The following is a 230,686-nucleotide window of genomic DNA, read 5'->3' as shown; positions in this document are numbered from 1 at the left end:
AGAATACGATAGAGATATACAAATAGGCATATTACTCCACCGGCATATAGACACATATACTGATTCTCATAAAACCGTTAGAAAGAGTACAAAACGTCTACATAAAAAGTATAGCCACTATTCAGGTATTATTGTTGATATTCTTTATGATCATTTTTTAGCAAAAAACTGGGATAATTATAGTGATACGCCTTTAAAAGACTACGTGAATAATTTTTACAATTCCTTAGAGCATCATTATGATATTTTACCTAAACGTATTCAAAAAATGATGCCCTATATGATTACAGATAATTGGCTTTTAAGTTATGCATCTATTGAAGGCATAGCAAAAGTTTTAGCTGGTATGAATAGGAGAACAAAGAATAGATCTAGCATGAATGAAGCTACAGAGGAATTGCAAGAGTTTTATACAGAATTTGAAGAAGAATTCACTAGTTTTTTTAATGAACTTATTACATTTTCAAATGAAAAAATTATTGAACTAAATGCAAAATTATCATATTAATTGTGCTATAAAATCAAATTTTTGAATTTCGATATAACTCATTTTAAAGCGATAACGTGCTGATAGTCAATACAAGTTATCGAGAGGATAAGGCAAGCATCGGTTTTTATACATTATATTTCTGTAACCGAATGATATTTGATACTTTAGACCCTTAAAGCCTCAATCTGCACAATTATAATGAAACTGAAAAAAACAATAAAAATTATTCTAGGAGTTGTTATTTTTTTAACACTTCCAAGCCTTCTTTTTTTCGGTTTTCTATATTTTAAACATCATCAAGACTTGCCAAATGGCACCGAGGGTAAAGCTGCTGACGATTTAGCTACTAAAATGCTGGTGGCATTAAATTATGAAGCATATACTAGTACCGATTATATTGAATGGACTTTTAAAAACCGACGACACTATGAGTGGGATAAAACTAAAAGTACATGTGACGTATTTTGGAAAGATTACAAAATAAGATTAGATTTAAAAGATCATACAGAAAGTAAAGCTTTTGTACATGGGTTTACTATAGAAGGAGAGATGGGGCAAGATTTAGTTGATGAAGCTAAAGAGTATTTTAAAAATGATGTATTTTGGCTTATTGCACCTTTTCAAGCTTTTGATAAAGGGGTATCTCGAAAACTTGTTGTTCTACCTGACGATGAAAAAGCCCTCCTAATAACCTATAGCAATGAAGCGTCATACTTATGGCGATTTGACGATTCAGGAAAGCCAAAAAGCTTTAACATGTGGGACTCTAACACCCCAATAGATGGTTTATCTGCCTCATGGAATGATTGGCAAATTGTAGAAACAGGTATGAAACTTCCTAAATTTCATAAAATATTGTTTTTTGGTATGGAAATCTCAGATATTAAAACCGATTAGTTTATAAGATCTTTTCTTAAAAAACAATACTCGGTATTAAAACTCAATCTTTAACGCTTTTATAACATTACCCCATCTTCGTTTTTAACTTCAAAAAACGTAACTTCGCAACTTTGCGTTGCTATGACTGAATTTGAAGAAAAGATAGAAGTTAAGGGTGCACGCGTGCACAACTTAAAAAATATTGATGTATCCATTCCAAGAGAAAAACTAGTTGTTATTACTGGGTTATCTGGGAGTGGAAAATCATCATTAGCTTTTGATACCATTTATGCTGAAGGACAACGCAGATATATAGAAACATTTTCAGCTTACGCAAGGCAGTTTTTAGGTGGTCTTGAACGCCCTGATGTTGATAAAATTGATGGTTTATCTCCCGTAATTGCCATAGAGCAAAAAACTACCAGTAAGTCTCCACGCTCTACCGTTGGAACCATCACAGAGATTTATGATTTTATGCGTTTATTATTTGCTAGAGCAAGTGATGCTTATAGCTATAATACTGGCGATAAGATGATAAGCTACAGTGATGAACAAATAAAAGCACTAATTCTTAAAGATTTTGAAAATAAGAGAATTAATATTCTTGCTCCTGTAGTTCGTTCTAGAAAAGGACATTATAGAGAATTATTTGAGCAGATAGCCAAACAAGGTTTTGTTAAGGTAAGAACTGATGGTGAAATTAAAGACCTTGTTAAAGGCATGAAGCTAGATCGTTACAAAACGCATGATATTGAAATAGTAATAGATCGTATAGTAGTAAATAAAGATGTTGATAACAACAAAAGACTTTCTGAAAGTATAAATACTGCAATGTATCACGGTAATGACGTACTAATTGTTATAGACCAAGATACAAACAAAGCACGCTATTTTAGTAGAAATTTAATGTGTCCATCTTCAGGAATATCATACCCAAATCCAGAACCTAATAATTTTTCATTCAATTCTCCAAAAGGTGCCTGTCCAAATTGTAATGGTATAGGAGAACTATATCAAGTTAATGAAAAAAAAATCATTCCAGATGATACGCTATCTATAAAAAATGGAGCCTTAGCACCTCATGGTCCAGAAAAGAAAAGTTGGATATTTAAACAGTTTGAAACCATAGCCCAACGCTATAACTTTAAACTCAGTGATGCATTTAAGGATATTCCAGATGAAGCTAAACAAGTAATTCTTTATGGCGGTAATGAAAAATTCTCTGTTGAAAGCAAAACATTGGGAGTTACCCGCGATTACAAAATAGATTTTGAAGGGGTTGCTAATTTTATTGAGAATCAATACAAAACAGCAGATTCAACATCTTTAAAACGATGGGCAAAAGCCTATATGGATAAAATTAAATGTCCAGTTTGTGAAGGTTCTAGATTAAAAAAGGAATCCCTTTATTTTAAAATAAATAATAAAAACATAGCAGAACTTGCAAATACTGATATTATTGAACTAACTAAATGGTTTAATAGTTTGCATGAAACCTTATCAACTACACAATTAAAAATTGGGGAAGAAATCTTAAAAGAAATTAAGAATCGTTTACAATTTTTATTGGATGTAGGGTTAGATTATTTATCATTAAACAGAAGTTCTAAATCCCTTTCAGGTGGAGAAGCCCAACGAATTAGATTAGCTACACAAATAGGGTCGCAATTAGTTGGCGTGCTTTACATTTTAGATGAGCCCAGTATTGGCTTACACCAAAGGGATAACCAAAAGCTCATAGACTCTTTGGTATCGTTAAGAGATATTGGTAACTCCGTAATTGTTGTAGAACATGATAAAGACATGATAGAACGAGCAGATTATGTTGTAGATATAGGCCCAAAAGCAGGAAAACATGGTGGAGAAATTATTAGTATTGGTAATCCTGAAGAATTAAAATCTCATAACACACTTACCGCAGATTATTTAAATGGTAAAAAGGAAATTGAGGTTCCTAAACAAAGACGTAAAGGCAATGGGAAATTTCTAGAGCTAAAAGGGTGCACTGGTAATAATTTAAAAAATGTATCTGTAAAATTTCCTTTAGGAAAAATGATTGGAGTTACTGGTGTCTCAGGAAGCGGTAAGTCTACATTAATCAACGAAACCCTCTACCCCATTTTAAATGCACATTATTTTAATGGTGTAAAAAAGCCAATGCCTTACAAAAGTATTAAAGGATTAGAACATATTGATAAGGTTATAGATATTAACCAATCCCCTATAGGAAGAACACCAAGAAGCAACCCCGCTACTTACACTAAAACGTTTGACGAAATTAGAAGTCTTTTCGCTAAGGTACCTGAAGCTATGATAAGAGGTTACAAAGCTGGTAGATTTAGTTTTAATGTAGCAGGTGGACGTTGCGAAACATGTAAAGGCGGTGGTTTACGAGTTATAGAGATGAATTTTCTTCCTGATGTATATGTAGAATGCGAAACATGCCATGGCAAACGTTTTAATAGAGAAACACTAGAAATTCGATATAAAGGAAAAAATATTAGTGATGTTTTAAACATGACTATCAATGAAGCCGTAGACTTTTTTGAGCACATACCTAAAATATATCGAAAATTAAAAACAATACAAGATGTCGGCTTAGGCTATATTACGCTTGGACAGCAAAGCACAACCCTATCTGGTGGAGAAGCGCAGCGTATTAAGCTCGCCACTGAATTGAGTAAAAGAGATACAGGCAATACCTTATATATTTTAGATGAACCCACCACAGGTTTACATTTTGAAGACATAAGGGTATTGATGCTTGTACTAAATAAACTTGTTGATAAAGGGAATACTGTGCTTATTATTGAGCATAACTTAGATGTTATAAAAACAGTAGACCATATTATTGATATTGGGTACGAAGGTGGTAAAGGTGGCGGACAAGTAGTAGCCGAAGGTAGCCCTGAGAAAATTGTTAAAGACCAAAAAAGTTACACAGCCAAATTTTTAAAAAAAGAATTAAATTAAAAAATAAATACCCGAAAGGGGCATACAAATACTATAACAATGAGAAAAGAACAAAGGCATAAAAGCTGGAATGAAATAAAAACTAATGATTCTTGGGCCATATTTAAAATTATGGGAGAATTTGTTTCAGGGTTTGAGAAAATGAGTAAAATAGGGCCTTGTGTCTCTATTTTTGGATCAGCCAGAACAAAGCCTGAAGATGAATATTACCAACTTGCTGTTAGAGTTGCTGAAAAAATTGTAGAATCTGGATATGGTGTTATCACTGGTGGCGGACCAGGAATTATGGAAGCTGGTAACAAGGGGGCACACCTTGGTGGAGGAACATCGGTTGGTTTAAATATAGATTTACCTTTTGAGCAGCATGATAATCCATACATAGATTCTGACAAGGTTTTAGATTTTGATTATTTCTTTGTTCGTAAAGTTATGTTTGTTAAATATTCGCAAGGATTTGTAGTTATGCCTGGTGGCTTTGGAACTTTAGATGAGTTATTTGAAGCCATAACATTAATTCAAACGCATAAAAGTGAAAAATTTCCAATTATACTTGTTGGGAAAACCTTTTGGCAAGGACTAATAGATTGGATTAAATCTACTTTGTTAGAAAAAAATGGTAATATTAGTCCAAAAGACATGGATTTAATTCATCTAGTTGATACTGAAGATGAGGTAATTGAAATCTTGGATACATTCTATGAAGAATCAAGATTAACACCTAATTTCTAAATCATTACTAAGCCTTAAACTAAGTATGCATCATATAATTTGCTATATTGGTGCGCCTTATTACAAATCTTATAAACTAAAAATTACAATTTGAAGTTCAGGTTTTTAGCTTACTTATTACTGCTAACATATTGTACAATAGGTTACAGTCAAAATATAATCGACATTAAAGCAAAATTTGATGTTGAGAACAAACTAATTACCATCTCACAAACTATTAGTTACAAAAACACTTCAAAAGACACCTTAAAAACAATTTATTTAAACGACTGGAGTAATAGCTATGCTTCTAAAAAAACAGATCTGGCTATACGATTAGCCGATGAATATATTAATAGGTTTCATCTTGCTAACGATGAACAACGTGGCTATACAAAAATGACTTCAATACTGCATGGAAAAGATAGTTTAACTTATACAAGGTTAAAAAATCAGATTGATGTTATTAAAATTAACATGTTACAACCCGTACTTCCAGATCAATCGTATAGCATAAAACTCAATTACATTGTTAAAATACCAAGTAGTGAATTTACTAGTTATGGCTACACAAAAGAAAATGATTTTAATTTAAGGTATTGGTATATTACGCCCGCTATCTACAATTCTGATTGGCAATACTATAGCAACAAAAATATAAATGATTTATTTAAACCAAAATCAGATATAAAACTAGAGCTTACTTATCCTAAAAACTATAGGTTAACATCAGAATTAAACATTATTGAATCTTTACAGAACACTGATCATACAACTAAGATATTGCATGGAAAAGATAGAATTAACAGTAAGCTATATCTTAGTAAAAACTCAAAATTTAAATCAATTAAGAATGATAATATTGAGATAGTTTCAGATTTATATGATAACAACTTGCAAGTTGTAGATAAAGTTTTAATTAATGATAGAATCATTAATTATATAACAGATAATCTTGGAGCTTACCCACATGAAAAACTACTACTTACAGAGATTGATAATACAAATGACCCAGTTTATGGGCTAACCTCTTTACCAAAATTTCTTCAACCTTTTCCAGATACGTTTGAATATGAAATGCGGCTATTAAAAGTAGCATTACATAACTATCTTGAAAACACATTATTGGTTAACCCCAGAAAAGACCATTGGCTTTTAGATGGTATTCAAATATACTTTCTAATAAAATACATTGAAGACAACTATCCTAATGTGAAGTTTTTGGGAAAATTAGCTGAGATATGGGGTATTAGATCTTTTCATGCTGCTGATTTGCATTACAATGATAAATACAAGCTTGGATTTATGAGCATGGCAAGGACCAATAGGGATCAACCATTGTTAATGCAAAAAGACTCTTTATTAAAGTTTAATAGCAGTATTGCAAATAAATATAAAGCTGGAATTGGGTTGAAATACCTTGATGACTTTATTAATCATAATGTATTTGAAGATGCCATAAAGCCATTCCTAAAAAAAAATAAGCTTGAGCAGACATCATCTCAAGCGTTTGAAACCTTTTTAAAATCTAGAACTGAAAAAGATATCGATTGGTTTTTTGAAGATTATTTAAAAACCCGAAAAAAGATTGATTTCAAAATCAAAAAGGTTAGCAAAACAGAGGACTCCATCACTCTAACCATTAAGAATAAGCGTGATAATAGTATGCCTGTATCACTATATACGCTTAATAATGATAGTATCATCTCTAAATATTGGGTAGAAAATATAGAAGAACAAAAAACCATTACAATACCCAGAAATGAAGCAAATAAGCTAGTGCTTAACTACAATAACGCTGCACCAGAAATTAACTTAAGAGACAATTGGAAATCACTTAAAGGGTTCTTTTTCAATAACAAACCCCTACAATTCAGGTTATTTCAAGATGTTGAAGACCCAAATTACAATCAAGTATTCTTTATGCCAATAGTGGAGTTCAATAACATTTATGATGGACTCAATTTGGGAGCCAAAGTATATAATGCCACTTTACTTAGAAGAAACCTAAAATATAAAATACAGCCACAATATTCCCTTGGCTCAAAATCAATAACAGGAGGTGCCTCTGCATTTATGACACATTATCTTGAAAATAGAGATTTGTTTGCAATAACCTATGGTGCCAGTTACTCCTACAGGTCTTATGCCGAAGATTTATTTGTAAGTCGTATAACACCTTCTATTGCCTTTTCTTTCAGAGAAGATGACGATTTTAGATCTAACAAAAGACAATTACTCCGCTTAAGATTCTTAGACTTTAATAGAGATAAAGATCCTCTAAACCCTAATAGTAGTGATGAGCCAAATTACTCGGTATTTAATGCTCGTTATATACATTCTAATGATAATTTGATAAATTTTAGTAAGTGGTATGCAGACTTTCAGGTAGCAAGAACCTTTAGTAAACTGTCTTTTAACTATGAATTCAGAAAACTTTTTGAGAGTAACAGACAGCTAAATTTACGTTTTTTCTCTGGTATCTTTTTAGATAATAACAATGCAGCAGATTCTAACTTTTTTAGTTTTGCCTTAGATAGGCCTACAGATTATCTTTTTGAATACAACTATTTAGGGCGCTCTGAATCCTCAGGTATTTTTAGCCAACAATTCATTGAAGCGGAAGGTGGTTTTAAGTCTAAACTAGAAGTCCCATTCGCCAACCAGTGGATGGCCACTACTAACATAAGTACAACACTGTGGAAATACATTTTAGCTTACGGCGATTTTGGACTAGTTAAGAACAAGTTTAATCCTGCAAAATTCGTTTATGATTCTGGGGTTCGCATTAATTTAGTAACTGATTATTTTGAAATTTACTTTCCAGTGTATTCCAACTTAGGTTGGGAAATTGCACAACCCAATTACGATCAGAAAATTCGTTTTAGGTTTACTGTTGACCCTGAATCGCTTTTGGGCCTTTTTAGAAGACGCTGGTATTAACATATTCTTTTATATTCAATGTTTTTTTTGAAAATAATAAAAAATATTTTCGTTTTTATATTGAAAATTACATTTTTAGCATCTTTTTAACATCTGATTTAATTGCAAAATCTACTTGAATTTCGTAATTTCGCAAGCGCTTATCAATCAACCAAAACATGCAATCACTCACTGACTTGAAAGACAACATATCCTTTGATGATTTTAAAGCTGAAGTCTTAAAAGACTATAAAGTTGCAGTAACAAGTAGGGAATGTAGTTTACTTGGAAGGCGTGAAGTACTTACAGGTAAAGCAAAGTTTGGCATCTTTGGAGATGGTAAGGAAGTGCCACAATTAGCAATGGCTAAAGCATTCAAAAAAGGAGATTGGCGCTCTGGATATTATAGAGATCAAACCTTTATGATGGCTATTGGAGAATTAACCGTAGAGCAATTCTTTGCTGGCTTATACGCTAATACAAACTTGGAGCTTGAGCCAATGTCTGCAGGAAGACAAATGGGGGGGCATTTTGTAACCCATAGTCTTGATGAAAATGGTAATTGGAAAGATTTAACAAAACAATACAATTCCAGTGCTGATATATCCCCTACTGCCGGACAAATGCCACGACTTTTAGGTTTAGCTCAAGCTTCTAAAATTTTTAAAGAATTTGAAAATGTTAATGCAGCTAAGTTTTCAGTTAACGGTAATGAAGTCGCGTGGGGAACTATAGGAAATGCTAGTACAAGCGAAGGCCTTTTCTTTGAGACTATAAATGCTGCAGGAGTACTACAAGTTCCTATGATTACAAGTATTTGGGATGACGAATATGGTATTTCTGTACACGCAAAACACCAAACTACAAAAGAAAATATTTCTGAAATCCTTAAAGGGTTTCAAAGAGATAAAGACAATAAGGGTTTTGAAATTCTTCGTGTTAAAGGATGGGATTATGCTAATTTAATTGAAACCTATATAGAAGCTGGCACAATTGCCAGAAATGAGCATGTCCCAGTAATCATTCACGTAACTGAACTTACACAACCGCAAGGGCATTCAACATCTGGTTCGCATGAACGTTATAAATCTGGTGAGAGATTAAAATGGGAGTCAGAATATGATTGTAACAAAAAGATGCGTGAATGGATTATTGAAAGCAACTTCGCTACCAATGAAACCCTCACGAATATTGAACGCACTATAAAGCGTGAAGTAAAACAGCAAAAAACTAAAGCGTGGAACACCTTTCTAGATCCAATTAAAAAAGAAAGAAACGAGCTTGTAACTTTAATACATGAGCTATCAAAATCAAGCTCTAACAGTGTTTTTATTTCAAAACTTAAAGAAACATTAGAAGTTATAAGCGAACCTACGCGAAAAGACATCTTATCTCATGGGCGTAAGGCTTTACGGTATGTAATTGGAGAATCAACCCTAGAAAGCACAAAATTAAAAAATTGGATTAATGAACGTTTTAAAGCTATTCAACATGAATTTAGTTCGCATTTATATTGTGAGACTGATAAGTCTGCACTACACGTAACTGAAGTTAAACCAGCATATAATGATACTTCTGAATTAGTAGATGGAAGAATCATTATTCGTGATAATTTTGATGCTATTTTTAGTAAGCATCCTGAAACTCTAGTATTTGGTGAGGATACAGGTAACATTGGTGACGTAAACCAAGGTTTAGAAGGTTTACAGGCTAAATATGGAGAACTAAGAGTTGCTGATACAGGAATTAGAGAAGCTACTATTATAGGTCAAGGTATAGGAATGGCACTAAGAGGCTTACGACCAATTGCAGAAATTCAATATTTAGATTATGTCTTATATGCGCTTAATGTAATTAGTGATGATTTAGCTACAACACACTATCGCACAAAGGGCAGACAAAAAGCGCCTTTAATTATTAGAACTCGTGGGCACCGACTTGAAGGCATTTGGCATTCTGGTTCTCAAATGGGTGGTCTGTTAAACCTTATTCGGGGTGTTCTTGTTTTAGTACCTAGAAATATGACTAAAGCAGCTGGGTTCTATAATACCCTTTTAGAGAGCGACGACCCTGCCTTAGTAGTGGAATGTTTAAATGGCTATAGATTAAAAGAGCGTCTGCCTGCTAATATGGGCAACTTTAAAACACCAATTGGAGTGGTTGAAACCGTTAAAGATGGTTCAGACATTACTCTTGTATCCTATGGATCAACATTAAGACTAGTTGAAGAAGCAGCAAAACAACTTACAACAGTAGGTATTGACGCAGAAGTCATCGATATTCAATCATTAGTTCCGTTTGACATACACCATGACATTGTAAAAAGTATTGCCAAAACTAATCGTATTGTAGTAATTGATGAAGATGTGCCTGGTGGAGCATCTGCATACATAATGGATAAAATCCTTAACGAACAGAATGCATTTGAATTTTTAGATAGTGCGCCTAAAACCATGTCCGCGAATGCACATAGACCAGCTTATGGCAATGATGGAGATTATTTCTCAAAACCTTCTACGGAGGATATCTTTGAGTTCGTTTATGACGTTATGCACGAATTGAGTCCTATCGATTTTCCAAAATTGACATAAATAAAAGATTTTATCAGTTACAATTTCCTTTTTTACACTTGAAAATTTTATATGAAAGCCGTAAATCTTCCAGAAATAAAAAAAGAATTAAACATGCTTTCTAGTGCTGAATTGCAACAGTTGTGCTTGCGGCTAGCGCGCTTTAAAAAAGAAAATAAAGAGCTACTTACCTATCTTCTATTCGAATCTCATAATGAAACTGGTTATATACAAACAGTAAAAGGTTTTATTGATAGTGAATTTGAATTGATCAATACTAACAATTTCTACTATATAAAAAAGAGTATTCGTAAGATTTTACGAAATATTAAAAAATTTATTAGATACTCTCAACAAAAAGAAACAGAAGTGGAACTGCTACTTTATTTCTGTGGAAAATTAAAAGATTTTAAGCCAAGCATAAAACGAAGCACTCAATTACAAAACATGTACCATCGCCAGATACTACTAGCTAAAAAAACAGTTGCTAAACTACATGAAGATTTACAATATGATTATAATGTAATGCTGGAAGATTTAGAATAGAATCAATAATTAAATTGCAAAAAGTAAATACAACTACCTACTTTACCTATAATACTAAACATTTTGACAGTGTATCCTCGTAGATAGCTTCATATTTCGGCACTATAGCATGTAAATCAAATTTTTCCGCTTGATGTCTAGCGTTTACTTTAAAAGCTTTAAGTCTTTGCTCATCACTTAAAATATGTAATGCGTTTTTTACCATATTATCAATATCTCCAACATCACTTAAAAATCCAGAATAACCATTAACATTCACTTCTGGTATACCTCCTGTGTTACTTGAAATAACTGCAACTCTAGATGCCATTGCTTCTAAGGCTGCTAAACCAAAACTTTCAGTTTGAGAAGGTAATAGGAATAAATCACTAAAGCATAATATTTTGTCTATTTCATTACTTCTTCCAAAGAAAATTACCTTATCTAAAATGCCCAAGTCATCACACTGTTGTTCAACATTTTCCTTTTCTGGGCCTTCACCTATAAACATCAACTTTGCAGGTATTTCTTTTTGAATACCATAGAATACCTTGATCACATCTTGAACACGCTTTACAGGTCTTAAGTTACTGATATGAGTAATAATTTTTTCATCATCTGTTGCCATCATACCACGTTGACAATCTGTAAAACTGTTATTATACTTATCTAAATCTATGAAATTAGGCACTACATGAATGTCATTTTTAATATCAAACAGCCTCATTGTGTCATCTTTCAAACTCTGGGACACTGCTGTAACTGCATCAGACTTATTGATACTAAAGGTTACTGCAGGTTTATAAAAAGGATGACTACCTACAAGCGTGATATCTGTACCATGAAGCGTTGTTACTATAGGAACGTTAATGCCTTCTTCTTGCAACATTTTTTTTGCCATATACGCAGCATAAGCATGTGGTATTGCGTAATGTACATGTAAAATTTCTATATTGTGCAATTTTACCATATCAACCAACTTACTAGACAATGCCAGTTCATAAGGCTGATAATGAAATAATGGGTATTCTGGCACATTAACCTCATGATAATGCACATTGTTGCTTACAAGCTCCAATCGTACAGGTTGATTATAAGTTATAAAATGTATTTCATGTCCTCGTTTAGATAATTCTAAACCTAATTCTGTAGCAACAACACCACTACCTCCAAATGTAGGGTAACATACAATACCTATTGTCATATATCTTATCTATTAATCCAAAATTGCTTCATAAATAAAGCGCTGAATTTCTGTTCTTATATTTTCTTTTAACAAACGATTACTTCCTGCATGAGGGTATGTTCTATTAGCTAAAAACACATATACTATTTCCTCTTCAGGGTCAGCCCAAGCATAAGTTCCTGTAAAACCAGAATGCCCAAAACTTGTCATCGAAATACAACCACACGTAGGTCCTTCTTCATCTAATTGTGGTTTATCAAATCCCACTCCTCTTCTATTATCATCACTACAGTAATAGCACGTATTAAATTTATCAATAGTTACAGGACTCAAATAGCGTTTTCCTCCATAAAATCCCTTTTGCAAATACATTTGCATAAGCTTTGCCACATCATTTGCATTACTAAATACACCAGCATGCCCACCAACTCCATTTTGCATTGCCGCACCCATATCGTGCACATAACCTTGTATTTTTTGATGACGATAATAATCATCAACCTCAGTAGGTACAATATGCTGATTACTTATTTTCCTATAGGGATTATACATAGTATAGTTTGCGCCAAGTGATTGATAAAAATGGGTTTGTACCAACTCATCAAGACCTTTGTCGTAATGCCCCTCAATAAATTTCTTTAAAATATAATAAGGAAAATCACTATACCTATAACGCAGACGATCTAAAAGCTCCGATTCTTTGATTATTTTCTGAATAGAATCCTGATAATCAGATCGTAAATATAAATTTTTAGCAACTTCAATATTGAATTTTTTACTCTTTTCTTTGCGATAATATTTTCCACTAGGTTGTTTAGTCACAGAGTCTAAAGTGTGATAATAAAATGGCTCCCAAGGACGCAGTCTTGCATAGTGAGATAGCATTTGCTTAATGGTAATATCTGCTTTATTCGAATCTTTGTATTCAGGTAGTAATTCTGATAATGTGCTGTTAAGTGATAGTATGCCTTTTTCCTCCAATTCCATAACCAAAGGTAATGTCGCTAAAATTTTAGTTAAAGATGCCACATCATAAATATCATCAAAAGAAACGTTTTGCTTGCCGTTATAAATATGCTTACCAAAATTCTTGTTGTAAATTACTTTACCTTTTCTTGCTATTAATAGTTGTATACCGGGTGTCATCATAGAGTCTACTGCAACTTTAGCAATAGAATCTACTTTCATTAATTTTTCTGAACTCATCCCAACGCGCTCTGGAACAGTATAACCTAATCGCTTTATAGAATTGTTTTCAATGCCTTCTCCCGATTTAAAAAACTGACCAATTGAAACTGGTAATTTCCCTTGAGAAGGAATAGCGCCAAATATAAGTTGAGCTGACTTTTGTTGTGCAATTTTATTGTTTTGATAATTCACTACAACACTTTCTATATTTTCAAAAGTTTTTATATCGTCTAAAGCATAAGGTTTAACAAATACACTTAGTACTACATCATGCGCTCTTGCTATTTCATAAAGCCACACTAATTCTTCATTAGTAAACTTATGGGCTTTCCATGGATTTTCATCAGAACGATGGAATCCTATGATGACTGTATTATATGATTTCAACTTAGTAATCAACTCATCAAGTTTATCAGCCTTTATATGATGTACTTTGGTATATTTCTTTAATTCACTAAAAAAAGGCATACCATTATCATCGCCTAAACCAACATAAGCTATTGTTTTAGTTTCTAAACGTTTTAATGGTAATAAATCAGATTCATTTTTAATCAATGTAATGGCATTTTCATACAGGGTTTCTGAAAGAGTATCATCCTCTAAACGATTTAAATCTTTACCTAAACCATACAAACCAATAGGCTCATAATTATAAAGACCTACCTTGTATTTAGCCATTAATATTTTTTTCACTGAATGTGCTAGTCGCTCTTCTGTTATTTCTTTATTATTATAAGCTGCAATTATTTTTGATACACCAATTCCCACATCTTCAGACATTAACATAACATCATTTCCTGCCTTGAATGCAGCTAAATCAATATCTCCTGTATCATCAAAATCTGCAGCACCTTTCATGGTTAAGGCATCTGTAAAAATAAGCCCTTTAAAACCAAGAGAGTCTTTTAAAATATCAGTAACTATATGTTTTGAAAGCGATGACGGATAGCCTTCTCTAGACTCTAAACTAGGTACATTTAAATGAGCTACCATTACACTAGATAAGCCTTTTTTAATTAGTTTCTTATAAGGATAAAGTTCTACTGAATCAATTCGTTTTGCATTAAAATTAATCGTAGGTAAAGTGAGGTGCGAATCTGTTTCGGTATCTCCATGACCTGGGAAATGTTTAGCGTTTGCCAATACTCCTGTGCTTTGCATACCTTCCATAAAGGCTAATGCCTTTTCGGTAACGTTATCTCTATCCTCTCCAAAAGAGCGGTTCCCTATTATTGGATTTTTAGGGTTGGTATTAATATCTACAACTGGAGCGAAATTAAAATGAACCCCTAAACGTTTACAGTGCTCGCCAACTTGCCTACCAGTTTGCTTAACTAAGTTATTATCTTTAGTAGCACCTAAAGCCATATTATATGGAAAAGCATAAGTTGAATCCAAACGCATACTTAAACCCCATTCCGCATCCATACCTATAAGCATTGGTATTTTAGATACTGCTTGTAATTCGTTATTTAATCTAGCCTGTCTGTAGGGACCACCATTAGAATATATAATGCCTCCAATGTGATGTTTATGTATAAGGCTTACAATTTTATTTTTTGTAGCAGTATTCTGATTAGACATTACCTGAACCATATACAACTGCCCTACCTTCTCTTTTAAAGACATTGAATTATAGATACTATCTACCCATTTTGTTTGATCTTCAACATCTGTTGTCTGCAATGGATAAATAGATTCTTGTGCATGTAGTATACATGAGAAGAAACATAGGATATAAAAGATATGGCGCATAGGGGATTAATTAAATACAATTATTAAATAACTAATTAATAATCATGCCAAAATACTACTTTTAAAAAAAAGAGGAAAATACTTTAAGGTTGTTTTAAGTATAAACAGAGTCTTTCGGAATTAAAATTATAAAAGCCTCGCAAATTGCGAGGCTTTTATATGTTTTATGGTTTGTTATTTTGATTTTACCAGAACTTGGTATATAAAAATGCTAAGATTAACATCACAACAAAAGAGCCAATATTAAACAATGGAGTCGTTTTGAAAAGGTCTTTCGAAAAATAAATACCTTTTTCGTCATCCCTTCCCTTATTATTTAAATAACTAACTATTATAATGACTACAATAGTCATTAACGTGGTAATTCCCATTTGATGCATCCACGGTGCAAGCCAATAAAAAGCATCCACTTTTTGAGGCAAAATCTTTAAAACAAAAGCAATTGGAATAGATAATATAGCACCAAATATAGCACCAATATTTGTGGTTTTTTTCCAAAATAAACCTAATAAAAATACTGCTAAAATACCCGGGCTTACCATACCTGTATACTCTTGAATATCTTGAAACACCTGATCTGAACCTTCTAGCAAAGGTGCAATTAAAACAGCTATAACTAAAGCAATTGCAGCAGAAATCCTACCTACATTTACAGTCTTTTTATCACTTGCTCCTTTATCAAAATATTGTTTATAAATATCCATAGTGAATATAGTAGATGTCGAATTCAACATTGAAGCTAACGATGAAACCACAGCGGCTGCAAGTGCAGCGAATGCGACACCTTTAAGTCCTGTAGGTAAAAATTGAAGTAGCCAAGGGTAGGCTTTATCTGCTTTATCTGCTGATGGCAAATTCATTTGTCCAATTTCCCCCATTCTTGCCATAATCTCTGGATCATTAACCATTACATAAGCTGCAATACCTGGAACTACAACAATTAAAGGAATAATTAACTTTAGTGCAGCAGCCAACAGAATCCCTCTTTGAGATTCCTTTAATGATTTTGCTGCTAGTGTTCTTTGAATAATATACTGATTGAAGCCCCAATAATAAATATTAGCAACCCACAATCCACCAATTAATACCCAAACCCCAGGTAAATCCAAATAGTTTTTATTCTTAGTGCCATCACTATTAAACTCATCTAGTACCATATGGAATTTTTCTGGAGCTGCTTCTATTACCTTATTAAAGCCTGCTAACACCCCTTCTCCATCTGCTACTGTATTAAGAGCTAAATATGTAGTTACAACACCCCCTAAGACTAAGAAAACTACCTGAATAACATCTGTCCAAGCTACAGCTGACAATCCTCCATATAGTGAATATGCTGCTGCAAATAATGCTAAACCAATCATTGCATATAATATATCTACTCCTAATATGGTTTGAATAGCCAAACCTCCTAAATATAATACAGTGGTTAAGTTTATAAAGACATATAATGCTAACCAAAAACAAGCAAGAATTGTTTTTAAGGTTGTTGAGAAGCGTTTTTCAACAAACTCTGGAATAGTATACAACCCTTTCTCTATAAAAATTGGCAAAAAGTATTTACCAACTATAATTAAAGTTAAAGCAGCCATCCACTCGTAAGACGCTATAGCTAAACCTAATGCAAAACCAGAACCCGACATTCCAATAAATTGTTCTGCTGATATATTTGCAGCAATTAATGAAGCCCCTATGGCCCACCAAGGCAAGGATTTACTCGCCAGAAAATAATCTTCTGCGTTTTTTTGGTGTCCTTTCTTATCCCTAGATACCCATAAACCTACTCCTAAAATTAAAATGGCGTAAGCAATAAAAACCACATAATCCCAAGTATCAAATCCTGAAGTCATAAATTATTTAATTTGGTTAGTTAAAGATTCAAATATATAGATTTAAAGTCTAAACAACATAAAAAATAAAACAAACACCAACTAGTAGGGTCTAGTAGGTTTTATGAATTTTATTTGTATTTTTACACCAACTATTATGATTGAGATAAACACTAAAATAAGTACTCCTAAATACCAGCAGATTGTTTTTTCAATAGAAAAAGCGATCACGCAAGGAGAATTAAAAAAAGGAGATCAAATACCTTCTATAAATGCGATAAAAGAAAAGCATAATTTATCTCGAGATACTGTTTTTATGGCTTTTAATGATTTGAAAAGTCGAGGTGTAATTCAATCAGTAGTTGGGAAAGGTTACTACGTTACTAGTGAAAATATTAAGATAAAGCAAAAGGTGTTTTTACTCTTTGATGAGCTAAATTCCTTTAAAGAAGACTTATATAGTGCTTTCATCAATAATCTAAATAGTCATATTGAAGTAGACATCTATTTTCATCACTTTAACCTCAATGTTTTTAAAAATGTAATTAAAAACAACATAGGGAATTATAATCATTACGTTATAATGCCTGCAAATCTAGATAGAACCTCAGAAACACTTCAAAAGCTACCAGAAGACAAAGTTTATGTTTTAGATCAAATGCCTAAAGATTTACAGCATTATTCTGGTATTTATCAAAATTTTGCAAAGGATATATATACTAATTTAGAAAAGGCTGTAGCTTTAATAAAAAAGTATCGCAAATTGCTTTTAATATTTTCTCCAGATAAGCAACCTGTGGATATGAAAGAAGGTTTTATTAAATTTTGTAAAAAATACAATATCCCATATTCTATTTTAGATGCTATGCAAGATAAAACTCCTGAAAAGGGTGAGTTATATATTGTACCTGAGGATAAGCAATTACTTCAAATCATCAAAAAGATGAAGTCAAAACAATATAAACTAGCAGAAGATATAGGAATCATTTCATATAACGATACGCTACTAAAAGAAATTGTAGAAGGAGGTATTACTACAATTTCAACAGATTTCACTGCTATGGGAAAGCGATTAGCAGAAATGATACAAAACAATGAAAATCAACATATTGAAAACCCAAACCGTCTTATTTTAAGACATTCACTTTAAAATTCAATTCAGTGTACAAAATCAACCATAACAAAAAATTAAACATTTTAGAAGTTTCAAATTCAGACACTTCTGTATATGGCAAAATTCAACTAGATCAAGGTGCAAGTCTTCAAGAACTTATACTTGATAGTCATAAAATTATTCAAGACCTAAACCCTTTACCATACAGTAACACCTATGCTTCGTCTATCTTATTTCCTTTTGCCAACAGAATAAAAGATGGAAAATATGAGTTTAACGGAAAAACGTATCAGTTTAAAAAGAATCAAGCCGAAGAACAAAACGCATTACATGGATTAGTATTTGATAAAACTTTTGATGTTATTCATAAAGAAACCACAAAAGATAAGGCCTCAGTAACTTTAGAATATGTTGAAAAAAATAATTCTATTGGATTTCCATATACCTATACAATAAGACTAGAGTATGTGTTTAAGCAAACAGGTGTAGATGTAAAAGTATCTATTGAAAATACTGATACAAAAGTTTTTCCTTTTACTCTAGGGTGGCATCCTTATTTTACAAGTGCCAACTTATTTGATAGTTACATGAACTTTGAAAGCAGTGAAAAAATAACTTTAGGACCTCGTAATATTACTACTGGGACAACGCTCAATAAAAACAACAATCCTCTTCAAATAAAAGATAGTTTTTTTGATGATTGTTGGATATTAAACTCTGACAGTATGATGTTTAAGACCCCTAAATACAACTTAAAGTTTAATAGTACAGGAGGCAATAATTTTTTACAACTATATACACCTCCAAGAAAAAACACCATTGCTATAGAGCCAACCACTGGTGTCTCTGATAGCTTCAATAATAAAATTGGCTTAGAAACTTTACAGCCAAATGAAACATACAATATCACTTGGTCTTTAAAAATTAATAACAACTAAATCAATGAGTACTTTACTAATTAAAGATGTAAAAAATACATTTACAAAAACCTTTAAAACCGATCCCTTATTAATTTTCTCCCCAGGAAGAATAAATATCATCGGCGAACATACTGATTATAATGATGGGTTTGTTTTCCCAGCTGCAGTTGATAAAGGAATTGCTGCGGCAATTCAAAAAAGCGATTCTGGTTACTCTACTGCAATTGCTTTAGATTTAAATAGTACTGTTGATTTTGAACTCGATAAGCTAAAACCCTCCAAAGAAGGTAGTTGGGAAAATTATGTGTTTGGTGTGGTTGCTGAGATACAAAATAGAAATATAGTTATAGGCGATTTCAATATTGTTTTTAAAGGCGATATTCCTAGTGGTGCTGGCATGTCTTCTTCTGCTGCTCTAGAAAACAGTGTGGTTTATGGGTTAAATGAGGTATTTGATTTAGGCTTATCTAAACATGATATGATATTGATTTCACAAAAAGCAGAACACAATTATGTTGGTGTAAAATGTGGTATCATGGATCAGTATGCTAGTATGTTTGGTGTTAAAAACAATGCACTGCATTTAGACTGTAGAACCGTTGAATCTAAACCATATGAAATAAATTTTAAAGACCACCAGCTTATACTTATTAACACAAACGTTAAGCATAGCTTATCTGATAGTGCGTATAACGATAGACGTTCAGCTTGTGAAAATATTTCAGAGCTATTAGGTATAAAAGCCCTTAGAGATGCAACCGAATCGGACCTAGAAAAAATAATTGATAAAGTAACACCATCAAATTATCAAAAGGCATTATATGTTATCCAAGAAAACGAGCGCACTTTAAAAGCTGCTAAAGCTATTGAAAATGGCGACCTAGAAAAATTGGGAAGATTAATTTACCAATCTCATGCAGGCTTATCAGACCAGTTTAAAGTAAGCTGCGATGAGTTAGACTTTTTAGTAGCTCAAGCAAAAAAGAACAAACTTGTTTTGGGAGCAAGAATGATGGGTGGAGGTTTTGGTGGATGTACTATAAACCTAATAGCAAAAAACGAAGCTAAAAACTTTGCTGATATAGCTTCTAAAGCATACAAGAAAAAATTCAACAAAGAATGTTCAGTATATTTTATTGAATTATCTGATGGAACACATATTGTAAATTAAACAAAATCCACAATACGCTATTCTAAAAAAATGAAAAACTCGTATTTACAAGATTACTCACATAAACGTTTTAATATTCTAACAGGAGAATGGGTTTTAGTATCACCACATCGTGCCAAACGCCCATGGCAAGGACAAAATGAAACTGTTAATAATGACAAACGACCAGAATATGATGAAAATTGTTATTTATGTGCAGGGAACACCAGAATTAATGGAGAAGTAAATCCAAAATACGAAGATGTATTTATTTTTACTAATGATTTTGCAGCATTACAAAGTGACTCCCCAGATTTTGAGGTTAATGACGGGCTTTTAATTGCTGAAAGTGAAACAGGCATTTGTAAAGTAATTTGCTTTAGCTCAAATCATTCCAAAAGCTTAGCTGATATGCCCCCAAAAGACATTCAAAAAGTAGTTTATGCTTGGCAAGAAGAGTATAAAGCATTAGGAGCAAACCCAAAAATAAATTATGTTCAAATCTTTGAAAATAAAGGTGCCGTGATGGGATGTAGTAATCCGCACCCACATGGGCAAATTTGGAGTCAGTCTACCCTACCAAACGAGGTACATAAAAAGAACACCCAACAGTTCAACTATTTTTCTAAAAACAAAAATAGTTTGCTAGGCGATTATTTATTGCAAGAACTAGATAAGAAAGAACGTATTATTTATGAAAACGACAGCTTTGTAGTACTAGTACCGTTTTGGGCTGTTTGGCCTTTTGAAGCGATGATTGCTCCCAAAAGACATATGACAAGTATTGCTGAAATGAATGACGATGAAACACTTCAGTATGCAGACGCAATAGTCGTTTTAACAAAAGCTTACGATAAGATTTTTAATACCTCATTCCCTTATTCAGCAGGGATACATCAATCTCCAACTGATGGTAACGACAATTCCCATTGGCATTGGCATATGAGTTTTTATCCTCCACTCTTAAGAAGTGCAACAGTTAAAAAGTTTATGGTAGGTTATGAAATGTTTGGCACACCGCAACGAGATATTACACCAGAAAGCGCAGTAAAAATGATAAAAGCATTACTATAAACTACCACTAAATACAATTGTAACAAAACCCGATAAATATAAAATTTATCGGGTTTTACATTTTAATATGTTAAGAGTTCATTAAAATAGCTGTTAAAGTATCTTAATGCATGCAGCGGTACGCTATAAATAACTTTAATTTGGACGAAACTAGTTGTCTAAATTCGTGAAATATCTCATTCTCTACCTATTCCCTTTAAGCATTCTTTCTCAAAATTTAAAAGGAAAAGTTTATGACCATCAAGCTACTGTAAAAGGTATTAAAGTTTATAACATCAGTAAACAAACAAAAACATATACAGATGACATAGGAGAATTCTCTATGCAAGCTTCAGTAAATGATACTCTATTATTTGAATCTTTATTCCATCATCCAAAACAAGTTACAATACAACAAACAGATTTTGAAAGTATAACAGTCTTTGAATTAAAAAAATTAGTGAATGAACTTGGAGAAGTATTATTAAGTAGTGAAAAAAATAAGGTGTTTAACCCTGAAAAATATACAAATGCTACTGGCTTGCAACTTGCTAACGACATAAAAAACAATCCACATTTGTATAAACCAGAGTCTGCTTATTCTGGTGGAGCTAATATATTGGGCTTAGTAGGCATGGCAATAAAACTTTTTAAAAAGAAAAATAAATATAAACCAAAACCCATTGAATATTTAAGTTATAAACACTTAGATTCCTTATTCAAAAACGATGATTTTTTCGATTTAAGATTATTGAATCAAGATTTAAAAATTCCAGAGGAATATGCACATCTATTTTTAGATTACTGCGAGACTAAAAATTTAAACAAAGAACTCATCTCTGAGCATCATAAAGTGATTTTATTAGATTCTCTTGTTGAATTTAGTAGGGCATTTTTAAAAATAACTGAAACTTTTAAAACATCTAAAGATTCGTTGCTCATAAAAAAATAATATTTTATGAATTCTTAGTTTCAAAAGTTATATTTTTATTGAATGAAGCAATACAGCTACGCATCATACATAAAACTACATTATATTACCAAATTTGTCATTCTAGTTTTTCTTCCTATTAGTCTGTTTTCACAAACTATTACTGGTAAAGTTTACGATAATGAGACTACTGTAAAAGGAATAAAGGTCTACAATATCAATCAAAAGACATTGACTTTTACTAATAATGAAGGAGATTTTATGATTTCTGCTGTTGTTAATGACACATTATTGTTTGAATCTTTATTTCATCATTCTAAAATGGTAAAATTGAAAGAAAATGATTTTGAAGATATCGTGGTTTTTGAATTACAAAAGTCTGTCAATGCGCTAGGAGAAGTTATTATAAGCGACGATAATGAGGATTTTAATCCTCTTGAATATACGCAAAATGCTGAACGTGCTTTGGAAAGAGATATGAAAAAGAATATGCAACTCTATATACCACAATCATCATATTCTAGTGGAATGAATTTTGTTGCAATTGCAAAAATGATAGGAAAGCTCTTTAAAAAGAAAAATAAAGCTAAACCTGTAGAGTATATTACTCATAAAGACCTGGATTCTTTATTTAAAAAAGATGATTTATTCAATTTAAAATTGATCAAAGAAGATTTAAATATCCCAGAAAAATATGCACTCTTATTTTTAGATTATTGTGAAAGTAGGAACCTTAATAAAGATTTAATTCAAAAAGAAAACAAAGTGATTTTATTAGATTCTATGGTTAATTTCAGCAAACACTTTTTAAAAATAACAGAAACCTTTGAATCTTCTAAAGATTCATTGCAGCTAAAAAACTAATATTATACTAATTCTTCATTTCAAAAGTTATATTTTTAGCCATCAATTATTTTTTAGATAGAATGAAACGCCTCACATACATTATACTTTCCATTAGTTTTTTAATATTATGGAGTTCTTGCAGGAAGGATTTTGAGTTTTCAGCAAGCACTGGAAGTTTAGAATTTTCTAGAGACACAGTTTACTTAGATACTATTTTTAAAAATATTGGCTCAAGTACTTATAACCTTAAAGTCTATAATAGAAGTGATGATGATATTGTTATACCAACCTTAGCGCTAGGGCGTGGAGAGAATTCTCAATATAGACTAAGTGTGGATGGTATTCCTGGAAAAGTTTTCGAAAATATAGAGTTACTGGCCAAAGACAGTATGTTTATTTTTGTTGAAACTACTTTTAATACAGATATTACTCCAATTACATCAAATGAAATGCTTTATACTGATGTAATTGCGTTTGATTCTGGAGCTAATCTACAAGAAGTGGAATTAGTTACTTTGGTTAAAGATGCTGTATTTATTTTTCCAGACAGAGATAACACAACCAAGATTGTAGAAACACTCATATTAAATATAGATGATGAGCAAATTGAAACGAATTTACCAGGAAGAGAGCTACTTCCCGAAGAACTTACATTAACTAATGAGAAGCCCTATGTTATATATGGTTTTGCAGCTGTTCCTGAAGGAGAAACACTAACTATTGAAGCTGGATCTAGGTTACATTTTCATGAAAACTCTGGTATTATAGTACAGCCTGGAGCTTCTATAAATGTAAATGGTAATTTTAGTACAGATCAAGAATTACTGGAAAATGAAGTAATCATGGAAGGTGATAGATTAGAACCTAGTTTCTCTAACAGACCTGGACAATGGGGAACTATTTGGTTATTAGAAGGCAGTATAAATAACACATTCAATTATGTTACCATCAAAAATGCTTTAGTTGGTATTTTATGTGACGGTAATGCGGATGCAACTGACGATAAGTTAACCATAACAAATTCTCAAATTTATAATTCAGGTAGTTTTGGTTTATTAGGAAGAAATACATCTATAACAGGCGAAAATTTAGTATTAAACAACGCAGGACAATCTGCTTTAGCAACAACCTTTGGAGGGAAATACAATTTCACACATTGTACTATTGCAAATTACTGGCAAGCTGGCCCTAGACCTTTGCCTGCTCTATTAATTAATAATTTTATTGTTGATGAAAATGAAACAGCAATTGTTACTGATTTAGTTGAGGCCAACTTTAACAACTGTATTATTTATGGAAATGACAATCCAGAATTTCTTTTAGATGAAGTTGAAGATGATGCAGTAGATTTTAACTTTAAGTTTACCAATTGTCTAGCTCGATTTGAAGATAGAAATAATAATTTTTCTGGAGCTAATTATGATTTTGATAATGCATCATTATATGAAAATATGATTTTTAATCAAGATCCTGATTTTAAGGATCCTAATAATAGCATGTTAATTATTGGAGATGACTCAGCTGGTAACGGACAAGGTAACTCAACTTTTGCAAGCCAAGTGCCTAATGATATTTTAAATGTTAGTAGAACAGCAAGTCCAGATATTGGTGCTTATCAACACGTTACTTTCCCTGAAGACAACTAAGCTAGTTTATAAGATTAGCGCCGCAAAGTAAATTTTTAAAAGATCTTGAATTTAAAAGATTTGGTAAAATAAATCTGACATCAAAACACCAACTACTCTCCTTCTAGCTGTGCTTTATATAAATTTAAATTAGCTTTAGTTTCATCATCTAATTCTGGTTCCTTAATATCATCGTATTGCTTTAAAGCATCTAATAATATTTGTGCCACAATTAATCTGGCACTAGGTTTATCGTCTGCTGGTATGGTGTACCAAGGTGCATGCGGTTTAGAGGTTTTATTTATAGCCTCCTCGTAACATTTTTGGTAGTCGTCCCAAAGTTTACGCTCTTTTAAATCGCCAGCGGAGAACTTCCAATTTTTCTCTTTTTTATTTAAACGCCGTAACAACCTAAATTTTTGTTCATCTTTTGATAGGTTTAAAAAGAACTTAAAAATTAAAGTACCATTTTCAGCTACATGTTTTTCAAAATTATTTATTTGTTCAAAGCGCTTTTCCCAAAACACATCATCAATAGCATTTACTGAATCAATCCCAGGAATATTTTCGCCCATGATATAGCCAGGATGCACTCGGGTTACTAATACATTTTCATAGTGCGTTCTATTAAAAACACCAAACTTTCCTCTTGCAGGCAGTGCAATATAGTGTCTCCACAAGTAATCATGCTTTAATTCTAATTCTGTAGGCACTTTAAAACTATGTACTTCCACTCCTCTAACATTAAAATCTTTAAATACCTCACGTATTAAACTATCCTTGCCTGCTGTATCCATACCTTGTATACATATTAAAATCGCATATTTACCATGTGCGTATATCGTATCTTGAAGTGCACCTAATTCCCTTCTGGTATGTTTTAATTTCTTCTTAGCATCAGCTATAACAACCTTAGTTTGTGTATCTTTTAATGTAATTGGAGATGTTACCTTGTAAGTATTCATATTTTAAGCGTTAGAAATATTAAAAATAAGAAATCGTAGATTACTTAGAAGCAAATAATTTCACATCTTGCTCACTAACCTCTGCTCCACCAAGAATAATTAAGCGTTCAATCACATTTCGTAATTCACGAATATTCCCAGTCCAGTCATAATCTTGCAATAGCTTTACCGCCTTATCAGAAAAGCCTTTTTGAGCAGTACCTTGTTCATCTGAAATCTTTTTTGAGAAATGATTAACTAATAGAGGAATATCATCTCGTCTATCATTTAAAGCAGGTACTTTAATTAAAATTACTGCCAGTCTATGATATAAATCTTCTCTAAACTTACCATCTTCAATTTCTTTTTTTAAATTCTTATTTGTGGCCGCTACTACTCTTACATCTACTTTTATATCTTTATCACTACCCACCCGTTGAATTCTACTTTCTTGTAAAGCTCGAAGTACTTTAGCTTGTGCAGACAAACTCATATCTCCAATTTCATCTAGAAAAATAGTACCGCCATTAGCTGCTTCAAATTTACCTGCTCTATCTTTATTTGCACTGGTAAAAGCACCTTTTACATGTCCAAATAACTCACTTTCTATTAATTCACTTGGTATAGCAGCACAATTTACCTCAATCATTGGTCCTTTAACCCGTTCGCTCTTTTCATGTAACCAATGGGCTACTAGCTCTTTCCCTGTTCCATTTGGTCCTGTAATTAAAACTCTGGCATCGGTTGGAGCTACCTTATCAATCATTTCTTTAATTTGAGTAATGGAGTCGCTCTCCCCTATCATCTCATATTTTTTACTAACCTTTTTCTTTAGTATCTTGTTTTCTACTACAAGTTCCTTTCTGTCTAAAGCATTTCTAACAGTATTTAATAGTCTATTTAAATCTGGTGGTTTAGAAATATAATCAAAAGCCCCTAATCGCATAGTGTTAACAGCTGTATCTAAATCCCCATGACCCGATATCATAACAATAGGTGTCTCTGGTTTTATCTTTCTGGTAGCTTCTAATACTTCAACACCGTCCATTTTTGGCATTTTTATATCGCAAAGCACCAAATCAAAATCATCCTTCTTTATTTTATCCATTGCAGCTAAACCATCTTCGGCTTCTTCAACTTCATAAGTATTACTTTCTTCCGAAAGAATTTTAACCAGTACACGTCTTATGGCAGCTTCATCTTCAATGATTAATATTTTTGGCATATTCCTTAAATTTTAAATTTTATTCCTGTTCTTAAATAGAAGGCATTTATTTCGTCTAATTTAAAAACTTCATCTCTATTTTCATTACGTAAAACATTATTTAATCTAAATGTATAACCAGTATACAAATATCCTACCAAATGCTTGGAAAAGAAATATTCATAACCTAGCCCTCCCACTGCTACTGATAATGATATATGATCGGCTATATCTCCATTCACTGGATATTTCTCTTGTATGTGTGCTAAATAACCATCTAATGCCACAAATGCTTGCAAATTATTTTTAGTATTTATGGCGTATTTTATATTTGATTTTGGAACTCCCGCATTAAAACTCCAACGATAGTTTATTTTTCTGTAATAACTAATAAAAGGTAATGGAAATGGTATCCCAGTAGTTGCATTATATGTTAATCCCAAAATGAGACGGTAAGGACGGTTAATATCCTCAGCTTTAGTTCTATCATTTATAAAGAATAGTCCTCCATTTAAGAAAAAATCATCCATACTTAAACTTGTTGTGAGTGTGGAAGCGATTCTAGGATTAAAATTTAAGCCTACACGCCATGCTTTTTTCCATTTAAATGTATATCCTAAATTTAGATCTATAATATGAATTCTATCCAATGCAGATGTATCAAAAGGATAATCTTCTTCTAAGTTTAGAATAACTCTATTATATTCTGCTCCAACAACTAAATAACAGTCTTTTTTGGTTTCTATGGGATAGTTAAAGAGTACTCGTAGTCTGTTGTAATCATCCTCAGAATTGCTTTGAGGTATAAAAGAGTATTCTAGTCTAGCAATATCTGTTAATTGACAATACCCTTGTTGCATACCTAGTAAAAGCAGAAATAAACCTAGTAAACATCTACACCTATGTAACATTATATGTCTTAGTTTATTTATCTTCTAAAGGTTTTGAAACAATATGAATATCTCGTTGCGGAAATGGAATTTTAATGTTGTGTTCTCTAAATAAACGGTCTATTTCAAACCTTATATCACTTTTAGGAATTACTCCAATAAAACTATCATTAAGCGTAAATATTAATTTGAACTCTAAAGCACTATCTCCAAAATTTTCAAATAACACTATTGGTGCTGGGTGCTTTAAAACCATTTCATTCGAATTTGCAGCATCAAGCAACAATTTTTTTACCAAATTAACATCACTACCATAAGCTACACCTACAGAAACATTTTCTCTGGTAACTTTACCATTTTGGGTCCAATTATATAAACTATTGGTTAAATATTGATGATTTGGTATAATTAGCACCTTATTATCTATAGTTACAGCTCTAGTTGTACGTAATTTTATTTCTTCAACACGCCCTACTTTCCCCTCTAATTCTATAATATCGCCTACTTGAACAGAACGATCGACCAAAATAAAAATCCCAGAAATAATATCTTGAAAAAGCGTCTGTAGCGCTAAACCTACACCTATTAATAAAGCAGCTGAAGCCGCAAAGATAGCTGTGATATTAAAACCACTCGCGTCAAAAACTACAAGCATTACTATAAGGTATATAATCCATCGCGTAAAGGAAAACACCGTATTGAACTTAACCTTATCTTCTTGAGGCAGTCTTCTGGTAACTATTTTTTTTACCCACCTTAATAAAAAGGTAGTTAGTATCATTACCAAAATAACCAAAAGCAAATATTTAACCCTAAGTACTATTTGATGTGCATCAGCTCCTGTACCATAAGTAAAATCTATAATTTTAAAATTTAGAAACTCCTGGATTGCTTGCCCTACAGAGGTGTCTTGCAATACCTCTTCTATAGCTCCTACTTCACTTCGTATGTTATCCTTAGATGTTTCTTGCATTAGTATTTTATCCACTTTAAGAGTTCCTTGTAAGTAGGTTTTTTTCCATACATTAATATACCAACCCTGTAGATTTTTGCTGCAAACCAAACTGTAAACACAAAAGTGCCAATCAACAATCCTAAAGATAATAGTTGTTGCCAAATAGGTACACCAAAAGGGATACGCATTAACATAACTACCGGAGAGGTAAAAGGTATAAATGAAAATACTGTAGATACCGTACCATGTGGGTCTTCGATTACTGTAAAGATTCCAATATATACTGCCAAAATTAGAGGCATTAATATAGGCAACATAAATTGTTGCGTATCTGTTTCATTATCAACTGCAGCTCCTATAGCAGCATAAAGCGAACTGTATAATAAATACCCACTAATAAAAAACAGTATAAAAGCTACTATTAAATTAGCTAAAGGCAAATTTAAAAAACCTTGTAAAGCTTCCTGAATTCGATTATTTACATCTGGAGTTTCCATAGCTTGCTGAATTACGGCTTGCTGTGGTGTTTCCATTTGTGCCATATCTATACCAAAAATAGCGGAAACCACGAATAATAAAATACTCCCCAAAATCAGCCAAATAGCAAATTGTGTAAGGCCTGCTAGAGAAGTTCCTATAATTTTACCTAACATTAATTGTACTGGCTTCACTGAAGACACGATAACTTCAATAATTCGGCTGGTCTTTTCTTCAATCACACTACGCATAATCATATTGCCATAAATAATAATAAACATAAATAGTAAATAACCAGCGGCACCTCCAAAAATAAGCTTGATAACGCTATCTACTTTAGATGATGTTTCACCAACAAAATTCTCTTGAAATATATCTACGTTTACTTTTGAAGCTTCTATTTCATCAACATCAATACCAACATTTTTATAATTAATTAATGTTAAATGCTTTTCTAATTTATTTTCTAATTTTGAAATCACTGTTAACGATGGAGACTCTTCCGAATAAAATTTTATATTTTTTGAAATCGCTTCAACACCCTTATCATTCTTTATATATAATAACCCATAACCTGAAGTCTCGGTAACCAAAGTTTTTGCGTCTTCAAGAGACATATCATCAAGCGGAACATAAGTAGTATTTTCAGTACTTTTAAACAGATTTTTAACCATTCCAGATTCGTCCAAAATTGAAATTGTTCGCACCTTGTCATTATTTAATTGAGATAAATATGCCACAACACTAATAAGCGCTATCATGATGATAGGACTTAAAATTGTCATTATTATAAAGGACTTATTCTTAACCTTAGATAAATATTCACGCTTTATTATAAGTGGTAAATGATTCATAATTACTGCAGGTTATTATTGGTTACTGTTTGAATAAAAATATCGTTAACACTAGGTATAAGTTCTACAAAATGAGACACTTCTCCTTGTGACATTAAAAAACTCAACAAATCGTTAGAGGATTGATTTTCAGATATTTTAATGTTTAACTTTAACTCATTGTTTAAGGTTTTGAAATTTGCCAATGACGTTTCAAATTTATCTGATAATAGCTTTTCTAAGGCAATATTATTACTAGAATTAATACCGACTTCAAATGTATTGGATTTATATGCACGCTTTACATCGAGAATTTTCCCGTCCAAAATTTTATTGGATTTATGAATTAGCGCAATATCATCACAAAGTTCTTCAACTGATTCCATGCGATGTGTTGAAAAGATAACTGTAGCACCGTTATCACGTAACCTTAAAATTTCATCTTTAATTAAATTAGCGTTAATTGGATCAAAACCAGAAAAGGGCTCATCAAAAATTAATAATTTAGGTTCATGCAAAACAGTAACTACAAACTGTATTTTTTGAGCCATTCCTTTTGATAGCTCTTGTATTTTCTTGTTCCACCAGTCTCCAATTTCTAACCTATCAAACCAATATTGAAGTCGCTCTTTAGCTACTGATTTACTTAACCCCTTTAATTGCGCTAAATACATAGCTTGCTCCCCCACTTTCATAGACTTGTACAAACCGCGTTCTTCAGGTAAATAACCAATATCCTTTATATGCGACTCATTTAAATGCTCTCCATCAAGAATCACAGAACCTGAATCTGGTAAAGTAATTTGATTTATAATTCGAATTAAAGTGGTTTTCCCTGCTCCATTAGGTCCTAAAAGTCCGTAAATACTACCTTTGGGTACAGTTATAGAAACATTGTTTAATGCAGTAAAATCTCCAAATTTTTTACTTGCATCAGTAACTTCTAATAGCTTATCCATGCACAATTTTTAATTAAAAGAAATGTAAAGATATTAAATGTATATGAGTTCGTTAAACTCTAAACAAGTAAATTAATATGGGAAGAATTGACAAGTGACTACTTTCTATTTTTGGTCTAATATTTCAAAAACGTATAGTGCTTAATACTATAAAAACACTGATTCTCATTGGGTTTATCTATAAAAACAAAACCCATCCTTAATTAAAACTAAGGATGGGAAAAAAATTGCTATGAAAAAGAAAAATTATCACTAATATTAATTAGCGATAATCAAAGATAGTTTTTTTTTCTTAACTAATAGCAAAACTATCAAGATAAGTTGCGCCTTACATAAAAAATTCCATTTTACTACGGATTTTTTTTAATCTGTTAAACTATCTTCAATCTTATCATTAATATTCTAGAAAATCTAAAGTTGAAACTAGTAAATTTATATCCTAAAAAGTAAATATTTACAGGTATTGATTGTATTTAAAGACCTGTGTAATAATTTTTATTAAGAGAACATATCCTTTACTTTTTCAAAGAATGACTTATCAGAACTCTCTGGTTTTGGGGAAAAATGATCATCTTCTAACATCTCTTCAAAAAACTGACGTTGTTCTTTATTTAATGTTTTAGGCGTCCAAACATTTACATGAACTAACAAATCTCCTTTTCCGTAACCATTCAAACTTGGAATACCTTTTCCGCGTAAACGTAAAATTTTTCCTGATTGCACACCTGCTTCTACTTTTATACGAACCTTACCTGTAACGGTATCAATTTCTTTGGAAGTTCCTAATACTGCTTCTGGAAAACTAACATACAAATCATAGTGTAGATTGTCTCCTTCTCTCTGTAATCGAGAATGCTCTACTTCTTCAATTGCAACTAATAAATCTCCAGAAATACCATTGCCAGGAGCTTCATTACCTTTGCCTGATACTTTAAGTTGCATCCCATCAACAACACCAGCAGGTATTTTTATAGAAACCGTTTCTTCGGCCACTTTTAAACCTTGTGCATCTGCATCGGCAGGTTTTTTATCAATAATTTGTCCTGCTCCACCACATACATTACAGGGTGCAGAGGTTTGCATTCTACCTAAAATAGTATTTGTAATTCTGGTAACTTGTCCTGTACCTTGACATGTAGAACATGTTTTATAAGAAGTGCCTGGTGCTTGAATTTTACGCTTAACTTTAATTTTTTTCTCTACACCATTAGCAATCTCTTCTAAAGTTAACTTAACACGTATGCGAAGGTTACTACCTTTTACACGACGTTGTCCGCCTCCACCAAATCCAGAGAATCCACCACCGCCAAAAGCACCGCCAAAAATATCTCCAAACTGGCTAAAGATATCATCCATATTCATACCGCCTCCGCCAAAGCCGCCACCACCTTCAAAAGCTTGATGACCAAACTGATCATAACGTGCCTTTTTATCAGCATCACTTAATATCTCATACGCTTCAGCTGCTTCCTTAAATTTAGCTTCTGCATCTTTATTATCAGGATTTTTGTCAGGATGAAACTCAATAGCTTTCTTTCTATAAGCCTTTTTTATCTCACCTGCACTTGCGCCTTTACTTACTCCTAAAACTTCGTAATAATCTCTCTTCGCCATGATTTTGTTTTATTGACCAACTACTACTTTTGGAAAACGAATAATTGTATCCCCTAACTTATATCCCTTTTCAACAACATCAACAATTTTTCCTTTTAAATCATGACTTGGTGCAGGAATTTGTGTAATTGCCGTATGTATTTCGGCATCAAAAACATCTCCTTGAGCTACTTCTACTACTAAAAGTCCTTTTTTCTCTAGTGTTGATAATAATTTTTGATAAATTAACAATACACCTTTTCGCAATTCTTCTGCTTCTTTATCATCTTCAATATGAGTTAAAGCGCGCTCAAAATCATCAAGAACTGGTAATAACTCTAACATTATTTCTTTACCAGCTGTTTTAAATAACTCTACACGCTCTCTTGATGTGCGTTTTTTATAGTTTTCAAATTCAGCAAATAAGCGTAAAAACTTATCTTTTTCATTTTGAAACTCTTCTTTTAATTTATCTTCAGCAGATAGTTCTTCAGTGGTAGCTTCGTTAACATCTTGTTCTTCAACTGCAACAGTCTCGTTTTCTAACCCGTTAGATTGTTCTGTTTTTATATCCTTTTCTTTGTTTTTCTTACTCATCGTGTATTAAATTAATACTGCTATATTTTGGTTGGCAAAAGTACTGCCATTATTACTAAAATGCCATATTGTCACAACTTTTTTTAACAAAAATTTTGTTTAACTTTTTTTTTATTCTGTAAAACAAATTGATTACATTTGGTATTCTAATAAAAAAACTACAATAATGAAAAAAAGTCTTAAAATCATACTTTTTATAAGTGCATTATCTATTTCACTTGCATCATGCAAAGACAAAGCAAAAGAAGCTGAAACTTCAGATGTGAAAACTGCCGCTGAAGCTAAAGTAGAAGCTACAAAATATATTGCTGATGCTGGTGCTTCTACCATAGAATGGAAAGGGTTTAAACCTGCAGGATCTCACAATGGTACTATAAATTTAGAATCTGGAGTTATTAAAATGAATGGTACTAATGTTGAAAGCGGTTCTTTCTTGGCGGATATGACATCTATTACCGTTTTAGATATTCCTGCTGATAAAAAAGGAAATGCTGACTTAGTCGGACATTTAAAAAGTCCAGATTTTTTTGATGTTGAAAACCATGCTAATGCTGCTTTTGAAGTAACAGGATTAAGTGAAGTTGATGGAAAAACCATGCTGTCTGGTAACTTAGCTATAAAAGGTATTAAACAAAATATTACTTTTCCTGTTATTGTAAGCACTACTGAGGATTCTATGACACTTACTAGTGAAGCATTTACTGTGGATAGAACTAAATGGGATATAAAATATAAATCTAAATCTATTTTTGGAGATTTGGGGGATAAGTTTATCAATGATGATATTGAACTTAAAGTAAATATTACAGCAAAGAAAGCTTAATGTAAGAGTAGTGACTAACTCAATTAATTGTAAAAGCCATCTTATTGAGATGGCTTTTTTATTGCAAATATTTTAAGAATGGTTACGTTAATTCTATGAGTATTATCTAATAAGATTATCACTCTCTACTTTTGTATTCTAATTAAATGATAACATTTTATTAAGATAGTTACTTTTAATATTTCCATACTTTTAAGGCACAATCAAAAACAACTAAAATATTATGAGTACACAAGAAGTAGCAAACCAATGGGCACAAATGTGTCGAGAGGGGAAAAATTTAGAATGCATTGAACAACTTTATGGTAATAATGTTACCAGTAAAGAAATGCCTGGTGTTCCTTACGGGGAAGTAGTAACAGGCAAACAAGAGGTTTACGAAAAAAGTAAGCAATGGCTCGATAATGTTGTTGAGTTTCATGGTGGCGACATCAGCGACCCAATTATTGCTGGTAATCATTTTACAAGTAAAATGAGTTTCGATGTGACGTTTAAAGATAGGGGTAGACAACAAATGGAAGAAGTTTGTGTATTTGAGGTTAACGACGGAAAAATTGTTTTTGAGCAATTTTTTTACACAATGTAAATCTTAAAAATTTAAATTGATAGCCTCATTGTCAAAACAAATGAGGCTTTTTTATGTCTTAAAATCATATTTACATGTGATACCTTTCCTACTTAATAAAAAAGTATTATATTTATGACAAGTAACCAACACCCCATGTAATATGAGAAAGCTAGTTATTTTACTGTTTTCTATATTCTCCCTAAGCACTTTTGGTCAAGAAATATCATGTTCAGATTACAAAACAGGTAATTTTGAGTATGATGATATCTTGTATTCTGAATGGAGAATTACCAGAACCAATGCCGAACAGATAGAAACCAATGCCACTACTGGTCTTATTATACATAATGATATAAAGTGGTTATCAGATTGCGAATTTACACTTACATGTAGCAAAGTATCTCAAAAAAAATATGAGCATGCTGTTGGAAAAATATTCAAGGTAGTGATTACTGATACAAGTAATGATGGCTACACCTGTGTTATGATGCATAATGAAATTCAGCCTAACGATTTGAGGTTTAAAATGGTAATTGTAGAATAGTAAAGAAACCAAGTTTTTAAAATTATTGAGCTATTTTAGTTTACTAACTTCTTGATAATACTCTTGACTGGTAAAATTGCTTTTGTATGTTCTATACTAGGTCCTGCAACCCAAACTGTTTTATAAGTGGCTTTTGTAGCTGCATTTTTTGTTGCATTCATACCAATTGAAAAACGTATCATTTTTACCCACTTTTTTAGTTTACGATTTTTATTTAATAGGTTTTCAATCCATGTAGATTTTGTTCCTATTTTCTTAACATAAGGGGTATTAATCACAGTACAAGGTGTCCCTGAGATGCGCTCAGTCATTACAATATCTTCCGCACCATAATCTACACATGCTTGCTTATACTCCTCTGTAACGTTTGCCTCTACAGATGCTATAAAAGGACTACCTACAGATACTCCAGCAGCTCCATAAGCTAACATTTTATCTACATCAGCTTTACATCCTACACCACCGGCTGAAATTATTGGAATGCTACAGTTTTCACTCAACTCTTTAATTAAATATTCTGGTGATATATTTCCTCGATGACCTCCTGCTTCATTATTAACTGCTATTATAGCATCAGCTCCTAATCCTTCCACCTTTTTAGCAAACTTTAAATCGGTTACATCACAAAACACTTTAATACCTACTTTATGTGCTTCATTTATGGTTTCTTCAGGGCTACCTAAAGAAGTAATAATAAAATCGCAACCTTCTTCACAAATTACTTCTAACTGTCCTCTATATTTTACATTGGACTTATTTACTATTAAATTAAACCCGAAGGAACCTCCATTTGGTTTTGATGCCTTTAATTCACGTGAAGCAAACCTAAGCTCATCTAAAGTTCTGTAGTTTAAAGCAGGAATACATCCAGCAATACCACCATGCATAGCTTCTTTAACCATAGGTACATTTGAAACCAAAAACATTGGGGCTTGAATAATTGGATACTTAATATTTAGTAAATCTGTTAATTGCCTAGCCATCAGATAAAAGTTTTACCAAATATACAAATTATTATGCATGCATAGTATTTAATTGGCGATGAGCAAAAAAGTAACATTACTACAGCTGCTTTTTTGATATATAACTATGTCAAAATGAAAAGTAATAATAAATAGTTTTAATTCATACAACTAATTATTTATCAGTTACTTAATTTAATTTTTAGAAAAACTTAATAAAAACGCTATTGTATTACAGAAAGTAATTTCCTTAGTCTAAAAACCGATAATATCCGGATTTAAGGTAAGCCCCTTCAGGAAAACTGATGGGATGATCTACATCATGTTGGGTTTTTAGCGTTAGACAATAGTTTCTTTTTTTTGAAGATAGTATTTGTTTATTTATATCAAAAAAAGCTTGAGAAGTAACCCTTGAGGAACATGAACAAAGTACTAGCAAGCCATTTTTTGAAGTTAGTTTAACTCCTAATTCGGCAAGTTGCGCATATTTTTTCTTTGCTAAATCTATTTCAGAAGCTTGTTTTGCAAAACTTGGTGGATCTATAACCACTACATCAAAAGTGACTTTATTTTTTATAAGTTGTTTTAATTCTTTAAAAGCATCTCCTACAATGGTTTTATGAGTTCCAGAATACGTATTTAACTTTCCATTTTGAATAGCAATTTCCAAAGCTTGTTTACTAATATCTAAACTAATAACTTCTTTTGCTCCATTTGCCAATGCATGTACTGAAAATCCTCCTGCATAAGAAAACACATCTAAAACTGTTTTACCGTTACTCCACTCTCCTACTTGTTTCCTATTATGACGATGATCTAAAAAATAACCGGTTTTATGACCTTTAATAACGTTTGCAGAAAACTTTACACCATGCTCTATAAACTCCACAACTTCATTATCTAAAGTACCAAAAACTACATCTCCATTTTTTAATTGATGAGAAATAGAATTTTCTAAGCTTCTACTCAATCTAATAACTACTGTTTCAGCGTTTGAAATATCTTGCAAAAAATGTATGATATCTTCTAAATAAGGCAGCCATATTTCAGAATATACTTTTACTACTAAAACTGAAGCATATACATCGGCTATTAATCCAGGAAAACCATCATTCTCGCCAAAAAGTAAACGGTAACTATCCGTATTAGTATCTAGTAAGGTCTTACGTTTTTTAAAAGCTTCTTTAATTTTATTTTGAAAAAAAAGCGCATTAATTTCTACCTTTTCCATTCCTGAATGCAGCATTTTTATTCGGATTGGAGAATTGGCATCATATAAACCCAAACCAATGACACGGTTTTTATGTTTGCTAAAAACAACAGCTAAATCTCCTGTTTTGGCACCATTGCTTATTTTAGTAATACTATTTGAAAAAACCCATGGATGCTCTTTTAAAACAAACTGTTCGCCTTTAGCGTTTAGTTTTACTGCTAATCGTTTAGGGTAATAATCAGATGTAATATGGGATGAAAATGACATATGTTATTTCTATGCCTCAAAAATATTGGTTTTATAGTGATTAAAAAATTATCAACTATAACTAATGAAAAAATGCACCTTTATATCAAAAAAATATAAAGATGCATATGAACAAACAAAATATAGTTTTTAATTTTTAATGATCTTTTTTATGATTTGATCTTCTCCAATATTTAATTTTAAAAGGTATAAACCATCAGATAAATTTGAAATGTTTATACCCCCATCTACTACATCTAACTTTTGATCTATCTTTAATCCTTTAGCATCAAATAACTCAAACGTATAAGAGGTATTATGATTAACTACATGAATGATATCTTTTGTGGGGTTAGGGTATACAGATATTTCATTGTAATCTATAGAACCAGTATGTAATGGATTGTTAACAAAAACCCTACTACTTCCATTACTATAGTTGAATGCTAATAACTCATTCCAAATAAAATCTATTGTATTTTGAAAGTTATTTTGAACTAATGCATTTACAGTATTAGGAATTGTATAGGTTACTGGAGCCTTTTCTTCATAAATTGCCATATAAGTTATTAAACTCGCTAAAAAATAAAGTGTTGGCTCTCCATGTGGTGCGTTATCTTCATATAAGTCTAAAATAGGGATTTGACTTAAAGGTGTTTCTGTTAACAGCTTACTTAAAACTGGTCCAACAGGAATCATTCTAACATTTTCACTTGGGCGTGCAGCGTGTACAAAATCCTGATAATCAATCCACCAAGTGTGAAAGTCTCCAAGTGTGTAATTATTATAATTTTCAAACTCAGTTTCTGATGGAGGAAAACCTTCTCCAGCTATAAAACCAGCCATATCTGGCCAATTCTCATAAATGTAAGTTACAGCATTCGCTTCTTGATTATCAATCCAATCTACAATATCTATAGTAGCAGATACAGGAGATGTTGTTGGATTTCCAAAATAGTTAACATTAGAGGGCTGATATTGTACAAAATTTGCAGCTGTTAATAAAAAGGTATTAAAGTTAGCTTCTGAAAAATTTTGAGTATCAGAATCCCACGCTGATGGTACTTCACTAAATCCCCATTGTGAAATAGGCGGAAGATTAGCGTGTTGTGGTAAAAATCCATATTGTCCTGAAACCGAAACACTATGTTCTGCTTCTTGAGCTAATAAATGTAACCAGTGAGGAACTGTGGTTTCATCAGAATCTGTGGCATGAACAATAAGACTATGCCCAAAAATATACATAGTTTTATCCTGTTGAGCTATTGTTTTATTTGTAACAATAAGACATAATAATACTAGGGTAAATTGTAGTAGGTTTTTCATTTGATAATAATTTTTAAGATTTGGTATTCGTATATATAACAAACTATTTAAAAAAATTCCTACCCCAATTTTTTAAAAAAACTAGTTTTTTTTACCAAACACATTCAATTATTTTGTAGGTATTTAATTTTCAATATATTACACAAAAAAGGTTAGCAAACCACTAACCTTTTTTTAGAAAATAAAATAAAAAGTATTCCTATTCCTTAATAAATTTAAATGAAGAACCGCTTTCCAAAACTAGAAAATACATACCAGAAGATAATCTCGATACGTCTACAGAATTAAAATTCCCTGTAATTGCTTTTGTATCTATATGCTTACCGTGTATATCATATATACGTGCTTCTTTATCAGAAATTTTAGCTCTAATATTAATTGCTAATCTCGCTGGGTTTGGAAATACAGAACCTTCTAATTTTTTTGATAAATCATCTGTTGATAAGGTTGCTGAATTATTAACGATTACTTCATCAAACCATAATGAAAATGCACCAGATTGAGAATCATTAAAATCAGGAAAGACACTATATCTATTCACAATACCATCTAAATTAGGCGTGTAAGGAGAGGCAACTCCCGCAGTAGTAGCTTCTGCATCTGATAATGCTCCATTTAAGTTTGGTTGCCCTGGTATTCCAAAATCTTGAGATGCATATACTATTTGTGATTCTAACAACTGCCAGTCGCCGTTACCAGTATATGTAAAATCCGTTTCCAAAGGATTTTGTGTTCTATTAGAAATTGGATCGTCAGTAAATTGAAATCTAACTGGATAATTATTTACATCAGACCTCAAATAAACTAATAAAAATTTACCTGCACTTACATCTACAGTGGAAGTGAACTCTCCTCCATATCCTGCAAAACCTCCTGCAGATGCGGCAACTTGCAATAATCTAACATTTGGAGTAGTATTTCCTGTTTGATCAGGATTAGGATCTGGCGTATCTGATTTCATGATTGTATTAGAATCAAATGGAAAATCAAATGCAGGATTTATTCCATCCCAATTAATCAAGGTTGTTTGTGCAAAACCAAAATAACTGATTAGGGTTAATGAAAATAGAAGCGTAATTTTTTTCATATTAGTCAAGTTTTTAAATGAATTAATTCCAACATATGTTCTAAAAACAAATTGGCTTGAGCTAATATATTATCAGGTAGAATTGTGCTTTAAAATAAATAAAGCATTTTGTATAATTATAGAGTATTATTGAAGGTAATAAAAACCCCATAACAGGAAAACGAAAGTTATGTACTACAAAATCAATAATTTATAAACTGATTTTTTAACCAAAAATGTATTTAATTACTATTCTAAAGTATATGCATTCTAAATGCTAATAGTAAATAATAAAAAAGCGCAACCAAATTGGTTGCGCTTTCTGTTATTCAAAACTGCAATACTATTTCTAAATTTATCTTTATCTCATTTTATTTGAGAATATAAGACTTTACTCTTAGCAAGAAATAGTGTTTACATTACTTTACTTCTTCAAAATCAACATCTTCTACATTGTCGCCTTCAGATTGCGCTTGCTCACCTGTGCCTGCATCTGGTCCTGGTTGCGCTCCTCCAGCTTGTTGTGCGTCAGCTGCTTGTGCTTTGTAAATTTCTTCACTGGCTGCTTTCCAAATCTCATTAAGGTTATCTAAAGCTGGTTGAATTAACGCCAAATCTTTTGTTTCAAATTGCTTTTTCAATTCAGCTAAAGCGTCTTCAATCTTAGATTTGTTATCAGCTGATAATTTATCGCCAGACTCTTCTAATAACTTCTCTGTTTGGAAAATCATAGAATCTGCTTCATTTAATTTTTGAGCACTTTCTGCAGCAGCTTTATCAGCTTCAGCATTTGCTTCAGCATCAGCTTTCATTTTTTGAATTTCCTCTTCTGTTAATCCAGAAGATGCTTCAATTCTTATATCTTGTTTCTTACCAGTGGCTTTATCTTCTGCAGAAACTTTAATGATACCGTTAGCATCAATATCAAACGTTACCTCAATTTGCGGTGTACCACGTCTAGCTGGTGGAATACCATCTAAGTGGAAACGTCCAATAGTTTTATTATCAGCAGCCATTGCTCTTTCCCCTTGTAATACATGAATTTCTACAGAAGGTTGATTATCAGCAGCAGTTGAAAATACCTGCGATTTCTTAGTAGGAATAGTGGTATTAGCTTCAATCAACTTAGTAAATACATTACCCATAGTTTCAATACCAAGAGATAACGGTGTTACATCTAATAAAAGTACATCTTTTACATCACCAGTTAATACACCACCTTGTATACCAGCTCCTAAAGACACTACTTCATCAGGGTTTACACCTTTACTTGGTGCTTTTCCAAAGAATTTCTCAACCGCTTCTTGTACCGCAGGAATACGAGTAGATCCACCTACTAAAATTACCTCGTCAATATCATTTTTACTTAAACCAGCAGCCTTTAAAGCAGACTCACATGGCTCTATTGTGCGTTTTACCAAATCATCAATTAATTGCTCAAACTTAGAACGTGTTAATGTACGTACTAAATGCTTAGGTCCACTAGCTGTAGCTGTAATATAAGGCAAGTTAATTTCTGTTTGTGCAGAAGATGATAGTTCAATCTTAGCTTTTTCAGCAGCTTCTTTTAAACGTTGTAAAGACATTGGATCTTGTCTCAAGTCCATACTTTCTTCTGCTTTAAACTCATCTGCTAACCAGTTAATGATTTTTTCATCAACATCATCACCACCTAAGTGTGTATCTCCATCGGTAGATAGTACTTCAAATACACCATCACCTAATTCTAAGATAGATACATCATGCGTTCCTCCACCAAAATCAAAAACAACTATTTTTTGATCAGTGCCTTTTTTATCTAAACCATAGGCCAATGCCGCAGCAGTAGGCTCATTAATAATACGCTCTACTTTCAAACCTGCAATTTCTCCAGCTTCTTTAGTAGCTTGTCTTTGCGAATCGTTAAAATAAGCAGGAACAGTAATTACAGCTCTACTTACGTCTTGCCCTAAGTAATCCTCAGCAGTCTTCTTCATTTTTTGAAGAATCATAGCCGATAATTCCTGTGGTGTATATAATCTACCATCAATATCAACTCTAGGCGTATCATTATCGCCCTTTACCACTTTATATGGTACACGTTCTGCTTCTTTAGTAGATTCAGAATATTTATTGCCCATAAAACGTTTAATAGAATAAACCGTTTTTGTAGGGTTAGTTACAGCTTGTCGCTTTGCAGGATCTCCAACCTTAATCTCTCCTCCTTCTACAAAAGCAATCACAGATGGTGTAGTACGTTTACCTTCAGCGTTTGGGATAACAACAGGATCATTACCTTCCATTACCGAAACGCAAGAGTTGGTTGTTCCTAAATCGATTCCAATAATTTTACTCATAATATTTATTTATTGTATTGAATATTCTTTTTTAAATTCATTTTATTCTAGTCAATCTTTATGCCAATACATAATATATGACACAGTGTCAGTGTATCAGTATTCAACAGGCTGTCCCAGTTTGCAGTGTGTTTAAATAACCAATAGAAATAGTTAATACTAATTTATGGCGCAACCCACAAGGGGTCGGGCTTTCGGTAGTCGCTCTCTCCTTCGTCAAGTAGCTTCAACAAATACCTCAATCCCTTGCGCGGGGTATGTCTGCAAAAGTTTATACTAAGTCATAGCTTTTTGGTTTTCTAAATACTTTGCGTCTTACTGGCTTTGCGAGAGCAAAAAAACAACATATATTTGCCAACTATAACGTTTGCGTAACTATGGAATGCATTTCAATTTTCGATATGCTAAAAATAGGTATAGGGCCTTCAAGTTCACATACCCTTGGGCCATGGCGTGCCGCCGAACTCTGGATAGAAGAACTCAAAACTGACAAAATATTCCATAACGTAAAGCAAATTACAGTAAACCTCTATGGCTCATTATCACTCACAGGAAAAGGACATGCCACCGATTATGCCGTAATGTTAGGGCTAAGCGGAAAAGATCCTGAAACCATTCCAACTGAAGATATTGAAAATACCGTTGCCGAAATTAAAAAAACAAACCTGTTACACCTTGGAGGGGAAAAAGAATTACCATTCAATCCAAAATCCGATATCATTTTCAATAAAAAATTTTTACCGTTCCACGCTAATGGCATGAGTTTTACGGCAAAAATTGAAGGTAAAAATGTAACCTCAAAATTCTATTCTATCGGAGGAGGCTTCGTCGTAAAAGAAGAACGCAAAAACTCAAAAAAGAATTTCGAAATAAAATGCAGCTTTCCTTACCCGATTGAAAAAGGAACAGAACTACTTCAATTTTGTAAACAACTCAACAAACCTATTTCAGATGTAGTTTTAGAAAACGAAAAATCTATCAGAACTGAAGAAGAAATTGATGTACAACTAAATCGTATATGGAATACCATGTTAGATTGTATGTATACAGGTTGTCATACAGAAGGTACGCTGCCAGGAGGATTAAATGTGAGGCGTCGTGCATACGATCTACATCAAAACCTAAAAAGTAATACCCCATACAGCACCCCAGTAGAATGGATTTATGCGATTAGGAATAGTGAAGTAAAATTTCGACAAATTTTAAAATGGGTAAGCTGTTTTGCTTTAGCTGTCAACGAAGTAAATGCAGCTTTAGGTCGTGTTGTAACAGCTCCAACTAATGGAAGTGCAGGAGTAATTCCAGCCGTTTTAATGTACTATCTTGTAATAGAAAATCACGATGGTAATTTTGAAGATATTAAACGGTTTTTATTAGTTGCAGGAGAAATTGGCAGTATATTTAAAAAAGGTGCAACTATAAGTGCAGCTATGGGAGGATGCCAAGCAGAAATAGGGGTCTCATCTGCAATGGCAGCCGGAGCATTATGCGAACTTTTAGGAGGCACACCAGAACAAGTATTAATGGCTGCAGAAATTGCCATGGAACACCATTTAGGCTTAACCTGTGATCCTATTGGCGGCTTAGTACAAATTCCATGTATAGAACGTAATGCAATGGGTGTCATTAAAGCCATAAATGCATCTGAATTGGCATTGGATACCTCTCCCCAAAATGTAAAAGTGCCTCTAGATAAAGTAGTAAACACAATGTGGGAAACCGCCAAAGATATGAACACAAAATATAAAGAAACTTCCAAAGGAGGTCTGGCAGTTGGTGTACATTTATCAGATTGTTAATTCTTACAAATTATCTGTTTTGCAATTACTCTTATATTTTGACGTTTATATCCTAGTTTAACAGAATAGAATTTCGATAAAACGAAATCCAAATATGTAATTCATCGAAAAAATAACTCATTAATCGTCAATTTATTTATATTTGAGCAAATTAAGACTTAAAAAACTTACGTTTTAAGTTAATTCCTAAAAAAAATGAAAAAGATTCTACTCTATGGCATTTGCTGCCTATCATTAAGTATTTCTGCTCAGGATTACAGAGATTATTTAGGTGCAGGACATAGCAATGGTATAACGGTAACCTCAAGTAGTCAACAAACAAGAACAGACTGGAGAGAAAGTGCTGAAGCTATAAACACCATTAATGGTAATGGTTTAGATGGAAAGCTCTTAGAAACATCACGTTTTCTAGCACAAGCAACATTTGGAACTGATTTAAACTATATAAAATCTGTAGCAGAACAACCTTTTGAAGATTGGATAGATACTCAATTTGAAATAGATTCTGCTCCCCTTCAACAGTTAACACAAAATATATTTAGTGAGGCACGCCAAATGTATTTGTCTAATGGCGGTAATCCAGAAAATAATACTACTCCTAATTGGTTACATTTTATGTATGCATGGTGGCAGTCTAACATCAATAACGAAGACCTATTACGTCAAAGGGTAGCATTAGCACTTAGCGAAATTTTAGTGATTTCGAGAGAGTCTAACCTTTCTAGTTACGGTGTAGGTTTAGCTGATTATTATGATGTATTGAAAGACAATGCCTTTGGTAACTTTAGAAACCTACTAAAAGATGTCACTGTACATCCAATGATGGGTGTTTATTTAAGTCATTATAATAATCCTAGAAGTATTCCTGATAGAAACATACATCCAGATGAAAATTATGCACGAGAAATTATGCAATTATTTACCATTGGGTTGTACGAATTAAACCAAGATGGCACCTATGTTATAGACGGACAAGGCAATCGTATTCCAACCTATAACAACGATGATATTAAGGAATTTTCTAAAGTTTTTACAGGTTTAGGACCAGCAGGAATTGAAGATGAATTTCCTGATAGAACGTTACGATTTGGAATGGGACATTATTTTGCTAGAAAAGATATGCCTATGATAATGTATGATGATTGGCATGAACCAGGATCTAAACAATTACTTAACGGTTATACAATACCTAGTGGACAATCTGGTATGCAAGATATTGACGATGCTATAAATCATTTATTTAATCACAACAATACAGGTCCTTTTATTGCAAAACGATTAATTCAACAATTGGTAAAATCTAACCCATCCACAGGATATGTATCTCGTGTTAGTGCTGCTTTTAATAATACCAAAGGCGTAAGAGGCGATATGAAAGCTGTGATAAAAGCAATTCTATTAGATGAAGAAGCTAGAAACTGTAGCTGGATAGAGAACCCCATGAGTGGTAAAATGATTGAACCAATGATGCGTTATTTTAATGTAGTAAGACAAATTGACTTGGATAATAATGATGGACGCTATTGGAATAATGGATACGATTTCTTTAACAATACAGGACAGGCACCACTATCTGCTCCTAGTGTTTTTAATTTTTTCCTTCCAGAATATGTACCCAATAGTGAATTTGCAGATGCAAATCTATTAGCGCCAGAATTTCAAATCCATAATTCTGCCACCAGTATAAACTACTTAAATCAGGTAGATGCATGGACAAATCCAAGATGGTATGATGTTCTAAGAACTTGGGGATTAGAATTAGAGGGTACACCTCTAGATTTTGAAGCCTTAAAATATTATGCAAAAGATAGCGAAGTATTAGTAAATCAGCTGGATAAACTATTTACACGAGGCCAGCTTTCAGGTGATACTAAACAAACTATTGTAAATGCCGTAGAGCCTATTATAAATGGTTGGGGGCAAGAAGTTCAATATACAGATTTAAGAGTAAAAATGGCACTATATCTTTTAATGATAAGTCCAGATTATGTCATACTTAAATAAAACCTATGACGAAGAAGAAAAATACAATGTCAAGAAGAAAATTTTTAGGAGACTCCTGCGCTGCTTTGGGGTATACAACCCTATTTTCTTCTCTTATCAACCTAAAGGCTATGGCTGCAGCAGCTATGGATAACTCTGCAATTATACCTTATGGTGGAGATTATAAAGCACTAGTTTGCATAATGCTTAGTGGAGGAAACGATTCGTTTAATATGCTTATTCCTAAAGGGAATAATGAGTATAATGAATACGCTACTTCCAGATCAAACTTAGCAATTCCACAAAATGACGTATTGCAAATTAACCCAAATACAAGTGATGGGAGAGTTTTTGGCTTACATCCTGAGCTTGGAGATATGCGACAATTATTTGAAAGTGGCAATTTAGCCTTTCTATCAAACGTAGGTACACTAGTAGAGCCTTCAACAAAAAGTGAAATAAAAGATAATACTGTAAGAACACCTCTGGGCTTGTTTTCGCATTCAGATCAATCTCAACAATGGCAAACAGGAAAACCAGGCGAACGCACAAATATAGGATGGGGTGGAAAAATTGCAGATTTAGTACAATCTATGAACTCCAGTACAGATATTTCTATGAATATCTCTTTACGAGGTACAAATATATTTCAGCAAGGAGACCAGATAACACCTTACGCTATTAGAAATGAGGGCAGTGTGGGCATTAATGGATATCAAGGAGATGGTTTTTTCAACGAACTTAAAACCGAAGCTCTCAATTCCATGCTAGAAAAGGATTATCAAGATATATATAAAAACACCTATAAAAACACGATTAAAGCATCCAATGATGCAAATTTAGCATTTCAATCAGCAGTAGATGGTGTTCAAGATTTTATCACACCTCTCCCTGAAGAAAACGGGTTAGCACCTCAATTGCGTATGGTAGCTAAAACTATTGGTGCTAGAGATACTTTAGGATTTTCAAGACAAATTTTCTTTGTTGAAATTGGAGGTTTTGATAATCATGATGAATTATTAATCAACCAAGCAAGTAAACTAAAAGAAGTAAATGATGCCCTTGCATATTTTAACAGTTTACTTTTTGAATTAAATATAAGTGATTGTGTAACCACATTCAGTGTATCAGACTTTGCTAGAACGTTAACATCCAACGGAAACGGAACAGACCATGCTTGGGGAGGAAATGCCTTTATCATGGGAGGTGCTGTAAATGGAAAAGAAATTTATGGAGACTACCCTACTCTTGCGCTTGATAGCGATTTAGATTTAAGAAGTGGCGTTCTTATTCCAACCACGGCTGCAGATTTATATATGGCTGAATTAGCACTTTGGTTTGGAGTTTCTCCGTCAGATTTAAATATGGTATTGCCTAATTTATCCAATTTTTACGATACCAATAGTAGTACGCCACCAATAGGATTTATGAATTTAACATAATGAAAAATATTTATTTTTACATAACGTTACTTATAGTTTCTAGTTTACAAATACTAGAAGCGCAATGCTATCCTGACAGACATAGTACTAATTGGTTTGATGGTTGGGTATCATGTGAACCCTCTGCAAATCCTATATCATCTTATGGAGAAACACATTGGATAATGTATGATTTAGGATATAATTACGTGCTTAACGAAACCCAATTCTGGAATGCAAACGAGCCAAAACATTTAGATTTTGGTATCAATGAATTTAATGTAGACTATTCTCTTGACGGTGTTACTTGGGATAAATTGGGAACTTTTAATTTAGAACAAGCCTCAGGTTCATCAACTTATCAAGGTAGTGAAGGCCCCAATTTTAATGCCACAAAAGCCAGATATGTACTGATAACTCCAACTTCAAATTTTGGAGGTAATTGTTATGGTTTGAGTGAATTAAAAATAGCAATTACAGATCCTTTTACGGTAGTTGAGGAAGAAGATGGTTACAATGCATCAGTATACCCAAATCCTTTTATAGGTTATGTATCACTTAGAATTGTGAGTTTATCTCAATCAGAACCTCTGGAATTTACTTTATATGATATCATGGGGCGTACTATTACTAATGGTAATATTACCATTACAGAAGATAATCAAAACTATCAATTACCAATTAATGGATATAATTTATCTGTTGGAATTTATATTTTAAAAACCAATCAAAGCGGTAAAGAAAAGTCATTTAAACTTATCAAAAGAAAATAGTTTTTGAGTGGAACCATAAGGGTGGGGTTTACCTGCTGGTAGATAGGATTTCTCCAATTGCTCCTCCTAAGGTCGGGAGTTCCAACATACCGTTCAATCTCTTGCTCACTAGATCACAGCATAAGTAAATTGCAACAAACTTATTTTAAACCCTAAATTAAAGCGTATTAAACTTTGAATATGCTGGTGGTTTTATACCCTTAAAGCGAAGGTAACTTATAGCTTGAGCTCTATGATGTGCAGTATGATTTTCTGCTCTCAAAATAAGGTCAATATTAGTATGTCCTCCTAAAAACCAAGGTTTTTCCTTCTCTACACCTTCACTTAAAATATCGTCATTTAAGTTGCTAAGATTAGATATTACATAATCAAAAGTATTAAGCAAATATTCAGCTACAACAGTTTTTATCATTTTTGGATCTCTGTTCACAAACATATCAGGATAAAATACACTTACGCTATCTGGTCGCTCTAAAAAAAAAGCAGCCTTACTCATAGCAGCAAAATCAGGGTAAGTTTTAGAATCAACTAAAACACCAATAAAAGCATTATTTGTAAAACCTATATGCATAAAATGCTGTGCAAAACTCATCTGAGCATCAGTAGGACTATACTCCAAACTTTCTTCTGGCATTGTATTAAACACTTCTAAAGTGTAAGTCTTAGAAGTTTTCCATCGTTTAATTAAAATATCAACAAGCTTAGCATTTGAAACTGGCATTCTTGAAGAGATAAACGCTAAAGGGCTTAATCCAATGATTCCTAATAATTGTCTCCTTTTCATAATTTAGTTTATTACTTTTTTTGATTAATGTTACAATTAAAACGTCTTCTTGTATCAATTAAATAGATAATCTTCCATGTTCCATCCTTAAATAATTGAAAGGAATTCACTCCACAATGACTAAATTCTTCATTAAACCAAAATTCATAAGGAGTCCATACATTTGCCATATTACCATCTACCTTTATAGTGTAATCTAAAATACGCTCATCCCATTTTTGATCCTCAGGTCTTTCTGTTATTGCATTTATTAAATCATCTGGAGTATTGGCTACCAAAACATCTTTTCCTTCTTTATTCTTATAAGCTGTTTGCATTATGATTCTATCTGCCATAACCGATTTCATTAAAGCTGTATCGCCTTTATGAAAGCCTTCAAAAAATGTCTCTATCGTAGATTTTGCCAACTTACTATCATCTTCTTGAGCAGCCAAGATAGTGGTAATAAAAAGTATGGCACAAAGTATAACATGTTTCATATTTCTACATTTTTTTTCTAAAATAATTGATAGATTATACTTATTGTAGCTAATAAAGAAAAGTTTAACAGTATCTGCTTTATTTAGTATTTTTACCGCAATACAAAATTTATAAGACATGTCTACTGCTAAAAAAGAATACAAACGCGTTACCGTAAAATCCTTAGTGGATATGAAAGCTTCTGGCGAAAAAATTTCTATGCTAACTGCTTACGATTACACCATGGCAAAAATTGTTGATGGTGCAGGTGTAGATGTTATTTTGGTTGGTGATTCAGCTAGTAATGTTATGGCAGGACATGAAACTACCTTACCTATTACATTGGACCAAATGATTTATCATGCTTCCTCTGTAGTACGTGCCATAGATAGAGCTTTAATTGTTGTTGACTTACCATTTGGAAGTTACCAGAGCGATCCTAAAGAAGCATTACGTTCTGCTATTAGAATTATGAAAGAAAGTGGAGCACATTCTGTAAAGTTAGAAGGTGGTAAGGAAGTTAAAGAATCTATAAAACGAATTTTGAATGCCGGTATTCCCGTGATGGGGCACTTGGGTTTAACGCCACAATCCATTTATAAATTTGGAACTTATACAGTACGAGCAAAAGAAGAACAAGAAGCCAAGCAATTATTAAGTGATGCTAGAATGCTAGAAAAATTGGGATGTTTTGCAATTGTTTTAGAAAAGATTCCTGCTAAATTAGCGCAACAAGTTGCTGAAAGTGTTAGTATCCCAATTATTGGTATAGGTGCTGGACCAGATGTTGATGGTCAAGTATTGGTACTTCACGATATGATAGGTATGACGCACGAATTCAACCCAAGATTTTTAAGACGTTACTTAAATTTATATGAAGAAATGACGACCGCTATTTCTCAATATGTTGATGATGTAAAAACTCAAGATTTCCCTAACGAGAGTGAGAAGTATTAAGTTTTCATTCACGATAATCAGAATCAAGTATACGCTTTTAGATTTTGCGTCTTAACCTGTTTGAGGAATAAAAATTAAGATACGTGTCAACAAAAATCCTTTCAAATAAAGGCAACCTTCAAGTTTTATATGAAGATAATCACATTATTGTGATAAATAAACGCGCAGGAGATATAGTGCAAGGCGATAAAACAGGAGACAAGCCATTAAGTGATGTTGTTAAAACATATATTAAAGATAAATACAATAAACCTGGAAATGTGTATTTAGGTACTGTACATCGTTTAGATAGACCTACAACAGGTATTGTGATGTTTGCCAAAACAAGTAAAGCATTACCACGACTAAACAAATTATTCTTATCCAAAGCAGTAAAAAAAACATATTGGGCTATAGTAAAGCAACAACCACCAAAATCTGAAGATACACTTATACATTGGCTTAAAAAGAATCCTAAAAATAATAAATCATACGCACACCTAAAAGAAATAAAAGACAGTAAAAAAGCTATTCTTCATTACAAAACAATAAAAAAACTGGATAACTATACGTTATTAGAAGTCAATCTAGAAACAGGTAGACATCACCAAATTAGAACACAATTATCTAGCATTGGCAGCCCAATTAAAGGAGATTTAAAATATGGGTTTAGCAGAAGTAATAAAGATGCCAGCATACATTTACATGCAAGACAAATCGAATTTATACACCCTGTAAAAAAAGACCCTATATCGATTATTGCCCCTCTACCAAATGATACTATTTGGAATGCGTGCACTTAAAGTTTTATCTTAGAAGAATGAAATCAATTCCAAAACTTGTAGCGTCGCATAATGCCCTTTTTTTATCACAAGCAACAAAAGACATTCCTTACCGCTTGTCCCTTTTAAAAACTCTAAAGCAAGAAATCATCAAAAAAGAACAAGATATTTTTGATGCATTGTATAAAGATTTCAGAAAATCAGAATTTGAAACCTATATCAGCGAATTTGGGTTGGTAATTTCTGAGCTAAACCTAGCCATTAAAAAGCTAAAGTCCTGGAGTAAACCCAAGCGTGTAAGATCATCAATTTTAACGTTTCCTTCTAAAGACTATATATATAAAGAGCCTTATGGAGCAGTTTTAGTAATTGCCCCATGGAACTATCCGTTTCTATTGGCAATGGAACCTCTAATTATGGCTATTGCAGCAGGAAATACAGTAGTTTTGAAACCAAGTGAACTTACCGAAAACACATCCCAAGTATTAACTGAAATTATTAAAAATGTATTTCCTGAAGATATGTGTACTTCAATTGAAGGCGGTATTCCTGTAGCAACAGAGTTATTAGCGCAAAAATGGGATTATATTTTTTTTACAGGTAGTACTAAAGTTGGCAAAATTGTTGCTGAAGCTGCTGCGAAACATTTAACTCCAGTAACATTGGAGCTAGGTGGAAAAACACCTTGCATTATAGACGAAACAATTGATGTAAAACTAATAGCCAGACGCCTAGTTTGGGGCAAATTATTAAATGGTGGGCAAACCTGTATTGCTCCAGATTTTGTTATTGTTAAATCTCATATTAAAGCTATTTTTATAGAAGCAATAGAAAAGGAAATTACTAGAAGATATGGTAAGACTCCTTTTCAGTCTGATGATTTTCCAAGAATTATCAATTCTAAAAACCTAAAACGCTTAGTATCATTAATTGAAAATGAAAACATCATTTTTGGAGGAAAGTTTGATGAAAAAACCAACTACCTCGCTCCTACCTTAATAGATAATCCACAATTAGATAGTAAAATTATGACCGAAGAAATATTTGGTCCTATTTTACCAATTTTAGTTTATGATTCTGAAAAAGACATAGCAAAAATCATGTCTAGTATAGAAAGACCTTTAGCATTTTATATCTTCTCAAAAAATAACAGTTTTAGCGAAAAGCTAATCAGAACATACAGCTTTGGTGGTGGTGTTATAAACGACACACTTGTTCACTTTGGAAACCCAAAATTACCTTTTGGAGGTATTGGAGCTAGTGGTATGGGGAATTACCATGGTAAAAATGGATTTGATACTTTCTCTCATGAAAAATCAATTATGAAACGTGGTACATGGCTTGATCTACCTCTAAGATATGCGCCTTATAAAGGAAAGACAAATCTCTTGAAAAAAGTATTTAAATATTTTAGTTAAAGGCTTATTTTAAAGGGTATAACAACATTAATTCTACGCCTTCATTAAGCTTAGATTTTAGTTGAAGTGTTGCTCCAAGAAGTTCTGCTCTACTCTTCATATTAATTAAACCAGAACCCTTTTCTACTTCGTTAATATCAAACCCCTTTCCATCATCTTTAGCGATAATAACAATGCTATCAAGTTTATAATCCAATGTGATATTTAAATTTTTTGCTTCGGAATATTTTACGGAATTAGATAAAAACTCCTGAAGTATCCTAAATATAATAATCTCGTGATTCTTATCTTTAAAGTTAATTTTATTACCAACAATTTTTAATTCTGCAGATGTAAACTTCATACGTTTTAAGCGGTCCAGTTCGTTGGTAATGGATTTCTCAAAACCTATATTTAAAATCACATCATTATTTAGGGTTTTGGATAAAGCACGTACTTCTTTAAGTCCATTACTTAAAGCCTCTGTGGTATCTTTAAATTTATCCCTAACATCATTAGAAACCTGCATTTTTAAAATACTTAATTGCATACTGGCAAAAGACAACAATTGCCCTACATTATCATGTAGTTCCCAACCAATATTTTTTAAGGTTTGCTCTTGGGTTTCGGTTTGCGCTTTTACCATTTCCTCCTCAAAAGCACGCTGTTGCTTGATTTTATCTAATAATAACTTGTTTTTTCGTTTTTGGAATACTACGAAAAATATAATAACAAGTGATGTTATAATTACCAAAACAGCAATCATATACAATAACATATAGCGCTCTGAAGCACTACTTACAATTCGTTCTCCGGTTTGCACCATATAAAAGCAAAGGTATAGGTTAAATACATAAATATATTAGCGAATAAGTAAATTTTGTGTCTTAAAAACATGAACTCTTTATCAATATGCCCAACTCCAATTTCATATTTGAAATATATATCGTAAAATGTAAGAGGTGTTATAATAAGCCACCAAATAAATATAACGGCAGTGATATAAAAGTTAATGGATTTGTAAAATACCAAGATATCTTCACTACTTAAAATTTCCACAAAAAAAAAGACTGCACTAATAGTAATTAATACAGCACCTGTTAAATTAAGTATAATAAAAAATGAGTGAAAAAATGCTTCCCAGTTTGTTATCACAAAGCAAATTGAAAATATAAAAAATAAATAACTACTATATTTAAGTACTTTTTTAAAGAATTCTGTATTCAATATTTGTCGATAATAAAAGCAAATAAATAAGGGAGCTCCTATTACCCAGTAAGTATTAGTCCACCAGTGGTTTTTTTCAAATTTTGTTCCTATTAAAAACCCCAGAGCCCCATTTGGTTTCACATAATAACTGTAAACACCAAGTATGTCTGCCAATGATATAAATACAAGAAAGTATATAAAATATTTAACAGGTGTAGTTTTATATTTATTATAATATATCACACCTGTTAATGCAGCAATAATTTCTACAGTGAAAGTTAGCTGTATATAATTACTTAGAAGAAATTCTATCACAAATTAAACTTTATTGGGGATAACCACCATTTCCTCCTGATCCTGCATTTAATGGAGGTTTATTATTTGGATCACTTTGCAACACAAGATCCATGATACTAGCCTTAGACAATCCTCCATCAACAGTAGGTGCAATAAATAATGTGTTTCTATTTTTTATCTTGGGGTCAGAGTTTTTACCATAATTTCCCATAAATACTGCAATACCTGTCATTTTATAACCCGAAGAATCAATTGCAGCTTCAGCATAGTCTAAATAATCCCTTACAACATCTAGAGACCAAGCGACGTTGGTAGTTTGCTTTCTAGACCCCTCTACTTCTAATGTGGAGTCTATTTCAGTAGGATTATTACGTTGCCAATTCTTAAATAATTGGGTTGCCTTTACTACAGAAATAGTATCCTTAGGTGCTCTAATTTTTCTATCCATACTATGCATATCGTCTCCAGTTGGTCTTGGACAAAAGAAATAGGTTAATAATGCTCCGATAATAAATCCCAAAATAATTGATCCTAAATTTTTCATATTTAATATTGTTAGTTAATAATAGCTTCAATAAAAATAGCAAAAAGATTTAATTATGTACGATTTTATTTAAATATTTAGCTAGGAAATCCGAGCATCTCCCCAATACCAACGGTAAATAACCAACAACCATAAATAGCATGTTCTATAGAAACTAGTAGTGTTGATTTTGTTTTTAAATATGTTAGGGCAAATAGAATGCCTCCAAAAAAGGTAAAAATGATTACCAAGGTATTTTTAAAAAAAATATGTGCTAATGCGAATAAAATAGCATTAACAAATACTAACAATGTTTTAGATTTAAATAGATTAGAATAACGTTTAAAAAAGAGTGTACGATAAATCAATTCCTGTGGATATACTGAAAAAAAGGAATATATGAATAGAATGAATACCCAAAGCTTTGGCTTACGGAGTAATACAACAAATAAATCCTCTTTATTAGTTATCCATAAAAATACAGTTGTTAGCAGAGCTATAACTAAGAACCTTATTGATGTTTGCTTCCAAAAGAGTTTCCAATTTAAGTTTTGTGCTATTTTAAATCTTTCTAACTCTACTTTCAACAGCACATAAACTACATAAATAAATCCCAATAAACCTATAGTTAGTTTAATATACATAGAGTAATTAAAAGCAAAACTCACAGGTATCAAAATAAATATGATAAAGAGCTCTATACATTTATAACTAATGGACTTCATGAAAACCGAATTATATTAGTTTGCTTTACTTCATTTATAACAAACATACTGTGCGTACTGCCAATATGATTGATACTCGTAAGCTTTTTTACTATAAACGCTCTAAAAGAAACCATATCCTCTACAATAACTTTTAAAAGATAATCATAATCGCCACTAAGGTGGTAACACTCTAAAACCTCATCTAACTTATTTACCTGTCTTTCAAAACTATACACATACTCTTGGCTATGTTGCAATAATTTTATGTGGCAAAACGCAACAAAATTTCTATTAATTTTTTGCTTATTAATTACAGCTGTGTAGCCCTCAATAAACCCTTCTTTTTCTAATTTTTTAATACGCTCATAAACCGCAGTTACCGAAAGCTCTAATTTATTAGAAAGTTCTTTATTAGTTTGTTTACTATCACTTTGTAAAAGCTCTAGTAGTTTTTTGTCAATTTTATCAAAAACCATTATTGAAAAAATTTCGCTTTAAGTTAAAATTAAAAGGATAGTTTAAATATTTATTCTAAAAATAGTAAAATTAAAAGATTTATTTTCTAAAAAACATGATTCATATTGACTTTATTTCTAAAAACAGTGAAATTGCATTATGATTTCAATGTATTTACCATGAGTTTTAAACCTGCAAATAACATACAAGATTTACAGTATTTTGGCGAATTTGGTGGGGTTAACCCATCTATTTCAGATACCTCAACCTATACCTTTCTCTCTGCTAAAACCATGTTTGATACTTTTGAAGGTAATGCGGATGGATGTTATCTATATTCACGTCATTCCTCTCCCTCTAATTTATATCTGGGAGAAGCATTAGCTGCTATGGAAAATACTGAAACTGCTACTGTTACATCTTCTGGAATGGGAGCAATTACATCTGTAATTATGCAATTATGTAATGCTGGAGACCATATAGTTTCCAGTAGAACTATTTACGGTGGCACTTACGCGTTCTTTAAAAACTTTACACCTAAATTTAATATAGAAACTTCCTTTGTAGATATTACCAAAATAGAAAATGTTGAAGCAGTAATTACGAAACAGACTAAAGTGCTGTATTGCGAATCTGTTAGTAATCCGCTTTTAGAAGTAGCAGATATTAGAGCACTTTCTAAAATTGCTAAAAAATATAACCTAAAATTAGTTGTTGATAATACCTTTTCTCCATTATCTATTTCTCCTGCTATGCTAGGGGCTGATGTTACTATTCATAGTTTAACAAAATTCATCAATGGTTCCAGTGATACTGTTGGTGGTGTAGTTTGCGGTACACAAAAATTCATTAACGATTTACGAAACGTGAATGATGGGGCAGGAATGCTACTTGGCTCTACCTTGGATAGCTTAAGAGCATCTTCAATATTAAAAAACCTGAGGACATTACACATAAGGATGCAACAACATAGTAAAAATGGATTGTATTTGGCTAAAAAATTTAAAGCTGATGGTTTAAAAACTGTTTATCCTGGATTAAAATCACACCCTTCGCATGAGTTATTCAAAAGTATGATGAATACAGAATATGGTTTTGGTGGTATGCTAACTGTTGATGTTGGGTCTTTAAAAAGAGCCAATGAGCTTATGGAGCTAATGCAACATCGAAATTTGGGGTATTTAGCTGTAAGTTTAGGGTTTTATAAAACGTTATTCTCTGCTCCTGGAACTTCTACATCTTCAGAAATTTCAGAAGAAGAACAACGCAATATGGGACTAAGTGATGGGCTTATCCGATTCTCAATAGGTCTAGATGCTGATATTAAACGAACCTATAAAATGATGCAAAACTGTATGGTTGAATTAGGAATATTAAAAAACTAAGGTAATTTAGATACCCTTTACACGTATCCACAAGGACTTAAATACATTATCCATATCATCAAATTTGGGCTCAAATGGCTTCATATTTAACCTATTATTCTCTTTATATAACGATAAACTAAATACTGAAGTATTTGGGTTTTTTAAATCTAAAAGTGGATAACGCAAATCGTTATATTGGTATTCATTATCATTTAGTTTATAAATACTATAATATTGATTACTAAACCACGATAATCTTTTAACATCATCATATTCAGACGGTGTTAAATCACGTTGTTTTTGAATTTTTGTGAAATTCAAAAATCTATTTTTGGTATCTAACAAAGAATAATCTGCTACATAATAGGCAGACTTTGTTTCTGCAATAGCATACCACAATATGTTATTCAAAATGGCTGGTTGTGTACTAAATCTAACGGCACCTATCTCTGCATCTTTTAAAGACTTTCGAAAAATAGAGTCTACATATAGTTTGTTTCCTAGGGTAAATAATAAGTAAGCGGAACTGATACCAATACCTAATTTTAACCATAAACTTCTCTTACTAGATGAGCGTTTAAAAAACATTACAACTATAATACAAATTAAAAATGGCAAAGTGTATGCTGGGTCTGCTACTGCAATATTATTTAAAGCTACTCTATAATTACTAAAAGGCGTAAATAATTGTGTCCCATAAGGGGTAAAAGCATCTAAAATAGGATGAGTAAATAAAGACCAGAAAAATAGAGATATCCAATTGTTTTTAGTTGTAGTATTTTTTCGCTTTCCAAAGTCATAGAGTTTATGAACACCTATACCCAAAAGAAAAGCTGCTAAAACAGAAAATAAAATAGAATGCATGAAACCTCTATGAAATAACATAGCATCAATTTCATTTCCATAGAGCAAGCCTCCTACTAAAACATCTAAATCTGGAATTGTCCCTCCTATAGCCCCAAATAGTAAAGCCTTGTTTCCTATCTTTTTTCCTAAAACTGCTTCTCCACAAGCAGCTCCTAAAACAATTTGAGTTAGCGAATCCATATTAAAAGTTAGCAAAGTTAACTAACTTTTTAATTTATGACTATAAAGGTATTCTTCTTAGCCATACAGCAACTCTTGCTCCATTAACATTTCCTGTTTCAGTAATAGACCGAAACCCTAAAGCAGTTCCGTAATAGCTATGAGTGTTGCTAAAACTTCTATGTAAGCTAATATTATGATTTCCACCAAGAATAGTTTCGTCTAGAGTTAAACTAGCAGAAGTTATAGTGATATTGACAGATAAAGAAGTATAAATATCTAATGTAGATAAGGGTATAATAGTTACAATACCAATCTGCGCATAAAGGTTTATATATGATTAATAAAAGTAATTGAGAGAGACCTTTTTATTTTTTTATTGTAGCAATACAATGTGCTAAAATGTAAATTAAGATATTTTCTAAAATTTAATATTAAAACATAATAAGATTAAAGGTTACTACATAGAACTTTTACTTACTAATCACTTTCTGCTTTTTTATAAGTATACATAGTTCATCAGGCTATATTAAAGTTTCAAAATCAAAATCCAAAATAGTTTGTATAGACGTAACTTCATTTTCTATTTCTTTTTCCTTATCGAAGTCTTTAAGTTCCTTGTGATTAGAGTTTGAAGTGAACCCATCATTTGCCAAAGCATACAAAATAACAAGCACTAATAAAGATATTATAAAAATCATAACAGAAATTTCTAGATTATCAATAAATTATGACACAAAACATCTTAAGCGTCACATTATTTTGAAAGCAATCAATAAAATTGTAACATTACTTAACTAAAAAGTTACTATGGAGGACAATAAAAATATCTCAGAATTTAAGGCCAACGACCAAAATATTGTTGAAAATACCGAGTTGAGTATTTGGGAAGCGTTAATTCCGGTTATTGCTTTAGTAGGTATGCTTGCATACAATATTTATGTTTTTGGAGACAATGCCTTAAGTGGGAGCAATCAGTTTATATTATTATTAGGTGCTGCTGTTGCTGCTATTATAGGTTTTAGAAACAAAGTAACTTACAAAAGAATGCTTGAGGAAGTTGCTGAAAATATAAAATCTACTACAGGAGCTCTTTTAATTTTATTAATGGTAGGTGCTTTAGCAGGAACATGGCTAATTAGTGGAATTATACCTACAATGATTTATTATGGACTTCAAATACTAAGCCCTACAATTTTTTTAGCAGCTTGTGTCATAATTTGCTCAATTATTTCTATTGCAACTGGAAGTTCATGGACTACTTCAGCAACAGTAGGTATTGCTCTAGTAGGTATTGGAGAAACATTAGGTATTTCTATTGGAATGACTGCTGGTGCTGTACTTTCAGGAGCTTACTTTGGGGATAAAATGTCGCCGTTAAGTGATACTACTAATCTAGCACCAGCAATGGCTGGTGGAGAACTTTTTTCACATATAAAATATATGTCCTTAACCACTATACCTACCATCATTATAACTCTTATTGTTTTTATAATTATTGGTCTCAATTTAAATACTTCTGGGACGCCACAAATAGATGATAAATTGCAAGCTATAAGTGGTGCTTTTAATATAACCCCATGGCTATTTATAATTCCAATACTTGTGATTTTTATGATTATAAAAAAAACACCACCGTTAATAGCACTTCTTACAGGTTCGCTTTTGGGAGGGGTTACAGCTATTATTTTTCAACCAAATATTGTTACTAGTATAGCTGGTGCTGAATCCTTAAATTTTCAATCTGCTTACAAAGGAGTAATGAATGCTTTAACTGTTGACACTTCTATACAAACTAGTAGTAAAGAATTAAATGATTTATTTACTGCAGGCGGAATGAGTGGTATGCTTGGAACTATTTGGCTTATTGTTTGTGCTATGGTTTTTGGAGGTGTAATGGATGCCATAGGCGCATTATCTAGAATTACAAAATCATTATTAAAAATGGCAACAACTACTTTTGGCCTTTTTGCAAGCACTGTGGCGAGTTGTCTAGCTTTAAATTTAACTGCATCTGATCAATATCTAGCTTTGGTTGTCCCTGGTAAAATGTTCAAAAAAGCTTATGAAGATCGAGGTTTAGCTCCTGAGAACCTTAGTAGAACTCTAGAAGATTCAGGAACAGTAACTTCTGTTTTAATTCCTTGGAATACTTGTGGAGCTTATCATTCAAAAGTCTTGTTTGGTTATGCTGGTGCAACAGCATATATTCCATACGCTTTTTTTAGTATTTTAAGTCCATTCATGACACTTCTTTTCGCTGCTTTCAGAATAAAAATTAAACAGCTTTCAAAAACTAAATAAGAATACTTTATCTCGCTACAGTATCATTTATCAACTTGATAATTCTAATCATTAATCTTTGTATAATTCTCAAAATTTAGCACTGATTTTTGAATCGATACACATTTACTATCCATCGATAAGATTTAATAATTGCAATCTATTTTTACAGCTATTATAAATGATAATTTTGCTTAAAATTAAAATTATTAATCAATATAAAATATAGATAATTATGGCATTTGTAGGAAAAAAATTTCCAAGTTTAAATGTAGACGCAATGAACGATTTAGGGGATACATTTAAGTTAAACGTGTTAGAAGAAGCAGTAAACAACAAGAAAAAAGTAATCTTATTTTGGTATCCAAAGGATTTTACTTTTGTATGTCCAACAGAACTACATGCATTTCAAGCTGCTCTAGGGGAATTTGAAAAGCGTAATACCATTGTAATTGGTGCATCTTGTGATACCCCAGAAGTACATTTTGCGTGGTTAAGTACTGAGAAAGACAATGGTGGTATTGAGGGAGTTACTTATCCGCTTTTAGCAGATTCTAACAGAAACTTAGCCTCTACTCTAGGTATTTTAGACATTACAAACGAAACCTACAACGAAGAGACTGGAGTCGTAACTGTTGATGGAGACAATGTAACTTACAGAGCTACTTACATTATAGATGAAGAAGGTGTTGTACAACATGAAAGTATCAATAATATGCCATTAGGAAGAAATGTACAAGAGTATTTACGTTTAGTAGATGCTTTAACTCACGTTCAAGAAAAAGGAGAGGTTTGTCCTGCAAACTGGGAAGAAGGTAAAGATGCTATGAATGCTAATAGAAACGGTGTTGCTGAATATTTAGCGGCACACGTATAATTATACAAATTCCAAAATCTAAATTCCAAGTTCCAATATCACCTTTGGAATTTGGAATTTTAAAATTGATAGTGTTATGGTAAAAGAATTAGAACAAGATAATTTACAAGAATTAATATCAGGAAACGATACGGTTGTAGTTCAATATTCAGCAACTTGGTGTGGTAACTGTCGCATAATGAAACCAAAAGTTAAAAAGTTAGCATCAGAATTAGAAAATATCACCTTTGTTATTGCTGATGCTGAAAAATTCCCAGAGTCTAGAAAGTTAGCCACAGTTGATAATTTGCCAACATTTGCTGCTTTTAAGAACGGTACTTTTATAAACCAAGTACAGACAAATAAATTTGATGTACTTAAAGATTTAGTGAATGAAGTTACCAGTAATTAAACATCTAACCAATTTTATAGAAGACAACGATGAGGATTTTATTGTGGAAACGATAGAAACCCTAGAAGCCTTAACCGAAGTACCTTCTTTAAAAGACGAAGAATTAGATGTTATAGGCGAATTGATCTCTAATATGTATGGTGCGCTTGAAGTTAATAAAATAACTAAGGACGGTACACCAAAAAAAGAAGCATTAAATAGTTTTATGAGTCGTGTTATGGGGGCTATTGATACTTAATTGAAAAAGAGAAATGTTATATCTAGAGCCATCTATTTTGAGGTGGCTTTTTTGTTTCTTCAAAATTGACTTTGTAAAAAAATTCAACTACCTTCGTTTAACGCCAGATATAAGCCACTTGTGCTTAACTCGTTTCAGTATCATAACGGCGCATATCCGTCAACACATTGCCAGTAATACGAGAAAAACGCATAAATGAAAATTGATTTTAACGAAATAAATGATTGGGAGGAATTTGAAGACCTCACAGCTGACTACTTCCGAGAAATCAAAAGATTGGACACGAATCAAATTACAACTGTTAAGGTAGAACCTTCTGGTCGAGGTCCAGATGGCGGAAGAGATATTTTAGTTACTTTAATGATTGACGACACGATTGTTACCTATGAACGAAAGTGGATTGTTCAATGTAAGTTTTATGACAATTTATTGAAAAGTCATCTTGACCAAATAAATATACCAACATTGATAAGTGAATATGATGCTTGCGGATATTTACTAATAGTAAAAGGTTCTGTTCACGTTGGAGTTACAAATACATTTGAGAATTTAAGAAATAAAGAAAAAAACGGTGTTGCATACGAGATTTGGAATGGAAATCATTACAGACAAATTCTTGGTTTCGTTGGAACTTTACATAATCAGTACTTTCCAAAGTATTATGAATACTCAAAAGAAAGAGATTTAAGATTAGAAAAATTAAAGCTTGAATTATGAATAATAAAGTAGCTTTTATATCATACGCATTAAGAGATAGCGAACAATTTGTGCTAACTCTACTCTCAAATTTATTGAGAGAAGAAGGCTATTCAATAAATTCAAGTTATGACGATTATATGCACATTGTGCAAATGTCAACTCATAATAGTATTTTAAAATCGTCTCTTTTTATTGGACTTATTACTCAATATGGCGACAGAAATCAAAATGTTTTTAACGAATGGCAAGTAGCTGTAGAAAATGATGTACCGAATCTACTTTTAATTGAAGACTCTGTAAATATTGCATCTGAATTATTAAATCATAATAACCTCGTAAGATTTAATCGCAATTATCCAAATCAACAGATTGAGAATATTAAAGCAAGAATTAAAAATGCGAAAGGAAAATCTGAAAACAATAGCGCTTTAGGATGGCTTTTAGGTGGTATTGCAGCAGTAGCAATAATTAAACTTTTGTCCGATGAATAAGTACTACTGGCAACAACGTATATAGCTCATAGCTAATCAGTTGTTTAAACAAAGTTAAAGCATATTTGGAAAGTCGCCAAATTTTTAAGTTTGACGATTTCCAATATAAAACATAAATGGTAAAATTTAAAAATCTGGCTTATGTTTAATCCGAAAATAATCGCTAATTTACATACACGCTACGAGCCATATACTAGACCGTTAAACGAAACTCTCAAAAAAATCAATTCAACAATCCAATAACCTCCCGAAACTTCTTTTCTTCAGCATAATCCAATGCAATTTTCCCTTCATTATCTTGTATTGTAGCATCGGCATGATCTTGCAATAACAACGCTACCATTTTAGTTTGCCCATACATACTTGCAAAGATTAAGGGCGTATATCCTAGGTTATTTTGGGCATTAATATTAGCACCCTTATTAAGTAATAGCTTTGCCAAATCGGTATTCCCTTTAAAAGCAACACCAATAAGTGCTGTATTTCCTGAACCATCAGTATCATCAACTGGAGCGTTGTAGCCTAAAAGGATTTCAACTATAGCTTTTTTATCAAAATAAGCTGCGAAAATTAATGGCGTAAACCCTCTTTGATCTGTAGCTTTAACTAATTCAGGGTTAGATTTTAAAAGTACTTCTATTTGGCTAGTATCTCCCGATTGAATCGCTCCAAAAAAACTTGCAATGTCATCCATAATATATCATACATAAAATAAAGTTGGGATAAACATCACTATATGTTCATCCCAACTTTCAACTATTAATCTATTCAACTATTTTAAATCAAATCTATCAGCATCCATTACTTTAGCCCAAGCTGCTACAAAATCGTTAACGAATTGCGCTTCTCCATCATTAGCTCCGTAAACTTCAGCAATAGCTCTTAATTCAGTATTAGATCCAAATATTAAGTCGGCACGTGTACCTGTAAACTTTACAATACCTGTTCTTCTATCCTTGCCTTCAAAAATACGATCATCAGAAGATGTTGCACTCCAAGTGTATGCAAAATCTAGAAGATTAGTAAAGAAATCATTGGTTAAATGACCGATATTATCTGTAAATACACCATGATTTGAACCATCAAAATTCCCACCTAAAACCCTTAAGCCTCCAACTAAGGCTGTCATTTCAGGAATTGATAAATTCATCAAATTTGCTTTATCTACTAATAAGTCTTCTGCAGCAACTTTTAATTCATCTTTAATGTAATTTCTAAAACCATCTGCTAAAGGTTCTAAATATCCAAAAGATTCTAAATCAGTTTGTTCTTGAGACGCGTCTCCTCTGCCTTGAGAAAATGGTACTTCTATATTGTGACCCGCATTTCTAGCCCCTTCTTCAATACCAGCATTACCAGCTATAACAATTAAATCTGCCATAGAAACATCTCCACTAAAATCTTTCTGAACACCTTCTAGTACGTGTAATACTTTAGATAATTCTTCAGGATTATTGGCTTCCCAGCTACGCTGTGGTTCTAAACGAATACGTGCACCATTAGCGCCTCCTCGTTTGTCAGAATCTCTATAAGTTGATGCCGAAGCCCAAGCCGTTTTTACCATTTCTGAAATAGTTAATCCAGAAGCTAATACCATCTTCTTTAGCTTTTCAATATCTGTTTCACTTAATGTATAATTAACCTTTGGAATGGGGTCTTGCCAAATTAGCTCTTCTTGAGGCACTTCAGGCCCCAGATAACGATCTATTGGGCCCATGTCGCGATGTGTTAACTTATACCAAGCCCTTGCAAATGCATCTTCAAAAGCAGCATGATCTTTATGGAAACGTTTTGAAATCTCTAAATATTTAGGATCTGTTTTCAAAGCCATATCTGCTGTAGACATCATCAAGGCTTGTGTACCATTTCCTCCAGCTGCAGGTGCTTGTTTAGCATCTGCATTTTTTGGTGTCCATTGGTTTGCTCCTGCTGGGCTTTTTGTTAATTCCCAATCGTAATTTAACAATACATCAAAATACTCATGATCCCATTGTGTAGGGTTTGGTGTCCATGCACCTTCTAAACCACTAGTAATTGTATCATCTAATACACCTGAATTATACGTGTTTTTCCAGCCAGTACTCATCTCTTCAATAGAAGCGCCGTGTGGTTCTGGACCAACGTATTTATCTGGATCTGCTGCTCCATGTGCTTTTCCAAAGGTATGTCCACCAGCAACTAAAGCAACTGTTTCTTCATCGTTCATTGCCATTCTTCCGAAGGTAATTCTAATATCATGAGCAGATTTCATAGGATCTGGCACACCATTAGGTCCTTCAGGGTTAACATAAATTAGTCCCATGTGAACAGCTCCTAAATGTCCTTCTAAATCGCCATCACTTGTATCATAACGATCATCGTTATCTAACCATCCTGTTTCACTTCCCCAATAAGTATCTTGCTCTGGTTCCCATACATCTTCTCGTCCTCCTGCAAAACCAAAAGTTTTAAAGCCCATAGATTCTAAGGCACAATTACCTGCAAGAATCATTAAATCTGCCCAAGACAATTTTTTACCATATTTCTTTTTAATGGGCCATAACAGCAAACGCGCTTTATCTAAATTACCATTATCTGGCCAACTATTTAAAGGCGCAAAACGCTGCGTACCTGACGCTCCTCCTCCTCTACCATCACCAACTCTATAAGTGCCTGCACTGTGCCAAGCCATTCTAATCATAAATGGCCCATAGTGTCCATAGTCAGCTGGCCACCAATCTTGAGAATCTGTCATAATATCAATAACCTCCTGCTTTAAAGAAGGAAAATCTATACTCTCAAATGCTTTGGCATAATCAAAATCTTTATTGTAAGGATTAGAACTTTTGCCATGTTGCCTTAAAATATTTAGCTTAATTTCATTGGGCCACCAATCGCGGTTGTTGGTTCCTCCCCCTGCAGTTTGTTTTTGTGTACCGCTTAAAAACGGACATTGTCCAGCATCAGAATTATTTACATCCCAAGCTTTCCCGTGTGGATTACTACTACTCATGTGTATTATGTTTTTAAAGTGATGATATTTTTTAGATAGCTTAAAAGTAGTAATAATTTAACCTTGCTAAACCCTTGGAACATTTTTATAAATTATATTAAAATCGATAAAATTTATTAACACTCAAAAAACAATAGTTTTTACAAATAACTAAAAATACTGCATATTACTAACCAATAGTTTATTATAATAATTTCTAAAAGATTCTTAATTATTTATGCATTACATTAAATATGCTTACTTTTATTAGCTCTAATTAAAAACAAAAAAATGGCTAACATTACATTGGGAGGAAACCCAGTAGAAACTATCGGAGAGCTACCTGCTGTAGGTTCTCAAATTTCAGATTTTGAATTAATAGCAATAGATTTATCTTCAAAAACTTTAGCAGACTTTAAAGGAAGTAGATTGATTTTAAATATATTTCCTAGCGTTAACACCGGAGTATGTGCAGCTTCTGTAAGACAGTTTAATGCTGAAGCTAACGAGTTAGAAAACACAAAAGTATTGTGTATTTCGAGAGATCTACCCTTTGCTCAAGAACAATTTTGTGCAGCAGAAGGTTTAGATAATGTAGTAATGCTTTCAGATTTTAAAACTGGACAGTTTGGAAAAGATTATGGCGTATTATTCACTAACGGAATTTTTGATGCTTTGCTATCAAGAAGCATAGTTGTAGCTGATGCATCTGGTAAAGTATTATATAATGAGCAAGTTCCAGAAACAGGAGAGGAACCTAACTACAAAGCAGCTTTAGAAGCGCTTTACGATGCCTAAAAAAGAATCTTTCTTAGTAAACCGATTAAAAAGCGTAGGCTATGCGCTTAAAGGAGCGATATTATTAATTACTAAGGAATCTAGTATAAAAATCCAGCTTGGGGTTGCTGTTTTAGTAACTATAGCTGGATTTTATTTTGAAATCTCAAAAACCGAGTGGCTTATACAAATACTTACCATAGCTCTTATAATTGGGCTGGAAGGCGTAAACACAGCTATTGAGGAAGTTGCCAATTTTGTACATCCAGAGTACCATAAAAAGATAGGCTATATTAAAGATGTAGCAGCTGGAGCGGTTTTTATTGCCGCAATTTGCGCAGCTATTATGGGTTGCATAATTTACATCCCAAAATTCTAAATTAAATTTATGAATAAAACCATAAGTGAACTTGAATTGCTACTAAGCGATGGGTTGAACTATATTGCTAATGCTCCTGAAATAGAATTTTCAAAAAAACTATCTTCGAAAAAGTGGTCAAAAAAAGAAATTTTAGGTCATTTAATTGACTCTGCCATTAATAATCTTCAAAGGTTTACTGAAATTCAGTTTGAAACTGAGCCATATATAATCAAACAATACAGTCAAGATGAATTAGTAAAAGCAAATCATTATCAAAGTGCAGATACTAAAGAGCTACTTGATTTATGGATAGCACTCAATAATCGGATTTTATTTGTAATAAAAAACCAAAACGAAGAAACTTTGAATTATAAAGTTCATACTAACAATACAACAATAGTTGATTTGAAGTTTCTGATAAAAGACTACGTTGATCACTTGAGTTATCATTTAAATCAAATTATGAATTAAGACAGTTCCTTTTAGGAGAATATTTTTTTGATTTTAAACTTGTGCTTCATCTGTTAAAGTAAACCAACTTTAAAAATACTAATACACCTAGGATAAACGTTAGTAATTTGTATTTTTGCTTAAACTAAGGCATATCAATGGCGAAGAGAACCAAAACTAAAAAACCTACTAAACCAAAATTAAAAAAACCAAGCTTTAAGTTGTCTAGTCAACAAAAGCTAGTTTTTGGCAGTTTTTTGGTAATTTTTGGTATTATTCTCTGTATATCTTTTATATCATTTTTCTTTACTGGTAAGGCCGATCAAAGTGCGCTTTCAGAATTTGCATCACGTAATGTTGAAACCAAAAATTGGTTAAGCAAAATTGGTGCGTGGTTGAGTTATTTCTTCATCCACCGCGGATTTGGGGTAGCTGCTTTTATTATATCTGGTTTAGTGTTTCTATCTGGTATATATGTATTGATGGATATTAAAAAGAGTAAACTAAGAAAACATTGGTTTTGGGGTATTTTAATAATGATTTGGCTTTCGATTAGTTTAGGTTTCTTTTCTTCAAAACATGATATTTTGGGAGGTACTATTGGTTTTGAAGTCAATAGATTTTTACAAGATTACATTGGTAAAATTGGCACTGTACTATTGTTGATTTTGGGCTTTATTACCTATCTGGCTATGCGATTTAAAGTAACTTTTGAAAGTTTTAAGCGCTTATTTTCAAATGCCAAAAAAGATATTAAAAATGAGTTTTCTGAATTAAAGGAAGACACCTTTGTTGTAGACAATAACTTATCAGAAGAAGCTGAAGCTATAAAAAGTGCGTTTGATATACCTCTAGATAATAGTCCGAAAGAAAAGGTTGTAAAGCAACAAGAAATACCTGTTAAAGAAACAACACCAATCGAAGTTAAAATTGCTGAACCCGAGCCTGAAGAAGATACTGAACTAGAGATAAAAGTTGAAACCGTTAAAGAAGAAATTACAGAAACGGATAACTTAGCTAATAAACTTGTTGAAGATTTTGGTTTATATGATCCAACTTTAGAATTAGGCAATTATCAATTTCCGCATATTGACTTGTTAAAAAAATACGACACTGAGGGCATTACTATTAATCAAGATGAGCTTGAGGAAAATAAAAACCGAATTGTTGATACTTTAAATAATTATAAAATAGGAATTTCCAGCATTAAGGCAACCATTGGTCCCACAGTAACACTATATGAAATTGTTCCTGAAGCTGGTATTCGCATTTCAAAAATTAAAAACCTAGAAGACGACATTGCATTATCACTCTCTGCACTAGGTATTCGTATTATTGCACCTATTCCTGGTAAAGGCACCATTGGTATTGAAGTGCCTAACAAAAATGCAACTATCGTATCTATGCGATCGGTAATTGCATCTAAGAAGTTTCAGGAATCTAAAATGCAGCTACCAATAGCTTTAGGTAAAACAATTAGTAACGAAACATTAGTTGTAGATTTAGCAAAAATGCCACACCTATTAATGGCTGGTGCTACAGGACAAGGTAAATCTGTAGGTTTAAATGCAGTATTAACATCTCTACTTTACAAAAAACACCCAGCTGAAGTTAAGTTTATTTTAGTAGATCCTAAAAAAGTTGAATTAACGCTTTTTAATAAGATAGAAAGACACTATTTAGCTAAATTACCTGATAGTGAAGAAGCTATCATTACAGATAATACTAAAGTTATCAATACATTAAACTCTTTATGTATTGAAATGGATAATCGCTATGAGCTTCTTAAAAACGCTATGTGTAGAAACATAGCTGAATATAACAGTAAGTTTAAAGCTAGAAAACTAAACCCAAATGATGGTCATCAATTCTTACCTTATATTGTTTTAGTAGTAGATGAGTTTGCAGATTTAATTATGACTGCAGGTAAAGAAGTAGAAACCCCTATTGCCCGTTTAGCACAATTGGCAAGAGCAATTGGTATTCATTTAATTATAGCTACACAACGCCCATCTGTTAATGTGATTACAGGTATAATAAAAGCCAATTTCCCTGCGCGTATTGCATTTAGAGTTACTTCTAAAATAGATTCAAGAACAATTTTAGATGGTGCTGGGGCAGATCAACTTATTGGTCGTGGTGATATGTTGTATACACAAGGTAACGATATGATTCGTATACAATGTGCCTTTGTTGATACGCCAGAAGTAGAAAAGATTACTGAGTTTATTGGTGCTCAAAAAGCATATCCAGATGCCTATATGCTACCAGAATATATTGGTGAAGAAAGTGGCACAAGTCTTGATATAGATATAGAAGATAGAGATAAGTTGTTTAAAGATGCAGCCATTGTAATTGTAACAGCACAACAAGGCTCGGCATCTCTATTACAACGTAAACTTAAATTGGGATATAATAGAGCTGGTCGTTTAATTGATCAATTAGAAGCTGCCGGTATTGTTGGTCCTTTTGAAGGAAGTAAAGCTAGGCAAGTATTAGTACCAGATTTGGCATCTCTTGACGAGCTATTAGAAAATGAAAATATGTAATTTTGTATTAAATAAAAAAATGAAAAAGCTAATTACCATAATATGTGTTGTATTTGTAACCTTTTCTGGGTTTTCTCAAAACAAAGGAAAAACTCTATTAAGTGAAGTTTCCGAAAAGGTAAAAGGCTATGATAACATAGCTATAGATTTTAAATATATTCTAGAAAATACCGCAGAAAACATAAAACAAGAAACTCGAGGAGATGTTGTTTTAGAAGGCGAAAAATACAAATTAAATATCCTTGGTATTACTCGTCTTTATGATGGAAAAACACTTTATACTATAAGTCCAGAAGACGAAGAAGTAACTATAACATCACAAACTGAAGATGAGATTGATGCGATTACTCCAAGTAAAATGCTTTCTTTTTATGAAGATGGTTACACCTATGATATGGACATTGTTCAAAATATAAAAGGCAGAAAAATTCAATATGTAAAGCTTACTCCAATTGATTCAAATTCTGAAATTGATTATATACTTTTGGGAATTGATGCCACTACAAAACACATCTATAATTTAATACAGGTAGGTAAAAATGGTACTAAAACGACCTTAACCGTTAATTCTTTTAAAACGAATGAGCTATTATCAAAAACCTTATTTACCTTTGATGAAGATAAATATCAAGATTATTACATCAATAAAATTGATTAGGTAGTCTTACCCTCGTGAAAATTCTAGATCGCTACATACTTACCACATACCTTAGAACATTTTTAAGTGTATTCTCTATTTTGCTATTGATTTTTGTTTTGCAAATGATATGGCTATACATAAAAGAGTTGGCTGGGAAAGACTTAGATTTAAATACTATCCTAAAGTTTATTATCTATGGTTTACCTAAATTAATCCCATTAGTATTACCACTTACCATATTACTAACATCCATTATGGTGTTTGGGAATTTTGCAGAAAACTACGAGTTTGCTGCCATGAAATCTACTGGTATTTCTTTGCAGCGTGCAATGGCCAGTTTGGGAGTATTTATTGTATCACTAGGTTTCGTTGCATTTTGGTTTTCTAACAATGTAATTCCATGGGGAGAGTATAATTTTTTCAACTTAAGAAAAAATTTAGCTAAGGTTAAACCCTCTATGGCAATAGCCGAAGGACAATTTAATGAAATAGAATCAACAGCTTACAATATTAAAGTTGCAAAAAAGTCAGGAGATAGAGGGCAATTTTTAGAAGATGTAGTAATTCATGAAAAAGGCAATCGTGGATTAAAAAACACAACTACAATTACTGCAAAAACAGGAGAATTAGTAAGTAGTGAAAACTCTAATGTTTTAAAACTGATATTATATAATGGCAATTATTACAAAGATGTTTTACCTAAAAAGTTAAAAGAAAAGAAAAAACATCCTTTCGCTAAAAGTAGTTTTGAAGTTTATACTATGAATATTGATTTATCTAATCTTAACAAGGTAGATATAGATGATAAATCCTATTCAAATAAATATAGCATGCTTAATATTTCTGAGTTGGATTATACTATTGATTCACTCACAATAAAGCATGACAAAACAATGAATGATTTTAGCAATGTGATGTACCAACGATCTAGCATTGATAAATCTATTAAACCACTACAAGCACTTGATTCTCAGGAAGACTTCTCTCAAGAAGGTTTAAATAACAGCAAAAATAAATTAGAAAAAAACAGAAAAAAAGCTCGAAAAAAGACTATTTTATTAGACTCTGTCTACTCAGGTAAATTAACTGATTTATTTAGCAATAAAAAAAACTCTCAAATTGTTACTAATGCTATAAGTGCCATTAATAGTATAGATCAACTTTTTAAAAATAAAGAAGAGCCGCTTGAAAGAGAAATAAAGTGGTATAATAGACACATCATTTCCTTTCATGAAAAATTAGCACTCCCTTTTGCTTGTATTATATTATTTTTCGTTGGTGCCCCGCTTGGAGCCTTAATAAGAAAAGGAGGGATTGGGTTACCAATGGTTATTGCTATTTTGTTATTTTTAACGTATCACTTTATTGGTATTTTCGCAATGAATAGTGCTAAAAATGGTGGCTTTAATCCTATTTTGGCAAGTTGGTTTTCTACACTAATCATGCTTCCATTAAGTGTGTTTTTAACAATACGTGCAACTGCCGACAAAGGACTTTTTGATTTTGATAGCATTACTGTTCCTCTCAAAAAATTCTTTAGAATTAAAGAAAAAGACAAAGAAAGTTTTAAATTTTTGACATCATTTACTAATGATAAGCTTTTTGATGCTGTTGCTAATTACGAAAGCTTAGGCTATTCTGAAGCTACAAGATATGAAGCCATCCAATTATTGAATAATAGAGAAGTTTCTACACAAGAACTTCAAGAAAAAGGTTTATTTAAACATAACGATTTTAAAACTTCCCAAAACATTTCAAAAGATTATAAGGATCATTCAAAATTCTCAATTACACTCTACATTATTGGTGTTGTATTATTAATACTGTTCTTTGTATTTAAAAACAACAAATTACCTTCTTTAGAGTCTGCATCTATTCAACTAAGTGTAGTTTCTCTTGTTTTGTTTATCATATATTACATAAAATCTATTGTTAATATTAATGCATTCTACAAGCATATTAACAGCCCTAAAAGATACCCTAATATATTCTTACTTGTGATTGGGATAGTATTGTACATGATTACTTTCGTTTTTTTAAGGCATAAAATGAAGGAAGACTTAAAGCAAAATTGTTTAGATAGTTTAAAATAAGCAATATCTTTGCAGTATGATAGTAGAACCTATGACTACAGAAAGCACCACAAAATTTAAGTTAAATACTATTCATGATGCCATTGAGGATATCCGAAAAGGTAAAGTGATTATTGTTGTTGATGACCAAAATAGAGAGAATGAAGGAGATTTTGTGGCTGCAGCCGAAAAAGTGACTCCTGAGATGATAAATTTCATGGCTACACACGGAAGAGGTTTAATATGCGCACCACTTACTGAAAATAGATGTAAAGAGCTTGAGTTAAATATGATGGTAAGTAATAATACCGATCCTATGGAAACGGCTTTTACTGTATCTGTTGATTTGAGAGGTAATGGTGTTACTACTGGAATTTCTGCAAGCGATAGATCTAAAACAGTGAAAGCACTTATCAATAACGATACAAAATCTTTTGAATTGGCAAGGCCAGGACATATTTTTCCGTTAGTTGCTAAAGAAGGTGGTGTTTTGCGACGAACAGGACATACAGAAGCAGCTATAGACTTTGCAAGATTAGCTGGTTTAGAACCTGCAGGAGTTATTGTTGAAATAATGAATGAAGATGGTTCAATGGCAAGGTTGCCTCAGCTAATTGAAGTGGCTAAAAAGTTTGATCTTAAAATTGTTTCTATTGAAGATTTAGTAGCATATCGCATGCAACACGATTCTCTTATCGAGAAAAAAGAAGACTTTGAAATTCATACACGTTTTGGTAGTTTTAGATTACGCGCTTATAAACAAACTACTAATAATCAAATACATATTGCACTCACAAAAGGACAGTGGAAAAATAATGAACCTGTATTAACACGTATAAATTCAACTTTAATAAATAATGATATTCTAGGAACCCTTACCAATAATGTTGATGAGCAACTAAATACCATGTTTAAAGCTGTTAATGATTTTGGAAAAGGTGCCATTATATTTATTAATCAAGAAGTACAGGCTACTAATATTTTAAATCGTTTAGAATTTTTAAAAAACAATCAAAAAGACAACGAGGTTTTAAAAGCTCCTAGGATAAATATGGATACTCGCGATTTTGGTATTGGTGCTCAAATACTTCATGATTTAGATATTCATAAACTACGATTAATCTCAAATAGTGCGCAAACTAAGCGAGTTGGAATGATTGGTTATGGTTTAGAAATTGTAGAATATGTTAAATATTAAAAAGAGGAGTTCAAAACAAGATATTGCCACTCCCCTTTTTTCAATTAATAGCATCTTTATTCCAAAATAATTCTTTTTGTCACAGACGTTTTATTATTTAATAGCTTAAGTAAATAAACCCCAGCGTTTAAACTTTGTACATTTACTATTTTAGTATTTTTAGCTTCCAAAACTTTATACCCTAAAACATTGTATAATTCAATTTTATCGATTTGTTTCTGAGTTGAAATAGTAACAAAATCTGTTGCTGGATTAGGATACACTTTTATGGTCTCACTTTCAAACAAATTAGTACTTAAAGGTACTGCCATAGAATAATTCATTTCTTCTTTATAATAGGGTTCCCAAGCAGAAGATATCCAACTGTAAAAAATGTATTCCGTTTTATTATCATTTGCATCATAAGTACTTGTTTCCCTATCACTGTTTATCCAGTTACTTCCACTTCTATATTGTTGAATATGCTCATTATCCTTTTCAATTGATATCGTGTAATACGTTAAATAACGTTCAAAAAGTTCCCAGTTACCACCATTTAATTGCTCAGTTATAAGTTCTCTTAGACCTGAAGTATAATTAGCTGCACCACGTTCGTCTAACTCCCACATATTAGTAGATGTATTCCACTCAAAATCATCCTCAGTAGCTGGCTGCCCTGATGAATTATAAGTATATTCATATTTTTGGAAATTAATAAGAGTACCGCTACTGCCATCTTGGAATGTTATTTTAGTAATATCTGCTCCAGAATACTCATATAATACCTTAAATGTATTGTATCCCACATTAAAACTATAAGTTGTAATATCTTTAATATTACTTGTACCAGAATAGTAAGTATATGTATCCCTAGAAGCATCTTCCCATTGTGTCATACTAATATTCCAAGTTTGTTTTAAGTCTGATATTATATTATTATTTACATCATAAGTTTTTGTATGCCTATATTGATTATTACCTGAAGGAAATGAAGTGCCTATTATACTGGTTTCTTTATTACCTCCATTATTATAGGTATAAGTTTCTGTGGTATTTTGCACCCAAATATCATTGAAATCATCATAAGAATAAATTCGTTTTTCGTCAAGCTTGTACGTTTGCGAAGATGTAACATTAAAAAATAGAAAGTAGACTATGAATATTAAGAATCGTAAAAATTGTTTCATGATTAATAGCTTTATAAGGTTTATATAGCTACATCGAAACAGTTCTAAAATGTGAGCATTTTAACGTGATTCCTATTGGTTACTATTGCTTCAGGAGTTTCTTTGCTGTAATCTTATTTTTAGAGTATATAAAAATTAAATAAACACCTTTTGACAAGTTTGATATTTCAATTGAATCTATTGATTCTTTCTGAGTTATCACTTTATTTCCTAATAAAGTATAAATCTCAATTTTATCAACTTTTTGGGTTGACTCTACATGTAATGTATCACTAGCTGGATTGGGGAAGATTTTAAAAGGATTTAATTCATTTTTATTTACACTTAATCCTAGATTTTGATAAACCCTTACATAGTCAATTACCATGCTACTTTGAGTAAAACTAGGGTCTATAGCGCCTGATATGCCCCCCATAGCTATGTTTAAAATAAGATATTGTTCAGCATCAAATGGCCATGTATTATTGTCTCTAACTGCTGGTTTATAGGTATAATATGCTATATCATCTACTAGAAATGTTATTTGGTTTGGAGACCAATTCATAGAATATACGTGATAATTATTTGCGACATCTGTAAGTTCTTGTGATGCTACATTTACCGTATTTCCAAAACTAGAAGGAGTATGTATTGCGCTAGATGTGTGGTTTACAGCTCCCAAACCGTGTTCCATAATGTCTATTTCTCCGCAGGCTGGCCATGGTGTTGTACCAAAACCTTGTGTTTGCCAATAGGCGCCATTTTCTGTAATATTCTTTCCTAAAGTCCAAATAGCTGGCCACGTACCATCTCCAAATGGTAACTTTGCTTTAACATCTACTCTACCATAGGTAAACGCAAATTTAGAGTTTAGTCTTGCTGAAGTATATTGTTTCGTTTCTCCTTGATCTGTGAAAGATTCTTTTATAGCTACAATATTTAAATTGCCATTTTCTACAAAAGAATTTTCAATACGATTTGTATAATGTTGCACTTCTCCATTAAACCAACTACCGCCAGCTGGTATTTGCGTTTGATGAAACCAATTTGAATTATTTATTGCTGTTTTTCCAGAGGTATTAAACTCATCAAACCAAACCAGATCATTATAAATAACATCTAAGTTATTAGGATTGGTTGGTGTTGATCCATCATCAATATTATCTATTAAATAAGTACCTGCTATTGTACTGCCTCCATCAATAAAAACAGTAAGTTTCTGATAGATTCCTGAAGCATTTATAGGTGTTGTTCCATCAGAACTTAATACTGCGACAGAGAAATCAAAAACTATAGCATTACTCCATCCTGAAGCAGCAATTGTGGTTACAGTTACTTGAACATCTGGGTTAGCGCCTTGTTCTAATTTAAGTGTTACTTGATGCCCATTAGGATCAAATGCATAAAAATCAAGGTGTATTATTTTTTGTAATTCTAAATCTATTGGACGTTCTAAATCTATTGTAAATCCTTGCCAAGGATTAGAGCCATCATTAAAAAATTCTCCTACCATATTTGACACATCTGATGGACTTACTCTTCTAGAAAAACCGCTACCACCAAAGGGTGTAAAATCATCTGATTGGTTAGAAAAACCTATTGGCATTTGCTGACCGAATAAGATTTCTGTAAAGAATAGTAAAATTAAAAACGACCTGATGCTGTTGATACACATAGCTTTATTTTGAAATCATAAAGCTATGGTATTGCTATAGTAACAAAAAATTATTTACCACTACATAAACCATACATAATTTAAATAACAGTTATTTTATAGCAGCTTTGATAACTTGAACCATCTTTTGGGCTCTTGTTTTTATCTCATCATCTGTCCAAGATAGTTTTATTAAGCATGATATGTTTCTACCGATGTAATGATCGCTTTTTTCAAAAGTTTTATGCTTTAGATATTGCAATCCCGCTTTTACTTCTTTTGAAATTGGAAACAGTGATTTTAAATCTTTTAAATGGTTCCATTTACGAATATAATGCCAGTTATTATCATAATAGTTCCAGCAGGCGTCAATGCCATTATCTTTAAATCCTTTTATTACCTTTCTTGTGATGTCTATATCTGGTAAAAAAAAGTTTAGAAACGCACAACTTTCTATACCACCTTCTGGAACAGCTCTAAATGTAACTTCAGGAATTTCACTTAAAGCGTCTCTTATAATGTTGAAGTTTTTTCTTTGAATTTCTAAAAATTCTGGTAATCGTTTAACTTGTGCCAAACCAACTGCTGCGTGCAACTCTGAGATTCTAAAATTATAACCTAGAAAAGGGTGTGTTTCTGCTCCTCTGTCATTTCCTATATGGTCGTGCCCATGATCACTGTAATGATCTGCATTTACATAATACTGTTTATTATTTGTTACCACAGCACCACCCTCACCACAGGTAATTGTTTTTACAAAATCGAATGAGAAGCAACCCAAATCTCCTATACTGCCTAAAGGCTTACCTTTATAAGTACCTCCAATAGCCTGACAGGCATCTTCTACCACTAGTAAATTATGTGTTTTTGCTACTTTTTGTATCGCATCCATATCTGCCATACTACCACACATTTGTACGACCATAATGGCTTTAGTTTTTGGAGTTATAGTTTTTTCTACAGCTCCTGGGTTTAATCCCAAAGTATCATCTACATCTACCAAAACTGGAATAGCTCCTAATAGCATTATGGCTTCAAAACTTGCAACAAATGTAAATGTTGGCATGATTACTTCGTCTCCTGCTCCAACACCTGCTGAAGCTAATGCTACTGAAACTGCTGCAGTACCACTTGATACTAACTGTACATGTTTGGATTGGAATGTGGTTTGTAGCTCTTGCTCTAATTCTTTGGCTTTCCAATGGCCTTTACGCATGCCATCAAAGCCATAGCGCATAATAACACCATTGTCTAATACATCATTTACTTGTTCTTTCTCTAAATCTCCAAATAATTCAAATCCTGGCATAAGTTTCTTTAATTTATCCTAACCCGCGTTAGGGATTGTAACGGCAGCTTTTGGTCCTGCCTATAGCGGGAAACCAAAACTATTAATGGAAAGCCCGACCCTTGTGGGAACACCCCGATAATTTATAATTCTATTACGGCTTCGGTTATTGGTTTTCTTACTTTTTTAAATTCTGAAAACATATCGTCTTTTGCTCTGTACCCCACTGGTAGTAGTAATACTGACTTAAGGCCTTTGGCTTCTAAATTTAATATTTCGTTAAATTTTTGAGGTACAAATCCTTCCATTGGGCAGGCATCTATATGTTCTATCGCACAAACCGTCATTAAATTGCCTAATGCTATATATGCTTGATTTGTGGACCATTTCTGTCGCTCCTCGATAGACATTTTACTCATCATATCTAACAATCCATCTCTATAGGGTTTTAGAATGTTTTCGGGTGTTTCCCTGATATCTTTTATATTATCATAATATTGGTTGACGTCTGCAGTTAAAATATTTTCTTGTATGCAAATAACTAATAAATGTGATGCATCTACAACTTGACTTTGGTTGTAGGAGTGTTTTACAAGCTTTAATCTTAACGTCTTATCTTTTATTACAAGCATTTTTATGGTTTGTAAACCGTAGGAGGTTGCGGTTAAATTAAATGCTTGTTTTAAGATATCTAATTTATCGTTGGGTAAGGTTTTAGTGTCGTCGAACTTTTTAGTGGCATATCGCCATTGTAACTGTTCTATAATATTGGACATTGCTACTTGTTTTGCACAAAAATACGGTTTGAAAATATCTTTTTCTCATAAACTGATATAAAATAAAGCAATGGTAAAATGGTGTAAATTTATTTTAAAAAGTTTTGCTTTTATTTGAAAGAATTAAAAAAGGGTTCTATATTTGCACCCGCATTCAGGCAAATAGCTTGATGAGGCACTCAAGGAGAAATGGCAGAGTGGTCGAATGCGGCAGTCTTGAAAACTGTTGAGGGTCACACCTCCGGGGGTTCGAATCCCTCTTTCTCCGCAAAACAAAACCTACAACAAAAGTTGTAGGTTTTTTATTTTCATAGGTATAGATGAATGTATTTAAAATGTTCTATCTGGATGGAAAGGAAGTAAATCCAGAGTTGTCTTTTTATTCGCAATAATTTCAGAAACTAGTTTTCCTGTTGCAGGTCCTAAACTCCACCCCATCATAGCATGTCCTGATGCTATAGTTAAATTAACACATTTTGACGATTTACCAATATATGGCAAGCCATCTGGGGAACATGGTCGTAAACCACAATCTACTTTTGCCTTCTCTTCATCATTAATTTCAAGATTATTGTAATACGATTTTGCAGCGTTTGCAATAGCGTTAACTCTTACTGGATTAATATCGTGATTAATACCAGCAATTTCCATAGTACCTGCAAAACGTGTAAACCCTTTCATAGGTGTAACTGCCACTTTAGATTCACATAAAATTGCTGGAATAGTAATATTAGTATGACGCTCCACATTTATTCTATAGCCTTTTCCTGCTTGAATTGGTATTTTTAACCCTAACTTTTTAGTAAGTAGAGGGCTCCAACTGCCAGCAGCTAAAACAACCTCGTCACAGACTATTTCTTGATTGTCTGTAATTACTTTTGAGATTTTATCATTTGATATAGAGATGTCAATAACTTTTTCATTTGCATGGATTACAACACCATTAGATTTTAAATAATAAAGCATTTGATTCATAAAATCATGAGGCGTCATATGTGCATCAGAATGATAATAAATGGCCCCTTTAATATTCAAATTTGCCTTAGGTTCTATTTTTCCAACTTCTTTCAACGACAAGTTTTCAACTTTTAAACCTTCTTTAATCCCTCGTTGCCCTATCTTCCATTCTTCTTCCCCTACTTTATCTGTCTTATAGCACATTAAAAGTCCTTTTTTTTCAAAATGAAAATTAAAGTCTTCTGAATTGTTTATCTCCTTGTATAATTCTCTACTTAATATGTTGATATCCTTTATTGGCTTTATCGCTTTTTCAACTTTGACAGCTGTTGCAGATTTTCTAAACGCTAAAGACCATTTTAAAAAATCAATATCAAATCTTGGTTTTATATACAAGGGGCTTGCAGGATTAAACATCCATTTAAGTCCTTTGGAAATCATACCTGGAGCAGCCAAAGGCATAAAATGACTTGGCGTAATATAACCTGCATTAACGTAAGATGCTCCTGATGAAAAATTTGATTTATCTATTACTGTAACTTGATGACCTTCTTTTTGTAAATAATATGCACTGCTTAATCCTATTATACCACCTCCAATAATAATTACATTTTTGCTCATAAATTAATTAGATTACTTGAAATCCATGAGCATAAGGATCATCATCATCAATTACAATAGTGTTGTATCCAAAAACTTTTGCCCAACCCTGAATGCTTGGTATAATTGCCGGTTTACCGTTTAATGTTACCTCTTCTTCTACACGACCAATAAATTTGCTACCAATAAAACTCTCATGTATAAAATCTTCTCCAATTTTAAGTGTCCCTTTGGCATGACGTTGAGCCATAACTGCTGATGTTCCAGTACCACACGGACTTCTATCTATAGCTTTATCTCCATAAAAAACAGCGTTTCTTGCTGTTGATGTTGAATCTATTGGTTTTCCTGTCCATAATATATGAGATACATCTCTTATAGTATCATTTTCTGGATGAATAAACATAGCTGGATATTTATCATTGATTCTTTTACGAAGTATTTGAGAATATTGAATAATCTTTCCAGCAGAAAAATCATGAACACCAGAAAAGTTTTTTTGAGGGTCTACAATAGCGTAATAATTTCCGCCATAAGACACATCAAAAGTTAATTCTCCTAACTCAGGACAATCAACTGTTAAGCCTTCAGCAGCTAAGTAACTTTTAACGTTGGTTAAACGCACCCAATCTACTTTATTACCTGTTTGTCCATATTCAATATTTACTAGACCAGCAGGTGCCTCCATTTTAATTTTCCCTGGAACTTTTGGTGTTATTAAACCCTCTTCAATAGCTATGGTTATAGTGCCTATAGTTCCATGACCACACATGGGTAAACAACCCGAAGTTTCTATAAACAAAATAGAAAAATCGTTTTCTGAGTTGTGTGGTGGATATAATATACTACCACTCATCATATCATGTCCACGAGGCTCAAACATTAAACCTTTTCGAATCCAATCGTAGTCCTTTAAAAAGTGCTGACGTTTTTCGCTCATGGTGCTCCCTATTAAATTAGGACCACCTTCTTTAATAACCCTTACTGGGTTTCCACAAGTATGTGCATCAATACAAACAAAGGTATTTCTACTCATTTTATTCTACAACAATCTTATTTAGTTTTTAAAGCTTCTGGTAATAATTCATTTGGAAACGATTGGTAGCTAACTGGACGTACCCAACGTTTTATTGAATTTGTTCCTACTGCTGTAAACCTAGAATCAGTTGATGCAGGATATGGGCCACCGTGCTGCATTGAGGGGCAAACCTCAACACCTGTTGGTACTCCATTAAATATAATTCTACCTACTCTATTTTCTAATGCATCAACAATATCGTGAAGGTTTACATAATCTTCTTTTTCAGCTAAAATGGTTCCTGTTAACTGCCCTTCCAGTCCATTTATAATAGCTATAAGTTCAGCTTCATCTTTAGCTCTAACTACTAAAGAAAAAGGTCCAAAAACTTCTTGATGTAATTTAGGGTTTGCTAAAAAATCTTTTCCTGATACGCTTAATATTTGCGATGCTGCATAATTATCTTCTAAAGTATCTGTAATTTTTGCTATAACTTCTGCTCCTTTTTGAGATGATACGTTTTTACTATTTTCTACAAACCCACTTTTAATATTTGGATGAAGCATACATTGCGCATCAATCGCTACTGTTTTTTTTGCCAAATCATTTATAAACAGCTGTGTTTTATCACTTTCGATAGTTAAAATTAAACCTGGGTTGGTACAAAACTGACCTACTCCTAAAGTAATAGAACCTGCGTATGTAGCTGCTATTTGTTCTGATCTATTTTCTATAGCTTTTGGTGTTATAATTACAGGGTTTATACTTCCCATTTCTGCAAATACCGGTATAGGTTCTTTTCGTTTTGCTGCTATATCAAATAATGCTCTACCTCCTGAAATACTTCCTGTAAAACCCACTGCTTTTATTTTTGGGTGCTTTACTAAAGCTGCTCCTACAGTTTTACCACGCCCCATAATATTAGAAAACACACCATTTGGCATGCCTGTTTTTTCTATTGCTTTAACAATAGCAGAAGCAACTAACTCTGCTGTACCAGAATGCATTTCGTGTACTTTTACAATTACTGGACAACCTGCAGCTAATGCACTTGCTGTATCTCCTCCAGCGGTTGAAAAAGCTAAGGGAAAGTTACTTGCACCAAAAACAACTACAGGGCCTAGAGGAATTGATGTACGACGCAAATCATCTTTTGGAAACGGTTCTCTATCTGGATTTGCTGCATCAAAACTATTTTCACGCCAATCTTCTTTAGAAACCAAATCGGCAAAAGAACGCAATTGAAAAATAGTTCTACCACGTTCGCCTATTGCTCTGCCTTCAGGTAAACCAGATTCAGACATATAAGTATCTATCAATTCTTGGTCTATTGCTAAAATCTCATCTGCGATTGTATTTAAAAATTCAGCTCTTTTTTGTCCAGAAACTTTTCTGTAATCTTTAAATGCTGACCATGCTAATTGAACAGCTTCATCAATTTCATCATCAGTCGCTTCGTAAAATAGTATCGGATTCACCGTGTTAAGCTTTGGGTTAATTGTTTTGTGTGTTGTATTTCCTGTGGCTTTTAAAGTGTTACCTATGTAATTTTTTCCTGTTATCATTTTTTTTCCTGATGTTTTATGTTCATAAAATTTTGGACTTTAACTAGTACTATATTAATCAAATCCCAGAGCTTCAAGTCTTTCTTTTGTTAGAGTATATCTTGAACGAACATCATCAATTTGCTGTTGAGTTAATTTCTTTCCAAAGGTGCGAAGTCCTCCATCGACATCATTATGATGAATTCCAAAAGCAAACTTAAGATATTCGAGAAGCAACGGCTTAGAATCCAGATATGAAATGGAATTCATAGCCTGAGAAATTTTATTTGCCTTAGCCCATTCACCATTTGTTACATACTCCTGCATAGTAACACTAGCTTTTGGGAAGATACAACCTACACCTGTAATTCCTCCAGATGCCCCAGCAAGTCCTGCGTGTACAGTTACAGTATCTACACCTGCCAACACTTTTAGATCTTTGTTGGCTAACATCATCGTTTCTATTATTGAAACATCTATAGTCGATATTTTAAGAGCTGTAACATTAGGGAGGATAGCAATTCTTAACAAAAGATCAGTAGAGAGTGCATGATATCCAGCTGCATCAGGATTATTATAAGGCATAATTGTTACTCCTGCACCTCTTGCAGTAGCTTCAGCAAGTTCATAATACGCATACATTTCTTCATCAGAAGGAAGCTCTTTAGTTTTTGGTGGCATTATCATGACTGTATCTACTCCAACAGTAGCTAATCCTTCAACGATTTTCACAAGCTCTTCTTTATTTTCTGCCGCAGCTCCACTAATCAATGGAACATTATATTCTTTAGCAACTTCAGAAAGGGCTTTAAGTAAAGAAAGGCGCTGTTCGGAGGTCAAATAGCTATTCTCACCCAGAGTACCGGAGCCAACAAGTCCTCCCATTTTGCTTCCTCCTTTTCCTTTAACTTTTAAAATACCCGAGGCGTATTTTTGCGTGGCATCAAGATCAATTTCAATGGAGCCGGACTTTGACTCTTTCAACCATGTAAACACAGCTGGCATAACGGTATATCTCCAATCTAAACTATTTGTTTCCATCGTATTTTATTTTGTCTAAAATTATTTAAATAGTTTTTTTGTAAAATTACTCTAAAACCAATCTTCAAAATCAATATCTAATTATCCATATTTAATACTATATTATCCTACATTTATGATTTTTAAATTTTAAAGAGTATTATTTACATATATTTGAAGTTTATGAAAGCGCTACCCTTTAAAATACCAAAGCCTAACCAAGATGCTTTAATCTATCAAGTGGATTTAGGGGTTGCTTTTTATGACAAATTACACCAACATGAAGAAATACAACTAAGTTTAATTGTTGAAGGCGAAGGTGCTTTAATTGTTGGAGACTCTGTAAACTATTATACAAGAGGTAATATTGTAGTTATAGGAAGTAATATACCTCATCTTTTTAAAAGTGATATTACTCGTTTTAAAAACTCTAAAATGATTAGTTTATTTTTTACAAAATCTTCTTTTGGTAATGATTTTTTTGAATTAGAAGAGCTCAAAGAACTAGATCCTTTTTTTAAATCTGCTAAACACGGTTTTGAAGTTACATCCAATTTATATCATATTAAAGATTGTTTTTTTAAGTTAGAAAATGCTAGTAAGTTAGATAGATTCTTAATACTTCTGGAAGTTTTAAAGTTATGTGCTACATCTACTCATAAAAATTTATCTTCATTTGTATCAAATAAAAAATACACAGATAATGAAGGACGAAGAATGCGTAATATATTTGAATATACTATAAACAATTATGAAAAAGAGGTCTCTTTAAAAACTATTGCGGAAGTTGCGAATATGACAAAAAATGCATTCTGTAAATATTTTAAGAAAAGAACCAATAAAACATATTTTCAGTTTTTAAATGAATTACGAATAGAAAACTCTTGTAAACACCTACATAAAAATAAGGATATTTCTATTACAGAAATTGCTGAAAAAGTAGGTTTCAACAATATATCTAATTTCAACCGACAATTTAAAGCTATTAAAAAAATGAGTCCTTCAGAATTTAGAAAAATAAAATATTAAACCAGCTTCAGAGATTAAAAAAAACTAAGTAGGTAAAACTTTTATTTAAATAAAGTTCCACTACACTACTTCATACTTCCCATCTCAAAAATCAATTCTCCGCCTTTAAGAATTTCGTCATGGGTAATATACTTTCTATTTAATACGGTTCCATTTAAATTTACAGATTTTACAATGTAATTATCATCACTTAAGTTTTCTGCTTTTACTTTAAAGGTTTTTCCGTTAGGCAAGTTTATGGTAGCTTCTTCTACTTGCGGTGCCCCTAAAATATACTCGCCTCCTGTAGGGTTTACTGGGTAAAACCCGAGCACTCCAAACATATACCATGCAGACATTTGTCCGCAATCGTCATTTCCCATTAAACCATCTGGTTTGCTATAATAATAATCATCAATTAATGTCTTTATTATTTTATCCGCTTTATGGGGTCTATCGCTGTACTTGTATAGATATGGTACATGATGGCAAGGTTCGTTACCGTGCCAATACTGCCCGTAAGTGCCACGAAGTTCCCAAACCAAAGTACGTACCTCTGGGGTTTCTTTTGAGTAAAACATGGCATCTAGCTTATTACCAAATTCGGTTTTACCTCCCATAATATCTACTAAACCAGGAATGTCATGTAACACATGGAACTGATAATGATAGGCATTACCTTCAGTAAAATCTGAACCTTTCAACCATTCGCCAACAACCTCAGTAGCATCTACATCTTTTTTAAACTCGCCTTTTGCATTTTTTCCTCGCATAAAACCACTTTCTTTATCATACACATTTTTATAAAACGATGCTCTGTTCCTTAAAAATTTGGCTTCTTTGGTTTTGCCTAAGGTTTCAGCTAGTAAAGCACCAGCATAATCATCATAGATATTTTCTAACAAACGGGATACGGTTTCCCTGCCATCATCTATTTTTGATAATTTTACATCATAGGGAATATAACCAAAGGAATCGATGAGTTTTACATGGTTTCGATAGTGTTCTTTTGTTAAGGACGTCCAAACGGCATCGAAAACTTCGTCATCCGTATAGCCTTTTGGTTTTATACCTTTTAAATAGGCGTCTACAATAACGGGTACGGCATGATTACCTATCATGGTATGGGTTTCTTGCCCCCATAATTGCCATCTTGGTAAGTATCTATTAGCTTCTTTTGGGTTTAAGGTATCCACCTTCATATACCTATAACTATCCATCATCGAGGTATTGATATCACTTACCAATTCTGGACTTAAAATGGTATACATAGGTTTGGCCGCACGATAGGTATCCCACAACGAGAGCGTTGAATAATATTTACCACTGGTAGCTTTTTGAACTCCAGAACCAGAACTTCTAAATTGTCCATCTACATCAGCAATGTTATTAGGCTGAATGTATAAATGATACAAACTGGTATAAAATGCTATCTTTTTATCGACTTCGCCTTCTATATCAATTTTCCCTAAAATGTCGTTCCACTTTTTATTTGTACTGGTTCTTACTGCATCAAAACTATCCCATGAAGGAATCTGTGCTTCCAGATTCTTTTTAGCTTCTTCTACCCCTACTGTTGATACGCCTATTTTTACTTCAAGAACAGGGCTATCTCCCATATCAAAATCTAAAATATATCTTGGTGCCTTTTCTTGTTTATTGTCGGGTGGTAACAGTTCGTTTTTATTGGTAATCTTCTTACTAAACTTTATAACATAGTATAAATCCCTTTGCGCCCATTGGCGTGCTTTTCTATAACCACTTAAGGTATAATCGTCTTCAAACTGCTGATACGCGTCTAAAACATTACCTGGTATATCCTTTACATTCCAAGTTACACCATATTGTAAATCTATAAGTAGTTTAGCATCTTTAACGGTGTTATAGGTATATCTGTGGTACGCCACATGTTCGGAAGCTGTAAGTTCTACTTGTACCTTAAAATCGTCTAAATAAACTTTGTAATACCCTGGTATGGCTTCCTCACTTTCTTTTTTATATGTGGATTTATAATTGAATCGTGAATTACTGTTGATGGTATCTGCATTTAGGGGTTGTAATAAAATATCAGACAATGACGGACACCCCACGCCGTTTAAATGTGTTTGTGTAAAACCAATAAGCCAAGGGTCGTTGTACTGATATCCTGCTATATGGTCTGCTTCATAGCCTTTATAGTAGGTGTCATAAGACTCCGGACTCGGTTGCACCATTCCCAAAGGTGTTGTTGCTCCCGGAAATGTATGTCCATCATTTTGTGTGCCTACAAATGGATTTACATACGCTGTATAATCTTCTATCGTCTCTTGGTTACCACATGAAAACACAAATGCAAAAAATAGTAGTGCCATATTCTTTGTTACTGTGTTAAGCCATTCTTTTTTATTCATTTTTTTTCTGATTTAGCAGATGGAACTATCAATCTATCCTATCAATGTTATTATTTTAAAGCATCTCTTAATTTTTCAAGATACCTTTAGTGAGTAAAACTATAGCATACACTTCTGCTTATAGTGGATAGATTCATCTAATTTATGGATATATTATTCACAACTGTATTAGTTAAATTTACCTTATCATTATCATTACTATTGGATTACACATTTTTACAGGAACAAAATCGGCTATCTAATTTAAGGTGGCCGGCTTTATTTTTAGTCATTTATTTTTAACTTTAGCTGAATTTAAAATTAAATGAAAGCATCGTTTTATAAAATCCTTTTCGATGAGGAAACCCCTTTTCGATGTACATATTTAGACAAACCTAGTTTTGATATGCCGTGGCATTTCCACCCTGAGCTAGAATTAACATTAATACTAGAAAGTGAAGGAGTTAGATATATAGGAGACCATACATCCAGATACAAAGCTGGAGATTTAGTTTTGGTAGGCTCTAATTTACCACACATGTGGGTAAATAATAACACAGAGACTCCTAATGCCAACAAAGCTTTAAGTAGAAGCATACGTATTACACTTCAGTTCCCGCCAGATATGATAGATAATATGTTTAAAAAAGCACAGGAATTACAACCCCTAATTCAGCTTTTTACCCTAGCACAAAGAGGCATATCATTTTCCCAAACAACAAGTGAAGAAATTAAACCTCTGTTTCTGGAAATTAACGATAGAACAGGGCTAAGAAAATGGATATCAGTATTTGACTTATTATTTAAATTAACAGAAGCTGAAGGTTATAAATTATTAGCAAGTCCAGGGTATTTACCCCAATTAACAAGAAAAGACCACGGTTTGGTAAATAAGGTGTTTAATCATATTGAAACCCATTTTAAAGATAAAATCACACTACAGGAAATGGCAGATATGGCGTGTTTAACTAAACCTTCGTTCTGCCGTTTATTCAAACAAAAAACAGGAAAAACGTTTTTTGATTTCTTAAATGAATATCGCATAAATCATGCTAAACGTTTACTTTTAGATAATACAAATGAGTCAATAAACACAGTTGCCATCCATTCGGGATTTCCAACAATTCAACATTTCAATAAAAAATTCAAGGAATTAAACAAAGGGCTTACCCCTTCTCAATTTTTAAAAGCCAACGCTAGGTAAACAAATAGCACTTCCTATATAACAAAGGTGTACTAAAATAAAATTATCCCTGATAATAAACGTTAACTTTAAGTAAAATAAAGATTATGTTAAGAAATACAATCATCATTTTCCTTCTCTTCTTAATAGTTTTAACAAAAGGCTATTCTCAAGAAATAGAAACTTTAAGAAAGAAAATTGATAGTATCATAAATACAAAAAGTGCAATTGTTGGAGTTGCAATCAATGGGATTAAAACTAATGACACACTAAGTATTAATGGTCAAAGACACTATCCAATGCAGAGTGTTTTCAAGTTTCCAATTGCGTTGACAATTCTATCTGAAGTAGATAAAGGCAATCTTTCACTTGACCAAAAAATTGAGATTAAGAAAAATGAACTGCTACCTGGACTATGGAGTCCAATAAGAAAAAAATATCCAGAAGGAGCTACACTTACTATTGCAGAAATTATTGAATACACGGTGGCTTTGAGTGACAATGTTGGCTGTGATGTTTTGCTAAAATTGCTCGGAAAACCACAAGTTGTTGAGAATTATTTTTTAAGTCTCGGTTTTAAAGATTTTGCTGTAAAAATAAATGAGGAGACAATGCAGGGCAATTGGGATTTGCAATTTTTAAATTGGACAACACCAAAAGAAGCTAATAAGATTCTGATAACATTTTATGAAAACAAAAATGGGTTGCTTTCCAAAGAGAGCTATGATTTTATTTGGAACATAATGAAAGGAACCAAAACTGGAAAAAACAGATTAAGAGGGCTATTACCAGAAGAAATAATTGTTGCACACAAAACAGGCTCGTCAGGAAAGCATAAAGAAACAGGCATAACTGCAGCAGTAAATAATATTGGAATTGTGTTTTTTCCGAATGGAAAACATCTTACTATAAGTGTTTTTGTGACTGATTCTAAAGAAGATTTTAAAACTAACGAAAAAATAATATCCGACATCTCTAAGGTTGCTTGGGATTATTTTTTGGACGAGTAAGTGATAGTCCAAATATTGAAAATGTCAGCAGGTAACACGATATATAAGTAATAACGGTTTAAATGATAAAACGGAAGTTGAAATATAAAATAAAGGTCAGTGTAAAACCGAAAGTATAGTGAGTAGAAACTCGCTACTACTCACATACAAAACCGTTCCAAATTTCTTTCCTATCTAATAAGACAACATTAACATAGAGTTTCTTTTTAATGTTAATATTGACTCAAATCTAGCAAGTATCATATCATAATCCTAATGCCATAATAGCTAAATTTGTACTTACCAACACTTAATTTCACCAATAAACAAAGCTAAACTAAAGTCTTACCTAAAATTTTATCAAAATTCTTTAAGAATTTTATATTGTACTTTACTTAGCCTGTGCCCGTAGATTTCGCACATATTAACATGTACTAATGCACAGTAAATTGATACAACAAGTGTTTAACAAACGTAATTAATAGCAATACACCCAGTTTAAAAACTATGAAAAATTTTTTAGTACTCTCATTTCTATGTTGTTTCATTTCAATAAGTGCACAAAATTCAAAAATTGAAATTACCGATATAACGCCAACACCGTTTTTCCCGAAGGCAAAAAACGGAGAGGCATTAAAACAATTAGTAAAACTATCAATAAACAACACAGCAACTAAAGCATCTGTAGAAGCAAGAATTAAGGTTGAAGGGTTTGATGAGTACTACCAAAATTTGGGTGCTTTAACCAAAGGCAAAGGAGTTTACGACCTTATGTTAATGGACGTAAATAAACCTTCTAAAGTATTAATAGAACTAATCAACAATAAAAAAAGAGTAGTAGCACAGAAAACCATAGTTTGGCAACCGCAAAAAAAATGGAAGGTTTATTATGCGGCCGTTTCACACCAAGACCTTGGATTTATAAGCTATTACCAAAATATTAGAAAAGCGGTACGAGAAGCCGGTATTGATACAGCACTAGACTTTTGTAAGGAGACCGACTCTTGGGATGAAAACGACCAATTTAGATGGAATATTGAAACCAGTGAACCTATAATTCGTTGGATATCAAAACAAACCCCTGAGAGAATCAAAGAATTTGAACAACGTGTAAATGAAGGTAGAATAGGCTTTTCTGCCAACCACAACACCATTTCCTCCCAAATACCAGGATATGAGGTTTTAGCCCGTAGCTTTTACACACCCAACCGTTACATTGTTGACATGTTAGATGTTGCACCCTCTAAACTTGCTTTAAATAATGATGTTACAGGTATTACCCGTTCTTGGCCTTTATACCTCAAGGAAGCTGACATTCCTTATTTTATGCATGGAAGCAACAATCCTAACAATTTGAATGATATGTTTGACCAACCTGTTTTTAAATGGTTGAGTCCAGACGGCGACACAAAAAACGTTGCATTATGCAAAACAGATTCTTATTACTCGCCAAACAAAATAGCAACTTGGGATTTAGAAGGCGTGTCCTATCTTATTAATCGTCATGTAGATTTAGATTGGCAGTTCGATTGCATTTTAGCTTATGATAGTCATGATTTTTCTGTCCCAACTATGGAAAATGCCGAAAAAATCAAAGAATGGAATGCCAAATACGAGTATCCAAAATTTAGATGCTCCTTAGTTAGTTCTTATTTTGAAGACGTAGAATCACAATTAAAAAATGGCATTACAATAGAAGAAACATCTAAAGATGCACCAGATAGCTGGAACGACCAAGAAATAATTGATGCTGACCTTATGGCTAAAGCAAGACGTGTAAACTACGCCATTCCTACTACCGAAAAATTAGCAACTTTTGCTATGAATACAAAAGGTGGTTATCCAGAAAAAGATATATTCCAAGCCTATAACCGTATTGTCATGTATCACGAGCATACCAACGGTACTTTTGATGGAGGTAATCCTAAATACTACGAAACCGAAAATGTTATGCATGAAACTTTGGTAGATGAAGCCATTGATTATAACGAAAATGCATTGCAAGTATCACTTGAAAAGTTAGGCTCTGAAATACAATCAAAATCTAACGGAATAGTGGTATACAACAGCTTAAACTGGGAACGGAATGATGTGGTTTATATCAATAAAGACCAAATACCTTTCAATAGTTTTAAAATAATTGACCCCAATACCAAAAAGCCTGTTAAAGTACAAGAGCTTACCAATGGCAAATTGGTGTTTTACGCTAAAAATATTCCTGTTATGGGATATAAAACCTTCAATATTAAAGAAGTAAAGAAACCAACCCTCTCCAAATCTTTATTAAGCAATGAAACCTCTGTAGAAAATAATTTTTACCACATAACCTTAAATAAAGAAGAGAATATTATATCGGAGGTTTTGGACAAACAACTCAATAAAAACATCGTAGATAAAAGCTCGCCTTACGCCTTAGGCGAGTACATACACTATGACCATTTTAGCAAAGAGTGGAAGAAAACAAAGTTTACCGATATTAAACTATACAAAGGTGTTGTAATGGACGAACTGCATCTAAACCAAAAGGCTTACCTAACAGACAGAACAACTTTGGTAGTATATATACATCACAATACTAAAAGGTTAGATTTTGCTTTAGAAGTAGACAAACTTTCTAACGGAGAAGCGCTTATTTCTGGCTGGAACCGTTATATTAAAGAAGCCTCTTTTTGTGCTATCCCAATAAACGTCCCCAATCATCAGCACCACCATGAATTAGCAGGAGCAGTAACCCAACCGGGAAATAAGGATTTACAATTTGAAGCGGCTGAATCTGCTTTTTATGCCATTCAACATTTTGCAGATGCTTCTAATGAAGACTTTGGAGTAACCTTGTCTACAATTGAAGGCAACTTGATTAATTACAAGCACCCAAGACCTGTATTTTGGAATAATGATGGCCGCAGAGCCAAAGAAGACATCGTAAAACCAGAGAACAGTAATATGTTTCTCTATTTAATGAACAATTTCTTCCAAACCAATGTACAAGTAGACCAACCAGGTTTAAAGAAATATACCTTTTCCATAAACAGTCATAAAGGGAACTGGCAACAAGGAAAAGCACCAGTATTTGGTTGGGAGAGTTCCCACCCACTCCTAGCCCAATACATTCAAAAAAATAAAAAAGGACAATTACCAAATAGTCGTTCATTTTTAAGCACAGATAAAGACAATGTTATATGTACCACATTCAAAAAAGCCGAAGCTAACGGTAATGGATTTATTATGCGCTTTTTTGAATTGGAAGGTAAAACTACAAACGTAAAAGTAAAGCTCAATTTAAATCAAGATATTACCAAAGCCTATACCTTAAACCTTATTGAAGATGATAAAGAAGCCATTAAGGTTACCAATAACGAAATAGAATTTCAAATTAACGGTCATGGTATTAAAACAATACGAGTAGTAGGTAAAGCGAATTTTTCAACTTCTGATTTAGAAGTAAAAGCCCAAGCTATATCTAATGAAAAAGTACAAATATCTTGGCAACAAATAGAAAACCTTGAGAACTTAAGTCATTATAACATTTATAGAAGTTTAGATAATTCCTGTGAACCTAGTACCTTAAATTTTATTGGCACCGCAGAAACAAATTCTTACATAGACCAAACACAACTTAATTTTGGAGGTTGGGCACACAGTCTTGTGGCCCCAAACACAACATACTATTATCGCGTTCAAGCAGTAGATAAATTTAATAACCGTAGCAGTGCATCAAAAGTAGTAAAGTGCAAAACACCTAAAAGTGACGAAATAGACGACAAACCAAGGAAAGTACTTGGGGTGTACACGGCACATGTCTCCCCATTAGCACCAGAAAATTTTATCAACCTTTGGTTTTACACCAATTTTGAAAAAGATGTAGATAAATATGTAATTCACAGAGGGGAAAACCCAAATTTCACACCAACAAAAGACAATTTAATTAATGAGCTTATACCCTCAAAAGATTCCATTACATTCCACAAAACATACAGCACAGCAGCACTAAATCGTCAAATGTATGCCGATAAAACAGTAGAGGTTAATAAAGCATATTACTATAAAGTGGCGGCAGTAGATCATAACGAAAATGTAGGGCCATATTCAGACCCATCATACGCCTACATGGAGCAGGTACCAGTAAAAATCTCTCACGAATATGTGGCTAGTAAAACTTTTGAAACCTTTAGACCAAAAAAGATTGTTACCATTACGTGTACAGACCCTAATCTAGATATCTATTACTATACAGAAGATAGAAATAGCACCAGCGAACTAAAAAAATATACAGCACCGTTTGAAATTGAAGAACGAAGCCTTATTAATTTAGAAATGTACAAATCGAATACCAAAGATATGGTACACCGATACAGAAGATTTGTGGACTTGAATCAAAATATCAGTCAATCAGATTATAACAATTACTTCAATTCCTTAAAAGCAACCGATGGAAGTTATTACAGCGGTTGGGTATCCAAACAATATGGTGGAGGCACTAAAGAACAGCCCAAAGATGTTTGGTTAGGTATTAATTTAAGTGAGGAAAAAACAGTTGGAGGCATGACATTGATAGCCGACAGAGGTAATATTTTCCCAATTCACGACAAATTCCGCATATATGCAAGAAATGGAGAGCAATTAACCGAAATTAATTTTGAATCCGCTCCAGATAAAGACATTAGAAATACCTTCTACGTAACGTTTAACCAAGCGATTTCTGCCGATGGTATCATGATTTTATTTGAAAAAAATAACTTACCAACATTTGATGATGACAACACACAAAATGGCATAGTTAGATTAAATGAGGTTACTTTGTTAGACGACGAAAACCAATCCGTTCTTAGAACCGATTTATTACCAATAGAATAAAAAACATAAATTATGAGAATTAAATTTTTAGTCTTAACCCTATTAGTAATTACAGTGCAATCTGTTTTTGGGCAAATAAAACGCACACCTGCAGACCCCGAATACTATGCCATGGATAGGGAAGATATGACTTTTGACGACCAACAAGTTCTACTAGTAAACTATCGTGGTTTTATATCGCCACGCCAGTATAGTGTTACACAGTTTACCAATGTATGGTTTTTGCCAATAGAATCAACGCGCTATAATTTTAACCTGAATTTCTATGACAAAGGCACTAATAGAATAATTAATGATGATGTGCCAACGCAATGGAAATCATGGATTGATGATGGGGCTGCACCTGACCCTCTTGGGTGTAATTTCCGTCCCAATTCGCCTTCAATCATGGTAACGCAAGATGAAAAATGGCAACCCAACCAATATGTGCGAACAGCTACATTTCATAAAGAGTATAACCAAACATGGGTAAGTTTTTCAGCAAAAAGCTGGACTAATGTGTCTTTTGAAGACGATGAAGTTTTTATCAAACTTAAATTAACCAATCGTAATTCTAAAGATTTAAACATGACCATCATACCCAATCAGGTAGCAGAACGTATGGTATGTCACTTTAAACAAGGAAATACAAAGCCTGCTCAGATTGACACTTTTACCATAGGTAGTGATATGGCTCATGCCCGTGTTTCTTCTTCCATAAAGGAAACTAGCGAAAAAGGGTTTGAAATTAGTATTGCTCCTGGAGAAACAGCTACCTATTATTTTGCAGTTAAGTTTTATGAACCACAAAATGGTGCTCCAGAAGTGTATCAAGCCGACATTAAAGAACGTATGGAACAAGCAGATAAAAAGACCCGTGATATGCTAGCTTGGGCTTACAAACAAATGCCAGTTCTAACTAGCTCTAACAAACAACTGCAAGAGTATTACTATCGCTGTTTATTATCTGTAATGATGAGTCGTTACGAAAACCCAAATTATATAACCGATGTATTTTGGGCAGTAGGCACTTGGCCATATACCATTAGCTGGGATAACTCCTATGCATCAGATGTGTTAGCTATGTTGGAGCCAGAAAGCTTAAAAGGCGCCATATTAACCGATTTTGAGCAAGTACAACTCAAGAAAACCTATGTAGGTTGGAACGGAGCACACTGGGAAATTCTATACATTCAGGAGCCTTTTGCGCTTCAAATTATGATAGAAGCCTATTTACGTCATACTAACGATTATTCCATTTTTGATGAAGTGGCCGCTGGAAAAACCGTATGGCAGTGGATGCAAGCATGGGTGGACGAATTACAGAATAATTACACTAACAAGCTAGGTTTAATTGATGTGGGCTATAACACCGAAAAGATTATTGAAATACGAACCGATGGTTATAACCATGCGGTGCCCATCACTAATACACTTACCATCGATTTGTTATACACCATGGCCGATTGGGCGAAGAAAAGAAATGAGAGCAAATTGGAAAAGACATTCTTTAAAGACGCCGAAAAACTGAAATCTTTAGTTGATAAGTACATGTGGAACGAAGAATTGGGATGGTTTGATAATTATTATCCAGACGGCACCAAAGGTACCATTTGGACTTACCACCTTTTTGATTTGTTGGGTACCGATTATTTACCAGACCACCAAGCCTATAAATTAGTTAGCCATCTTCAAGAAGGCGAGTTTTTAGGAAAATATGGGGTGTATTCCATAGCTAGACGCGATAGCGTGCATTGGGATTTAATAGATTCCGACTGGGGTGGCGGTGGCCAATATGCAGGAATGCCAGGACGAATTTCGAGAAACCTATACCAAAAAGGATTTGCAGGAAAAGGATGGGATGTTTTAAAACGTAACATGCGCTATATAGACCATTTTCCATACCTCCCGCAAAACCCACGTATAGATGCTCCTGAGGCAGACCGCTCATCAATGCCTTTGCAAATTGCGGCCGGAGCTGGAATGGAAGCCATTATTTTTGGAACTTTTGGTGTAAACATTCAAGAAAACAGTTTATCCATAAAACCCTATAACCACGAGGATATTGGTACAGCTTTATTAGAAAATGTACAATGGAACAACGACAGCTATAGCATTCAACTAGAAAGAAAAACATTTTCTATTTACAAAAATGGCCAACTGGAAACTACAAAGTTTTATGGCGAAACTTATTCAATAAAAAAATAATACGCGTAGCGTTAAATTAATATGGAACGACTTATAAAAACGGGGCAGTGGAAAGATTTGCCTATGCGCCCAGGTTTCGGGTCCTTTATGCACCCAACAGAAGAAAAACTAACCCTAATTAAGCAATTAGGGGTAGATGAAATTATCCTGAATATGTACAGGAACAATCTTATCGATACCAATTTTGACAGTCTGCCACTTCCAGGAGACCACCAATGGGAATATAAGGACCTCTTGATGCTACGTAAAACAGTTGAAAATGCAGGTATCCGCTTTTTAGCTCTGGAAAACATGCCGTTTTCATTTTACGACAAAATAATGATGGGGCAACCTGGCAGAGAAGAACAACTAAAGCACGTACAAGAATCCATTGCCAATATGGGTGCCGCTGGCATCCCAGTATTGGGTTATGGATGGACACCAACAGGAGTTTGGCGTTCCTCTACCACCTATCCTATTCGCGGTGGCGCACAATCCATGAGCATCGACCTTGATGATTTTAAAAGAGCACCGCTGTCTCACGGACGCGTATTTTCAGAAGACGAAATGTGGGATTACTACCAATATTTTTTGGAAGGCGTACTACCCGTAGCAGAAGAAGCTGGTGTAACCTTAGCACTGCATCCTAACGACCCGCCTGTACCTTCTTTAGCTGGCGTACCACAACTTTTTAGAAGCTTTGAAGCCTATAAAAAAGGGATGTCTTTGGTAGAAAGTGAAAATCATGGATTACAATATTGCCTTGGTAATTTCTCGGCAATGGGCGAAAACCTAGACGAGGTAACAGAGTATTTTGCAAAACAAGATAAGTTGGTGTATGTACACTTTCAAACCATATCCAATTCTTTAGTAAACAATACTAAATTAAATGAAGTTTTTGTAGATATGCCCGGATATTATGACCCCGTAGCAATGCTTAAAAAACTAAAAGACGTTGGGTATAAAGGCATGATTATGCCGGGGCACGTGCCAAAAATGACTGGCGATGTATCTTGGGAAGAACGAGGTAGAGCCTTTACCATTGGGTATATAAAAGGAATTATTGCTACCTTAAATCAATAGAACTAGTATTTTAGAGGTGTATGGCATAAAGAAAAACCATATATCACTGTTGTTAGCAAACGCGTAAAGGTTATTCGTCTAAAAAACACGGATGTTTGAAAAAAAAAGATGTTATTGTTTAATCAAGTTTAACATAGAAGTTTAAAAATGAATAAAGTTATTGTTTACAAATTAGCATTCATAGCATCCTTGGGAGGTTTTCTATTTGGTTTTGATACAGCAGTTATTTCAGGCACCATAAGTTTAGTAACCGACCAATTCCAACTAGATGCCATATTGCAGGGGTGGTACGTTAGTAGCGCCTTGGTAGGTACCATTACCGGTACCCTGATAGCTGGTATTTTAAGTGATAAATACGGAAGAAAAGAAATGCTAATAGTATCAGCAATTTTATTTGGTATATCAGCATTTGGCTGTATGATATCCCAAGGGTTTCAAAGTCTTATCGCCTACCGATTAATTGGAGGCATCGGTGTGGGTTTGGCATCCATCCTATCTCCATTATACATTTCAGAAATTGCACCAGCAAAAATTAGGGGGAGTTTGGTATCGCTATACCAATTTGCCATTACTCTGGGTATTTTAGTAGCCTATTTTACCAATGCGTGGTTTTTAGATATCAGTGAATCCAATGGACTTGTAGATGCTTCTGAAGGCGTACAAAAAGTGTTTGTTTCAGAAGTGTGGCGCATCATGTTAGGTAGCGAAACCATTCCAGCTTTTTTATTTTTAGTGCTTTTGTTTATGATACCAAAAAGTCCGCGTTGGTTCTTAAGTAAGGGTAAAGTAGATAAAGCCGAAAACATACTAGTTAAAATAGTAGGCGAAGATGAAACAAAAAACGAACTGCAATTATTTAACAACGCCAATAAAACCAAAGTCAAAATAAGTTCTATATTTAAAGGAGGCTTTAAAACAGCCTTAATAGTTGGGGTAATTTTAGCAGTATCTACGCAACTCTGCGGTATAAATGCAGTAATCTATTACGGACCTAGGCTGTTAGAAGAAGCTGGGTTACAACTAGGAGATGCCCTGGGCGGACAAGTAATTATTGGCATAGTAAACGTACTGTTTACACTAATTGCAATATGGAAAATAGACCAGTTTGGTCGTAAAAAACTATTGCTCTTTGGTATTTTTGGAATTTTAATTTCACTTATCGCCATAGGCATTTTGTTTTATTTAGACGTAAACAGTCCGTACCTACTCATTGGTTTTATACTTGCATTTGTAGCGTGTTTTGCGTTTTCATTCGGCCCAGTGGTTTGGGTATTATTATCAGAGATTTATCCAACCAATATTAGGGGTTTTGCCATGTCTATCGCAACCTTTGCCCTATGGATTGGCGCAACTGCAATAGGCCAATTGGTTCCTTGGTTGCTGGAAAATTTAAAACCCTATGGCACATTTTGGCTTTTCGCCCTATGTACCATCCCATCGGGGTGGATAGTTATTAAAATTTTACCCGAAACCAAAGGAAAATCCTTAGAAGCAATAGAAGAATTTTGGCTTAATAAAAAATAAAAATGTCCAGATTAAAAGATAAAGTAGCTATTATAACAGGAGCCGCAGATGGCATAGGACTTGCTATAAGTGAGGCTTTTGTTAAACAAGGCGCCCATATTTTAATGGCAGATATAAACGAGGAAAAATGCAAAAAAGAGACAGAACGGCTAGCTAACGGTAACAACAAAGTAATATACAAGCATTGCGACATAGGCAATACCAAGGCAGTGCAATCTCTAGTTGAAACCTGCATCAATATCTTTGGGAAAATAGACGTACTGGTAAACAATGCCGCCGTAGCAATACCAGGAGAAGTTACTAAAATGACAGATGACGATTGGGATACCCTAATGAACATCAATCTAAAGGGAGCATTTCGTTGTATTCGTGCTTGTCTACCCTTTATGATTTCTGCTAAACACGGTAGTGTAATAAATATATCATCTACTCAAGCCCATAGAAGTTGGGATGATTGGACAGCCTATGCCGCAGCTAAAGGAGGATTACTATCTATGACCAACCAACTGGCAGGTCAATTTGGAAACAAAAACATTCGGTTTAACAGTATTTCCCCAGGTACAATTTTAACACCAATGCTTACCGATAGAGTTAAAACCGAAGGCGAAGAGTTTTTAAAAGCCTCCATAAATCAAGCATCAATGCTACGTTGTGGCAAACCAGAAGAAGTGGCAATGACGGCTGTATTCTTAGCTTCGGATGAGGCGGCCTTCATCAATGGAGACGACATTAAAATAGATGGTGGATTATCCACTTTACCTAGATACTTTGAATAGAATAGACAAAAACTAAACTTTTCAACATGCTTAAATTTTCAGTACTAATCACGCTATTACTAATTGCATCATCTTGTAATACTACAACCTATAATAAAACACAAGAGAACTCAGAATTGGAATTGGCTGAAACATGGATAAGAGATTTCGCTACATTCATTGAAGTTGCACTAGAAGTCAATCCTCAAGAGGTTATCAAAGAGCGGTTGTTGTTATTTTTCGATTTTCAAGGAGAAGACGGCAGGCTATACCGAATTAAAAAAGGATGGAGGTTATGAATACAGATACTCCCAAACCACACTCAACTATAAAGTCCATAAGGATGATATTAATTCTGCTTGAAAAACACCCTGAATTACTTAATTAAAAATCATGAAAAACTATCTAAAAACAACAGTAGTTTTAGTTATTCTAATAGGTTTAAATATGAGTTTAATCTCATGTAAAAACAAAGAGAAAAGCAATGTATCTGTTACAACCAACATCCCAACAATTGATGAAGTTTCAGGGAAATGGATAGCATCAGATACTATGGCCATAGAGCCTTCCATACGCAATTTCAGAGGGCAAGCACTACTTAATCGCGATGTAACATCGGTAAGTTGGTTTGTGTCTGCACCATTTTCTGGTGGACACCACACAGGTACACTAAAAATTAACGGTATAATACCTGAAGCATCACACTTTCGTTGGCAACCCTATCAAGCGTTAAGAAAAGCTACTGTAAATGGTCTTGAAATACATAGCACCACACGAATGCTAGTAGAAGACAATGCCATAATGTGGGAGATAGACATCACAAATAAAGACAACGAGCAAAAAAGTGTCCAGATAGATTTAGATATGATAAGCTACATAAGCCAATATGAAGATGGTAAGTGGAATTGGTGGTACCCATATCCAGACTGGGATGGAAAAAGGTCAGAGCATCGTAACCCTGCCATAGAAGACATGCGAAAGCACATAACTTCAAATCACACAGAAAAAGAAACACATTGGCCTAAGGACAACGCTATTCTTAACTCCCCACATTTTAGTACACATAAAGAAGCGCAAAATATTTACATTCAAGATAAAAATACCCCAGCAATTTCTGCATTTTCGTTGGTAACTAAACCCGACAGTCTATCCGTTAGAAATTGTGGTGGCAAAGCCCAATGGAACGTAACATTGGCTTCAGGAAAATCAAAAACCATAAAATATTTTTTATCCTACAATAACAACCTAGAAACCCTTAAAACCCAAACAAAAAACTGGCAAAGCACATTTGATACCGTGTTTGCATCAGTAAAAACGAAATGGGAAGATAAATGGCAAAATTTATTTAAACCTAATAATGGCTTGGTTTCTGGATGCTTTCCTGTTTTAGAAACCAACGACGAAAAGGTAAAAAGAGTGTATTATACCGGTGCTACAACCCTACTCTACTTATTAAACACCAACCTGCCAGAACACAAACGTGTGTATTTAACAGGAGGTCCAAGATGGGGAGCTACAACAACTTTTTTCTGGGACATTGCCATTTGGTCTGAACTTTGGGCAGTTGTAGACCCAGAAATGATGAAAGAACAAATCATGGCTTGGATAGAAATAGACCCTAATTTACATTATGGAAAAGACAATTTTGGAGGCAAAGGCGTAGGTAATGGCTATTCCGCTAATTATTGGTGTTTATTCAGGATTATACGTGCGTACATCGCCACCACGGGAGATTACGAGTTTTTAGATAAAAAGATAGATACAAAAACAGTTATGGCTCATTTAGAATCTTATGCCCTAAACTGGCAAAACCTCTCAAATTATGGTAAAAAAGGGTATGAAAACGAATTGTACCATCTTGCCGACTTTGGTGAAAACCCAGCAAATTTGTTAGAATGCGTCCCAACCTACGTACATATAGTACCATCGTTTAATATTGGCTATGTATGGATGATGCGAGAAACCGCTAAATTACATTATCAAAAAAATAATGTAGCTAAAGCTAAAGCACTAGAAGAACAGGCAAAAAGCATGACGCAAAGTATTCTTAAATTATATGCTGGCAAAGGGGTTTGGAATAGCTTATACCCTAACAATAAAACAGTAGAAGTACGTCATGTACTAGATTTTATTTACTTCGGAAAATATCTAGCCAACGATGTGAGTTTAGATATACGAAATGAAATGATGGATTTTCTTAATACAGAATTAAGAACAGATTCATGGATGAGAGCACAGTCTTTAAAAGATATTGCGGCCAAAGATTCAGACAGACCAGACCATGGGCCTTTAGGTAGTTTTGATGGTTGGATTCCAGAAGTTATGGATGCCATGAGCAACATGGACTATAGTAATAATGCATTAACATTTTACAGAGCCATAGAACCAGTTACTTACGAAGGCTGTTGGGCACAAGCAAGAGAACTGTGGGGCGAGGACAAATTAAATAAAACCGCAGGAGTACGTATCGCAGACCGTGGATGGAATAACCGAGAAAGTTCATCAGGTATAGGGATATCTCAAGTCATGCTGAAAAACTTCTTTGGCTTCTATCCAGAAATACACAATACACCGCTTCTAAATTACGATACCTGGCCAATTAATGGTAACGCAACCCTACATCACGTATTTTACAAGAACGACTATTATCGTATTGAATTTGTTGACAACAAACCAATTATGATTAAAGAAGAACCCATAACACATCCATAATTTCATCATATAATTGAAAAAATTAACACTGATAAAATCTGTATATTTCTTCTCGAAATTCAAACTTTATAGAAAACTTTTATATATTTGCTTAACCGGTTAAACTAATTATTCTTTTGAAAAGTATTTCCCTCAAAGATATCGCCATTGCATTAAATCTGTCTAAGACAACAGTGTCTTATGTAATGAACAACAGAGGCGATGAAAAAAGAGTTAGCAAGGAAACGCAAGATAGAATAAAACAGTATGCCCAAACTCACAGCTATAAACCCAATCAATTAGCCAGAAGCCTAAGTTTAGGAAAAAGTAACATGATAGGCCTAATCGTGCCTAATATATCAGATAGCTTTTTTGCCCAAATTGCCAGACGCATTGAAAAAAAAGCAGAAAAACTAGGTTATAATGTGGTGTTTAGTAGTACAGGCGAGTCTCCAGAAAGAGAATCAAAAATCATACAGTCTATGTTAGATAGGCAGGTAGATGGTCTTATAATCGTATCGAGTGAAAAAAACCACGACGATATTTTAAAATTAAAAAAAGGGAACTTTCCCTTTGTAATTGTGGGTAGAAAATACACCGATATAGAAACCAATGTTGTAGCCTTAGAAGATAAGGATGGTGTGACTTCAGCCGTAGAACTACTTATAGATAACGGTAGAAAATACATTGGGTTTATAACCATTTCCTTAGAGTTAGATTCTATAAAAGACCGCTTAAAAGGTTATAAACAAGCACTTAAAAATAAAAACATTAGCTATAATCCCAATGTTGTTAAACACGTAACTTACAATGACGTAGAAGCCAGTCTCAAAGAAGCGATGAACGAATTAGTGTATCAGGAAAAAGTTGATGGAATTGTATTTGCGACCCACTATTTAGCCGAAGAAGGTTTACGTTTATTAAAACTTAACAACATAAATGTCCCCGAAGAAGTAGCCATAGTAAGTTTTGGAAAAGATAGAGGATTCGATTTGTTTGACCCTCCCCTAACATCGGTTGATTTCCCCATAATAGAAATGGGAGATACCGCTGTAGACCTATTGTTAGATGCTATTGAAAACAAAGTAGTAGCAACAAAAAATATAATAATGAAAACCAAACTGGACATAAAGCAATCTTGTGGAAGCATTTAATTTTATTTCAAAAATCGCTTAACCGGTTAATCAACTAATATATTAATAATACATTATGAAACTATTGAAATCTTTATGCGCCATTACTCTGCTGGCAGGTATCAGTTTAGATATTTATATAGAGTCTAAATATCTTACAATAGATGCAAATATACACAGTGCAAGACTCCCTTTTAACAAACCTCTCTGCTTCTGGTGGAAATCGCCTTCTGGAAAAAGACTCTTAGCATACAGAAGTGAAGATTATATGCACGGTAAAGTATTAGCTCTGGTATCTGGATAAATGAAATGTATTTGTTAAACAGTTTAGGCGAAGAAATTGAGAAACTAACCGCTCCCTTGTTGATAGAGTATTTTGAAACAAGATTTATTCTTTTAAAAACAAAATAAAATGAAACACAAGTTTTTAATATTAGTAATAGCATCAATAACGCAATTTGCGTATTCAGGGTCGAAAAACATTGCCACAACAGCTAAGGCATCGGCTTCTTCCTCTATCAACCCATCCTACCATCATAAAAATATAAATGATAATATTATAGCGATTTCAGATAATGGCAACTGGTTAGCCAACAGAGATGAGGCTTGGGTAAAACTTACATGGGAAACATCACAATGGGTAAATAAAGTGGTTATTTACAATTATCCCACACCAGAAGGAAGAGTAATAAATGGTACTTTAGAATTTAGTGATGGCAGTACTATGGCCGTAGAGCTACCAGAAGATGGTACGGCAAAAGCCGTTACATTTTCAGATAAAAAAGTAGCGTTTGTGCGCTTTCTTATTAATGATGCAGTGAATGAAAACACAGGCCTTTCGGAAATAGAAGTATTCTCATCGCCTAATCAATATCAAGAACCCGTAGAGTGGGTTGACCCTTTTATTGAAACAAACAAAGGTCGCTTTTTTCTATTTGCCACAGGCTCCAGACCTTACGGTGTTACTAGCTCTGCGCCTATGACCAAAAACTGGAACAACAGTGGTGGTGGTTATGCCTATTTTTCTGATGAAATATTAGGCTTCCCTCAAATCCATGCATGGACACTTTCAGGTTTAAACCTTATGCCCACATTGGCAAGTGTTGACCCCACCCAAGGCGAAAACGCCTGGAAATCTAAATTTAAACATGACGATGAAATAGCACAACCGGGATACCACCGTGTTTACTTACCAGACAGTAAGGTTTGGGTGGAGCAAACCTCCACTGATAGAGTTGGCTTCTACCGTTTTAAATGGACAGAAAACACAGAAGCCCAAATTTTACTTTCGCTAGGCGGATTGTTGGGCAACAGCCGAATGACCAATGCAGATGTAAAGAAAATCAATACGCAAGAATATGAAGGTTCTATTAGTTCTATAGACAGAGCTTATAATGTTGGCCCAAAGGATGTGAAAATTTATTTCGTTGTTAAATTAGACAGACCCTGGAAAACATTAGAGGGTTGGGATGGCACCGAGAGATTTCAAGACATTAAAACCCTAAAAGGGAACGAGGCTGGTGTGTCTTCCTTACATCATGTAAAAGCTGGAGAAGAAATACAAATGAAGATTGCCATTTCTTACACAAGCATAGAAAATGCAAGGAATAATCTAAACACAGAATGTACCACTTGGGACTTCAACAAAGTAGCTGAAGACAGTAGAAATATATGGAACGAATGGCTTGGTAAAATCAATGTTGAAGGCGGAAGCATAGCGCAGCGTATAAAATTCTACACCGATTTATGGCATGTGTTATTAGGAAGACATCGCATAAACGATGTTAATGGCGACTACCCTGATAGAACTACAGGCGAAAAGACCAATACAGGAAATTTAACCGATGGTTTTGTAACCGACGCCAATTTTCTTGTTAAAAATCCGGGGCTAGATTCAAAAGGAAAGGTTAAACACAATATGTATAACTCAGATGCTTTTTGGTTAACGCAATGGAATTTAAATGTGCTTTGGGGCTTGGCATGGCCAGAGATTCAAGATGATATGGCTTCATCAATGGTAGCCTACTCCAACAACGGTGGGTTGCTTCCTAGAGGGCCCTCAGGAGGAGGATATTCTTTTATAATGACGGGATGCCCCGCAACAAACCTTATAGTAAGTGCTTTTATAAAAGATATTTTAACAAAAACTGACCATGAAAATGCATTTCAACAAATAAAAAACAACCATTTTCCCGGAGGTATGATGGGAGGTGGAAAGTTCTTTGCACACGACCTTGATTTTTATGATAAAAACGGCTGGTGGCCTAACAATGCAGGCATTACTATCGAGGCATCGTTTCAAGATTGGGGAGCATCCCAAATGGCTAAAAAATTAGGAAAAACAGAAGACTACAATTACTTTTTTAAACGTTCGCAATCTTGGAAAAAGTGTTATAATCCAGAACAGAAATTATTATTTCCTGTAGACCCAAAAGGAAATTTTGTACATGAGGACCCTTTAAAAGGATGGGGCTACGTAGAAGCCAATGCGTGGCAAGCCACATGGGGAGTTTCTCATGATATCCCCGCTTTATCAGCTCTTATGGGAGGCGATAACGAACTCACAAAAAAACTAAACTACGCTTTTGAGCAGGAAGAAGAAAACAGTTTTGTACACAGCTATGGCTCAGGACATATAAGCTATGCCAACCAACCAGGATGCTCGAATGCACATGTATTTAGTTATGCCAATGCACCTTGGTTAACCCAATACTGGGTGCGCAAGGTTAATGAAAAAGCCTACGGCGGAATTACGCCAGATTTAGGTTATGGAGGGCACGATGAAGACCAAGGACAAATGGGTGGTGTTAGTGCTTTAATGTCTATTGGGCTTTTCAATATTATTGGCACTGAGTCTCAAACGCCATACTACGAAATTACAGCACCGGTTTTTGATAAAATTTCTATCGCATTAAATAATAACTATTACAAGGGGGATAAATTTGTTATCAAAACCTACAATAATAGCAAAGAGAACTGCTACATTAAAAAAGCGAAACTTAATGGCAAAAAACTTAAAAACTTCTGGTTTTTACATGAAGATTTTGCAAAAGGTGGCACCTTAGAAATTTGGTTATGCAACAAACCAAATAAAAAATGGGGAACCAAAACACCGCCTCCATTGAATTAATCATTTAAGAAAGTATTAAAATGAAAAATATAGCCATTGGAGTAGATGTTGGAGGAAGCCATATAAGCTGTATGGGTTTCGATTTAGAAAGCGAGCAATTACTGCCAGAAAGTTTTTCAGAAAGTCATGTGAATAGCCATAGCTCTTCTGATGAAGTAATAAAAACATGGGGAAACGTCATAAAAAAAACCATCGATAAAATTGGCGTAAATAACCTTGCAGGTATAGGTTTTGCAATGCCAGGACCTTTTGATTATGTAAACGGGGTATCCTGCTTTAACGGACAAAACGGCAAATACGAACATACTTACGGTATGAATGTTAGAGAACGGTTAACAGAATTTTTAAATCTATCCCAGCCGGTTAAAATTAGGTTTATTAATGATGCCATTGCATTTGCGCTTGGCGAAGCCAAATTTGGAAAGGCCAAAACCAACAAATCCATCCTATCTATAACCTTAGGTACTGGGTTTGGTTCTGCTTTTATAAAAAACGGAGTGCCTGTTGTAGATGGCAATGAGGTGCCACAAGATGGGTGCTTATGGCACTTACCATTTGAAAATGCTACGGCAGATGATTACTTCTCCACCCGCGGATTAATCAACAGGTTTGAACAAAAAACAGGATATAAATGCGATGGTGTGAAAGACATCGTAGCATTATGTGAAACAAATCCAGATGCCAAACAACTCTTTGCCGATTTTGGCAAAAGCATAGGTGTTTTTCTAAACCCTTGGATACAAAAATCTAGTATAGATGTAATAGTCCTGGGAGGTAATATTTCTAGAGCTTACCCTTTATTTGGGGAGGCTATGCAGACCTATTTTGATAGTGAAAATGTCTCTGCGGAAATCGTTTTATCCGATTTAAAGGAAAAATCGGCATTTATGGGAAGTGCAATCTTAATCGATGATAAAACTTATGAAAACATACTACCAGTACTAATAAAACTTAAATAATATAGCTTTATGAACTATACAACACTAAGAAAATCAGACCAATACTTATTGCCTCAAAAAAAACAAGAATCCCCTGTTGGGATGTACGATTTGTATCCTTCAATAAGCTTAGAGTCGGGAAAAATTGCATCAGACATCAATAGTTTGGTAGATGAGCTGGCCAACCAAAAAACGATTATCATTGATGGCTATATTGGTGTGTTTTTCGATAAGATAAAAACACAGATAAATGAAACTTTTAAAAATAAAGGAAAAGATGTCGCGTGGTTTGACGCTGATACAGCCTTAAAGCCAGAAGCAGAAATTGATGCACTGATAGCACCTTTTCTTGGAGGAGACGACCCCATTTTTGGCAAGCGTACAACACTACAGTTAGAAGATTTTTTTAACAAGGAAAAACTAGCATACTTAAAACCTAATGCTGATGCCGATGTAAACATCATTATAGGTGTAGGAGCCAGTTTAGCTGGATGGAAAGGTGCTTTGGTATATATAGATTTACCAAAAAACGAGCTTCAATTTAGAGCCAGAGCAAAAAGTGTATTAAATATTGGAGCCTCCAAACCAGATGCTATTAAACCCATGTACAAACGCTACTATTTTGTAGATTGGATAACACTAAATACCCATAAAAAAGACCTATTACCCCAAATAGATTATTTTGTAGATGAGCAACGCATAGACCATATTAATTGGATGAAAGGAAACGATGTTAGAGATGGATTAAAAGCGATGTCTCAAAACATGTTTAGGGTGCGTCCTTGGTTTGAACCAGGAGCATGGGGAGGCCAATGGATTATTGATAAGATAGATGGACTGAACAAAAATGTAATTAATTACGCTTGGTCTTTTGAATTAATAGTTCCTGAAAATGGGTTGTTATTTGAAAGCGATGGTAATCTCCTAGAAATATCTTTCGATTGTTTAATGTTTCAAGAACATCATGCTGTGATGGGCAAACATGCTAACCAATATGGCTATGAATTTCCTCTTCGCTTTGATTTTCTTGACACCTTTGATGGTGGTAACTTATCTATCCAATGCCATCCGCATTTAGATTACATGAAGACACATTTTGGAGAACCCATTACCCAAGAAGAAACCTATTATATACTAGATGCTGGGGAAGATGCAAAATGCTACCTAGGATTTCAGGAAGATATCAATCCTGAAGCTTTTGAAACAGATTTAAAGTATAGTTTTGAAAACAAAAAGGAGATTGATATTACAAAACATGTACAGGTTCATGATTCTAACAAGCACGATTTATTTTTAATTCCTCCGGGTACCATTCATGGTTCTGGTACAGATAACCTTGTGCTAGAAATTAGTGCAACCCCTTACATTTTTACATTTAAAATGTACGATTGGTTACGTGTAGATTTAGATGGAAAACCAAGACCTATAAATATTGAACGCGGTATGGACAATCTATCCTTTGAAAGTAAAGGAGACTATGTAAAAGAGAAATTAATTTCGCATCCGTATGTTTTAGAACAAGGAGACGATTGGACATTGTATCACTTACCAACCCATGAGAAACACTCGTACGACGTACACCGTTTTCATTTAAAAACTAATGTAGAAGTGAAAACTAATAACCTTTGCCATGTACTATCTTTAGTAGAAGGTAAAAGCATTATAGTTGAAGCTGAAAATGGCATACGCCAACGTTTTAATTATGCCGAAACCTTTGTTATTCCAGCAAATGCAGGTTCTTATAAAATTATTAATGAATCTAACTCAGAGATTATGGTCGTTAAGGCCTTTATGAAATAATAGAATATTTATAGAACACATACTAAAAATCTTATGTAGATAGACATTTCTTAATAGGTAAAGCAATAAATAACATTCATGTGAAATCGATATGGCTTAATGGAGAAACCCTTAATAGGAATTACATTACCCACAAAGAGATTTTGGCAGGCGGTACACTAAAGTTTGAAATGAGTAGTGTTCCAAACTTAAACAAAATATTTGAAAATCTAATTTCAGCCAAGATTTATGGTAATTTTCCATAAAAATGCATTAAAGTTCTATATGAGGTTTAGCAGTTTATAAGTATTTTTACTTACGAAAACAATGCATTAATTAACATACAAAAATTTATGGATTTATATCCCTTAAAATTCACGCCACTTTTTAAATATAGAATATGGGGAGGTGAAAAACTAAAAACAGTACTAAACAAAGATTATAAGGAAACTAACATTGGCGAATCTTGGGAAATTTCAGGTGTTGAAAACGATGAAACCCTAGTGGCCGATGGAGCCTTAAAAGGTAAAACTCTTGAGCAACTCATCAACACGTTTAAAGGTAAAATTGTTGGGAATAATGTGTATCAAAAATTTGGAGACACCTTTCCTCTACTTATCAAATTTATTGATGCAAAAACGCCGTTATCCATTCAGGTACACCCAAGTAACGAAATAGCAAAAGAACGCCATAATTCCTTTGGAAAAAATGAAATGTGGTATGTTATGGAGGCTGATGACGATGCCGAATTAATTGTTGGTTTTGATAAAGAAATCACGCAAAAAGAATACAAATCACATTTAGACAACAGCACTATTTTAGAAGTGATGCATCACGAAAACGTAAATCCCGGCGACACGTTTTATATACCAACAGGGAGAGTGCATGCTATTGGTGCGGGTGTTATGCTAGCAGAAATTCAGCAAACTTCTGATATTACCTATAGAATATATGATTACGACAGGGTGGATGCAAAAACGGGCTCAAAAAGAGAACTTCACAATGATTTAGCAGTTGATGTGATTGATTATGCAGTACACGATTCTTATAAATCTGACTATCAGTTAAACCAGAACACATCAAACACACTAGTACATTCCCCGTATTTTAAAACCAATATAATAGCCATAGATGGCGAAATGCCAATGAATTATAGCAATATAGATTCGTTTATAATTTATATATGTGTAGAAGGCAACTTTAATATTGATTGTAATGGCATTGATTATAGCTTAAAAACAGGCGAAACCCTATTAGTACCTGCAAGTTTAAACACCCTTAAACTACAATCTAATGGTGCCAAAGTATTAGAGGTATATTATCAATAAGATTGATATCATGAAAACAACATTTAGTTACGTTATTGGTTTTTTGCTCATTGTTTCGTGTAATAATGCTACAAAGCAAGAAGATACCTGTTATGCCATTGATACAACGTCAAATCTAGTCGACTTTGTAAACCCTTTAATGGGTACAGATTCTTCTTTTGAACTATCTAATGGAAACACCTATCCTGCCATTGCAACCCCTTGGGGCATGAATTTTTGGACACCAATGACCTCCAAAATGGGAGATGGTTGGACCTATAAATACGACGGAAATAAAATTAGAGGTATAAAACAAACCCATCAGCCAAGTCCTTGGATAAATGACTATGCGGCCTTTTCGTTAATGGCCATAACCGGCGATTTAAAGTTTCAAGAGGACGAGCGCCAATCTTGGTTTTCGCATAAAGCCGAAACGGTAAAACCGCATCATTACTCAGTGTATTTAGCTGATTATGATGTTACTGCAGAAGTAACGCCAACAGAGCGGTCAGCTCATTTTAAATTTACTTTTCCAGAGAATCAATCTTATATTTTGTTAGATGGTTTCTTTAAAGGTTCCATGGTAAAAATCATACCTGAAGAACGTAAAATTATTGGCTATTGTCGAAATAATAGCGGAGGCGTACCTGATAATTTTCATAATTACTTCGTAGCCGAATTTGATAAAGATTTTGAACTTACCCATACGTGGGGAGATAACTGGACGCTTTTGGAAAATAGTAAAGAAAATGAAGGCGAACATGTGGGCGCCATAGTAGGTTTTAAAACTAAACGCGGAGAAGCAGTACACGTAAAAGTAGCGTCCTCTTTCATAAGTTTAGAACAAGCAAAACTTAATCTAGATAGAGAAATTGGAGCTGATAGTTTTGAAACTACAAAAGCTAAAGCCAAAAACGCTTGGGAAGAGGAACTAGGTAGAATTAAAATTGAAGATGATAATATTGATAACATCCGTACCTTTTATTCTTGTCTTTACAGAGTGTTATTGTTCCCAAGACAATTACATGAAATAGATGCACAAAATCAAACAGTACATTACAGTCCGTATAATGGCGAAGTGTTGCCTGGTTATATGTTTACTGATAATGGATTTTGGGACACGTTTAGGGCGGTGTTTCCCTTTTTCAATTTGATGTATCCAGAACTCAATGCACAAATCATGGAAGGGTTGGCCAACACTTACAAAGAATCTGGTTGGTTGCCAGAATGGGCAAGTCCAGGACATAGAGATTGTATGGTGGGCTCTAATTCGGCACCTAATATTGCAGATGCATTATTAAAAGGTGTTGATATGACAGATACCGATGTATTACTGGAAGCAATGTTAAAAAACGCCACGACCTCAGAAGGTAGACCTGTTTCATCTGGAGGTAACACCCTAAAATCTGTTGGGCGTGAAGGCATAGAATATTACAACAAATTAGGCTATGTGCCTTATGATGTTGGTATTAAAGAAAATGCAGCCCGAACTTTAGAATATGCCTATGCCGATTTTACCATAGCTCAAATGGCAGAAAAATTAGGAAAAGAAGATATAGCTGAAACGTTTTATAAACGCTCACTGAATTACAAAAATCTATTCGACCCAGAAACCAAATGGATGCGAGGTAAAAATGAAGACGGTACGTTTCAAAGTCCGTTTAATCCTCTAAAATGGGGCGATGCCTTTACCGAGGGGAATAGTTTGCATTACACATGGTCGGTTTTTCATGACATCAACGGACTCATGGAACTTATGGGAGGTAAAAAAGCATTTGAAAATAAATTGGATGAGGTATTTAATATGCCTCCAGATTTTGATAATTCGTATTACGGCTTTACCATTCATGAAATTCGCGAAATGCAAATTATGAATATGGGTAACTATGCCCATGGTAATCAGCCTATTCAGCACATGATTTATTTGTATAATCATGCAAATGCATCCTACAAGGCACAAGAGAAAGTGCGTGAAGTGTTAACCAAACTTTATTCTGCTACACCAGACGGTTATTGTGGAGATGAGGATAACGGACAAACCTCGGCGTGGTATGTGTTTAGTGCCTTAGGGTTCTATCCCGTAACACCAGCAGTAAATGAGTATGTTATCGGTAGTCCACTCTTTAAAAAGGCAACCGTTCATTTTGAAAATGGGGAAACATTACTAATATCTGCACCGTCAAACTCAAAAGATAATGTTTATATCAATGAAGCATCCTTAAACGGAGAGGCATACAACAAAAGTTATTTAAATTTTGAAATGCTAAAAGAAGGAGGCACATTAACCTTTAATATGAGCGCAACCCCAAATAAAGATTGGGCTAGTAATGATAACGCAGTACCTTATTCTTTGAGTTTAGAAAAAAAATAAACCACTATGGGTTTAAAATCTATAGTTTTAAAATGCTTTTTCAACGATACATTGTCATTCCTGCGACATGTGCTGAATTTGTTTCAGTAAGGCAGGAATCCAAGAGAAAAACTGGATTCCGCAACAAGTGCGGAATGACAAATTGATTGAAAAAAATTTATGAGAACTAAGGTATTGTTATTGAATCGCAAGGTTTTAGCCTTCAATATGAAAATAAAGAAGTATTACTCTCTTAAAATTACTTAATATTCTTTTACTAGTACTATTTGTTGTATTAGTAGGTCGTAAAGATCTGCCAAAACAAAAGATGGTTTACCGGGAAACGACGATACAGGTACCATAAGCGCATGGGCAGTATTTTCAACGATGGGTATTTATCCTGTGTCTCCTAATGAACTTAGCTATGTTGTTTTCCGACCAAGTTTGATAAAATAACCATTTATTTAGATGATGAATATTATAACAAATCAGCACTAGTTATTCCAAAGCAACAAAATAATACAGGCAAAACTAAAATAGTTATTAATGGAAAAGAACATGAGGACTATTTTATAACACATGATGCCTTAACGAAAGCTAAATAAAAAACTGTGATAATAGTTTACTTTCGTTTTTTATTAAAATTATTTAGATATAATTAATTTTCAAATTCAGGAATCCATTGTAAATATGCTCATGTAGTTTCTGTTATGTTTTTATCCAAAAGAAATATAACTTATTTTTTTGTATGCTACATATTTTAGTTTATTGCTCGTAATGCTGCCTTCATAAACCCCATAGCATAAGCCATACCCCCATGCCAAGGGCCATCGCAACTCATTTGTGGTGTATGGTCTGGGATTAAAACACCTTCAAAATTATTACGCTTTAAAATCTCTAATATTTTAAACATGTCAATATCCCCCTCATCTACAAATACTTCATGGTAATTGGGAACTTTGCCTACGACATTTCTAAAATGTATATAGGCTATTTTATTTTGCGCACTATATTGATTTGTAGCTTCATATACATCTCCTTCAGTCATTTCAGATATGGTACCCAAACAAAACTCTAGGTTGTTATTATCACTAGGTTTCATATCTATTAAGCGTTGATACATATCAGGCTGATATACCAATCGTGGTGTGTTTCTAACATAAGGCATCGGTGGGTCGTCTGGGTGGGCTGCCATTTTTACGCCTGCCTCCTCAGCTACAGGTATCACATGGTCTAAAAAGTATTGTAAGCGCTCCCAAAGTATATCGTGAGACACTCTTTCTACAGTCCCTGCCGGTGCATTATCATCATAGACCATATTCCAAACCATACCATTTGGTATTGGGGTTTCGTCAACCGAACCTTCCATCCCTACGGAAACCGCACCACCACGGGCAAACGGTTTTTCCACCCTACTGGATACGCCTGCTAAAGAAAAATTATAACCAAATACTGGAATGCCTGCTTTGCCCACAATTCGTATTTGTTCCTTTACCTGTTCTATTTGTGCCTCTTTTTTAGGACCGTCTAGAAGTATATCGTGCCATATTGAAGGGTCAAAATTCTCAATAGCATACCATTCCAAACCATGACTGTTAATGTCTTCTTTAATCTTTAAAAGCTCCTCTAAAGACCATAACTCTCCGTTACCTGCTTTTCCCCAGCCTTTATTTCCACCTATGGGTTGGTTGGCGTTAGATTTACTATTATCTGCATTCCCAAAATAATCTACCATGTGCACCACAACATGGGTAGCTCCACATTGCTTTGCAAACTTATAATGCTGTTCGTTCAGCATGTGACGGTATAATCCGAATCCTAATTTCATTTCAGTAATTGTTTTATGTTTTGTTTAAAAATGATTGGACCTCCATATCAGAATATCCACAGTATTGTTTTAATATTTCTTCGGCATGTTGGTTGAGTAAAGGTGCCGGTTTTTCAATTTTTTGTGGTGTATCACTAAACTTCACAGGAAACCCCGTAGTTTTTATAGTACCCACCTTTGGGTGTTCGTACTCCAAAATCATGTCATTATGCTTTATTTGTGGGTCTTCCACCATCTCTTTAAAACTATTGACTTGCGAACACCAAATGTCTTCTGCCAATAACACTTCTAACCATTCACTAGTGGTTTTGGTTTTAAACACAACATTAAAATCGTTTCGAATACCATCACGATTATCAATGATGTTATTCGATTTGTACTTATCTAAATCATATTTTTGTAAACCAATGACTTGCGCTAGTTTTTGTACAGAATTCATTCCAATGGCAATGTAACCATCAGAAGTGTCGTATAAACCATAGGGCGCACCCAACCATGGATTAGGGATACCGCTTGCACTACGTTCTGGGTTTGTACCTTTTAATAAAAAGGCTGTAATTTCTTGAATATGAAAACCTACTGTTGAATTTAGTAGATTAGCTTCAATTTTTTGCCCCTTACCTGATACACTTCTCGAATAAATAGCCGCCAAAACCGATTGTATAATAAACAAACTAGTTAATAAATCGGCTTGACCTACGGCGGTAACCACGGGCAACCCATCTTTCTGCCCGTTTAAATAGGGAGCCCCACTTATGGACTGTGCCAGTAAATCCTGCCCTGGTCTTTTTAAATAAGGTCCTGAAGCCCCGTATCCTGAGCTTGAGCAATACACTAGCTTAGGGTTTAAGGTTTTCATAGTATCATATCCCAAACCTAAGCGTTCCATCACACCTGGACGAAAATTTTCCAGAAGAATATCCGCCTTGGCAACAATGTCCTTGGCTATTTTTTTGCCTTCGTCAGATTTTAAATCGAGTGCTATACTTTTTTTATTTCTATTGAAACTTATAAATGAGATACTCTCACCTTCTGGATATAAATTCCCGTAGGAATAATGACGCATCCAATCGCCTTTTGGTGGTTCAATCTTAATGATATCTGCTCCCATATCACCCAACATTTGGGTAGCCCATGGCCCCTGTGCCAATTGCGAAAAATCGGCTACTACCAATCCTTTTAAAGGTCCGTGTTGCTCCATGATTACTGTTTAGACTTTTTTATGAATTTTAGAATGGCCATTTGTGCTTCTTCATCAAGGTATAATTGTTTAACTGTTAGGGCCTCTTCATTGATACGTTCTTCAAAAGGTATTGATGTTAAGCTCATATTTGCCAAACTCTTTAATTGTGCTACAGATTTATGAGGCCTTCTTGAAAGTTTCCCTGCAAAATCCATCATTTCGGTTAAAAAATTCTCGCTGGAAACCACCTGGTTAATCAACCCCCAATCTTTTAAAGTATTAGCATCGTATTGTCCTCCTAGAAACAACATTTCCTTAACTCGGTTTATCCCTATTTTTTGGATTAATCGTTGGGTGCCACCACCACCTGGAACTAAACTTAAAAACACTTCTGGCAGTCCCATTTTGGCAGTTTCTGAAGCTACAATCATATCACAGGCTAAGGCTATCTCGCAACCACCACCTAGGGCAAAACCGTTAACACCGGCAATCCAAGGTTTGTCTGCATTTTCAATAGCATTATATAATTCTTTACCCTTTTCTTGAAAGTCATCAAACTCTTCTGGTGTTTGGCTTCCATATTCCTTAATATCTGCTCCTGCCATAAATGCCCTGCCCGCTCCCGTAATTACTGCAACATGATAGTCAGGCTGGGCGTTAATCCAATGGATACCTTCTATTATTTCATCCATCATCTCTCGATTCATGGCATTCAATTGTGCTGGCCTATTAAATTTTAACACAGCAATGGCATCGGTAGTTTCAATGGTTATCGTTTTAAATGCTTTCATAACTAAACGGATTTGTAACAGTCGTTTAACCTTTTTATGATAGCTTCTGAACTTGTATCTTTTAATATACCTTCGTGAATAATATCGGCACCCTGTTCTTGAAATCCGTTCCATCCTGGATGTTGCGGACGTATATAAGCGTTTTCAATAGTCCATTTTGTATCATTAAAAAAGTCGTTACATAACACATTGTTAGTTTTGCTCTCCCAAGCAGTTTTACTTGCGGGTTGCCCATCGTTTTTGGTAAACACACCTTCTTGAACCTCAGCACTAGCTGCATAGTTTACATACTTTGAAGCTATTTCAGGATGTTTGGTTAAGGCAGATACGGCTAGTCCTACACCTCCCATAATCGTTGATATATCTTTTTGTAATCCCCTAGGGCTATTTGTAAAATGTACTAGGTTTTTAGTATACCCTTTCCGGGAATAATTGGTGTACCCAAACAAATAAGGCGAATAAATTACACTTTCTTCATTCCCCATGTTATCCAGTATCTGAATAGGATTCCAGTTTAAGGATTGGGGATGGCTATGTTCTACATGCAATTTTATCTCATCTAAAGTTGAAATACCAACTTTGGAATTAATTTCATTATTATCAATAAATCCAGAACCAAAATTTTGGGCACATAGCGTTAAAAATGTGCACCAAATATCTGTTGGGCATAATGCCCAAGCCACTGAAAACCCAGAAGGTAACTTTTTATAAAATGCTTTTAATTCCTCTTGATTTATAGGTAAGTCCAGTTCCAAGCTATCTATAATATCTTTTCTATAAGACGCCACTAAAGCGGCCGCATCAATTGGAGTGGCGTAAAAATGTTCCTCGTAATTATAGATATCGAAGCATTTTCCTAAAGCCTGTTGTTTCAAAGCATCTAATGCTTCGGGGGTTATATAGTTTTCCAATTGAAGTAGCAAGCCATTTTTGTGGGCTTGCCCCATGTAGGGATGGTCTATGGTTATGATATCAAAATTTTCAATTAAATATTCAATAGGCGTGTCTCCAAATTCCTTTAGGGAACGCACTTTCCAAGTGATATTGATATTTGGATTATTTTCTTGAAATGCCTTTGATGTAGCTATGAGTGGCTCATACCCCCTTGGATGGTCCCATGCTATGCCTTTTAATTCAATCATTATTAACTTAATTAAATTATAACCAGCAAATATTTACTGGTGTATTTACTTTAAATGTTGATTTCTTTTGAAGTGTACCATCATTGGTATTTATTTCAAACACCTCTAAGCTATTGCTATCCTGATTGGCAGCTATAAGCCATTTGCCTTCGGGATGGATATTAAAATCCCTTGGTGTTTTACCATAGGTACTTTGATGCGCTACAAGCGACAACTGTTTGGATTGGTCATCAATTTTAAAAATGGCGATGGTTTCAGAACCGCGATTTGATGCGTACAAAAACTTTCCGTTGGGGTGTAACCTTATGGCCGCACCACCTACAGCCCCATCATGATTTTTAGGAATAAAACTTATATTTTGAACGATGGTACTCTCTCCAACACTTAAATCTGCAACAAAAATCTCCCCTGTTAATTCTCCAAGTATATAGGCAAATTCCTGATTGTAATCCATAACCATGTGGCGCGCACCACTACCAGATGCAATATGTATATCTAAATTTGGTGTGCTTTCCCATTGCTTAGTCTTCACTTTCCATTGATACGCTTTTGCAGCATCTAAAGTTAAATCTACCGCATACATTTGATTATGTGCAAAAGGGTATATCATGTGGGCATGTGCCGCTTCCTGCCGTTCTTTATTAGGGCCAACACCTTCGTGCCGAATGTCTTGTGAATATGAATTAAGACTACCATCTGTGTTTATGGGATAGGATAAAATATTTCCTGACACGTAACTTGCCAGTACCAATTTGTTTTCAATAATAGCTAGATGACATGCGTAATCGCCACTGATAGGTTGGGAATTTATAAGGCGCAAATCTCCATTATTTTTAATCTTATAGGCATGTACCTTTGGTTTGAGATTTTCTTGGGTTTCCTCAACCGCATAAAGGTATTTTTTGTCGTCAGAAATTACCAAGTAACTCGGGTTTCGCTGTTTCGTATAGCTTTTTTCGGTAATTTCTCCTGTTTCTAAATTAAATTCAAAACACCCAATACCTTTTCCTTCTGGATTTTCTGCCGGAGTGCCTTGCCCCGTATAGCTTCCTGTATAAAAAACACCCATACTTTATAATGCAATTGTTATTAAAATTAGTTTCATCTATTTATTCATTTTTCTCAGAGGGCGCGGGTCGTATTGAATCGTGTGGTTCATGTAGGCACCATCGATGTATAAATCTGCCCCGTTGATATAGTCCGCCATATCACTGGCTAAAAATGCTACGGTATTGGCTACTTCGGTAACATTACCTATTCGCCCAGATGGTATCCAATTATGAAACTTCTCCCGTCCAAATTTGTTGATTTCTTCTCGGTTCATATTTGTTTCAATAGCTCCTGGTGCTACAGATAACACTCTAATATTATCTTCTGCCAACTCTAAAGACAGACATTTTGTAAACATCTTTAATCCTGCTTTTGCGGAACAGTAATGGATTAATCCCTTTCTAGGAACCGTATCATGAATTGAGGAAATGTTTATTATTACACCGCCTCCATTGTTTTCCATACGTTTTCCTGCTTCTTTGGCACATAAAAAAGGGCCTTTTAAATTGATGCCCATTACCCTATCCCATTCGTCTTCTTCTAAATCTAAAACATGTTGCACGCTTTCACTACCAGCATTATTTACAAGAATATCAATAGTGCCAATTTCGGCATCCATTTGACTGAACATATCCTTAACTTCGGAAGCTTTTGCCACATTGGCTTTTCCTATGCTTACCGTAACATTATACTTTGATGTTATCTCATCTGCTACCTCCTGTGCTTTATCTTTATTACTGTAATAATTGATAAATACATCAGCACCACACGCCGCCAATGCTTTACAAATTCCTGCGCCGATACCTTGACTTCCTCCTGTTACTAGGGCTTTTTTGCCTTTTAAGTTAATTTGTGTCATTGGCTTTTAATCTTTTTGGTTATTAAAACAAGCTGTTACCTTCTGTTTTAATTCAGCTATTTGCGCATCATTTAATTGAAAAAACTCAAAGTCTGATATATGTGTATCTGATTTTTCTACTATAATAATCTCGCTTCCTTCTTTCATAGCTATATTATGCCACACATTGGCAGGAATATTATATGTGATGTTGGGTTTTAGTAATTCTGCTTCAAAGGTTACACTATCGCCTTCAATTTCAGCCCCAATTAATACGGCTTCTCCTTTCAAGAGAATAAACACTTCATCGGTTAAAAAGTGAACATCCAGCTTTTTTATGTTATCTATATGTTGTTCTGGCATGTAGTTTAATTGCGCCACTTGCCAACCTTCTCGTATTAAAAACGGATGATAACCATTGCCCTCTACTTTGTATTGTTCTATAACGTTTTTACTCATACTGTATCAATCTTTAGTATAACCTTTTTTCCAAGACATTTCTATTTCCTCTAATGTTTTGCCCTTTGTTTCTGGCACAAACTTCCATATGAACCAAGTAGCTGGTAGTGTTAATGCGCCGTAAAGAAAGAAGGTTCCTGAAGGTTTTATATTTTCTATAAAAATTGGATTGGTTAGTGTGATAAAGAAACCTGTTACCATTAAAGAAAGGCTTCCTATACTTACTGCTAAACCTCTAATTTTAGTTGGAAAAATTTCACTAATAATAACCCACACAATTGGGCCATAAGAAAAAGCAAAACACGCCACATAAAGTAACAATGGAATAATAACCAAACTAGAGCCTATGGCGAATAAGGCTGCTACGCCAAACAATGATATGGCGGCACCTATGACGCCAATTAGAAGTAATTTTCTTCGTCCGTAACGCTCAATATTCATAATGGCTACAAACGTGAAAATTGAATTAACTACACCTACAAGTACTGCGCCTAGAAAAGAACTTTCTACACTTTGGATTGACTCATTCAAAATATTGGGAGCAAAATACATAATGGCTGCTATTCCACTTAAATGTGAAAACATGGGTAGCAAAATTCCAATTAAAAACGGACGTCTTAAATAGGGTTTTAATAAGTCTTTAAATCCTTGAGATTCTGATTTCACAACTGATTGTATCTCATCCATTTGAGATTTTGCCATGGTTTCGCCCATAGTTTTGACCATGATATCATAAGCTTTAACAGCTTTTCCATTAATAGCTAGCCATCTTGGACTTTCTGGTACTGTGAATAATAGGAATAAAAATAATAGTGCTATTGGTATTTCTGTACCAAACATGCCTCTCCAGATTTCTTCAACAAATAACCAATTCCAAAACCCTCCATTATCTTGACTTATCATACCGGCTGCATCTCCCGCACTACTTAACACCAACCAATCAACTAAAAAAGCTAATAAAATTCCGAGAGTGATTGACAACTGATATAGAGAAACCATTTTTCCTCGGTTTTGTGGTAGTGTAAGTTCTGAGATGTAAATAGGTGCAACAACGGAGGTTATACCAACGCCGATGCCTCCAATAACCCGAACAATTACCAAAAATAAAAATGAAGTATCTGATGTAGAAGTTATCCAATATGATGCTTCTAAATCCCCTAAAAATTGAGGTGGAAGCATGGAACCAAAAGCAGATAATGTTAAACACAATGCTGCTACTATTAATGCTTTTTTTCTTCCCAATTTATCAGTAATGCTTCCAGAAATGATACATCCCAGAATTGTACCTAATAAGGCCGATGACACAATCCAACCTAGCATACTTGCAGAAAGATTGTATTGAGATTCTAAAAACGTATTGCATCCAGAAATTATAGCTGTATCGTAGCCAAAAAGAAAGCCCCCAATGGTTGATACAAAGCTAATACCTAGTAAATAGTTTGATGTTTTACTCATTATATTTTGGTTTAGTTGGTTGTTTTATTAATGGTTTACATAATTCCAAATTTGTTGTAGGCATCTACAGTGCTCATACCTTCTTCTAATGCCTTTTTTACCAATTGTTCTCCTCTGGCTTTACCTATAGCTCCAGCAAAAGCTTTTTCTTCAACTTCTTTTGGTACAACTACAACGCCATCTCTATCTCCATAAATAATATCTCCTGGATTAATTCGTGTGCCTTCTATTTCTATAGGAACTCTATAGTCTATTACTTTACCCCTTGGACCTTGGTCTTGGGCGTAACCTCCGTAAGAAAACGTTGGAAAATTAAGGTTTAAAACTTCGTTGGTATCTCGTGAATAGCCATGAAGTACAGCACCAGCTGCCTTTAATTTCATAGCCCTTGTACTCATTAAACCTCCCCACAATGCGTATCTTGGAGAAGAACCTGAGCAGATATAAACCTCGTCTTCTTTTAAGTCATCTAAGGCTTCAAACATGATTCCAAAAGGCTTTTTCATCATGGGGTTTTTAGTGTCTTTTACAGACTCTTCAAAAACATCGGCCTCTAAAACTGGCATTGCTCTACCTATAACCACAAAATCTGTGTTCAATGGTTTTATATTAGGTGGTAAAAATTGATGTTGGTATCCCAACGTATCTAAAATATCGCCTACTAAGGCTACAAATAATTCTGACTTGGCTATAGCGAATAGCTCTTTATCATCATTCCAAATTTTATTAGTACTGCTCATATCGTTTGATTACAAAATGTTAATTCTTGTTACTTTAAAATTATTTTATAGGTTTCAATAGCATTATGCCCTATGTCTATTTTTATATCTTTTCCACTTAAATTCAATGTTTCTACATCTTCTTCAATTAAATTGGTTTTTATAACTTTTGAAGCTGATTTGGGTAGTAATATTGTGGGTTGACTGTCTTTACCATCTAGCTCTACAAGCCTTAGAATAAAGGCATCTTCATCTTCTGCTTTCTTGATGGTAGTAACGCGTACCATGGGGTTGGAAATATCGAAAAAACTTTTACTTTCAGGTAAACTACCCTCTTTATTCTTTGTTTTTTGAGAGCTTACCTGAAGCGGATGGTGTGCACCATTACTAAACTGATACGCCGTGGCATCACTTGCTTGATGAGATGTTATTGAAAATTCAAAATGATGGTCTCCTGTTTGGTGGTACCAATTGCCTTCGCCGTGGCAACTTTTATGCGATGCCATTAAAATACCTTGAAGCACTGTATATTCAACAGATTCTCTGGTTGGGTCTATCCAATCTGCCACAGCTACTCCTGAAGCTAGTGTTACTTGGAAACCGTCCTTTTCTGAAGAGATAAAATTCATAACCTCTCTTGGATGAATTTCCACAGGCTTTTGGTCGTAAGTACCAACCCAAGACCAGCCTCTTGGTGCTTGTTTCATTTCAGACTTTCCAACTTCGGCTATAGCGAGAGGTACTTCGTATTTAATGGTTGTGTCTTCCATATCTAAAGGCAAAGCAAATCTAAACTCCCTGTTATGGGTGCCATCCCAATCCAAAATATCTATTGAAAAATCTATTTTCTTAATGTGATGATGTACTTTTATATGTTGAACTATGTTGGCATGCTTAAACTTAACTCGATTTTCATAAAGCGTATATACAGCTCCGTCATTAACAATTTTCCAGTTACCAGTGTGTAAACTTGTTTTATCAAACCCATCCATTTTAGGTACTGTCATTTGGGTAAACTCTCCTGCCCCATTCCCATCATATTTCATAGAAAGTATATCGCCTCCAGCAAATCTAGTAGTCTTTACAACTTCTTTATTTAACTCACTGTCAAACAAATACGTAATACCACCTTTCCCCAACCTCATTTCATAAAATTGATTCCATAGGGCATTAGGTTTTACAGTCTTGTTGACTTTAAATGTTTTTCTACCTTTCTTTAAGTAAAAGGTAGCATAGCCCAAAGAGGGTAATTTAGATGCTACAAACTCCAAAGTTCTTATACCCTTTTGCGTACTGATTTGAGACGGTACCACATTACCATTTTGGTCTATAACATAATAGTTGGAATTATCACTTAAAGCCACTTTAGCAGTTGCCGTTCTTTCCCAAGACAAGTCATTGTAAACCACCATGGCGTTGTTGCGCTTGGTTTTTACATTACTTGAAATGGAGTTAATAGATGTAGCTATTAATCGGTCTGCTTCAGAGGCTGAAAATTCTAGTTTAGCTCTAAAAATACTATCTGTGATATGTCCGTTTTTACCACCCCAACCATGGTCTGGGTATATGGATGCTTCAAAGGCTTCCGAAAGTGCTTCTGATGGATAGTCTTTAAACGACCCTTTTAGAGTAGCATCAATAGAGGCAAAAATTTCTGCTGATGGTAATAAACGTCCTGCTTTTCGTGATGCTGTGATGGCCTTTGCGTGTCCCGGACCATGGATGTATGACCAAATGTTAGGTCTTTCGCCGTCAACAATTTCAAAATTAGCTTCAGGTGTTTTTATTTCATTCATCAGTGCTGTTACTGTGGAATGTCTAAGATTGGGCATTTTAACCCCAGTTTTCTTTAGAATTTCATTCCATTCTGAAACAATGTTTCCATAGTTGTTAGGTCCTGAAGCATCATTACTTATCACTATAGCAAAATGTGGTGGTAGGTTGTGTTCTTTATAATAATCGCTCCACATTTTTACTCTAGATTGTAATTTATGCATAGCCTCTATAGCGTCTTGTTCAAAGAGTTTATAGAACATTACTGCCCAACCATAATTTCCTGGACTGTATGTTGGAATTTTCGAACCATCTGGAGAATACCAGTTATAAAAACCTTCTTTCATTCTAGACACAAATAAGTTCTCTATACCAGATTTAGCCAGTACTTGTGCTGATTGCAATGTTCTTCCTGGCACATCTGTATTGTATACTGTTACGGCATCTGCGCCTTCAAGGTTCTTTATAATCCAACGTCTTCCAAAATAGAGCTCACGAATTAACTGCTCGTCGGTTTGCATGCCTTCGTAAGGCTGATTATAGGTTCCTCCCCATTTAAATCTTCCTTCCTGTGAACGCAATATAATTTCCTCTTTGCGCTCTGGAAATTCTTCTAAAAACTCCATTAAATCGAGCGTCTGCTCCATTCCAAAGTGGAAATTTTTATCGGTTTTCATAATATCTAAAGCAGGTGCTACGATATGATGAATACGCTCCTCCCTACACTTATCAGGAGTATCTACCCAGGCAATATCTTGATGTGATGATGAAATAACATGCAACGTGCCCTCACTAAAATAGCCCCAATCTGATGTTACTAATGGTGTAAATAATTGTTTAGAAGTATTTTTTCTTGATTTCCCCACAAAGGTTACGCTTTCGGAGGTGCCAAAAACGGGCAACCATACCCATGCTTTACCATCTTTTTGCGTAACTTCAGTAGTTCTTCCACTAGCAAAATCTAATCTTTTGTAAAGATTGACATCATCAATATCTAAACTAGCTTTAGCTAATAAATTACCTGATATTTCTTTATACTCATAAGGCTCTACATAAGTCATATTGATAGTGCGTTGCCCATAAGCAAACCCCACCATCAACATCAGCATTAAAAATGTGTACTTTTTCATTTAATTCTTAGCTATTTAAACTTATTAATTGTTTTACTAAATCGGTTTAGTTTATTTCTAAAAAAACTCGTTAAAGCTATTTTTTTGTTCCGCAAGACCCTCTTACTTCTAGTTTTGTTTTTAAAACTTTTACTTGTGTTTTGGTCTTAACCGTACCCTCTATTTTACTTAAAAGTATATCTGTTACTGCACTTCCAATGGCTTCAACAGGTTGTACTACTGCTGTGATTGGAGGTTCTACTATATCAAAAGCACTTAGTTCATCAAAGCTTACTATAGCAACGTCATCTGGTACATTCACGTCTAATTTTTTAAGTACCCGCAACCCTTGAGAGGCCAAATAATGTGTTGAAAACACAATGGCATCAACGGGTTCTGCTCTCTGGAGTAAGTCTTTAATGGCACTTTCTATTTCATTAAAATATTCTTCTCTACTTATCTCTTGTATATGGTCTTTATTCTGAACTAAATTATGACTTTTAAGCGCGTCGCAATAACCTTTTAAACGTTGTGCTATCGGTTCTAAGCCTGGTTTTAATGTTACAAAACCTATACGTTTTCTTCCTAAGTTAAGCAGATGCTCTGTTACTTTTCTTGAACCATAGTAATTATCTACAATAACATGGTCCGTATCCATATCTGGATAATGTCTATCAAACAGTACAAAGGGAAACTTTTCTTTCTTTAAAAAGTCTATTTCCTTTTGATTTTTTTGAGTAGACGCAATCACTAATCCATCTACTTGCCTATTAAGCATAGACCTTATAAGCTCTCCTTCGGTTTCAGGGTTTTCGTAAGAACTACTAAACAATACCGTATAGCCTTTTTCCTTTGCCTTTATCTCAATAAAACCAGCTACTTTAGAGTAAAAGGTATCTGAAATATTCGGTATAATTAATCCAATCGTTTCGCTCTTACCTCTACTTAATCCTCTTGCTAATTGATTTGGTACATAATCATTTTTCTTGGCATATTCTTTTATTCTTTTTTGGGTATCGGCACTAATTTTATTTTCATCCCCTTTATTATTAAGCACAAGGGAAACCGTTGTCTTAGAAATATTTAAATCATTAGCAATATCCTTTAAAGAATATTTTTTGCCACTCTTCATAACTAAACCGATTTAGTTAGCTAAAGTATTAAAAATAATACTTCTAAAAAACTTTTTCTTAAATTTTATTCATTATAACGGGTTATTCTGGTTTATGATGCATTTTTATTTTTCAAATTACCCTCTTAATACTTTGCTATTCTGTTCGCTTCATTCAACCTTGGTTTTATTTCATATACCTTTAGATTGATGACATTTCTTGATTAAAAATGTATCTGAAGTATAAAAGAATAATTACTCCCAAATCAATTTAATAAACTTGCTTTCAAGGGCATTAACTATAATGTTTTGCGTTTCTTTTATTTCTTCTCCCACAACATTAGTTTCAATAAATTTAACTGCTGTTCCTGAAAAAATCTTTGCCTTAAATGTACTATCCTTTCCTGCTACTTCCCTAAGATGTAGTAGTATCGCATTTTCATTTTCAAGAGGTTTAGCATTGATAATTAATACATTATCTGGAATATTTGAAAGTACAGACAATTTGTTTTTACCTACTTTTTCTATTGGGCTAGCAGGAATTATTCTGGGTAAAAAAGGTACTCTATGCTCCCATCCATACTTTGTAGCTGCTTTATTGCTACTATTATCCATACTGGTTAGACTATAAGTCCAGGTATACATACCACGCTGGTCTGCATTAAAATTTGTAACCCAATAATTATTCATTGGCCAACTAAACAAATTATTACTCTTAGGAACGGCTCCATAATCAAATCGGCCTGTGTTAATATCTCCAAACTGCATTATTGGTGCTTCTGGAGAAACCAATACTATTTGCTCATTTTTATTTTTAATTTGCACATAGTTTTGCACGGTATTCCAATCATTTGCCGAGCCTGGTATTTGCTCTACTCCTGCTTCTATAGGTCCTCCCGAAATTTCAAAGTGTATTTTACCTTCGTCTAACTTAAATGGAAACGAAATATAAAAACTCTCTGGGTCTACTATAGGTTTTTTCTTTAGTTCAAACGCAAAGTCTATTCTTTTTGCTGTATTAAAGAGCTTAATTTCAAATGAAAATGCTTCTAAATCATCATAAGCTGTTTCTGTTTTTCCTCTAAACTTAATTGTATTCCATATTTCGCCTTCTTTAATTTCAGAAAGCCAAACACTATCTAAAGGCTGTCTTGTATAGTCTTTTAAATGTCCATATCGTGCGCCATTTACAGTTTTTGTAATTTGTAATTGCTCTCTTCCTCCAAGTTTTTCTAAAATGAATTCTCCTAAGTTGTATTGTGATGTTTTATCTAGAATATTTTTAGATAAATCTTTATCATAAATCTGGGCTATTGTTCCTTTTTTCTTATCTATTTTAATAGAATACCAAGGGTTATCTAACTGAATATAATGCGTTTTTTCTTTATAATCGAAATTAGCATTGTGACTATGCCTTTCTCCATTTGCATGCGAGTGAGCGTGGTGGTCTTCATAAACTTCTATATTGAATTTTTTATATCCAAAAGGCGGAATGTTTTTTACCCAAGCTGTCCAATACGTACCTCCATGCCAAGGTTTTAGTATTTGAGCAGGATATACAACCCCATTATCATCTACTAATCGTATTTTTTTTCCATGAGGTACTTGTTGGTGATCTATAAACATTTCTATTAGACCTTCTCGCTCCCAATTTAATGTATTAAAAACTGCTATAGATGCGTCCTTAGATTTCCCCATGTACTCATTTAACAAGCCTTTAGCTTCCTCAACTATCATGCTAGACCTTCTTGAGGCCTCCCAAGCATAGGATTCCTTTATTTCACGTTGTTCCATAGTGGCTTTACTATACGGTTGCGAAATACTCTCTTGAGCGCCAAATGTATGTTCTCCATAAAACAGAAGGGCTTTGTTGGCTTCAAATATTCGGGCGTCTATGCCTTTAGGCATACTAGACCCCATTAGTTTTGCCATTGATAAACCACCTTGGCCTGCAATTAGATTTACATGGGCATTTCTAGTTGCGGCTACGTCTCTAGCTCCAGAGGCAACACCATCTGTCCACCAATCTGGCCAATGTGCTTTAACTTCTATAAGGTCTTTGCCGTACTCCTTTTCAAAATCTTCAAAAAAATCACTAGCCACAGCCGTTCTAATTTTTGGCCACTTGTATTTCTCGTTCCATTGTTTAATTAAATGGCTTGCTTTCATTGATGGTGGAGAATTATCGGTCATAAAACCTGAATGTTGTATCGCTGTTTTACTGTAAGGGTACCCACGTTCTTCTAGTTTAATTAGATACTCCAGGAGGTGTTTTTCAAAACTCTCAAAATCGGATTGATGTACTCCAAAAGTATTCCCTGTCATGTAATGCTCTGCTCTATAGGTTAACATCTTTTTTCCTGATGGAGACACCCACCAAAAAGCTAAAGGGGTATCAAAAGAAATTAAAGCCTTATGCCCATGAGTTCCCATGGTTAAATATTTAACATCTAAGGTGTTAAAGTAATCATTCATACACCATGCAATACCGTTTACATCGTTTTGCATTGCAGATGTAACTTTTATACCTTTATCTGCAATGTTTTTAATTGGCGCCAATGATGCTGCTAATGATGGCTCATCTGGTAGCTCATTAAAATTGAAATACATTCCTGTTATTTCTATTCTTCCTTCTTCAACTCGCTTTTTTAATCGTTCAATTTGTTCTTGGGACCTACTGTTTAAAAACTCATCTACTGCCCATGAGGCTTCGCAAGTCCATTTAAATCTTGAGGTTTCTGGGAAATTGTCTGTAGCATCACAATAATCTAAAGCATAATCAATATATCTAGGGTGTTCTGCTAAAATCTCTGTTTGAGACCTTGTGTATCCTATATCAGTATGCGAATGTTGTACAAAATTAACCTCCCACTTTTTTAGCGGTTTTAATTTAATTCTTTCTGTAATTTTCTCATCTCCTAAATCTAAACTTAGCGTTACTGTTTTTTCTTTTTTAACTTCAGGATAAATTATTTTAATAGTTTGTATGCCTGGTTTTAAATTAATCGTTCTTTCTAGTTTACCATCAATACTTAACTGTCCATTTGCTGGTTTTTTTATAAAAACAATTTCTGCAATTAGCGTTTGAAAGTTTTTTCCGTTTTTGTTAATTAAAGCTGGTAATGCCGTAATGTTTATAGCTTCTGTAAGGTTCTTTTTAAATATCTTAAAATAGGTTTGTTTCTTTTTGTTAACAGCATCTACAGCTAACTTTAAGGACGTTCCTTTTTTAAGGCTCTTGGCAGGTACTGTATAATATAAAAAGCCAAAACAACCATTGTTATTGTCTAAATAATGCTTTTCAAAACTAAGGGTTCCTTTGTTTTTTAAGGGTATAGACCAACGACTTGTTTTTGTTCCTGGCAATACTATTTCTCCTTGCTTTACATCGTTTACATAAAAATTAAATATAGTTCCTGGCCCTTTGGCATCATATCCTGCATAATGTACAAAGGTTATTTCTCCATCGTGCTTTTTAATATCTACTGGTACTGTTTTCCATTCTATTCTCTGATTGCCAACGTTGGCTCTAGAAACTATTGTTCGGTTTAACCCTGCTACTTCTTTTGCTCTATGTTCAATTTCATTGCCAGATATTTTTTCTGCATATCCTGCTAGAAAAACTTCATTGGGTTTTTGATTCCTCTGTCCATAAATGGTCAAACTACTGAACATGAATAGCAATAGTATTTTTCTCATAAAATTTCCATTTGTTTTATTCGTTTAACAGTTTGTTCTGGTTTATAATGCATTCTTATCCTCCAAATTAACTCTTCTACACTTACCACTTTAAACGCTTCACTTAATTTATCTGAACTTAGTTTTGCAGCACCAGCACCAATAACATTACCTAGTTTGTTCTCTTCTATTGTATTAACAAAATCTCCTATATCAGTAAATCTGCTCCAAGCGTGGACAGAAATTAAACTAAATGGGTTTTCTAAATTTTCTAAGTTCAATTTTTGAGCTACAAACGTAGGGTTTCCTTCACGCTCTGTATTTATATTTCCAAAATTCCAAATTGCATACTTAACACTGACTACAGGAATATCATATCCTTTTGAGTTGGTAACCCACATAATATCTCCTGCTCCTCCAGCATAAGGCGCATATTGGACTGCTAAAATACCTTCCAATTTATCATTCGCATTAACATAGGTTTGATATGCTTCTCTAGCCGCTTCAGAATGCACATCCTTTGCCATTAAAGCTAAAATTTTTACGTTATGTTGTTTCATATAAACAGCTATATTATCAGCTATTCTATTAAGGCTTTTAGTTCTATCTGTTTTTTGCCCATATAAATCAGCATAATTATAACCTCCTCCAAAAGTTTGAATAATAGTAGTTTCTGGAACTTGTTTTTCTAAAAGTAGCTGCAACATTTCTGGGGCCATCATAGACAAGTTATCTATAGGTAAACCAAAACCCATTTTTGTTGCTTTTACCTCAGGATGCTTATAGTAGTCAACTGAATAAAATCCATTCATCATCCATTGCACATTATCGCCATCAGATAAGTAATAAGAGATATATTTCTTTCCCTCTTCTTGAAAATTGATGGTTTTTGGGTTTAAAACTTTTACCTTACCATTTTGTCGTTTTTCATAATTTAATGATGTTAAACTTGTATTGTAAAACCAATCAGCCGGCATCATAATGTGAGCGTATTCAGATACCTTATTCACAAATAAATCTTCTGAAACACCTTGTTCCCAGCCATAAATAGGAGCTCCCGGTTTCAACCATTTTAAAATCTCTTCAAATAATGCTACATTTTGTCCAGATTTCGAATTATTGTATTCCTTATTCAAATTGATAGTAAACAAATTATTTTTTATAGCAAGCTCTCTTAATTCTCCAGTTCCTACTGGCATTATTACTAGGGCTTTATTGCTACATTTATCTTTAAACTCTTTCCATGCATCTAGAGTACTTTTTTTAGAGGCATCATACATCATTTTATATCCTGATTTTTTAAAGAATTCTTTATCTCTAACGTCCACAATTATAGAGTTATATACATGAGAGGCTACAGTAGCCACCGTGTTACTTTCAGGATTATTTTCTACGTCTGTTAATACATAACCATTAAACAAATCTTTTATATTAACTTTTACTCCATTATCATCTTGATACGATTTAGTAGCCAGTTCAACACCTGTTTGTTTACCCTGTTCTTCAATCTCCATATCATCTAACGTTTTTTGTATTAAACGATACGATTCTTTTCCTCCATGGTCGTGTAACCAAATAGCAACATCGCTTTTTCCTTGTTCTACTGCTCTGTTGGTCAATCCGGCAATAGATTGACAAAGTAAATGATACTGTAAACCTTTAGTTTGTTCTTTATGTCCTAACTCATTTTTATTTGGCTTTGGTACAACTTCAGTGCAAGACCAGTAATATTTTGGCTTTATTTTCATCTCCAAATGCCAATACTGCCCTTCATCTTTAAAAGTGTCCAGACCATTTATATAATGATTAATTTGCTCTTTCTGTTTCTTATTATTCTTATCACAAGCCTGAAAACACGTAACACACATTACTACAACTAGTAGTGTATTTATATTATTTCTATTGAGAAAAAAACTTATCAAATTACAAATCATACAAAAATCATGTTTGAAACATGTTACACATTAAACTTACTAACCAGATGCCCATACCAAGTAATATACAGAAAGCATAATAATGGCAAAACGAAAGAAAAAGATACTTCTGATACGCCTAATATTTGAGTATCAGCAACCCCACTGCCTCCTAAATCTATAATCATACCTTGTAACTTTGGCATTAAAGCTCCTCCCACTATAGCCATTACCAAACCTGCTGAACCTACTTTAGATTGTTCCTCGGTTAAATCTTTAAGTGCAATACCATAAATAGTTGGGAACATTAAAGACATGCAAAAGGATACGCCAACTAATGCATACAAACCAACAACTCCTTTAATAAAAATGGTACCCAGTACAAAACACATGGCTAGTATGGCAAAAATCATGAGTAACTTACCTGAACCAATAAATCTTAACATATAAGTTCCTATAGCTCTACCAAATGTGAATAAAATAAAAGCCGCCATTTGATAATATCCAGCGGTTACGCTATCCATACCTATGCCCTCTGCATACTGGTAAATATAAGTCCAACACATAATTTGTGCTCCCACATACAGTATCTGCGCTAGTACACCCAAAATATATTTCTTATTTTTGATTAATACTGAAAATGTATTACCCATACTTGGCATCTCCCCTTCTTCTCTAGCTTGGGGCATTTTACTCACTAAAAACAACACAAAAACACCAACCAGTACCAGACCAAGAATAACATATGGATTCCTAATGACCAGTAAATCTGAAGTTTTAATAAGAATTTTAGATGCTTCATCCAAAGCACTAAAATTTTCAATGTCATCAGATTGTAGATTTTTAAGTACAAACTGTTGAGCCACAAATAATCCCAATATGAGTCCTACCGGATTAAATGCTTGCGCTAAATTTAATCGTTGGGTCGCCGTTTCTTTTGGCCCCATTGCCAAAGCATAAGGGTTTGCCGCTGTTTCTAAAAATGCTAATCCGAAAGTTAAAATATAAAGTCCCAAACAGAAAAACCAAAATAGTTCTGTTGTGGCGGCGGGATAAAACAACAAAGCTCCAACGGCATATAGTCCTAATCCAATTAATATTCCTGTCTTATAAGAGTATTTTCTCATAAACATCGCCGCAGGTAGCGCCATACAAAAATAGCCTCCATAAAATGCCATTTGTACCCAAGCAGCTTGAGAATTTGATAGCTCCAATACCTTTTTAAAGGCCTGAACCATGGGGTCGGTTACCGCATTGGCAAATCCCCATAAGGCAAATAAAGAGGTTACTAGTATAAATGGTATGACCATTTTTTTGGGAACAACTGGTGTCTTTTCTCTATGCGCCATAATGAATTTTAATAATTGAATGTTTAATGAATCCCAAATATGTATTAAGCTGTATTAATTTATACAGACATATTGTTCAAATTCATGGAAATTTCAATTAAAGGAGAGCTATAGGTATCGATAACTTTATAGCCTATTGATATCTTAAATACTTAAAGCCTAGTTTACTATTTAAGTAATTCACTTGGAGAATACCCAAATTGTTTTTTAAAGACACGGCTAAAATATAGGGGGTCATTAAAGCCAACTAAATCTGATACTTCTGATACATTATAGCGTTTGGTTTTTAAGAGCTCGGCAGATTTTTTTAAACGGATGGTTCTTATAAACTCATTGGGCGACAAATTAGTAAGCTGTTTAATTTTTCTATATAATTTTGAAGTACTCATGGCCATTTCGGTGGAGACGAAACTTGGTGTTAATTGAGACGAATTCATATTGGTTTCGATAATCTCTTTTATTTTAGATATCAAATCAATATCTATCTGCGAATGAGCTAAGGTCATCACATCACTTTCTGCCTCTCCTGAAAATTGTTGTTTTAACTCAAAACGTATTTTAATTACGTTTTCTATTCGAGATTTTAGTAAGGCGGGGTCAAATGGTTTTACCAAATACCCATCTACACCAATTTTATAGCCTTTAATCCTATTCTCATTTTCAGCTAATGCAGTAAGCAAAATTAGTGCAGTATGGCTCAGGTTTTCATCATTCTTAACGGCTTCAACAAATTTAAATCCATTCATTACAGGCATCATAACATCCACCACACACAGGGCTGGTTTCACTTTTTTACAGATTTCTAAACCTTCTTTGCCATTTTCGGCTTCATAAACTTTGTAATAATCAGATAAATAATCTACAATGTATTGCCTTAATTCTGGATTATCTTCAATGACCAAAACTTCGTGTTTTATATCGGCATCAAAAATAACCTTGGTGTCTTTAACCCTCAGCAGTGCCTTAGGTTCTTCACTTGTAATATTTTCAAGTTGTTTTTGGGTATCTTCATTATCCAGCTCTAGGATTTCATCTAATGTATAGGCGTCTTTATTAACAGGTAACTCTACCGTAAAAACACTCCCTTGGTTGGGCTCGCTTTCTACGCTTATATTACCTTTGTGGATTTCTACAAGTGCCTTAACTAACGAGAGTCCTATTCCTGTTCCTGTGGTGTTCTTTTTACTATTCCTCGCTTGATAAAATCTTGAAAAAATCTTCTCTTGACTTTCTATTGGAATCCCTATACCATCGTCACTAACTTCAATAATTAACTTATCCTTTTCATTATCTTTTATACCAATGAATAAATCTACATTGCCAAAATTGTTTGTAAACTTCATAGCATTGGATAATAAATTGTACAGGATTTTATTCAATTTGTCAAAATCCACCCAACACACAATGGCTTCATCTTCTGTATTAAAGTTGAAGTTTATGTTTTTTGATTCTGCTAACTCTACAAATGAGTAAAAGATACTTTTCGTAGTCTGCAATACGTCAACTTCTGAAATTTTTAATCTCAGCTCGCCCGTTTCTGCCCTTCTAAAATCTAATATCTGGTTTACAAGCCTCAAAAGCCGATTTGCATTTTGATGGATTAAACTAATTTTATTTTTGGCACGTTGCCCATTGTAATCTTGATTTAACAGCTGTTTGGCAGGCCCTAATATTAATGTTAATGGCGTTCGTAACTCATGGGAAATGTTGGTAAACAAACGCAGCTTTTCATTATTTAAGCGTTCATCTCGTTCTCTCCTATCTTTTTCAAGTAAAAGTTCCTGTTTTAATCGAATACGGTATTTAATTTGCTTCCTTAAAAAATAGGTTAATATTGCTAGAAGTATTAAAACGATAATAAAGAATTGATAGGTTAGCCAAAAAGGGGGCAGTATTGTGATGTTATACCTAGATTCGTCACTCCAGTAACCGTTATTATTAGAAGCCTTTACTTGTAAGGTATATTTTCCTGGATATAGGTTAGTATACTGTATGGCTCTAGAATTACTGGTTGTTGTATTCCATTTATTATCAAACCCTTCTAGTTTATATTGGTACGTGTTTAAACGCTCATTGGCGTAAGAAGGGATTGAGAACTCTATTGAAAAATTCCGATTTCCATAGGTTAATTCTACATTATTGTCATAATTTAAATCTTTATTTAAAACAATTTGATTATCAATTCTAACACCTGGTAATACTTCTTCGTTTTGTATTTTAAATTCTGTTATTAAAGGTTTTGGTGCATTGGTGTTTTCTTTAATATCTACAGGAGAAAAATAAATAATGTCCTTATCGCCACCTATATAAATTCTTGTATTATCATATTGCAAAAACCCTCTTTTGTTTATGAGGTTAGAACGTACTCCGTTATTGATATGAAACGACCTATATTCATTTTTCTCAGGGATATATTTTACAATTTTGTTATAGTTCATATTTAACCATAAGCATCCGTTGATGTCGGTAGCTATATCGGTTATCCAACTATTTTTTAATTCTGAAGGGTCTTCCTTGGGTAAAAAGTTATCTTTCTTGGCATCATAATAATTTAATCCCTTTCTTGTAGCTACCCAAACATTGCCGTTAACATCAACAATAATATCTTTTACTTTGTTATTGGATAAACTTTCTTTATTTACTTCATGTTTATAATGCCTAGTTTCTTTAGTGTGGGTATTATATTTAAACACACCCTCTTCTGTAGCTAACCAAACTATATTGCCTTTATCTGGAACAATTTTATTTACATCATTTAAGGCTTGTAGTTCGCTATTTATCTTAGAATATGTTTTTGTATTTAAATTATATTCTACCAATCCTTCCCCCACAGAACCTATCAACATTTTTTCTTTTGATGTTTGATGAAACGTTAATACTGGAGAAGATGTAAACCCTACGCTCAAAAGCCTCTCGCGCTTTGTTTTTAAATTAAATGCTACAACTTTACCACTCCACAACCCAACATAAAAATCGATATTATTCACGGTGTAAATACTACTTATTTTCGTGTATTTATTTAATATTTGTGTGAAACTATTTTCATCTTTTAAAAATATCCCGTTGGAATGTGTTCCTATTAAAAGTTTGTCATTATACGTTTTAGCAAAGCAACTTATAATGGGGATACTACCTTTTGAAGTAAAATTTGCCTTAATGGTTTTAAATTGATTTTCGTAAGGGTCTAACTTATCAAGACCATTCTCTGTACCCACCCATAGTATTCCTGAATAATCGAAAAAAAGTGATAACACATAGTTATTAGCGAGAGAGCTTGTATTGCTAATATCTGGAACATAGCGTTTATATGTATTACGTTTTATCTCATCGATACTCTCACATTCAATGATACCGTTAGAGGTACCAAACCAATATTTACCATCTGGAGCAACTGTATAACACCTAAAGTACTCTCCTAAACCATCTTTGTGAAGCAAACGGAATTTAGCTTCTTGCTGGTTGTATTTATAAAGCCCGTCTTTGGTTCCTATATACAAATCATTTTGGTGGTCTTCTAGAATAAAATAAGCATCAGAGTCATTTTGTAATTCGCCTTTGGCAGGAAATAATCTATGGTTTAGTAACTGACTTATCTTATTGTTTTTATCTATGGTAAAACTAAAAACTCCCATATTGAATGTTGTAAACCATATTTTCCCGTTACTGGTTTGATATATCGACCTTATATTTTTTACACCTTCAATATCTACTTCATGAAATTTATCGTCTTTTTCATCATAAAAACAAATTCCATTTTGCATGGTACCTACCCATAATCTATCTGAATTATCAATAAAAACAGACCTAATTTTATCTCCTATTATTTTATTTTTTTCATTCTTATTGGCATGATAGGTTTTAAAAGTGTGAGTGGATATATTATACTTTGTTAGCCCAAAATCTGTTGCTATCCATAGGTTATCATGTTTATCAATTACAATTTCTAAAATATCATCGCTATGTAAGTAATTAGGTGTATTTACCTTACTTTGGTAGGCCTTAAAATCGTAACCATCAAATCTATTTACACCTCCAAAAGTACCAATCCATAAAAACCCGTTACTATCTTGTACTATATCCCTAACCGAGTTATGCGACAATCCATTAATTTCATTGTAATGTTCAAAAACCAGTTCTTGTGCTTGTGCGTAACAGCAAAACAAATACATGGTAAAACATAAGAAATTGAACTTTTTCAAGGCAATTGGATTTATTTAGAAATTACTTGATTGGTACTTAAATTTATCACAAAATTTTCAGATGGAGCTCCGTTTAAAAACTTTTTGAAGATTATACAGAATTGCAAGAAGTCACTCTCTATCTCTGATGGCTCACTAATTCCTTTAAAATGAATCAAGTAGGCTTCTATAATACTTTTATAGTTTTCAATCTTTTTTGCTCCAATATCTTGAAATGCCAACGTATCTGCAGAACGTAAGCGATACAAATCGAATAACATGTCAAAACCTGTCCAGTCCTCAAATCCTTCTAAAGAGTTTTCGTCAATTGAAACAAATTCTGCTAAACTACTCTTAGTTAAACTCAGTAAAAACTTGGTAAATGGAATGTCCCAATCGTTTTTTAAAAACCTATTATTAATTAGGCCCTTCAAATGACTTTGCGTAAAATCTTTATAGCTTTTAGCATCTAAAATTGTTGAATCCCATAACGTACTGGCATCATTACTTTTTAAATGGGCGTACTCTTGTTGGTATAGCGGAAAGAGTTCCTTAAATCTGGGCACATTGTCTATAACGACAGTCTCAATCTCAACCTCATCTGCGGAGACCGTTGCAATTTTATAAGCGGGAATATATGCCGCCAAAGATGGTATTTGCACATTTACCAAACTACCTGATTCAAAAGTAGCGACACCTGTATCATTAATATGCATGTGTCCTCCAAAATGTACTTTTACCCCTGCTTCAATAAATGCTTTGGCTACTGCTTCTTCTGGCACACGATGCAGTTGCATTTTGTCTTCTCCTAGTAACTTCCGTATGTTTTCTGAAGCACCATCGTTAAATTCTACGGTTGGAAAATGACTAAAAACAATTAATTGTTTATTCAGCGTTTGTGCACGTTGTGTTACGCTTTTTATCCATGCTATTAGATGTGACTTATGCGATAATACATTATTATAGCCAATACTTGCACTGCTATAGTTATTGGCATCCTTAGGCACATAAACATTAGCATCAATAGCCAAAAACCACAGTCCCTCTGTAGGTTCTACCAAATAACTTACATCGGGAATTTGGCTTCCAAAAGGTGGTATTTTGTAATTTCTATTTGATAATTTGGCTTGTTTAAGAGCTTTATCAAATTGATAATTATCGTAATTATAATCTGTAAATGGTGTCTCCCAATACACATCATTTTGCTTAGGATAGAAACCAAAATCTTTTAATTCATTTAAGATGTCTTCGTAACCTAATTTTGCAATATCTTTTGTATAAATAGGTGCTAACGCGTTGGAGTCTTTCGCTTTGTATATCGCTTCTGAACTAAATATGGGTTGCCGTTTTCCGCCTTCGCCTATAAAATCATGCTTGCCCGCTTCTTGGTAAAATGGACGCACGGGGTCGTGATTACCCGTAGTTAAAATAAACTTGATGTTATGTGCTTCCGAATACTTTTTTAAAATCCGTTTTAAGCCCTTTATATTCAGCATTTGCCCATCATCACTAAAATCCCCAGGCAACACAACGTATTTAATGTTTTTGGATACTATATCGTCCAAAGCCGACAAAAAAGCGAAGTAGTTCTCATTAAATAACCGTGTAGATTGCAACTGAGACTGCATGGTTCTGGCTAGTGCATAGGTATTGGTATCAGGGTTTAAATCACTATCAGAAAAACTACCATAGATATCTTGCAAATGCACATCGGCCATAAAGGCTACTTTATAACTTTTATCATCCCTTTCTTTTTTACAAGAAAAACACACCAATAGTATTAATATAACGATACTTCTGTGCAATATTTTGCTATTTTAGTTTAGTTTCTAATGGAAAGGCATACGAGGTTTTCCAACCGCCTAAATCGATTAAAATCTGGTCTAACATTACTCCGGGGTCTACCATCCAAATTTTTAATTTATGCATTCCTGCCGTGTTTACTACTTGCTTAACGGATTGTACCGATGCATTTTTTAACACATTTTGTTTCCAGGTTTCACTTCGTCCAAAGGTTTGAAAATCAACTATTACAGGTTCTGCATCATCTATAGCTACTGCACAACGCACACCCGTATCATTATTAAAAGCGTGTGTTGGTACAGCCTGTAAAAACACATCTACCTCCCCAAAATTAAAGGTATAAAAATCATATTCTAAAATAGGACTATTTTGCTTTATGCCTTCAATAGTGGTTTCAGAAGTTGCGCTTCGCGGAAGTGCCACACTTACATTTCCTGTATAGCCTAAACCAGAAAAGGTTGTCCATTTGGCTTCTTTTCCGTCTGTTTTTCTATTGAAATTTTCAGCATTTATTGATACAAAACCTTTGTCTTCAACAAAACCTTTATAAGTTTCTAAGCCTTTAAACTTTGGATTGAAAACCGAAACACCAAGCGTTGTAGTTTTGTTTTTGGTTACTACATCTATAGCCGAATTCACTTTGTAACTTGGCGGTATTAGCTGGTAATCGTGTCCTAACGGCGCTTCCTTTTTATTTTCTCCCTGCGGTACTTTATCCCGGTCTATGGTAACCCAAATACGCTCTTCTAATTGGTCTTTATCTAATTTTCCCGAGGTTTTAGAAAGTATAATCCAATCGGCTTTAGGTTGTAATTCCCAATCCAATTCGCCTTGTCCTTTTAAAAATACATCCATGTAATATGTATTCTCTGTGTAAGTATTAAACACCGGAAAAACATCGGCATAAGAATTTATAATCTCATCATTTACTTCCATTTGATAGCTCTCGATGGCTATCCCCAAGGTATTTGATTTTTCGGTTAATGGGATGGATGCCGTTGGTTCTGAAAACACGGGCAAGTGCCTAGGCGACATGCTCATGATATGCTTCCATTTTCCATTTTGAAGCGTGTTATTAAAATAATCGGTTTCCTTTTGAATGGTTTTGTAGGCCTCTAAAGATTTCGTTGCAAAATCCTTGGCACTCTCTCGCCCTTGTGATGCTACAAAGGCATTTTTATAACTGTACAACCATTTTAAATTTAGGTTTGAAGCGCCCGAGATTGGATAATAAACGAGTTGATAGAAGGCATCTGCCCTATGGTTGGGAATATTTTTTTGAATAGCCTTCACACGAGTAAGTAAATCTTGATGCGCTTTGATACGCTTACTAACCTCATCGCCATAATGGTATTGTGTCAACTCTGTATCTCCCGCTTTGGTAACAGGCTCCACACTACTCCAGGCCATAAACTCAGGTCGTCTTTGAAACGCCAATTGATTGTATTGATACATCAAATCGGTAATGGCATCTGCATTGTTTTTTCCAAATTCTCTGGCACTCCAATCCATATGATGTGCTCTAATAGTATCGTCATTTTTAAAGCCATTAATATCCCAAGCCATGTCCAAAAACAGCTCGATATTATATTCATGTGGCTTAATATCGCCACAATTCAAAATCCAAATATTTTGAGACCCAAACTCGCATGCTTTGGTCATTTCTTCCCACATTAAAACAGGATTCGTCGAGTTTAACCATAAATAATCGTGTGGTCTACCCCAGTAAGATGTGTGATAATAGACACCCGCTCCTCCGCTTCGTTGTTGCTCTTGGGCATTACTTAATTGCCGAATATAACCGTAGTTATCGTCGGTCCAAACCAAACTTACATCTTCAGGTAAATCCAATCCGCTTTGGTAGTAATGCAACACCTCTTTATATGGCACAAAAGCCTGTGGTTTTGTAACACCTTTTTTAGAATTTGCTTTTAAAATCTCGCGTTGGTCGGTTATAACCTGTTCTAAAAGTTTTACTTGCGAATCGGTATCGTCTTCGCCAACAATCATGGGCGAATCGTGTTCCCCACGCATACCAACTGTGTAAATACCTTCAAAATTTGCAGTTTCTTTAGCTCGTTTTTTGAACAAGGTCTTTATGGATTCTGAATTGGTATCATATCGATAATCGCCCATAGTATCATGATTCCATTCTGCATTGATGTTGCACAACATAGGTTCTGCATGCGATGTACCAATAACAATCGCGTAATTATCGGCTACTATTTTATTTTGCGGATAGTGGTAAAATGCCTTAGTGCATTTGTGCATTGCCGGCCAAATAGTATTAGCTCGTAGGCGCAACAATAGTTCAAATACTTTCGCATAGGTTTTTGGGCCAATATCTCCCGTTTCTGGCTCGTAATTGAGTGCCGACCACCGTTGTAACCCCCAATCTTCGTCATTTAAAAATATACCTCGGTATTTTACTGATGGCGTTCCGTAGGTTTTGTTTTCAATATTTAGCACAATACTTTCTTGCTTTTCTGGAGTAACATCTGCCCACCATTCCCATGGGGAAACTCCTATCATTCTGGAAATTTCTAAAAGTCCGTAAGCCGTCCCTCGTCGGTCTGATCCAATAATGACTAATGCTTTTTTTACGCCTTTAGAAGGATTTTCAATGACTTGAATCGTGTAGGTTTCCCATTTCCCTTCAATTTGAGAGACATCAATGGTGTGCTTTTTAATGAGTTGATTAATAACTTTACTGCTCCCTAATGTTCCTGCTATAATTTGACATGGGGCTTTCTTTTGATGTTTCACAACCGTTTTTCCTGAAACTTTTTGGATATCGCTCGCCAAAATATCTGAAGCAATATCGACGACTTTGGCATCCCTTTTATCTATGATAATAGAGGCTACTTCTCCATTTTGCACTATTGGAAATTGAATACTATTTTGCCCCCAAAGAGAAGAACAAATTATTAGAAATATGAATTTTATATCGCGTTTATTCATTTTATAATGTCTTTAATGCGTTCGTAAGTACCATCCTCAAATTTTACTTCAAAAGTAGATTTGAATAATCGTGAAGGCTGATAATAATCTGTTGAAATCACTTGCGCTCCCGAAGCCTTTGCTTTTTCAAATTTGGTATAATCGTTCGTTCGGGCCTCTTTTGTTCCAGCATCGGCACGAGTTCTTACCATGTAACCTTGTTCCACCAATTGCTTGATATATTCAAAATCGGTAATGGGGTTGTTCACTATTCTAAAGGCCGATTCTGGGTTACCCTCTTTACTATTCACAAAAAACACGCGATTTTTCAGCGTATTGTCCCCATTCATATACAGACTATTTTTATGAGCCTTTTCATCTAAAACAAACAGAAATTTCCCTTTGCAATCTTCCAGTTTTGGCCAACCTTGTTTTAAAACGGCTTCTTCTAAAGTGCCATGATTTCCTCGTACATCATCTGGTTGTATTAAATCCTCTTTTGTAAATACTGAAAATATTTCAGCATCTAATTCTTGATACGCTTTCGCTGAAAAGGGAATTGGTTTGGTTAAGTCTGGTATTACCTCGTCTTTCGTATTCATTAAAATTATGATAGGTAGGTGTGCAGGATTGTTATCCGACCATTTTTTCATCGCTTTTAACGCCTCTTTGAATAACAAATGATGACTTCTAAAATCGATATCTTGAATATGAAATAGTTTAAAGCCTGATTGTTTCAATTGTTCTGCTTCGTCATAAGGCATTGGCGTTTCTCCCGATTGTTTGACAATATCTAAACCTTTTGGATTTGAAAAATGACCGCCTTCGGGGTCGTAAAACACATCTAGCTCTAAATTTCGTAAGCCAAGATTTAACTGTGCTTCTAAGGAAATATGCTCGTATTCCAATGACTTCGCTTTACTGGAATCTTTTAAAGCGATGTAATTTAAAAGTGGTTGTTCAATCGCAATTTTATAGGAATTGTGGCTCCCAATTACCTGAATATCATTTAGCTTTATGGGTTGCTCTTTTGAACATCCAAAACTTAGAAGCACAACAAGTAGAACAAGGTGCTTCATATTTAAATGGATTTAAGAAGTTCTGGCTTTTCGTTGTATAATTTCAAGATTAACTCGCCAAAAAGGGTGTTGGCCCAAGCAAACCAAGAACGTGAAAACTTAGACGCATCATCCTTATGGAAGGTTTCGTGCATAAAGCCCTTGCCATCATGTGTGTTCATGAGTTGTTTTACACACCACACAATTTCAGAATCGCTATCGCTGGTCATGGCCCTTAAAATAATACCCATAGGCCAAATGGTGTCTAAACCTGCATGCGGACCTCCTTGTCCTTCTCCCGCCTTTCCTTTAAAATAATAAGGGTTGTCGTCACTTAACAGATAAGCTCTTGTATTTTTATACGCCTCTAAATCATAATACTGCTCACTCATTAAATACTTCATAGCGATTAAAGATGGAATGTTTGGGTCGTCTATAAATGCTTTGTTACCAAAACCGTCCACTTCAAAGGTATATACTTTACCATAGTTTAAATGTTCTGAAATGGCATATTTGTTTATCGCATTTAGCACTTCATTTGAAAAGGATTGACATGCTTCTGAAAACGCTTTGTCTCCAAAAATATCATTATAAATCTCGCTTAACTGGGCTAAAGACTCTACAGCAAATAAGTTAGAAGGGATTAAAAATGGATACATCGTGCCATCATCTGAAGGTCTAAACGCAGAACATATAAGTCCGACAGGCTTAATAGGTCTACCCTTTCCTCTAAAAGGCGTAATGATATTTTTATTTCGTCTTACACGCTCAAAATAATAGGGCGTTTCTCCATTTTTACGTTGCTCAGTTCTTAGCGTCTTTACCGCGAGTCGCATGGCTTTATCCCAATCGGCATTTAAAACAGAGGTGTCTCCTGTTTCTTTATAATATCCATAAGATAAACGAATGGCGTAGCACAACGAATCTATTTCCCATTTACGCTCATGCACACCGGGTATTGGGGTTGGGCGGTCGTCCTTCCATTTGGTTTCTCTGGTCAGGTCTTTATAAAATGCGTTGGCATAAGGGTCTAACAAAATGCATTTGGTTTGCCTATTGATTAAACCTTTAAATAACTTTTTTAATGCTTCATCTTGATTTACCAAAGGCAAATACGGCCATACTTGGGCTGTAGAATCACGCAACCACATAGCATCAATATCGCCAGTAATAACAAAGGTGTCTGGTTTGTTATTTATGACTTCGAAATCTACCGTGGTATCTAAAGTGTTTGGAAAACAGTTTTCAAAAAGCCACGACAATTCTGGGTTTTTTATGCCCTTTTTTACCGTTTTAATGGTATTCTCAACGGCTTGACTTATAAAGGTTCTATCGGCTAATGGCGGTCTGTTAGATGTATCAGATGATGTACTTGAAGCCATCGTAAATGCCGAACAACTTAGTGTCGCAACTCCCGTTGTACCTATAATCGTTTGCTTTATAAATTTTCGTCGTGTGGTCATAAAAATGATATTTACCTAAACCTTTTTCAATCTGCATGACAGACTACTTTGTCCCAGTCATTTCAAGTTTTAGCACCCCGCCGTTGGTAAAGGATTTATGAGACACATTAAATTTAGGCAAATCCTCGTTATTAAAAGAGGCCTCTTTTATGAAAACATTAGAACTGCTATTGTTTACGGATTGAATCTCCAAAGTCTTTCCTGAATAATACTCTGGATGTAATTGGATGGTTACCTTATCAAAAATAGGACTTCCTATTTGATACTCTGGATTTTCCTCGGTACCTCCATTAACTTGAAACAGCCCAATTTTTATTAAAACGGCTAAGCTACCCATAAGGCCTTGGTCTTCATCGCCATTATATCCTGTGGATGGCGCTAAACCACCAAAAACCTTGGAAGCCACTTGCCTAGACCAATAGTGGGTTAAATCTGGTCTATCTAATTTATTAAAAATAAAGGCTGTTTGAATAGATGGTTGGTTACCATAATTTATAGGGATTTTACGATACTCTGGGTGCAATTCTGAAGCATGCGATGTGCCCGAAGTAAAGTTTAATTGTTCCGCTTGTTTAAATTGTGTATTTAATTTTTCAACAGCTTTGTCCTTGCCTCCCATAAGTTCAGCAAGTCCATCGTAATCATGAGGTACAAACCAAGTAGATTGCGCGCCATTGGATTCTATAAATCCTTCTTCGTAGGTATACGGACTATAGTCTGCCTGCACTTTACCATCCACATTTTTGGCTTGCATCCAGCCCTCATCATTTAAAAGTGTAGCATAATTTTTTGAACGTTTTGTAAAGTACTCATAATCTTCCGTTTTATTCAGCTTCAATGCTAATTGTGCCAATACCCAATCTTGATAGGCATACTCTAAAGTTAAACCTGCACCATCTTGATGTCCGCCAAACTTCCCTTTAGGATTAGGATGTGGCACAAAGCCTTTTTCCATATAGAAATCCAGTCCGCCACCAATATTGGTTTTATGCTCATAACCCGCTTTTTCCATGATACCACCTTCTACATGATTTTTCTTCAAAGCATCATAAATATCTTCTAGATTTTCCTTTAAAATACCTTTTTGAATCGCGCTGACAAAAAACGGTGTGGCTGGGGCGCCTGTCATAACGTAGGTGTAATTTCCACCTGATGGCCCTCTAGGAACCAAGCCTCCATCTTTATAATATTGAAGAAAAGACATGGCAAACTCTTCATAAATATCTGGGTAAGCTAGTCCCCAGAGTGTATTTAGTGTCCATTGCGCTCCCCAAAGCGCATCAGAATTGTAATGATTAAATTTTGGTTTTCCTGAAGCATCCAATGGCAATTGCCCAATCTTAAATTTACCTCCAGTATTATCAGGATACGCACCATTGACATCACTAATAATACGTCTGCCCTGAAGCGCATGCCATAAATCTGTATAAAAACGTCTTTGTTGTTTTTCGGTATTACCTTCAACCTTTACTCTACTTAATAACGAATTCCAATGGTCTTTGGAATCTTGAACAACCGTTTCAAAATCCCAGTGAGGTAACTCTGTTTTAAGATTCAAATGTGCATTTTCTTCTGAAGTATACGAAATGGCCACTTTCATTAGTAATGGTTTTTCCAAATCAGAAAAATGCATGAGGTAATTTCCCGTTGCTTCATCTTTTTGTAATTCGGTCACTGGAGCATCGAGACTTACCCTAAAGAATACCTTAAATTCTTGAGGTCTTCTGTGGGTTGGTGTTGCCACTACTGAACCCTCAAATTCCGTATCATTAATTTGGCGTAATTCGCCTTGGGCATTATCTGATGGTCCAAGTATGGTATTCAAATTAAATAGAACGGCATTTTTGGTGTTTTCTGGAAAGGTATATTTATGAAAACCCACTCTTGTGGTGCTGGTAAGCTCTGTTTTAATACCATAACGTTGTAGTTTCAAGCTATGATAACCCGGTGTTACCGTCTCATCATCATGACTAAATTTTGAATAAAAATCTTCGAAAACACCATTAGTATTCTCGTCAGAAAGCATTACCGGCATAACCGACACACCCGATATTTGCCAACCATGTATATGGCTAAAACCCTTAATGGTATCGGTTTTATAACGATAACCACTACCCCAAGCACCGTCTATTTCGTTATCTGGACTTAGGTTTACCATGCCAAACGGGCGACATGCTGATGAAAAGAAAAACCATCTGGAATTCTCTGTATCTAAATGCGGATATACCAAACTCGCGTAATCTATTGCTTTATTGGTTGTATCAACATTTGTTTTATCTTCATTTTTACATGAAAACAGTATACTTAAAACGGTTATTGTTACTATGAAATATTTTCTCATGCAGTTACTTAATTACTAGAATATTTTCTTTTATGGCATCACTATGTGTGAAATTTTCTTTTCCCTCAAAAACGAATTGTTTGTGGGTAGTTTCTGGAACTGTGACGCTTTCTAAATGTACACCATCAACACCATGGAACACAAAAGCTGGTCTAAAATCGTGATGTTCTAACATTAAATTTACGTTTTTATATGTAATGTTGTTTGCATGTTTTACATAAAAACCCCATGCTGGCAACTCGCCAAACATTGAAAATTCTGGATAATCTTTTATTTTCTCGGGCACTTGTTCCAATCTGCTTAATGGCACATAAGCCATCCCTTTTGATGCTCTTCCTGGATATGTAATTTCTACATTTTCGATGGTTACATTTTCAATGTTGTGCCCAGGAATACCAACAATGGAAGATGGAAAAGGGTTATGGAAGAAGTCTACTTCAGGTCCTCGTAAATCGTAATCTATGTCGGGTCTTCCAAAGGGCACCTCCACTTTGATATCTTTAATATGAATATTTTTTACTGCTCCAGGTGCATCTCCGCCCCTATGCCCTAATCTTATAAAAATGGCATTGCCTGTATTTTTCGCTATGATATTTGATACATTGATGTTTTCAATAACACCGCCATCTACACTTTCAATAGCTATGGCTGAGCGGAACGTATCGTATACTTCTATACTATCAATGGTTACGTTTTTAAATCCACCGTAAGAAGCTGTTCCAAATTTTAAGGCGCTAGCGCTACTTCTTATTTTACAATTTGCTATGTAAATGCTATCGTTGTAATAGGCTGGGAAGTATGATTTTAGGCAGATACCGTCATCTGCTGAATTTACATCACAATTTGTGATTTGTACATTTTTGCAATCGGTAATATCCATACCGTCGTTATTCCAATAAGCTCTATTGATAATTTTTAAATTATCTAGTTTCAATTTTTCACATAATTCGAAAGACAATCCCCAGCAAGCTCCATTTTGAAGATGTAGGTCTAAAATATCTACATTTTTACACATCGAAAATCTGAACAACTTAGGTCTTGCTGTTTCATTGGGGCGCATGCGCCTGTAGTTATATTTTGGGTCTTTGCGTTCTCCAGAATGGTGTAAGCTGTCAATATTTAAAGCCAATGCTCTTCCTTGACCGTCTATTTTTCCTTGACCATATATCTTAAAATTGTTGGCCTTATAAGCCACCAAAAATGCCATGTTGGAATAGTCATCGCGCTTGGGAGATTCAGGACGTTCTGGCATTGGCACATCTGAATAATGATAGGGATTTGTACTTCCCAACAATACAGCATCTTCTTTTAAATAAAGACTTACGTTAGATTTCATTACCAAACCTCCTGAAAGATATTGCCCTTTAGGAAATACCAAGGTACCCCCATTTTCCTTATGTACCTTATCTATTAATTGTTGTAATGCTATGGTGTTTAGGGTTGTGCTATTACCAACTATACCATAATCTGTAACCAGATATTCTGTATCGTTGGTCTTTTTTATATAATTCTTATTTATTTCAATTTGAGAGACATTTACAGCTGTTTTTGGTGTTTCGTTACACGACCAAAAAATTAAGGTCAGTAACAACACGTATAAAACAGAACTATTAAATTTTGTCTTGTATGTCATTTTCTAATTTTGTTTTCCCCAAAGTGTATTGGGCATGTCTGTTAATTCAAATTGTAAAACGCCTCCTTTAGAAATTAAATTAAAGTCTATAATACTTGAATTAATTTCTGCGCCATTCCATGTAACTTTTTGAATGTAAATTGTATTTGGTGTTCTGCCATTGATTATAATTTCCAATGGTTTGCCTTTTGTCTTTATGGTTATCTTATCAAATTGTGGTACTGTTAATGCTAACTGCGTACTTCCCGGAAACAGAGGGTAAAGCCCCATTGTGGACCAAACGTACCATGAGGACATAGTGCCTGCATCATCATCCATTTCTTTGATATACCCATTTGGTGTTGCCGTAAATATTTTTTTTACAATTGGTGTTTCAAACTTTTCGTGGGTACCGTACCAGTTATTAGTGACCTTGTTGAGTAACTTGTCTACTAATTGTTGTGTTTTCCACGGCGAATTGGTGTAGTTATACAAATAAGGCACTTGAATATCTGGTTGATTACCAATATTAAACAGTTCATTATCAAAGAAATAATCTAATTGATTTTCAAATTCGTCTTTGCCTCCCATCATGGTTTGAATGCCTTGCATATCAAAAGGCACAAACCATCGGTATTGCCACAGGGTGCCTTCGTACAACCCATCGCCATGCATGACATCTGAGTTTTCATCCATGTTCATAAATTTATTCTCCCACGTTGTTTTATATTCAAAAGCGCGTGCTCTGTAAAATTCTGCATCTACGTCTTTTCCTAATATTTCAGAAATTTCAGAGAGCGCCCATAAATCGTAACTGGATTCCAAAACATTGTCTGGCGATTTAAAAGGCAGGTGTTTTGCTTCTTCCTTTAATTCGTCATAAATTTCATTTAAATCAAATGGTAGAATTCCTTTTCTATAAGCATCGAGCAACATGACCATGCTATGCTCAGTCCTTATGGTTAAAAACGGTTCTGTTTCTGTTGCCCAATCTGGTTTGCCTTGCTTGTATAATCGTTTTAAGGATAATAACATGTCTTGATATCTCTCCGGATAAACCAAAGAAAACAGAGGCAACTTTGTTCTAAATGTGTCCCAAATAGACCATCCGTGATAAGTTGGTGTTTTGCTATTATACAGTTTATTGTCACTTCCTCTTACCTCGCCGTTATCATCATTTATCATAAATGGAGACTGTGTGGCATGGTATAGGTGGGTGTAAAACATGGTTTTAAGCGAATCGTTTTTGGTTTCTACATCTACAACATCCAGTAAGTCGTTCCACTGTTTTTTTGAAGCATTTTTAACCGTTTCGAAATCAAAATTCAAACTCTGGATTAAATTATAACTAGCATTAGCCTTACTTACACTAGATAAAGCGACTCTTAATACGACCTCTTCATCTTTCTTGGTTTTAAACTGAAAGGATACCGTTGATGAATCATTAGAAATCCCTATGTCTCCCTTATTTAAAGCCAATGCATAATAGAACGTATACTTACCCTTTTTACAAACATTTATACTTGTTACCTTTCCACTAATAATGCCTTTGCTAATTTGATGTTCTTCTGAAACGTGTCCCACAAATGAGCTGGCCAAATCAATAGATATTCCTGAGTTTTCAGACTCGGGGAATGTATATTTATGAAATGCAACCTGTCTTGTACCTGTCAATTCTGTAGTAACACCGTTATTTAAATCAACTTTGTAGTATCCAGCCAAAGCCGTTTCACTTTCTTTTTTGAAGCGTAATTTTTTTGAGATGGAATCTTGTTCTGAAATCACAAAAGGCAGTACTCGTAAATTACCGCCTACACCTCTACAGCCTACACCAGAAAATCTCGTATTTGAAAACCCGATAATTTCTTTGGCCATATAGTCGTACCCAGAATGTGCTATAGGATTGGTATCAGGCCCTGGTTTTACCATACCAAATGGTACCGAAGCCGATACATCTGTTTGTCCGTGGTCATCTGCGGTACAGATGAAAGGGTTTATGTAGTCTACGTTTTGTTTTGATTCGACTACAGCAACATCAGCATGTCTTTTACATCCTAAAAATGTTAAGAATAATATAATTGCGAAATGAGGTTTAATCATAAAACTGCCTTCAAATTATAAAGGCAGACAAAAAACATTCATCTGCCCTTATAAAAACTAAACTAACTCAAACTAATTACTACTCAAAAATCAAATTTTTGTATGAATTTCACTCTTAATAGTTAGGATTTTGACTTAAAGATCCTTCAGATAGAGCAACCTCATTATCTGGAATTGGTCTTAATAAATGAGTTCCTGCACTAAATGCACCGTGATCTATAATATGTGGGTTATACATACCAATACGAGCTTCCAACCTTCCTGTACGCTTTAATATTGCCCAACGATCTTCCTCTCCTGCAAGTTCAATAGCCCTTTCATCAAGAATTGTATCTATATCAATTGAAGTATAATGATTTGCTACACCTGTAGCACGTTCTCTTACTCTATTCAAATGACTTAATGCAGATGAAGTATTACCTGCACCCAGATGAGCTTCAGCTGCAATTAAATGCGTTTCTGCAATTCTGAATAAAAAAGTATCTCTAGACCCACCATTTTCTGCATCAATACCTATATCATCAAACTTTTTAAATATTGGAAAATTTGTTCTCAAAACGTTTGAAGAATATTGATAAATAACTCCTGGTACATTATCTGGAAGCCCAAATAAATATTGATCTGGTTGGTACACCCAATATCTATTTAACTTATCGGCCAATTCTGCAGCGTCAATAGGTTCTTTAGGGTAATACACAACTGTATCTCCTACAACAACATTATCAGTTCCCTCTGGAGATGTGAATGTACCCTCTTCATCTGCAAATAACACTCTATGCAATGTTACTTCATCTCTTGAATCATTGTTTGCCAATAATTCAAAGAAACGAGGCGTTGGCATTAAACCAGTGTTATTAGCTCCATAAGGATTAGCTCTTCCTATACCAACATAATTATCGACAGGATTCATAAAAATTCCATGCTTATTATTATTCCTGTCATCAAAATTACCCCCAGGCCCATATTGAACTGCAAATAGAACCTCAGGATTTACTTGATTACCGTAATCGAATACTTGCGCATAGGTTTGACTTCTTATATCATAAGACCCAATGGCTTCCTCTGCCAAGCTAGCCGCAGTTGTAAAATCTGAAGCACTACCGAATGATTTATAAGCCCTTGTTAAATATACATCAGCTAATAAATGTCGTGCTGCACTTTTTGACACTCTACCTGTTTGCGGCGCATCTCCTAAATTAGGGATAGCTTCTTCCAAATCTTTAATAATTTGGGTAAAGGCTTCTTCTTCAGAAGATCTCACATAATCTGTACGAATGGAATTAGTTTCGTTCAATTCCAAAACTATACCTCCAAAATGTCTAACCAAATTGTAGAAACCAAGTGCTCTTAAAGCTTTTGCTTGAGCGATTCCATTGTCACGAACGGCTAAATTAGCGTCGCTCCAAGAAATTTGATTCTCATAGCGATTTATAACCGTGTTAGCATCTGATGTTAAACCATAATTAGCACCCCAAAAAAACGCCGAATTACCTTCACTGGCTGTGAGACCAAAATAATCATTTATTGCAAGGTTACTCCTTACATCATCTTGCGAAGTAAACACATCAGTGCCTGGGAACATAATTCCATAACTCTTGTAAACTGCACGTAAATTACCATACATTCCAGCTACTAATTGATCTGCATTGTTTTCATTTATGGAGTTTTCGGCAACTAAACCACCATAAAACTCCTCTTCTATATAGCTTTCACAGGCTGTAAAAATTAAGCCTAGTAATAAAACTATGTTTTGTATTTTAAAAATTGATTTCATTTTCTTAACAATTTATAATTATAATGATACGTTTAATCCAAACAATACTGTTTTGGTCATATATGCAGAACTATAGGAGTTTTGCAAACCAGTCTCTGGATCTGGTCCTTCGTAATCTGTGAAAACAAATGGATTTTGAATATCTAAAGATAATCTCATACCACTAAGGTTTAACTTATCTAACACGTTAGATGGTAGTGTATATGTAAAACCGATATTTCCAATCTTAACAAAATCAAATTCTTCATAATAGTACTCTCCTGGGTGAGCATAAGCCAAGGCTGGTCTTGATGCATCAGGATTATTAGGTGTCCAATAGTCTAAATTAATTTTATTAAACTTAGCTTGGTCATTTTGATAAGGTGCAAAATTTTGATAAAACTCCGAGTGCCCTAAAGATCCCTGACGCGTATTAATTTGAACTCTCGCTTCAAAATTCTTGTAAGTGAAGATATTTGTCATGCCACCAAACCAATCTGGTGTAGGACTTCCAATAACAACTTTGTCATCATTATTGATTACACCATCATTATTTTGATCCACAAATTTATATTGCCCAGGTCTCGCTCCAAATGTAGCTGCTTCAGCATATTCATCTAACTGCCATATACCATCATTTTCAAAAGAAAAAATAGCTGCTGGATCTTCTCCAACTTTTGTTACACCGTGACGTCCAAATGGTACTTCTTCAACATCGCCTTCGATCTTTAAGATTTCAGCTTCGTTTTTTGAAAAGTTAAGACTTGTACGCCATCTAAAATCCTCAGTTTGTATGTTAGTTGTATTCAATACGACCTCAACACCTCTGTTTCTTACCTCTCCAAAGTTCCCTATTGCAGAACCAAAACCAGAAACAGCTAACAAGCTTCTAGGAAACAAGCTCCCATCTGTATCTTTATTATAATAATCTACGGTTAAGTTTACTCTATTATTAAATAGTCCTAAATCTATACCGATGTTAGTTTCTGTAGTTACCGCCCATGTTAATTCACTATTAGGCAAACCTGCAATGACCTGTGTAGTCACTAAATCGTCTCCAAATAAATAGGTACCTCCACTTAAAGATGAAAAAGACTGATATGCCCCTATTGTATCAATATTTCCTGTTTGTCCATAGGTTAAACGTACTTTCATATTATTAAGCCAAGACAGATTTTGCATAAACTCTTCTTGAGATACTTTCCATGCAAACGCCGCTGAAGGGAAAAAATCCCATTTATTACCTACTGCTAAACGAGAAGCACCATCATAACGACCAGTAAGTGTAAATAAATACTTGTCTTTATGAGAATAGTTTAACCTAGCTGCAAAAGACGCTATATTATCCTTAATAAAACCACTGTTGAATTCACGTACATCTGTACCTTGTCCCGTATTAAAGAACAAAAACTCATCCGCCAAATTACGTGTTTGTATATTTCCTCTTTCAAATTCTTTATGATATAAAGAAGAAATCAACGTGGCTGCTAAATTGTTATTATCATCAATATCAAAATTCATGTTGGCAATGTTATCCCAAGTATATGTAACTATGGATGCTGATTGATAAATAGCTCTAGTTCTACCTGGATCATTTCTAGCTGCTTTTGTTAACAAAGCTCTGTGTTCCCCAAATCTATTATAAACTAAACTTGGTGAGAATTGTGTTTTTAAGTTTAACCATTTTAATGGCTTATATTCTAAAAATGCATTCGCTATGATGTCAAATCTTTTAGTATTAACTCTCCATGCCCCATTTTTCTCATAAATTGGATTTATGAAACGCTGATCTTGTTCATCTGGTATTAAATCTAAAGTGCCATCGTCTTCAAAAGGATCTACTGTAGAAGGCAAACGGAAAGAACTTCTAAATAATTCCCGGCTACCTTCTTCTCTTTCAGAAAAAGCGATATACGTTTTTACACCAAATGTTAATTGGTCATTTACTTTTTTAGATAGTGACCCCGAAAGGTTATATCTTTCAAAAGCTTCAATACCTACAACACCTTCATCTTTTAAATAGCCTACAGATGCGTTATAAAGTAATCCATCTTGTCCTCCAGATGCAGATAAGGTATGACTGGTTTGAATTCCTGTTTCTTGAAATAGACCAATCCAATCGGTATAATTACCATTTAATGCATTAGCCTGCTCTTCAGCACCTATAAACTCTACTGTTGTATCCGGAACTATGTTATTGTAATCTGCGGCAGACGCTGGTCCAGCATTTAACAAATTACCAAACTCTCTCGCTCTAACAACATCATTAACAAATGCTACATATTCATCCCCATTATAAAAATTTGGAGAGTTTACTACACTACGTATACCAAAAGTAGCATCATAATTAAAGCGTGTTCTTCCTTCAATACCACTTTTTGTAGTTATTATAACAACACCATTAGCACCTCTTGCTCCATATATAGCAGTAGATGATGCATCCTTAAGAATATCAATTTGTTGAATATCTGCAGGGTTGAGTGCGTTAATATTATCTACAAAAATCCCATCTACTACATATAAAGGAGATCCTAAATCACTTGTAGGATCATCACTCACACCGTCATTACCTTGATTGTTGTTTCTAAGAGCACCATTACCTCTTACAGTAATCGAAAGCGGAGCTCCGGGCTTATTATTTAAAGTTCTAACATCTACACCCGCTAAACGCCCCTGTAAAGCTTGACCAATATCTGTTTTTCTCTGTTCCACCACATCACCACTCCCTATTGAAGCCACTGATCCTGTTAAATCTGTCCGCTTTACACTTCCATAACCTATCACAACAACTTCTTCTAACTTTGCAGTATCTTCTGATAATTTTACATCTAGCTTAGCTTGACCAGAATAACTTATTTCTTGTGTCTGGTAACCTAAATACGAGAATACAATAACATCTCCATTACTAGCTTGTATTTCATAATTACCATCAAAATCTGTTGATGTACCAGTTGAAGTACCTTTAATAAGTACATTAACCCCAGGTATTGGTACACTTTGTTCATCAGTAACAACACCAGATATATTATCCTGTGCAAAAACTGATAAAGCACCTATAAAAAAGGCAATCAATAATAGTTTTAGTTTTTTCATTTTAATAAATTTAGATTAGTCAAAATTATATTCGTTAAAATTAAGTTAAGACCCAAAGTTTGATATGGAGTTTTACATCAAAAACATGGAAATATCATTTAAAATAGACTAAAATATTAAGCTTTGCCTGACATTAAATTAGGTTTAAACTTGAGCTTCTATTTAAAAAAAAACATGCTAAACAAATAAATAATAAGATTGCTGCTGATTAAATAATCCATATAAATAAACTATTAGTCCATCACACCAAATACCTCTGTGATTAAATTTGTTATGAACTGGTTTTACATCATTTCTCATTTACTAATGTGTTGATAGTTATTAAACTAATCGATTTAAGAATGAGAAATTAGCGAATAAAAATTAAATATGTTAGTAGCATGAAAAAAACATCAATAAATCAACCTCTTGAAAACATAGAACACTGGGAAGAAGATTTAATTAAAAGGTACCCAGAACCAAATACTACTAGTAAAGAAAAAGAAGGCTTTAGAGATTATGAAGATTCTGAAAGAGCTGAAACTGTAAAAGAGTTCTATAGGCTTAATCATACATTTCAAACTTATGATTTTGTCTCTAAAAAAGAGAACGATTTTTTACAATTCAACAGAAAAGAAATGTCTATTTGGGAAGCTGTAGACTTTTTAAACACATTAGTGGATGACAGCGATCCTGATATTGATCTGGATCAATTACAGCATTTACTACAAACCTCTGAAGCTATTAGGGCTGATGGTCATCCCGACTGGTTTGTTTTAACGGGGTTTTTACATGATGTTGGTAAAGTACTTTGCTTATTTGATGAACCTCAGTGGGCTGTTGTTGGCGATACATTTCCTGTTGGATGTAAATTCTCTGATAAAATAGTACATGCTGATTTTTTTGATAAAAATCCAGACTCAACCAATCCTAAATTTAACACTAAATATGGTATTTATTCCCCTAATTGTGGTTTAGACAAGGTTAAGATGAGCTGGGGACATGATGAATATTTATATCAAATATTAAAAGATTATTTGCCCGAACCTGCCTTATATATAATTAGATACCATTCATTTTATGCGCAACACCGTGAAAATGAATACCGTCATTTAATGAATAATAAAGATGTAGAAATGTTTGAATGGGTTAAAAAATTCAACCCTTATGATCTATATACAAAAGCACCAGTAAAACCTGATGTTAAAACGCTTAAACCTTATTATGAAGAACTTGTTAAAAAATATTTACCTGATGTATTAAAATTTTAACAACCAACAGTCAACTAACTAACCTTTATTGAAATGTTTTATACTTACCTAGGCTTTTTTGGGTTTACATTATTTGTAATATTTTATACAACATACAAACTCAGAAAAGATAAATTTACCACTTCTAAAGGTTATTTTTTAGCTGGAAAGAGTTTAACAGGTCCTATTATTGCAGGTTCTATGATTCTAACGAATATCTCCACAGAACATTTGATAGGAATGAACGGGAGCTCTTATAAAAATGGAATAATTATTATTGCTTGGGAGGTAACTTCAGCTATTGCACTAGTTATAGCTGCTATTTATTTTATTCCTAAATTCATCAAAATGGGGTTGACCACAATCCCGGAATTTTTAGAAAGGCGTTTTGATGGCGTTATAAGATCTGTTGTTGCTTTTCTTTTAATGTCTTCGTTTGTTATTACCCTACTGCCTATCGTATTATACTCTGGCGCTATAAATATTGAAAGTGTTTTTGATTTTTCTGAAATGTTCAACATTTCAAAAGGACAATCTTTAATCTATACCGTATTAATTATTGGAGTTATTGGTTCCTTATATGCCATTTTTGGTGGTCTAAAAGCAGTGGCGTATTCAGACTCATTAAATGGAATTGGATTGATGCTAGGAGGTTTGCTAATACCCATTATTGCTTTATATCAAATAGGTAATGGCGATATGTTTAGCGGTTTAAGTACCGTATATAATTTTGCCCCAGATAAGTTTGATATCATCGGAAAACCAGACTCCGTACTCCCCTTTTCTGTATTATTTACGGGTTTAATGATTAATCAACTCTATTTTTGGGGAATGAACCAAGCCATTATACAACGGGCTTTTGGAGCTAAAAACTTAGTTGAAGCTCAAAAAGGATTGATTTATACAGGCATTCTCAAACTCTTTGTACCAGCTATAATTGTATTGCCTGGATTAATTGCGTATTATTATTTTCAGGATCAATATTACGAAACACCAGATTTAATATATCCTATGCTTGTAAAAAAGGTGCTACCTACCTACCTTTTTGGATTTTTTGCTGCTGTTATTCTAGGAGCTGTTTTAAGTACTTTTAATAGTGTTTTAAATTCTGCGAGTACCATATTTTGTTTAGATATTTACAAAAAAATTATTGATAAAAATGCTTCGGATGAAAAGCTGGTTAGATATGGTAAAATTTCATCAGTAGTTTTAGCTATTATAGCCATTGCAGTTGCACCAATGGTTGCTTATGCTCCAGAAGGGTTATATCAATTATTACAGGAACTTAATGGTATCTTTTTTATACCAATTTCTTCGATCATTATAGCGGGCATCTTTTTTAAGCAAATTAATACAAAAGGTGCTAAAGCCGGTTTATTCTTTGGATTTACATTTTATATTCTAACAACATTTATATTGAATTTAGATATTCATTTTGTACATCTTTGGGGTATAGAATTTCTTCTAAACTTCATTATTATGTTTTTAGTTTCAAAAGTTTACCCTTCAAAAGAAAACATGCATTATTACAAAGAAAAAGATATTGAGGAAAAATCATGGTCTAAAGTGAAGCCATACGGTTTTATACTTGTCTTTTTAACAATATTGATATACGTATTGTTATCGTAAAAACTCTAATCGTAATTTTTCAGCTTCTTATATTATACCTCTTTTGGTAATTATTGTATTTATAATTCTATCTCTCTAGAAATGAAAAGGTATTTACAAGAAGTGCTAAGTTTATAGCTATTTTTGATATTAAATTTTTAATTTGCTCTTCTCTCTTGAATCACATTTATAATCGATGTCAAAAAAAACTACTATATACGATATAGCAAAACAGCTTAACCTTACAGCTGCTACTATTTCAAGAGCTTTAAACAATAATCATAGGATCAGTAAGAAAACAAAGGAGTTAGTTCAAAAAACCGCTCAAGAAATGAATTATGAGCAAAATAGGGTAGCAAAAGCTTTAAAGAGTGGTAAAAGCTTTAATGTAGGTGTTATTGTTCCTCGAATTGATAATAATTTCTTTGGTTCCATTATTAGAGGCATTGAAGAAGCTATTCGCCCTCTTGGATATCATGTAATAATTTGTCAAACCCATGAAGATCCTATTATTGAAAAAGAATGTATTGATACACTTATCAATGCACAAGTTGATGGTATTTTAATTTCTACAACACCAAACTCAGAAAAACAAAACTTTGAAAAGATTATAAAAAAAGGAATCCCACTCATTTTTTTTGATCGGAAAAAAAGTTTTGAAGGTGTAAGTTCTGTTACTATAAATGATTTTGATGCTGGATATAAATCTACAAAACACCTCATCGATCAAGGCTATAAAAGAATTGCTCATTTTAGAGGCGATTATTCTGTTGAGATTTTTAAACAAAGATATTTGGGCTACAAACAAGCTTTATTAGATTCTGGACTCAAAATAAATGAGGATTATATTATAAAAACGAAAAGTAATCGTGAAGATGGTAAAAATGCCATTAAAATGTTATTGAAATTAGACAAACGTCCAGATGCGATTTTTTCATCAAGTGATTTTGCTGCTCTCGGAGCTATTAAAGAGTTGAAAAAACAAGATATAAATATACCTAAAGATATAGGTATTGTAGGTTTTAGTAATGAGCCTTTTACTAAATTTATGGAACTATCAATAAGTTCAGTTGATCAATCTCCAATAGAAATTGGCAAAGAAACTGCTGGGGTTTTCATAAAACAAATAAATAACAACTCAATTTTAAAAGAAGAAAAACACATAGTATTAGAACCTAAATTAATAATAAGAGCATCATCTTCTAAAAAATAACTACATAAAAGCTATAGTGACACACCTCTTTTCCAAGGAATAAAATCATCTTGATTTAATAGTTTCGCTTTCGTTTGTATTCTACCACTAGCAACTTCAATAATAAAATTGAGCATTTCATCTGCCATTTCATCTATTGTTTTTTCTCCTCTAATTATAGCGCCTGTTTCAATATCTATAATATCTGGCATTTTTGCTTTAAGTTCTGTATTTGAAGATACTTTAATTACAGGTGCAATAGGGTTTCCTGTTGGAGTTCCTAAACCTGTTGTAAATAAAATTAAGTTGGCTCCTGAGCCCACTAAACCTGTTGTACTTTCTACATCATTACCGGGAGTACACAATAAGTTTAGTCCTGTTTTGGTAATATATTCTCCGTAATCTAAAACACTTTCTACTGGAGAAGTTCCTCCTTTTTTGGCTGCACCAGCAGATTTCATAGCGTCAGTAATTAAACCATCTTTTATGTTGCCTGGAGAGGGATTCATATCAAACCCTGAACCTGCATCTACTACAGATTTTTCATAAGCCTTCATCAACTTTAAAAACTTTTCTCCATCTTTATCATCTACACACCTATTCACAAGTTCTTGTTCTACGCCACACAATTCAGGAAACTCTGCTAAAACAGCTGTTCCCCCCAATGCTACAATTAAATCAGAAACTGCTCCAAGTGTTGGATTTGCAGATATTCCAGAAAAACCATCAGATCCTCCACATTCTAAACCAATTTGTAATTTTGATAATGGTGCTGGTTTTCTTTCTATCTTATTTGCTTCTTTAATAGCTGCAAAAGTATCTTTAATTATAGTAGATAGCATATTATCTACAGTACCCATTTGCTGCTGTTCATAGATTAAAACAGGTTTTTTATTAACTGGATTGATCTTATTTAATGCGTCTTCAAAAATATTTATTTGTAGATTTTGACACCCCAAACTTAGCACTGTAGCTCCAGCAACGTTTGGGTTATTTACATAACCAGCTAACAATTTTGCTAAACTCTCTGCATCTTGTCTAATACCACCACATCCAGAAGCATGTGTAATAAATTTAACATCAATATTTTCAAAAACATCGGTTTGTTTATCTATCTTTTCAACTTCGTCTTCTCCACTTACCAAAGAGCGAAGTAAGATTTGGTGTGGATTCGGTTTTTGCTTAATTAATTCTCTTTCAAAAATATCCTTAAGGATTTCAATATTCCTGTTTTCACAAAAAACTAAAGGAAAAAATAGCCAAACATTTTCTGTACCCACTTGCCCATCATCTCTATGATATCCCAGAAACGTTTTATTCTTCCACTTCTCTACATTTGGGGATTCCCAATTAAAAGATGCTGTTTTACCAAAAACTTTTTCACTTTGATGTGTTACATTATCAACAGTTAAAACATCTCCTTTTTTAATTGTAGTATTTGCTAAACCTACAAGAACACCATACATAATTATCTTATCATTAGGTTTAAAGTTTGCTAATGCTATTTTGTGTTTAGATTTTACATTAGAAACTATTTTTATATCCTCTCCTTCAAAAGACACTAAAGCTCCTGCATTTAAATCAATTAATGCTACAGCAACGTTGTCTGATGCATTTACTTTTATAAGTTTATTTTGCATTTGTTGTTTCGTAATTGTTATCTAAAAAAACTAATAAACTCGAGCATAATTTTCATACCCTTTTTCAATGCCATGTAATTCAATTTCTTTCAAAACCAAAACCATTGTAGGTATTAAACCTGTTACTTGTGTTAAGTCTTGTCCCCAATATGATTTTATACTTAAAATTTGTTTTACTACATTTTCAATATCACTATTACTCCATATTCTAACAAAATTATCCATAACTCTTTCATCATCATTTACTGGTAAAGCTTTACCATTCCATGTACCCTTATAGAACCTTAATAGGCAAGCAAAAGCAAACGTTAAATTAGTTGGCAATTTGTCATGTATCTTAATATATTCTATTAGACTGGGTAAAACTCTTACCTTAAACTTTGAGATAGAATTTAGAGCAATACTTGCTAGTTTGTGGACTATAAATGGATTTTTAAACCGATCAAAAACCTCATTGGCAAAACTATTCAATTCACTTTTTTCCATATTTAAAGTATCGATAACCTCATTAAAAACTAGGTCTTGAATAAATTTCCCTGTAAATTCATTGTCAACAGATTCTTTTACTGTTTCATTTCCATAAAGTAAAGAAAAGGGCACCATAGATGTATGAGCGCCATTTAATATGCGAACCTTTCTTGTTCTGTAAGGTTGCATATCTTCAACTATTTTAACATCTAAATCGGTTTTATCGAATGGCAACTGTTTTTTAAGTTTTTCCCCTCCTTCTATAACCCATAACAGAAAAGTTTCTGCAGAAACAATTAGTTTATCTGAATAGTTTAGTTGGGCATTATAGGCTTCAATATCATCTCTAGGATAGCCAGGAACAATTCTATCCACCAAAGTATTATGAAATGAATTGTGTTCCAAAACCCAATTTTTAAAATCATTTTCTAAATTCCAATCGGAAATATATTTTAAGATGATATCTTTTAATGTGTCTGAATTGTAATTAATAAGCTCACATGGAATTATTGTTAAGCCTTTATCTTTATCTCCATTAAACCAATTGTACCTTTCGTAAAGAAAACAGGTTAATTTTGCCGGAAAAGAACTCGGGGGTTTCATATCTTGGGTATCTCTAGAAACATAAACTATTCCTGCTTCCGTAGTGTTAGAAATTACGAATTCTAAAGACTCTTCCCTAGCAAAACTTATATACTTATTAAAGTCTTCATAAGGATTAACACTAGTAACAATAGTATCAATCAGTTTTTGCTCTTCAATTATTTTACCTTTTTTAACACCTTTTGTAAATAATGTATATAAACCATCTTGATCGTTTAGCATATCTATTACCCCTTTATCAATGGGCTGTATGACTGCTATACCTGCATTAAAATTTGCTTTTTTATTTAGCTCGTAGATTGCGTAGTCTACAAAGGCTCTCAAAAAATTACCTTCTCCAAATTGAACTATTTTTATTGGATTTTTATTTTCTAACCCTTGGTTTTTCCTATTTAATCTCATTTTGTATGCTAATTTAGACTTGCCTTACCTATAATTAAAAATGTAATCGATTACACAAATTTAATATTTTAAATAAAGTTTACAACTAAACAATCATAGATTATTAATCTATCTAATAATCAAAAATATATCAGATTTTAAAAGAAATTAAAAAGAGTTAACTATCTGAGTTGTGGTAGAAAACAGTAAAATAAAACAAAAAACTCAACCTTAGTCTTAGATTGAGCTTCATTACTGATGTTTGGTTTGATTGATGATAGACTTTTGTCGCCTTAGTTATTACTAATTTACTGGCTATTTTATTATGAGAATGTTAGTACTATGTTAAATAAACTGCTATTTATGTTAATTAACAGTTTTAACATTTTTTAATTGCCACCTTCAATACATGTAAAAGCAAAAACATACTAAGCATAAAAGTTTGTATTTCATTGTGCAATCATACCTTTTAAATGAAACTTTCAACAAAATACTTAACAAGCATTAAAGATTTAATTTCAATCTACAAAATGAGAGGCTTTATTTGAATACTAGCTCCAAAGAATTATCTTTGCGTCCTCTAATAGGATAACGATTTATGAAGATTTCTTATAACTGGTTGAAACAATTTATTAATATTGAATGGACACCAGAACAAACCAGTGAGTTATTAACCGATTTAGGTTTAGAAGTAGAAGGTTTAGAAAAGTACCAATCCGTAAAAGGTGGTTTGGAAGGTGTTATTGTTGGTAAAGTTTTAACTTGTGAGAAACACCCAAATGCTGATAAGCTTAAGATAACAACAGTAGATTTAGGAAATGATACACCTTTACAAATAGTATGTGGAGCTCCCAATGTTGCTGCTGGACAAAAAGTACCTGTTGCTACTATTGGTACAACTTTATATACAGAAGAAGGCGAAGCTTGGAAAATTAAGAAGGGAAAGATTAGAGGAGAAGAAAGCCACGGTATGATATGTGCTGAAGATGAACTTGGTTTAGGCAAATCGCATGAAGGCATTATGGTTCTTGATGAAACTTACAAGGTAGGCACACCTGCTGCTGATATTTTTGAAATAGAAAATGATACTGTTTTTGAAATTGGATTAACCCCAAACAGAGCTGATGCAATGAGTCATTATGGTACTGCACGCGATCTTAAAGCAGGGTTACTTCAAAAAGAAATAAAAGTTGAACTGATAACGCCATCAGTAAGTGCCTTTAGTGTTGAAAATAGAACATTAAAAATGGATGTTGATGTTATTAATAAAACATTAGCACCACGTTATTGTGGTGTTACTATTTCTGGGATTAAAGTTGCTGAATCTCCTCTGTGGTTACAACATAAACTTAAAGCCATTGGATTATGCCCAATAAACAATGTTGTAGATGTTACAAATTATGTGTTGCATGAATTAGGACAACCGCTACATGCCTTTGATGCTGGTAAAATTGAAGGCGATAAAGTTGAGGTTAAGACCTTAAAACAAGGCACTAAATTTACAACTCTAGATGGTGTAGAACGAGAATTACACGAAGAAGATTTAATGATTTGTGATGCAGAAAAACCAATGTGTATAGCTGGTGTATTTGGAGGTATTGATTCTGGGGTAGACAAAAAAACAAAAAGTATTTTCTTAGAAAGCGCATATTTTAATCCTGTAAGTATTAGAAAAACTGCAAAACGACATGGTTTAAATACTGATGCATCATTTCGCTTTGAACGAGGGATTGACCCAAATATTACAGAATATGCTTTAAAACGTGCTGCGTTATTAATTCAAGAATTAGCTGGTGGTGATATTACCAGTGATATTATAGATATTTATCCAAAAAAGATTGAAGATTTTCAAGTACGAATGAGCTTTGAAAATGCTAAAAAAATTATTGGAGAGGAAATTCCCAAAGAAACCATTAAAAGTATATTAACATCACTAGACATTAAAGTTAACAACGTTACTGAAACTGGTTTGGGTTTAACTGTGCCAGCGTTTAGAAATGATGTTCAGCGTGAAGCAGATGTTATTGAAGAAATACTGAGAGTTTACGGTTATAATAATATCAATATTTCAGATAAGCTGAATGCCTCTATATCTAGCATGTCTCGTTTTGAAGATTTTAAAATTCAGAATGTGATAGGGGATCAATTAGCTGGGCAAGGTTTTTTTGAGATTCTATCAAACTCATTAACTTCTCCTGATTATACTAGTTTAAGTGAACAACTAAAAACTGAACATAATATAGAAATGCTTAATCCTTTAAGTAGTGACTTATCGGTTTTAAGACAATCTTTAATATTTTCAGGGCTTGAAGCTATATCGTATAATATTAATAGAAAACGTCAAGATTTAAAGCTATTTGAATTTGGTAAGACATATCATAATTTTTCTGAAGAAAAGGAGGAATATAAACATCTGACGGTATTTGCTACGGGTAATCAAAATTTAGAAAATTGGAACTCTAACTCTAAACTAAAAAGTGATTTTTTCTTTTTGAAGGGCGTTGTAACTGCTATATTTTCTCGTTTAGGTATTACTAGATACAATGAACTTGCTATTAAGAATGATTTATTTAGTGAAGGTGTTACTCTAAGTTTAGGGAAAATTAAACTTATAGATTTTGGATTAATTAACAAAACAATTTTAAAACATTTTGATATTTCTCAAGAAGTAGTTTGTGCTGATTTTAACTGGGATGCGATACTAGATATCGTTCAACGAAATAAAATTACATTTAAAGCAATACCAAAGTATCCTGAAGTACGTAGGGATTTTGCCCTTTTACTAGATCATAATGTATCATTTGAATCCATTCACAAAATTGCAAAACAAACCGAAAAGCAATTACTAAAGGGTATAAATCTATTTGATGTATATCAAGGTAAAAATCTTCCAAAAGGAAAAAAGAGTTATGCTGTAAGCTTCACACTTCAAGACGAGAACAAAACGCTTAACGATAAGCAAATTGACAAAATAATGAATAAACTTCAATCCAATTTTGAGAAACAACTTGGTGCAGAGTTAAGATAGAATGTACATATATAAATACTATTACATACAAGTTTTATTATTTATTCCTCTTTTTTGTTGTCAATTTGGGTATTCACAAGATACAATTTATAATTCTTCTAAGAAGGAACAGGTTAAAATTGGTCAACTTTTAAAGCATGATTTTAAATACACTATAAAGAGTGTATCTCATAGTTTTACTAGACCAATACACTGGAAAAGAAAAGATTTTGAAAAACTAGGTGCTATACTTATTGGTACAGCTGCATTATCAACATTAGATAATGAAACTAATCGTTTTTTTAATAAAAATGAAAAGGGATTTCCTAAACCTGTACGAGATTTTGGTTGGTATTTTGGTAGTCCGCAAAACTACTTTATGGCCAATGCTGGATTATATGGTTTTGGGTTATTTACAAAAAACGAGAAAATAAGAAAAACTAGTGTTTTAATAATATCATCATCGATAACAACTGGTTTTATTCAAACAATACTTAAAAATGGAGTCGGTAGGGCTAGACCAAACTCTGGCTTTGATAGTCTTGATTTTGAACCATTTTCATCTAAACCTTCTCATCACTCATTTCCTTCAGGTCATACAATATTATCAATAACAATGGCTCATGCAATAGCTAAACAATTTGATAATACTTGGGCTAAAATTGGTATATATAGTATAGGTGCTATTCCTCCAATTTCTAGACTAGTAGATGGTGCGCATTGGCTAACAGATATTGCGTTTTCTACTGCTTTAAGTGTAATTATTGTAAACAGTATTGATAAGTTTCTTTTCAACTCTAATTACAGCACCATTAAAAAATCAAAGAAAATATCTTGGAATTTGAACTTATCAAATAATCAAATTGGAGTTATTGGATTCTTTTAAATTTGCAGAATTTATATTTTTTTAGTATATTTATTGAGGTATTGATAAAAATTATAAGCTATGTCTAATTATATTAAGATTTTTTCGGGTAGCTTTATTGAAGTGCAACGCATATTTCAATTATTAGAAGCTGAAAATATTTGTGCCATAATTAAAGATGAAGCTGAATCTGGAAGATTAGCTGGTTTTGGTAGTGCTATAGATATTCAAGAAATACATGTTCATAAAGATGAAATAAAGCGAGTAACTCCAATAATTAAACGCTTAACATCACAATTAGAACAAGAATCTAATTAAGCCGTTACAGCGTACATTTTATCACGCAATTCTTTAATTTTTGCATCCTGCATATATTCATCAAATGTAGTATAGCGGTCGATAATTCCATTTGGAGTAAGTTCTATAACACGATTTGCTACAGTTTGCGCAAATTCATGATCATGAGTAGTGAATAACACTGTACCCTTAAAGTTCTTTAAAGAATTATTAAATGCTGTGATACTTTCTAAATCTAAGTGATTAGTAGGTTCGTCAAGCATTAAAACATTGGCTCTTATCATCATCATTCTACTTAGCATACAACGTACTTTTTCTCCCCCAGACAACACATTACATTTTTTTAGTGCCTCTTCTCCACTGAAAATCATTTTTCCTAAAAAACCACGAATATAAACTTCCTCTCGCTCCTCTTCAGTTTTTGCCCATTGGCGTAACCAATCTACAAGAGACACATCACTCTGGAAATATTCACTATTATCTAATGGTAAATAAGATTGTGTAGTAGTAACGCCCCAAGCATACTTACCTACTTCAGCATTTTCTTTACCATTAATAATTTGATAGAATGCTGTAGTTGCTCTGGAATCTTTTGAGAATACTACTACCTTATCGCCTTTAGCCAAGTTTAAATCTATATTTTTAAATAAGGTCTCTCCTTCTAAAGAAGCAGACAAACCTTCAATATTTAAAATTTGATCTCCAGCCTCACGTTCTCTTTCAAAAATAATGGCAGGATAACGTCTACTAGAAGGTTTTATATCTGAAATATTCAATTTATCAATCATCTTTTTTCTACTAGTTGCTTGTTTACTTTTGGCAACATTTGCAGAAAAGCGACGTATAAATTCTTCAAGTTCTTTTTTCTTTTCCTCCGCCTTTTTGTTTTGTTGAGCACGCTGTTTAGCAGCTAATTGCGAAGATTCGTACCAAAAGGTATAATTACCTGAAAAGTGTGTAATCTTTCCAAAGTCAATATCAGAAATATGTGTACAAACTGCATCTAAAAAGTGTCTGTCGTGAGAAACTACAATTACACAGTTTTCATAATTTGCTAAAAAGGTTTCCAACCAAGAGATAGTTTCATAATCCAAATCATTGGTAGGCTCATCCATGATAAGTACATCAGGATTTCCAAAAAGTGCTTGTGCCAAAAGCACACGTACTTTTTGTTTTCCGTCTAAATCTGCCATCAAACTATAATGAAAATCTTCTTTAATACCTAAATTAGATAGTAATGCGGCAGCATCACTTTCTGCATTCCAGCCATTCATTTCTTCAAATTGCACCTGCAATTCTCCAATCTTTTCTGCGTTCTCATCAGAGTAATCTGCGTAAAGTGCATCAATTTCAGTTTTAATTTTAAATAAAGGTTTATTTCCAATTAAAACAGTTTCTAGAACATTATGTGTATCATACAAATTATGATTTTGCTCTAAAACAGACATACGTTTACCTGACTCTAAACTTACATTACCAGAAGTTGCCTCTTGCTTTCCTGAAAGAATTCTAAGAAAAGTAGACTTTCCTGAACCATTGGCGCCTATTATACCATAACAATTACCGTTAGTAAAAGATGTGTTAACTTCATCGAATAAAACACGTTTACCGAATTGTACTGAGAGGTTTGAAACTGATAACATAACCTTGTTTTAAAATTTTTGCAAAAATAGAAAATATTAGTATTAGTTAAAGCTTTATAAATTTAATTTTTAACACTTATTTAAGGGTATTAAAACATTTAACAACGCATTAACAGACTGTTTTAGGGGCAAAACATATTTTTGTATAAGTAGGTTACTATATCTACTTTTTTTGAAGAGGGATTTATGAAAATATACTTGTACATAGTATGTATTGCTTTTGCTTTAATTAGTTGTGGTACAGACTCTTGTAGTTATGCTATTATTGGTGGTGAAATCATTAATAAAAACACAGACTATATAGTTTTATACAATTCTAAAAAGGTTTTAGATACGGTAAAACTTGATGGCAATAACCGTTTTACTTATAAAATAGAGGGTTTAACACCTGGATTTTACACATTTCGCCATGGAGGCGAAATTCAAATGGTACTTCTGGAACCCGGAGACAGTCTAATGTTTCGCTTAAATACTTTTGACTTTGATGAATCCTTAGTATATACTGGAAAAGGAGCGAAAAAGAATAATTATTTAATTAATGATTTTCTTCAGAGTGAAAAAGAAGAAAAACATGTTTTTAAATTGTGCCAACTAATGCCCGAAGCTTTTGAAAATGAAATAGATTCTATTAGAGCCATAAAAAATAAAAAGCTAAAGCAGTTTCAAGAAAAGCACAACACCTCTAAACTCTTCAATAAAATTGCACAAGCAAATATAGATTACGATTATTATTCTAGTAAAGAAGCTTATCCATTAGTGCATTACGAAAGAAACAAGAAAAAAATAATAGAAACTCTACCCCCTAATTTTTATGATTATCGTAAAAACGTAAACTACAACGATGATTTTTTTAAAGATTATTTTAATTATACATCATTCCTAAGGCGTAGCTTTAACAATATAGCTTTAGGTATTCATGTTAAACACGCTAAATCTCCTTATCAGATATGGACCAATTGTTACTATAATCTAGATAAAATGTCAGCTGTAGATAGTTTGGTGAAAAACGAAGACATTAAAAATGAATTGCTTTATCATTATACAATTACTTTTCTTTCTAAGAATAAAAAAGCAGAAGATAATGATATAGTGATTGAATCTTTCCTTTCAAAAAGTACAGATAAAAAACATAATGATTTGATTGTGGCTTACAACGAATCTGTTAATAAGCTAAAGCCGGGAGAAATGTTTCCTGATATTCATGTGAGAAATTTAAAAAACAATGTACTTAGTATGAATACCATTATAAATAGACCTACTGTGGTGTATTTTTGGTCTCATCTACACAAAAAACATTTTGAAGATAGTCACAAACGAGTTAAAGAATTAACTAAGAAGTATCCAGAAGTAGATTTTATTTCAGTAAATATTGATAACTATAGCAAAGAGCGTTGGCTATCAACTTTAAAGAACAAAAAGGACGTGCTTACGCATGAGTATATTTTTGAAACACCTGAAGCTTCAACACAAAAATTAGCAGTATATCCACTAACAAAAGTAATTTTAGTGAGTGAGCAAAGTAAAATTATAAATGGGCATTCTAATATGTTCGCTAATGGTTTTGAAGGCGAACTTTTAGGTTTACTAAATCGTTAAAACGGTTTATTCTTACTTCTCAAAAAATACTAATCCAAGATATTTTTTTATTTAACAGATTTAGTTTGTAAGTTTTCATAAGAAACAATTCATTTATATTTGTGGCAACATTTTTATTATGCGCATAGATATTATTACCGTTTTACCAGAGCTACTTAAAAGCCCCTTTGAAGCCTCAATTTTAAAACGAGCCATAACTGCTAATTTGGTTGAAATTCATTTTCATAATCTACGTGATTACACTACTGATAACTATAAATCGATTGATGATACACAATTTGGAGGCGGTGCAGGTATGGTAATGATGGTAGAACCTATACATAAATGCATAAGTAATTTAAAGTCGCAACGTGATTATGACGAAGTGATTTATATGACTCCAGATGGAGAAACTCTTAATCAAGGTATAGCTAATCAAATTAGTATTAAACAGAATATTATTATTCTATGTGGGCATTATAAAGGAGTAGACCAACGCGTTAGAGAACATTTAATCACTCGTGAAATTTCTATAGGCGATTTTGTACTTTCTGGAGGAGAACTAGCTGCCGCAGTATTATGTGATGCTGTAATACGGTTAATTCCTGGAGTCTTAGGTAATGAAACCTCTGCGCTTACTGATTCTTTTCAAGATAATTTATTGGCACCTCCAATTTACACAAAACCCAGAGAATATAATGGATGGAAAGTACCAGAGCTATTATTTAGTGGTAACTTACCCAAAATTGAAGAATGGCGTGAAGAACAAGCCTACAAGCGCACAAAAGAACGTCGTCCAGATTTATTAGAGGAATAAAAAATTAGAAATAAAAAAGCGATTACTTTAAATAAAATAATCGCTTTCACTTTTTTTTTAATATATAGGTCTAACCTTTCATCCAAGCCTTTCTAAGTGCTGTTTGAGCTTCAGACGCATCTTTTGTTTCAACTAAACCTTTTCCTGTGGTATAGCCTTGAGTTGTTGTGGTTTTAATCACAATCTCTTCTCCGTTTCTGTCTAATTTTACTTCGATGTCTTTCCCTGGTTTCCACATAAATACTTCTTGAAGTACTTGATTAGCATTCATCAAAGTTAATTCTGTACCATTTATAGTTTTAATTACATCATTAGCCTGTACGCCTTGCTTTGCCCAAAAACTATTCTGTAATGCTGCTTCTGTAAAGAAAATAGTTCCTTTTTGTCCATCTCCACTAACTATAGGCGCATTATTCATCATAATATAATTTGCCTTTATTTTTGCTTCTCCTATTTCCAAACCTACTTTTTCAAAAAACGCATCATAATTAATCGGCAAATCTCCAACTACATGCGTATTTAAAAACTCTCCAACAGATGGATAAGTCATTTCAATTATTTCTGCAATTAACTTGTCATCTTCAAAGGGTTTGTTTTTCCCATATTTATTTGATAGTTCTTTCATTAAAGATAAAATACCTCTATTACCATTACTCGCCTCTCTCATCAAAATATCAATACACATACCAATCAATGCTCCTTTTTGGTATACGTTGATGTATTGGTCTTTATAAGAATCTTTCAATACATTTTCACTCATTATTGTAAAACTCATAGCATCATTATATCTTTTAGAGGCTTCAATTTTACCCATAATTTTATTATAGAAATCTTCCTTTTCTACAATATCCTGATCTATTTGAAATAACGTAGCAAAATATTCAGTTACACCTTCATACATCCATAAATGTTTTGAAAATGTTGGGTTATTATAATCAAAATAGTGTACATCTTCAGAATGAACACTCAAAGGTGTAACGATATGAAAAAACTCATGGGACACTACATCTATCATACTTTCTGCTAAAGCTGCTTCATCCATAGATTCTGGCAATACTACTACGGTAGATGTATGATGCTCTAAGGCTCCAAATCCTTTAGGAGAATCTTCCTTTCCTTCTGATAAGTACAAATAAATATCATATCTAGGTGTAGCATTGATATCTCCCAAATAAGCTTTTTGAGCTTTCATCATTTTAAAAATAGTCTCCTTCAATGATGCAACGCTATGTACTTTATTTGGAGAATATACACTTAACACTATTTTTATATCCCCTACTTGAAATTCCTCAACATCCAAATTACCATACATCATCGGGTTGTCCGTAATATCAAAATATCTAGGTGCTAAATAGCTTGTTGTGGTATACTTTCCATCTTCACTCGCTTTTGATGCTATGTTTTGTAATGCAGAAGTACGCACAAAATTAGCAGGAGCAACAACATCTAGCTTATATTGGTTATTTTTAAGTTCATCAAAATACCCTATAAAGCCATGTAAATTCAGTACATAATTCTCTGGTTCTATATTAGTCCCTGATGGCGAAAAGGGTTGCTCGCCTCCTATTCCTCCTTTCGTTTCAATATCATAAGTATCGTTTACATAATATCTAATCTTATCTAGAGATTTTGCGTTTTCAATCGTCCAAGAATTCTTATCAATTTTATTAACTATCATTTCATTGCCATCATAATCAATGGCCTTAAAATCATCTACATATTTTCCAAAATCACTTACTGAGTATGTCCCTTGGATTACTCTTGGTAATCTGTAGGTTACAGTTTCAACAGTAAAACGTCCTGGGTTAATAATTACAGGGGCTTTATCTTCTGTAACTTTTGATAAATCGATGTGTGAATCAATTGGCAAATTAATAGCTAAATCGTTTACTTTATTCTTTCCTGAGCCACAGCTAAAAAGCACAAAACTTAAGCAAACTGTTGCTACTAAAATTCTAATATTCATTTGTTATTTTTTTAATTAAAAAAGTGAATTCAAAAATAATATTAAGTGTAACCATGTTTTCCTAAGGTTTTGTTAAAAGATACTATATTCGCCTTATGAAGCAGCCCTTGGTAAGCATTTTAACTCCGTTTAAGAATACTGAACGTTTTTTAAGCGAATGTCTAAACTCTATTCTAGAACAAACTTATACCAATTGGGAACTATTAATTATAGATGATCATTCTACAGACAATAGTTATGATTTAGTTGAAAAGTTTGCTAAAAACGATTCTCGTATCCAGCTTTTAAAAAATAATGGTAATGGTATTATTGATGCTTTACAAATGGGATTTAAATATAGTTCTGGCACATTTGTAACTAGAATGGACAGTGATGATATTATGCTACCAAATAAGTTAGAGGTTTTAGCCAAGAACCTTATTAACCATGGTAAAAGTCATATTGCTGTGGGGTTAGTGAAATATTTTAATGCAAATGGTGTTGGTCCTGGCTATAAAGATTATGAAATTTGGCTAAACAACCTCACAAAATCAGGTAATAACTATAGTGAAATTTACAAAGAATGTGTCATTCCTTCTCCATGTTGGATGGCTCATAGATACGATTTAGAAGCTTGTAATGCTTTCAACCCAAATGTTTATCCTGAAGATTATGATTTAACATTCCGGTTTTATAAACATCACTATAAATGTATACCTTGTAATGACGTTATACATAAATGGCGCGACTACAGCACTAGAACTTCTAGAACACATATACATTACGCTCAAAACCACTTTACAACACTAAAAGTAGAGCACTTTTTAGATATTGATTATAATCCAGAAAAAACTTTGGTAATTTGGGGTGCAGGAACTAAAGGTAAATTAATGGCAAGTATATTTATACAAAAAGGCATTGCTTTTAAATGGATTTGTGATAACCCCAATAAAATTGGAAAAGAAATCTATGGCAAGCAAATGCTTAGTTTTAATGCTCTAGCTAATATTAAAAACCCACAAAGTTTGATAACTGTGGCTAACAAAGAGGCACAAAAAGAAATAAGAGCTTATTTAAATAATTTAAATTTACAAGCGTTTAAAGACTATATTTTCTTTTGTTAACTGCTATACTTAATAAAAAAAATTACGTAGGTTTGATAAACTAAAAATTTAGATGCAGTTTAAATATCCTGAACTTCTTTACGCTTTATTTTTACTGGTAATTCCAATAATAGTCCATTTATTTCAACTTAGAAAATTTAAAAAAGTACCTTTTACTAATGTTGCATTCTTAAAAAATGTAGTAATGCAAACCCGTAAAAGTTCACAGTTAAAAAAATGGTTAACACTTCTTACAAGATTGTTGTTATTTACTGCAATGATATTAGCATTTGCACAACCTTATTATTCTAAAAACAAAACACTAAATAAAAGTTCTGAAACTGTAATTTATTTAGACAATTCCTTTAGTATGCAAGCTAAAGGCAATAATGGGGTATTATTAAAACGTGCTATTCAAGACCTACTAACTAGTATTCCTGAAAATGAACCCGTTTCAATTTTAACTAATTCTGAAACTTTTAAAAATACAACTTTAGGTAGTATAAAAAATAGTTTATTACAATTGGGTTATGCACCTAACAACACTTCTTATAAAACTGCGCTATTGAAAAGCAAAAACCTGTTTAGCAAAGATTTAAAAACTGTAAAAAATTTAATTTTTATTTCAGACTTTCAAAGTCAAGATGAAGCCTTCAATCCTGAAAAAGATTCCTTAGTTAATTTACATGCTGTGAAATTACAGCCTATTAATACTCAAAATGTAGCTATTGACTCTGCTTATCTTTCAAAATCTAACCCTACTAAATTAGAGCTAACAGTACTACTAAAAAACAACGGTAGTCCTATAGAAAATCTACCTGTATCCCTTTTTAATAACAATGATTTAATAGCTAAAACATCAACACAAATAGATAATGAAGCTAAAGTTACTTTTGAATTACCTGTGAATGAAGTTATTAATGGAGAACTTAAAATTAACGACTCGCATCTAAAGTTTGATAATAGTTTGTTTTTTAATTTAAATGCTACAGAAAAGATTAATGTTTTAGCTATTAGTAATACAAACCCAGATTTTTTAAAACGAGTTTATACTGAAGATGAATTTCAATTTATAAGTTATAGTCTAAATAGTTTAGATTATAATCGCATTAACAATCAAAATCTTATTGTTATAAATGAATTAGAAACCATTCCTAATGCTTTAAGCGCTGTTTTAAAAGCTTTTACCGGTAATGGTGGTGCCATTCTAATTATCCCAGCAAAAAGAGCAATTACCAGCTCTTATAACAATTTACTTTCAAACTACAGTTTAACTCTTAAAGAAGAAATAAATTCAGAAAAACGTATAACAACAATAAATTACAGCCACCCACTTTATAATGATGGTGTTTTTGAAAAACGAATTTCAAATTTCCAATATCCAAAAATCAATTCATTTTATAGTTTTAACTCAAATAACTTTGCTTCAATCCTATCATTCGAAGATGGAAAACCATTTTTAATAGCTAATAACAATACGTATCTTTTTTCAGCTTCACTAAATTCTAGTAATTCAAATTTTAAAAGCTCTCCTCTAATCGTACCAACATTATATAATATTGCTAAACGTAGCTTTAATATCCCTAAGCTATACTATAACATAGGAAAGCAAAATAGTTTTGAGGTTAAAGTAAATTTACAACAGGATGAAGTATTAGCGTTGCAACATAATGATATTAGAATCATCCCAAGACAACAAAATTTTAATAACAAAACACTAATACATACTGATGAGCTACCAAATAATGAAGGCATATATTCTATAGTGAATGGTAAAGTTTCTATTAAAAATATTAGTTACAACTTTAACCGAAACGAAAGTAAATTAGTATATCAAGACATTGATAATTTAGAGCATCTAAAAACCAGTGATTCTATAAGTGAATTGTTTTATACTTTAAAAAGTGATACTAAAGTTAACGCCTTGTGGAAATGGTTTGTTATTTTTGCACTGATTCTGTTGCTAACGGAAATGCTCATCTTAAAATATTTTAAATGAACATACTCATAAAATCCGCCACAATACTTGATACTAAAAGTGATTTCCATAACACAATTCAAGATATTTTAATTGAAGACGGATTGATTTCCAAAATAGGTAATAATCTTAAAAACCCTAAAAAATATCAAGAAATAGCTTTAGAAAACCTTCATATTTCTCAAGGATGGTTTGATAGCAGTGTATCTTTTGGGGAACCAGGTTTTGAAGAACGAGAAACCATAGCTAATGGTATTAAAACTGCAGCTTTATCTGGATTTACAACTGTAGCTTTAAATCCAAATACCAACCCAATAGCAGATAGTAGTGCTGATATCTCTTTTGTAAAATCTAAAAGTGCAAATGGTGCAGTTAATGTCTTACCCATAGGAGCTCTAACCAAAAACGGTGCAGGAAAAGATTTAGCTGAATTATATGATATGATGAATGCTGGTGCGGTTGCGTTTTATGATTACAAAACTCCTATTTCTAATCCTAATCTTCTAAAAATAGCATTGCAATACGCTTGTAATTTTGATGGTTTAGTGTGCTCTTTTCCGCAAGAAGATAAAATTTCTGGGTTGGGAGTTATGAATGAAAATATCACAAGTACCTCGCTAGGTTTAAAAGGAAATCCTGCTCTTGCCGAAGAACTTCAAATAGCACGAGATTTATTTTTACTAGAATATACTGATGGTAAATTACACATCCCTACAATTTCTACAGCGAAAAGTGTAACTTTAATAAAAGAAGCTAAAGCAAAAGGATTGGATATTAGCTGTAGTGTAGCAATCCACAATTTGTATTTCACTGATGAAAGCCTAAAGGAATTTAACACCAATTTTAAAGTTAAGCCTCCACTAAGAACTCAAAATGATATTGATGCTTTAATAAATGGGCTTAAAGATGGTACAATAGATATGGTAACCAGTGATCATAATCCATTAGATATTGAATTGAAAAAAATTGAGTTTGACCATGCAGATTATGGGACTATTGGATTGGAAAGTGCATTTGGAGCATTACTACAAAAATTTACACTAAAAAAGACTGTAGAAATCCTTACAAGAGGAAAACAAAGATTTGGTATAGATACTACTCCAATACAAATTGGCAATAAAATAAACGCCACATTATTTAATCCAAATACAAAATATACATTTTCAGAGCAATACATCCTGTCTAAATCGCACAACTCAATTTTTAAGGGAGAAGCTTTAAAAGGAAGTGTTTATGGTAGTATTTCTAACAATGTATTAGCTTTAAAATAAAATGACTGAACAAGATATTCAAGAAGGAAAAGGACTTTCGGTAGTTAGTTATTTAGGAATTATAGGTATAATTATTGCATATTTTATGAATAATGATAAGAAAAACCCTTTTATTAGCTTTAATGTTAGGCAGTCTTTAGGTCTGTGGATTATGTTTCATTTATTTGCTCTTATCGCCAGTTCTTTTGACAGCTGGATGGTAACATCTTCTTTTTATTTATGCTTTGCTATTCTTGTAATATATGCTTTAATTAATGCTGTTAGCGGTAAGGCACAAACTGTACCATTAGTTGGCGATTTTTTTCAAAGAATTTTTTCAAATGTAGGTTAATCCATGCTTCATACTTCATTATCTCTAGATTACGTTCTAAGACCTTCTTCATTAACCGAAAATACACCATTGCTTATCATGCTACATGGATATGGTAGTGATGAAAACGATTTATTTTCTTTTGCTAGTGAGTTACCTGAGGAACTTTTAATAGTTTCTGCAAAAGCGCCTTACCCAATGCAACCATTTGGTAATGCATGGTATGCTATTAATTTTGATGCTGAGAAAGGTAAATGGAATGATAACGTACAAGCAAAACAATCTATTGACTTAATTTCAAAATTTATTGATGAATTAAAAAATGAATATAATAGTATCAATAAAAATAATATAACGCTTTTAGGGTTTAGCCAAGGTAGTATTTTAAGCTATGCATTGGCTTTAACTTACCCTGAAAAAATAAAAAACATTATAGCTCTTAGCGGTTATATAAATAAAGATATTCTACCAGAAAACTTAAATGATAAAGAGTATTCAAATTTAGATTTTTATTGTTCTCACGGTAGTGTAGATCAAGTTATACCTCCTGACTGGGCAAGACAAACCCAACCTTTTTTAGATGCTTTAAATGTAAAGAACACCTATTCTGAGTTTCCTGTGGGTCATGGTGTTGCGCCTCAAAATTTTTATGAATTTAAAACATGGTTGGCTAAACGCATTTAAATAAAAAATCCAGCTTCCGCTGGATTTTTTGTTTATAAGCGAAATGTGATTTAACTGTTGATTACTAACCTAAAGCCTTCTCCGTGTATATTTAAAATTTCAACCTTTTCATCTAACTTTAAGTATTTACGTAGCTTGGCAATATAAACATCCATACTTCTAGAGGTAAAGTAGTTATCGTCTCTCCAGATTTTTGTTAGTGCTAATTCTCGCGGCATCAAATCATTTTCATGAAGCGCTAATAAACGCAATAACTCATTTTCTTTAGGAGAAAGTTTTACAGGTTCTCCCCCATCAAAACGTAAAAATCGCAACTTAGAATTTAAATGAAAACGGCCTATCTCAAATTCAAATTGCTTACTATCAGCTATTGTCTCAGTGGCTTTACGCTGCATAATAGCCTTTATCTTCATGAGTAACACCTCACTATCAAAAGGTTTATTTAAATAATCGTCTGCTCCTACTTTATAGCCTTTTAATACGTCTTCCTTCATGGCCTTAGCTGTTAAAAACACTATAGGAACATCCGTATTCTTTTCACGTATTTCTTTAGCAAGTGTAAACCCATCTTTATAAGGCATCATTACATCTAAAATACATAAATCGTAATCGTCTTTTTTAAACTTTTCAAAACCCTCCATACCGTTTTTAGCATGAACTACGTCATAGTCATTCATCATTAAATAATCCCTAAGAACGGTTCCAAAATTTGGATCATCCTCTACTAATAAAATTTTCTTGTTTTGTTCTTCCATAATTCTATGATATTAGCGGAAGTTTTATTGTAAATGTACTTCCTTTACCTTTTTCACTTTCTACTGACACAAAGCCTTGATGATCTTCTACAATACGCTTTACGTATGCTAAACCTAGACCATGTCCTTTAACGTTATGTATGTTACCTGTGTGTTCCCTATAAAATTTTTCGAAAACACGTTTGGCAGCAGCTTTACTCATACCACTACCTTTATCTTGAATTTTTAATAATATATTAGTACCCACGTTTTCCGTAAAAACATCGATTTTGGGAACATCTGGTGAATATTTAATAGCATTGTCTAACATATTCACTATTACATTTGTAAAATGTGTATCATTCGCCAACACTGATGTTTGGTCTGCTTTAAGATGGGTTTCTATATATCCTTGTCTATCTTCTACAATTAACTCTACATGGGTAACGGCATCTTCAATTAGGTCGTGCAGATCAACTCTATCCTTACTAATATTTAGTTCGTTCTTCTCTAGTTTAGATATTCTCAACACGTTTTCAACTTGGGCATGCATGCGCTTGTTTTCTTCCCTTATCATATTAAGATAACGTATCACTTTATCTTTATGATCAATGATTTTAGGATTTTTTATGGCATCTAATGCTAAATTGATCGTTGCAATAGGTGTTTTAAACTCATGCGTCATATTATTAATAAAATCCGTTTTAATTTGCGAAATTTTACGTTGCTTTATCAATTGAAACAATGCACTAGAGTATGCTACTATTATGATGGATGTAAATACAATAGACAATAAAACCATGCCTAGTATTGAAGAGAATATAAATTTATTGTCTCTTGGGAAATTTACTAAAAGCTTATAATTAGTTTGATTATTTTCATCATAAAAAATAGGCACACTATACGTTGATGCTTCCGTTTTTTCAAATCCGTCACTATAAAGTTTTGTGGTTAAATCTCTACTATAAACTGCGAATTCAAAATCAGTATTAATATTATTTTCATCTAATTTTAATGCTAACAATCTAAAAATTTCTTCTTTAGAAACTCTCTTATGTACTGGGATTCTTTTTGTATGTGCTCTTAAATTTTTATAAAAATAATTACGAGTAGCATCGTCTAAACGTCCGCTATTTATCATTTTCAAAATTGGAGCTCCACCTATATCTCTATCAGCCTTATCACTCCCATTAATGACTTGGAGTTCTGAACTACCAATTATATTCTTGATATCAATACTATCTAAACCAATGTCAAAGAGCGATGCAGATAATTTATAATCCTCTTCTAAAACGTCACTTTTATAAATTAATGTTTCTTTAGTACTGTTATTTCTTCTGTAAATAAAAAGCTCAGATATAGCTGTTGTATCCTTTATTTTCTCAACATCTAAACTTTGAAGACCTTCAAAGAACTTATCAAATTCATTCTGTTCAATTGTATTTGAAACAAAACTAAGTGCCTTTTTTACACCTGACGAAAATCGTTCTTTTTGGTTATTGTACGCATCATTTATAAAATATGCCTGAACAAAAATAATTCCTATAAGTGATACACTCATTAATATAACTGATAGGACAAATACTTTTTTGCTCATTACCCAAAATTAACATTTTAACATTTAGTCAACTTATCATTTAACCTTACATTAACAAAAATGTTAAAACTTGAGAGCTATTGTATTTTTTGAAGGATTTTATGGTGGATTTTATAAGCTTGAAGTCTTGTTTCTTCCAAGTTCTCATTAACAATTACAAAATCAGAATATTTTATCTTTTCACTATCACTCCATTGGTTTTTCATAATAGCTTCTACTTTCTCTTTTGAAGTATTATCTCGTTTTAAAAGACGCTGTATTCTGATTGCCTTAGGAGCAGTAACTGTTATTACATAATCACATTGTGCATCCCCTCCATTTTCAAATAGAATTGCTACTTCTTTAATTACATAAGATGTATTTTGCTTTACAACCCATTTTTCAAAATGTCGTGCTACTTTAGGATGTACAATAGCATTCATTTTTTCTAAGTAAGTTTTATCATTAAAAATAACACCAGCTATGTAAGACCTGTTAAGCTTTCCTTCTAAATAGGCGTTTTCTCCCAAAAGAGCAATCAATTTTCGTTTAATCACTTTAGAGCGATTCATCAGCTTTTTAGCCTCAATATCTGCAATATAAACAGGAATACCTAAAGCCTCAAACTCTTTTGCTACAGTAGTCTTGCCACTACCTATACCCCCAGTTAAACCAACTATTATCATTTTAAAATTATAAATTCTATTTGCTTTTGATTAAGCTTTACATGCTTAACATTATCTGGAGTTTTAACCAATTCTGGGATAAGAACAAACTGATTTTCAGTTACTTTTTTAAAATCACAACTTACTTTAAAATCATTCTGTTTTACATTATTAAAGTTATCTAAACTCGTATAATAAGATACTTTTACTTCTTTTGGAAAATACTTAATTGAAATATCCTGTGGTTTATTAATTATCTTTACAGGTATTGTTAGTGTACCTTCGGTAAATTTTTCAACCTCAGCAATAAAATCAACAGTTTCAACCGAAAATTTCAAGTCTTTAGATTGGCTTGGTAATTCTAGTTTTACAGTTTGTAAAATATCTTCCTTTACGTCTTTAAGCGTCACTTTTTCAGCCTTTATGTGATTTATATCTCTAACGATCTCAAGTGGGCCAATAATGGTTACTGAATCTGGATTTGTTGTGTAATATTTCAAAATATCAAACCCTGGCAAAAAAGAAATATCAGTTTCTATTTTAACTGGTACTTTCTTTACTTGGTTTGTATCAAATTTAAATACTAATGTATCTGGATTAATACTTAATAACTTAACATTATCCTGGAATGGTTTTTTTTCATTTAAATAAGATACAGATTTTGTGTAGATGTAAGTATTTTGCTTCTTATAGACTTCATTTGAAAAATCAATACTAATATCTGGAGTATTTATATAATATTTTAACCATTTAAAACCATGCGTTTTTAGTGTTACTGACAATTTTTGAGTAGAATCTTTTAATATAACTTCATTGTCTGGTACGTTTATTTTCTTGATATTGATACTTACTATATTCGTATATTCTTTTGAGAGCTTAGTAAAAATTAGAATAATAAAGGCAGAAAACAGAAATAATAAGAATACATTAAGTCTTTTATTCTTAATGGAAGCTAGTAATTCTGATTTTAGTTTTTTTATCATTTCAACTTAAAAAATAATTTTGGGTAGTGCGTTTCTGGGTCTTTATTTAAAATATGAATCGCTATAGTAGATTCTAAAAAACCTAGTCCATATCCTAAAAACTGAATACAAATTGCCCATAATGCCATTATTGACACCTTTAAACTTTTTGTTGTGCTAATAGCAACAATAAAAGCGATTGCAAAATACATTATATACAAGCCTAGTAACCACCACAAGCCAAAAACTGCAAATATTATAGAGACATCAAAACCTAAGATAAAAACTGTAGGAAACCAATAAGTAAGCTTTTTTGTCTGTGGGTGCCATTTATTTAAAATAGGCCGAACTAAACCAAATTTACGAACTTGTTGTTTAAATTTACTCCAAGAAATTCGTCGTTTATGGTATACAATAGCTTCCGGGATTAGTTTTGTTTTAAATCCTAAATCCCATAAACGAATAGATAAATCTGGATCTTCTCCAGGATGAATTTGCCCAAAGCCTTTCGATGCTTGAAATGCTTTTCGCGAAAGTCCCATATTAAAACTCCTAGGCTGAAATTTATCCACTGCATTTTTATTACCTCTAATACCTCCCGTTGTTATAAAAGAAGTCATCGAAAAATTTATAGCTTTCTGTAAATCACTAAACGAGTCATGAGCTGCATCTGGGCCTCCAAAACAATCCACATAATTTCCTTTTAAACTCTTATCTACTTCATCTAAATAATTCTCTGGCAAAATAACATCGCTATCTAAAATTATAAAATAGTTGCCTTTTGCATATTGCATCCCATAATTTCTAGAATCCCCTGGGCCTGTATTCTCTTTAAAAAAATAGGATATATTTAAATCGTTTTTATAGGTTTCTATAATCTGCTCTGAAGTTTCGGTAGAACCATCTTCAACAATTACAATTTCGTATTTTAAATTGGTTGTCATGCTCTTAAAACTATGTAAGAGCTCGTCTACTTCCTCTGGACGATTATACACTGGAATTATAAATGAATATTGCAATTGCATAACACAAAAGTAACTATTCCTAATAGAAAAGACCTGATAGGTTATAAAAACCTATCAGGTCTAAAATTTATATGATTAAGTCTGTCTATTCTTCTCCTGTAAATGCACTCATTACTGCATCACTTACTCCCATATTGCTAAATCCGCCATCATTATATAAATTCTGTAATGTTACGCGCTTAGTTAAATCACTAAATAGTGTAACTGTATAATTTGCACAATCTAACGCTGTTGCGTTACCTAGTGGTGACATTTTTTCGGCATAAGAAATAAATCCATCAAACCCCTTAACACCACTTCCTGCTGTTGTAGGCGTTGGTGATTGAGAAATTGTATTTACACGTACTTTTTTATCTCTTCCAAAGAAGTACCCAAAACTACGCGCTATACTTTCTAAATACGCTTTATTATCAGCCATATCATTATAGTCAGGAAATACACGTTGTGCTGCCATATAAGTAAGCGCAACTATACTTCCCCATTCATTCATAGCATCTGCTTTATATAGTGTTTGCATTACTTTGTGAAAAGACATAGCAGAAACATCTGTTCCTTTTTGTGTCCAACTGTAATTTTGGTCTGTATAGTGTTTACCTTTTCTAACATTAATAGACATTCCTATAGAGTGCAATACAAAATCTATCTTCCCGCCTAAAATCTCCATCGACTTGTCCACCAAATTTTGTAAATCTTCTTCAGAAGTTGCATCTGCAGGTATAATTTGAGAACCTGTTTTTTCAGCTAACTCATTAATTTGCCCCATTCGCATTGCAACAGGCGCATTGGTCAACACAAATTGCCCGCCTTCTTCATGTACTCTTTCAGCTGTTTTCCAAGCAATTGAATTGGCATCTAATGCTCCAAAAATGATTCCTCTTTTTCCTTTTAATAAATTATAAGCCATAGTATTCTTCAGTTATCGTTTCTTATAAAATTTAGAATGCCAAAAGTACTAAACTTTCAACTTAAATCTAGAATGTTTTTTAATTAAGTAACTCTTTAGCATGGGCAATTGCTGAAGATGATAAATCCGTACCTCCTAACATTTGAGCAATTTCTACAATACGGTCGTCATGATTCAATTTAACAAGTTTTGTTTCTGTAATATTTGAAACATCTTCTTTATATACTTTGAAGTGAGAATGTCCTTTAGCAGCAATCTGTGGTAAGTGCGTAATAGAAAACACTTGCATATTTTTACTCATCTGTAACATGATATCTGCCATTTTATTTGAAATTTCTCCAGATACACCTGTATCAATCTCATCAAACATGATGGTTGGTAACTGGGTATAGTTTGACAATATAAGTTTAATTGTCAGCATAATTCGAGATAATTCCCCTCCAGACGCTGCCTTTTTTAAATCATTGAAACTTCCTCCCTTGTTTGCAGAGAACAAAAATGATAACGTATTTTTTCCATTAACATGATAACTATCAGATAACGAGACATCTATACTAAATTGTGCGTTTGACATTCCTAAGTCTGAAAGTGTACCTTGTAGCTGTTGAATTAGACTAGGAATAGCCTTTTCCCTTTTAGAATGAATAGCAGCTGCAATTGTATCAAGTTTTTCGACTGACTTCTCAACATCAATGGTTTTGTTTTTAATAGTCTCATCCAAATTTTCAGTAATATCTACTTTTTCCTTTAATGAGTTTCTTATTTCAATAAGCTCAGAAACAGATGATACCTGATGTTTTTGCAATAACCCATTTAACGTTTGAAGTTTAGTATTAACTATTTCTAAACGCTCTGGATTGACATCTACAGCACCTTGTTGCGCATCAACTTCGGAAAAAATATCGTCTATTTCAATTAAACTACTATTTACCCTCTCGTATAACTCTTCGTATTTAGAAGATAGATTAGATAGTTTTTGAAGCGTATTTTTTAAGCTAGCCATGATAGAAACCACACCAATTTGTTCGTCATTTAACAAGTGATATGCTTCAGATAAATGTGCTTTAACGTCTTCAATATTATTTAAGGTTTCGTATTCTTCTTCTAAAGTTTCTAATTCTCCATCAATTAAACTCGCTTCAATTAATTCTTTCAGTAAAAACGAGTTATAATCATGTTCTTTAATAGCATCTGCTTTAAGGTTTTTAAGCTTTTCCAAATCTGAATTTAACTGTTTGTATTCAGCTAACTCGCTAGTATAAACATCAAGCTCTTTCTGGTTTTTAGCTAATGCATCTATAACTTGAAATTGGAAATCGTTTTGCGTTAATTGTAAAGTTTGATGCTGACTATGGATATCTATTAAACGTGTTCCCAATAGCTGTAAACTGCTTAAATTCACTGGAGAATCATTTACAAAAGCTCTTGACTTTCCTGATGGCAAAATTTCTCGTCTTATGATAGTTTGCGAATCATAATCTAAGTCTTCAACTTTAAATAAGGACTTTAAATTATAATTTGAAATATTGAATACCGCTTCAATAATACACTTCGAATCTTTATCTTTTAAACTGCTTAAATCTGCACGTTTTCCTAGGATAAGCGATAAACCTCCTAATAAAATAGATTTCCCTGCACCAGTTTCCCCTGTAATTATGGTAAACCCATCATTAAAATTAACCTGAAGGTGGTCAATTAATGCATAGTTTTTAATTGTTAACGATGTAAGCATATTGTAAAAATAGCTAATTTGAGATTTCTAATAAATTTTAGCTTTCAGAAGAGTTACTAAAATTTAATATTCCTCCATTTACTGGAATGCATTGGTGCCACTTTTTGTAAAACGTCCTTAAGGCTAGCAATGTTTACCTGAGGACCATCTGTAAAAACTTGTTCAATTTCATCAGCTTTAGCATCAAAAAAAGTTCGTAACAAAAAAGAATTAGGACGTCTGCTATTCATCGCTTTAAAATTCGCTAAACTGGACGCTATTTGTTCTTTACCTTTTTTGGTGTCATTACTCATCTCATCCAACCCTAATCTATGATAATCGTAAATTACATTTCTAAACTCTTTAAATGTTGTAGACAACGCATTATCAATAAGTATAAATCTACTCTGCAATCCATCTTCCAACTTCCAGCCTCTAAAATTTTCTTGTTGTGAATAATTTAAAATGGTCTGTGCTTGTTTATAATAATCCTGTCCCCCATTTTGCTCATAAGAATCAGCATCTAAAGCTAAAATCATATACACGTGAAATGCTAATACTGAGATTAAATTTGAAGTATACTGTGTTGGGTTATAAATTAAATTTTGAAATTCTAAATATCTAAATGTAAAGTCTTTATCATTAAAATTATAAATTGGAGAGCTATAGGATGATCCATAAATAGGTCTAGAAGATTGCACTTGTAACGTAGCCTGAAACGTTTCTCCACTATATTGAGATACAACAATATTCATACTACAATTAATCAACTCTTGAGAAGCATAAGTTCTATCTGTCCACTTGGTATTATTGATAAACTCTGTTAATTGCTTTTCTAAATTTTTAAAGATTTGTAAATTCTCGTTACCTGTTTGTTGTGCATTAACAACAACTGTACAATTAAGTTCTTGAGAAAAACTACTTATCGTACTAAAACTTAATAATATAATGATTAAAAAACTACGCATGTATGTGTTTTAAAATTTCGTTTAACAAATCTACTGCTACTTCTGCTTTAGATTTTAATTGAAACTCTGTTACATTATTTTTATTATCTATAAATGTAACTTTATTTGTGTCTCCTTTAAAACCTGCACCTTTATCTTGTAACGAATTTAAAACAATTAAATTTAAATTTTTCTTTTTTAGTTTCTGTTTTGCATTTTCTAACTCATTATTGGTTTCTAATGCGAAGCCTACTAAAAATTGATGTTTTTTTATCTCTCCCAAAGAGGCTAAAATATCTTTAGTGCGTTCTAGCTCTAAAGTTAAAGTATCCGATTTTTTCTTAATCTTTTGAGTAGCTACGTCTTTAGGTTTAAAGTCTGCTACAGCTGCAGAGAGTATAGCTACATCAATATTCTCGAAATATTTATGTACCTCTTGATACATCTCTTCTGCACTAGTTACAGATAAAACATGAATTAGACTATGGGATACATTCTGATGTGTAGGACCTGTTATTAAAAAAACCTCAGCTCCAAGATTAGCTGCAGCTTTTGCTATGGAAAATCCCATTTTCCCGCTAGAATGGTTACCTATAAAACGTACAGGATCTATTGCTTCATAAGTTGGTCCTGCAGTAATCAATACTCTTTTTCCTTTAAGCGGAAGTTTATCAAGAATATCGTTTTCTATAAAACTGATGATATCCTCCGGTTCTGCCATTCTACCTTCTCCAACTAAACCACTTGCTAATTCTCCACTGGTTGCAGGAATCATGATATTTCCAAAAGAATTTAATTTTTTAAAAGAATCTTTGGTGGTCTGATGCTTGTACATATCTAAGTCCATAGCCGGTGCAAAATACACAGGACATTTAGCTGATAAATATGTAGCTAATAATAGATTATCAGATGTACCATTTGCCATTTTAGACAAGGTATTTGCTGTAGCTGGTGCAATAACAAATATATCAGCCCATAACCCTAAATCTACATGATTATTCCATACGGCATTATCATCTTCTTCGTTTGTAAAAGACGAATGCACTGGATTCTTAGAAAGTGTGGAAAGTGTTAGCGGCGTTATAAAATCTTTAGAAGCGGGTGTCATTACAACTTTAACTTGTGCGCCTGATTTTATAAACAATCGTACTAGTGAAGCAGTTTTATAAGCGGCAATACCTGCAGTAATGCCTAACAGAATGTTTTTGCCGCTTAGTATACTCATAAATAGTGATTACTGAGCGTCTTCCTCAGTATGTCTAAAATAAATTTTATCTGTAAGCCATTCTTGAACAGCTAATGCGTGAGGCTTTGGCAATTTTTCATAAAATTTTGACACCTCAATTTGTTCCTTATTTTCAAAGATCTCTTCTAAACTATCATTGTAAGTGGCAAATTCTTCCAACTTATCAATTAATTCTTTTTTAATCTCTGTGTTAATTTGCTCTGCTCTTCTCGATATGATAGAAATAGCTTCGTAAATGTTTTCTGTTGGCTCATCTACTTGATTTCTGTCGTAAGTTACTGTGTTTACTGGAGCAGTAGTTTTCTTTAAATCCATCATTATATATTAACTTTTAGCGCTGTATACTTCTAATTGTTTATTTATTATTGTTGCCATTTCTTCTGCTTCTGCAATATGTTTTGAGCTTGCGTAAGCTTTCTTAAAGACATTAAAATATTCTTTTGCTTGTTCTAATCTATTTTTTTTCAACCTGACAACCCCTTCTGCTGTTCGCTTTAATTCTACACTATTAACAGCTAGTTTATATGCTGCATCTAGTCTATAAAATAAAGCATCCTCTCTTAAGACTGATCCTGGAAATTCAAATATAAAATTATCAAATGATTTTATAGACGCTTTATAATCAGAAATATGATCGTATTGCTTAGCAATTTCAAACGCCTTTTTTTCTAATTTATAATCTAATTCTTTTATAAGCTTATTTGCTTCAGAAACATGTTGAGAACTTGGATATACATTAATAAACTCTTGTAATTTCTCAATGGCATCTCTAGTTTCTTTTTGATCTTTAGAATATCTAGGAGATAACATGTAATAACTTTTTGCACTTAAAAATGCTGCTTCTTCCTTCTTCTCGCTTTTTGGGTAACTTGCAACGAAACGTTCAAACTGGTACCCTGAAACATAATAATCCTTCATCTCAAAAAAAGATCTCGAGTACAAGTACATTAATTTTTGAGCTTGAGGTTTTCCTTTGTATTTTGGTACTATTTGAGCAAATATTCTATTAGCTTTCTCATATTTACCTTGCTGAAAAAGAGAATCGCCCATTTTAAATTTTAAAGCAACATCTTCAGATTTTAAAACCTTTTGATATTCGCTACATGAACTTAAAATACAGGCTATTAATGATATGCTAAAAAGAGTGGTTCTCATAGATTTTAAACAGAATGCAAAATTACATTTATTAAACGTAATTTAAAAATATTATTTCACGGCTAAAATAAATCTTCAAATACTGCAAGCACAAGGTTTAAGTTATATTTAACTTTTGGTAGATTCAATGACATCAAAAAGCTTGTGATCTAGGACCATCTTTCCGTTTTCATTATAATGATAGGTTTTTATAAATCTGTAATTAAGCTTAATATCTTTTAATAAGTAGGAATACATTTGGTGTACTTCTTGATTAAAAGATTCATCGTAATAGCTTACCATTACTATTAATTCGCCTTGTTGTTTAGTGATATCATTTTCTAAAAACCCATATAATGGACTTTGTTTATCAATTTCATGAACAATAGTCCATGTGGTTGGCAAATAGTTAATAGTATCTCTTTTTAATTCTAAATTGTAAAAATCATTTACATACTCGCCTTTTTTATTTTTCTTTGAAAGCGTAAGTGTTACCGCTACTTTAGGATGAATCATTGTACTTTTTCTATCATTTTCAATTCTAAACATCAATGCTTTATGCTCTTTAAAATCATTTAACACTAAATGCTTTGTAAACCTAATAGCCGCCTTTGGTTTAGAAAATCTTCCGTAGAGCAAGCCTGTTGCAAATGCAAAAAACATCAATCCAATAAAAGCTTCAATCGAGGATACAATACCACTTGCCATTCCTGTTGGGGACATTGCTCCGTAACCTAGAGTGGTAAAGGTTTGAGAAGAAAAAAAGAAGGCATTAAAAAAATCCTGAAGTACACTCCCTGAAGCTACCGTTATTTCCTCAATTCCAATTAATAAATACAAAAAAGCAAAACATGTATTTGCAAAAATGTAAGAGACAAATGAGAGGCAAAAAAATGCCCCCCAAGATATATTTATAAGATAGTTATAAGCTTCAGAAAATCGTTTTGATTTATTTAGGTGTACTACATTAAAAAACCCATTATCATCAATTAAACGCCCAACATATTGGGCCGATGTGTTACCAATGCCTGGATCTTTTATTTTTTTACCCAAATTAAAATGCTTTTACAAAATCTGCAATCTTTTCTTTTAGTGCTTTAGATGCTGGAACTAAAGGTAGTCTTACATGTGATTCGCATAAGTTTAATGCTTCAAAAACTGACTTTATTCCTGCTGGATTATTTTCTTCAAAAATATAATCTATAGCATCCATTAAGCGAAAATGGAATTTATAAGCTGCTTTTGCATCTCCTTTTAACCCTAATCGTATCATTTCTGAAAACTCTTTTGGAAATGCCTGACCTATTACTGAAATAACACCTGAGCCTCCTGCAAGAGTAACTCCTAAAGCTAAATCATCATCTCCTGAAATCACTAAAAAATCTTCTGGTTTATTTTTCAAAAGTTGTAAATATTGATAAGTACTATTCCCTGCCTCTTTAACTCCTATAATATTATCAAAATCATTCGCTAAACGAATGATCGTACTTGGCTCTACATTTTTAGACGTACGCCCTGGCACATTATAAAGCAAAATATCAACCGGACTAGCTTCAGAAATCATTTTAAAATGCTGATAAACGCCTTCTTGAGTAGGCTTGGTGTAATAGGGAGACACAGATAGAATAGCATCGATTTCACTTAAATCCGTACCTTCAATTTCTTCTACAATTGCCGCAGTATTACTACCTCCAATACCTAAAACCAAAGGTACTCTCCCTTTGTTTACTTCAATTATTGCAGCCGTAATATCCTTTTTTTCTTGTTTCGTTATAGTTACGCTTTCCGCAGTTGTTCCAGAGATTACCAAGTACTCTACTCCATTTTCTATATTAAATTCAACAATAGCCTTAAGTGCATCATAATCAATACTTAAGTCTGATTTAAAAGGTGTAATCAGCGCAACCCCAGTTCCAAGAAACTTATTATTCATTTTTTAAGTTTTATTTAATACTGTTAAATATTTAACTACTTCATCACTAAATATATTAACCTCTTTAATTTTTGTTTTTATGATGATATCATTCAAACGTGCATCACTTTGCAAAACTCCGATTTTAAATTGAGATTTAGAAGAAGCTGTCAATAATTTTAATTCCAAATGTTCCTCGGTGTAATAACTAATCAATACATCAAAAGATTCATTCAAAAACGCTTGTAATTCAACATTTTTTATATCGCCGTTCCAACCAAAATCCTTTGCATTAAAACAGGAATCCCACGAGTTACTAACACCTTTTAAATCGTTAGTATATGCAATTACTTTAATTTTATTTGCATGTATTTTTAGGCGAGATGCTAAAACATTAAATGCGTTAAAATCTTCAATTTCATCAAAATTTAAAATAACACCCAAACTTTTAATTTTATTATTATCAACGTTAACTTTACGCTTTGATAATAATTTATTCAAATACTTTTTATTTGATTTTGTCTTAAAAGCTTTTAAAATCATTTAAATTTACACTTTGCGCAAAGGTAGCAAAAGTACATTCAAATTATAATCAAATTTAAGATGGTAAATCTTACCAAATCTAAATTAAGTTTAATCGCTTTCATCTTATTACTAATAATAAGCTGTAAAGCCAAGAAGCTTTATTTAAATAAAGTTGAGGGAGAGCGTTTAAATATTAATAAAAATATTACTCCTAATGCAGACATTGACGCATTTATTGCACCATATAAAAATCGCATAGAAAAAGATTTAGATAGTGTTCTTGCCTACTCAGTTGACACCTATTCTAAAAGCAATGGTAAACTAAACACTGCTATTGGAAATTTACTTGCAGACATTGTACAATCTGAAGGCAATGGTGTGTTTTATAAAAGAACTGGAAAAAAAATTGATGCAGTGATTTTAAATCATGGTGGCATTCGTGCTGAAATACCGAAAGGTCCTGTAAATGCTAGAATGGCTTATAACATTATGCCTTTTGAAAATGAGATAGTGGTAGTTGCTATTAAAGGAAAAAAATTAGATGAAGCTATAAACTATTTATTGAGAAGTAAAAGAGCCCACCCCATTGCTGGTCTTAAACTAACTGTTGATAAAGATTTCAACTTGATTAAAGCCACAATAAATAATGAAATTATAGTCAAAGATAAAATATACTACTTTGCTACTAGTGATTATTTATACAATAGAGGGGATAATATGACTTTCTTTCAACCCAATGAAGAGTTTCATGATTTAAATTATAAAGTAAGAAGTGCTATAATTGATTATTTTAAGAAGACAGACACTATTAACCCTGTAATTGACAATAGGTTCATCATAAAATAAAGCTATGAGAAGAAGAGATTTTATTCAAAAAGTATCTGCTGGAACAACTGCATTAGCAACAATTGGCAGTTTAGGTCTTCAATCTTTTACTACAAAGCCAAAAACTACTAAGATTACAATATTACACACCAATGACGTTCATAGCCATATAGATACGTTTGGCCCCAATGAAGGTAGGAATGCTAACAAGGGAGGTGTTGCAAGACGTGCTTCTTTAATCGAAAGTATCAGAAAACAAAATCCTAACACTTTGTTACTTGATGCTGGCGATATTTTTCAAGGCACACCTTACTTTAACTATTATGGAGGCGAGTTAGAGTTTAAACTTATGAGTAAGTTAAAATATGATCTAGCCACTATTGGCAATCATGATTTTGATAATGGTATTAATGGATTATACGCGCAATTACCCCATGCAGAATTTAATTTTGTTTCTGCTAATTATGACTTCTCAAATACACTACTAGACACCCATGTAAAACCTTATCAAATTTTAAAAAAGGATGGCATCAAAATAGGCGTTTTTGGTTTAGGCATTGAACTTAACGGACTAGTTGAAAAAAAGCTTTACAAAGAAACAGAGTATCTAAACCCTATTGAAATAACCCAAGACATCACTCGTATTTTAAAACAAGATGAACAATGTGATTTAGTAATATGCTTATCACATCTTGGTTATAATTATAAAAACAACCCTAATAAAATAAGCGATTTGAAACTCGCTGAAGCAACAAAAGACATTGATTTAATTATTGGGGGACACACGCATACATTTTTATCAAAACCAACTATTGTAAAAAATACTGAAGGCAAAAAGATGCTTGTAAATCAAGTTGGATGCTATGGGCTCTATCTTGGTAAAATAGATTTTTATTTTGATACCAATAAAAATAAAACTGCTAAAGGCATTTCTATTTCTGTCTAGTTTTTTTCAGTTTTTGATAAGTTTTTAAGAATTGCTTCGTCTAAAAGCTTATCAAACCAAATAAATATGAAAAAATACTTTCCTTTAGCATTACGTATTATTATTGCGATAATTTTAATTCAAACACTTCGATTCAAATTTCTTGGACACGAAGACAGCATTTATATTTTTGAAACTGTTGGTTTAGAACCTTATGGAAGAATAGGTATAGGGATTATAGAACTGATTGCTGGTATACTTTTACTCATTAGAAAAACAGCTTGGATTGGTGCTTTACTTACTTTAGGTGTTATTGGTGGAGCCATAATAATGCATCTTACAATACTAGGAATAGATGTAAAAGGAGATGGTGGTGTACTTTTTACTACTGCTGTAGTAACTTTTTTATTAGCTGCTATAATTACTATTATTTATAAAAAAGACATTCCTCTTATAAAAGCCTAATTTATAGTACTGTCTTGCTTTCTATACTTAAGTTTTGCCTGTTCATAAAGAAAATAAAAACCTACTAAACCTAAAGATATTGTAAAAAAGTTTAGTAAATTTTGATGAGCCACATATAAGTATGCCACATTGATCACTTCTGAAAAAACGATACATACCGTTCCTACCAATATGTAAAATGCTTTTCTGCTATCCTTACAAAAATAATTTAAAAGCGCTAAGGATAGTATCATTAACATAGATATATTATATACAATCTCTAAAACGTATTCTGCTCCCTTAAGTAAATGAGAATTAACAATTTGAAAGAGTACATAAGTTATATATGAATTAAGTAAAAAGAGTACTATAACTGAAAATAGATAATGTTTTAAAATATAACTAACAGAAAGCTTTCTTGCAATTTCTATAGCTAAAGCTAAGTAAGCAAGTATATATAATGTATTACCTAGAAAATAATCAACATAATGTGGCATATATTGAGAAAAAATTATCATAATATCTGATATTGAATGTAATACAAGAAACAAAATCAAATAGATTGAGCGTTTTTTAACATTATAAAAGTACCATAATGTTAAAACAGGTAAGATCAACGAACCTATTGCATCTGCATAAAATACGTTTCCTGAAAACAAGAAATATATATATAACGCATAGATAAAACCTAATATAAATGCCAGTACTTTGGGGCTGTACATAACAGTGGTTAATAGTTATGTGACAAATATAAACAAAAAATGCAATTAATCGATAAAAAAAAGCTTTTTGTCGTTTTTTTTTAAAATTTATTTATTTTTTGTAAGAATTCAACCTCATTAATTAAAGAAATACCTAAACTATTTGCTTTATCCTTTTTACTAGGCCCCATTTTGTCCCCAGCTACTACAAAACTGGTTTTAGAAGATATAGAGCTACTTACCTTCCCCCCATTATCCTCAATTAGTTTTTTAAGTTCATTTCTCGATACATGTTCAAACACTCCAGACACTACTATAGACTGTCCTTTCAAAATTTCCGTTTGTCCTTCTAACTCTTCAGAAGATACTTCTAATTGTACTCCAAAGTCTTTTAATCTATTAACAATTTGTATATTTTCTTCTGAAGCAAAAAACAAGGTAACACTTTCAGCTATTTTAACACCTATTTCGTCAACTTGCTCTAAATCTTCTTGAGTAGCACTAATAAGATTATTAATTGATTTATAGTGCTTTGCTAACTTTTTTGCTACAGTCTCGCCAACATAGCGAATACCTAATGCATATAACACACGCTCAAAAGGAATATTTATTGATGCCTTAATCCCATTAATCAAGTTATCCGCACTCTTTTCTGCCATACGCTCAAGAGGTATAATTTGTGCTTTAGTTAATTCATATAAATCTGAATAATTTGAGATTAAACCAGCATTGACCAAAAGTGCCACGGTTTCTCCTCCCAATCCTTCTATATCCATAGCTTTTCTAGAAATATAATGCTGTATTCTACCTATAATTTGAGGATTACAACCATTATAATTTGGGCAATAATGTTTAGCATCTCCATCAGTTCTTATAAGTTCAGTATTACATTCTGGACAATGTGTTATATAGCTTGTAGGTACAGAATCTACTGGGCGTAACGCAAAATCAACTCCTATAATTTTAGGAATAATCTCCCCTCCTTTTTCTACAAAAACAGTATCTCTTTCTCGTATATCCAACTTTTCAATTTGGTCTGCATTATGAATAGACGCGCGTTTAACTGTTGTACCTGCAAGTTCTACAGGTTCTAAATTAGCTACAGGAGTAATTGCACCTGTACGTCCTACTTGGTATGTAATTTCATTTAGCAATGTAGATACTTGTTCTGCCTTAAACTTATAGGCCATTGCCCAACGTGGAGCTTTAGCTGTATAACCTAATTCTTCTTGTTGCTGTAAGCTATTTACTTTTACAACAACACCATCAGTTTCATAAGGTAACTCATGCCGTTTGGTATCCCAAAAGTTCACAAACTCTAAAACTTCATCTACATTTTTAGCCAAAATAGCTATATCTGGCACTTTGAAACCCCATGAACGCGCTTTTTCTAAACTTTCAAATTGAGTTGAAATAGGTAAGTTTCTACCTTTTAAATTATACAACAAACACTCTAACGGACGTTTAGCTACTTCTGCACTATCTTGTAATTTTAAACTTCCCGATGCAGTATTTCTAGGATTTCTATAAGGTTCCTCTCCGTTAGCTATACGCTCTTGATTCATTTTACTAAATCCTTCAAAAGGCAATACAATCTCACCTCTAATTTCGAATGTATCAGGATAATCGCCTTGCAATTGTAATGGTACTGTTTTAATTGTTTTTACATTAGCAGTAACATCATCACCTTGAAATCCATCACCACGAGTTACAGCTTTAACTAGTTTTCCCTGCTCATAAGTTAAACTCATAGAAGCCCCATCATACTTAAGCTCACAAGTATAATTCACTTCCCCTTCTACTATTTTTTTGATACGTTTTTCCCAATCTAATAAGTCTTCTTTAGAATATGAATTATCTAAAGAATACATACGATACTCATGTTTAATTGTTTCAAAGTTTTTTGTTACTGCACCACCAACACGTTGCGTTGGTGAATTTGCATCATAAAACTCCGGATATTTTTCTTCCAACTCTTGAAGCTCCTTAAGTTTCATGTCGAATTCATAATCTGAGATTTTAGGATTATCCAAAACATAATAGTTATGATTGTGAGTTCTTAGTTCATCCCTCAGTTCAATTATTTTATTTTGTATGTCTTCCATTAGTTAATTTCTGCTTTTACCATTCTATCCTTCTCAAAAATATCTTTCTTTAATACTATATCTTTAAATCCTAAATGCTCCAAAAGCATGCGAGTATCTTCTCCTAAATACTCATTAATCTCAAAAAACAACAATCCATCTTGCTGTAATACTTGTTTTGCTAATTTAGAAATTACCTTGTAAAACAGCAGTGCATTGTCATCTTCAACAAATAAAGCCAAATGCGGTTCATAGTCCAATACATTAGGTTTCATTAGTTGTTTTTCTAAAACCCTTACATAGGGCGGATTAGATACAATAACATCAAACTTTATAGCTTTAAAACAAATTTTTCTAGTCGCCTCTTTTAAAATATCACATTCTATAAACTCAATAGTAGCATTATTCTGTTTTGCATTATATCTAGCAACATCCAAAGCTTTTTTACTAACATCTAAGGCATAAACATTAGCATTTGGTAGTGCTTTAGACAATGAAATTGCAATACAACCACTACCTGTACCTACGTCTAAAATATTAATTTCTTTGTTTTTATCAACTTTATCAATAATCCACTCCACCAACTCTTCTGTTTCAGGTCGAGGAATCAACACATCTTTATTTACCTTAAATTTCAATCCAAAAAACTCCGTCTCCTCTAATATATATTGAATAGGTTTTTGCGCTTTTAAAAGCTCTAAAGCATCTAAAATTAATGATTCATCTTGCACTTCTTTTTCTGGAAACATCGCCAAATCTATACGCTTTATGTTATAAAACTTTTCTGTTAAGAGATAAAAAAAAGTATGTATCTCCTCTTCAACAAATAATTGCGCTAATGCTTCATGAAATGTATTTCGAACTTCTAATAGCTTCATAAATCCTTTATCATCCATACACCACAAGAAAAATGACCTGTATAACCTAAAGCACCTTTTAAATGCTTAAAACCAAAGTTTTCGTATATATGTATTGCTGCTTTTAACTGGGGTGCAGATTCTAAATAACATTGCTTATAACCTAATTCCTTTGCAGCTCTTAAGCAAGTTTCAAACATTAATTTACCAAAACCTTCTCCGCGAATTTCAGGAGAAAAATACATTTTTTGAATTTCGCAGATGCTACCTTCAGTATCATTTAACGGCTTTACACCTGCCCCTCCCAGAACTTCTCCGTTTCTATCCACAACATAATATATATCATCATCATTTTGGTAAGATTGAAACATTGCTTTGGTCTCAGGGTCTTCATAAGCAGTACCTTCTAAAGGAATATCAAACTCATAAAAACAGTTTCTAATTACCGCTTCTAATTGGGCATTATCTTGCAACTGTATTTCTCGAATAACTGTAGTATCTTTACTCACTTTAATCAATCACTTTTCAAAAGTGAAGATACAGGAATTCTTAAAATAGAATATGAAACGTTTTTTATTATTATTAACAATACTAAGTACTTTTTTCAACTGCAAAGTGAATGAAAAACCCCTTTTTATAAATGTTGAAAATATTAAAGTAAAGGAATCTACCTCTAAACACATTACACTATCAGCCGATGCTTTATTTATGAACCCCAATGATATTGGTGGCGAGTTAAAAACCGATGAAATTAAGATTTTTGTAAACAATAATGAAGTTGGCTATGTTTCAACTGAGAGTTTTAAAGTACCTGCTAAAGAAGAATTTAGTATTCCACTTAAAGCTACTATACCTATTGACAGTTTAATTAGTAATAAAAGTATTGGAGGCCTCATAGGGAGTTTATTTAGTCAAAAAATAAAAGTGCAATACAAAGGCGATATCCTATACAAAACTCTAGGTTTCTCTTATACTTACAACGTTGATGAAACCGAAGAAGTAAAAATTAAGATCTAAAGCATTGCGTATTCATGAAAACTATATAGAACGCTGTTTGCAAATTGCCAAAAACGGCTTAGGGATTACCAGACCAAACCCTATGGTAGGTTGTGTAATAGTGGTTCACAACAAAATTATAAGTGAAGGTTATACAAGTGCTTACGGTGGCAATCATGCTGAAGTAAATGCTATTAACGCCATAAAAGACAAATCAGTTTTAAAAAAAGCGACACTATATGTTACTCTAGAGCCCTGTTCTCACTATGGAAAAACACCTCCATGTAGCGACTTAATAATCAAGCACCAAATTCCGAATGTGGTTATTGGCTGTATTGATGATAATGAACAGGTCGCTGGAAAAGGTGTTAAAAGGTTAATGGAAGCCGGAATTGATGTCGTTGTTGGTGTTTTTGAACATAAATGTAAATTACACCATAAGCGCTTTTTTACCTTTCATAACAAAAAGCGCCCTTATATTATATTAAAATGGGCTGAAACCAGAGATGGGTTTATTGCCCCAAAATCTAAATTAAAACAGGAACCTGTTTGGATAACAAATACATTCTCAAGACAATTAGTACACCTATGGCGTACTGAAGAACAAGCTATTCTAGTAGGCACAAATACAGTTTTAGAAGACAATCCTAGTTTAACCTCCAGAGCTTGGGTAGGCAAAAACCCAATAAGAGTAATTATAGACAAAAACAATAAATTACAGAAGAATCTAAATATTTTTAACTCAGAAGCAGAAACTATAGTAATAAATAAAGATAATGCTGATTTCTCTAAACCTCTAGGTATACAAATTTGTAATGTTTTATTTGAAAAAAATATAAATTCAGTTATTGTAGAAGGAGGTTCGCAAACACTACAAACATTTATTGATGAACATCTTTGGGATGAAGCAAGAGTTTTTAAAGGGAGACCTAATTTTAAAGATGGTATAAAAGCACCTAAAATTACTGGAAAGCTTATATATGAAAATGAAATTCAAAACGATATACTAAATATTTATAGTAATGATTGATTCAATTATTTTTGATTTTGGAAATGTATTTATCAATCTAGATATTGAAAAAGGTTTTAAAGAATCACTATTACAACTTGGTATTAACGAATTACCCAAAGACATTATCAATATCAATAATTCTTATGAAACTGGTAAGATATCAACAGAAGAATTCATCAGTTTTTACACTGAAAAATTCTCGCACCTTACAGAAAATCAGCTGGTTGACTTGTGGAATATTATTTTAAAAGATTTCCCCAAGCAACGTTTAGAATTTTTAAGAGCACTAAAAGCTCAAAATAAATACAAACTTATTTTACTAAGCAATACAAATGAGCTTCATATTAATTGGATTAAAGAACGAGTATCTTTTTATGAAGAGTTTAAAAATTGTTTTGATGCGTTTTATCTATCTCATGAAATACATTTAAGGAAACCCAATACTGATATTTTTGAATTTGTTTTGAACACTCATCATCTAAAACCAGAAAAATGCTTGTTTATTGATGATAATGTAGACAACATTTTTACGGCAAAAAGTTTAAATATCAATACGTGGCACATTACTCCTTACAAAGAAGATATAACAGAATTACTTTCAAAACAAAAACATCTACTTTAAATTTTGGATGCTAAAGATTCTTATAGAACTATCGCTTCAGCAACTGAAAGCATTTTACATAAAGAAAAAAATAGCAAGTTTTATGGGTTGGCATTTCCAGTAAAAAATGAAAATGAAGTAAAACACTATTTAGAGATTGTAAAAAACCAATACCATTCTGCAAGACATTGGTGCTACGCATATCAAATAGGCACTGAACAGATTACCTTTAGAGCTAATGACGACGGCGAACCCAGTAATTCAGCAGGAATGCCTATACATGGACAAATACAATCTTTTGGAGTTACCAATATACTCATAATAGTTGTACGTTATTTTGGAGGTGTTAAATTAGGTGTAGGTGGATTGATACAAGCATACAAAACAACTGCGCAATTAGCATTAGAATCATCAAAAATTATTGAAAAAACCGTAAATATTGAATTTCTAATTACTTTCGAATATAAGGATATGAATAAAGTAATGCGAGTTATTAAGGAAAGGCAACTTAAAATTATAAACCAAAAATTAGAATTAAGCTGCGCTATCACTATTTCAATTAGAAAAAGTTTAGCTAATGATATGTTTAAGACTTTCAAAAATATTTATGGAGTGAATATTGAAAAAATTTAATTTATCAAATCTAAAATGTATTTTGGCGCTCGTGTTGGTCTATCCGTTTTCTTATCAATAAAAACTAGTATTGTGCTAGCTGTTGTTAAAATTTCTCCTTCTTCATTTGTGATTTCATACTCAAATTCAATCTTTGCAGTAGGTTTTTTTTTAAGTTGAGTTTTTACATTAATTAGATCGTCGTAACCTGCTGATTTTTTATAATTTATATTTAAAGAAACTACTGGCAACATTATCCCGTGTTCTTCCATCTTTTTATAAGAAATTCCTAGTTTACGCAACCATTCAATTCGCCCCATTTCTAGGTATAATGCATAGTTACCATGATACACCACTCCCATTTGGTCAGTTTCACCATACCTCACTCTAATCTGTATTTCATCGAATTTCATGACTTTATATCAATATTTTTTCGTAGTTTGGGCTAGAGCTTAAACATGAGAAAAAAATTCTGAAAATTCAACTCTATTTGATTTTTTTTTTTAGAATTTTGTTCACATATTTGCCACACAACAAAAGGGGGATTAAAGAGATATTCTTCTCTTTAAATCAATTACTAACTAAAACCAAAACATTTTAACTAAATGAATACAACTGCGCAATCGGTTTGGGGCAACTGTCTTAATTTTATAAAGGATAACATCCAGCCGCAAGCCTATAAAACATGGTTTGAACCTATTGTAGCAGTTAAACTTCAAGATAATGCATTAAGTATTCAAGTTCCTAGTAAATTCTTTTATGAATGGCTAGAAGAACACTACGTTAAAATTTTAAAAGTAGCATTAACAAAAGAGTTAGGGGAAACTGCCAAACTAGTATACATCATTAAGATGGAAAACACGTATGGTAATAAACAACCTTTTACTGAAAAAATTCCAAGTTCTAATAGAACTCCAGTAAAATCGCAAGAAGTAGATATTCCTCTTAATAATAAAAGTCCTGAATTAAAAAATCCATTCGTAATTCCTGGGATAAGAAATGTGAAAATTGAATCACAGCTAAATCCTAATTATAGTTTCGAGAATTTTTTAGAAGGAGACTCCAATAGACTAGCAAGAAGTGCAGGATTAGCAGTTGCTGCTAAACCAGGAGGCACATCTTTTAACCCACTACTTATATTTGGTGGAGTTGGTTTAGGAAAAACACATTTAGCACATGCTATTGGTGTTGATATAAAAGATAAATATCCAGAAAAAACAGTACTCTATATTTCTGCAGAGAAATTTACACAACAATATATAGATTCTGTAAAAAAGAATAATCGTAACGATTTTATTCATTTTTATCAGATTATTGACGTACTAATTATTGATGATGTTCAATTCCTCTCTGGAAAATCTGGTACGCAAGATGTATTCTTCCATATTTTTAATCATTTGCATCAAAATGGTAAGCAAGTTATTCTTACGAGTGACAAAGCTCCTGTAGATATGCAAGATATTGAACAACGTTTGCTATCTCGATTTAAATGGGGATTATCAGCTGAGTTACAGCATCCAGATTTTGAAACGCGCGTATCTATCTTGAAAAATAAACTATATCGTGATGGTGTTGAAATGCCTGACGAAATTATAGACTACGTTGCAAAAAACATTAAAACCAATGTACGCGAGTTAGAAGGTGCTATTATTTCTTTAATTGCACAATCTTCTTTCAACAGAAAAGAAATTACTTTAGAACTAGCTAAACAAATTGTTGAAAAATTTGTTAAGAACACAAAACGCGAAGTATCAATTGATTACATTCAGAAAGTAGTATCTGATTATTTCCAAATGGATGTAGACACACTACAATCTAAAACAAGAAAACGTCATATTGTACAGGCTAGACAGTTAGCTATGTTCTTTGCTAAAAAAATGACCAAAGCTTCATTGGCTAGTATTGGTTCCCAAATTGGTAAACGTGACCACGCTACTGTACTTCATGCTTGTAAAACGGTGGATAACCTATCTTCTACAGATAAACAATTTAGAAAATACGTAGAAGATATTGCAAAAAAACTTTCTGTTTAAATTCAATAAACGATGACTAAAATTCTAATGGTATGCTTAGGCAATATTTGTCGTTCGCCATTAGCTGAAGGCATTTTAAGATCTAAACTTCCTAATGATACTTTTATAGTTGATTCTGCCGGAACAGCCGCATACCACATAGGTAGTAAACCAGATTCCCGTTCCATCTCTGTTGCACAAAAACACAATATAGATATCACTCATCTAAGAGGAAGACAATTTGTAAAAAGTGATTTTGAGGAGTTTGATTTGATTTACGCTATGGACGAGTCAAATTACAATCATATTGTATCTATGGCAAAAAACGAGAATGATCTATCAAAAGTAAAACTCATTCTAAATGAAATTACACCAAATGAAAACTTAAGTGTCCCAGACCCTTATTATGGTGGCAACCAAGGCTTTGATAATGTATATAAAATGTTAGATGAAGCTTGTGAAATAATTGTCATTAAGTTAATTTCATAAATAACCCTTATATTGTTGGAATGCAGGCGTCAAAAGGCAAACTATATCTTATACCAACCACATTAGGAGATACACCTCCTCTTGAGGTATTACCTATTTCAATAAAAAAAACAATTGAGGACGTTTCAATATTTATTGTTGAAAATGAAAAATCTGCTCGACGGTTTATCAAAAAAATCAGTCCGAAGAAATCACAACCAGATTTAGAAATATTTCTACTAAATAAATTCACTCAACCTATTGAACTACCCGAGTTTTTAGAGCCTTGCTTAAAAGGTAAAAGTGTTGGACTTTTATCTGAAGCTGGTTGTCCAGGAGTAGCAGACCCAGGCGCAGATGTTATAAAACTTGCACATGAAAAAGACATACAAGTAGTGCCTTTAGTAGGACCTTCTTCTATCTTATTGGCTATGATGAGTTCTGGCCTAAACGGGCAAAGTTTTACTTTTAATGGATATTTACCAATTGATAAAAATGAGCGTAAAAAGGAAATAAAACACCTAGAGCGACTCTCTTTTGATAAAAATCAATCACAAATTTTCATTGAAACACCGTACAGGAATAACAAACTACTAGAAGACATTTGTACTACAGTATCAGGAGACACTAACGTTTGTATAGCTTGTGACATTACACTACCTAGTGAATATATAAAAACCTTACCTGCAAGAGTTTGGAGCAAAAAAAAAGTAGACCTTCATAAAAGGCCTACTATTTTTATTATTCATAAAAGCTGAATTTCTAAATAGAATTCACTTTAGCTTTTTTATTTGCTTTCAAGAAAGACGTGTCATAACTAGAGAATTTTTTCATGTAATAAGCTACTGTTGTTCCGTATCCATCAGCAAAATTATCTAATCCGTAACTTCTCAAGTATTTTTTTACACTACCAGCTCCAGCAAGATGTGCTGCTGCTAAAATACCAGATTCGGTAACCAGAATACCATTAATTCGCTTTCCTACAAAATTATTAATATCCCTTCTAAGAATCCACTTATTTCTCTGTGCATTAGCTATAAACGCTTTCTCTTGCAATTTAGGAGTGCCTAAAAACTTATTAATATCTCTTACACCAATTAACCTAAGTGTTTCCTTACCAAATTGATACTTCCCTAAGTATCCATAAGTGTTAATCGTAGCATAATTTCCCCCAGATTCTTTAAAAGCTAAAGCTTCTTTAAAGCCAACGAACGATTTACCAAGATATGGCGAAAACGATTCGTACCCATCTTTTGATGTCTTAACATTATTCCTAATGCTTACATCTGGCTTAACAGTGTAATTTAACACTAAGCCATCGGTTGAATACCTACTAATATCTATCGTTTCATTACTTGAAAACGACATGTGTAACAGTATACATATTGTAAGTGCTAATACTAGGTAACTTGCAATATTTTTTACCATAATGATTAAATTTCTTCAACAGAATCACTGAGTAATACTGCTTGAAAATTTGAGCGTGCAAAATTACACATTCTTTTAATAATATCAAAATAACTCGTTTAAGTGCAATTTTTAATAATGGAATAGATGAAATACAGCCCCATTCTTATTAAATTCTAGGGTAGGAAATGGTATTTTTATCATATTAAAAATGCTAAAAATTGACTTTAACAGCGCTGATTTCGTTCTTAGGTTTGATAAATTTACATCTAAACTCAAATAAAACTGTCTAAATCTTGGAATAGTTGTTAACATTTGATTGTCAGTAACTCTTGTACCTGTTAGCATCCCTTCTCCCCCATAGCCTAAAGCTACATTTAACCATTTTGGAATTTTACTGTCTTTAAAAAATGAATGTAAGTTAAAACTAAGCCAATATGTTTGACCGTTATAGTCTTTTAAAATTTGCTCTGAAAAAGAATTTCCAAGCTTTTCAGGGTTTAAATCTGCATATCTGGATTGTTGAAATCCAAACTTAACATTAATGCGTTGCTCATTCCATAATAATTCTTGCGAAATATATAAGCCAGTTCCTAAAGCATTAGCACCGACATCTCCCCATGAAAACCCCCATTCACTAGAATACCCATCTAATACTTCTACAGCTGTTAAGAAACCAAACCCCAAAGTAGCACCATAAATTAATTGATCTCGTTTGCTAACTCCACTCCAATTTAAAAGGTTTGCACCTTGTTTTCCCATTTGGTAAGATGTAAATACATGACCAAATTTATCCATTTGAAGCCACTGATTATTATCATCAGTAGTATGAAATTTTGAACGTTCAAAATCAGCATACCAAATTTGATCCAGTGCAATTAAAGTTAATCCACTTAAAGCTGCTTCAGAAATAACAACAGCATTTCTGCGAGGTTTATTTAAAGTATCACTAGGTTTTAAGAAATGTTCTAAACGGGTTTGAGAAAAAATAACGTTACTAAAACACAGAAAGATAATAACACTACATCTATAAAACCACATTTCTATTTTCTAATGCCTTTAGAATCCAAATACTTATGGTAAGCCCTAGCATTAGCATTGTGTTGTGCCAATGTTTTTGCGAATTTATGATATCCAAATCGTTTTGGGTCTGCACACATAAAAATATATTTATGCTTTTCATAATTCAAAACAGCTTCAATAGCAGAAATATTAGGCATAGTAATTAGTCCTGGTGGTAACCCTCTATTTTTATAGGTATTATAAGGAGAATCTATAGATTTATGAACATTCAATACACGTCTTATTATGGTATTATTATATTGAGGCAGTTTATAAGCAGCAAATTTTAATGTTGGATCTGAATCTAAAGGTATTCCTGAATTTAGCCTATTAATATATAAGCCTGCAATCCTGGCTTGTTCTGATTTTTGTTTAGATTCCTCATAAACCAATGAAGCTAATGTCATTACTTGATCTTTAGACAAACCTATAGCATGCGCTTTTGCTATCCTTTTTTCATTCCAAAAACGCTTATACTCTTTAAGCATACGGTCTCTAAATGTTTCTGCCGTAGTATTCCAATACAACTCATAACTATTAGGTAAATACATTCCTAGAGCTGTTTCATTAGTAAAACCATTTGAGGTAAAAAATTCTGTATCAGTCATAGCCTCAAGAAGAGAAAGACTGTCTGCTTCAATTTGATTGGCAACACGTCCTGCTAACTTCTCTAATGAATTTTGATTATTAAAAGATACTTTTATTGGTAAGTTTTCGCTTCTTATAGAGTTGATAATATCATTATTATTCATTCCTTTTTTTATAGCAAATTTCCCAGATTTAATATTTGATGTATATTTTTTTTGCTCGGCTAAAACATCAAAGGATGCTATGTCTTTCAAAAGGGGCTCTAATTGAGACCTTACTTCATTATAACTATCAGTAGATTTTATATAAATGTATGCTTCATCATTGTTGAAATTTGTATTTGGAGACAACATTGCATTATACACATAATAAGCAAAAAAACCAGCTATAACTAAACCGATAAGTGCTATTGCCCAAAGTATTTTTTTTATATACATGTTATGATTTTATAAGTTGAAATAAGAATTCGTTATTGTAATTTCCTCCATTATAATTCCAATCTTTTTTAAGTCCGATTTTCTCAAAACCGTGTTTTGTAAAAAGTTGAATACTTGCTTTATTTTCTTCTGAGATATTACAATACAGTTGATGTAATCCTAAATGAGTAAAGCTATAATTAATAAGAAGTTTTAAAGCTTCATTACCATACCCCTTTGCTCTATTAGCTTCATCTTTTACAATAATTCCAACTCCTGCCCTTTTATTCTTAAAATCAAAATCAAATAGATCAATCAATCCAAGAGCTTCTCTTTTTTTACTTTCTACTACTAAACGCAATTGTTTAGCTTCAAAAATATCTTTTAGTGCATTTTCTAAATATTGTTTGATAACGTACCTAGAAAAAGGCGTCTGTGTATTGCCTAAGTGCCAAATAGTTTCATCATTTTCTATCTCAAAAACAAAATCTAAATCTTCAGGTTCTAGTGCTCTAAGGTTGATATGTTTACCTGTTAAAGTTTTCATATAGTACCTTCAAAAACAAATTTTGCCGGCCCTACTAGCCATACATTAGTATATATACCATCTTCAAAATCAAAACTAACTTCTAATTTTCCGCCTTCAACTTGTATAGAAATGATGTTTTTTTCAGTTTCTCCTATATAGTGCATTGCTATTGCTGTAGCTGTAGCTCCAGTTCCGCATGACAAAGTTTCATCTTCAACACCACGCTCATAAGTTCTCAATCTAAAGGTATCATTATCAATATGCTTTACAAAATTCACATTTGATCCTTCTTCAAAATAAGGAGCTCCATATCTAATTTTTGACCCTTTAGCTTTAATTTTAAAAGTATCTATAGCGTCCTCAAACTGAACGTGATGAGGCGAACCTGTATCTAAAAAAATATGATCATCTTTTTTTAATACAGAGGTCACATCTTGCATTTGTAAACGTACAATACCATCCTTAATACTAGCATGATGTAATCCATCGATAGCTTCAAAAACAGCATTCTCAGAAATAACACCTAAATGCTTTGCAAAAGCTACTAAACACCTGCCTCCATTTCCGCACATGGTACTTTCATTGCCGTCGGAGTTATAATAAACCATTTTAAAGTCATAGCTCTCATGGTTTTCTAATAAAATTAAACCATCTGCTCCTATGCCAAAACGTCGGTCACAAAGGTCTGCTACCAAATTGGTATTATTTTTGTCGAACGTTTGTTGACGATTATCAATCATCACAAAATCGTTTCCTGTACCTTGATATTTGTAAAATTTCTGTTGCATAATTAAGGGACAAAGATATAAATATTATAACGTTTTTCAGATTGTTAAATCGTCGTTAAAGTTGAATTACAAATTCAATAAATATTTAATTTTAATCGTTAATAAATATATCTTAAACTGGAAATTATGAAGAAGATTTTAACACTAGTATTGGTTTCAGCTCTTGGTGGTATATTAACACTAGGAGGCTACAAACTATTTTTAGAAAAAGAAAAAACTGTGGTGGTTGAAACTGTTGAGGAACAACCATCTTTAATTCCCACAGCCACATCAAACACTATTTATAAGCCATTAGAAACACCTGATTTTATTACTGCTGCCGAAAACACAGTAAATGCTGTTGTACACGTAAAAAATGTAACTTTAAGTAGAGGAAGAATGACTTTTGAAGACTTATTTTTAGGTAGAAGCCCACAGCGTGCACAATTAGGAACTGGCTCAGGAGTCATCATTACTCCTGATGGTTACATTATTACTAACAATCACGTCATTGATAAGTCTCAGGAGCTATCTGTGACTTTAAATAACAATAAAACTTACGAAGCAAAAATTGTTGGAACTGATCCAAAAACGGATATTGCGCTTTTAAAAATTGAAGCTGATGAAGACTTACCCGTAGTCACATTTGGCGATTCAGATAATGCAAAAATAGGCGAATGGGTACTGGCTGTTGGTAATCCATTTAATTTAACTTCAACAGTAACGGCCGGTATTATCAGTGCTAAAGCGAGAGACTTATCAGGTAATGCATCACAATCTTTTATACAAACAGACGCTGCTGTAAATCCAGGAAACTCTGGAGGTGCTCTTGTTAACACAAATGGAGAGCTGATAGGTATTAACACTGCTATTTCCTCACAAACAGGTTCTTATGTAGGGTATTCGTTTGCTGTACCAAGTAACATCGCACGAAAGGTGGTAAATGATATCATGGAATATGGTAATGTACAAAATGGTATTTTAGGTGTATTTGGAGTGGCATTAAACAGCACAGCTGCTGAAAGAAAAGATATAGACGATACAGAAGGTTTTTATGTTGATAGTATTGAAGAAGACTCTGGAGCTGAAGCTGCTGGCATTAAAGAAGGAGATATCATTAAAAAAATAGATAACATTAAAATTTTAAAGTTTTCCGATCTTAAAGGTCATTTAAATACTAAAAGTCCTGACGATATTGTTGATGTCACTTTTTTACGTGATGGAGATATCAAAACTGTTCCTGTAAAACTTATTAAACCAGCACCCTCTGCTATTTTGCCTTATGTAGGACTAATTAAAAATGCAAAACCAAAGGAGTTGAAAAAGTTCAAGGCAAAAAGTGGAGTAAAAATAGACCGATTAGATGGTAACGAAAGAATAATAAATTATTGGAAAAAGAATAATATTGGCAAAGGATCGATTATAACAAAAATTAATGGTATTGCTATAAATAGCATTGATGATGTAAAAACCGTTTTAAAAACTCATTCTATTAATGAAGCGCTTGAATTAGAGCTTATTAATTTAGATGGAGAGAAAGAGAGTCATTTTATTCGATAAAAAATAAATTTCATATTGAAAAAACAGCACTTTTAAAAGTGCTGTTTTTTTTATGAAAATGTTTTACGAAAACGTTTGAAATATGATACTTTTGCAACATTAAAAACCACTAAACTTACAAAAAATGTCTACAGATGCAACTTACGAAAAAGAGTTAGCGTTTCAAGCAGATCGCCGAAGAGCAACAGTTGAATTTATTAAAGTTATTAGTGATCTTTGGTACGATAACTCCATTGAGTTAATTCTCTTCAAAAATCAACTTATTGACAAAAATGTGAGTGAGATTTTAAACTTACACGACTACGCTGGTAAGTTTGTCCAAAAACCCATTTCAATTTTTGATTCTGTTGAAATTGCAAAGGCAATAAAACAACTCAATATACCTCCGGCTAAATTGGATATTGGTAAATTAACATACGAATTTCATTTAGAAGAAAATAAATTTGATGATGCTATACACTTTGTAGCTAACAAAATTAAAGATGCTGGCAAAAGCAAATCTATAGAGCCAAAAGATGTCATACTTTATGGGTTTGGAAGAATTGGCAGACTGGTTGCGCGAGAATTAATGGCAAAAACCGGAAAAGGCAGTCAACTACGCTTAAGAGCTATAGTAACTAGAGGTGCTATAACTAAAGAAATCTTAGAGAAAAGAGCATCTTTATTTAATAATGATTCTATTCATGGTGGATTTGCAGGGACTGTTTCTGCTGATTTAAAAAATAGTGCTCTGATTGTAAATGGCACTACGGTAAAAATAATTTCTTCTGATGCCCCTGAAAAAATTGATTATACCCAATATGGTATTAGCAATGCATTAGTAATTGATAATACGGGTGCTTTTAGAGATAAAGAAGCTTTATCTAGACACTTAAAAGCAAAAGGTGTAAAAAAAGTGTTACTTACTGCACCTGGAAAAGAAATTCCAAATATTGTACATGGCGTTAACCATTTTGATTACAATCCTGATACTATTGATATTTTTTCAGCCGCATCATGTACCACTAATGCTATAACTCCAATTTTAAAGGCAATAGAAGGTTCTTATGGCGTAAAGAGTGGGCATTTAGAAACCATTCATGCTTACACCAATGATCAAAATTTGGTAGATAACTTTCATAAGAAATACCGACGTGGTCGTGCTGCCGCGCTAAATATGGTAATTACAGAAACTGGTGCAGGAAAAGCAGTAGCTAAAGCATTACCTAGTTTAGAAGGAAAACTAACATCTAATGCTATTAGAGTTCCTGTTCCTAATGGTTCGCTAGCTATCTTAAATTTAGAATTAGATAGAAAAACATCTCTAAACGGCATCAACTCAACTATTAAAAAATATGCTTTAGAGGGAGATTTGGTTGAACAGATAAAATATGAGCTTAGTGATGAACTCGTATCTAGCGATATTGTTGGGTGCTCAGCTCCTTCAATTTATGACAGTAAAGCAACTATTGTGCGTTCAGACGGAAAAAATGTAATACTATATATATGGTATGATAACGAATACGGGTATAGCCATCAGGTTATAAGACTTGCAAAATATATATCTAAAGTAAGACGCTATACGTATTATTAAAAACATCTAAGTGTAAAATTTTATCGTAAATATTCCTGAATAGCCTCATTTTTTTGAGGCTATTCAGTAAATAACCATGTTTTTAAACTTTATTTTATATTTTCGCAATAACAGTTAACCTATTTAAACACAACCAAATGAATTCCTCAAAATACCTAATTGCACTCATCTTTTTGTTTACTTTTAGTTTATCATCATTCTCTCAAGCAGCACAACAACAAGAAACACTATCACTTAATAGTGGTACAATTGATAGCCAATTTGAATTTGTTTTTAGAAAATCTGGCAATTTCAAAGGCACGAATGGTCAACCTTACGAAGCGGTAAAAACGGCATGGTTGCTAACACTACGTAATCATGTAAAAGATTCTTTAAAAGGAATTCGCAAAGATTTAAATGAAACACAAGCTGTAGTAAAGACACAAGCTAATGAAATTACACAACTAAAAAGTTCTCTTTCTAAAACGCAAGCTGATTTAGAAACCACGAATACAGAAAAAGATAGTATGTCCCTCTTTGGCATGCAAATGAGTAAAACAGGTTACAATACACTCTTATGGAGTATTATAGCAGGATTATTAGCTTTGTTATTGCTGTTTATATACAAATTTAAAAACAGTAATGCAGTAACAAGACAAGCAAAACAAAGCCTTTCTGAGATAGAAGAAGAATTTGATGAGCACAGAAAAACAGCTTTAGAGCGCGAGCAAAAAGTAAGACGTCAATTACAAGACGAAATTAACAAGCAAAAAAAGGCTTAAATTCTAAAAATCATAAAATTAAAAAGGCGCAATAATCAATTTGACTATTGCGCCTTTTTTATATTCTAAAAAACTTAGTTACCTTTCTTGTAATCAGCTAAGAACTTAGCTAAACCAATATCAGTTAAAGGATGTTTCAATAACCCTTCAATAGAACTTAAAGGCCCTGTCATTACATCTGATCCTATTTTAGCACAATCAATAACATGCATGGTATGACGTACAGAAGCCGATAGAATCTGGGTTTCAAAACCGTAATTATCATAAATATGACGAATTTCAGAAATTAAATTTAACCCATCAGTAGAAATATCATCTAAACGTCCTAAAAAAGGAGACACATAAGTAGCTCCTGCTTTAGCAGCTAAAAGTGCTTGTCCAGCAGAAAACACCAAAGTTACATTGGTTTTAATCCCTTTACTAGAAAAGTACTTACAAGCTTTAACACCATCTTTAATCATTGGTAATTTAACAACTATTTGCTCGTGTAACTCTGCAAGAGCTTCCCCCTCCTTTATCATACCTTCTACATCAGTAGAAATTACCTCAGCACTTACATCACCATCCACAATATTGCAAATATCAACGTAATGTTTCATAATATTATCATGTCCTGTAATACCTTCTTTAGCCATTAACGAAGGGTTTGTGGTTACACCATCTAAAATCCCCATATCTTGGGCTTCTTTTATTTGGTCTAAATTTGCAGTGTCAATAAAAAATTTCATTATTTCTGTTATATAGTTTTAATTTATATTAAATCAATATTTTGGGCGTCTCCTACAAGGGGTTGGATCTACCTCCTGGCAGGCTTTCAGCAGTCGTTCCCTTCCACTTCGAGGAGCTTCAATCACGCCAAGGCGTGACTTCAATCCCTAACGCAACGAATTTACAACATTAAGAGCTTTACGTAATTAACTTTAGGTAAAATCTATTAACAACTTGCTAAAAGTTTCCGGTTAATCTATAACTGGAAGAAATATTAGAGTTTTTCCCGTAGAATTATTTTTAACAATCAATGTGTCAGACGCAAAACTTTTGTGAAACTTTCTATCTGATATTATGCTGGAATGCATGTAAACTTTACTTTCAAAAAAGTTTTTATATAACATGGTATTACAGCTATCATTCTTAAAATTTTTAGAACATATTGTTATATCTAAACCTTTACTGTCACAATATAAAAAGTTTTTATGCCTCATTGTACAAAACACGTCTATATATTTAAAATCAAAATTATCATATGCTTTATAATGATGACCGTGAGGTGCGGACAATGGCATTAATAGGCAAGATTTAATACTTAAAAAAAATGCAAATACCAGTAAACGCAAAAGTACTTTTTTTAGTCTCAAATTTTAAAAAGCTTTATCAATTTACAGTTAAAATATAACTTCTGTCTGTACTTTCCTCGCATAGGCCATCACAATCATTTAAATTATTCTCACAATAATTATCAGCTTGCTCAACATCAAGTCTAATAGTAAATCGATACCTACCTCGTTCTCGAGGGATACCTTCAATAATTACATCTCTATAATCAAAATATACATCAATACCCGGAGGTAAATCTCCAATCACAGAAAAAAAGTAAAAATAATCGTTGTCTCTGGGTTCATTTTTAATTTCTGCAGTTATCAATTCAGAATAATTTTGATTAACTAAACCAACACGCAACCTATTATCAGATAAAACAGGTCTTCTATTTATAACACATTCTAAAATATCTTGACAACCTGTTATCAAAAAAAACAGAGCGAAGACTGAGGGAAAAGTAATTTTTTTATACATCTGGTTACATTTGTGCTAACAAAACACAAATAACATACCAAACCTTATATTTTGTAGTGATTCATTAATAATTTTTCATAAACCTTATCAGGAAGTATACGTTTTAATACAATTGAAAATTTCTGCATAAACTCCCCTACCTTATAATGAATCTTTGGTTTTTTAGTAGTAATAATGTTATAAACAGCTTTAGCCATTTGTTCTGGATCGCTTCCTGCATCAACATGAGCGTCCATCAATTCTAAGGATTTTCCATAGGATGATTTGTATGGCGAATCGTCTTTTAGAGGTGCATGGTAACGCCCTGCAGCTATATTAGTTGCAAAATCCCCTGGGGCAACATTGGTCATTTCAATATTAAAGGGTTTTAATTCCATTCTAAAAGCTTCGGTTAATAATTCTAAAGCACCTTTACTCGCACTGTAAATACCACGATACGGTAACCCCATATACCCCGCAATAGAGGTAATGTTTATTATTAAACCAGATTGTTGTTGACGCATCTGAGGCAATACGGCCTTAATCACATTAATGGGTCCAAAAAAATTAGTATCAAAATTAGCTTTGATCTCTTGCTCTGGAATTTCTTCAATAGGCCCAGTAATTCCTGCTCCTGCATTATTAATTAAAACATCTAATCTACCTTCGGTATCTGTAATCTGTTTAATAGCTATATGTATCGTAGAAACATCTTTAACATCTAAAGCAATCAGAGGGAATTTACCATTCTTATAATTTTTAGGATTTCTACTTGTACCATAGACTTTGTAACCTTTTTGGTGTAAATACTCTCCTATAGATTTTCCTATCCCTGAAGACCCTCCTGTGATTAAAACAACTTTAGACATATTTATAAATTAAAGTGCCAAATTACAATATAGAATATGGATAAGAAAATTTAAATTTAGGGCACAAAAAAAGGCAAGCTACCTACATCACACCGCTACAACCGTATACCTTTGCTGCGTTCCCGCCCTGGAGGATTCTACAGGAGCTGGTTGTGTAGGACTTGCCGGCTGCAAAGATACAATCTTTTAAAATTTTCACAATGATTTTTTAAACCGATTTTAAATAAATATATTCGACACAAAATAAGGTTCACTCATGAAAATGCTTAAAGTATTCACTATAATAACGTTACTGGTTTTACAAGTGTCTTGTAACTCTAAATCTGATAAAGAAAAAAACGATTTTGAGATAAAAACTAATGCAAAAAAAGGTAATATTTCAATAGATAACACTTTAGAATTATCATTGAGCAACAAAAAAAAGCATACTATAGATTCTGTTGTCTACAAATTAGATGGAAAGACAGTTACTGAAAACCTCAACTTAAAACATCATAAATTAGGTAAATATGCTATTGAAGCCATAGTGTATTTTAATGATGATGAGCAACAGACGGTGTCATCAACAGTTACTATTCTGAATAATGAGTCTCCAAAAATTTACAAATTCAAGATTCTAAATGAATACCCCCATGATATCACTTCTTACACCCAAGGCCTGGAATTTCATAATGGAAAATTGTATGAAAGCACAGGACAATACAAAGAATCTAAATTGCGTCTCGTAGATTACACTACAGGTAAAGTAATAAAAAATATAAACTTAGCTGATGAGTACTTTGGAGAGGGTTTAACTGTGATGCATGATAAGATATACCAATTAACTTGGAAAAAAGGAATTGGTTTTGTTTACGATGTAAATACATTTGAGAAAACAGGAAGCTTTAAATATGGACAAAGTAAAGAAGGTTGGGGATTAACACATAACGAAACACATATCTACAAAAGTGATGGAAGTGAAGATATATGGTTACTAGATCCGAAAACTCTCATAGAACAAGAAAAAATTCAAGTGTATACTAACAAAGGGAAAATTACTGACATTAATGAAATGGAATGGATTAATGGTAAAATTTATGCGAATCGCTACCAAAGAAATGGCGTAGCTATAATTAATCCTATAAATGGTGCAGTTGAGGGTGTAATTGATTTTACACCTCTAAAAAATATGGTAACTCAACATGAAAAACTAGACGTGTTAAACGGTATTGCTTACAACCCTGAAACTAAAACTATTTTTGTTACTGGAAAGCGATGGGATAAGCTGTTTGAAGTTGAAATTATAAAGTAAAATTTTAACTAAAAACACACTCATTTTTATCCTATTTTCAATAAAAGATTAAAGCTTTAAAACGTATCTTTGTAGTACTATTTTAAAGCTTGTTTTTTATGGACAATCTTGATGCCGCAAGACTTCAAATGGCATTTACGTTAATGTTTCACATTGTATTTGCATGTATTGGTATGGTAATGCCCTTTTTTATGATAATTGCTCATAGAAAATGGCTAAAAACCAGAAACCCTATTTACTTAAAATTAACAAAATCGTGGCAAAAAGGTGTCGCGATTTTTTTTGTTACGGGTGCTGTTTCAGGTACTGCTCTGTCCTTTGAATTAGGGCTACTTTGGCCTGAGTTTATGAAGCATGCTGGCCCAATAATTGGCATGCCTTTTTCCTTAGAAGGTGCTGCTTTTTTTGTTGAAGCTATTGCTCTAGGTTTCTATTTGTATGGTTGGGATAAAATCTCTGAAAAATTCCATTGGTTTACAGGAATTATCGTGGGAGTTTCTGGTGTGGCTTCTGGTATTCTTGTGGTTTCAGCAAATGGTTGGATGAATGCACCTTCTGGGTTTGATTACGCGAATGGTGTATTTTCAAATATAGATCCTGTAAAAGCACTTTTAAACCCTGCTTGGTTTACACAAGCATTGCATATGACACTAGCTGCTTTTACCGCAACAGGGTTTGCTGTGGCAGGAATACATGCCTTTCAAATTTTAAAAAACAGACAAGTTGAACTTCATAAAAAAGCTTTTAAAATAGCGATTACTTTTGCTGCTATAGCTGCCATTTTACAACCTTTAAGTGGCGATCTTTCTGCAAAAGATATTGCTAAACGGCAACCTGTGAAATTAGCTGCTATGGAAGCGCATTATGATACTACTAAGGGCGCACCATTATATATAGGTGGTATTGTAGATGATGAAACACAAAACGTATCTTATAAAATTAAAATTCCCAAGGCATTATCCTTTTTGGCTTTTGGAGATTTTAATGCTGAAGTAAAAGGACTAAATGATTTCCCTGAAGATGTGCACCCTAATGTACCTATTGTACATTATGCATTTCAAATTATGGTGGGTATTGGTACATTATTAATGATAGTAGGTATACTATTTTTCATTAGCTTAAAACGTAAATCTTGGTGGCAAAACAACAAATTTTGGCTACTGTTTATTGTTTTAGCTCCTATGGGGTTTATAGCATTAGAAGCAGGTTGGGTAGTAACTGAAGTTGGCAGACAACCTTGGATTATTCATAATATCATGAGAACAAAAGATGCTGTTACTCCAATGCCCGGAATGGTATTTAGCTTTTACATGTATGTTATACTCTATAGCATTTTGGCAATAGCTGTAACTTGGTTAATGGCAAGACAAATTAAATCTTTAAATAACTCAAAAATAGCATAGTATGATTTATGTAGTTTTATCGTTTTTAATGATTTCTTTATTACTCTATGTATTACTTGCGGGAGCAGACTTTGGAGCAGGAATTATTGAGTTATTTTCTTCAAGAAAAGGTAGAGACACAACAAAAAAAACTATCTACCGTGTTATAGGTCCAGTTTGGGAAGCAAATCATATATGGATTATTATTATTGTAGTTATTCTTTGGGTAGGTTTTCCTGAGTTTTACAATGTTATAACAGTATATCTACACATACCTTTAACATTAGTATTACTAGGCATCACATTAAGAGGTGTTTCTTTTGTTTTTAGACACTACGATGCATTTAAGGATAAATCTCAAATTTTATACGACTGGATGTTTAGGCTCTCCAGTTTAATAACTCCAATATTTTTAGGTATGACATTTGGCAGTATGATTTCTGGAGAAATTATATTAAATCCTGATGAAACTGATACTTTCTATTCCATTTTTATTGGGCCTTGGCTAAATTGGTTCTCCATTTTTGTTGGATTGTTTTTTGCTTCGTTGTGTACATTTTTAGCATCAGTACTATTAATTGGCGAGTCTAACAAAAACGAACATCAACGTTATGTACTAAAAGCAAGAATAGCCAATATAACAGTAATTGTTATGGGGTTTTTAGTTTTAGCTTTTGGTTATTTTAACAACTTAAAATTTATTACAAATTTTATAAAAAGTCCTTATGCTATTGTATTGGTTGGGTTATCAGCACTTCTTATCTTTCCATTAACTCACAGCATAAAAAAGGCTACTAGAATTAAAAGCAGATTTCTTGCAGGAGTACAAGTAGTCTTGATTTTACTAGCTGCTATAATCACACATTATCCAAACTTATTAATTACTTCTGATGGCACTGTAAACCTTGTAGAAACGGCATCAACTCCTAAAGTAATTCAAGTTTTGGGTATCTCTTTAATTGTTGGAGGTGCAGTTATCTTACCAGGTCTATTTCATCTCATGAAATCCTTTAAAATGATTAAAATTTTAGAGAAATTGTAGTATTTAAGATTAACGCTTCAATCTATTTTTAAAATGAATTGTATACGTGAAATTAAATCCGAAATTTAAATTAGGATTTTTAAAATTGAAATTGTTTCTCGTTTGTGTAATAAAAGCATCTTCTACCATGCTTACAGCATTGGTAAGCATAAACTGTAACATCACATCACTAAGTTCCCAATTAACGCCTAATGAGAATGGCCCATAAGTGTCAAAAGATGTGATAGGATTAGCAACATAATAATATTCTGAAACTAAAGAAATATGACCACCTAACTTATATCTCCCACCAAAACCAATAGCGAAATGATTTTGAGGGTCAGCTTCATTAAAAATTATACCTCTATGTATAAATGTTGGAGATATTTGCAGAGAAAAATCTGGAGTTATCTTTTTTGCTATTAGTATTTGGGATGTAAATGAAAGCCTTTCAGATGTCTTGTTACCAGGACTGGAATACGGTAACATATCACTAAAACGACTTACGCTTTGTAGTAAAGATATAGTAATTGGAGATCTTTGACCTGCTACACCTTGTCTTACTAGTTTATACTTTAAAAAACCATCAAAACGTTCATCAAAAGTACTACCTCCTACTCCTAATAATAGCCTATCAGATACACCATATTCTAAAGCAAACCGAGTATTTATACGATCAACAAAAAAACTTTGGGAGCGTTCTTCTGGTGTGTTCCAAAATCTATTAGATATAAAAACATCTAGTGTACCATTTTTTCGTGTTTGCACCGAATGTCCATAAGTGATTCTAGAAAACTTAAATGTAGCTTCTGTAAATCTTAAAGTATCTTTGTGTTCTTTATCCAAAAGATCTAGCAGTTCCTGACTGTTAACAAAACTTATTGCTAACAAAAAGGTTAAAACAGATAATATCTTTTTAATTTTCATAAGCTTCATATTCAAACTTAAAATCAACATTAATTTTTTTCGCTATGTTTCCTCTTAAAAGCGGAGGAATTTTTATGTTGTAATCTTCTACTGTCGCTTCAAAAGATCCACTAATTACAAACGTATTATTTTTCTTTTCAATTTTAATTTTTATCTCTAATTCTTTGGTTGCCCCATGCATTGCAAAAACACCTTTTACTATACGCGTTTGAACTCCCTCTATATTTGGATCAAAATCAATAATATCTCCTTCAAAAGTTGCTTTTGGATAAATATCTGATTCAATATAGCTTTCATTAAAATGCTCTCGCATTAATGCTTTTTCAAATACAAATGCATTCATTAAAATGCTTACCGCTATTTTATTGGTTTGAAAATCTACTATACTTAAAACCTGATTATTTTTAGCTTTAATATTTTCAACAGGAGTATAAGAGAAAAAAGAAACATTGCCTTGCCTGGCAATAATTTTTTTAGAGTCTTCTTTCTTAATACTAAGAAAAGATAAGATGATAACAAGAATAAATTTATGCATAAACTATTCAGAAATTATACAATTTAAAAAAATGGCATCTTCAAGGATACCTTTAAAAACACCTTTTAACTTAATAGTATCATTAGTTTTAACTTTTGAAACTTTTTCGGTTTGATTACTTTCCATATCACAAATTATAAATGCACGTTCTTTTCCATCTACTCCCAACAGAATAGTGATGCGATTATTTAAATAACTAATTTTTTTCACTATACCTTCAACTTCAATTACCTGCTCTGCCTTTAAATTATTTTTACCTTCATTTTGAATAAAATCAATAACAGTTTGTGCATCAAATTTATGAATTGGTTCTTTCTGTGAAAGATCATAAGTATCCGGCTTATCCCAGATAAAATGTTTGGCTACAAAAAATGCTAGTATAAAAACTGTAAGAAATAATACTATATTAAAAATCGATTTTCTACTCAAAACCTTTCTATTAAGCTTTAGACTTTCTCTATTTTATAGATGATTAAACCTAGGGCTTTACACCCTAGGTTCAAAACTACTAAAAATTAAACTTCCCTTTCTCAATCAACTATATTAAAAGTACCTTTCATAGAAGCATGATGCTGACATATATAAAATAATGTATCTGGAGCATTTGCTGGTACTGTAAAAGTTACTGTACCTTGAGATGCGCCATTATTGGTTACACCGTCATTAAATCCATCTCCTGTCCCTGTAGTTTGGGCCGTTTTTATAAGGAATGGGTGTCCAGGTGCATCTATTACAAACTCGTAAGTCTCCCCTCTTTTTAATGTAATATCGGGGTTAGATGTATTGTTTAACCCTTCTCCACTAAATAAATATGCAGATGCACCTTGATTACCAATAGTATAAGTTATTGCACTAGGTGCCTGTGCTGTAGGGGCTTCATCAATATTCTGATTTACAATAGGCCATACTCCAGCTACAGGAAACCCTACACCATAATTATCTCCTCTTTGTGTATCTTGTCCAAAGAAATATAAAGGCCATCCCTTATAGGTAATTTGACTTCTTCCAAAAACGCCAATACTACCAAAATCTGATGCATTTAATATACTTGGTATACCAGCTAAAGTAGTCTCAAAAATTGGCCATACGCCATTATTAGAAAAATCGTCTTTAGTAAAACTATTTACACCATTAGTATCATTTATAAAACTGTAAAGTGTATTTCCTTCAGCATCTACCATATAGAATGTTTCTTCATCTCCTTCAGTATAATTGCTGGTAAGGTTAGTTTCATTACCGTCCTTATCTCTCCCAACTAATTGTGCGCTTACCACCATCACTGTATAATCTGGTTTAGCAACATACCATACTTCTCCTGCACCATCTCCATTAATACTGCCAGCCGATGCATCGTTAGTAAAAGTATATAATGGCCATCCTTTAAAAGTGGTTTGCTTACTGCCGTCTGCTCTTGTTATAGTTCCAAAATCGGAAGCGTTTAAACCATTATCTAAAGTTAAATTTTCTGCAAAAAAAGCGGGCCAGTTAGAAAGACATCCTCCAATACAGTTAGATACGGCTTTACTATCTTTTGAGAAAAAATAAAGTGTAAATCCATCAGATGTTGTTAGTATATTTCCAAACGTGGCATTAGTTTTAAGTTGAATAGCGTTATTTTGCGCTGGTGGTACTATAGTATCATCGTCGCTATCATTACTGCAACTCGTTACCATTAAAAATGTGATTAAGATTAAAAATAAATGTTTCATGATTTTTGTGTGTTTATTTAAATGATTATTTGATTTTTTTATATTGATTCAATTTGAAGTTTTAAAACAATTACAAAGCGGTTTACTATTATAATGTTCAGTAATACGATCTCCTTCTGGTGGATATCCTAATACCATTAGTGTATTTAATACTTCTGAGATTTGATTTGCACAATTAAAATTGAAAACCACTAGATCTTCTTTTGGAAATAACATGACATTTTTTACGTCTTTTACTTCCATAATTTTTTTCTTAATTGGTGCTATACAATTTGAACAAAACGAATTTTGAACAATTACTCTTGCTAAACTTGTTCTCATAACTATGGTTTTAAAAGATTCTTGATAGGTTAAACCCGAAGAAGATGTTTCCCTCTGTCCAATCTCCAGTAGCTTGACCTAAAAATGTGTTTACATTCATAGGTTGTGCATTTGTGAAATGTAATTGAAATACATGGCCTCCTGTTTCAAGGTCGAAACCAATAGATAATGGGTTTTTAAATGGCGAATTAGATGCTCTATTTAGATGTAAACCATAATCGAAGTTGATAGACCAACGTTTACTTAATTTATGTCTACCTCCAAAACCAAGAGCAAATTGTGTATTTGTTTGTGCATCAAAGGCGACTAAATTATCGTGAAACAATGTTGGTATTAACTCTAGCGAAAAATCCTTGCTAAACTTTTTAGAAATTAAAGCTTGAATCGCGTAGTTTAATCTGTGTTTAAACTCTAACCCAGGAAGTTCGTCTTTATCTAAAACAGTATTTATAAGTAAACTATTGAATAAAACGACTGTAAAAGGCATTCCTTCCTTTTTTTGTCTAAGTAGTCGCAACTTTAATGACGTTTCGTAAGTTTTTTGAAAGGAACTTCTTGATACGCCAATATTTATCCCATCTGAAATACCATAAACGAAATTAAGTCTTGTTACTGCTTGATCTAACCCAAAGAAATCTTTAATTCCTGTTTCAATAGAGCCAAATCGATGTGATACTATAAAATAGAGTTCTTTTTGCGACACCATTTTGGTAGATTCAAAATTTACAATTTTAAGACCTTTAAACGCTGCTGTTTCGTAAGTATTTTCAGTAGCTTTAGTATCAATCTCATCGAGTAAATCTTCTTGCCCACTTAAAAAAGCAGACGCTAGGAATAATAGATATATTATTTTTTTCATTATTGTTATTTTAGTGGTTAGTTATTGTTGCTTGGTCAATCTTTACAACTTCTAGTAAATCATCATATCCTACACATCTCCCCTTTATACTAAGTATTGCTTTAGGTTCTAAAGTGCTCATATCAGTATTTATGAAATTAACTTGTATAACATTATTTAGAATTACAGAGTTTTGTTCTACCGAAGTAATAACACCTTCTGTTTTCACAACCTTATCAATAAATTGACCGGAAACTGAATCAGTACGCATTACATTTTTTAAGTCGTTAGAACTTAGACTATAGTCTACCTCTTCAGATGCGATATTCCTGTGGGCTTTGTACATATATCCATAGATACCGTAACCTGTAACTCCTAATAAGATGATAGATATTGTAATAATGTAGATTATCTTTTTCTTCATTTTTTTACTAGTTTAAAATCGAGGTTTACATTAACTACTTTAGCTATTTTATTACGCACTATTTTTGGTATTTCTATCTCAAAATCAGATGGTGTTACACTAAAACTCCCTGTTATTGATATGATATCATCAACCTTTTGTATCGTTAAAACTGTTTCAATTGCTTTCTCTTTTCCGTGCAATTGTAAAACACCTTTAACATTAACTTCTACTGCTGTTTCAGTAAGATCTTCATTAGTATCAAGATCCACTATCTTCCCTTTAAAAATTGCTTTTGGGTAAGTATCAGACTCTATGTAGTTTTCATTAAAATGCTCTTCCATTAAAGAGTTTTTAAATCGAAACCCTTTCAATAGTGCTAAAGCAGCAATTTCATTAGTTTTAATATTATATATGGCTGTGGTAGATTTGTTGGTGGCTTTTACTTCTTCAAATAGTTTTTCTGAGGCTTCAAAAACTATGGTTCCGTTTTTATCAATGTATTTGTCTTGGCTAAAACCAAATGCATTTATTAATAGGCAAATGCACAATACATATAGGTGTTTTATTTTTACAGATGTATTCATTTTATATAGGTTATTTTAGTTTTCTTGTAATCCTTCATCAATCCATTGTTCTACTAAATCAATAGTAGCCTGTGGTAATCTACCTGAAGGTGGCATTGCTCTTGGTTCTCCTGTTTGTCTACTAATTGCCCTTAACAGCTGTCCACTATTTGCACGTGTAGAAACTTCATCAAAATTTGATAATGGAAAAGGCGCTCCATTTCTAGGTGGGTTTGAATGACACCCTACACAATTGTTATTGATAATTGCTTGAATTGTGTTTGAATATGTAACTGAAGCACCTGGATTTTGTTCTTCTACAAGGTCACTTTGGCTATCGTTACTACACCCAGATAGAATTATTAACGATAAAAGCAAAATAGGAATGTTAATTGATTTCATAAGTTTAATTTTTAATGATAAATTGTTTGAAATGCCAGTAATAAAAGGCTCTACAAAAGAATAACTAAAGCCCGTATCTTACACCATAAACCTATGTGAGAGGGAAAAAATAGCTTTAAAAGGGAATATTTTTGGATGAATAATTACAAGAAAACGCCCCTAAAGGAATTATTAGCTTTGAAAATGAAGTAAAGTAATTTCAATACTCTAAATTCTTATATTAGCTACTCTTTTATAATTGCTAATGCGAAAAGACAAACTTTATTTTCTTACTTTTTTATCTATAACTATCATTTATAGCATTGTGGCTAGTTTAGCTTTTAATTACCTTGTTAAAGAAAGTACGCTAAAGTTATTAGAAACACATTTGGTATTCAGTAAAAAGGAAGCAAAATCATTTTCTACTCTTTTGAGCCATCAACTATCTCAAAATATTTCGAAAGATTCATTAATACATAATATTCAAAAAAGTTTAAATGGTACTGATTTTGAAATGGGCTTTTTAAGTATTTATGATTGGTCTGGAAAAGTAGTTGCACACCCTGACATTAAAAATGTAGGTTTATTAGCAAGTCCAAACAATTCTTATGTATCTTCTGTTAATGATGACCTAACTCCAAAAGCATTTTATGATTTTTTAAATGCTAAAAATGAAGCTTCAAATACTGGAACTATTGAAAAACAGTCAAAAGTAGTTGTGCTTAATTCTATTCAAAACTCTGATTGGATACTTGCTGCACATGTAAGAACTGACAATATACGAAGCCAAATTCAGGATTTTAAAAGTCAATTCCTTACGGTCTTTTTAGTGATGGGCCTTTTTATTGTAATTGCTGCTGTAGTAATTCTCAGAATTTTTGGAAGTTCTTATGAGAAAACATTAGAACTTAAAAATGAGAAATTGGAGGATGAGGTTATTAATCTTTCTAAACTGAATCGCGCAGTTGGAGAATATCAGCAAAAAGTAAGTAAAGAAACTACTAATACTGAAACTGAATCTAATACGTCTAAAAAAAGGCTCTTAACTTATGTTAGAAATGAATTAGTACCAGTACCTACTAATGATATTGCTTACATATACACCGAAAACACTATTACTTATGTGGTTTGTAATGATAAAAAACGCTCTACTTCTAATTTAAGTTTGGATGAATTATCTACACAATTAGATGAATCGTTTTTCTTTAGAGCAAATAGACAATTTATTATTTCTATAGCTAGTATTGAGAAGATTGTGAAGTATGGTAATAATCAACTCAAAATTTTAGTTACTCCAGATTCTGAATCCAGTATTATTATAAGTAAAAACAAAGCTGCTCAATTTAAGCAATGGCTTAATATCTAATTTCAATAGACTTGCTTGCCGTTTTTGCTCTAACTAAATATTATCTCAAATAATAAGAGTTTCGTTTTAAAATAAAAACGAAACTCTTATTTATCTATTTAAAATTACCTTACTTAAAACCTAACAGAAACCTTACCTCTTAAAAAGAAAGGAACTCCAGGTGTAAAATGAATTTCTTCTGTAGAATCTGCTTCATTAAACAATCTACTTTCTGTGGCGAATTGAGTTTCATTCCAATCTACATCAAAAAGATTCTCAACTATTAAACCAAAGGTCCAATTATTATGGTTATAATTAAGATTTAAATCTGTAACAAAGTAGCCTTCTGCTACTATAGAGTTATCCTCATTTGCAGGACGATCTTTAATATAACGGTAGCTAATTCCACCAGAAAGGTTTCCTAAATTATTCACTGTAAACCCTCCTGCTGATGTTAAATCTGGTGCTAAAGGTATATAATCTTGCCCGTCAGGTTCTTCAGTACTTCTGGCTACCGTATAATTTACATCTGTGTTAAAATATAACCAATCAGCAATTTGGTATCGTAAACCAAGATCTATACCATATCTTGTGGTTTTTCCGCTAGGCTCAACAATAGCGGCATCTCCTACATAAACAAATTCTTGCTGTAAAAACAACGACCAAAGCGCTGCATTAATTGCTAATTTCTCTGTTGGTTTTAATACGGTTCCTAAATCTGTACTAAATGCTGTTGGTAATATTTGCTCGCCACTTTGTGCAGTTACCACTCGACTATCATTTGAATGATACCCCAAACCTGTTTTTAAGAAAAACTGTGTGTTTGGAGAGGCTGCGTATATAAAATTTAATTTAGGACTCAACAAAGCCTTATTTTCACTTTTACTATCATAAGTTTCGGAAAGTAAGTCTTCGTAATCAAACGTAAAATAGTCTAATCGCAATCCAGCATTTAATGTAAATTTATTTACCTTATAGTTTATATCTGCAAAAGAAAACGCATTGAGTTCATCAACATTTCCAAACGCTAACCGTTCTAATAATTCTTTTCTATTTTTAGTTCTAGAAAGTTGATTATTGTTTACATCATCATAACGAAATCCAATACCTACACGGTATTTTAATTGCTTATTGTGATCTTCCAAATGAAATGATTTTTCATAAACACTTTTTGCTCCTATAATAGTTCGTTCTTCAAACTGACGGATTTGATCTGCGTTTACAGGGTCTTCTAGAAAAAAAGTGAAATTTGAAAACAACTCAAAATCATAGTTAGATACATAAGCTGAAGATGTTAAACTTGAATGCTCATCAAAATGTTTGATATGATTCATCCAAATATTAGTTCTGCTTGTATTCCCCCCTTCTGTATCATCAATAGCACCAAACCTACTTATTAAACCTTGGTCTACGGCACGTTGTGGAATTTGCCCTGAGGCATCCCATTTACTTTGAAAGTGTGACAATGACAGGTTAAATTCTTGGTCTGCATAGTTATTATAATTATAGCGTGCCATGATATTCATACGGTTAAAATTTTGAGGAGACTCAAAAACACCATCGGTTAAATTCATTTCACTTGCTATATAAGCATTACTATTTTCTCCATCCCAGATTTTCAACATACTCAATGCGCGAACGGTATTAAACTGCCCTGCTTCAACAGAAATTAAGTTTTTATCAATGGTCTTTTTAGTTTGGATATCTACATAACCAGCAGTATTGAAGTTTCCTTTATCTGCATAGTAAGAGCCTTTTCCAAAATCTAAGTTTTCTATGGTCTCAGGAATAATAAAGTGCATATCTGCATACCCCTGACCATGGGCATGGGACACCATATTTACTGGCATACCATCTACATCAATAGCTATATCTGTTCCATGGTCTATATCAAAACCTCTTAAAAATATTTGTTCTGCTTTACCTCCTCCTGCATGCTGACCAATGATTAATCCTGGAATTTTTCTAAGGATTTCTTGTGAAGATTTTACAGGACTTGTTTTGATATCTACATTCACAAAATTACTCAATACATTTACTTTAGAAACTATCAATACTTGATCTAAAGATGCAGAGGATATCTCCATTATCACTTTTATTGTACTGTCCAAATGAGACTCATCAATGGTTAACTCATAGTTTTCATAACCTAATTGATAAAAATAGATGACATCTCCAACTGATATATCATCAATCTCAAAATAACCAGAAACATTACTGTAGGTATATGTTCCTGTATTTTTATTATATACCCCAACACCTTGTAAGGGCTTTTCATTGTCTTCTGAAATTACTGTTCCGTTAAGTTCATGGGCAAACACTCCCATACTTAAACATATAAACAATAATGTTAGTATTTTTTTAAACATAATTTATTAGTTTTTTGAGCATAGACATTGTTTTACAAAATTATACTCAAGATAATTAGTAGTTTTTTGAATTAACAAATTCTGAGTTTTATATTTCTCTTTTCAAAGAATAGATAAAATCGTACTATTATGCTAGACGTTTAGGGGGTTCAAAAATCGCGAATACATACCCATTTAAGGTACATTCAATTATTGAAGAATAGTTAGACTGTAGGTTGTAGGTATAAATACCCATATACTTAACCTCCTTTTTAGTCCTAATATGCTTATCTATTTTTTGTTTGACAAGTAGCGGGTTTTCATTATCAGTTGCTAAATTAGAAGCTTCGATGATTTTATTAAATAATTCCAAAATCTCATGTTGATGTGCTTCAAATTGTAAAGTATGATGAGTTATTTGATGATTAAATCGTGAATTATCAGCATGAGAAGTAAAGGTAGCAGACATTTCTATTTGATGAGATAGAACGTGTAACACATTGCTAATTTCATTATGTAATGGCCCAAAAATGTAGCACATAATCATAATAACAATAGTTATTTTGAAAACAAATGGCTTAAAGCCTTTTTGAATTTTTCTATTCATTTAATAATTTCGTAATAATATCTTCTATATATTCAGAATACCTCTCAATAGTTGGTAAATTAAATATTTTATTTAACGGAACGTTTAGCTCTAATTCTTCATTAATTCTAGAAGTTACCCTAATTGCGGCTAATGAATGACCTCCTAAGGCTATAAAATCATCGTGTACTCCAATTCTTTCTAATCTCAATACTTCTTTCCAAATACTCTCTACTAATTGTTCAATTTCATTTCTTGGAGCTACATAAGACACCTCTAACTCTAATTGATCCGTTGTTAAACTTCTTAATGTTTTTTTATCTATTTTTCCATTTTTGGTTAATGGTATTTCTTCTAAATATTTAAAGTTAGAAGGTATCATATAATCAGGGATTTTGTTAGACAAATACATTTTTAATTCTTGTGACATCAATGCTTTATCTCCTGTATAATAAGCAACAAGTTTTTGGTTATTATGAATGTCTATTGGCTCTTCGTAACCAATTTCTGCCATAATACGTTTTACCTCAACTTCATCTATATATTCGTTAATTTCTTCGAGACTTTCATCTCTTGTTTTATGCCCTAAACGTACATCCCAACTGTAAGGAAAAGAATAATTACTGTAACCTCTTTGCCTCTTATGAACATATATCCCTACCTGATTTATTAAACAATTGGTAGATCTTCCTGTATCTGTAGGCCTTATCCATCCAACTTTTTCCTCTAGATATTTAATCATATTTTCTAAGCTCACATCAGAATACCTATAAAAATCAACGAATTGTACCGTTTCAAATATGTCATCTCCTTCAAAAATAGAAACATCTAATAACTCTTTAATAGCATCTTCTTCTCTATGGTATAGCTTTCTAACTTCTAAAATAGTATCGTCAATTTTAGTTACATCTAAATCTTCATCCCAAAATAATTCTTCAGTTAAACGTGTTTCAAAAAACTGTCCGCGAGATAAACCTGTAACTATAAAAGGGATTTGACGCTCCATTGCTATTTTAGTGCTCAATGTATATATAGTTTTAAAACAACCATTACATACATTCTTATGTCTATATAAACTATCCACAAAAATAGCATTCATGTGCTCGGTTTGCCCGTAGATATGATCAACACCTAATTTACTAACTATACGATTAATGTTATCTTTAGCCTGTTCAGAAATGTATCCATTATCTAAAGTAAAAGCTAGTACCTTTAATCCCATACTTACTAATTGAGCAAGAATATAGGTACTGTCTTTTCCTCCACTTAAAAGAGTTAAACAGTCATAACTTGGACTTTTTCCTTTTCTTGAGGTTAAAATAGAATGTAACTCACTTTCTGTTTTAAAATACTTTTGCGCTTTATTTTTATATCCTTTAAAAGCATTACATAAATTACAAACCCCATGTGCATCAAAATCCGTTTGAGGATAATTCGATGGTAAGCCGCATTCAATGCAATTAAAAACTTCATCGTCATTAATTTGTTTTTTTGTGTTTTCAGTTAAAACCACTGCACAATTATCAATACCTTCAAAATCTAATAAGTTAGATTCTATATCTGGTAATTCAATTCTATATCCTCTCAATTTTACTTGTTCGTCTACTCTTCCTAAATATTCATACTCTCCTTTTGAATTGATTCTAGCTAAATCACCTGTTTTATACATTTTAGTACTTTGTACAAAAGGATTGTCAATAAACTTAGAAGTTGTTAAATCATCCAAACCTAAATAACCACTAGCTAAACTACTTCCACTTAAATATAACTCGCCTACAACACCTTTGGGTACAAGATTATTAAATTCATCTAAAATATAAGCATTCATGTTTGTTATAGGTAACCCAATTGGTATTGACGATTGCTTGTGTTTTTCAGGATTAAATTCACTAACTATACACCCTACTGTTGCTTCCGTTGGCCCATACTCATTAAATATTTTTACATCATTTCCAAAAGTAAGTTTCATTGCTTTACCCATATTCACTTTAAAATCTTCTCCGCCTACAATCATCGTTTTTATATTGGAATCTTGTAAGTTTTTATTTTGAAAAAGACTTAAATGAGAAGGAGTTAGCTTAATCGTATCTGCCAAATTATCTTTAATGACATTTAAAACAGAAA

General features: G+C 33.0%; 189 protein-coding genes, 1 tRNA gene, 1 other RNA gene and 1 pseudogene (2 of these 192 running past the window's edge). 88 read left to right on the top strand and 104 right to left on the bottom strand.

All coding sequences use genetic code 11. The features are described 5' to 3' along the window. The 7 genes from EYD46_RS02895 to EYD46_RS02865 form a co-directional block, all read left to right on the top strand. Positions 1 to 508, top strand: partial view of an acyl carrier protein phosphodiesterase gene (locus EYD46_RS02895; protein ID WP_130935543.1) — the 3' portion only. Its footprint begins 95 nt before the window's first position; only the last 508 of its 603 coding nucleotides appear in the window; its start codon lies off the left edge, out of view; its stop codon occupies positions 506 to 508. 180 nt (positions 509 to 688) lie between these two features. After that, positions 689 to 1,387, top strand: coding sequence for a hypothetical protein (locus EYD46_RS02890; protein WP_130935542.1), 699 nt, complete (start codon positions 689 to 691; stop codon positions 1,385 to 1,387). 123 nt (positions 1,388 to 1,510) lie between these two features. Then, positions 1,511 to 4,342 carry an excinuclease ABC subunit UvrA gene (gene uvrA, locus EYD46_RS02885; protein ID WP_130935541.1) on the top strand — a complete coding sequence of 944 codons (2,832 nt, stop codon included), beginning with the start codon at positions 1,511 to 1,513 and terminating at the stop codon, positions 4,340 to 4,342. Positions 4,343 to 4,381: 39 nt separating this feature from the next. Beyond that, positions 4,382 to 5,071: an LOG family protein gene (locus EYD46_RS02880; RefSeq protein WP_130935540.1), complete on the top strand. Its 690-nt coding sequence runs from the start codon at positions 4,382 to 4,384 to the stop codon at positions 5,069 to 5,071. 90 nt (positions 5,072 to 5,161) lie between these two features. Continuing rightward, positions 5,162 to 7,993 (top strand): gluzincin family metallopeptidase, encoded by a 2,832-nt coding sequence (locus EYD46_RS02875; protein ID WP_130935539.1) that lies wholly within the window; start codon positions 5,162 to 5,164, stop codon positions 7,991 to 7,993. Between the two features lie 158 nt (positions 7,994 to 8,151). After that, positions 8,152 to 10,563, top strand: coding sequence for an alpha-ketoacid dehydrogenase subunit alpha/beta (locus EYD46_RS02870; protein ID WP_130935538.1), 2,412 nt, complete (start codon positions 8,152 to 8,154; stop codon positions 10,561 to 10,563). A gap of 51 nt (positions 10,564 to 10,614) precedes the next feature. After that, complete coding sequence (locus EYD46_RS02865) at positions 10,615 to 11,088, top strand: hypothetical protein (protein ID WP_130935537.1); 474 nt, start codon at positions 10,615 to 10,617, stop codon at positions 11,086 to 11,088. A 46-nt stretch (positions 11,089 to 11,134) separates the two neighbouring features. Here EYD46_RS02865 and bshA read toward each other — a convergent pair whose 3' ends face one another. The 3 genes from bshA to EYD46_RS02850 form a co-directional block, all read right to left on the bottom strand. Further along, on the bottom strand, positions 11,135 to 12,271 hold the full coding sequence (gene bshA / locus EYD46_RS02860; RefSeq protein WP_130935536.1) for an N-acetyl-alpha-D-glucosaminyl L-malate synthase BshA: 1,137 nt from the start codon (positions 12,269 to 12,271) through the stop codon (positions 11,135 to 11,137). 12 nt (positions 12,272 to 12,283) lie between these two features. Then, on the bottom strand, positions 12,284 to 15,196 hold the full coding sequence (locus tag EYD46_RS02855; protein ID WP_130935535.1) for a glycoside hydrolase family 3 N-terminal domain-containing protein: 2,913 nt from the start codon (positions 15,194 to 15,196) through the stop codon (positions 12,284 to 12,286). 185 nt (positions 15,197 to 15,381) lie between these two features. Then, positions 15,382 to 17,043 carry a sodium/sugar symporter gene (locus EYD46_RS02850; RefSeq protein WP_130935534.1) on the bottom strand — a complete coding sequence of 554 codons (1,662 nt, stop codon included), beginning with the start codon at positions 17,041 to 17,043 and terminating at the stop codon, positions 15,382 to 15,384. 136 nt (positions 17,044 to 17,179) lie between these two features. On the opposite strand from EYD46_RS02850, the gene EYD46_RS02845 reads away from it, so the two are divergent. The 7 genes from EYD46_RS02845 to EYD46_RS02815 all read left to right on the top strand — a co-directional run bounded on the left by EYD46_RS02845 (position 17,180) and on the right by EYD46_RS02815 (position 24,682). Then, positions 17,180 to 18,172 (top strand): GntR family transcriptional regulator, encoded by a 993-nt coding sequence (locus tag EYD46_RS02845; RefSeq protein WP_130935533.1) that lies wholly within the window; start codon positions 17,180 to 17,182, stop codon positions 18,170 to 18,172. An 11-nt stretch (positions 18,173 to 18,183) separates the two neighbouring features. Further along, the gene (locus tag EYD46_RS02840; RefSeq protein WP_130935532.1) at positions 18,184 to 19,074 is read left to right on the top strand and encodes an aldose 1-epimerase; all 891 of its coding nucleotides are present in this window, start codon (positions 18,184 to 18,186) and stop codon (positions 19,072 to 19,074) included. Positions 19,075 to 19,078: 4 nt separating this feature from the next. Continuing rightward, positions 19,079 to 20,227 carry a galactokinase gene (gene galK, locus EYD46_RS02835; RefSeq protein WP_130935531.1) on the top strand — a complete coding sequence of 383 codons (1,149 nt, stop codon included), beginning with the start codon at positions 19,079 to 19,081 and terminating at the stop codon, positions 20,225 to 20,227. Between the two features lie 30 nt (positions 20,228 to 20,257). Beyond that, the gene (locus EYD46_RS02830) at positions 20,258 to 21,280 is read left to right on the top strand and encodes a UDP-glucose--hexose-1-phosphate uridylyltransferase (RefSeq protein WP_130935530.1); all 1,023 of its coding nucleotides are present in this window, start codon (positions 20,258 to 20,260) and stop codon (positions 21,278 to 21,280) included. 166 nt (positions 21,281 to 21,446) lie between these two features. Beyond that, the gene (locus EYD46_RS02825; RefSeq protein ID WP_130935529.1) at positions 21,447 to 22,211 is read left to right on the top strand and encodes a peptidase associated/transthyretin-like domain-containing protein; all 765 of its coding nucleotides are present in this window, start codon (positions 21,447 to 21,449) and stop codon (positions 22,209 to 22,211) included. 42 nt (positions 22,212 to 22,253) lie between these two features. Continuing rightward, complete coding sequence (locus EYD46_RS02820; RefSeq protein WP_130935528.1) at positions 22,254 to 23,054, top strand: hypothetical protein; 801 nt, start codon at positions 22,254 to 22,256, stop codon at positions 23,052 to 23,054. Positions 23,055 to 23,116: 62 nt separating this feature from the next. Further along, entirely contained in the window at positions 23,117 to 24,682 is a 1,566-nt protein-coding gene (locus tag EYD46_RS02815) for a hypothetical protein (RefSeq protein WP_130935527.1), read from the top strand. Between the two features lie 92 nt (positions 24,683 to 24,774). Here the strand turns inward: EYD46_RS02815 and EYD46_RS02810 are convergent, their stop codons facing one another. From EYD46_RS02810 to EYD46_RS02775, 8 genes are all read right to left on the bottom strand, one after another. Beyond that, on the bottom strand, positions 24,775 to 25,626 hold the full coding sequence (locus EYD46_RS02810; protein WP_130935526.1) for a PPK2 family polyphosphate kinase: 852 nt from the start codon (positions 25,624 to 25,626) through the stop codon (positions 24,775 to 24,777). Positions 25,627 to 25,666: 40 nt separating this feature from the next. Beyond that, positions 25,667 to 26,830, bottom strand: coding sequence for a sigma-54-dependent transcriptional regulator (locus tag EYD46_RS02805; protein WP_130935525.1), 1,164 nt, complete (start codon positions 26,828 to 26,830; stop codon positions 25,667 to 25,669). Between the two features lie 5 nt (positions 26,831 to 26,835). Beyond that, on the bottom strand, positions 26,836 to 27,720 hold the full coding sequence (locus EYD46_RS02800; RefSeq protein ID WP_229731261.1) for a DUF6268 family outer membrane beta-barrel protein: 885 nt from the start codon (positions 27,718 to 27,720) through the stop codon (positions 26,836 to 26,838). A 13-nt stretch (positions 27,721 to 27,733) separates the two neighbouring features. Next, positions 27,734 to 28,672 carry a mechanosensitive ion channel family protein gene (locus EYD46_RS02795; protein ID WP_130935668.1) on the bottom strand — a complete coding sequence of 313 codons (939 nt, stop codon included), beginning with the start codon at positions 28,670 to 28,672 and terminating at the stop codon, positions 27,734 to 27,736. Beyond that, positions 28,672 to 29,985, bottom strand: a complete 1,314-nt coding sequence (locus EYD46_RS02790) for an ABC transporter permease (RefSeq protein WP_130935524.1) — start codon at positions 29,983 to 29,985, stop codon at positions 28,672 to 28,674. The genes EYD46_RS02795 and EYD46_RS02790 overlap by 1 nt, the downstream gene beginning before the upstream one ends. Positions 29,986 to 29,987: 2 nt before the next feature. Next, complete coding sequence (locus tag EYD46_RS02785; protein WP_130935523.1) at positions 29,988 to 30,923, bottom strand: ABC transporter ATP-binding protein; 936 nt, start codon at positions 30,921 to 30,923, stop codon at positions 29,988 to 29,990. Positions 30,924 to 31,421: 498 nt separating this feature from the next. Continuing rightward, positions 31,422 to 32,537 carry a molecular chaperone DnaJ gene (dnaJ, locus tag EYD46_RS02780; RefSeq protein WP_130935522.1) on the bottom strand — a complete coding sequence of 372 codons (1,116 nt, stop codon included), beginning with the start codon at positions 32,535 to 32,537 and terminating at the stop codon, positions 31,422 to 31,424. 9 nt (positions 32,538 to 32,546) lie between these two features. Beyond that, positions 32,547 to 33,113: a nucleotide exchange factor GrpE gene (locus tag EYD46_RS02775; RefSeq protein WP_130935521.1), complete on the bottom strand. Its 567-nt coding sequence runs from the start codon at positions 33,111 to 33,113 to the stop codon at positions 32,547 to 32,549. Positions 33,114 to 33,279: 166 nt separating this feature from the next. On the opposite strand from EYD46_RS02775, the gene EYD46_RS02770 reads away from it, so the two are divergent. The 3 genes from EYD46_RS02770 (at position 33,280) to EYD46_RS02760 (ending at position 35,048) form a co-directional block, all read left to right on the top strand. Next, positions 33,280 to 33,936, top strand: coding sequence for a YceI family protein (locus EYD46_RS02770; RefSeq protein ID WP_130935520.1), 657 nt, complete (start codon positions 33,280 to 33,282; stop codon positions 33,934 to 33,936). 223 nt (positions 33,937 to 34,159) lie between these two features. Beyond that, positions 34,160 to 34,522, top strand: coding sequence for a SnoaL-like domain-containing protein (locus EYD46_RS02765; RefSeq protein WP_130935519.1), 363 nt, complete (start codon positions 34,160 to 34,162; stop codon positions 34,520 to 34,522). A gap of 142 nt (positions 34,523 to 34,664) precedes the next feature. Next, on the top strand, positions 34,665 to 35,048 hold the full coding sequence (locus EYD46_RS02760; RefSeq protein ID WP_130935518.1) for a hypothetical protein: 384 nt from the start codon (positions 34,665 to 34,667) through the stop codon (positions 35,046 to 35,048). A 35-nt stretch (positions 35,049 to 35,083) separates the two neighbouring features. Here EYD46_RS02760 and EYD46_RS02755 read toward each other — a convergent pair whose 3' ends face one another. The 5 genes from EYD46_RS02755 to dnaK all read right to left on the bottom strand — a co-directional run bounded on the left by EYD46_RS02755 (position 35,084) and on the right by dnaK (position 42,197). After that, the gene (locus EYD46_RS02755) at positions 35,084 to 36,031 is read right to left on the bottom strand and encodes an NAD(P)H-dependent flavin oxidoreductase (RefSeq protein WP_130935517.1); all 948 of its coding nucleotides are present in this window, start codon (positions 36,029 to 36,031) and stop codon (positions 35,084 to 35,086) included. Positions 36,032 to 36,260: 229 nt separating this feature from the next. Next, on the bottom strand, positions 36,261 to 37,490 hold the full coding sequence (locus EYD46_RS02750; protein ID WP_130935516.1) for a class I SAM-dependent rRNA methyltransferase: 1,230 nt from the start codon (positions 37,488 to 37,490) through the stop codon (positions 36,261 to 36,263). Positions 37,491 to 37,619: 129 nt separating this feature from the next. Beyond that, the gene (locus tag EYD46_RS02745) at positions 37,620 to 38,795 is read right to left on the bottom strand and encodes a T9SS type A sorting domain-containing protein (protein ID WP_130935515.1); all 1,176 of its coding nucleotides are present in this window, start codon (positions 38,793 to 38,795) and stop codon (positions 37,620 to 37,622) included. A gap of 199 nt (positions 38,796 to 38,994) precedes the next feature. After that, the gene (locus tag EYD46_RS02740; RefSeq protein ID WP_130935514.1) at positions 38,995 to 39,882 is read right to left on the bottom strand and encodes a T9SS type A sorting domain-containing protein; all 888 of its coding nucleotides are present in this window, start codon (positions 39,880 to 39,882) and stop codon (positions 38,995 to 38,997) included. 398 nt (positions 39,883 to 40,280) lie between these two features. Continuing rightward, positions 40,281 to 42,197 (bottom strand): molecular chaperone DnaK, encoded by a 1,917-nt coding sequence (gene dnaK / locus EYD46_RS02735; protein ID WP_130935513.1) that lies wholly within the window; start codon positions 42,195 to 42,197, stop codon positions 40,281 to 40,283. A gap of 377 nt (positions 42,198 to 42,574) precedes the next feature. Between dnaK and EYD46_RS02730 the strand changes: the two genes are divergently transcribed. The 4 genes from EYD46_RS02730 (at position 42,575) to EYD46_RS02715 (ending at position 48,173) form a co-directional block, all read left to right on the top strand. Next, positions 42,575 to 43,996 (top strand): L-serine ammonia-lyase, encoded by a 1,422-nt coding sequence (locus tag EYD46_RS02730; protein ID WP_130935512.1) that lies wholly within the window; start codon positions 42,575 to 42,577, stop codon positions 43,994 to 43,996. Positions 43,997 to 44,191: 195 nt separating this feature from the next. Further along, the gene (locus EYD46_RS02725; protein WP_130935511.1) at positions 44,192 to 46,000 is read left to right on the top strand and encodes a DUF1800 domain-containing protein; all 1,809 of its coding nucleotides are present in this window, start codon (positions 44,192 to 44,194) and stop codon (positions 45,998 to 46,000) included. A gap of 5 nt (positions 46,001 to 46,005) precedes the next feature. After that, positions 46,006 to 47,421 (top strand): DUF1501 domain-containing protein, encoded by a 1,416-nt coding sequence (locus tag EYD46_RS02720; protein WP_130935510.1) that lies wholly within the window; start codon positions 46,006 to 46,008, stop codon positions 47,419 to 47,421. Next, complete coding sequence (locus tag EYD46_RS02715) at positions 47,421 to 48,173, top strand: T9SS type A sorting domain-containing protein (protein ID WP_130935509.1); 753 nt, start codon at positions 47,421 to 47,423, stop codon at positions 48,171 to 48,173. The genes EYD46_RS02720 and EYD46_RS02715 overlap by 1 nt, the downstream gene beginning before the upstream one ends. Before the next feature lie 157 nt (positions 48,174 to 48,330). Here the strand turns inward: EYD46_RS02715 and EYD46_RS02710 are convergent, their stop codons facing one another. Both EYD46_RS02710 and EYD46_RS02705 read right to left on the bottom strand, forming a co-directional pair. Beyond that, entirely contained in the window at positions 48,331 to 48,957 is a 627-nt protein-coding gene (locus tag EYD46_RS02710; protein WP_130935508.1) for a DinB family protein, read from the bottom strand. A gap of 11 nt (positions 48,958 to 48,968) precedes the next feature. Continuing rightward, entirely contained in the window at positions 48,969 to 49,436 is a 468-nt protein-coding gene (locus tag EYD46_RS02705; protein WP_130935507.1) for a nuclear transport factor 2 family protein, read from the bottom strand. Positions 49,437 to 49,554: 118 nt separating this feature from the next. On the opposite strand from EYD46_RS02705, the gene panB reads away from it, so the two are divergent. The 3 genes from panB (at position 49,555) to EYD46_RS02690 (ending at position 52,552) form a co-directional block, all read left to right on the top strand. Next, the gene (gene panB / locus EYD46_RS02700) at positions 49,555 to 50,373 is read left to right on the top strand and encodes a 3-methyl-2-oxobutanoate hydroxymethyltransferase (protein ID WP_130935506.1); all 819 of its coding nucleotides are present in this window, start codon (positions 49,555 to 49,557) and stop codon (positions 50,371 to 50,373) included. An 83-nt stretch (positions 50,374 to 50,456) separates the two neighbouring features. Next, positions 50,457 to 51,155 (top strand): RluA family pseudouridine synthase, encoded by a 699-nt coding sequence (locus tag EYD46_RS02695; protein ID WP_130935505.1) that lies wholly within the window; start codon positions 50,457 to 50,459, stop codon positions 51,153 to 51,155. Positions 51,156 to 51,172: 17 nt separating this feature from the next. Further along, positions 51,173 to 52,552 (top strand): aldehyde dehydrogenase, encoded by a 1,380-nt coding sequence (locus EYD46_RS02690; RefSeq protein WP_130935504.1) that lies wholly within the window; start codon positions 51,173 to 51,175, stop codon positions 52,550 to 52,552. A gap of 4 nt (positions 52,553 to 52,556) precedes the next feature. Here EYD46_RS02690 and EYD46_RS02685 read toward each other — a convergent pair whose 3' ends face one another. From EYD46_RS02685 to EYD46_RS02665, 5 genes are all read right to left on the bottom strand, one after another. Next, positions 52,557 to 53,357: a sensor histidine kinase gene (locus EYD46_RS02685; RefSeq protein ID WP_130935503.1), complete on the bottom strand. Its 801-nt coding sequence runs from the start codon at positions 53,355 to 53,357 to the stop codon at positions 52,557 to 52,559. After that, entirely contained in the window at positions 53,330 to 54,055 is a 726-nt protein-coding gene (locus tag EYD46_RS02680) for a hypothetical protein (RefSeq protein WP_229731260.1), read from the bottom strand. The genes EYD46_RS02685 and EYD46_RS02680 overlap by 28 nt, the downstream gene beginning before the upstream one ends. Positions 54,056 to 54,065: 10 nt before the next feature. Beyond that, complete coding sequence (locus EYD46_RS02675) at positions 54,066 to 54,581, bottom strand: hypothetical protein (RefSeq protein ID WP_130935502.1); 516 nt, start codon at positions 54,579 to 54,581, stop codon at positions 54,066 to 54,068. A gap of 77 nt (positions 54,582 to 54,658) precedes the next feature. Beyond that, complete coding sequence (locus tag EYD46_RS02670; protein WP_130935501.1) at positions 54,659 to 55,285, bottom strand: CPBP family intramembrane glutamic endopeptidase; 627 nt, start codon at positions 55,283 to 55,285, stop codon at positions 54,659 to 54,661. Next, positions 55,282 to 55,743: an Lrp/AsnC family transcriptional regulator gene (locus EYD46_RS02665; RefSeq protein WP_130935500.1), complete on the bottom strand. Its 462-nt coding sequence runs from the start codon at positions 55,741 to 55,743 to the stop codon at positions 55,282 to 55,284. Before EYD46_RS02665 ends, EYD46_RS02670 begins: the two co-directional genes overlap by 4 nt. A 159-nt stretch (positions 55,744 to 55,902) precedes the next feature. Here EYD46_RS02665 and EYD46_RS02660 point away from each other — a divergent pair, with 159 nt between their 5' ends. Continuing rightward, positions 55,903 to 57,108 carry an aminotransferase class I/II-fold pyridoxal phosphate-dependent enzyme gene (locus tag EYD46_RS02660; RefSeq protein ID WP_130935666.1) on the top strand — a complete coding sequence of 402 codons (1,206 nt, stop codon included), beginning with the start codon at positions 55,903 to 55,905 and terminating at the stop codon, positions 57,106 to 57,108. Between the two features lie 6 nt (positions 57,109 to 57,114). On the opposite strand, the gene EYD46_RS02655 is transcribed toward EYD46_RS02660, so the two are convergent. Together EYD46_RS02655 and EYD46_RS17670 are read right to left on the bottom strand one after the other, a co-directional pair. Continuing rightward, positions 57,115 to 58,137: a metal-dependent hydrolase gene (locus EYD46_RS02655; protein ID WP_130935499.1), complete on the bottom strand. Its 1,023-nt coding sequence runs from the start codon at positions 58,135 to 58,137 to the stop codon at positions 57,115 to 57,117. Between the two features lie 503 nt (positions 58,138 to 58,640). Then, positions 58,641 to 58,817, bottom strand: coding sequence for a hypothetical protein (locus EYD46_RS17670; protein WP_165454322.1), 177 nt, complete (start codon positions 58,815 to 58,817; stop codon positions 58,641 to 58,643). Between the two features lie 109 nt (positions 58,818 to 58,926). On the opposite strand from EYD46_RS17670, the gene nhaC reads away from it, so the two are divergent. From nhaC to EYD46_RS02625, 6 genes are all read left to right on the top strand, one after another. After that, positions 58,927 to 60,420, top strand: coding sequence for a Na+/H+ antiporter NhaC (gene nhaC / locus EYD46_RS02650; protein WP_130935498.1), 1,494 nt, complete (start codon positions 58,927 to 58,929; stop codon positions 60,418 to 60,420). A gap of 214 nt (positions 60,421 to 60,634) precedes the next feature. Next, a complete protein-coding gene (locus EYD46_RS02645) occupies positions 60,635 to 61,276 on the top strand; it encodes a peroxiredoxin (RefSeq protein WP_130935497.1) in 642 nt (213 codons plus the stop codon). Positions 61,277 to 61,352: 76 nt separating this feature from the next. After that, positions 61,353 to 61,667, top strand: coding sequence for a thioredoxin family protein (locus tag EYD46_RS02640; protein ID WP_130935496.1), 315 nt, complete (start codon positions 61,353 to 61,355; stop codon positions 61,665 to 61,667). Continuing rightward, a complete protein-coding gene (locus tag EYD46_RS02635) occupies positions 61,648 to 61,905 on the top strand; it encodes a DUF6952 family protein (RefSeq protein WP_130935495.1) in 258 nt (85 codons plus the stop codon). The genes EYD46_RS02640 and EYD46_RS02635 overlap by 20 nt, the downstream gene beginning before the upstream one ends. A gap of 195 nt (positions 61,906 to 62,100) precedes the next feature. Continuing rightward, positions 62,101 to 62,622, top strand: a complete 522-nt coding sequence (locus tag EYD46_RS02630; protein WP_130935494.1) for a restriction endonuclease — start codon at positions 62,101 to 62,103, stop codon at positions 62,620 to 62,622. Beyond that, entirely contained in the window at positions 62,619 to 63,095 is a 477-nt protein-coding gene (locus EYD46_RS02625; protein WP_130935493.1) for a hypothetical protein, read from the top strand. The genes EYD46_RS02630 and EYD46_RS02625 overlap by 4 nt, the downstream gene beginning before the upstream one ends. 223 nt (positions 63,096 to 63,318) lie before the next feature. Here EYD46_RS02625 and EYD46_RS02620 read toward each other — a convergent pair whose 3' ends face one another. Both EYD46_RS02620 and katG read right to left on the bottom strand, forming a co-directional pair. Beyond that, positions 63,319 to 63,789, bottom strand: a complete 471-nt coding sequence (locus tag EYD46_RS02620) for an ankyrin repeat domain-containing protein (RefSeq protein WP_130935492.1) — start codon at positions 63,787 to 63,789, stop codon at positions 63,319 to 63,321. 78 nt (positions 63,790 to 63,867) lie between these two features. After that, a complete protein-coding gene (katG, locus tag EYD46_RS02615) occupies positions 63,868 to 66,087 on the bottom strand; it encodes a catalase/peroxidase HPI (protein ID WP_130935491.1) in 2,220 nt (739 codons plus the stop codon). Between the two features lie 270 nt (positions 66,088 to 66,357). Here katG and tpx point away from each other — a divergent pair, with 270 nt between their 5' ends. The 7 genes from tpx to ribB all read left to right on the top strand — a co-directional run bounded on the left by tpx (position 66,358) and on the right by ribB (position 74,113). Beyond that, on the top strand, positions 66,358 to 66,864 hold the full coding sequence (gene tpx, locus EYD46_RS02610) for a thiol peroxidase (protein WP_130935490.1): 507 nt from the start codon (positions 66,358 to 66,360) through the stop codon (positions 66,862 to 66,864). After that, complete coding sequence (locus EYD46_RS02605; protein ID WP_130935489.1) at positions 66,857 to 67,222, top strand: diacylglycerol kinase family protein; 366 nt, start codon at positions 66,857 to 66,859, stop codon at positions 67,220 to 67,222. Before tpx ends, EYD46_RS02605 begins: the two co-directional genes overlap by 8 nt. Positions 67,223 to 67,231: 9 nt before the next feature. After that, positions 67,232 to 67,675 (top strand): DinB family protein, encoded by a 444-nt coding sequence (locus EYD46_RS02600; RefSeq protein ID WP_130935488.1) that lies wholly within the window; start codon positions 67,232 to 67,234, stop codon positions 67,673 to 67,675. 137 nt (positions 67,676 to 67,812) lie between these two features. After that, complete coding sequence (locus EYD46_RS02595; RefSeq protein ID WP_130935487.1) at positions 67,813 to 70,203, top strand: DNA translocase FtsK; 2,391 nt, start codon at positions 67,813 to 67,815, stop codon at positions 70,201 to 70,203. A gap of 19 nt (positions 70,204 to 70,222) precedes the next feature. Beyond that, the gene (locus EYD46_RS02590; protein ID WP_130935486.1) at positions 70,223 to 70,861 is read left to right on the top strand and encodes a LolA family protein; all 639 of its coding nucleotides are present in this window, start codon (positions 70,223 to 70,225) and stop codon (positions 70,859 to 70,861) included. A gap of 14 nt (positions 70,862 to 70,875) precedes the next feature. Continuing rightward, a complete protein-coding gene (locus tag EYD46_RS02585) occupies positions 70,876 to 72,936 on the top strand; it encodes an LptF/LptG family permease (protein WP_130935485.1) in 2,061 nt (686 codons plus the stop codon). Positions 72,937 to 72,952: 16 nt separating this feature from the next. Next, the gene (gene ribB, locus EYD46_RS02580) at positions 72,953 to 74,113 is read left to right on the top strand and encodes a 3,4-dihydroxy-2-butanone-4-phosphate synthase (protein WP_371870103.1); all 1,161 of its coding nucleotides are present in this window, start codon (positions 72,953 to 72,955) and stop codon (positions 74,111 to 74,113) included. Positions 74,114 to 74,169: 56 nt separating this feature from the next. Here the strand turns inward: ribB and EYD46_RS02575 are convergent, their stop codons facing one another. From EYD46_RS02575 to EYD46_RS02560, 4 genes are all read right to left on the bottom strand, one after another. Beyond that, positions 74,170 to 75,279, bottom strand: a complete 1,110-nt coding sequence (locus EYD46_RS02575) for a T9SS type A sorting domain-containing protein (protein ID WP_130935484.1) — start codon at positions 75,277 to 75,279, stop codon at positions 74,170 to 74,172. 82 nt (positions 75,280 to 75,361) lie between these two features. Further along, positions 75,362 to 76,933 (bottom strand): family 16 glycosylhydrolase, encoded by a 1,572-nt coding sequence (locus EYD46_RS02570; protein ID WP_229731258.1) that lies wholly within the window; start codon positions 76,931 to 76,933, stop codon positions 75,362 to 75,364. A gap of 91 nt (positions 76,934 to 77,024) precedes the next feature. Then, positions 77,025 to 78,221 (bottom strand): DegT/DnrJ/EryC1/StrS family aminotransferase, encoded by a 1,197-nt coding sequence (locus EYD46_RS02565; RefSeq protein ID WP_130935483.1) that lies wholly within the window; start codon positions 78,219 to 78,221, stop codon positions 77,025 to 77,027. A gap of 122 nt (positions 78,222 to 78,343) precedes the next feature. Then, the gene (locus tag EYD46_RS02560) at positions 78,344 to 78,976 is read right to left on the bottom strand and encodes an NAD(P)H-dependent oxidoreductase (RefSeq protein WP_130935482.1); all 633 of its coding nucleotides are present in this window, start codon (positions 78,974 to 78,976) and stop codon (positions 78,344 to 78,346) included. Positions 78,977 to 79,159: 183 nt separating this feature from the next. On the opposite strand from EYD46_RS02560, the gene EYD46_RS02555 reads away from it, so the two are divergent. Next, positions 79,160 to 79,244: transfer RNA gene (locus EYD46_RS02555), tRNA-Ser, on the top strand. A 62-nt stretch (positions 79,245 to 79,306) separates the two neighbouring features. On the opposite strand, the gene EYD46_RS02550 is transcribed toward EYD46_RS02555, so the two are convergent. Genes EYD46_RS02550 through EYD46_RS02535 form a run of 4 tightly spaced genes read right to left on the bottom strand, consistent with a single transcriptional unit; the run spans position 79,307 to position 84,136 of the window. After that, the gene (locus tag EYD46_RS02550; protein ID WP_130935481.1) at positions 79,307 to 80,554 is read right to left on the bottom strand and encodes an NAD(P)/FAD-dependent oxidoreductase; all 1,248 of its coding nucleotides are present in this window, start codon (positions 80,552 to 80,554) and stop codon (positions 79,307 to 79,309) included. A 7-nt stretch (positions 80,555 to 80,561) separates the two neighbouring features. Further along, on the bottom strand, positions 80,562 to 81,569 hold the full coding sequence (locus EYD46_RS02545; protein ID WP_130935480.1) for a 4-hydroxyproline epimerase: 1,008 nt from the start codon (positions 81,567 to 81,569) through the stop codon (positions 80,562 to 80,564). Positions 81,570 to 81,586: 17 nt separating this feature from the next. Next, a complete protein-coding gene (locus EYD46_RS02540; protein ID WP_130935479.1) occupies positions 81,587 to 83,116 on the bottom strand; it encodes an aldehyde dehydrogenase (NADP(+)) in 1,530 nt (509 codons plus the stop codon). 54 nt (positions 83,117 to 83,170) lie between these two features. After that, on the bottom strand, positions 83,171 to 84,136 hold the full coding sequence (locus tag EYD46_RS02535) for a dihydrodipicolinate synthase family protein (RefSeq protein WP_130935478.1): 966 nt from the start codon (positions 84,134 to 84,136) through the stop codon (positions 83,171 to 83,173). Positions 84,137 to 84,298: 162 nt separating this feature from the next. Here EYD46_RS02535 and EYD46_RS02530 point away from each other — a divergent pair, with 162 nt between their 5' ends. Then, positions 84,299 to 85,144 carry an AraC family transcriptional regulator gene (locus tag EYD46_RS02530; RefSeq protein ID WP_130935477.1) on the top strand — a complete coding sequence of 282 codons (846 nt, stop codon included), beginning with the start codon at positions 84,299 to 84,301 and terminating at the stop codon, positions 85,142 to 85,144. A gap of 65 nt (positions 85,145 to 85,209) precedes the next feature. Here the strand turns inward: EYD46_RS02530 and EYD46_RS02525 are convergent, their stop codons facing one another. Continuing rightward, positions 85,210 to 87,513: a GH92 family glycosyl hydrolase gene (locus tag EYD46_RS02525; protein WP_130935476.1), complete on the bottom strand. Its 2,304-nt coding sequence runs from the start codon at positions 87,511 to 87,513 to the stop codon at positions 85,210 to 85,212. A gap of 304 nt (positions 87,514 to 87,817) precedes the next feature. Between EYD46_RS02525 and EYD46_RS02520 the strand changes: the two genes are divergently transcribed. From EYD46_RS02520 to EYD46_RS02435, 18 genes and pseudogenes are all read left to right on the top strand, one after another. Continuing rightward, positions 87,818 to 88,696 (top strand): AraC family transcriptional regulator, encoded by an 879-nt coding sequence (locus EYD46_RS02520; RefSeq protein WP_130935475.1) that lies wholly within the window; start codon positions 87,818 to 87,820, stop codon positions 88,694 to 88,696. 77 nt (positions 88,697 to 88,773) lie between these two features. After that, positions 88,774 to 89,685, top strand: coding sequence for a class A beta-lactamase, subclass A2 (gene bla, locus EYD46_RS02515; RefSeq protein WP_130935474.1), 912 nt, complete (start codon positions 88,774 to 88,776; stop codon positions 89,683 to 89,685). 486 nt (positions 89,686 to 90,171) lie between these two features. Continuing rightward, entirely contained in the window at positions 90,172 to 94,518 is a 4,347-nt protein-coding gene (locus tag EYD46_RS02510; RefSeq protein ID WP_130935473.1) for a glycoside hydrolase family 38 N-terminal domain-containing protein, read from the top strand. Between the two features lie 12 nt (positions 94,519 to 94,530). Beyond that, on the top strand, positions 94,531 to 96,705 hold the full coding sequence (locus EYD46_RS02505) for a glucosidase family protein (protein WP_130935472.1): 2,175 nt from the start codon (positions 94,531 to 94,533) through the stop codon (positions 96,703 to 96,705). A gap of 21 nt (positions 96,706 to 96,726) precedes the next feature. Beyond that, positions 96,727 to 97,767, top strand: coding sequence for a mannonate dehydratase (locus EYD46_RS02500; protein ID WP_130935471.1), 1,041 nt, complete (start codon positions 96,727 to 96,729; stop codon positions 97,765 to 97,767). 147 nt (positions 97,768 to 97,914) lie between these two features. Beyond that, positions 97,915 to 99,291 (top strand): sugar porter family MFS transporter, encoded by a 1,377-nt coding sequence (locus EYD46_RS02495; RefSeq protein WP_130935470.1) that lies wholly within the window; start codon positions 97,915 to 97,917, stop codon positions 99,289 to 99,291. Positions 99,292 to 99,293: 2 nt separating this feature from the next. Continuing rightward, positions 99,294 to 100,067, top strand: a complete 774-nt coding sequence (locus tag EYD46_RS02490) for an SDR family NAD(P)-dependent oxidoreductase (protein WP_130935469.1) — start codon at positions 99,294 to 99,296, stop codon at positions 100,065 to 100,067. Positions 100,068 to 100,093: 26 nt separating this feature from the next. Continuing rightward, entirely contained in the window at positions 100,094 to 100,345 is a 252-nt protein-coding gene (locus EYD46_RS02485; protein WP_130935468.1) for a hypothetical protein, read from the top strand. Positions 100,346 to 100,439: 94 nt separating this feature from the next. Continuing rightward, complete coding sequence (locus tag EYD46_RS02480; RefSeq protein ID WP_130935467.1) at positions 100,440 to 102,758, top strand: hypothetical protein; 2,319 nt, start codon at positions 100,440 to 100,442, stop codon at positions 102,756 to 102,758. A gap of 116 nt (positions 102,759 to 102,874) precedes the next feature. Continuing rightward, positions 102,875 to 103,891 (top strand): LacI family DNA-binding transcriptional regulator, encoded by a 1,017-nt coding sequence (locus tag EYD46_RS02475; RefSeq protein WP_130935466.1) that lies wholly within the window; start codon positions 102,875 to 102,877, stop codon positions 103,889 to 103,891. Positions 103,892 to 103,946: 55 nt separating this feature from the next. Beyond that, the gene (locus tag EYD46_RS02470) at positions 103,947 to 104,174 is read left to right on the top strand and encodes a polysaccharide deacetylase family protein (protein ID WP_130935465.1); all 228 of its coding nucleotides are present in this window, start codon (positions 103,947 to 103,949) and stop codon (positions 104,172 to 104,174) included. A gap of 108 nt (positions 104,175 to 104,282) precedes the next feature. Continuing rightward, on the top strand, positions 104,283 to 107,000 hold the full coding sequence (locus EYD46_RS02465; RefSeq protein WP_130935464.1) for a GH92 family glycosyl hydrolase: 2,718 nt from the start codon (positions 104,283 to 104,285) through the stop codon (positions 106,998 to 107,000). A gap of 20 nt (positions 107,001 to 107,020) precedes the next feature. Beyond that, positions 107,021 to 107,959 carry an ROK family protein gene (locus tag EYD46_RS02460; protein WP_130935463.1) on the top strand — a complete coding sequence of 313 codons (939 nt, stop codon included), beginning with the start codon at positions 107,021 to 107,023 and terminating at the stop codon, positions 107,957 to 107,959. A gap of 9 nt (positions 107,960 to 107,968) precedes the next feature. After that, positions 107,969 to 109,738, top strand: coding sequence for a class I mannose-6-phosphate isomerase (locus EYD46_RS02455; RefSeq protein ID WP_130935462.1), 1,770 nt, complete (start codon positions 107,969 to 107,971; stop codon positions 109,736 to 109,738). Between the two features lie 80 nt (positions 109,739 to 109,818). Continuing rightward, positions 109,819 to 109,983, top strand: a complete 165-nt coding sequence (locus EYD46_RS02450) for a glycoside hydrolase family 92 protein (protein WP_229731257.1) — start codon at positions 109,819 to 109,821, stop codon at positions 109,981 to 109,983. A gap of 87 nt (positions 109,984 to 110,070) precedes the next feature. Next, positions 110,071 to 111,045 (top strand): type I phosphomannose isomerase catalytic subunit, encoded by a 975-nt coding sequence (locus tag EYD46_RS02445; RefSeq protein ID WP_130935460.1) that lies wholly within the window; start codon positions 110,071 to 110,073, stop codon positions 111,043 to 111,045. Between the two features lie 10 nt (positions 111,046 to 111,055). Then, entirely contained in the window at positions 111,056 to 113,395 is a 2,340-nt protein-coding gene (locus tag EYD46_RS02440; RefSeq protein WP_130935459.1) for a GH92 family glycosyl hydrolase, read from the top strand. Positions 113,396 to 113,704: 309 nt separating this feature from the next. Further along, positions 113,705 to 113,830: pseudogene (locus tag EYD46_RS02435) on the top strand (glycoside hydrolase domain-containing protein); the annotation flags it as partial. A 304-nt stretch (positions 113,831 to 114,134) separates the two neighbouring features. Here the strand turns inward: EYD46_RS02435 and EYD46_RS02430 are convergent. The 24 genes from EYD46_RS02430 to EYD46_RS02315 all read right to left on the bottom strand — a co-directional run bounded on the left by EYD46_RS02430 (position 114,135) and on the right by EYD46_RS02315 (position 156,113). After that, entirely contained in the window at positions 114,135 to 115,202 is a 1,068-nt protein-coding gene (locus EYD46_RS02430; RefSeq protein WP_130935458.1) for a mannonate dehydratase, read from the bottom strand. Positions 115,203 to 115,215: 13 nt separating this feature from the next. Further along, a complete protein-coding gene (locus tag EYD46_RS02425) occupies positions 115,216 to 116,403 on the bottom strand; it encodes a CaiB/BaiF CoA transferase family protein (protein ID WP_130935457.1) in 1,188 nt (395 codons plus the stop codon). Positions 116,404 to 116,405: 2 nt separating this feature from the next. Continuing rightward, positions 116,406 to 117,176, bottom strand: coding sequence for an enoyl-CoA hydratase/isomerase family protein (locus tag EYD46_RS02420; RefSeq protein WP_165454321.1), 771 nt, complete (start codon positions 117,174 to 117,176; stop codon positions 116,406 to 116,408). A gap of 2 nt (positions 117,177 to 117,178) precedes the next feature. Next, positions 117,179 to 118,318: an extracellular solute-binding protein gene (locus EYD46_RS02415; protein WP_130935455.1), complete on the bottom strand. Its 1,140-nt coding sequence runs from the start codon at positions 118,316 to 118,318 to the stop codon at positions 117,179 to 117,181. A gap of 16 nt (positions 118,319 to 118,334) precedes the next feature. Next, positions 118,335 to 119,387, bottom strand: a complete 1,053-nt coding sequence (locus tag EYD46_RS02410) for a lactonase family protein (RefSeq protein ID WP_130935454.1) — start codon at positions 119,385 to 119,387, stop codon at positions 118,335 to 118,337. 36 nt (positions 119,388 to 119,423) lie between these two features. Beyond that, entirely contained in the window at positions 119,424 to 120,227 is an 804-nt protein-coding gene (locus EYD46_RS02405; RefSeq protein ID WP_130935453.1) for an SDR family NAD(P)-dependent oxidoreductase, read from the bottom strand. Between the two features lie 6 nt (positions 120,228 to 120,233). Then, a complete protein-coding gene (locus EYD46_RS02400) occupies positions 120,234 to 120,665 on the bottom strand; it encodes a cupin domain-containing protein (protein WP_130935452.1) in 432 nt (143 codons plus the stop codon). 6 nt (positions 120,666 to 120,671) lie between these two features. Next, complete coding sequence (locus EYD46_RS02395) at positions 120,672 to 122,120, bottom strand: sugar porter family MFS transporter (protein ID WP_130935451.1); 1,449 nt, start codon at positions 122,118 to 122,120, stop codon at positions 120,672 to 120,674. A gap of 35 nt (positions 122,121 to 122,155) precedes the next feature. Further along, positions 122,156 to 122,860, bottom strand: a complete 705-nt coding sequence (locus tag EYD46_RS02390) for an RraA family protein (protein WP_130935450.1) — start codon at positions 122,858 to 122,860, stop codon at positions 122,156 to 122,158. 29 nt (positions 122,861 to 122,889) lie between these two features. Next, a complete protein-coding gene (locus tag EYD46_RS02385) occupies positions 122,890 to 125,742 on the bottom strand; it encodes a glycoside hydrolase family 38 N-terminal domain-containing protein (RefSeq protein ID WP_130935449.1) in 2,853 nt (950 codons plus the stop codon). 76 nt (positions 125,743 to 125,818) lie between these two features. Further along, positions 125,819 to 126,853, bottom strand: a complete 1,035-nt coding sequence (locus EYD46_RS02380) for a LacI family DNA-binding transcriptional regulator (RefSeq protein WP_130935448.1) — start codon at positions 126,851 to 126,853, stop codon at positions 125,819 to 125,821. Positions 126,854 to 127,087: 234 nt separating this feature from the next. Then, positions 127,088 to 130,531, bottom strand: coding sequence for a glycoside hydrolase family 38 N-terminal domain-containing protein (locus EYD46_RS02375; protein WP_130935447.1), 3,444 nt, complete (start codon positions 130,529 to 130,531; stop codon positions 127,088 to 127,090). Next, entirely contained in the window at positions 130,528 to 132,444 is a 1,917-nt protein-coding gene (locus EYD46_RS02370; protein ID WP_130935446.1) for a GxGYxYP domain-containing protein, read from the bottom strand. Before EYD46_RS02370 ends, EYD46_RS02375 begins: the two co-directional genes overlap by 4 nt. A gap of 23 nt (positions 132,445 to 132,467) precedes the next feature. Then, complete coding sequence (fucP, locus tag EYD46_RS02365; RefSeq protein WP_130935445.1) at positions 132,468 to 133,772, bottom strand: L-fucose:H+ symporter permease; 1,305 nt, start codon at positions 133,770 to 133,772, stop codon at positions 132,468 to 132,470. A gap of 167 nt (positions 133,773 to 133,939) precedes the next feature. Continuing rightward, the gene (locus tag EYD46_RS02360; RefSeq protein ID WP_229731256.1) at positions 133,940 to 137,971 is read right to left on the bottom strand and encodes a hybrid sensor histidine kinase/response regulator; all 4,032 of its coding nucleotides are present in this window, start codon (positions 137,969 to 137,971) and stop codon (positions 133,940 to 133,942) included. Positions 137,972 to 137,982: 11 nt separating this feature from the next. Next, positions 137,983 to 139,755: a metallophosphoesterase family protein gene (locus tag EYD46_RS02355; RefSeq protein ID WP_229731255.1), complete on the bottom strand. Its 1,773-nt coding sequence runs from the start codon at positions 139,753 to 139,755 to the stop codon at positions 137,983 to 137,985. Between the two features lie 7 nt (positions 139,756 to 139,762). Beyond that, positions 139,763 to 142,714 carry a glycosyl hydrolase 115 family protein gene (locus EYD46_RS02350; protein WP_130935444.1) on the bottom strand — a complete coding sequence of 984 codons (2,952 nt, stop codon included), beginning with the start codon at positions 142,712 to 142,714 and terminating at the stop codon, positions 139,763 to 139,765. Then, positions 142,711 to 143,772 (bottom strand): phosphatidylinositol-specific phospholipase C1-like protein, encoded by a 1,062-nt coding sequence (locus tag EYD46_RS02345; protein ID WP_130935443.1) that lies wholly within the window; start codon positions 143,770 to 143,772, stop codon positions 142,711 to 142,713. The genes EYD46_RS02350 and EYD46_RS02345 overlap by 4 nt, the downstream gene beginning before the upstream one ends. A 2-nt stretch (positions 143,773 to 143,774) precedes the next feature. Next, complete coding sequence (locus EYD46_RS02340) at positions 143,775 to 145,214, bottom strand: glycoside hydrolase family 125 protein (RefSeq protein ID WP_130935442.1); 1,440 nt, start codon at positions 145,212 to 145,214, stop codon at positions 143,775 to 143,777. Positions 145,215 to 145,257: 43 nt separating this feature from the next. Further along, entirely contained in the window at positions 145,258 to 147,555 is a 2,298-nt protein-coding gene (locus tag EYD46_RS02335) for a GH92 family glycosyl hydrolase (protein WP_130935441.1), read from the bottom strand. 4 nt (positions 147,556 to 147,559) lie between these two features. After that, complete coding sequence (locus EYD46_RS02330) at positions 147,560 to 149,188, bottom strand: glycoside hydrolase family 28 protein (protein WP_130935440.1); 1,629 nt, start codon at positions 149,186 to 149,188, stop codon at positions 147,560 to 147,562. A 3-nt stretch (positions 149,189 to 149,191) separates the two neighbouring features. Continuing rightward, on the bottom strand, positions 149,192 to 151,267 hold the full coding sequence (locus EYD46_RS02325; RefSeq protein ID WP_130935439.1) for a GH92 family glycosyl hydrolase: 2,076 nt from the start codon (positions 151,265 to 151,267) through the stop codon (positions 149,192 to 149,194). Positions 151,268 to 151,382: 115 nt separating this feature from the next. Next, positions 151,383 to 153,041, bottom strand: a complete 1,659-nt coding sequence (locus tag EYD46_RS02320) for a RagB/SusD family nutrient uptake outer membrane protein (RefSeq protein WP_130935438.1) — start codon at positions 153,039 to 153,041, stop codon at positions 151,383 to 151,385. Between the two features lie 18 nt (positions 153,042 to 153,059). Next, positions 153,060 to 156,113: a SusC/RagA family TonB-linked outer membrane protein gene (locus EYD46_RS02315; protein ID WP_130935437.1), complete on the bottom strand. Its 3,054-nt coding sequence runs from the start codon at positions 156,111 to 156,113 to the stop codon at positions 153,060 to 153,062. A 380-nt stretch (positions 156,114 to 156,493) separates the two neighbouring features. On the opposite strand from EYD46_RS02315, the gene EYD46_RS02310 reads away from it, so the two are divergent. The 3 genes from EYD46_RS02310 (at position 156,494) to EYD46_RS02300 (ending at position 160,163) form a co-directional block, all read left to right on the top strand. Next, the gene (locus tag EYD46_RS02310; protein WP_130935436.1) at positions 156,494 to 157,363 is read left to right on the top strand and encodes an inositol oxygenase family protein; all 870 of its coding nucleotides are present in this window, start codon (positions 156,494 to 156,496) and stop codon (positions 157,361 to 157,363) included. A 33-nt stretch (positions 157,364 to 157,396) separates the two neighbouring features. After that, on the top strand, positions 157,397 to 158,971 hold the full coding sequence (locus EYD46_RS02305) for a solute:sodium symporter family transporter (protein ID WP_130935435.1): 1,575 nt from the start codon (positions 157,397 to 157,399) through the stop codon (positions 158,969 to 158,971). Positions 158,972 to 159,146: 175 nt separating this feature from the next. Next, positions 159,147 to 160,163, top strand: coding sequence for a LacI family DNA-binding transcriptional regulator (locus EYD46_RS02300; protein WP_130935434.1), 1,017 nt, complete (start codon positions 159,147 to 159,149; stop codon positions 160,161 to 160,163). Between the two features lie 11 nt (positions 160,164 to 160,174). Here the strand turns inward: EYD46_RS02300 and EYD46_RS02295 are convergent, their stop codons facing one another. Beyond that, on the bottom strand, positions 160,175 to 161,782 hold the full coding sequence (locus EYD46_RS02295; protein WP_130935433.1) for a UxaA family hydrolase: 1,608 nt from the start codon (positions 161,780 to 161,782) through the stop codon (positions 160,175 to 160,177). A gap of 30 nt (positions 161,783 to 161,812) precedes the next feature. Next, the gene (locus tag EYD46_RS02290; RefSeq protein ID WP_130935432.1) at positions 161,813 to 163,255 is read right to left on the bottom strand and encodes a tagaturonate reductase; all 1,443 of its coding nucleotides are present in this window, start codon (positions 163,253 to 163,255) and stop codon (positions 161,813 to 161,815) included. A 577-nt stretch (positions 163,256 to 163,832) separates the two neighbouring features. On the opposite strand from EYD46_RS02290, the gene pheT reads away from it, so the two are divergent. From pheT to EYD46_RS02275, 3 genes are read left to right on the top strand one after another with little or no spacing between them, the layout of a single operon-like run. Beyond that, the gene (pheT, locus tag EYD46_RS02285; protein WP_130935431.1) at positions 163,833 to 166,262 is read left to right on the top strand and encodes a phenylalanine--tRNA ligase subunit beta; all 2,430 of its coding nucleotides are present in this window, start codon (positions 163,833 to 163,835) and stop codon (positions 166,260 to 166,262) included. 1 nt (position 166,263) lies between these two features. Next, positions 166,264 to 167,127, top strand: coding sequence for a phosphatase PAP2 family protein (locus EYD46_RS02280; RefSeq protein WP_130935430.1), 864 nt, complete (start codon positions 166,264 to 166,266; stop codon positions 167,125 to 167,127). A 60-nt stretch (positions 167,128 to 167,187) separates the two neighbouring features. After that, positions 167,188 to 167,424, top strand: a complete 237-nt coding sequence (locus EYD46_RS02275; RefSeq protein WP_130935429.1) for a putative signal transducing protein — start codon at positions 167,188 to 167,190, stop codon at positions 167,422 to 167,424. Here the strand turns inward: EYD46_RS02275 and EYD46_RS02270 are convergent. Continuing rightward, complete coding sequence (locus EYD46_RS02270) at positions 167,421 to 169,046, bottom strand: ABC-F family ATP-binding cassette domain-containing protein (protein ID WP_130935428.1); 1,626 nt, start codon at positions 169,044 to 169,046, stop codon at positions 167,421 to 167,423. The genes EYD46_RS02275 and EYD46_RS02270 overlap by 4 nt on opposite strands. A 186-nt stretch (positions 169,047 to 169,232) precedes the next feature. Between EYD46_RS02270 and EYD46_RS02265 the strand changes: the two genes are divergently transcribed. Then, positions 169,233 to 170,642 (top strand): TlpA family protein disulfide reductase, encoded by a 1,410-nt coding sequence (locus tag EYD46_RS02265; RefSeq protein WP_130935427.1) that lies wholly within the window; start codon positions 169,233 to 169,235, stop codon positions 170,640 to 170,642. 118 nt (positions 170,643 to 170,760) lie between these two features. Beyond that, positions 170,761 to 171,438 (top strand): tRNA (guanosine(37)-N1)-methyltransferase TrmD, encoded by a 678-nt coding sequence (trmD, locus tag EYD46_RS02260; RefSeq protein WP_130935426.1) that lies wholly within the window; start codon positions 170,761 to 170,763, stop codon positions 171,436 to 171,438. 70 nt (positions 171,439 to 171,508) lie between these two features. Here trmD and EYD46_RS02255 read toward each other — a convergent pair whose 3' ends face one another. Beyond that, on the bottom strand, positions 171,509 to 173,398 hold the full coding sequence (locus EYD46_RS02255) for a M61 family metallopeptidase (RefSeq protein WP_443093552.1): 1,890 nt from the start codon (positions 173,396 to 173,398) through the stop codon (positions 171,509 to 171,511). A gap of 101 nt (positions 173,399 to 173,499) precedes the next feature. On the opposite strand from EYD46_RS02255, the gene EYD46_RS02250 reads away from it, so the two are divergent. From EYD46_RS02250 to EYD46_RS02230, 5 genes are read left to right on the top strand one after another with little or no spacing between them, the layout of a single operon-like run. Continuing rightward, a complete protein-coding gene (locus EYD46_RS02250; protein ID WP_130935424.1) occupies positions 173,500 to 174,507 on the top strand; it encodes a glycosyltransferase family 2 protein in 1,008 nt (335 codons plus the stop codon). 52 nt (positions 174,508 to 174,559) lie between these two features. Continuing rightward, a complete protein-coding gene (locus EYD46_RS02245) occupies positions 174,560 to 176,485 on the top strand; it encodes a vWA domain-containing protein (RefSeq protein WP_130935423.1) in 1,926 nt (641 codons plus the stop codon). Then, the gene (locus tag EYD46_RS02240) at positions 176,482 to 177,735 is read left to right on the top strand and encodes a dihydroorotase (protein WP_130935422.1); all 1,254 of its coding nucleotides are present in this window, start codon (positions 176,482 to 176,484) and stop codon (positions 177,733 to 177,735) included. The genes EYD46_RS02245 and EYD46_RS02240 overlap by 4 nt, the downstream gene beginning before the upstream one ends. A 1-nt stretch (position 177,736) precedes the next feature. After that, on the top strand, positions 177,737 to 178,066 hold the full coding sequence (locus EYD46_RS02235) for a hypothetical protein (RefSeq protein ID WP_130935421.1): 330 nt from the start codon (positions 177,737 to 177,739) through the stop codon (positions 178,064 to 178,066). Between the two features lie 3 nt (positions 178,067 to 178,069). Next, positions 178,070 to 178,729, top strand: coding sequence for an alpha/beta hydrolase (locus EYD46_RS02230; protein ID WP_130935420.1), 660 nt, complete (start codon positions 178,070 to 178,072; stop codon positions 178,727 to 178,729). Between the two features lie 50 nt (positions 178,730 to 178,779). Here the strand turns inward: EYD46_RS02230 and EYD46_RS02225 are convergent, their stop codons facing one another. The 14 genes from EYD46_RS02225 to EYD46_RS02160 all read right to left on the bottom strand — a co-directional run bounded on the left by EYD46_RS02225 (position 178,780) and on the right by EYD46_RS02160 (position 192,088). Then, a complete protein-coding gene (locus tag EYD46_RS02225) occupies positions 178,780 to 179,484 on the bottom strand; it encodes a response regulator transcription factor (protein ID WP_130935419.1) in 705 nt (234 codons plus the stop codon). A 4-nt stretch (positions 179,485 to 179,488) separates the two neighbouring features. Then, positions 179,489 to 181,060, bottom strand: coding sequence for a sensor histidine kinase (locus tag EYD46_RS02220; protein WP_165454320.1), 1,572 nt, complete (start codon positions 181,058 to 181,060; stop codon positions 179,489 to 179,491). Between the two features lie 77 nt (positions 181,061 to 181,137). Continuing rightward, positions 181,138 to 181,725 (bottom strand): dephospho-CoA kinase, encoded by a 588-nt coding sequence (gene coaE / locus EYD46_RS02215; RefSeq protein WP_130935418.1) that lies wholly within the window; start codon positions 181,723 to 181,725, stop codon positions 181,138 to 181,140. Continuing rightward, positions 181,722 to 182,687: a CdaR family protein gene (locus tag EYD46_RS02210; RefSeq protein WP_229731254.1), complete on the bottom strand. Its 966-nt coding sequence runs from the start codon at positions 182,685 to 182,687 to the stop codon at positions 181,722 to 181,724. Before EYD46_RS02210 ends, coaE begins: the two co-directional genes overlap by 4 nt. Continuing rightward, positions 182,684 to 183,691 carry a glycosyltransferase gene (locus EYD46_RS02205; RefSeq protein WP_130935417.1) on the bottom strand — a complete coding sequence of 336 codons (1,008 nt, stop codon included), beginning with the start codon at positions 183,689 to 183,691 and terminating at the stop codon, positions 182,684 to 182,686. Before EYD46_RS02205 ends, EYD46_RS02210 begins: the two co-directional genes overlap by 4 nt. 85 nt (positions 183,692 to 183,776) lie before the next feature. Then, entirely contained in the window at positions 183,777 to 184,595 is an 819-nt protein-coding gene (locus EYD46_RS02200; protein WP_130935416.1) for an enoyl-ACP reductase FabI, read from the bottom strand. A 79-nt stretch (positions 184,596 to 184,674) separates the two neighbouring features. After that, positions 184,675 to 186,327: a DNA repair protein RecN gene (gene recN, locus EYD46_RS02195; RefSeq protein WP_130935415.1), complete on the bottom strand. Its 1,653-nt coding sequence runs from the start codon at positions 186,325 to 186,327 to the stop codon at positions 184,675 to 184,677. A 56-nt stretch (positions 186,328 to 186,383) separates the two neighbouring features. Beyond that, positions 186,384 to 187,274 (bottom strand): type IX secretion system protein PorD, encoded by an 891-nt coding sequence (gene porD / locus EYD46_RS02190; protein ID WP_130935414.1) that lies wholly within the window; start codon positions 187,272 to 187,274, stop codon positions 186,384 to 186,386. Then, a complete protein-coding gene (gene coaBC / locus EYD46_RS02185) occupies positions 187,267 to 188,478 on the bottom strand; it encodes a bifunctional phosphopantothenoylcysteine decarboxylase/phosphopantothenate--cysteine ligase CoaBC (RefSeq protein ID WP_130935413.1) in 1,212 nt (403 codons plus the stop codon). The genes porD and coaBC overlap by 8 nt, the downstream gene beginning before the upstream one ends. A gap of 9 nt (positions 188,479 to 188,487) precedes the next feature. Further along, positions 188,488 to 188,814 (bottom strand): DNA-directed RNA polymerase subunit omega, encoded by a 327-nt coding sequence (locus tag EYD46_RS02180; protein WP_174719886.1) that lies wholly within the window; start codon positions 188,812 to 188,814, stop codon positions 188,488 to 188,490. Positions 188,815 to 188,823: 9 nt separating this feature from the next. Further along, positions 188,824 to 189,654, bottom strand: coding sequence for an outer membrane protein assembly factor BamD (locus EYD46_RS02175; protein ID WP_130935412.1), 831 nt, complete (start codon positions 189,652 to 189,654; stop codon positions 188,824 to 188,826). A gap of 108 nt (positions 189,655 to 189,762) precedes the next feature. After that, positions 189,763 to 190,686, bottom strand: a complete 924-nt coding sequence (locus tag EYD46_RS02170) for an ion channel (RefSeq protein WP_130935411.1) — start codon at positions 190,684 to 190,686, stop codon at positions 189,763 to 189,765. A 1-nt stretch (position 190,687) separates the two neighbouring features. Further along, positions 190,688 to 191,566, bottom strand: a complete 879-nt coding sequence (gene dapA, locus EYD46_RS02165; RefSeq protein ID WP_130935410.1) for a 4-hydroxy-tetrahydrodipicolinate synthase — start codon at positions 191,564 to 191,566, stop codon at positions 190,688 to 190,690. 3 nt (positions 191,567 to 191,569) lie between these two features. After that, positions 191,570 to 192,088, bottom strand: a complete 519-nt coding sequence (locus EYD46_RS02160; RefSeq protein ID WP_130935409.1) for a DUF6913 domain-containing protein — start codon at positions 192,086 to 192,088, stop codon at positions 191,570 to 191,572. 60 nt (positions 192,089 to 192,148) lie between these two features. On the opposite strand from EYD46_RS02160, the gene EYD46_RS02155 reads away from it, so the two are divergent. The 3 genes from EYD46_RS02155 to EYD46_RS02145 all read left to right on the top strand — a co-directional run bounded on the left by EYD46_RS02155 (position 192,149) and on the right by EYD46_RS02145 (position 194,285). Next, positions 192,149 to 192,916 carry a 5'-nucleotidase C-terminal domain-containing protein gene (locus EYD46_RS02155; protein ID WP_130935408.1) on the top strand — a complete coding sequence of 256 codons (768 nt, stop codon included), beginning with the start codon at positions 192,149 to 192,151 and terminating at the stop codon, positions 192,914 to 192,916. A 4-nt stretch (positions 192,917 to 192,920) separates the two neighbouring features. After that, positions 192,921 to 193,841: a bifunctional metallophosphatase/5'-nucleotidase gene (locus tag EYD46_RS02150; RefSeq protein ID WP_130935407.1), complete on the top strand. Its 921-nt coding sequence runs from the start codon at positions 192,921 to 192,923 to the stop codon at positions 193,839 to 193,841. Between the two features lie 66 nt (positions 193,842 to 193,907). Further along, positions 193,908 to 194,285 carry a DoxX family membrane protein gene (locus EYD46_RS02145; protein WP_130935406.1) on the top strand — a complete coding sequence of 126 codons (378 nt, stop codon included), beginning with the start codon at positions 193,908 to 193,910 and terminating at the stop codon, positions 194,283 to 194,285. Here the strand turns inward: EYD46_RS02145 and EYD46_RS02140 are convergent. From EYD46_RS02140 to EYD46_RS02125, 4 genes are all read right to left on the bottom strand, one after another. Beyond that, a complete protein-coding gene (locus EYD46_RS02140; RefSeq protein ID WP_165454319.1) occupies positions 194,282 to 194,782 on the bottom strand; it encodes a hypothetical protein in 501 nt (166 codons plus the stop codon). The genes EYD46_RS02145 and EYD46_RS02140 overlap by 4 nt on opposite strands. Before the next feature lie 284 nt (positions 194,783 to 195,066). Then, positions 195,067 to 197,070 (bottom strand): NAD-dependent DNA ligase LigA, encoded by a 2,004-nt coding sequence (ligA, locus tag EYD46_RS02135; protein ID WP_130935404.1) that lies wholly within the window; start codon positions 197,068 to 197,070, stop codon positions 195,067 to 195,069. Next, on the bottom strand, positions 197,070 to 197,927 hold the full coding sequence (gene prmC, locus EYD46_RS02130; protein WP_130935403.1) for a peptide chain release factor N(5)-glutamine methyltransferase: 858 nt from the start codon (positions 197,925 to 197,927) through the stop codon (positions 197,070 to 197,072). Before prmC ends, ligA begins: the two co-directional genes overlap by 1 nt. Further along, the gene (locus EYD46_RS02125; protein ID WP_130935402.1) at positions 197,924 to 198,415 is read right to left on the bottom strand and encodes a GNAT family N-acetyltransferase; all 492 of its coding nucleotides are present in this window, start codon (positions 198,413 to 198,415) and stop codon (positions 197,924 to 197,926) included. The genes prmC and EYD46_RS02125 overlap by 4 nt, the downstream gene beginning before the upstream one ends. Before the next feature lie 52 nt (positions 198,416 to 198,467). On the opposite strand from EYD46_RS02125, the gene EYD46_RS02120 reads away from it, so the two are divergent. The 4 genes from EYD46_RS02120 to EYD46_RS02105 are packed head-to-tail and all read left to right on the top strand — an operon-like array spanning position 198,468 to position 201,148. Further along, on the top strand, positions 198,468 to 198,923 hold the full coding sequence (locus EYD46_RS02120; protein WP_130935401.1) for an LEA type 2 family protein: 456 nt from the start codon (positions 198,468 to 198,470) through the stop codon (positions 198,921 to 198,923). Between the two features lie 4 nt (positions 198,924 to 198,927). Continuing rightward, on the top strand, positions 198,928 to 199,932 hold the full coding sequence (ribD, locus tag EYD46_RS02115; RefSeq protein ID WP_130935400.1) for a bifunctional diaminohydroxyphosphoribosylaminopyrimidine deaminase/5-amino-6-(5-phosphoribosylamino)uracil reductase RibD: 1,005 nt from the start codon (positions 198,928 to 198,930) through the stop codon (positions 199,930 to 199,932). Then, positions 199,925 to 200,536, top strand: coding sequence for an HAD family hydrolase (locus EYD46_RS02110; RefSeq protein WP_130935399.1), 612 nt, complete (start codon positions 199,925 to 199,927; stop codon positions 200,534 to 200,536). The genes ribD and EYD46_RS02110 overlap by 8 nt, the downstream gene beginning before the upstream one ends. A gap of 3 nt (positions 200,537 to 200,539) precedes the next feature. After that, entirely contained in the window at positions 200,540 to 201,148 is a 609-nt protein-coding gene (locus tag EYD46_RS02105) for an IMPACT family protein (protein WP_130935398.1), read from the top strand. Here the strand turns inward: EYD46_RS02105 and EYD46_RS02100 are convergent. Continuing rightward, entirely contained in the window at positions 201,145 to 201,540 is a 396-nt protein-coding gene (locus tag EYD46_RS02100) for an acyl-CoA thioesterase (protein ID WP_130935397.1), read from the bottom strand. The genes EYD46_RS02105 and EYD46_RS02100 overlap by 4 nt on opposite strands. Before the next feature lie 192 nt (positions 201,541 to 201,732). On the opposite strand from EYD46_RS02100, the gene dnaA reads away from it, so the two are divergent. From dnaA to EYD46_RS02085, 3 genes are read left to right on the top strand one after another with little or no spacing between them, the layout of a single operon-like run. Then, positions 201,733 to 203,160: a chromosomal replication initiator protein DnaA gene (gene dnaA, locus EYD46_RS02095; protein ID WP_130935396.1), complete on the top strand. Its 1,428-nt coding sequence runs from the start codon at positions 201,733 to 201,735 to the stop codon at positions 203,158 to 203,160. A 12-nt stretch (positions 203,161 to 203,172) separates the two neighbouring features. Further along, complete coding sequence (locus EYD46_RS02090; protein ID WP_130935395.1) at positions 203,173 to 203,628, top strand: low molecular weight protein-tyrosine-phosphatase; 456 nt, start codon at positions 203,173 to 203,175, stop codon at positions 203,626 to 203,628. Between the two features lie 20 nt (positions 203,629 to 203,648). Further along, entirely contained in the window at positions 203,649 to 204,365 is a 717-nt protein-coding gene (locus EYD46_RS02085) for an SAM-dependent methyltransferase (protein ID WP_130935394.1), read from the top strand. A 4-nt stretch (positions 204,366 to 204,369) separates the two neighbouring features. On the opposite strand, the gene EYD46_RS02080 is transcribed toward EYD46_RS02085, so the two are convergent. From EYD46_RS02080 to dapF, 5 genes are all read right to left on the bottom strand, one after another. Continuing rightward, a complete protein-coding gene (locus EYD46_RS02080) occupies positions 204,370 to 205,035 on the bottom strand; it encodes a lysozyme family protein (protein WP_130935393.1) in 666 nt (221 codons plus the stop codon). 111 nt (positions 205,036 to 205,146) lie between these two features. Next, positions 205,147 to 206,055 (bottom strand): DUF2279 domain-containing protein, encoded by a 909-nt coding sequence (locus tag EYD46_RS02075; RefSeq protein ID WP_130935392.1) that lies wholly within the window; start codon positions 206,053 to 206,055, stop codon positions 205,147 to 205,149. A 2-nt stretch (positions 206,056 to 206,057) separates the two neighbouring features. Next, positions 206,058 to 207,101, bottom strand: coding sequence for an endolytic transglycosylase MltG (gene mltG / locus EYD46_RS02070; RefSeq protein ID WP_130935391.1), 1,044 nt, complete (start codon positions 207,099 to 207,101; stop codon positions 206,058 to 206,060). A 1-nt stretch (position 207,102) separates the two neighbouring features. After that, positions 207,103 to 207,627 (bottom strand): GNAT family N-acetyltransferase, encoded by a 525-nt coding sequence (locus EYD46_RS02065; RefSeq protein WP_130935390.1) that lies wholly within the window; start codon positions 207,625 to 207,627, stop codon positions 207,103 to 207,105. Beyond that, on the bottom strand, positions 207,624 to 208,397 hold the full coding sequence (dapF, locus tag EYD46_RS02060; protein WP_130935389.1) for a diaminopimelate epimerase: 774 nt from the start codon (positions 208,395 to 208,397) through the stop codon (positions 207,624 to 207,626). Before dapF ends, EYD46_RS02065 begins: the two co-directional genes overlap by 4 nt. 126 nt (positions 208,398 to 208,523) lie before the next feature. Here dapF and EYD46_RS02055 point away from each other — a divergent pair, with 126 nt between their 5' ends. The 3 genes from EYD46_RS02055 to EYD46_RS02045 all read left to right on the top strand — a co-directional run bounded on the left by EYD46_RS02055 (position 208,524) and on the right by EYD46_RS02045 (position 212,270). Beyond that, complete coding sequence (locus EYD46_RS02055; RefSeq protein ID WP_130935388.1) at positions 208,524 to 209,936, top strand: trypsin-like peptidase domain-containing protein; 1,413 nt, start codon at positions 208,524 to 208,526, stop codon at positions 209,934 to 209,936. Positions 209,937 to 210,060: 124 nt separating this feature from the next. Further along, positions 210,061 to 211,509: a glyceraldehyde-3-phosphate dehydrogenase gene (locus tag EYD46_RS02050; protein ID WP_130935387.1), complete on the top strand. Its 1,449-nt coding sequence runs from the start codon at positions 210,061 to 210,063 to the stop codon at positions 211,507 to 211,509. A gap of 137 nt (positions 211,510 to 211,646) precedes the next feature. Then, a complete protein-coding gene (locus EYD46_RS02045) occupies positions 211,647 to 212,270 on the top strand; it encodes a tRNA (guanine-N1)-methyltransferase (RefSeq protein WP_130935386.1) in 624 nt (207 codons plus the stop codon). A gap of 74 nt (positions 212,271 to 212,344) precedes the next feature. Here the strand turns inward: EYD46_RS02045 and fsa are convergent, their stop codons facing one another. The 4 genes from fsa to ffs all read right to left on the bottom strand — a co-directional run bounded on the left by fsa (position 212,345) and on the right by ffs (position 215,076). Next, positions 212,345 to 212,998, bottom strand: a complete 654-nt coding sequence (gene fsa / locus EYD46_RS02040; protein WP_130935385.1) for a fructose-6-phosphate aldolase — start codon at positions 212,996 to 212,998, stop codon at positions 212,345 to 212,347. 643 nt (positions 212,999 to 213,641) lie between these two features. After that, positions 213,642 to 214,061, bottom strand: a complete 420-nt coding sequence (locus EYD46_RS02035) for a hypothetical protein (RefSeq protein ID WP_130935384.1) — start codon at positions 214,059 to 214,061, stop codon at positions 213,642 to 213,644. Between the two features lie 44 nt (positions 214,062 to 214,105). Continuing rightward, complete coding sequence (locus tag EYD46_RS02030; protein WP_130935383.1) at positions 214,106 to 214,909, bottom strand: SDR family oxidoreductase; 804 nt, start codon at positions 214,907 to 214,909, stop codon at positions 214,106 to 214,108. Positions 214,910 to 214,977: 68 nt separating this feature from the next. Continuing rightward, positions 214,978 to 215,076: signal recognition particle sRNA small type (gene ffs / locus EYD46_RS02025), an RNA gene on the bottom strand. Positions 215,077 to 215,165: 89 nt separating this feature from the next. On the opposite strand from ffs, the gene EYD46_RS02020 reads away from it, so the two are divergent. From EYD46_RS02020 to EYD46_RS02010, 3 genes are all read left to right on the top strand, one after another. Further along, positions 215,166 to 216,200 carry a glutaminyl-peptide cyclotransferase gene (locus EYD46_RS02020; protein ID WP_130935382.1) on the top strand — a complete coding sequence of 345 codons (1,035 nt, stop codon included), beginning with the start codon at positions 215,166 to 215,168 and terminating at the stop codon, positions 216,198 to 216,200. A 98-nt stretch (positions 216,201 to 216,298) separates the two neighbouring features. Then, positions 216,299 to 217,603 (top strand): cytochrome ubiquinol oxidase subunit I, encoded by a 1,305-nt coding sequence (locus EYD46_RS02015; protein ID WP_130935381.1) that lies wholly within the window; start codon positions 216,299 to 216,301, stop codon positions 217,601 to 217,603. Position 217,604: 1 nt separating this feature from the next. After that, positions 217,605 to 218,624 (top strand): cytochrome d ubiquinol oxidase subunit II, encoded by a 1,020-nt coding sequence (locus EYD46_RS02010; RefSeq protein ID WP_130935380.1) that lies wholly within the window; start codon positions 217,605 to 217,607, stop codon positions 218,622 to 218,624. A 9-nt stretch (positions 218,625 to 218,633) separates the two neighbouring features. Here EYD46_RS02010 and EYD46_RS02005 read toward each other — a convergent pair whose 3' ends face one another. The 9 genes from EYD46_RS02005 to EYD46_RS01965 form a co-directional block, all read right to left on the bottom strand. After that, complete coding sequence (locus tag EYD46_RS02005; RefSeq protein ID WP_130935379.1) at positions 218,634 to 219,530, bottom strand: DUF5777 family beta-barrel protein; 897 nt, start codon at positions 219,528 to 219,530, stop codon at positions 218,634 to 218,636. After that, positions 219,520 to 220,065 (bottom strand): YceI family protein, encoded by a 546-nt coding sequence (locus EYD46_RS02000; RefSeq protein ID WP_130935378.1) that lies wholly within the window; start codon positions 220,063 to 220,065, stop codon positions 219,520 to 219,522. The genes EYD46_RS02005 and EYD46_RS02000 overlap by 11 nt, the downstream gene beginning before the upstream one ends. Positions 220,066 to 220,068: 3 nt before the next feature. Further along, complete coding sequence (locus EYD46_RS01995; protein ID WP_130935377.1) at positions 220,069 to 220,494, bottom strand: OB-fold protein; 426 nt, start codon at positions 220,492 to 220,494, stop codon at positions 220,069 to 220,071. Between the two features lie 101 nt (positions 220,495 to 220,595). Next, positions 220,596 to 221,774: a hypothetical protein gene (locus EYD46_RS01990; RefSeq protein ID WP_130935376.1), complete on the bottom strand. Its 1,179-nt coding sequence runs from the start codon at positions 221,772 to 221,774 to the stop codon at positions 220,596 to 220,598. A gap of 48 nt (positions 221,775 to 221,822) precedes the next feature. Beyond that, positions 221,823 to 222,095 (bottom strand): hypothetical protein, encoded by a 273-nt coding sequence (locus EYD46_RS01985; protein ID WP_130935375.1) that lies wholly within the window; start codon positions 222,093 to 222,095, stop codon positions 221,823 to 221,825. Positions 222,096 to 222,105: 10 nt separating this feature from the next. Beyond that, entirely contained in the window at positions 222,106 to 222,954 is an 849-nt protein-coding gene (locus tag EYD46_RS01980) for a DUF5777 family beta-barrel protein (protein ID WP_130935374.1), read from the bottom strand. Positions 222,955 to 222,964: 10 nt separating this feature from the next. Then, positions 222,965 to 223,357 (bottom strand): hypothetical protein, encoded by a 393-nt coding sequence (locus EYD46_RS01975; RefSeq protein ID WP_130935373.1) that lies wholly within the window; start codon positions 223,355 to 223,357, stop codon positions 222,965 to 222,967. After that, positions 223,354 to 223,923, bottom strand: a complete 570-nt coding sequence (locus EYD46_RS01970; RefSeq protein ID WP_130935372.1) for a YceI family protein — start codon at positions 223,921 to 223,923, stop codon at positions 223,354 to 223,356. The genes EYD46_RS01975 and EYD46_RS01970 overlap by 4 nt, the downstream gene beginning before the upstream one ends. 15 nt (positions 223,924 to 223,938) lie before the next feature. After that, complete coding sequence (locus EYD46_RS01965; protein WP_130935371.1) at positions 223,939 to 224,304, bottom strand: hypothetical protein; 366 nt, start codon at positions 224,302 to 224,304, stop codon at positions 223,939 to 223,941. Between the two features lie 244 nt (positions 224,305 to 224,548). On the opposite strand from EYD46_RS01965, the gene EYD46_RS01960 reads away from it, so the two are divergent. After that, positions 224,549 to 225,649: a LytR/AlgR family response regulator transcription factor gene (locus tag EYD46_RS01960; RefSeq protein WP_130935370.1), complete on the top strand. Its 1,101-nt coding sequence runs from the start codon at positions 224,549 to 224,551 to the stop codon at positions 225,647 to 225,649. A 113-nt stretch (positions 225,650 to 225,762) separates the two neighbouring features. On the opposite strand, the gene EYD46_RS01955 is transcribed toward EYD46_RS01960, so the two are convergent. From EYD46_RS01955 to EYD46_RS01945, 3 genes are all read right to left on the bottom strand, one after another. Beyond that, on the bottom strand, positions 225,763 to 227,997 hold the full coding sequence (locus EYD46_RS01955) for a TonB-dependent receptor (protein ID WP_130935369.1): 2,235 nt from the start codon (positions 227,995 to 227,997) through the stop codon (positions 225,763 to 225,765). Between the two features lie 127 nt (positions 227,998 to 228,124). Then, positions 228,125 to 228,583 carry a hypothetical protein gene (locus EYD46_RS01950; RefSeq protein ID WP_130935368.1) on the bottom strand — a complete coding sequence of 153 codons (459 nt, stop codon included), beginning with the start codon at positions 228,581 to 228,583 and terminating at the stop codon, positions 228,125 to 228,127. After that, a protein-coding gene (locus tag EYD46_RS01945) for a non-ribosomal peptide synthetase (RefSeq protein ID WP_130935367.1) crosses the window boundary here: on the bottom strand, positions 228,576 to 230,686 show its 3' portion. The gene runs 2,035 nt beyond the window's last position; 2,111 of the gene's 4,146 nt are visible here — the last part of the coding sequence; its start codon lies off the right edge, out of view; the stop codon is at positions 228,576 to 228,578. Before EYD46_RS01945 ends, EYD46_RS01950 begins: the two co-directional genes overlap by 8 nt.

The sequence above is a fragment of the Hyunsoonleella pacifica genome (assembly GCF_004310335.1).
Taxonomy (GTDB): Bacteria; Bacteroidota; Bacteroidia; order Flavobacteriales; family Flavobacteriaceae; genus Jejuia; species Jejuia pacifica.
Note: the sequence above shows the minus strand (reverse complement) of the source record. Positions and strands in the feature narration are given on the sequence as shown.

Coding starts and splice junctions, on each gene's coding strand:
- porD (WP_130935414.1), bottom strand. CDS start 187,274: ATGCGTAGTTTTTTAATCATTATATTATTAAGTTTTAGTACGATAAGT.
- EYD46_RS02480 (WP_130935467.1), top strand. CDS start 100,440: ATGAAAAACTATCTAAAAACAACAGTAGTTTTAGTTATTCTAATAGGT.
- EYD46_RS01980 (WP_130935374.1), bottom strand. CDS start 222,954: ATGAAAAAAATAATATATCTATTATTCCTAGCGTCTGCTTTTTTAAGT.
- katG (WP_130935491.1), bottom strand. CDS start 66,087: ATGAGTAGTAGTAATCCACACGGGAAAGCTTGGGATGTAAATAATTCT.
- EYD46_RS02030 (WP_130935383.1), bottom strand. CDS start 214,909: ATGTCTAAAGTTGTTTTAATCACAGGAGGGTCTTCAGGGATAGGAAAA.
- EYD46_RS02200 (WP_130935416.1), bottom strand. CDS start 184,595: ATGGCTTATAATTTATTAAAAGGAAAAAGAGGAATCATTTTTGGAGCA.
- EYD46_RS02565 (WP_130935483.1), bottom strand. CDS start 78,221: ATGCCAGGATTTGAATTATTTGGAGATTTAGAGAAAGAACAAGTAAAT.
- EYD46_RS02350 (WP_130935444.1), bottom strand. CDS start 142,714: ATGAATAAACGCGATATAAAATTCATATTTCTAATAATTTGTTCTTCT.
- EYD46_RS02420 (WP_165454321.1), bottom strand. CDS start 117,176: ATGAAAGCATTTAAAACGATAACCATTGAAACTACCGATGCCATTGCT.
- EYD46_RS01950 (WP_130935368.1), bottom strand. CDS start 228,583: ATGAATAGAAAAATTCAAAAAGGCTTTAAGCCATTTGTTTTCAAAATA.
- coaE (WP_130935418.1), bottom strand. CDS start 181,725: ATGATAATAGTTGGTTTAACTGGGGGTATAGGTAGTGGCAAGACTACT.
- EYD46_RS02155 (WP_130935408.1), top strand. CDS start 192,149: ATGGTAAATCTTACCAAATCTAAATTAAGTTTAATCGCTTTCATCTTA.
- EYD46_RS02325 (WP_130935439.1), bottom strand. CDS start 151,267: ATGATTAAACCTCATTTCGCAATTATATTATTCTTAACATTTTTAGGA.
- EYD46_RS02620 (WP_130935492.1), bottom strand. CDS start 63,789: ATGGATGACATTGCAAGTTTTTTTGGAGCGATTCAATCGGGAGATACT.
- EYD46_RS02865 (WP_130935537.1), top strand. CDS start 10,615: ATGAAAGCCGTAAATCTTCCAGAAATAAAAAAAGAATTAAACATGCTT.
- EYD46_RS02740 (WP_130935514.1), bottom strand. CDS start 39,882: ATGAAAAAAATTACGCTTCTATTTTCATTAACCCTAATCAGTTATTTT.
- EYD46_RS02110 (WP_130935399.1), top strand. CDS start 199,925: ATGATTGATTCAATTATTTTTGATTTTGGAAATGTATTTATCAATCTA.
- EYD46_RS02635 (WP_130935495.1), top strand. CDS start 61,648: ATGAAGTTACCAGTAATTAAACATCTAACCAATTTTATAGAAGACAAC.
- EYD46_RS02575 (WP_130935484.1), bottom strand. CDS start 75,279: ATGAAACAATTTTTACGATTCTTAATATTCATAGTCTACTTTCTATTT.
- EYD46_RS02655 (WP_130935499.1), bottom strand. CDS start 58,137: ATGGATTCGCTAACTCAAATTGTTTTAGGAGCTGCTTGTGGAGAAGCA.
- trmD (WP_130935426.1), top strand. CDS start 170,761: ATGCGCATAGATATTATTACCGTTTTACCAGAGCTACTTAAAAGCCCC.
- EYD46_RS02535 (WP_130935478.1), bottom strand. CDS start 84,136: ATGGAAACAAATAGTTTAGATTGGAGATATACCGTTATGCCAGCTGTG.
- EYD46_RS02830 (WP_130935530.1), top strand. CDS start 20,258: ATGAAAAACTCGTATTTACAAGATTACTCACATAAACGTTTTAATATT.
- EYD46_RS02370 (WP_130935446.1), bottom strand. CDS start 132,444: ATGATTTGTAATTTGATAAGTTTTTTTCTCAATAGAAATAATATAAAT.
- EYD46_RS02595 (WP_130935487.1), top strand. CDS start 67,813: ATGGCGAAGAGAACCAAAACTAAAAAACCTACTAAACCAAAATTAAAA.
- EYD46_RS02800 (WP_229731261.1), bottom strand. CDS start 27,720: ATGTTACATAGGTGTAGATGTTTACTAGGTTTATTTCTGCTTTTACTA.
- EYD46_RS02750 (WP_130935516.1), bottom strand. CDS start 37,490: ATGTCATTTTCATCCCATATTACATCTGATTATTACCCTAAACGATTA.
- EYD46_RS02275 (WP_130935429.1), top strand. CDS start 167,188: ATGTCTAATTATATTAAGATTTTTTCGGGTAGCTTTATTGAAGTGCAA.
- EYD46_RS02485 (WP_130935468.1), top strand. CDS start 100,094: ATGCTTAAATTTTCAGTACTAATCACGCTATTACTAATTGCATCATCT.
- EYD46_RS02245 (WP_130935423.1), top strand. CDS start 174,560: ATGCAGTTTAAATATCCTGAACTTCTTTACGCTTTATTTTTACTGGTA.
- EYD46_RS02465 (WP_130935464.1), top strand. CDS start 104,283: ATGAAACACAAGTTTTTAATATTAGTAATAGCATCAATAACGCAATTT.
- EYD46_RS01990 (WP_130935376.1), bottom strand. CDS start 221,774: ATGAAACATTTATTTTTAATCTTAATCACATTTTTAATGGTAACGAGT.
- EYD46_RS02295 (WP_130935433.1), bottom strand. CDS start 161,782: ATGCAAAATAAACTTATAAAAGTAAATGCATCAGACAACGTTGCTGTA.
- EYD46_RS02335 (WP_130935441.1), bottom strand. CDS start 147,555: ATGAGAAAATATTTCATAGTAACAATAACCGTTTTAAGTATACTGTTT.
- EYD46_RS02330 (WP_130935440.1), bottom strand. CDS start 149,188: ATGACATACAAGACAAAATTTAATAGTTCTGTTTTATACGTGTTGTTA.
- EYD46_RS02175 (WP_130935412.1), bottom strand. CDS start 189,654: ATGAGAACCACTCTTTTTAGCATATCATTAATAGCCTGTATTTTAAGT.
- EYD46_RS02630 (WP_130935494.1), top strand. CDS start 62,101: ATGAAAATTGATTTTAACGAAATAAATGATTGGGAGGAATTTGAAGAC.
- EYD46_RS02290 (WP_130935432.1), bottom strand. CDS start 163,255: ATGAGATTAAATAGGAAAAACCAAGGGTTAGAAAATAAAAATCCAATA.
- uvrA (WP_130935541.1), top strand. CDS start 1,511: ATGACTGAATTTGAAGAAAAGATAGAAGTTAAGGGTGCACGCGTGCAC.
- EYD46_RS02690 (WP_130935504.1), top strand. CDS start 51,173: ATGAAATCAATTCCAAAACTTGTAGCGTCGCATAATGCCCTTTTTTTA.
- EYD46_RS02500 (WP_130935471.1), top strand. CDS start 96,727: ATGGAACGACTTATAAAAACGGGGCAGTGGAAAGATTTGCCTATGCGC.
- EYD46_RS02765 (WP_130935519.1), top strand. CDS start 34,160: ATGAGTACACAAGAAGTAGCAAACCAATGGGCACAAATGTGTCGAGAG.
- EYD46_RS02880 (WP_130935540.1), top strand. CDS start 4,382: ATGAGAAAAGAACAAAGGCATAAAAGCTGGAATGAAATAAAAACTAAT.
- EYD46_RS02080 (WP_130935393.1), bottom strand. CDS start 205,035: ATGGTAAAAAATATTGCAAGTTACCTAGTATTAGCACTTACAATATGT.
- EYD46_RS02730 (WP_130935512.1), top strand. CDS start 42,575: ATGGAATGCATTTCAATTTTCGATATGCTAAAAATAGGTATAGGGCCT.
- EYD46_RS01985 (WP_130935375.1), bottom strand. CDS start 222,095: ATGAGAACAAGTTTAGCAAGAGTAATTGTTCAAAATTCGTTTTGTTCA.
- coaBC (WP_130935413.1), bottom strand. CDS start 188,478: ATGAGTATACTAAGCGGCAAAAACATTCTGTTAGGCATTACTGCAGGT.
- EYD46_RS02270 (WP_130935428.1), bottom strand. CDS start 169,046: ATGTTATCAGTTTCAAACCTCTCAGTACAATTCGGTAAACGTGTTTTA.
- EYD46_RS02820 (WP_130935528.1), top strand. CDS start 22,254: ATGAAGCAATACAGCTACGCATCATACATAAAACTACATTATATTACC.
- EYD46_RS02845 (WP_130935533.1), top strand. CDS start 17,180: ATGATTGAGATAAACACTAAAATAAGTACTCCTAAATACCAGCAGATT.
- EYD46_RS02180 (WP_174719886.1), bottom strand. CDS start 188,814: ATGGATTTAAAGAAAACTACTGCTCCAGTAAACACAGTAACTTACGAC.
- EYD46_RS02415 (WP_130935455.1), bottom strand. CDS start 118,318: ATGATTGAATTAAAAGGCATAGCATGGGACCATCCAAGGGGGTATGAG.
- EYD46_RS02220 (WP_165454320.1), bottom strand. CDS start 181,060: ATGAGCAAAAAAGTATTTGTCCTATCAGTTATATTAATGAGTGTATCA.
- EYD46_RS02490 (WP_130935469.1), top strand. CDS start 99,294: ATGTCCAGATTAAAAGATAAAGTAGCTATTATAACAGGAGCCGCAGAT.
- EYD46_RS02685 (WP_130935503.1), bottom strand. CDS start 53,357: ATGGTGCAAACCGGAGAACGAATTGTAAGTAGTGCTTCAGAGCGCTAT.
- EYD46_RS02055 (WP_130935388.1), top strand. CDS start 208,524: ATGAAGAAGATTTTAACACTAGTATTGGTTTCAGCTCTTGGTGGTATA.
- EYD46_RS02385 (WP_130935449.1), bottom strand. CDS start 125,742: ATGAAAAAGTACACATTTTTAATGCTGATGTTGATGGTGGGGTTTGCT.
- EYD46_RS02805 (WP_130935525.1), bottom strand. CDS start 26,830: ATGCCAAAAATATTAATCATTGAAGATGAAGCTGCCATAAGACGTGTA.
- EYD46_RS02705 (WP_130935507.1), bottom strand. CDS start 49,436: ATGAAACATGTTATACTTTGTGCCATACTTTTTATTACCACTATCTTG.
- EYD46_RS02410 (WP_130935454.1), bottom strand. CDS start 119,387: ATGGGTGTTTTTTATACAGGAAGCTATACGGGGCAAGGCACTCCGGCA.
- dapF (WP_130935389.1), bottom strand. CDS start 208,397: ATGCAACAGAAATTTTACAAATATCAAGGTACAGGAAACGATTTTGTG.
- EYD46_RS02520 (WP_130935475.1), top strand. CDS start 87,818: ATGAAAGCATCGTTTTATAAAATCCTTTTCGATGAGGAAACCCCTTTT.
- EYD46_RS02015 (WP_130935381.1), top strand. CDS start 216,299: ATGGACAATCTTGATGCCGCAAGACTTCAAATGGCATTTACGTTAATG.
- EYD46_RS02230 (WP_130935420.1), top strand. CDS start 178,070: ATGCTTCATACTTCATTATCTCTAGATTACGTTCTAAGACCTTCTTCA.
- fsa (WP_130935385.1), bottom strand. CDS start 212,998: ATGAAATTTTTTATTGACACTGCAAATTTAGACCAAATAAAAGAAGCC.
- EYD46_RS02235 (WP_130935421.1), top strand. CDS start 177,737: ATGACTGAACAAGATATTCAAGAAGGAAAAGGACTTTCGGTAGTTAGT.
- EYD46_RS02140 (WP_165454319.1), bottom strand. CDS start 194,782: ATGATAATTTTTTCTCAATATATGCCACATTATGTTGATTATTTTCTA.
- EYD46_RS02395 (WP_130935451.1), bottom strand. CDS start 122,120: ATGAGTAAAACATCAAACTATTTACTAGGTATTAGCTTTGTATCAACC.
- EYD46_RS02670 (WP_130935501.1), bottom strand. CDS start 55,285: ATGAAGTCCATTAGTTATAAATGTATAGAGCTCTTTATCATATTTATT.
- EYD46_RS02550 (WP_130935481.1), bottom strand. CDS start 80,554: ATGAGCAAAAATGTAATTATTATTGGAGGTGGTATAATAGGATTAAGC.
- EYD46_RS02870 (WP_130935538.1), top strand. CDS start 8,152: ATGCAATCACTCACTGACTTGAAAGACAACATATCCTTTGATGATTTT.
- EYD46_RS02000 (WP_130935378.1), bottom strand. CDS start 220,065: ATGCATAAATTTATTCTTGTTATCATCTTATCTTTTCTTAGTATTAAG.
- EYD46_RS01955 (WP_130935369.1), bottom strand. CDS start 227,997: ATGTTTAAAAAAATACTAACATTATTGTTTATATGTTTAAGTATGGGA.
- EYD46_RS02085 (WP_130935394.1), top strand. CDS start 203,649: ATGCAGGCGTCAAAAGGCAAACTATATCTTATACCAACCACATTAGGA.
- EYD46_RS02505 (WP_130935472.1), top strand. CDS start 94,531: ATGAGAATTAAATTTTTAGTCTTAACCCTATTAGTAATTACAGTGCAA.
- EYD46_RS02020 (WP_130935382.1), top strand. CDS start 215,166: ATGAAAATGCTTAAAGTATTCACTATAATAACGTTACTGGTTTTACAA.
- nhaC (WP_130935498.1), top strand. CDS start 58,927: ATGGAGGACAATAAAAATATCTCAGAATTTAAGGCCAACGACCAAAAT.
- EYD46_RS02665 (WP_130935500.1), bottom strand. CDS start 55,743: ATGGTTTTTGATAAAATTGACAAAAAACTACTAGAGCTTTTACAAAGT.
- EYD46_RS02525 (WP_130935476.1), bottom strand. CDS start 87,513: ATGAATAAAAAAGAATGGCTTAACACAGTAACAAAGAATATGGCACTA.
- EYD46_RS01960 (WP_130935370.1), top strand. CDS start 224,549: ATGCGAAAAGACAAACTTTATTTTCTTACTTTTTTATCTATAACTATC.
- EYD46_RS02675 (WP_130935502.1), bottom strand. CDS start 54,581: ATGAAAAATTTAGGATCAATTATTTTGGGATTTATTATCGGAGCATTA.
- EYD46_RS02145 (WP_130935406.1), top strand. CDS start 193,908: ATGAAAAAATACTTTCCTTTAGCATTACGTATTATTATTGCGATAATT.
- EYD46_RS02050 (WP_130935387.1), top strand. CDS start 210,061: ATGTCTACAGATGCAACTTACGAAAAAGAGTTAGCGTTTCAAGCAGAT.
- EYD46_RS02560 (WP_130935482.1), bottom strand. CDS start 78,976: ATGTCCAATATTATAGAACAGTTACAATGGCGATATGCCACTAAAAAG.
- EYD46_RS02205 (WP_130935417.1), bottom strand. CDS start 183,691: ATGCAATTGCAATATTCATTTATAATTCCAGTGTATAATCGTCCAGAG.
- EYD46_RS02280 (WP_130935430.1), top strand. CDS start 166,264: ATGTACATATATAAATACTATTACATACAAGTTTTATTATTTATTCCT.
- EYD46_RS02590 (WP_130935486.1), top strand. CDS start 70,223: ATGAAAAAGCTAATTACCATAATATGTGTTGTATTTGTAACCTTTTCT.
- EYD46_RS01970 (WP_130935372.1), bottom strand. CDS start 223,923: ATGAATACATCTGTAAAAATAAAACACCTATATGTATTGTGCATTTGC.
- EYD46_RS02540 (WP_130935479.1), bottom strand. CDS start 83,116: ATGATAACAGGAAAAAATTACATAGGTAACACTTTAAAAGCCACAGGA.
- EYD46_RS02210 (WP_229731254.1), bottom strand. CDS start 182,687: ATGATAAAAAAACTAAAATCAGAATTACTAGCTTCCATTAAGAATAAA.
- EYD46_RS02710 (WP_130935508.1), bottom strand. CDS start 48,957: ATGAAAAGGAGACAATTATTAGGAATCATTGGATTAAGCCCTTTAGCG.
- EYD46_RS02240 (WP_130935422.1), top strand. CDS start 176,482: ATGAACATACTCATAAAATCCGCCACAATACTTGATACTAAAAGTGAT.
- EYD46_RS02725 (WP_130935511.1), top strand. CDS start 44,192: ATGAAAAAGATTCTACTCTATGGCATTTGCTGCCTATCATTAAGTATT.
- EYD46_RS02460 (WP_130935463.1), top strand. CDS start 107,021: ATGAAAAATATAGCCATTGGAGTAGATGTTGGAGGAAGCCATATAAGC.
- EYD46_RS02715 (WP_130935509.1), top strand. CDS start 47,421: ATGAAAAATATTTATTTTTACATAACGTTACTTATAGTTTCTAGTTTA.
- EYD46_RS02425 (WP_130935457.1), bottom strand. CDS start 116,403: ATGGAGCAACACGGACCTTTAAAAGGATTGGTAGTAGCCGATTTTTCG.
- EYD46_RS02890 (WP_130935542.1), top strand. CDS start 689: ATGAAACTGAAAAAAACAATAAAAATTATTCTAGGAGTTGTTATTTTT.
- EYD46_RS02600 (WP_130935488.1), top strand. CDS start 67,232: ATGAATAAAACCATAAGTGAACTTGAATTGCTACTAAGCGATGGGTTG.
- EYD46_RS02100 (WP_130935397.1), bottom strand. CDS start 201,540: ATGAAATTCGATGAAATACAGATTAGAGTGAGGTATGGTGAAACTGAC.
- EYD46_RS02160 (WP_130935409.1), bottom strand. CDS start 192,088: ATGATTTTAAAAGCTTTTAAGACAAAATCAAATAAAAAGTATTTGAAT.
- dnaK (WP_130935513.1), bottom strand. CDS start 42,197: ATGAGTAAAATTATTGGAATCGATTTAGGAACAACCAACTCTTGCGTT.
- fucP (WP_130935445.1), bottom strand. CDS start 133,772: ATGGCGCATAGAGAAAAGACACCAGTTGTTCCCAAAAAAATGGTCATA.
- EYD46_RS02455 (WP_130935462.1), top strand. CDS start 107,969: ATGAACTATACAACACTAAGAAAATCAGACCAATACTTATTGCCTCAA.
- EYD46_RS02855 (WP_130935535.1), bottom strand. CDS start 15,196: ATGCGCCATATCTTTTATATCCTATGTTTCTTCTCATGTATACTACAT.
- EYD46_RS02430 (WP_130935458.1), bottom strand. CDS start 115,202: ATGAAATTAGGATTCGGATTATACCGTCACATGCTGAACGAACAGCAT.
- EYD46_RS01975 (WP_130935373.1), bottom strand. CDS start 223,357: ATGAAGAAAAAGATAATCTACATTATTACAATATCTATCATCTTATTA.
- dnaA (WP_130935396.1), top strand. CDS start 201,733: ATGAATACAACTGCGCAATCGGTTTGGGGCAACTGTCTTAATTTTATA.
- EYD46_RS02815 (WP_130935527.1), top strand. CDS start 23,117: ATGAAACGCCTCACATACATTATACTTTCCATTAGTTTTTTAATATTA.
- EYD46_RS02065 (WP_130935390.1), bottom strand. CDS start 207,627: ATGAAAACTTTAACAGGTAAACATATCAACCTTAGAGCACTAGAACCT.
- EYD46_RS02310 (WP_130935436.1), top strand. CDS start 156,494: ATGAAAAAAACATCAATAAATCAACCTCTTGAAAACATAGAACACTGG.
- EYD46_RS02320 (WP_130935438.1), bottom strand. CDS start 153,041: ATGAAATCAATTTTTAAAATACAAAACATAGTTTTATTACTAGGCTTA.
- EYD46_RS17670 (WP_165454322.1), bottom strand. CDS start 58,817: ATGATTTTTATAATATCTTTATTAGTGCTTGTTATTTTGTATGCTTTG.
- EYD46_RS02250 (WP_130935424.1), top strand. CDS start 173,500: ATGAAGCAGCCCTTGGTAAGCATTTTAACTCCGTTTAAGAATACTGAA.
- EYD46_RS02005 (WP_130935379.1), bottom strand. CDS start 219,530: ATGAAAATTAAAAAGATATTATCTGTTTTAACCTTTTTGTTAGCAATA.
- EYD46_RS02405 (WP_130935453.1), bottom strand. CDS start 120,227: ATGACACAAATTAACTTAAAAGGCAAAAAAGCCCTAGTAACAGGAGGA.
- EYD46_RS02090 (WP_130935395.1), top strand. CDS start 203,173: ATGACTAAAATTCTAATGGTATGCTTAGGCAATATTTGTCGTTCGCCA.
- EYD46_RS02225 (WP_130935419.1), bottom strand. CDS start 179,484: ATGGAAGAACAAAACAAGAAAATTTTATTAGTAGAGGATGATCCAAAT.
- EYD46_RS02660 (WP_130935666.1), top strand. CDS start 55,903: ATGAGTTTTAAACCTGCAAATAACATACAAGATTTACAGTATTTTGGC.
- EYD46_RS02775 (WP_130935521.1), bottom strand. CDS start 33,113: ATGAGTAAGAAAAACAAAGAAAAGGATATAAAAACAGAACAATCTAAC.
- EYD46_RS02785 (WP_130935523.1), bottom strand. CDS start 30,923: ATGGATAAGCTATTAGAAGTTACTGATGCAAGTAAAAAATTTGGAGAT.
- EYD46_RS02440 (WP_130935459.1), top strand. CDS start 111,056: ATGAAAACAACATTTAGTTACGTTATTGGTTTTTTGCTCATTGTTTCG.
- EYD46_RS02755 (WP_130935517.1), bottom strand. CDS start 36,031: ATGGCTAGGCAATTAACAGATTTACTAAATATTAAGTATCCAATTATT.
- EYD46_RS02530 (WP_130935477.1), top strand. CDS start 84,299: ATGAAAGCGCTACCCTTTAAAATACCAAAGCCTAACCAAGATGCTTTA.
- EYD46_RS02745 (WP_130935515.1), bottom strand. CDS start 38,795: ATGAAAAACCTACTACAATTTACCCTAGTATTATTATGTCTTATTGTT.
- pheT (WP_130935431.1), top strand. CDS start 163,833: ATGAAGATTTCTTATAACTGGTTGAAACAATTTATTAATATTGAATGG.
- galK (WP_130935531.1), top strand. CDS start 19,079: ATGAGTACTTTACTAATTAAAGATGTAAAAAATACATTTACAAAAACC.
- mltG (WP_130935391.1), bottom strand. CDS start 207,101: ATGTATATAAAAAAAATACTTTGGGCAATAGCACTTATCGGTTTAGTT.
- recN (WP_130935415.1), bottom strand. CDS start 186,327: ATGCTTACATCGTTAACAATTAAAAACTATGCATTAATTGACCACCTT.
- EYD46_RS02545 (WP_130935480.1), bottom strand. CDS start 81,569: ATGAGTAGAAATACCTTTGTTTGTATTGATGCACATACTTGTGGAAAC.
- EYD46_RS02770 (WP_130935520.1), top strand. CDS start 33,280: ATGAAAAAAAGTCTTAAAATCATACTTTTTATAAGTGCATTATCTATT.
- EYD46_RS02345 (WP_130935443.1), bottom strand. CDS start 143,772: ATGAAGCACCTTGTTCTACTTGTTGTGCTTCTAAGTTTTGGATGTTCA.
- EYD46_RS02720 (WP_130935510.1), top strand. CDS start 46,006: ATGACGAAGAAGAAAAATACAATGTCAAGAAGAAAATTTTTAGGAGAC.
- EYD46_RS02120 (WP_130935401.1), top strand. CDS start 198,468: ATGAAACGTTTTTTATTATTATTAACAATACTAAGTACTTTTTTCAAC.
- EYD46_RS02045 (WP_130935386.1), top strand. CDS start 211,647: ATGAATTCCTCAAAATACCTAATTGCACTCATCTTTTTGTTTACTTTT.
- ligA (WP_130935404.1), bottom strand. CDS start 197,070: ATGGAAGACATACAAAATAAAATAATTGAACTGAGGGATGAACTAAGA.
- EYD46_RS02445 (WP_130935460.1), top strand. CDS start 110,071: ATGGATTTATATCCCTTAAAATTCACGCCACTTTTTAAATATAGAATA.
- dapA (WP_130935410.1), bottom strand. CDS start 191,566: ATGAATAATAAGTTTCTTGGAACTGGGGTTGCGCTGATTACACCTTTT.
- EYD46_RS02605 (WP_130935489.1), top strand. CDS start 66,857: ATGCCTAAAAAAGAATCTTTCTTAGTAAACCGATTAAAAAGCGTAGGC.
- EYD46_RS02495 (WP_130935470.1), top strand. CDS start 97,915: ATGAATAAAGTTATTGTTTACAAATTAGCATTCATAGCATCCTTGGGA.
- EYD46_RS02010 (WP_130935380.1), top strand. CDS start 217,605: ATGATTTATGTAGTTTTATCGTTTTTAATGATTTCTTTATTACTCTAT.
- EYD46_RS02470 (WP_130935465.1), top strand. CDS start 103,947: ATGAAACTATTGAAATCTTTATGCGCCATTACTCTGCTGGCAGGTATC.
- panB (WP_130935506.1), top strand. CDS start 49,555: ATGTCTACTGCTAAAAAAGAATACAAACGCGTTACCGTAAAATCCTTA.
- EYD46_RS02390 (WP_130935450.1), bottom strand. CDS start 122,860: ATGAGCAGTACTAATAAAATTTGGAATGATGATAAAGAGCTATTCGCT.
- EYD46_RS02400 (WP_130935452.1), bottom strand. CDS start 120,665: ATGAGTAAAAACGTTATAGAACAATACAAAGTAGAGGGCAATGGTTAT.
- EYD46_RS02570 (WP_229731258.1), bottom strand. CDS start 76,933: ATGTGTATCAACAGCATCAGGTCGTTTTTAATTTTACTATTCTTTACA.
- EYD46_RS02510 (WP_130935473.1), top strand. CDS start 90,172: ATGAAAAATTTTTTAGTACTCTCATTTCTATGTTGTTTCATTTCAATA.
- EYD46_RS02315 (WP_130935437.1), bottom strand. CDS start 156,113: ATGAAAAAACTAAAACTATTATTGATTGCCTTTTTTATAGGTGCTTTA.
- ribB (WP_371870103.1), top strand. CDS start 72,953: ATGATAGTAGAACCTATGACTACAGAAAGCACCACAAAATTTAAGTTA.
- EYD46_RS02640 (WP_130935496.1), top strand. CDS start 61,353: ATGGTAAAAGAATTAGAACAAGATAATTTACAAGAATTAATATCAGGA.
- EYD46_RS02300 (WP_130935434.1), top strand. CDS start 159,147: ATGTCAAAAAAAACTACTATATACGATATAGCAAAACAGCTTAACCTT.
- EYD46_RS02625 (WP_130935493.1), top strand. CDS start 62,619: ATGAATAATAAAGTAGCTTTTATATCATACGCATTAAGAGATAGCGAA.
- EYD46_RS02380 (WP_130935448.1), bottom strand. CDS start 126,853: ATGAAGAGTGGCAAAAAATATTCTTTAAAGGATATTGCTAATGATTTA.
- EYD46_RS02305 (WP_130935435.1), top strand. CDS start 157,397: ATGTTTTATACTTACCTAGGCTTTTTTGGGTTTACATTATTTGTAATA.
- EYD46_RS02075 (WP_130935392.1), bottom strand. CDS start 206,055: ATGTGGTTTTATAGATGTAGTGTTATTATCTTTCTGTGTTTTAGTAAC.
- bshA (WP_130935536.1), bottom strand. CDS start 12,271: ATGACAATAGGTATTGTATGTTACCCTACATTTGGAGGTAGTGGTGTT.
- dnaJ (WP_130935522.1), bottom strand. CDS start 32,537: ATGGCGAAGAGAGATTATTACGAAGTTTTAGGAGTAAGTAAAGGCGCA.
- EYD46_RS02810 (WP_130935526.1), bottom strand. CDS start 25,626: ATGAATACTTACAAGGTAACATCTCCAATTACATTAAAAGATACACAA.
- EYD46_RS02850 (WP_130935534.1), bottom strand. CDS start 17,043: ATGACTTCAGGATTTGATACTTGGGATTATGTGGTTTTTATTGCTTAC.
- EYD46_RS02760 (WP_130935518.1), top strand. CDS start 34,665: ATGAGAAAGCTAGTTATTTTACTGTTTTCTATATTCTCCCTAAGCACT.
- EYD46_RS02150 (WP_130935407.1), top strand. CDS start 192,921: ATGAGAAGAAGAGATTTTATTCAAAAAGTATCTGCTGGAACAACTGCA.
- prmC (WP_130935403.1), bottom strand. CDS start 197,927: ATGAAGCTATTAGAAGTTCGAAATACATTTCATGAAGCATTAGCGCAA.
- tpx (WP_130935490.1), top strand. CDS start 66,358: ATGGCTAACATTACATTGGGAGGAAACCCAGTAGAAACTATCGGAGAG.
- EYD46_RS01965 (WP_130935371.1), bottom strand. CDS start 224,304: ATGAAATCAATTAACATTCCTATTTTGCTTTTATCGTTAATAATTCTA.
- EYD46_RS02340 (WP_130935442.1), bottom strand. CDS start 145,214: ATGACCACACGACGAAAATTTATAAAGCAAACGATTATAGGTACAACG.
- EYD46_RS02795 (WP_130935668.1), bottom strand. CDS start 28,672: ATGCAAGAAACATCTAAGGATAACATACGAAGTGAAGTAGGAGCTATA.
- EYD46_RS02375 (WP_130935447.1), bottom strand. CDS start 130,531: ATGAGAAAAATACTATTGCTATTCATGTTCAGTAGTTTGACCATTTAT.
- EYD46_RS02790 (WP_130935524.1), bottom strand. CDS start 29,985: ATGAATCATTTACCACTTATAATAAAGCGTGAATATTTATCTAAGGTT.
- EYD46_RS02645 (WP_130935497.1), top strand. CDS start 60,635: ATGGCATTTGTAGGAAAAAAATTTCCAAGTTTAAATGTAGACGCAATG.
- EYD46_RS02035 (WP_130935384.1), bottom strand. CDS start 214,061: ATGTATAAAAAAATTACTTTTCCCTCAGTCTTCGCTCTGTTTTTTTTG.
- EYD46_RS02265 (WP_130935427.1), top strand. CDS start 169,233: ATGAAAATATACTTGTACATAGTATGTATTGCTTTTGCTTTAATTAGT.